Below are 230,686 nucleotides of genomic sequence, written 5' to 3'. Positions count from 1 at the left end.
GCCCCTGGTCATACCGGAAATTTTATTGGGTGTGGCCTTATTGATGATGTTTGTCTTGTGTCAGGTTCACCTGGGGTTTGGTACTATTATTATCGGACATATGATCTTTAATCTCCCGTTGACCATCGTCATCGTCAGGGCACGACTTCGTAAGCTGGACCCTGCCTGGGAAGACGCGGCGCGTGATTTGGGTGCCACGTCATGGGATGTGCTCACCAGGATTACGCTTCCTTTGTTACGCCCGGCCATCTGGGGGGCAGCCCTATTAGGATTTACCGTATCGTTGGATGACTTTGTGGTGACATTTTTTGTGGCCGGTCCCGGTTCGACGACGTTACCACTTAAAGTGTTTTCGATGATCAGGACAGGGATGACCCCGGAGATTAATGCCTTGTCGGCGGTCTTGGTGGTGGTCTCCATGCTGTGCGTGGGGTTGTCCTGGTTCGTTCAACAGCGGTCCACACCGGCCTCGGCTGAATCTTCGTATTGATGAAAGTTTGCATGTGAAAACACTGATGCCTCTGTATGTCGTCATCTTGACCCTCCTGGTGTCCGGAGGATGTTCGGAATCTTCCACATCCCCGGAATCGCCATCTTCCCAGCACTCTACACTGTATTATTTCACGTGGTCCGATTATGTGGATGCGGGTGTAGTGGCCAAATTTGAAGCGACCCGAGGGGTTCGGGTGGTGATTGATACCTTTAGTAGCAATGAAGAGTTATTAGCAAAAGTGCAAAGCGGCATGACCGGGTATGATGTCGTGGTGCCATCTGATTTTATGGCGGGAATTATGGGACGGTTGGGATTACTGGCTGAGTTAGATCTGGCAAAAATTCCTCCTGTGCAGGATCTGGAGCCTCACCTGCGACAGCTCTCGTTTGATCCCACAAACCGGTTTGCCATTCCCTATTTATGGGGCACGGTTGGAATGGGGTATAATGCTGATGTCGTGACTGAACCGCCAACCAGTTGGGAGGCCTTATGGGATCCGAAATTTTCCGGTCGAATCAGTTTGCTGAACGATGAGCGGGAAGTCTTTGGGATGGCACTTCAGACGTTAGGCTACTCGCTCAATAGCGTCGATCCCCAGGCCATTCAACAAGCCAAACATAAGTTGATGAAGCAAAAGCCATTGGTCAAGGCTTATACGAGCGAACAATTCGACCAACTCCTCGTGGCCGGTGAAGTGGTATTAGCGCATGCCTGGGGCGGGCCGATTGCCAGGGCGATGCGTGAACACCCGTCAATCCGGTATGCCCTCCCCCAGGAAGGCGGAATGATGTGGACGGATTGTCTGGCGGTCTTGGCCAGCTCCCGTCAACAAGCGCTCGCGATGGACTTCATCAATTATCTGTTAGATGAGGAGGTGGCGCTTGCCACATCGCAGCGACTATTATTTGCCTCAGCCAATCGACATGTTCGGGATCGTCTGCCGGCAGACATTCGCACGAATACAGCTGTCTACCCGCCAAGTGATATGCTTGCCCGAATGGAGTGGTTGGAAGATGTACAGGAGGCCATTCGCTATTATGATCGAGCCTGGACAGAGCTGAAAGTGCACTAGCTTGGCTTGACCCTTTTGGCCATCTGCTACTAGACTATCTGATTGCTAAGTTTCATATACGCGGATTCACGAAAGGGATGTTCATGACGAAGCGAATCACCAATTGGTCACAGACAATATGTTGGATGGTTGGTGCCTTTTTTCTGTGTGGCACCCCGCTGTGGGCTCAGGAACCAGGAAGAAGTCCTTTCTCCGTCTATCTGACGCAAGTGCCCTATGAGGCTCCTCCCCCTCCAGAATCCACGGGGGTAGAGGCGACGGAATCCCCTGAAATCTTAACGCCCCAGGATCATGAGCGTCTGGAAGCGCTTATCCCCATGCTTGAAGGCCGGCAGGAATTTTGGGCCATGGGAGAGTTTGTCTTTTTTGGGAAACATTCGATCCCGTATTTGGTAAAAGCGCTTAAGGTGCCGGTGCCCAGAGTCCGGTTCAACGCGGTGGAAACCCTCTCTATGTTGAATGATCCCTCTGCGATTCCGGGCCTACTGGAGGTGGCCATGAATCCGGATGAAGAATCACGAATCCGGTCCCATGCCTTGCGTGTGGCAACACGATTGGACCCCAACCAAGTCATTCCGGCCATCGAGGTGATGGTGAAAGATCCCAATTCCACGATTCGAAACACGGCTGTCTTTGAATCACGGAGGGTGCCTCGAAAGGAAGTGCTGCCTGTGATTATTAGTGCCATTTCAGATCCGGAGCAATATGTGTCGATCACAGCGCGGGATTCTTTCTGGATTCTCACCAGATTCAGTGGCTCAATCCATGATTGGGAAGTTTCGACACCCGAAGACAGAAAGGAATGGGTAAAGGAATGGTGGGCTTGGTGGGAAGAGAATAAGGACCGATTGGGTGTGACACCGCCATCCGCAGAACCCCCTCGATCACCGGCAGAGCAGAATGTGAGTTAACACCGATCCTTCAAAGAGGGTAGTTTGGGCTCGTCGCCGGACGGTGGTCGAAGGAGTGCCATGTAGTATATGAGATTACAGACCTAGACGATCGCGAAAAGGAGTAAGGTGTATGGCAGTATTACCTATAGCAAAAATCGGCAACCCGGTTCTCAGGCAACAGGCAACGCCTGTGGACCCTGCATCAATCGGGAGCCGGCGGGTTCAGGCATTCCTTGATGATATGTTTGAGACGATGGTTCAGTATGAGGGAATCGGATTGGCAGCCCCGCAGGTCGCACATTCGGAACAGATTGTCGTCATGGAATGTGAGGGGAAGGATGGTTTTCCCAAGACCGTCCTCATTAATCCTAAAATTGTGTTTTATAGTCCCTCACAGAGTGAAATGTGGGAAGGATGTCTCAGTATTGATAATATGCGAGGGAAGGTAATCCGGCCGTCCATGATCCGTGTGCAGGCCTATGATAGACAAGGGGTACTCCAAGACTTCGAAGCCAACGGGCTCTATGCGGTGTGTATCCAACATGAAATGGACCACCTCATCGGGAAATTGTTCATTGATCGAATGACTGATATGTCGACCCTGACTCAACTGGAAGAGTTTGATGCCTATTGGCGTGAAGAATCCGCCCCGGTGATTTAATCCCTGCTTGATAGAGCTAACCGTCGAGCGTTTTCAGCTCCTCAATTCCACGAGTGTGTTTCCGTGATTCCTATCAGGATCACGCCATCTGTCGACGAAAAAGGTTTCTAAGCGTCCCGTGAAATCACTCCTCCGAGTTCTGTCGTACTTGGCCCCCTATCGGGGGCTCGTGTGCGTCACCTTCTTCTTTGCCGGGGTAACGACGGCATTGGAACTGCTCCCACCCTGGCTCATCAAAATCGTGATTGATGACGTCATCCCGGCAAAAAATATGGATGTTCTGACCTGGGTGCTGGTTGGATTATTCCTGGCCTATGGATTGAAGAATCTCTGCAATTCTCTCAGAATCCGGTTCAACAACACGCTTGAGCAACGGGTGGTGCATCGGCTTCGACAACAAGTGTTCGCGGCCCTGCAACGCTTGTCGTTGACTTATTATGAAAACCGATCGACGGGTGAAATCATGTCGCGTGTTGTGAACGATACGGAGCATGTGCAACGAATTTTTATTGACGGGCTTGAGGGCATGTTAACGGCTACGTTAACCCTGGTTGGCATTACCACTATTTTATTTATGCTGAACTGGAAAATGGCCGTTCTCGTGCTGCTGCCGATTCCAATTTTAATTATCGGGGGCGTAGGATTTACCCGCCGTGTCCATCGGTATTATCACGAAATACGTCAGCAGGCGGCTGAACTCAATGGCTATCTGCAGGATTCCTTGTCCGGGATTCGGGAAACCATGGGATTCAATCGACAACCCTACGAACAGACGCGTTTCCGTGATATGAGCCACAAGTACAGCCAGGCGAATCTGAAAGCGATGTATTTATGGTCGATTTATTCTCCGGGAATGATTTTCATCGGAAGCCTGGGAACCGTCTTGATTGTCTGGTATGGGGCGGGTGAGGTAGTAGCCGGTCGTCTTTCCACCGGTGAATTAGTGATGTTTTTATCTTACCTGGTATTGTTTTATACCCCGGTCAATCAAATCCATTCGGTGAATCATTTATTGCAGCATGCCTTGGCAGCCAGTGAACGGGTGTTCGATATCTTAGATGCAGAGCCGGCCGTGCCGGACCAGGGACACCTTCGTCCCGTTCAACCCCGGTTGTCGGGAAAAGTCGAATGGAAGGATATGGCATTTGCCTATCGGCGGGAGATGCCGGTCTATGAACATCTTTCACTGTCGGTGGAGGCGGGGGAGCATGTGGCTTTGGTCGGGCCGAGCGGAGTGGGAAAGAGTACGCTCATGAAACTGCTCTTCCGGTATTACGATGTAGGGGAGGGAGCGATTGAACTGGATGGATACGATATTCGTCATCTCCCGTTATTCTACCTTCGGGAACAAATCGGCTTTGTGCAGCAAGAGCCATTTTTATTCAATGGCACCGTGCGGGCCAATCTGGCCTATGGAGACTTGTCGGCATCGCACGACCAAATAGAAGCGGTGGCGCGCGTTGCGCAAGCGCATGAATTTATTCAAGCGCTTCCTGACGGGTATGACACCTGGATCGGGGAGCGCGGGGTGAAATTGTCCGTTGGGCAAAAACAGCGTATCGCCATTGCCAGGGTGCTGCTCAAAAATCCACCCATTGTGGTCATGGATGAAGCCACCTCCAATATTGACACCGAAACCGAAGTCGAGATTCGCATTGCGATGGATGAGTTGATGCGTGGGCGGACGACCTTTATCGTGGCCCATCGGTTGTCGACTCTGCAAACCGTTGATCGAATTGTGGTCCTGGAACATGGTCAGATCGTTGAAGAAGGCGATCATGCAACCTTACTGGCGAGAGGGGGATTGTATGCCGGTTTGTATGAAGCCCAATTTCATGTCTAACATGGCACCGCACAAAACTGACTTGCCCAAGCCTGTGGTCTGTCGGCCTATGCGTGCAGGCATGAACGAAGGGGCCGTGTGTATCCGAAGGACGGTTGAATAATTTTCGAATTTTTTCTTTTCATGACTAAATGAGTGACAGCACCCGGCAGCGGAAGCCATAAGTGAGGGGACAAAAAGTCGTGTCCAGCCCTGCCCTGAAGCCTCTCGAAGAAAAGGTCGCCGCCGTTTTGGGCGGGCGGAGGGTACGGAGGAGGACGTGAGCATGGCCAGAGGGCGAGAAGGCATCGATAGAAGTCCCTTCAAGGGTGCAACACGTGTTTTCCACACTCCCTCGGGAGGAACGACATGACCGTGAAATGTCCGATGTGTGGCAACGTGGAACAATGGGAAGGTAATGTCTTTCGACCCTTTTGTTCCAAGCGATGTCAATTGCTGGATTTGGAGGGATGGTTGAGTGAGCGCTATCGCATTCCCGATGCGGAAGACGATGGGTTGGATGAGACGAATCCTGAGGCAAGTTCAACCTCTTCCGACTAGACTGTATGTGGAGACCAACGTATGCCAAAAATGATCACGGCTAAACGTCATGAGGACGATACGGAAAAAGCCCAAGAGTTTGTCCGAACCAATATTCTGCTTCCTGCCAGTTTGTTGGGATTGATTTCGGTTGTCGTCGGAGTGATCGCCTTAGGCTTTCAATTCTGGGCAGGAACGTATGGATGGGAAACCTTTACCTACAGCTCGGCCCTCATTATCGCCGGGGTGCTTGTGGGGATCATTCAAACAAAATACCAACAGTATCTTTTGCGGGAGTTTCCCGGACATTTCGCCAGTCGCATGAAAGCCTATAGCCAACGGTCGGTCCGTAAGGCAAAGAAAGCCATCACGGAGCATGACATTGAGCATCGAGGTCGTGGATTGGTTCCGCTCTGGTACTTTCTGGGGATCGTAATGTTTTTTGCGCTTTCCGGATTAACCGTGGCCACGGGTTATATGGAGCCGGTCGCCGCGTTTGCCCTGCCCTGGGCAGGCTATTTTTGGGCAAAGTTGTTTTTTTGGAAAGGAGTGGTGTTGCTGCCAGCACGCAAAAAGAGATAAAGCCTTACGGCTGTTGGGTCATGGGTCCGCTCTGGGGGATTAGGGCTTTGAGGTTGAACGGCGTTTGACCGGTGGAGACATGGATGCAGATTGGTCCGGGAGAAGCGATTCAAGATGTTGGACCTGTTTCTGAAGAGCCCGGAGTTCCTTGCGTAATTCGGGGAGTTGGTATTGAAGAACCTGTGACCGTCGCCAGATGCCATGTTCGACCGCCGGCCGACCACCCACAATCTGACCGGATTTTACATTATTGGTTACCCCCGAACCCGCCGCAATTTTCACTTGATCACCGATGGTGACATGATCGACCAGGCCGGCCTGGCCACCCACCATGACGTGGCGCCCTAATGTAGTACTGCCCGCAATTCCTACCTGTGCGACGAGAATACAGTCTTCCCCGATCACCACGTTATGGGCGATCTGCACCTGGTTGTCGATTTTTGTGCCGCGCTTAATAACGGTACTTCCAAAGGTTGCCCGATCCACGGTCACATTGGCCCCGAGCTCAACATCATCTTCAATGATCACATGGCCCAATTGGGGGATTTTGTGGTGACGGCCTTCGTGTTGCACATAACCGAACCCATCGCTCCCGATGACAGTGCCGCTGTGTACAATGACGCGATTGCCGATGACACACTTGGTCAGTAGCGAGACATGGGGATACAGGATGCACTCGTCCCCGATAATAGCATCGTCGCCAACATGAACTCCGGCATGGATGGTGACACCGGACCCGATGAGCACACGGTCTCCAATTGTGACGAGGGCGCCAATTGAGACATCCGGACCAATGCGCACATCGAGTCCGGAGACAGCACTGGGATGAATGCCACGTGGTGGAAGAGGGGGGAGGAAAAATTTTTGAGCCAACGTCGTGACGGCGACCAGTGGATTCGGAACGATGAGTTGTGGTCGAGGGTCGTCGGGGATAGGCTCTGTGACAATTAAGGCTGCAGCCTGTGACTGACGCGCCGGTTTTTGGAAGGATGCCTTCAAGACAAAGGAGATATCTCCGGAAGAGGCTCCTTCGAGATGGGAGAGACCGGATATCAAAATGTCAGAGGATCCGTGAATGGTGGCATGAATGGCTTGGGCTAATTCCTGAAGGGGAATATTCACGGTTCGTGAGGAAGACGATATCGTCATGTGCGCGATTTTTTTGAAGTGGGACGGCTTTTGGGTTTTTTGCCAAGTGGAGTCGGGCGTGAATTCTTGGCCGACGGTGTGGCTTGAGGGCCGGAGAGGGCGCTCCCTTTACCATGTATTCGTTCATCCAGATAAAGGATGACTGCGCCGATGGTCGTTAAACGCCCGAAGTCCTCATCCGGTATTTGAAGATCAAAAGCCGATTCGACTTCATAGACTAATTCGATGGTTTGCAGAGAGTCCAACCCCAAATCATCACGAAGCGAATCTTCAGGATGTAGATCTTTCGGGTCGCGTTGAAGGTATTTACCGAGGGTGTGGTACACCTGCTGACTGAGTTGAGAGGATTTGTTGACGGAAGATTTCATGAAAACTTTTTTAAGACCAGAACCGCATTGTTACTTCCGAAACCGAAGGCATTCACCAACCCCACGCGAACGGATTTTTTTTGTACCTTAGTAGAAAGGCCCGGCAAGGCACAATGGGGATCCGGGTCATCATAGTTTACAGTGGGATGTATTATACCAGTTTGAATGGATAAGGCCGAGACTATTGTCCCGATCGCTCCGGCCGCTCCCAGTGTATGGCCAATGAGCGATTTGGTGGCATTGACCATGATGGTATTCAGGCGTTTTCCGAACACCGCCCGTAACCCTTTGACCTCGACATCGTCTCCGACCACGGTGGATGTCGCATGGGCATTCACATAGTCTACCTGTGAGGGCGAAACCCCGGCGTCTTTCAATGCCAAGGTAACGGTTCGCGCAATATCGGAGCCATCCTCTCTGGGAATCACCATATGATACGCTTCGCTGGTGGCGGCATATCCGGCCAGTTCCGCATATATTTTCGCTTTTCGACGGGTCGCATGGCGAAGGGATTCCAAGATCAGGGTGCCGGCCCCTTCCCCCATCACAAATCCGTCCCGCCCTTGATCAAATGGCCTGGAGGCCTGATCGGGGTGGTCATTATATTTGGTGGATAAGGCACGTAATGAGCAAAAGCCGGCAAATACCAACGGGGTAATGCTGGCGTCCGCTCCTGAGGCAATGACGACGTCTGCCTGGTTCAGGCGAATGGCCTGTAGGGCTTGTCCAATAGAATGAATGCTGGAGGAGCAGGCCGTAGAAATGGTGAGATTAGGGCCCCTTGCCCCAAAAGCCAACGCCAGAATGCCAGAGGCAGAGTTGAGCGTAATGGTCGGGATAAAGTTCGGATGCACCCGATGTGGCTTACGGGACTGATAGAGGGTGGTGAGTTCACGTTCCCCCATCATCATCCCGCCCATGCCCACACCGGCCATCACTCCCATCCGTTCAGCCGGTTCCTTCTCAAGGTCCAGTCCACTATCCTGAATGGCTTCCCGTGTGGCGGCAAGGGCAAATTGTGCATAGCGGTCCACACGCGATGAGAATTTATCTTCTGAAGGATCGGGAAGGCCAAAGTCGGAAACCTGCCCCCCAACCCTGGAGCGATAGGACTCCATGGGGAAATCCCCAAAAGATGAGATCGCTGTTATCCCCGTTTTACCCTGCAGGGCGGACTTCCAAAACGTAGGAACGCCAACCCCGATAGGGGAGACGATGCCAAGCCCGGTAATGACCACGCGCGCTGCCATAGCTTGCTCCAAAAAAGAAGTCTCTAACCTACCAGAACCATGGTGAAATAGGGAGGGGTCAGGAGGCTATAAATTGTGTATTTATGCTCTTTTTTCCTCATAAAGGCCTCCTCAGTTTAGGAGGTGGCGGAGGGAAGTATTACGGGATAAAGGGAGATTTGAGGAGAATGAAACCAGGAATTGCCTAAAACATGAGCAGGACCGGGGAGGGTAATGGGAATTGGTACGCGGAAACTCCTTGGACCGCTGGAGCGCTTCCTCTTTGGAAGGGAAATCCGGCAAGGCTTCATGGTCTCTCCTGCACCTACCGGACCCACGCAGGTGCGTGAATATTAGATTGACACGTCCATACTCCCCGCCTAACGTATTGTCAGGACCTGAGGCAGAGAAGAGTATTTCAACTTAATGGGGTTCATGAGAATATCAACCATTCGGTGGCTTGAAAGGGGTAGGGAGTGAGAATGAATAAAAAGGAACTTGTCGGCCAACTGCTTGCAGCGAAAAAGGCCTCAGGAAAGACGTACGACCAGTTAGCAGCAGCCCTCGGGCTGTGTAATGTCTATGTTGCCCAGTTATTCCGATTGCAGGCGCAACTCAAGAAGGATACCGAGATCAAGCTCGTCAAGCTGGTCCCGGGACTCACAGGAAATTTGCTTGAAGCGATGCGGGAGTTTCCCATGCGATCCTATGATCCGTCGGTCCTGCAGGAGCCACATATTTACCGCATGACTGAAGTGTGCGCCCATTATGGGGAGTCCATTCTGGACATCCTGCATGAGCAGTTCGGTGATGGGATTATGTCGGCGATTGATTTTAAGCTCACCGTCGAGAAGATTAAGGGTGACAAAGGAGAGGACCGTGTCGTCATGACCTGGAATGGAAAGTTTCTGCCACACATCGAACAGACTGCCTAACGGGGAGGGGCGTGATGCCCTAAAAACAGGGGGACAGGACAGGAGACCATGGTCAATTTTTGCCTATATAAATATAATGCAATGGTTTAGTTTTAACTTTAAGTTGTTTTGCCGGCGATTCTCTTTGAACGAAAAATAAAGTGCGGTACTCACGATTGAGACTCATGCAAATGAAATAATTCATTATAGCATTGAAATGTATATTCACCTTTATGGCAGCGGCAAATGACGATTTTAAAGAGTAGGTAGTTAAAGTTAAATGTAATGTATAGCTTTAATTTATATCTCAGGGAAAATGGGCCTGAGATGCACCCTATGTGTTTAAAGAATATGATGATGGAATAATGTATGTTTCAACGTAAACGCTGAGGGGTGGCTGAGGGAAATTAAATAATTTTGGTTCTTCTCCCCCATACAAACCCATAGGTCACCAGCGTAAAAAGGACGACGACGAAGCCCAGCCAAAATTGCATATCCGGGGTAAGGCCTTTTGGGTAAATGATGGGCAAGGCATAATGCTCAAGAAATCCTCCACTATAACCGGCCTCACCACTGGCCTGTCGGAGCCGGTTTTCCAGGGGCGTAAGAGGGCAGATCCACCCCCCAAATTCCAAGGCCGCCGCCCACAGTGCGGCAGGAAGATGAACCCAGGGGATCCACCGCCACCAAATCGCGAGAATCCCCCCGAACAATACAAAGGCAATGAAGGCAAAGTGGATGAGAAGGACCAATTCAGCAAGGACTTGCCAAAGCATGTTGAGGATCCCGATTGAGATGGTTTCGGGCGAATCTCAGATCCAAAATGGATCGAGAGGTCAGAACAAAACGCCTTCCTTGTTTCTGACGGGATGGTACCATCCTGATGTCCTCAAGAGGGAATAGGGCTCCCCCTGCAGAACAAAAAATGTAAAGGGTCTTCATGATTCGTGGAACGGGAGGAAAGCATAACCCCATCATGAGGGTGTAAAGTATCAATTGGAGGCCGGTCTGTCATTTCAGTGAAGTAATAGCAAAGGGAGGAAAAGGCAGTGAAACGCCATGGCGTATTTCTCGGAACCCCCCTCCATTCACAGGCATATCGGACAGCAGGCATGGGGCAAGAGCTCTTTTGTGATCCAGGATCCGTTCACCGCATTGGACCCCACGCCAGTAAGCGATCCTGGGCGAGTAGGCTTGGTGGGACGATCTTGGTATTCCTATGGATGGGAGCGGTCGTTCCGTTGGCCATGGGCAGCCATAAAGGCTCCGAAGAGCATCATGTGGTTTCGGATTCCGTAACCGAAAAATCTGTGGAGCATGATATTGCGGGTGCGCCGTTTCAGATTTATCTTTCCGGGGGAATCGGGACGGATGAACAAGGCGGCGCGAAACTAGCCAGAGCCGATGACGCGCTCCAGACGGTTATTGGGGCGTTCAATCACTTGATGGAACATCGGACTGACTACGCCAGATTTGATGAAGCGCTAAACAAAGGGGCGCTGCAGAAAGTCATTATTGAACCGAAGGTCGTGAATCGGGAGGGGAAAGAATTTTTATTGTTGGTGGCCCGCACCTCACAGCCCAATCAAGTCAATCTCCTCATTAGTGCGTCCGCACTGGAAGAAGAGGGCTATCTCAATCATCCGGAACAACTGGTGCCGGTGCTGGCCAGAGAATTTCAATGGGTGGTGAGCAAAAGCGACACGACCCCGAAACGTCAAGCGAAGCTGTTCCCCAGCGACCTTAAGCAGGCCCCGATCAAGACCAATCAAGAGATTGCGGCAATGTCAGGAGAGGACCGTGAACAATTGCTTCAAGCCTTGTTTCGTACCTATTTAACCACCACCGACCGGCATAATAGTTTGGAAGGGCAACCCTATTATGAAACCGGTTCCACCACCCGGATTCCTCCGGCGCAACCCGATTTCACCACCAAGTTGTATGACATTCGGGTACGCGAAGCCCTGCAAAAAATTGTGCGGGAACCGGACTTTCAGGAACAGACCCCGAAGGCGGTGAGGAGTCTGCTTAATGGCAAAATCTGGAACGTCGCCTTTGCGGACATTCATAATCGGGATTGGGCCACGCGAACCCGGGTGGTCCCCAAAGAGCAGTCCATCACCGCAGGCGAAGAGGACAAAACCATTCAACCGGCCACGGTGTTGATCAATATTCACCGATCGGCCTCGCCTGATGATCCTTTCTTTGAGGAGACGAAGGGGCTCCCCATGGGTGCCCTGCCGACTGAGATCTTGGCACGGGTCATCGCCCGGGAAATCCAGGACAATATTACGGAGAAGTCCATGCGCGGCCATGTAGCCCAGGATGAACTCTCCGCTCCTCAGTGAAAGGACGGTGGCCACTATCCCTTACATTCTACCCTTGTCCTCTTCGGAGCCTGGTTTTCGGCAGCAAAACCTCCAACTTATTCCGTTCCGCTAAAGTTCCGACGCTGTTGCTCCGATAGATCATCGGCCGTTGCTTCGTTTCGATCTGGTACCACCAAATAAAAAATGAATGCAGAGACTGCGACTGATTGAAGTCACTTGCAGCTTCGGTATATGAGTAAGGAAATCTCAGTAATGTTCATCATTCGAAGGAGTGGAGGTAGAAGAAAGAATAAGCCTGGCATTCATATGCCTGGCTTGTCGGAGTGAAAACTCTGTGATACCGTAAAACGTATCGTGTAAGACCTCTTCTTTCCGGGGCGACAGGCCCCCTCGAGATGGAAACAGGGACTTACACGATTTTTTTGTGCAAACCCTCCGTGGTCTTCTGAAGGCAGAAAAATCCCACAAGGATCCAGGAGTTGTGTGATAGAGCAGTAACGGTTGTCAGAGTGGGCTGGTATCTGAATATGTTGAATTGTGAGTGTAAATTATTTGTAGTTTTCTTGTGAAAAGAAAGAAGGAAAAGTGATGGGAAAAAAGATTGTGGCCAAAATTGGTGAGGGTATCAAGAATGCCTCAGACATTGGCTATCATATTGTGATTTTGTGCCTGAGTGCGGGGATTGCGTTGTCGCTCCCGACCGTGGCCAGAAGTTTTCTGACCTATTGGACAAGGGTGGAGAAGGAAAAAATGTCGATCGTGGCCTTGGAGATCGGCGTCGCGGCGTTACTCATTGTGGTGATGACCTATATCAGACGGAGTTGGCAGGACCGGAAGCTGGCCAAAATGGCCATTGATGCGGGCTTCGTGTCGTTTTTCCCCAAACGGGCGCGGCGGGCTGAGGATGGGATTCGCAAACTTAGGCAGACCCAGGGGCGTGGCCGGACCGTCCTGGTCATCGGGTCAAGTGGGTATGACACGTTGCGTGATCAGGTGGGAGACTTATCGACCATTCTGGATAAATGCCTGGGAGCCAACATCATGCTGGTGAATCCCTTTAGCCAGGGGGCCAGTGCACGGATCCGGGCGATTGCGGATCCGATGATGTCCATTGAGAAATATCGAGCGGGCGTCAGGCAAAGCATTGAGTTGCTCAAAAGGCTTCAGGGGGTCGGAAAATCCGTCAAACTGAAACTCTATTCGGATCCTCCGCTTCTAAAATTGGTCATCCTTGGAGACTACCTCTGGATGCAGCATTACCATACCGATCTGGATATTCAGGAGATGCCGGAATACGTGCTGCGGCACAACGCAAACGATCACGGACTGTACACGTTGTGTTATCAATATTTCATGCAGCGTTGGGAGCAGACCGACATACCGGAATACGATCTGGTTACCGATGAGCTGGTCTATCGGGATAAAAATGGCCGGGAAATCAGAAGGGAACAATTCTGGCCGGATGACATCCCGCAAAACCTAGAGCAGGGGAGAGAGAGCCCCGTGTTGGCCTCAACGTCACATACGCCCATGACCCGTCCGGCTCTGGAACATGCCATGTGTCGAACAGCGACTGAAGCTATACGATCGCACTTTTGATCGTCTGAATAGGATATTTCCCAGATACTCCCCACCAGGGCTCGGACAACAAGACTCGTTTCCCTTCGTTCGACATCGGTCGGCCGTCATCGGACCTGTGTGTCGTGGGGGCTCAGAAAGGCCCAGACTGGCGCGGGACATAGATGGTCGAAACTATACTTACCGTAAGCGAGAAATAGGTGCATGGGTAATGTAGTTTAGGCCGCACCCGCGGCAGGTTTCCGCGCGATAAGCGTGAGATACTCGTGGCCGTCGGTGCGGTACTCCACCGGGAAATGGCGAAAGCAAAAGTATTCCAAGCTTTCCACGATGAATCCGGCCTCCTCCGCACAACGGTGCAGGACGGCCTTCTCGAAGAGATGCACCAAGGGCGGCAGTCTCTCCGCCCAATCAGGTGGGGCGACGGTGCGAGGGTCAAAAATGCCCGGCCAGCGTTCCCCGCTACGCGCCCGCTTCTCATACTCCGGCCGCAATGTGCGGTAGAAACCCAAGCTAGGTGTCATCACGACCAGGTACAACGCCCCACCAGGTTCAAGCCAGCGCAGAACGCTCTGAAAGGCCAGATCGACGGTCGGTCCCTCGAAAAAATGCAGTACTTGTGCGGCAAGCACTCCGCTCAAGCTGCCGTCGCCGAGGCGGATCTCTTCGGGAAACCGCGCTGGAATCAGCACGAGTCGCTTGCGATCCAAGATGGACGCGGTAGATGCCAGCACGCTCAGCTGGGAGGCCGAGAGGTCGTTTGCGATCATCGTGCCTCCGGCGCGCAGGGCCGGCAGCGTGGCATTGCCGTAAGCGGCGCCGATTTCCAGCAGCGGACGACTGGCCCGGGCGGCCAGTTCGATAAACGCCTCCGCCGCGGGTGAGGGTTCTTCGGTCATGATCCCCATCGCGTTGTCGGTCGGGATCAACCCGTCCTCGATGGCTCTTGGCCAGCCTTCGTTCATTGTCCTGAGACCTCCAATATCATGAGAATTGTGGGCGCGCGCAGCCCCTGCACACAGCTGCGAGAAGTTCTAGAACCGCCGGCTAACACTGTGGAGGCGAATCCTCATAAGACCCGGATCTGCCAATATCTGTCCGTAAAACACTCAATCGAATTTTCTGAAAATAACGACATTCTTTCCTAGCCTCAAAGTCCAGCCTTCGAACTGGAAAAACAACACGCGAATTCTTCGTCAATTGTCGAAATTAGTCAAGTTGGATAACTCAGAAAAGTTTACTGAATCTGTCGAGAGTGGTGATGGCCGGGCCTTTTTTATAGAGGGGCTGTTGAAAAATGCCGCCAGCGGCGTTCTTGACATTTTCCCGTGCTCACATACTGGAAGTACGCTCTGCGCGCAAAACAACGGCGAGGCCTTTCAGGACCTATCAAGCAATTCGTGGCCTTGCTGGACGAACTTTTTTGAACCGTTCCGAGGCCTCTGATATGCCACGTGTCTGTGGGTCAATCTGCCCTTGGAAATTATTATTATTCAACACTTCCATAGAGAGCGAATCTCGGTGAACACTTTCCTCTTCTAATCCGACGCCTGCCGGCTGGCCCAAGTAGGGACGTTCTCATCCGCTGGCGGGCCTTGTTTGAGCGGAGCGAGTTGGTCCGCCCTCCTTGAGTTCGCGTCCCTACGCTTTAATAATGCCAGACGGGGCGTCAATGGTTTTGGGTCCTTTTGCCGAAACAAAAGGACCTCGCCTGCCGGGGCGAAACCCGGCAACATCGAACATCAACGTTGACATGAAAATAGGGTGCACACTCGCGATCTAAGAAACTATCCGCGCTCTTTCCCAGGCAGGCTCTAAAATAAATTCCCAATATACATCATCAAACTGTCTAGGTTCAGGCCTGTACCAACACCTCTTTGATCCCCTGCGGTAACGGTTCAAAGCGCAACAGTCACGAGCAGGAAAGTCGCCGGAATCGACGTGGAATCCTTACGCCCGCTTTTATTCTGACTATTGAACAAATCCTCCAGTTCCTGCTGCAGGTCAGCGGCTCGCCCGTTTTTTTCTGCGGCTTCAAATGCATTCATCGTTGGCCCGTAGTATTTCCTGAATTCCTCGACGAATGCTGAGGGTGCCATGGGATAGTTGAACGTAAACGTGTCGCGCGAAAAGGATATCCGCTCGGCCGGAACTCCCGCACCGGCAAATCGCTCGATCACCTGGCTCTCGACTCCCCAGGTCATCGGGCTGATGAAGCCTTCCGGTGGAGGCGGCGTGTAGCTGGAGCTGATTTTCAAAATCTGGGCCACCAAGGTCGGATCATTGGGAATCCAATTACCCATCACGATACGACCGCCCGGCCTGGTTACGCGCACTTTCTCCTTGGCCACCTTTAATGGATTCGGCGCAAACATCGCTCCAAAGATACTCACGACGAGGTCAAACGTTCGATCCGGCAACTGGTGCAGATTGGACGCATCGCCTTCCTGAAACGTGCAATTGGTGAGGCCATGTTCATTGGCCCGCTTGTTTCCCGCCTCAACCAGGTTCCTGGCAATATCGACGCCCAACACTTCTGCTCCAAGTTTTGCCGCCGGTAAGGCCGTCGTGCCATCCCCGCATCCGAGGTCCAGGACCTTAAGCCCTTGTTTAATTCCAAGTCGCTGGACGAGTGCCTCTCCGCTTTCTCGCATGGATTCGGCAATGCGGGTAAAGTCCCCTTTTTCCCAAAGTGCTTGATTTGGATTCATGGGTCCATTCCTCTCTATCAACTAAATGGTGCTTAGGTTCCCCGTGTTGGAATTACCAACTCTTAGTGCCCCATTTTCTTTCCGTTTGTGCAGAATAATTTTTGGGCAAATGACGAAATTAGTCAAGTTGGATAACCCCAAAAAAGTTACCTGACTGTGTTGAGAGTGGTGCTGCCCCGGCCGTTTCCATGAATCCTGATGAACATTTTTCTTCCTTGATCCGACGCCTGTCGGTTGGCCCACCGGAGGGACGCTCTTATCCGCTGGCGGGCCTTGTTTGAGCCAGGCGAGTTGGTCCGCCCTCCTAGGACTTGGCGTCCCTCCGCTCTCATGAGGCCAGACGGGGCGTCAATGGTTTTGACTACTTTGGCCGAAACCAAAGTAGTTCGCCTGCCGGGGCGAAACCCGGCAACATCAAACATCATGACGACACGAAGGTAAAGTTTTTTGCGATGTGTGTTTTTATTCCTCGTCCAGGCTCGGGCCAAATAGGTACGGTCCATAGACAAAAGCGAACAGCACATAGGCACTACTCCAGATAATCGCCGACATGCTAAGCACCAGAGATGTCGAGAGGTCGGTGGCCGGACCAAAAACCCGCAGCAGTGCACCCAGGTTCACCAAGCTGTAGATCATGACCGTCATGGTGCCTGCATGCCGTGGCCGTCCCGTATGCCCCAGGCTGGCGCGGGTCATGATCGCCAGGGTCATCGAACCCACGGCGCCGGTCGTGAGCACGTGCACCGCATCCTCCTGGCGCAATCCTAACCCCAGAATCGCCGCTCCCAGGATGAGCAGCGACATGGCCAGCCACCCATAACCCACGTGTAGAATGAACACTAACGGTTCACACCAGGTGATCCAGCCGTACCAGCGCAACAGACGAATCAGATTCATTAACCCGGCCAGAACCAGGAGCCAGCCGGTCACCATGCCCTCTGGCAGAACCGTCCAGGCGATTGCGGCGATGGCGGCAAGAAGGATCGACGCACCGTCGAAACGGGAAAAGGAGAGAGGTTGTTGGGGCATGCCGCGCTCGTTCAGATAATCAAGGGTAAAACTGGGGATGACGCGCCCACCGATCAGCGCTAATAGCAGGATGATGAGCGAGAGCGCCATGCGCTCGGGGAGATCCGTGGCCGCGTCGCTTAGAGCGCGGACGTGAAAAAGCAGATTGGCGATTGCATAGAGACTGATTAATATGCCGATTGGCGAACGATCCCACGCCTTCCCCATCGCAATTTCCCGCCAGACAATGATGGCCAGGGCGATGAGAAAGGCTCCGTCAACGATGGCGCAGATCAATGGCGGAGGCCAGGGTATGGCGATGACCAGGCGTCCTGCCAGCCACAATGCCCAAAGCATCATCAGCGGTAATCCTTTGATCGGAGGACGATCCGTCCAGTTAGGCATGGCTGTGAAAAGAAATCCCGCGATCACGGCTGGAAGGAAGCCGAAGATCATTTCATGCACATGCCATTCTCGCGGGACATAGAGGAAATGTGTGCGGTCTACCCCGGAAAGAATCATGGCCCAGATAGGAAGGGCTATGCCGGCAAAGACGGCGGCACTCAGGAAAAACGGTCGAAATCCATAGGAAAAAAATGCCAGTCGTTGAAGACCGGATGGTTTGTTCGTTGTGTTGATCATATAATCCTGAGTTTTGAAAAGTTGTTCGTCATGGGGATATGCGAATCCTGGGTCGCCTGAAATATTTTCGGCTTGTCGGGTAGCAGTGTAGGCGATTCGGTTGAGGGGGCAAAGGGGAGGGGATCAAGAAAGGGTATCTTTCAAACAGGGCGGTCTCACCGGGTGGTTACTCTGTGCCATTTTGGGGAATGATCGGTGGCCAGGTTGACCGTCATTGCGGCTCAGCTAGATCCTTCGCTTCACTCAGGATGACAATGTTCAACGGGATGTGTGTGACTTTGATTGTTCTCCCTGCTGACGTTAGGAGAATACATATTGACCAGTGCGAGCCATACCAGGTGGTCATCCTGAGCCAGCGGCGAAGGATCTGTGCCCAGGGTGACGAGTCCACGGCTAAGCCAGATTCTTCGTTTCACCTTGCCCTGAGCCTTGACGAATGGGACAGAATGACAAAATTTTCCTCAGAGGGACAAGATCCCTTGGGTCATTCTGCGCCCTTTTGGGGAATAGTCGGTGTCCAGGTCGAATGTCATCGTAACTCAGCTAGATACTTCGTTTCCCTCATCTCTGAAAGTGTTTTCAAGTGTTACGTCTATGCCGGCTCGTCGTCGGCCGAATTGCCTATGCGAAAAGGCAACGTTGCCGGGAATCGTCAATGGCCCCCAGCGGGAGCTTCATAGACACCCAAAAGTGAAACGTGGGGGGGAATTCTAGAGCGTATTGAATCTTTGCAACGGAGATCATTTTTCCTCACCGAGGCCTCTGAAGGTTCCTTTTCGACATGCGCTCAAGCTCGATTTTGGTAAGGGCTGAGTTGTGTTTGTCTGAAGCCAGTATCCACCGCGACTGGGTAAGTCGGATTATGCTCGCCCGAATCTTCTGACCACAACACCGGGTAGGTGGCGGTTTGAGTGAGTTGCGTTGGCGGGAGGAATGGTTTAGCCGTCCATATTCACAAAACGCTTACTCCAGCCCGCTAAATCTTTAATATGATGGAGAGGGTGAAGGTCCCGGACAGAATCAGGAATGATGGCAAACCCGTAATCGGTATGATCCCCTCCCCGGGCGCCAGGAAGTTGTGCGAATGTAAGTTCTCCCACCAGGGGAGAGTAGACCCGTTTAACGAATGGCCGGGCATTCCAGGTGATGACATAGTCGGGAAGCAGTCCACTCCGATCTCCCGAAAATATTTCCTGGGTATCAACGACTTCATCTACGAGGTGTACATTTGTATCCCGATCGCGCAATTCCAAGAAAACGTTCTTGAGAAAAGCAACATAGTGGGTATGTAATTTACTGTGCGGTGCCAACATTCCTTGTGATTCTCTGCCGATAAGATTGAGACGTAATTCCGTTCTAATATCTGTTCGCAAGGCGAATCCAGGGGTCAATGACCAATCTAATCCCCCAATAATTTCCTTTTCGACCACCCATTGTCTGACAAAATCCGGTGAGCTGGCACCGATGGCATATTGTAATCTTGATGGCACCACCTTACGTAGGTAGGGAACAAGGCCGTTCATTCGAAACCTTCGTTTAGGGGAAACCCCGCAATATTTCTCTAGAAAAATCTCGTTAATCCTTTTCATAAGCGGGCGGACTATATGGCCCTGGGCATAATCCCTCGTCATACCATGAGCGGAAAACACGACGATTGTGGTCTCCTCGTCTACATGACCAAAAATTCTTGCTAAGGCCCGATCGACGGCTTGGTAAATCTTTAATAACGGAGTGTCAGGGCCAAATGCCTTTTCATCTTCATTACTGAAAAACACATGTCCTCCACGGTGTGTTTCTGCAAACACGGCAACGAATAAATCCCATTCCACCTTTTGCATTAACTCTATAATCAAACGGCTTTTTAGCTCTGCACTGGCGATCAGTTGTTGTTGAATCGTCTTCAGTTCTCCGGACGTTTTTTGAATAGGGGTTTCTCGTCCAATAGGGCTGTTGCCCATATTCTGGATGATGGCTTTTACACGTTCCTGGCTACACCCAAGAGGATAGGTTTGCCCGTGTGTGGCCCAGTCGGTAATTTCTAGACCCTTGTTCAGGGCAACTGGAAAACTATAGGGAACATCGAGGATGACGACATGGTGGCCTGTATTTTCTATGTCCTGCCAAAACGGATGATAAAAAGACCAATCAGCTCCAATCCGGCGAAGCCCCATACGTTTTGCATCCCACACGAGGTGCTGGTACATCCCATGCACGCCTGGATCGGCTCCATTATAAAATGTCGGCCAGACGGAGCCACTCAAGGCCTTCGGGACATCAAGCTTGACCAGGTTTCCGGATTTCAATTTTTCCTGTAAACACGGTAAGGCAGAAGCTCGGGATTGAATATAGTCGAAATCACCGGCATCCAAACCCAGTAAGCACAAACGTGGCATGGTCAACCTAAAGATTTTTAATACACGGAGTTGATTACGATGCTGATTTCAAAACCTTGGTAATCAGGGCCTGCGCCTCTTCCTGGATCTGCTTGAGATGCGTGTCACCTCGAAAGCTCTCCGCATAAATTTTATAGACATCCTCTGTTCCAGAGGGGCGGGCGGCAAACCATCCGTTTTCCGTCATGACTTTCAGCCCCCCAAGGGCACTGCCGGTTCCCGGTGCCGAGGTCAGAATGCCGGTAATCTTTTCCCCTGCCAGTTCGGTCGCTTGAATCTGCTCTGGTGAAAGTATTTTGAGTATAGCCTTCTGCGCCGGTGTGGCCGGGGCATCGATGCGCTGGTAGACCGGGACGCCTAATTCCTTGGTGAGGTCCAGGTAGAGTTGGCTGGGATCGCGACCCGTTTTGGCCATCATTTCTGCTGCCAATAGATCCAGAATGATGCCGTCTTTATCGGTCGTCCACACGGTTCCGTCATGACGCAAAAAGGATGCGCCGGCACTCTCTTCTCCTCCAAAACCGACGGACCCGTCAAGCAGTCCATCTACAAACCATTTGAATCCGACCGGCACTTCAACGAGACGCCGACCAATCTTGGCGGCCACTCGATCGATCATGCTGCTACTCACCACCGTCTTTCCGACGGCGGCATCCTTCCGCCAGCCGGAGCGTTGGGTAAACAGATATGAAATAGACACCGCGAGATAGTGATTGGGATTCATCAGGCCCGCCGTGCGCGTAACGATTCCATGCCGATCATGGTCGGTATCGTTGGCGAAGGCAATGTCGAACCGGTCTTTCAAGGCAATCAGTCCGGCCATGGCGTAGGGTGAGGAACAGTCCATCCGAATCTTCCCATCCCAGTCCAGATTCATGAAGCGAAAGGTCGGATCCACGTCTTCATGCACGACCGTGACCGGGAATCCGTAACGCTCGGTGATGGGTCCCCAATAGTCCACCCCTGCTCCGCCGAGGGGATCCACTCCAATGGACAACTTCGCGTCGCGGATGGCCTCCATATCGATCACGGCGCCCAGATCGTCAACATATGCGCCGACATAATCATGCTTGTGTGTGGTTGAGGCGCGTCGTGCCTTCTCATACGAAACGCGCTGAACTCCGCGCAGGTCATCGGCCAGCAACGCGTTCGCCTGTTTCTCGATCCAGGTGGTCACGTCGGCATCAGCCGGCCCGCCATGGGGCGGGTTGTATTTGAAACCACCGTCTTCAGGCGGATTGTGCGAGGGCGTGATGACAATGCCATCGGCCAATCCCGTTTTTCGATCACGGTTGTAGGTCAGAATGGCATGGGAAATAACCGGTGTCGGGGTGTACCCGTTATCGCGGTCTACCATCACGACCACACCATTGGCGGCGAGTACTTCGAGCGTGCTTGCGAGGGCAGGTTCCGAAAGCGCGTGGGTATCCATGCCTAAAAAGAGAGGGCCGTCAATATGCTGTTGTTGACGATACAGGCAGATGGCTTGGGTGGTGGCCAGGATATGCGCTTCATTAAAGGAAAGCTTTAAGGAGGAGCCGCGGTGTCCCGATGTGCCGAAAGCGACCCGTTGTTCCGGTACCGACGGGTCAGGCCGTCCCGTGTAATAGGCGGTGATCAGCCGGGGGATGTTGGCGAGCATGGACGGTTGGGTGGGTTTTCCTGCAAGGGCACTGACCTTCATGGTGATCGCTCCGCGTTCAATATGGATGTATGTGTTATCTCCTGCTTTCAGCGAGGGAGGCCTACCTTACCGAGATTCATCAGAGGATTCAAAGCCTTCATTCTTTCCCATGCCAACCTGGCGGTGTCCAGGAATCGGGTGCAGACTTCGACTCCGTTTGGGATTGGTTCTGCAGGGATGAATCCTCACCGAAGGCCTGAAAATCTCAGACATCATGGCCGTCTTATCAACATCTTTAAAGAAATTCTGTGGATAAGAAAATCATTGACAGCGTATTCTTTTTGACGGACATCAATGGGCATCGGTATGGAGACGCATGTCAAGAAAAAAAGTCCTATTTCTACCTTTACTCCTACGCCAAAAAACCTACACCACTGCCTGTAGGGGCATAAAAAAATCTTTATACAATGCTTAAAACAGAGGCAATCTGCTCATTTCCTTTTTATTCCTTAGAAAAACACGCAATGCATGACAGTATTCACCAGGTTATACACAAAATTTGGGGATGAAAAATTTTTCTCATGGTCTGCATTTTGCCGACGCCAAAAATCAAAGCTTTTTATGTGATGGCTGTCATTGGCGAGAAGTCAAAGGGATGCTGGTGCAAATCATCTCAAAAGAATTCACATTCTTTTTCGTCTCCAACTTTTGCACCAACCCTCAATGTTTCCGATAGAAAATCATTGTTGATATCCCCGTTCTGATCATACCTAACATCCCGGTATCCCATGAGCGTTGTCATCCTGACCCATTCGGCAAAAGTCAGGGCAAGGTGGAAGAAAGGATCTTGCTGAGCCGTGCTATCGTCAATTTTGGCACAGATGCTTCGCCATGGGCTCAGCATGACAAGTTGGCGAGGGTCTTGCCGGGTGGGGGTGTTCGTCAAAAAATGTGTGAATGCCCCATTGAAAGTTTTACCCTGCACGGGGCACGCCTCATTTCTGTGAAGTGCCATGCCACAACGATTAACACCAGGCCTGTTTACACAATGCACCTCATTGGTAGAATAAGCGGTGCCTCGCAATTATTCCTCTTTCCCGTTCCTGACAGTTCAACGCACGACGTTTCACTGTTTATTTCCTGCAAACAATTCCGCCGCCTATGCCGTGTCAGAGGTGGGCGTGCCATTGCTGATGAGAATCTCTTCGAGCCCTTATCTCAGACCTTTCCGCTATTGGAGAAGGCCCCATGGACTTCTTTGAATCTTTCGTAGCAACCATAGCCGGATGGGTGTGGGGTCCGCCCATGTTGCTTCTGTTGGTCGGCACCGGGTTGTATCTGACCATACTGTTGAAGGGCTTGCAGTTTCGTGTCCTGCCGCATGCCCTGAAATTAATTTTTCACAAAGAACCGGGTGGCAATGGCGACATCAGCCATTTCGCGGCGCTCATGACGGCCTTATCAGCCACTGTGGGCATCGGAAATATTGTCGGCGTGGCCGCCGCGATCACGCTCGGCGGGCCCGGTGCCGTCTTTTGGATGTGGATGACCGGCCTGGTGGGCATGGCCACCAAATATGGCGAAGCTGTGCTGGCGGTGAAATACCGTGAGCAGGGGGCATACGGGATGCGTGGCGGGCCCATGTATTATCTAGCCAACGGTGCCGGGCTGCCCTGGTTAGGCTGGTTCTTTGCTTTGTTCACGGCCTGTGCGGCGTTTGGCATCGGCAACATGACGCAGGCCAATGCCGTGGCCGGCATTCTTGAGTCGACCTTTCAGGTCCAACCCTGGGTCACCGGCGTGGTGTTGATGGGAATGACCGGGCTTGTGATATTGGGCGGCATTACATCCATTGGCCGGTTTACCTCGGTGCTGGTGCCATTCATGATCGTGGGGTATGTCACGTCAGCCCTGGTCGTCCTGGCCCTGCATGTGACGGAGATTCCACAGGCTTTCGCGAGTATCCTCTATCACGCCTGGAACCCGATTGCGGCAGGAGGCGGGTTTGCCGGTGCCACGATGGCCGCCGCCATGCGCTATGGGTTAGCAAGAGGAGTGTTTTCGAATGAATCCGGTTTGGGCTCCGCGCCCATTGCCGCCGCCGCCGCACGGACAGACGATCCGGTCCGGCAGGCACTGGTCAGTATGACGCAGACCTTCATTGATACCCTGGTCGTCTGCAGTATGACGGCGTTGATTATCCTGACCGCGACTCCATGGACACACGGTGTTGATGCGGCTCAACTTACCAGCGCAAGTTTCGGGGAAACCCTGGGCCACACGGGAGAACTCATTGTCACCCTCTCCATTACCCTATTTGCCTATTCGACCTTGATCGGATGGAATTATTATGGGGAGAAAGCCATTGAGTATCTGATGGGGCCGGGGGCCATCGTGTATTACCGCGTGATCTTTGTGACGGTGGTCCTGGTCGGTGCCACGTCCAGATTGGAATTGGTTTGGAATGTGTCCGATGTCATGAACGGCATGATGGCCATTCCGAATCTCATCGGATTGCTGTTATTGGCAAAGATTATTAAACAGGAAACAACGCGCTACTTCAGCACCCAAAGCCCAACCGCAGGCTCCTTTCGATCTCCTACTCCCCCTCCAATGTAAAAGTCGGGAAGGGGAAACTGTAAACCCCCATCAAAGCACCCGATTAACAATTCAGGTACAGATTATTTGCTTTGCCCAACCCTGCCGAATATTTTCCATTGTTGAAAGATGGCACCCTGGCTCATTGGGACCGGGCATCAGGAGTGGACGAACCATTGTCCCAGTTTCAATAAGGCGTAGGGTGTCAGATAAAAAGACAACACGGAAATCACGACCCCTGATATGGCCCCGGACAATCCACTCATGAACACCCCGATCAAGGGGAGCAAAAACACGATAAGAATCATGGCCAGAGCGATACGTTTATGGTGTTCGTAGAAAGCCTGTCGCCGATCACTCTTCAGAGAATCGGAAAAGGATAAATCGGAAGGAAGCGCCATCCTCACAGTATAGACAAACAAGATGTTGATTGTGAATGCATTCCTCAATCTTGGATCCCATTCCTTACAAAGGATGACTTATTTCAAAGAGAAATGGAAGGGGAGGGAGAGGCGCTATTCTTCCCAATGCACCACCTCACGCAGACGAAAGAGACCCACCGCTCGCAAAGCATAGGCTGTCGGGAATTGCAGATCCTCAAGGCCTTTGAACAAAAGATAGGCCACCTCACGCGTTTTATACATTGGGCGGATGACATTCTCCTGATATAGATCAATAACAAAGATAGCGCGAGTGATAAATTCACAATATTACTAAAAGGAGAAGTCGTCCATGGCCACAAAGACTCTGAAAGCTCAGGCAGCACAAGTCACAGACATGCTTCGAAAAGACCACAAAAAAGTCAAAGGGCTTTTTAAAAAATTTGAAAAAACAAATAAGGCCCAAGAGAAACAAGAGATCGTCGACACGATATTGACGGAGCTGGAAATCCACGCGGAGTTGGAAGAGAAACTCATCTATCCGGCCATCCGCCCGAAAATGAATGACGGAGATCTTATGGATGAGGCGATCGAAGAGCACCATGTCGTGCATGCTGTTATCGGAGAACTCAAAAAGATGAAGCCCGCCGCCGAACGTTATGACGCCAAAGTTTCCGTACTCGGTGAATTGTGCAAACATCATATTAAAGAAGAAGAGGAAGAAATGTTGCCCAAAGCAGAAAAGCGGGATATCGACTGGGACCGTTTGTACGAGCAGGTCATGAAACGGAAAGATCAACTCCTGGAAAAGGCGGGGATGTCTCCCAACAACGGCTCACCCATGAATTCGAAGGCGAGGAAGAAGAAATAGGAAACGTCGCACACGGGCGCGATGAACCGGAGCCTCAAAGTTTTTTCTTGGGTTTTGTAGACGAGGTCTATTTCATGTTCGATGAGGCCACCAAAATCATATACTTCCGTTTGGCCGCCTGGAATCGGTCTACTTCCGGCTAGGGAACACCTTTGCCCAATGCGAACCGCTTAAGGCCGAGCCGGATCCTTCGGAAACATCAGAATGAAAACCTTTTAAAGGGCTCTTGTGTGTTTGACCGTCTAAGTGTGGGAAGGAGGAATGAGTGTGGTGGGATGGATAGTGACAACGATGGATTTGGAGGTCGGCGTGTTGCTTTTGTCTGCCACGCTGTCGATGGGGATGAGCACGTTGGCTTCGGGGAAATAGGTCGCCGTGCAGGTACGGGGGATAGGGTAGGGGACCACGACAAAATGTGGTGCTGTTCGTGTCTGGCCTTTGTGGTGACTGACGATATCCACCAGGTCTCCTTTCGCTAAGTAACGCTCCTCCATATCGCGCTCATTCATGAATACCACCCGTCGTCCGGCTTGAATGCCCCGGTATCGGTCATCCAATCCATAGATGGTTGTGTTGTATTGATCGTGACTGCGAATGGTCATCATGAGCAATTGATCCGGTTCAAGGTGTATGTCCGGCATCGGGTGGACGGTGAACTGCGCTTTGCCCGACCGAGTGGGAAATTGCCGGGCATCGCGGATCGGATTGGCGAGATAGAAACCGCCGGGTTTGTTAACCCGTTCTGTGTAGTGATCATGGCCGGGGACGACCTGACTGATGAGATGACGAATCTCATCGTAATCGTGAATCAGTACGTCCCAGTTGATGTGGTTCCCTGGCCCTTCTTTGTTGTTGAATGTAGCCTTCGCGAGGCTGGCGATAATATCGACTTCACTTTTGAGGAACTCGGATACCGGCTCGAGTCGTCCCTGTGAGGTCTGGACGACACCCATGGTGTTTTCCGTCGTAACATATTGCGGGATGTCATCTTGAAGATCCTTGTCGGTGCGTCCCAGGGCTGGCAGGATCAGGGCCTCGGTTCCGGTGACAAGGTGGGCCCGATTGAGTTTGGTGGAGATGTGGACCGTGAGGCGGCAGCGTGAAAGCGCCTGTGCGGTATAGGCTGTATCCGGCGTGGCCGAAAGAAAGTTGCCGCCGAGGGCGATGAAGACCTGGGCTTTTCCTGCATGCATGGCCTTGATGCCTCGCACCGCGTCATATCCTCTTTTAGTGGGTGGCTGAAAGTGACAGACCTTTTCGAGGCGATCCAGAAATTCAGGAGAGGGGTTTTCGGTGATGCCCATGGTGCGATCGCCCTGCACATTGCTATGCCCACGGACGGGGCAGGGGCCTGCGCCTGGTTTTCCGATGTTGCCCCGCAGCAGGAGAAAGTTGATGATTTCCTGCATGTTGGCCACGGCGTTTTTATGTTGGGTCATGCCCATGGCCCAGGTGCAGATGATACTGTTGGCTTGTGCAGCAATATCCGCCGCTTTTTGAATGTCCTCGCGTGTAATGCCGCTGCCTTCCTCAATTTTCTCCCATGACAGATTCAGGAGGACGGTGGCGAAGTGGTCGAAGCCTTCGGTGCAGTGTTGAATGAACGGCAGATCGAGGATGGAGCCCGGCTGCCTGGCTTCCCGCATGAGCAGTTCCTTCATGATGCCTTTGAGCAGCGGCACGTCGCCGTTGATTTTGACGGGGAGAAACAGTGTGGCGATTGGAGTTCCCTGGCCCAGCCAGCGGGTGACTTCCTGCGGATGGATGAACCGGGTCGTGCCCGCTTCGGGAAGCGGGTTGATGCTGACGATCTGGCAGCCTCGCCTGGCGGCCTTTTGTAGAGTGGCGAGCATACGCGGATGGTTGGTGCCGGGATTTTGTCCCAGGATAAAGATCGCGTCGGCCTTGTCGAAATCGTCGAGCGTGACGGTGGCTTTGCCGATGCCGATGACTTCTTTTAACGCCACGCTGCTGGACTCGTGACACATATTGGAGGAATCGGGCAGGTTGTTGGTGCCATAGAGTCGCGCGAAGAGTTGATAGAGGAAGGCGGCTTCGTTGCTGGTGCGCCCGGAGGTATAGAAGATGGCTTCGTTGGGATCGTCGAGGTCTTTGAGGTGCCCGGCGATGGTGTCAAACGCGTTGTCCCAGGAGATGGGATGATAATGTGTATCCTCAGCCCGTTTGATCATCGGACGGATGAGGCGTCCCTGCTGTCCTAACCAGTAATCCGATTGCCTGCCCAGTTGCTCAAGGGAATATCGTTGGAAAAATTCTTTGGTGATGACGTTGGTCGTGGCTTCATGGGCGACGGCTTTGACGCCGTTTTCACAAAACTCGGTGATGGCCCTGGCTCCATCCGGATCGGGCCAGCCGCAGCCCGGGCAATCAAATCCTTGCTTTTGATTAACCTTGAGGAGGGCCTGGCCACCTCGGATGAAACCCAGTTCGTGCGTGGTATGTTTGAGGGAAGTGAGAATGGCGGGGATGCCGCCGGCGCACGTGGAGGGCGCGTCAAGTTTAAGGTCGTGGCCATCTTCGATCGGGATGTTCCACGTCGGGGTTGACGGGGCTTCCGGTATGTCGCGTTGTTCGTCCACCTGTGTCCTCTGGTTGTGGAGCCTGGTGGGTTTGAATGCGTCCGGAGTCGTGATAGACCGTCATGCGTTGATGGTCTAAAAACCCCACCAGGGTCATGTTGAATTCTTGTGCCATCTGCACCGCGAGTGTGGAGGGTGCGCCCACGGCGGCGACCAACGGGATACCGCCCATGGCGGATTTCTGCATGAGTTCAAAACTGGCCCGACCGCTCACCAGCACCATATGGTGATGCAGGGGAAGATGGTTATTCATCAAGGCCCACCCAAGAACTTTATCCAGGGCATTGTGCCGTCCGACATCTTCCCGCAGACAGAGCAACGCGCCCTTTTCATCAAACAAAGCGGAAGCATGACAGCCCCCCGTTTCCTTAAAGAGCTGTTGCTGCCCGGCCATGCGTTCCGGCAGGCAGAATAACATATCTTGTGTGACGGAAGGGGAAGTCAGAATTTTAATGTTTTGGCCAAATGGATTGTTAATTTTGAGGGCCTCGATGGAAGTTTTGCCGCAGATGCCGCAACTGGAGGTGGTATAAAAATTCCGGTCCATCGTCGCGGTTTTTACCGGCACCGTGGAGTGCAGCTTGACCCGCATAATATTCTGAAAGTCCTGCCCTTCGACGAATGGTCCACATGAACGAATCTGTTTGATGTCGTTCCATTCAGTAATGATGCCCTCGGTAAACAAAAATCCCGCAGCCAGCTCCGGATCGTGTCCGGGAGTGCGCATGGTAATCGAAATGCTTTTCCGATGAGGCTGGCCGTCGGCCCAATACTCGAGTCGAATTTCAAGCGGTTCTTCAATCGCTAACCGGTCTGCTCCGGCGTGTGCAAGCGTGCGGGCGGAATCGGCGAAAAAGGTCGTGTCCTGCATCGAATAGAGTTTGGTGGCCATGCTCACAACCTTTGTATGGTTGAATGCCTAAGCGTCAGGGTTTCACTGGGATATTGTTATTATAGCCCCCTTCATTCTTCTATGCACGGCAGATTTCTTCGGAGTCGAAGAAGATCTGATGTGTAGAATTCCAGGCCTTGATTGCATGGTCTTCCCTATCGTCGACGATGTCATCCTGAGAAAATCGAAGGGCCTCGCCAGGCCATGAGGCACTCGTCTTCGGTAACCCTTCATCTCAAGTTGAGGTCTTTTTTGGCTATATTGTGCGGGTGCTTTACACTTCTTCTCTTTGGACGCCACATTTCCTGTTAGGATAGTGAATGCTCGAAAGGTGACACATGAAAATTCTTCTGACAGGAGCGACAGGATATGTGGGCGGGAGACTGCTAGCTCGGCTGGAGCAGCATGGCAGGAACGTACGGTGCCTTGCGCGACGGCCCGAGTTTTTGAAAGATGGGGTCGGTCCCGGCACGGAGGTCATTGCCGGTGATGTGCTTGACCCGGCCAGCTTGGCGACCGCTATGAGTGAAGTGGAAGTGGCCTATTACCTTGTGCATTCCATGGGGGCGTCCGGAGGTTTCGAGGAAGCTGACCGTATCGCAGCGCGGAATTTCGGCAAAGCCGCTTGGTCCGCCGGCCTGAATCGCCTCATTTATCTTGGGGGGCTTGGGGACGACAGTGAATCGTTATCTCCTCATCTGCGGAGCCGGCATGAAGTAGGGGAAATCCTTCGTCAATCCGGTGTGCCGGTCGTGGAATTGCGGGCGTCGATCGTGATCGGCTCTGGAAGTTTGTCATTTGAAATGATCCGTACTCTGGTTGAGCGGTTGCCGGTGATGCTGACGCCTCGCTGGGTTCATGTTCCCGCCCAACCCATCGCGATCAATGATGTGCTGGCCTATCTGATTGCCTCTCTTGATGTGCCACTTCTGGAAAGCCTGATTGTGGAAATCGGTGGGGACGATATTGTGTCGTATGGGGATTTGATGCGGGAATATGCTCACCAGCGCGGATTGCGGCGGATCATGATTCCGGTGCCTGTTCTCACGCCGCGACTGTCGAGCCTATGGCTTGGTCTTGTCACGCCGTTGTATGCGCGTGTCGGGCGTAAGCTCATCCAAAGCATTAAATATCCGACCGTGGTTCGCGACCATTCTGCGAGACGTTTGTATGCAATCGAACCCATCAGTGTGCGGGAAGCCATTGCGCACGCGTTACGCAATGAAGACCGGGAGCTTGCGGAATCGCGTTGGTCGGATGCGCTTTCTGCGTCAGGGAACGTGCGGCAATATGGGGGGGGGCGATTCGGCAATCGGCTGCATGATGTGCGCACGGTGCAGGTGCCTGTCTCCACCCCTGACGCGTTTCGCCCGATTCAACGGATCGGCGGGCGGACAGGCTGGTACTTTGCCGATTGGCTGTGGGCGCTCCGGGGCTGGTTGGATTTATTGGTGGGAGGGGTAGGCCTTCGTCGTGGTCGGCGGGATCCGGAAGCGTTGCGGGTGGGGGACGTGGTGGATTGGTGGCGGGTGGAGGCTATCGAGCCGGGGAGGCGTCTCCGGCTCTTTGCCGAAATGAAATTGCCCGGACGCGCCTGGCTCGAGTATCTGGTGGAACCTGGGGATGCCGGCTCGAGAATTACGCAGACAGCCAGCTTCGATCCCATTGGTCTGGGAGGTTTGGTGTATTGGTATGGGATTTGGCCGGTGCATGAACTGGTCTTTCGCGGAATGATAAGAGGAATCGCCCGCGCAGCGCGGCGATCGAAATGACTTTCACCAATGTTTTGCATGCCTCAGTCTGCAAGCCGTTTCGAGTTTTCCTCTCCTTCGGCTGGAAAGGTCACATCTGCAAAACATACATCCGCTTTTGGCGGACATGTCATGATGAGACTGGTAGGTTTTTCAGAATCCCGTCAATCGGTTGTGGTGAATTTTCGAGGAGGGGAGTTCGGACAGCAATGGTTTGTGGTGCAGGCTGCGCGAACGAGATTCTTTACGTTATCTCTGACCGTTAATTTCTCGTTGTTCAAATAGTCTTGGAGGAAGGTGGCGACAATTGAATTCCCGAGGTGAGAGTAATGCCCCCACTGGCCAACCGTGAGTCGATCTGTCGGCAGCGCAGAGTCAAAGGCAACCAATGCATCTAATATGTCTAGAACACGAAATCCTTTTATGTGTAATTGCTTCAACAGTGGTTCATACCGTTTCCCCTGGTGGCTGCGATGCCTACTGAAATCGCCCAGGTCAGGAAAGATGATAATGACAGGTAAGGATTCATGCTGGAGTGCCGCACAATAGAACTCCTCAAGTAGTCTTGTGGTGAGGCGGAAGCCTTCTGAATTGACGGCATAAGACCCTTCAGGTGTCACCACCGGATTGAGCTTTTCCTTCACACTCCGTGTGGCAATCTTTAGGAGGCGCATGAAAGGCAGCAGATCCATTGGTCCCGCCATATATTTTATCTGATAAAAATAATCATGGTTCCCGATTTCTCGGAGGACGGCCTCATCGTTTCTGACTAGACGCCAATAGTCGCTGGTGGTCCTTAAGGGATTGTTGAGGAGTACAAGGCTATCGTTTGCAAGGAGGAACCGTGGTTTGGTATAGAAATTCGTCGCATAGGAAGAGTGGTAGAACGGACGGAACACATTCAAATTGCGATAGATGTTTTCAGACATAAATCCAATGAGGACGATGTCAGATTTAAACGAAATTCCGTCCTCCATATACCGCATATACGCCTGATCCAACCCATACGCCCCGACGCCAAAATTCAGGACCTCAATGCGAGGATTCTGCTCTTCCAATTGATGCTCCCATGTATCCTCGTTCGCGACTTCCTCTCCGAATGTAAATGAGTCGCCGAATGCCGAGACTCTTACGACTTCCGGATTAATAACATGAGCAAAATCGTGATCTGCTCTGATCCCTTGAGAGTTAATTCTGACATCCTTCGAGTGAGAGTGCAGTTTGGGTGCCCAGCCCAAAACGGGGTGGTGGCCACTGAGAGGGACGCTGTCTTCAATGCGGTGTTGAATAAGTTGCTTTTGTTCCTGAGAAAGCCGGGAAGCCAGGGGTTGATAGCTCACTCCCTTGCCTTGGAGGAGCAACAAGCCGAGGTAGGAAATGCCTTCAACGCTGCCATACACCAAACACGCTAAAAGAATGTATAGCAATACAGACTTTTGTTTGATCATTATTTCATTGATCTATTCGGACTTCCATTTACCTTATTATAAAGAGTATTCCTCAAAATACCATGAGAAAATGTCCAATCCCCATATCCTCAGCGAGTATTCCGCCGAGTCATGACTGAACGTGAAGAGCAAGTCGGAACCTGGGCGATTGAATGCTTTCCAGGCTTTTTGGCGGGAGATGAAGCACGTTTGAAAATGGGATTGGGTTGTCGTTTTCGAAAGGGTTCCATTCGATCAGGAAGGAGGGAGAGATACTTTGCAGTGCGCCTAGGAAGAAGCTTTAGCGCATGACATAATGAGCATAGTTGTCCCGTCTTACCTGTACTTTCCGTCGTCCCGGCTCATGTTTGTTCTTGCTGGAAATGCCTAGGTACAATATGTTTTTTCCTTCCACTTCATCTGTGACGTCCACCGCTTGAGGACATGGGCGATTTTATGCCGCTGAATTCTTTCCATCCGGTTGTTCAAGAATGGTTTACGACGAAACTCGGGGCACCGACCGATGTACAAAGGGCCAGTTGGCCCGCCATTCATTCCGGACAGCATGCGTTGATTTCCGCACCCACCGGCTCAGGGAAAACGCTGGCGGCCTTTCTTACATGCATCGATCATTTACTGCGGCAGGCGATTGGCGGAGAATTGGAGGATGGCATCCAGGTCGTCTATGTGTCCCCCCTGCGGGCACTGAGTCATGACATTCACAAAAATTTAGAACTGCCATTGGCTGAGATTAGCGAGTTGGCTCTCTCTGCCGGATTTTTGGGACCGAGGATTCGGGTAGAGGTCCGAACCGGAGATACGCCTCCTGCGCAACGCCAGCAACAACTTAAGCACCCGCCTCACATTTTGGTGACCACACCGGAGTCGTTGTTTCTTCTGGTGACGGCCAAGCGAAGCAGGGAACTCCTGACCGGTGTGCATACGGTGATTGTTGATGAAATTCACGCCCTCGCACCCAACAAACGTGGGGCACATCTGGCGCTGTCTCTGGAGCGGTTGGATGCCGTGACCTCCCGGCGGTTGGTGCGCATCGGCCTGTCCGCTACACAGCGACCATTGGAGAGAGTCGCGCATTTTTTATTGGGTGAATCTGCCCATCGCGCGAAGGCTCAGCAGCCCTCGCTCTTTGACTCGTCCCATTGCCACATTGTGGATATCGGCCATCGTCGGCAGTTGGACCTGCAAGTGGAAGTCCCGAAAGATGAATTGGGTGCGATTGCCACGAATGCCATTTGGTCGGAGATCTATGATCGGATTGCCGACATCGCCGGGCCCCATCGTTCGACCCTGGTGTTTGTGAATACGCGCCGGCTGGCAGAACGTGTCGCGCATCATCTGGAAGAACGTTTAGGCGAGAACCAGGTGGCGTCCCATCATGGCAGTTTGTCACGCAAGCTCCGTTTGGATGCGGAAGAGCGATTAAAGACGGGTCGGATTAAGGTGATGGTGGCGACCGCGTCCTTAGAGTTGGGTATCGATATCGGTTGTATTGATGTGGTGTGTCAGATCGGATCGCCTCGCGCGATTGCCACCTGTCTTCAGCGGGTGGGGCGGGCAGGGCACCAGGTGGGGGCGGTTCCCCAGGGACGACTGTTTTGTACGACCCGGGATGAATTAGTCGAATGTGCTGCGGTGGTCCGGGCGATCCGGCAGGGTCAATTGGAAACCATTGAGATTCCCTCTGCCCCACTGGATATTTTGATTCAACAAATCATTGCAGAGGTCGCGGCGCAGGAATGGAATGCACGTGATCTCTTTGCATTGTGCCGGTCGGCCTATCCGTATCGGGAGTTAACGTGGGAGAGCTTTGAGTCCTTGTTGCAGGTGGTGGCCGAAGGATTTGTGCCGGGGCGCAGACGGCTGTATGCGTTAATGAGCTATGACCGTCATGAAGGCCGGCTTCGGCCGAAACGTGGAGGGCGATTGGCCGCGTTAACCTCCGGTGGAGCGATTCCTGAAACGGCGACCTATCAGGTCGTGGCGGAACCTGATGGAACCGTGGTGGGGACAGTAGACGAAGACTTCGCGATTGAGAGTCTGGCTGGAGATATTATGCTGCTGGGTACGACCTCCTGGCGTATTCGTGGAATTGAAACCGGGAAAGTTCGTGTGGAAGATGCACATGGTGCTCCGCCCAACATTCCTTTCTGGCGAGGGGAAGCGCCGTCCCGATCGCTGGAATTATCTCAGGCCGTGGCCGACGTGCGGGAGCAGATCTTTCAGTTGCTTAAACAGGGGGCCGTTCCCGGAGATGAGACCGCGCGGCTTTGGTTCTATGAAGCTTGCGGAGTTGATGCGGGGGGTGCCGATCAATTGCTGGCTTATGTAGCCGAAGGGACACAGATTCTCGGAGGTGTCCCGACGCAGACCTGTGTGATTGCGGAACGGTTTTTTGATGAAGCCGGGGGGATGCAACTGGTGTTGCATGCGCCGTTTGGTGGCAGGGTCAACCGCGCATGGGGGCTGGCGTTACGCAAACGATTTTGTGTGAATTTTGATTTTGAATTGCAGGCGGCGGCAACCGATGACGGGTTGGTGCTGTCGCTTGGTGAGCAGCATAGTTTTCCATTAGAAGCCATTTTTGGATTTGTGCATCCCAACACGGTGCGGGAAGTGCTCATCCAAGCCACGCTGGCGACTCCGCTTTTTCTCACACGCTGGCGATGGAATGTGACCCGTGCGTTGGCGCTGTTGCGATTTCAACACGGCAAGCGTGTGCCGGTGCATCTTCAGCGCATGCGGGCGGAAGATTTATTGGCGGCCGCGTTTCCGATGGCTGCCGCCTGTGGCGATAACCATGTTGGGGATATTCCGGTGCCGGATCATCAGTTAGTACAGGAAACGCTGCATGATTGCTTGACGGAGGCTATGGATCTGGAGGGCCTTCGCCAGGTGCTTGAGCGGATCGAGAATCAGGAGATTCAGGTGCGGGTGGTCGAATCACCTGTGCCTTCGATGTTTGCCCATGAGATTTTAAATGCCAATCCCTATGCATTCCTGGATGATGCGCCCCTGGAAGAACGACGCGCGCGTGCCGTGAATCTTCGCCGGACCTCGTCCTCTGCCTTTGACGGGAACATCGGGACATTGGATGCGGTAGCGATTGATGTGGTGGTTGAAGAAGCCTGGCCGGTCGTTCGTGATGCCGATGAACTGTTCGATGTGCTTCAGGTTCTGGGATGGTTGCCATTCGCCATGGGTGAGTCGTGGCATGAGATGGGTGATGCGTTACTGTCGTGTGGCCGTCTCCTGCTGTTGCGGGTGCCGGTTGAGGGACTTCCGGAAACGAAAGCCGTTAAGGGTTGGACCACCAGAGAACATCTGACGCGTCTTCAGGCCTTGTTCCCGGAGGCAAAGGTGGTGGCCGGTCTACAGGATACACGTGCCTTATCTGTGGGAGATGCATCGATCACGTCAGCATCTGCTGCACGCGATGTCGTGCAAGGCTGGATGCCGCACGTCGGTCCGGTGACTGCTGATGAATTGTCCCGGAGATTGAATGTGCCTGCGCGACTCGTGCAGCAGGCTCTCTTGCAATTGGAAGGAGAAGGTCAGGTCCTTCGAGGTCATTTTCGTCCTTCCTCCCAAATTGATTCTTTGACCGGCTCCCCGATGAGAGTAGAACAGAGTAATGGTAACCATGCAGTCGAAGAAGAATGGTGTGACCGGAGTCTTCTGGCTCGTATTCATCGGCGTACGGTCACGTCTTTGCGCCGGGAAATCGAGCCGGTCGCCGCATCGGATTTTATGCGGTTTCTCTTTCGATGGCAGCATCGAGCACCTGGGACAGAATTGCACGGAGAAGCCGGGCTACGTGAAGTGATTCACCAGTTGGCAGGATTTGAAGCGCCGGCTTCGGCGTGGGAATCTTCGCTTTTCACGACCCGCCTGGCCCACTACAAACCTGAATGGTTGGATCTTTTGTGTCTGCGGGGGGAAGTGGCCTGGGGACGCCTGACCCCTCCGGAAAGCAAAGCCACCCTCTTGCCTGTGGTAGGGACAGGACAGGGATCAGACGCCTTTACCTTAGATGCTGGTGCGGCCGTTCCGGCATTCCGGCCGCTGACTCCGACCAGGCTGGCTCCCATTAGTTTTTTGCGACGGCAGGATGTGAGTTGGATATTGAGTGTGGCCAAACCTGGAGCATCTGCAGGGCTGCTTGGAGGGGGGGTGCATCTGAGTGGCGTGGCACAAGCCGTTTGTGACTGTCTGGATCGTCGTGGTGCATGTTTTTTTGCGGATCTGACCGGTCGAACGGGACATCTGCCCGCGGAAGTGGAGCAGGCCTTGTGGGAACTGGTGGCCACAGGGTTGGTAACCGCTGACGGGTTTGATCCCATGCGGGCCCTGCTTGATCCTCGACGCCGGCGGGCCGAGGGCAAGGATCGCGCGCGACGGCCGGGGCACAGCGTCGGGCGTTGGGATCTGTTCCGGGGCGATCCTGGGGCACATGATGAGGAACCGCAAGTTCTTCCTCACCCGCATGAGCAATGGGCCAGGCAATTGGCGCATCGGTATGGGGTGGTCTTTCGGGATCTGCTCAAACGGGAATCATTGCCGGTGACCTGGCGGGAACTGTTGGTGCAATACCGAAAGCTGGAATGGCGGGGTGAGATGCGGGGTGGCCGGTTTGTGAATGGGTTTACGGGGGAACAGTTCGCATTGCCGGATGCGGTGGAATCGTTGCGGGCGGTACGCCGTGATATTCAAGCCGGGGCGCAAGAGATTCGACTATCGGCCGCCGATCCGTTAAATCTGGTCGGCATCATTTTGCCGGGCGAACGGATCTCCGCCCACACATCCAAACCGATTTTTTTCCGAAACGGTGTGCCGTCTGCCGACATCGTCTCCGTCGTGAGTCTGGCTTGATCGAGCAGGTTGTGACAGACCAGACAGGCGAGAAATTCAATCAGCGATCCATGCGATCCCGCTTCATGGCCCCTGGTCTGGTGCTGGCCCTCATTGGTGGTATTGCCCTCCTTTGGATTCCCGTTCCCTCTCATACCATTCTCCTGAAAGCCTTCTACGACTTTTGTCATTTTCCATTGTTTGGTGGCGTGGCCATCCTCCTGTTGTATCTGGCGCGACAGCTTGGTGAGTCCCGAGGTTGGTCTGTGGGTAGACAATATGGCACGGCTTTTATTGGAGCCGTGACTCTGGGTGTATTGACCGAAGGAGTGCAATCGTTCAGTTCCAGTCGTTTTGCGGAATGGTCAGACCTTTGGCGGGATGTTTCGGGAGCTGTGGCTGCCCTGGGATTTTCTGTCACGTACGATCCAAGATTTACCGGACGTGTTGCCACATGGCGGTTGGCTCCAAGAAAACACATGGTTCATGCCGGAGTCGGGTTGCTCGTGGTGATAGCCCTGAGTCCGGTGGCTGTCTGGACCTATGCTTATGGGGACCGGGCTACCAGATTCCCTTCACTCGTTCAGTTTTCTTCCGAATGGGAAATGATGTTTCTTAAAGGGAGGGACTGTGCCGTTCAGATCGTTCCTCCGCCCTCAGGCTGGAAGAAGTCACAGGTCGATACCGTGGGACACATGGTGTGTTACCCGGCACACTATCCGGGTATTCGCCTTGAGGAGCCCTATCCGGATTGGCGAGGCTATTCGCATTTCGGCGTTGAGGTGTACTCCGAATTGCCCGTCGCGCGATCGCTGAACATTCGAATTAATGATGCTCATCATACTCACGAATATGCGGATCGGTTTAATCAAGCCGTCATAATTTCGCCAGGCCTCAACCATATTCACATTCTCTTGGATGACATTCGCCACGCCCCGCTTGGACGGGAATTGGATCTTGGCGCGATCAGGAATGTGATGCTCTTTGCCATAGGCCCAAAGGAAGAATTTTCCCTGTACGTGGATAATATTCGACTAGAGTGAGGACCCAGTGCGAAGGGGGGATGGAGCCCCTCACCGCCATGGCGAGCATCCCATTCACTGGCTGGATCATGTGTAGCATTTGCGGTAGCCTCGAACACACCAATCCTGGGTGGTCGTTGACTAGAGTGAAGTGAGGGTCGGTTCTGTCATCGGAGCCTGCTAGACAAATGGACGCAGGTGAGTACAATAGATTCAGGTCCGAATGTTTCATGGCCTGGCAATGTCGTTAATCTGACAAGAACGGAACGGGGCGCATAAAAGTCCTGTCCGGCAAGCGATTCCCACCTGGAATCTCAACAAAAAAGGTGAATTCTCCATGGTATCTGACATTATGACATTTTCCTCCGCATTTGCTGTTCGCCGGATTCTCCTGGCTTTGGCTTGCTTGCAACTGGGGCTGGTTGGTTGCCACGTCACGTTGAATTCTTCTTATGATCCGGAGATGGATCGGACGGCAACATCGCTCCAAAAAAAAATGGATGGTTTTTTAACCAGACTTGAAACCCATGCTGGGGAATCGCAGGCTCTCTATTCGTGGGATCAGGTTTTTTATCAGAATTATCTTGTCGAGCTTCGCTCCCTACGATTGCGCGCACAGAGCGATCGCACGAATGAGTTTACGGCCAAGCAGTTGACGCTCATGATGGATAATTTTGAGCAACTCCGGTTGGCCCATGAAGCCGGGCCCCTTCCGATTCCCACGATACAGGCCACGCGAGACTTATTTAATCAAGGCTGGCAGGCGATTATCGCGCAAGAAATTGCCAAGCGGCGAGGAGTGGATCCCCAGTGATCGGATTCAGCGGCCGGGAGATTCTGCGGATTGGTCAGAAACATGAGTGGTGTGATTTGAAATGTTGAGTCATGTAACATGGTTTTTTGTAATGCTACGAAGCAATCTTGACCGGACTAAGGCCCTTCGCTAAGATCTGCATATGCCTAGACCACCATTTCCTACGGGTCCCCGACCAACGCCACGGATGGCTGGCGCTCGTTCACCGGCTCCTCCAGGCTCACCCAAGCAATTTGAATCGCTTCGAGCGTCGTTGCTGTTTTGTCCGAAATGTCAGACCGCGACGCCAGCCCGTGAACGCCTCCTTTTAGTGCTCCCTACCGGAAGTCTCTATGAATACCTCTGTGCCCATTGCGGGACTTCCACCGGTTCCAAAACCGATCAGGCTCAAAGCGAAGTTCGTCTCATCACTCCTTAAATTCCGGTTTGCATTGTTTTTTTCGGGGTTTTTGTGCGACTGCTCTGTCCCTCCCGTCTTTCCATTTCGTTCTTCGGTGGCGCTACCATTCTACCTCTGTCATCCTGAGGGAACCGAAGGATCTCTCTAGGCCTTGAGGCTGTTCGGTTTGGAACCAGATTCTTCGCCGTGGCTCAGAATGACAATGTGAAATCAGATGGCTTACCAGGAAATTTTAGCATGATGATAAAGGTAGATTTTTTGCAACTGGCGGTAAGCATTTTTGAGAGTGTGCAGCCCTCTATTTTGGGGCTTGTGGATTTGTGGCATGACCAGGTGGGACAGGGAGCCCCTCCTGGGCCATGATCCGGAGTGCATTGGTGGTCGGGCAGGGTCCCGGTCGTAGTCGATAATCGAAATGCAACGTGCCTGCTTCAACGGTTTCCTGAAAGTGGGCATTCCGGATATGCCCGTTTCCACTGGCCAATCCTGTGAGTTCCAAATCATGGGTTGAAATCATACCCAGTCCACGGCTTTGTTGAAGGGCCTGCACAAAGGCTTCGCTTCCGGCCAGCCGTTCGCGGTTATTAGTGCCCCGATAGATTTCATCAATGAGAAAGAGGACCGGGTGAGGATTGGTGCTTTCCACTGCCTCCAGAATTACTTTCAGGCGTTTGACCTCGGCGTAAAAATACGACAAGCCTTCATCCAGGGCATCCGTGACTCGTATGCAACAAAAGAGACGCATCCAGGTCCAGGAAAAAATTTTAGCGCACACCGGGCCACCCGCCTGAGCCAGACACAAATTGATACCGACCGTTCGGAGAAAGGTGCTTTTTCCAGACATGTTTGAGCCGGTCACCAGAAGGAGATGGCCTTCCCCTCGTAACTCCAAATCATTGGTAACGCGATGCGTGCGGGCAATAAGCGGATGGCCGAGGCTGCTTGCGGTCAATCCTTGTGTGTCCGGGGTGGTATTGGTGATTTCGAGTTGTGGCCAGAGGTAATCGGGATTTAAATAGGCATAACGCGCGAGGGCACCGGCGGCATCCATTGTCCCAATGGTATCCAGCCAGTCGGGAAGTGTCGTGCGAAGCCGGGAGATGAGGCGATTGAGTTTTCCGACAAACCACAGATCCCAGGGTACCAGGGCATTGAGGCCTAAATGCACTAGCGGATGGGCTTTGACGCTGAGCCCCTGACAGATCCTACTGAGCTGTTTCAAGCTCTGGGTCGGACGATTCTGTTGAGTCAAAATGGGCTGGCAGATCTGCCGCATGGTTAGTTGATGAAGGAATGGGGATCGTTCAAGTTCCCTAATCACGCTGACAAGTTTTTCTAGTTCCTCATGGAGGGTGAGCACCCGGCCGAAAAGCGGGTGGATGGATCCGGATAGGAGAAAATAGGTTCCGATATAAAAGACCAGGGGGAGCAGCCAAAAATTCGGGGCTCCCGTGAGGAGCGTCCAGAGTCCCAGCGCGATGGTGAGGCTTGTCAGCGCACAGGCTGCGAAGATAATCATTGGCAGATGCCTGATGGAGACGGGTGCTTCGAGCAAGGAAAGAATGCGGGTTCCATTCAGCCGATCGGAGCTAATGAGCCGGTTGGCTAAAAGACAGCGATCCCTCAAACGGGAGAGTGGAGTAAGTTCTTTCACCAATGTCTGCCTGGTTGTCCATGATAGACCGTCCGGTTCAGGAAGATTGGACTGGAAAAGCCAGGTGGCGACGCGGTGCTGACCTATGGAGGAAAAGGTGGTGTCGATCAGGTTCAGTAAGGAATGCGGACCCGTGAGGTCGAGGTCTATGGCGAACGGATGTCGCTCAGGGGCCCGGTGTTCGTAGGCGGATATGTGTGGCCAATCAAGTTGCAGTCGAGCCAGGCTGTCTTTTTTGATTTCCAACCAGAGCTGTAATCGATGCAATCGGGATTTCAATCGCTGGTGAAACCAGGATATAGTGAGAAATCCAATGAGGAAGAGGAGCAGGAGACCATTGCCGGTATGAAACCAGGCTTGTTGATACACACCGATCGTGATGGCGGCTCCCGCTAGGAATGTTCCCATTCTCCATCGGCTGAATTGCCGGCTGGCGACTTTGCCTTTCGCCTGCATCCGCTCGGTGCGGTGAATAAGGCGAAGAATCGCCTGTTCTCGTCTATCAGTGGTGGTGCGTTTCATAGGGCCTGCGGACATTAGCCGCTCTGCGTGATCCCGTCAATAACGTGGAATGTCGTGAGGTGCCTGGTGAACCAACCAGGCAGGCACGTTCTCATGGCACAGAGCCCTCAACGACCCCCTTGTTCCCTTATGGCTGGCGCCGATTTGAAGGGAGCCTTTGGTGACGTTCCGCTAAGGATTGGGTGGCAGGAGTCGCGTACTTTTAGAAACCGTTTGCCGATGGAATAGCTCTTATGGATGCGGCTGCCTTTGAAATCACCATTCCCATTTCCGTGGATGCCGCTGAGTTAGCAGGGATTCTCGATTGCCAGGAATTTCTTGGAGCCTGGGAAGCGGAGGGAGCCACCGTGCTGTATTGGAGTAAGAATGGAGCAGAGATTCTTCAGCAGGTCCGGGCGGCGTTCAGTGTGTTGGGTGTGGCTCTTCCGGAAGGAGCTCTGCGGTTTCATCCGGTGAAGGCTCAGGATTGGAATGCCAGATGGGCCGCGTCCGTTCAGCCCATTCGCATTGGCCGTCGCATTGGCATACGCCCGAGTTGGGCCACTATGGAGATGCCCGAGGATGGAGTGGAATTGATTATCGATCCCAAGCAGGCGTTCGGGACCGGGCATCATGCCACCACCCAAATGATTCTCGAATGGTTGGAAGGAGTCATGTGGCTTCCAGGCATGAGGGTGCTGGATGTGGGGACGGGGAGCGGGATCCTTGCGATGGCCGCCTTGCGCCTGGGAGCGACCAGTGCGCTGGGTATTGATGTGGATACGACGGCGCTCGACTGTGCCAGGGAATACGCGGTGGTGAATAACTTTCAAGAAGCATTGACGCTTTCCTCTTGCCAGTTGGCCGGGCTTCCGGCTCAATCTTTTGATGTCATTCTTGCCAACCTGGATCGCAGAACGATACTTCACGTCATCGATCAATTTGCCAGGATGCGGGGTCCGCACACGCAGTTGGTGGTATCCGGGCTGCTGGAGGAAGATGAATCTGAGATTGTCCGGCAGTCTGAAGGGTGCGGATGGCGTCCCCGCCATGTCAGGAGGCGGGATGGCTGGTTAGCCATTCAGTTTGGAGTCGCATCTCCCGACTCGCCTTCTTCGGGCTGAGACTCCAGGAATGCAATGAGGGCATGGTAGGTGAGTTGCCGGACTTCCGCTTTCGACCCGGTACCCTGATCAAGATTTTTTCTCAACCAGACGGTTTCCGAAATTTGCGTGGTTGCCTTATTGCACAGTGTCCACATCTGATGAAGGAACTCGATGGGAAGGCCAACCTGGACGCCTTCTGATTCAATACGGTCATCCAAAATAGCCAGAAGATCCGAAATTGCCTCGTCAGCCCGATAGGGTTGGGAAGCAAATCCGAAGCTGGCATGTGCGGCTTCCTCCTGTTTGGCTTGTTCGACCAAGTCATGCATGTATTCCTTGAGCAGACCAATGATACGTCCGGAAATTCGCATAGGGGTTGTGGGGGACTCTCTCTGGAATGGTTATTCAATTGAAAAGAAATATTTTGAGATATGGGAATTCCGGTTCAAATGATAATGGAGAGCCTATCGTTTAATCATCGAAGAGGGTATCGACGTCCGGCTTTACCACGCCGGGAGGAAGTCCCGGCTTCCAGTCTCCGTATTTTCCATCCGGACGATAGAAATATTGATGGTGCTGGCGCTTGATGATCCAATCCTCACCGTCGGCCCACAATTGTCGAATTTCTTCCTGCTCCATGTGTTCCGGCCTCCTGTTTTGTGAAGTCTACTAGGGGAGATGTGATTCTTATGAATGCGCTGACGCTATCTTAAATAAAACCGTTCTCTTCGGCAATTCACTTTATTGATCAAAGGAATGGGTTTGGAGAATTTCCTTTTAGGGGACTATGGATCAGGCTAGATCCAAAATTCATACTCAGAGAGGACAATCGACAATCATCACGTGAGAAAACCTTTTGACTTTCACCTTGGTGCCGGTCTGACATGATGTTGAAACAGGGAACAATGAAAATTGCCGTGATTGGCGGGGGGCCGGCCGGTCTGATGGCTGCTGAGGCGGCGATTGCCGAGGGCGCATGCGTGGACCTGTATGACGCCATGGCCTCCGTCGGTCGAAAATTTCTGCTAGCGGGGAAGGGTGGGCTCAACTTGACGCATTCTGAACCATTGGAGAGATTTCTTGCACGATATGGGACCAGGCAGGGACAATTCCAATCGTTACTCGCCGGATTTGGCCCGGATGCATTACGCGAGTGGGCTCATGAACTAGGTGTTGAGACGTTTATCGGAACATCCGGCCGAGTGTTTCCCAAGGACCTTAAGTCCGCACCTCTTTTGCGGGCGTGGCTGCGCCGTTTGCGACGGCACGGTATGGCGATTCACGTTCGGCATCGCTGGGTTGGATGGACCGAGACCGGATCCCTACGGTTTGCCACGCCGCAAGGCGATCGTGACGTTTCTGCTGATGCGGTGGTGTTGGCGTTGGGTGGTGGCAGTTGGTCCAGGTTCGGCTCAGATGGGGCGTGGGTGCCGTTGCTCGCCGGGCGTGGTGTTCACATTGAACCACTAAAGCCCGCGAATTGTGGGTTTGATGTTGCTTGGAGTCCGCACCTCCGCGATCGTTACGCCGGCCATCCCGTGAAGCCGGTTGCCGTTGCGGGAACCACTCACGAGGGTGTTGAGTTCCGGCAACAGGGCGAATTCGTTCTGACGGAGACCGGTCTTGAGGGAGGAGTGATTTATGCGATTTCGGCATGGTTACGCGACGAGATCGTGAAAACAGGCACGGCGCTTCTTCGATTGGATCTGGCGCCCGACCGTGATGTGTCGCGGCTCATTGCAGAGTTATCACGGCCGCGTGGTTCACGCTCGATGGCTAGCCACTTACAGCGCCGGGTTGGTATTTCAGGGGTAAAAGCCGGCCTTCTGAGGGAATGTGTGTCAAAACAAGATTTTGCCGACCCCGTGCTGCTCGGGTCGGCCATCAAATCGCTGCCCGTGCGTCTCGTCGCTCCCCGTCCGTTAGAGGAAGCGATTAGCACGGCTGGCGGAGTGACCTTCGAAGTCTTGGACCAGCGACTGATGATTCGTACCTTGCCGGGAGTATTTTGTGCCGGAGAGATGCTGGATTGGGAAGCCCCCACCGGTGGCTATCTTTTGACTGCCTGTTTTACCAGTGGCCATGCTGCGGGGGTTGGGGCTGCAAAATGGCTTCAATCGATGCGAAACTCCACTTTGAAAACCTCCTGACAACCGCTTAAACACTGCATGAGCTCTGCTCATAGACTTTTCTTCGTTGCCCAACTGTAAATGTCTCTCCTCTGTGTAAACGTAAGGCGAAAATTCTACTCCCAGGCGTTGGCATAAGCGGTTGACTTGGTATAAAATATTTTTTTGTTTTTGTCTGCATTTTCATTGGCTGGAATTCACCGGAGTAACGCACAAAGGACTCCTACAACATGACCGTTACTCATCGAATGCTTTATATTTTATTGGCCACTTTACTGTTTTCCTGGTGGGTGATCCCTGGAGTCTGGGCTGAAGAATCTTCTCAGGTTCTGACAAAACAGGCGATGGATGAATGCCATGAAGGGAGACGGGCAAAGGAGGAAACGGTTCGGGTTGAACATTTTGAGCGGGGGCGGAAGTTGGCTGAACAGGCTGTGGGGCTGGACGAACGTTCAGCCGATGCGCATTTTGCCCTGTTCTGTAATATCGGCGAGCGGATGCGCGCCAACGGAGAAGTGCTGTTCTCGGTGTTTGAATATGGACGGATGATGGAAGCTCTGGACAAAACCCTGGCGCTCAATCCTAATCATATGGATGCCCTTTCTTCTAAAGGGACGATCCTCATTGAAGTCCCCGGCTTATTTGGGGGAGATTCCGAAAAGGGCGAAGCGATGCTGCGGGAGGTGATTCAGCGGGATCCCCAATCCATTAATGCTCGCATGGTCGTTGCACGTTCGTGTGCCGAGCGGGGAGAGGATCAGGAGGCTTTCGATTTAGCGAAAAAGGCCCTCGAGCTTGCCAGGGCGGGGAACCGGCATGATCTTCTCCCTGAGGCTGAGAAAACATTTTCGGAAATTCAGACGAAACTGGCTTCCAAGTAAATCACGATTCGGGTTTCACCCGGTGGCCGGTTTGGATGAAATCCTACTTCACGCATTTCCGTTTTATTCTCCAAAATCTCCTCGTAATCTTCGATCCATAGTGCCGGCGGTGCTAGAGGCCACACAGCACAATTCCAGGCTTCCTATAATCAACTTATGAAGACGCGTGGGGGTGTATCCAACGATCGAGGACGAATGGCCACAAGTCATCCGCATTCAGGTCTTCCCGATTATCTGATCCCCGGGTTATCTATTCTCTTTGTTGGAATTAACCCGGGTCTGCGCTCTGCTGAGGTCGGGCATCATTTTGCCGGCCCTTCCAACCGGTTTTGGAAATTACTGTTTGACGCCAAGCTGATTCCCTTTCCCATGACTTATCAGGATGATTGGCAATTGCCCGAATTCGGATATGGACTTACCAATCTGATTGCCCGGCCGACTGCCGGGGTTCAGGATTTGGAAAAACGGGATTTTCTGGAAGGGCATCAGGCATTAGTGACAAAAATCACGATTTATCAACCTCGACTGGTGGCTTTGTTAGGAGTCAGTATGGCTCGCATGCTTCTCTCGTCCAATGAGGCGCCCAAGGCTGTCAAACGATTATCTGAACAACCTATTCAGGTTGGCCTGCAATCTCTTACCCTTGGGGATACGCCTGTTTGTGTGTTGCCAAACCCGAGTGGAAGAAATGCCCATTATTCCTATCAGCATATGAAAGCTTTGTTCGGTGGGTTGAAGGATTGGGGCCAATCCGCGTGAGCCCCATGGATGGCGGGCCAGTCGCCGACACAAACCGGTCGTTCGCATCCGGCAGAGAAGAACACGTTGATCTGGCGGATGAGATGATCAGAGATAAGTCTTAGCCGCCTGTGTTCTTGTTGAATATTATTGAGAGAGGGATTCGGTTCGAAGGATGAGTATGGTTACGCGCTATGCGGGCCATTCTGAAACGCGGGGGGTACGGATGAGTGCTGAAAGGTCGATTTTCATTGGACTTGTTTTTTTTGTAGGGCTTGGCTATTTCGCGGGGTGGGAAGAGGCTTCGGCCATGCCGATTTCCCAGGCCATTGAACAGGCGAAAGTGGCGACAGTCGGGATACTGCAGGCTGATCAAGTTGAGATTCCGGACAATGGCTATGGGCTCCCGGTCAGTATTCGCGGATCGGGCATCCACATTGGCGGTGGAGTGATTGTGACGGCACGCCATGCGGTAGAGCAAACCGAGGGAGGAAAAGTCATAATCCCGGACACCATTCATGTGGTGACGGACGACCTTTTTGAATTGCCGGCCACTCGTCAGGGAGCCAATGCATACCTGGATGTGGCCGTGTATCAACTGCAGGGTCCTGAATCGGATTGGCCCCAAGCGCATGTCATGTTTGCCGATGAAGATGTGACGTATGGCGATCAGGTCTTTACGGTCGGGTATCCACTGGGTTGGGGGCCGGCTATTAACTTTGGCACGACGGGAAATCCCAATACGTTTTTGCCGACGGTAAACAGTCGATTAATGCAGGTGGATATGTCCGTCTGTAGCGGCAATTCTGGCGGGGGGCTGTTGAATCAACATGGACAACTGGTAGGGCTTATGCATGCCATCATTCAAACGGAGATGCAGCATGACGATCGACGGTGTGCCCGATTGGCTTTTGTGCTCCCAGGCCCGTTGGTTCAACGGGTGGTGACCGCCGTTTTGGCTGGCAGGGTGCCCGGGTTTTCGGTGCTGGGGATTCAGCTACAGACATTGAGGATGGGAAGTCGTTGGGCGCTGGTCGTGGCCAAAGCCACCGGTCCCTCACGCCATGCGGGATTTCAAAAAGGCGATGTGTTGGTGGCTATTAATGATGTTCTGATTACCACACCGGCACAATTGAAAAATTATCTGATTGAGCGAACGGAACCTGGCCAAGTTGTCGAGCTCAAGGTTCAGCGTGGAGATTCTCAGGAGCTGCTCTCGGTTACGTTGGGTCGTTCCTGAGAGGGCATTCATATTGAGAATAAATGATCTCCGTTTGTTTGGCTTCTTGCAAAAAGCTAGCTTCTCTTTGTGAAGCTCCCATGGGTTCTTTGACGAGCCTCTTCACAGGGGAGTAGGGTTCGTTTTCCCAGGCAGATATTCCTCACCCCTTATTCTTTTTTTCATTTTGCTGAACTTTCCACTGAATTTGAGCGTGCATTCCTCATCCTGGGATGAGGCGCAAGATATTACGTAACGCCCGAAAAGTCATGAATCAGGTCGTAATCCTCAAGATTCCCTCTAAATGATCCGATATATCCACCAAAGCCAAAAAACATGGGGTAATCTACCTGCGAGCGGGTCAGGGAAAAAGAAGGATCAATTCCCAGCCATGATCATTAAAGAACGAAACATGAATGGCTTGCCGGTCGTGAGCCTTTCAGGAAAATTGGATATATTTTCAAAAAATGCCTTTAAGGAGACCGCAGAAAAATATACAGACTCGAATTCACAAGGGCTTATCCTGGATTTTCAAGGAGTGACCTTTTTGGATAGTGTGGGGTTAGGGGCTTTAGTGGTCCTTGCCAAGAAGTTCCTAAAACTCAAAGGACGGATGATTATCGTGAACCCTCAAGATCCGGTGAAGACCCTATTATCCGAAATGCATATGGAGAAAATCATCCCCATGTATACAACGGATTCGCAATTTTCAACATTTTCTGAGCTCTAGCCCTCCAATCTCTCCCTTCTTCTCCCTTTCCCAGTTGTCTGTTTTGGTAAGTGGTCCTATGGATTTCTCTGACGGGTCAGCCACCTATCCGATCTCTTCCAATTTTTGAGGAACAATGTGATGAATCACTTTCTATTCCGGGGTTATCACGCTCCACTGTTGGCGTTTGGGTCCGTCACGGAGTGTGATGAAGGGGTAGTCAACCGAGGGAGAATTCCAGTACAGTAGGAAAAAATTTTCTAAAGAGCACACAGTTTTTGTAACCGGATAGCTTCCTCCTCTCTAACCTGTTCAGGTTTGTCTCGTAAGTTCATTTTCACGACGGTTTATCTCTGACCTGTGACTCCTCCTCTTCATTCCTTTCAGTACGATGTGATTGTCGTGGGCATGGGGCCTGCGGGGGCTTCGACCGCATTTGAGTTGAGCCGATTGGGAATGTCCGTGTTGGCGTTTGAAAAGCAGGTTCATCCCCGGTACAAAGTCTGTGGCGGAGGGCTTTCCGCCAGAATTGAACAAATTCTTCCGGCGGATTTCAAAACGATTGTTGAGGGGACGGTGTATCGTGTGCAGTTTATTTACGGGGGAACGGATTCCTTTATTGTCGAATCTCCGCGACCCTTGGCTTATATGGTCATGCGTAAGACCTTCGATCAATGGTTGGTCGAGAAAGCCCGGCAGGTTGGAGTAGAGATCCGGGAGGAGGAGTCTGTCGTCGCCATTCAGAAATTGGAGGATGGAGTCGAAGTGGCCACCGGGAAAGGACGGTATCGCGGCCGGGTGGTCATCGGAGCCGATGGAGCGATGAGTGTGGTGGCTCAACAATGTTTCCCTGGGCGAAAGGTCGTAAATATTCCTGCCTTGGAAAGTGAATATCATGGAGACACACCTCATGCGTTTCAGTGCTCACAAACGGTATTAATCAGTTTACGCGCAGCGAAAAAAGGATACGGCTGGGTCTTTCCGAAAGAACAAGGCCTATCGCTGGGTGTGGGCGAATTTATTCGTTGCAGAAATCGTCCCAAACGCAGTTTTGAGGATTTTATCAATCATGAATCTGCTTTGGCCGGGCTTTCGATTCCTTCCCCCCTCGGACACCCTCTCCCAATTGCCCATCATCCGGCGTATCGCCCTGGACATGGGTGGGCTGGAAGCTTGGTGCGGCATCGAGCCGTGTTGGTTGGCGATGCCGGTCATTTGGTTGATCCGTTACTGGGAGAAGGGATTTATTATGCTGTTCGATCCGGACAACTGGCGGCAGTCAGTGTGGCCTCCACCATCAGGGATCCAAAGCATCGGTTGGAGGAATATGAAAGGCATGCGGAAGCTGAATTTGGATTGGAATTTCGAGTGGCTTTTCGATTAGGAGCCATCATTTATGGATTACCTCGATCTTGCCATTCGTGGGCGGGCCGGACTTTTCCCGACGCCTATCAACGGGTGCTTGGGCGCTATTGTGAACTTTTGCAGGGACGTGAAACGTACCAGACGCTTTGGGCCAAAATTCTCCAACGACTGAAACGTCCATTTGGGTGTTCATAGACAGGGAGGAGAATATGAGAATGGTGGAGAGGATAAAAAGTGATATGGGTCTGCGATCGGGAAAATGATATTCGATGTTGGCACCGACCAACCCCCTTCGGCATTCATGAAATTTGAATAGAAGAGTGCGTGAGGTCGTCCTTTAGCAAATAGATCCCGCAGCTTGGTTTCTGCCTCTGGAGACAGGTATGTTGGAAGGGGTTCTATTTTGCGTAAGTCCGGTCTGGCAGGAATGGGGGCGTTCCCCAGGTGGGAAGGGATAATATTTATGTCCGGTTTATGAAGGTCGGACTTTTAAGGAGTGTGATACGTATGTCAGCGCTGATTTATGGACAGAAGCTTACCAAAGCCTATGGGACCAAGCGTCTCTTTCAGGAACTTACCCTAGGTGTATCGGAAAAAGACCGGATCGGGATTATCGGGCCGAATGGATCGGGGAAAAGTACCCTCCTTCGAATTTTTGCCGGTCTTGAACAGCCGGATGAGGGAAGAGTCACTCGACGGCAGCATCTTCGCATTGCCTATATTCCCCAACAGGCTGATTTCGATTCAGAGTCGACGGTCGCCGAGGAAATTGAACGAGCGGCCTTGGCATCCGGCCTCCACGCGCATGATTGTGTGGCTCGGGTGCAGGAGACATTGGGACGCATGGGGTTTGCTCAAGGCGATCAGCTCGTGGGTCCTCTTTCAGGCGGATGGAAAAAACGGCTCGCTATTGCCTGTGGGTTTGTTCAGGCGCCGGATGTCATGCTGGTGGATGAGCCGACGAACCATCTCGATCTGGAAGGAATGCGTTGGTTGGAGCAGGTGATGTCCCAGGCTTCATGGCCGTGGGTCATGGTGAGTCATGATCGATGGTTTCTTGGACATGCCACCAATAAGATTGCTGAAATCAATCGGAGATATCCTGATGGGATTTTTCTCGTTCCGGGAAGCTATGAGGAGTTTCTGGTTAAGCGGGAAGAATTTCTGAATAGCCAAACTCAACAGGCTCAGGCGTTGGCCGGAAAAGTTCGTAGGGAAGAAGAGTGGCTTCGTCGAGGGCCCAAGGCTCGATCCACTAAAGCGAAATCTCGCATAGATTCCGCCCATGCGTTGCAGGCTGAATTAGCTGAAACCCAGGTGCGCTTGCGACAAGAGGAAACCTCCATCGATTTTGTCGGCTCGGGTCGTCGCACAAAACAGTTAATGGTTGTCCACCAGCTTCGAAAGACGTTCGGCCCCCGAACCATTATCCAAAAAATGGACTGGGTCATCTCACCGGGAACCGCCACAGGGGTCTTAGGTCATAATGGCTCGGGGAAGTCCACCCTGTTGAAATTACTTGCAAAGGAATTGGAGCCTGATCAGGGAAGCGTGACGTATGCGGATAAATTGCAAGTCGTATATTTTGATCAAAATCGTGATCAACTCGATCCAAAGATGACCCTGCGGCGGACGTTGTCCGATTCGGGGCATACCGTCATGTACCGGGGCCAGACGGTGCATCTGGCTGGGTGGGCCAAACGGTTTCAGTTTCAGCCTGAACAATTGGATCTCCCTATTGAGTTGCTTTCCGGTGGCGAACAAGCCCGGGCGGTCATTGCCAGGTTAATGCTGCAGTCCGCCGACGTGTTGATTGTGGATGAGCCTACGAACGACTTGGATATTCCGACGAGAGAAGTGTTGGAAGAAAGTTTAAAGGAATTTCCCGGAGCCTTGATCCTGGTGACCCATGATCGTTACATGATGGAGGAAGTGTGTACGGATTTTGTAGGATTGGACGGGCAGGGAGGATACGGGCAATTTGCGGATTATGGACAATGGGAATCCTGGCTTCGACGGCAACGGTCAGGCAAAGATCAAGCCGGCACTCAATCAAAGAATGTCCGTGCCACGCCTGACCGGCCAAAAGCAAAAAAACTGTCGTATCGTGATCAACAAGAGTATGACACGATAGAAAAACGGGTCCTTGATGCCGAGGCGGTACTCGAATTATGCCGTACGGAAACGGAAAATCCCAAAATTGCAGCGAATCATCACAAGCTGCAAGAAGCCTATGAAAATCTCAAGGCCGCCGAACAGGCGGTGGAACGTTTGTATACCCGATGGGCGGAACTTGAGGCCAAACAACAGGCATAGAGGACAATGGATATATGAGCACCTGTCAGGGTTGGTCTTTATCCGATCGTGAGTTGCCCGGTCGTGCGACAAAGGAAGTTATGACATTATGATTCTGTCGGCCCTCATCTTGAGACTAAGCGTAATTCTCTTGCTCTGTTGGTTGGGAGTAGCGTGGGCCGGCTATGAGGAAGGAGAGGAGGCATATCTGCAAGAGAATTTTTCCGCCGCTCTGTCTGAATGGCGACCGTTAGCGGAAGAGGGAAATACCGAGGCGCAGAATATGTTGGGCTATATGTACCGGTACGGGCAGGGAGTGCCACAGGATTTTGAGCAGGCTCGACTGTGGTACCGTCGGGCAGCCGATCTCGGGAATGCCAGGGCTCAGAATAATCTCGGGGCGATGTACCGCCAGGGTTTGGGGATCCCGCAGGATTTTCAAGAAGCCTTTCGATGGTTTCTGCGGGCTGCCGAACAGGGCAATGGTGGTGCCCAAAATCATGTTGGCCTCATGTACTATAAAGGAGAAGGGGTCCGGCAGGACCTGGTGCAAGCCTATATGTGGGCATATCTGGCTGCACAGCAGGGCATAGATCCGTCGATCCAAGCATTAGATCTACTCTCGCAGGAGATGACCGCTGCTCAGATCACCGAGGCAACAGGTCTTGCACGGAAATGGAAACCCAAAGGTGAAGAGGTTGCCCTTTAGATACCTGTCCAATGTCCCTGTATTAAGATGAGAGTTGGCCCTCCTTGTCCGTATGACGTGAGTGATCCCAATTGTTGAGAGGCAAGGACTCTGGAAGACGTGACGTGATTGGAAGATTAGGCGTTAATCCCGCAACTACAATCTCTCCCTGTATTTGACTCCCTCCCAGTGGAGTGCTACCCTGAATCACGGCACAAGCGATGGTGGTTCTCCTGCCTTTCCTGCCTTTTCATTCCTAGGAGGATTGATCTCGACGATCATTGCGTGAGGGGAGTATGGCCTTCATTCCTCCTCGCTTTCCGTACCGTTCGTAAAGGACGGTGTGTGTTCTTTGTCATGATTTGCATGGTTCTTTAGACAGAAGGAGGCTTCTTATGAAGCTGACAATGAAGTGGGGTGGCAAGGTTAGAAATAGAAAAACATTCAAACCTGAGCCGAAAATTCGTTGGGATCTCCTTGGCCTCGCTGATCCTTCTAAAGAAAAAATTCCTATGCCGATTGATGAGGTTCGCCGACAAGTTCTGATGATGTCCAGTCCCGGGTTCGATCAGGATAGCGCGACTCGCCTTGATGTGGTGCCTCAAAAAGTATCCCGTTCTTCGACCTCAGGAAAGCCGCCCAAAGCACGCAGGGAGTCCACGTAGCGTAGGTATTATGCTGCTTGGCCGGACGAGAGTCGGCACTTGGATGCCCGTGAGGACCGGTGCCTCAAACAAGATAGTCTGGCAATGAGGCAGAGCCTAGAAAAGCTTTTCAGCTTTTCAAATGATGGAGCCGGAGGCGTGATACCCTAATCGAAAGGAGGAAGATAAATGGGACGACCGACAAAAGTGACCCAGGCCAAACGAAATCGTGAGATGGTCAAAAGAATGAAGCAACAGGATAAAGAAGCCCGACGTGAGCAACGCAAGTCGGAAAGCGAAGAACCTCCTCGAGTGCTTGATGGGGAAGATCCCGATTTAGTTGGGATACGGCCAGGCCCGCAACCACCGCAATACTAGTGAGTCCCACAATTTCTCAGTAATCGTTTGGTACAAATACCAGTTTTCTTCTTGGGATGCTTTTCCCGATTCAAGCCTGTTTGTCAAGGATGGCACTATTACTTGAAATAGTTGCCTTCCTCTTCGTTCCTGCCACCTCTGGTCCTCTCTGTGTGGCATAAACTGGCATATCGGTACACCAGTCTTATTTTAACCCACATGGTAGTTGCCTTATTTCTAAAAAGGGGTTCTTGAACCGAATTTTGGGTACAAGGAACGAGAAGAAGGGCCGGAATCCATCCAGACTGTCTTTATTGGATGGCCCCATTGCCCGTACCTCCGGTTCCCGTCAATTTGAGGGAAGCATGCGACTACCAGAAATTTATGTAGAGTGTTGGACCACTTCATGCTCCAAGGCATATTGTACTCGAGCCAACTCTTCCTGGAGAGCAGATAATTTGTGCCGGACCGTCTCAAACGATTCATGACAATCGTGTTGCTCCAATGCCAAAGCCAACTCGGCCAATTTTTGCACCCCGACGTTTCGGCAAATTCCCTTGAGCCCATGGGCCGCTAGCGTTAAATCTTCCCAATTTTCTGTCGTGACAGCCTCTTGAACCTGCGAGGCGCATTCCAATGCTTCGCGAATAAAATTTTTCAGGATTTTGCACACAAATTCGTTCCCCCCCAACGTACGCCATTCGGCCAACCGCTCAGCATCCAATGGTTGGGATGTGTCGGACCCGGTTTTGAGAGGATCGGAATTCGTGAGGGGCTTTCGAAGGAGTACGCCGTCGTCAATATGATGGAGTGGGACAGCCGTTCGTTCCTCCCGTGGTAACCAGCGTCGGAGCATGTCCCGGAGTTTATCCGGTTTAATGGGTTTGGTTAAGTAATCATCCATGCCGGCGGCAAGACACTTCTCCCGATCCCCGGACATGGCGTTGGCCGTCACCGCAATTATCGGGGTATGACGTTGTTCTCCTTCCCAGGCTCGAATCGCTTTGGTGGTCGCATATCCATCCATATCCGGCATCTGACAATCCATTAGGATGAGGGCAAAGGGCCGTTTCTGAATAGTTTCAATCGCAGCCTTACCGTTGGGTACCACTTCCACCTCGTGCCCAAGTTTGTGTAATAAGAGTGAAGCCAATTCCTGATTTACCGTATGATCATCTGCCACAAGGATGGTACTCGGCTGCTGATTCCTGGATTTGTCTTTGAGAGAATGCAGAGTAACCAAAGTATCTTGATTCGCCTTTTCTGTGGGTTGTTCGGGGACCATCACAGCCACTAAGCTTTGTTTCAGTTGTGTCTTCCGGACCGGTTTGGTCAGGTACGCCTGAAATCCCGCACGTTGCGCCTCCTTGGCATCACCGCGCCTTCCGAGAGAGGTTAAGAGGAGGCAGCGAACATTCTGAATCCTGGGGTCCGCCTTGATGGCTCTGACTAATTCCAGTCCGTCCATATTAGGCATATGCATATCGAGAATGGCCAGATCAAATGGTTTGTCTCGGGCCACACCGGCTCGTAGCACCGCTAAGGCTTCCATACCGGAAGAAGCAGAAGTCGCTCGCATTCCCCAATCTTCCGCATACTGGGCTAAGAGGTGCCGGTTGGTATCATTGTCATCCACGCAACATACTCGAAGCCCTTCCAGAATGTTTTGATCAGTATCAACGTGAGACGGCAGGTCTTGCCAGTATTTTTGGAGACGGAGCGTAAACCAGAAGACACTTCCTTGTCCTAATTGACTTTCCACTCCTATGGTTCCGCCGGATAACTCCACAATGCGTTTACAAATAGCCAGTCCCAGTCCTGTTCCCCCGTATTTCCTGGTCGTCGAGCTATCAGCTTGGCTAAAGGATTCAAATATTTTCTTCTGAGCTTCCGGGGAAATTCCCACCCCGGTATCGGAAACCTGAACGCGAATATGGATGTCGTGCTCTCCGTCTTCCAGGCGCAGAATCTGTACGCCAATCTCACCATGTTCGGTGAATTTGATGGCATTGCTTAGAAGGTTGAGTAAAACTTGACGAAATCGTCCGGGGTCCCCCATGACGGTGGCATGGACATCGGGGAAGACCCATCCCACCAATTCCAGCCCTTTTTTCAGAGCTCGTTCCCCGACCAGTTCCAACGTCTCTTCCACGGCCTGACGAAGATCAAAAGGAATGCTTTCAAATTCAAGTTTTCCGGCTTCGATTTTTGAAAAATCCAAAATGTCGTTCAGGATTGTGAGAAGGGATTCTCCCGAATTCCTGACGGTGGTGGCATAGTATCGCTGATCCTTTGCCAACTCGGTGTCCAGTAATAAATCAGTCATGCCAATAATTCCATTCATCGGGGTACGGATTTCGTGGCTCATGGTAGCGAGAAACTCACTTTTTGCCTGGTTGGCTGCTTTGGCGTCTTCGGCCAAGTGAAGCGCCTCGTCTTTGGCCTGACTGAGCTCCTGGGTCCGTTGAGTAACTTTTTCTTCCAAGGATTGTTGATACGATTCCACTTCGCGCCGGTACTGGCGCAACCAATCAAACATTTGAGTGAATGACACGGCCAAATCATGAATTTCATCCTTCGTGTCGATTGTGAACTCAATCGGCTGGTCGAGATTGCCTGCGGTGATATCCCTTGCAACGTTGGCAAGTTTTTTGACAGGTGCGGTTATTTTCCGAACCAATAAAATCGTAATGAAACTGGCTAAGAGGACGAACGACAAGGTGTACCAGGCGAGTGACTGGAGGAAGGTGGCTCGTTGCGCCTCTAGTCTTTTGAGACTGAATCCAAATTGTACAAAGCCAATGACGTTCGCCTGAGGTGGGGCGACTGCGGTTGCGGAAAATAAATCATCAGTTCGGGGTTGGGTGACAACCGGGGCCAGAAATTCCAAATAGGTTTGACCGTCACCGTGATTGACCGCATTATAGGAGCGGATGAAAGCCGGGAATGCGGTTTTTTCCTGAAGGTCGATCACGGGTATTTGGATAGTTTCATGGATGGATTTGGATAGAAGAATGTTGGTCTGAGCATTACGCAACGCCACATAGGCGATGTCCGGATTCGTGTCCAGTTGAGCAAGGACCTGGCGGAGAGCCTCCTGATTTTCGGTATACATCGCATATTCTCCAGCCTGAGCGACCATTGCGGCGATGGCCATTCCATGATGATGTAAGGCCTCCATTTGATGATTCTGTTGGACGAGAGCCACAATGAGCCCGATCCCTAAGGCCATAATGGTTATCAAGGAGAGAATCAGGGTATTGAATTTGGAGACGAGGTTAATCCGTATATTTTTCATTCTATCTCCTGGTCGATTACTCAAACACGGGATGAGCACCCCTTAGCACTGCATCTGAAAGGTTTAAGTGCATGTGGTTGATGGAATTGAGGTTGAGGGCATACAACACTTTTCGAGGCGATTGAGGTTTCAGAGAATGAATATCCACCCCCTTGAGGACTTGTTCTGCGAGTTCTCCACATTGAATGCCAATATCGACGTAATCCCGATCCAACGCGTACACGGCTCCCGCTTTGACCCAAGACGTGGAAAGGCCGACAAATGGAATTCGATTCCGGAAGGAAAACAATAAAATACCTTTGGCTGTTTCCGGGGAAAACACGACAGAATCCGTGAGACCCCACAGGAGGTCGGCGTTGCCAGGCAGACTGTCCAGGGCATCGGGCAGGTCCCGTGGTGTCTCGACCTTTTTGGGATAGAAGGTCATGCCGGAGTCTTCAATAATCCGACGGGCCTGTTCAATGGTTCCGGTGTTTTCCCGGGAATTAAACAACGCCCCGATGGTTTTTTTATGAGGCAACAGCTTTTGGATCCAAGAAATATGTGTTTGCAGAGGAAATTCCAACACAATTCCTGTCGCATTCTCTCCCTTTGTGAGTTCGGCTTCATTCATGATCATTCCGGCAATGATCGGAATGTTCTTCACCTCACGAATGACCGCTTCTGTCGCAGGGGACCCGAGGGTCAGGATCATCGAAGGATTTGTCGTCTTCAGTGCTTGCAGGATCCCCTCTGTTTCCTGGACAGGTCCTTCAAAGTTTCGAATATCATATTCCACGGCGATTCCCTGTTTGTCTAAATACTGCTGAAAACCCTTCCGCACATCCTGGTAGGTACCGCTTTGCTGAGTCATAAGGATGCTGATTCGGGGTTCTGCTTGGCCGGGGATAACTGAGCAAAGAAGAAGCACAGCTGTGAATAGGATCAAGTGAAAGGGGATCCGCCAGGAAGATCTCATCGACTGTCTCTCGCTGTCATGCCAAATTCCAAAGTCATGCTGGTTCGGTGCCTACGCCTATTCCGGGGAATATATGATTCCGGCGATGCCCCATTGGAGCCGGAGCGCCATCATACTGAACTGTGGTGGCCTAAACCCCCTTGTATATTTTCCTTTCAGCGGAGAGACTGAGAAGACAGGCAATACGGACATGGATATTTCCTACATTTACGCCACCGGGCCCGCAGCAGCAGAGGATAAATTCCAAATGATTGCGGCCTTTTTTTTCTGTGAATGAGGCCGGGGCATCTTCACCCCTTTCGGATTGGGAGGGGTTCTTCTTTATATTTTTCAGGGAGTTGGGATGTGAAGAAACAACCATGAAAGAGGAGAGTGGGAAAAGATTGAACTCACTGGCCAATAATGTGGGACAACATGCATCAGAGATCTGAGAGTAATAACCCTTTTAATCACTCAAATTAGCAGAATTGACAAGGATGAGCAGAGATTCAAGCATCTCTATAATCCAAACAATGGTATGCGGGGAATAAAAGTGGCGATCGACAATCTCGCTTGTGGTCCTGTGATAGGCGGGGTGCGTATGGCTGCGGATGTGTACACGCGCGAAGTCTTTCATCTGGCGAGAGCGATGACCTTCCTGTCCAGTGCATAACGATAGGCATCTCTGGTGGCACCCGCGGCAACGGATGAACGGGGAGAGTCGGGCTGGTGGTAACCGACCGGATGGCCTCATGTATTCCACATGATGTGGCGGGATACTCATCAGCATCGAATCCTTGACGTAACTGATATGATTAACATAGTACGCAAAGATCATTGATCCCCAAGATTTGGCAGGGTTTCATGTGATACACATAGGCAACCTTCACCCCCTCAAGACACAAGGGAACAGGGACGCTGGAAGTGATGAAACGTATTCTCCTGGTCGATGACCATCAGATGGCTCGAGAAGCCCTAAAGGAATTCCTCGAGGCACAAGGGTATAACATTGAAGAAGCGGAAAACGGGGCGGTAGGGTTAGCCCTGATCCAGCAAGGGCGGTCCTTCGATCTGGTGATTTCCGATAATCAAATGCCCGTGATGACGGGGCTGGAATTCGTCCAACGACTGGCACAGCAATCTTATATTTCCACCCATCCCTTGATCCTATATTCCGGCCAGCTGACTATGGAATTAGAACAACAGGTTCGTGCCTTAGGGGTCTATGCGGTTCTCCAAAAACCCTACAATTTGCAGGATCTGCTCGTTATCGTTCGTCAGGCCATTTCAGGTTCTGACGCTTGAATCCAAGGGAGCGATCCCATGTACCAAGGCAATAACGACCGGCAGGAGTTGAGCGGCTCGTCCATGGGCCGATTGCCTTAAACTGGTCACCATGGCTTTTTCAAGCTTCCTGATCTCCCTGCGCTTTTCCGCAGCATCGCTAATATAGGCGCTACTGATGCCGCTCCTCCCCAGGACGATGGCCATCCGAGGCAGACACCGATGACCACAGGCAATTTGACTTCGTCGCTCACATAGAATCCCACTAACAAACCCAGCCTCAAGAGTGCGCCGTCGAATCCATTGACGACAAAGTACCGGCGTGCGATGAAATGGGAACGTGTGGGTGGAAAAAAACGTCTTGGGTGCGCAGGATTGTTATGCTGGACGGCTATGATTCAAGAGGTCTCTTGATTGGGTTCATCTGGTATGATGGGTTGCCGGTCAGATCCTCCACCCAAATTGATCAATCGGCATATGATAGAATATGATGATGAAACTAAAAAATCTCATATGGTGTTTGGTGCTCGCTCTAGGGAGTGCGGGGGGATGCGCCTCCTCACCCGTGGAAATACCGGAAATTCTTCAGAAACAGGTTGATCCCACACTCACGTTTTCGGATGTGGTTCAACATCCTGGGGCCTATCTGGGAAAGATGCTCGTGCTTGGAGGGGAGGTTCTGTCGGCCAAGCGTATTGAGGAAGGTACTCGGCTTGAGGTGTTGCAATTACCCTTGGATGAATATCAACGGCCCGTGCTAACTCGCACCGACTCACAAGGCCGGTTTATTGCCATGGAGAAAGCCTTTCTTGACCCGGCAATGTTCCCGGCGAATACTCAGATCACTCTCGTGGGAGAGGTAACGGGGACTGTTTCCGCCAAGCTTGATGAAATGGACTATCAGTTTCCCGAAGTGGTGATCAGGCACTTATATGTGTGGAAAGATCAGGCCTTGATTCAGAAAAGCAGATCTGGTCCCTGGTACAGCATCTTTGGTGGTGGTAGCACCGGAGGCCGGGTCGGTGGCGGGGTAGGGGTAGGTATCGGCTTTTAGTGTCGATTCGCTTTTTCCATCATAGCTTTTGTTCCTCATCACGCATTTGGTTAGGCGTGGGGATGAATTCTCATACGGGTACTCCAAGTTATTCAGGTTTTCTCTCACTTCTCCGCAGCACATCAGCTTTCTCTTTCAATAATTGAAAGTGTCTCACATCCGTCATATTCTGAGGTGTGATGGGGAATGTGGTTCTTTCCTTAGGCACGCCTGTGCCCCTAAGATATCAAGTGAATCTCCCTCCGGAGATTTCCACTAATTTACGACGGCAAGGCAGCCTCTGGCTTCGCATTTGCCAAAAAACAAAGGCGTGAAATGAACAACGAGCGGGAAGAAGTATCACCGTCTGTGAATTCCGAGGGGGAGGGGCAAGCCCAACGGATGTTTGGAACAGCCAGACGGGCTGCGGCTTTTCATCGGAATCAGATGACGAACGAATTAAACGACAAAATGCAGTCGTTTATTGCCAGACAGGAGATGGTGTTTCTTTCGACCGCCAATGCCAACGGCGAATGTGATTGCTCGTATCGAGCAGGGACTGCCGGGTTCGTCAGAGTGCTCAATGCCAAAATGTTGGCCTATCCCGAATATCGCGGGAACGGGGTGATGGCGAGTGTCGGCAACATTCTTGAAAATCCCCGGATCGGCCTGCTGTTCATCGATTTTTTACAAAGTACGGTCGGTCTGCATGTGAATGGACAGGCACGTGTGATGACCAATGAAGAAGTGGTTGCCATACCAGTAATTCCCCAGTCCCTGGTTAACGCTTCGCACATGAAAGGGGGACAACATCCCGAATGTTGGGTGATGGTAGAAGTGGATGAAGCCTATATTCACTGTTCCAAGCATGTTCCTCTGATGAAAAAGGTTGAGAAGGAACTGCATTGGGGAACGGACGACGAATGCCATAAAGGCGGGGATTTTTTTCAGGTTCAATCTAACCAATCAAATGCCATTTCATCTGAAGAATAGAAAAAGTCCGTTTGGATGGCGAGGGCTTAAGGCTCACTTCAAGGAAGCATATGGACCTGTTTGGACCGTGAAGAGAAAGGCACGAAACCCCACTTGAGAAATAATCAGGCGAGAAGGGTGTTATGTGGTCATGGTAGATCAGGCTTGGGACCAATGCCTGTTCTTAAACTCCCGTCTAGATAAATTGCCCTTTTTGTCAGGGCACAGATGACCTGCTTTTCTCGTATTATGGAAGGGTCGCAGAGGACTGCTTTAATTCATCTTGCAGAGCCGCTTGCACCCGCTCGAATTCAGATTGCAGTGATACGAAGATGGCTTGAGCTTTTTCAAGATTTTGGGTCTGTCCTATTTGCTCAAGTTGAAAGGCTAGTTCGGCAAGTGGCTTGGCGCCAATGGTTCGTGAGCAACCTTTGAACGCATGCGCCACCTTGCTGAGGGAATCACCCTCGTTTTTCTGTATCGCCAGATTGATTCGATCCATGTGTGAAACTGAATCCTGACAAAATTGCTCGATAACGGAAATGAAAAATACGGGATCCTCATCTCCGCCCAATCGGCGGAGGTCCGCGAGAATCGTCGAATCCAAGGGTGGAGAAAGGTCCGGTGCGGATGTTCCGGATCGAGGTGAAACCTCTCGATTGTCTGGTTGATGAGGTCCTGCTTCATCCTCATGGTGTCTCGTTGAAGAAGCTTGGAAGAGCCATTTCTCCAAAATACGTCTCAGATCTTCTAATTTCACCGGTTTGGATAAAAAATCATTCATGCCGGCTTCCAAACATTTTTCCCGATCCCCAACCATGGCGGTGGCCGTCATGGCAATGATGGGCAGGTGTGGGGTGATACGTGCACGTTTTCGTATTTCTCTGGTGGCCTCAAATCCGTCCATTTCCGGCATTTGACAGTCCATGAATACACCGGCATAGGCGGTCCGTGTGATGGCTTCAACCGCCTCACGTCCATTCGCTGCAATATCCACCTGGTATCCGAGTGTGGTCAGCATGCGAACGCCGACTTGTTGGTTGACGAGATTATCATCGACCAGGAGGAGTCGCTGTCCGGAGCCTTTATTCATCTCATTCGTGGGCGTTTGAATCATGCTGGGGGAAGGGGCCACGTCAGACCTTCTCATGACATTTAAGAGACATTGATGCAATTGCTTGTAGCGAACCGGTTTGTTGACAAAGGCCGAAAAGTGCCTTTGAGTGAGGCTGTGGGTATTTTCGACCCGGTTAATCAAAGGATTGAGCAAGATCAAACGCATGGATGCCAATTGCGGATCCGCTTTGATGGCTTTTGCCAGTTCGAGACCATCCATGCCAGGCATGTTCATATCGATGAGAGCAAGGTGACAGGGTTCTTCATTCAAGGCGCATTCCCGGATTAAGGCCAGGGCCTTCTCGCCATTTTCGGCTTGGATACCTTGCATGCCCCAATAGCGTGTATATAGTTGAAGGAGCATTCGATTTGTGGCGTTATCATCGATGAGAACAATACGCACACCCTCAAGTTCGCGAGGCAAAACCTTATCAGGTATCCGGTGAGACTGTTGGCTGCCTAATCGGATGGTGAACCAGAAGCAGCTTCCTTGACCTAATTCGCTATGGACTCCGATCGTTCCTCCCATGAGTTCGGCCAGCATTTTGGTTATGGAGAGGCCCAATCCTGTTCCTCCGTATTTCCGGGTTGTGGAGCTGTCTTCCTGGCTAAAGGCCTGAAACAGTCGATTCTGGCCTTCAGGGGATATCCCAATACCCGTGTCGGTAATCATGAATCGTAAGAGGCCGGTTCCAGAGGTGTCCTCTTCGGGTACAACCTGAACCACAATTTCACCCTGAGCGGTGAACTTAATTGCATTGCCAATGAGGTTCATCAAGATCTGGCGAAGTCGTACGGGATCACCTTGGACGGTGGTGGGAATTTCCGGATTGATCAAGCTAATCAATTCTATCCCCTTTTCCTGAGCCTTAAGGCCTAACAGATCAACTACGGCATCCACCGTCTCTCGAAAGTCAAAGTCTATCGTCTCAAGTGTCAGCTTGCCGGCTTCAATTTTTGAGAAATCGAGAATGTCATTGATGATCGTGAGGAGCGCATCACCCGAATCCTTGATCGTGAGGAGACAGTCTTGCTGGTCTTCGCTGAGATGTGTGCCGAGCAAAATATCCGATATGCCGATGATGCCATTTAACGGCGTTCGGATTTCATGACTCATCATGGCCAGGAAATCGGCTTTCGTTTTCGTCGCGGCCTCGGCTTCAGCTTTGGCATGAATCAAGATGGCCTCTCCTCGTTTGCGTTCCACCACACGGCCAAGTTGTGCTCCAACATATCCCATGACTTCTAATAATTTGGCATCCGGCTCCATCGTTTCCGTCGAAAAAAACTCCAACACGCCTACCACCTGTTTCCCGATGAGAATTGGAAATCCAAATCCAGCCCTCACGCCAATATCTTTTGCTACTTGAGCTCTGGGGAAATTGGGATCTTGTGTCACATCCCGAATCCACCCTGGTTTTCCACTGGCCAACACCCGACCGGGAAGACCCACGCCGGTTTCAAAAACGGTGTGTTCGGTTATGGAACGAAAGGTCTCAAAGCAGTCCGGGTGTTTCAAATGCCAGATGGTCGTGGGAAGGAGAGTGTGGCTGGTGTCTTCAGATAGAAGGTACAAGTGACCGACAGGCCATCCGGTATTCTGACAGATCAAATTCATCGTGATTTGCATCGCATCTTCAATTGTCGAGGATTCGTTTGTGGCCTTTGCGATTTCCTGAAAGAGGGTATCAAGTCTGGCCCCATAGGCTAGGGCGGCATCCATTTCTTGCCGTCGTCGCTGCTCCCTATTGATCGTGTCTAGTACCCGGTTATATTCCTCCGCGATCTGGCCAACCTCCGTGTGAGGCTCTGAGAGGACATGACGGGTAAAGTCATGACTGTTTCGTTGCTCTTCCATTTGGACAAGGAGATCCAGAATGGGCGTGCCGGCGCCATGTTCTGTCATGTTGAGCCCGATTTGTTCCTCTTCGGCTGTGACACGCAGGGAAACCCATTGATTGATCAGCCAGAGAATGGCGAAGCCCATACCAAATGCCCAAAAGAAACAGACGGTGCTTCCTAGGATTTGTATGCCCGCTTGTTCCCAGACGGTGAGCCCTGTGCCCCAGGAGTCCGGAGAACTCAAGAAGGGAAAGACAACGGTGCCCCACACCCCTACGCAGGCATGAACGGGTACGACGCCAATTGCGTCGTCAATGTGCAAACGTTCAAGAATGATGGTTGCACCGACACAGATAATCCCGGCTCCGACGCCTATGAGGATCGTGCCTTCAGGCGACATGATATTGGCGGAAGCGGTAATGCTGACCAGACCGGCCAGGACACCGTTTAGGGCATGACCGACATCGGGCCGTTTCAGGTAATACCAGCTTATGCCAAGAGTTGTCAGAGCACCGGTGGCTCCGGCAAGAGTTGTATTTACCAGAATCTGTGAGGCTTTCTGGGTAAACTCGAGACTACTCCCCCCATTAAAACCGTACCATCCGAACCACAGCAGCAAGACTCCAAGTGTGGCTAATGGCAGATTCTGTCCCTGGATAGGCACGGCCTTGTTGGAAAAGCGACCATGGCGGGGTCCGATGATCATGACGGCCGCCAACGCCACCCAACCTCCTGTGGAATGGACGACGGTTGAGCCCGCAAAGTCAATAAATCCGAGTTGGTTCAACCATCCGGTATTCTGCCCTGTGGCTAATCCTCCCCACATCCAATGGCCAACAATGGGATAAATGAGTAGAGACACAATGAGGCTGGTGACCAAATACCCTGTAAATCGCATCCGCTCGGCAACGGCACCTGAGACGAGGGTTGTGGCGGTTCCACAAAATACCATCTGAAAGAAAAAAAACGCCCACAACCATCCCTGCTCGTGGGCATTAAAAAGAAACCCCTCTGTGCCGATGAGGCCGGCTGTCGTTGGTCCGTGCATCAAGGCGAATCCTGCCACCCAAAAGGCAAGAGATGAGGTACAAAAGTCCACCAGGTTTTTGATCGCGACGTTGATGCTATTTTTGGCTCGAACACGACCTGTTTCCAGGCAGGTAAATCCCCCTTGCATGAGCATGACGAGGGCCGCACAGATCAGTAGCCATAAAACATCAATGTGTGAAGCATTCTCAGACATTAGATTGCTAACCCATCATGGGAACGATCCGGTGGCAATGGTGAGAAAAGATGTGCTGGGGGGACAGTATGATTTCATATAAACAGTGCAGGATATCCCCTCAAGTTACTGAGTGAGGTAAAGCGTACATGTGGAATATCCCATAAAAAGATACTCCCCGGTGTGCCGGGAGAGTTTTGCTGATTAAAAAAAGGCATGCCTGTGCGTTGCGAAAGATTGCCTTTCATTTTTTCGGCATTTCCACGTTTGAAATGAAGGACTTTCCGCAGAACTCCGGTTCAATTGCGTGAAAAGTATTCATTTACTCACTGCGGGTGAGAATCCTATACTTTGGCGTGCGAGAAAAATCCTGAGGGGTCAGGAGGGGAGATCGGTGAGTCAGGGCATTCCTCAAAAAATGTGACGGGCAAAGGGAAGATGACATGAATGACGCCTCAGGATTGGTGATGGGACAGGGGGGTAGGAGTGGTCGAAAAGAAGATTTCATCCATAGGATATTCAAATCAGGCGGAAGTGCAATGATGAACAGATTCGGGATGCATGTCATGCTTGTGGGGTTGGTGAATGGAGTGTGCCTATTGTGTCTTCCGCTGTCTGCCTTTCCCACGGTCGGCTGGGAAACGGGGGATATGGTGCTGGATTTCGGACTGAATCTGGAATCCGGAGACCGGACGGTCTTGGTAGATAAAGTTGAAGTCGGAGAACCCTTTTTTGTTGAACTGACCTGGAAACTTAATCCGCAAAATTGTCGTTTGGATGTACAAAATTCTGAGGGGGATGGTCCACCTTCCACCACCCTCGTCGTGGATGACGGCCTATTCAACGGAGGTGTTTCACATGCAGTCTTTCTACAGGTAGATGAAGTGGTGGTCACCGCTCAGGAAGGCCATCGGTGTGAAATTCTCCCGTCCCACAATGAGTTTTTGGTTATAGCCCGGGCTCCCCGGGCTCCTGTCGCTTCCGAAAGCGGTTGGGCCAACGCTCCGATTGGCGCAGTGGTGGTGCTGTTCCGGGCCACGACATTTTATTTGCCTCACGATGTGACGATTATGCCGGGCCACAAGGTCATGTGGATTTATGCCGATGGAGCGCAAGAACCCCACAGTGTCACAAGTGGTGGCTGTCAGGTAAACGACTGCTCTGGTGGTGGGAAGCAGTTCAACAGTGGATTAAACCTTAATAAACCCGGTCAGCGGTTTGAGCATGTGTTTAAGCATCCCGGTACATTTCCCTACCATTGCGACCTTCATTTAGGATCTATGCAGGGCACCGTGATTGTTAAAGACGCTCTCCCGATCCCTTAGCCAATCCTCCTGCCTTTCTGTCTGCACGACGGAAAGCCGCCTTTGATCCGACTCAATGGAAAACGGTTTTTTCCACGGGCTGATAATGTCACAGATGAATCCTGGCGCGGGCGCGTAGGAATGCTTTTGGGGTCGGCGTTGATTTTCCAGCATTTTCCGCTGAGCAATGGCTTTTCTTCACCGTATTGAGGTTCCGGGCTAACAGAGGGGTGGAATCTTCATAATGAGCGGGCCATGGCCTTCTCATCAAGCGTCTGGAGCGGGTATGGCGATATTTGGGATTTGCTCATTTCAAACGGCATACATCAGAAGATGAGTGGTGTATAATTGAAGCTTTGCCGATCGGCCTCTGGAATGGAAACACCCGTAAAGTTGTTCAAGTCGGGATGTCTGGTCGACAGGTTCCTGTGCTTTGAAGAACACCTATATGTCTCATCAGAACCACTACCAGGTGCATCGAGTAAGGCGTTGTCCATCACGACCGGGAATGCCCTGGTGCCAGAGGTCGTGCCTGTTTGTTGATTGCTCAGGGTCCTATACGATGATAGGGGAACGATGTCCGTAGAACCCTTTGGTGTTTTGGAACACCTGAAAGTCCTCTCTCCGAACCATGTCTACTTCCTGGCTTCCAAGGCCTTTGTTCTTCGCGGATATGAGTATTACGCCCAAGGAAGGCTCGAGTCGTATAGCTGGGACCGGACGCAGTCTATCTTGTCGGCTACGGTGCGAGGGGCGACCCAATATCTGGTTCGGTTCATCGTGCACAACGGGCAGCTGACCTTTTCCTGCACCTGTCCGGTGTGGACGCCGGAGTCGCATTGTAAGCATGTCATTTGTGCTCTCCTGACGACGGTCAATCTCCTTCTTCCCGATACCTTTCGGATGCCCTCATCCAATTCCACCCAACGAGCCCTACTCCTGCGGCAACTCATGGAACGCGCCGGGAGTCCTTTGGCCTCAAAACCATCCGCTCCGGCCCCTCCTCCACGGTTTGAGATTACTCTCTGCAACCACCATGGCGTGTCATCCATTCGCATTACCAACCATGGGAACATTTGCCAATCTTTTGCCGGGATGCCAACCGAGTTAGCCGTGCTGCTTCGGGCCACGCAGGATCCCGCATGGTCCGTTCAGGAAGGGTTACGGGATTTCCTGAAGCACCACGGCCAACACCATGCCCTGTTTTACGAGAATGCGGACGGACGATTTCCTTTGGAATGGGCACCGGATGCGCTGTATACCACCAAGACCGAACTGGACATTCTCGGTTCGCACGTTTCGATTGCCGCCTGTTGTTTACGCTACGGAGAGGTGCAACCAAACTCGTACGCCTGTCTGGGGTTTGCGGCTGATTTGAATGCCAAAAAACTCGGGCCCCTCGAACATGAAGGTGGATGGGCCGTATACGATCTGCTGTATGAGAACAGTCAGCGGGAACAGGTCATTGAACCCGCGGACCCGCTGAGCCGACCGTTGGCCCTGCCCGCGACATCTCAACATCGCGAAGGCTGGCTTTCATCGGAACGTCCCACCGGCATGGCAAGACCAACCTTTTCCATTCCGGTCGAACAATTTATCACCTTACAACTGGATATTCCCCTTCATGAACAAGACCGAATCCTTCGGTCGGTGTTACTTAAGTGTGCCGGGCAGGAGGTGTCACTCTCTGATCACCACCATTCCGGAAAGGCACCCACCTACCACTATCGCCTTACGTTCATTCCTGAGGCCATTCCGTTAGATGTCTCGGTGTTGGATTTGAGGACAGGAATCCTCCGCGCGGAATGTTGGCTCGGGGAAAGCCAGGGGCGCCCCAGTGTACCTATTTTCAGGATATTTCCATTTCTTGAACGAGCCAAAACCGTCTCGAGCGGAATAAAGGCGAAGAAACGCCGTACGCTCCTCTATGACACCTTTTTCCAATTAATCGGTCATCAGAAGCCAACGGATGTCAGGAAACTGGTAAAGGCCTGCATTGCCCAGGATGAATTCCGTCCATTCAAACTGAAGGCGGAGGCCGAACAGATCCTGCAGCGATTTTCCTCGCCCGCACTAGAGCCCAGTGTACGGCTGGTAGTTCACGACGGACACTGGTGTGTGGTGATGAACGATTGGGCGAAAGAAGCCTTGCTCTATGCCATTCCGTACACGCTGTGGGGACCTTCGCTTTTTGAGGGAATGGTGGAGCATGATGAAATGAGTCTCCCGCTCACAAATCTCTATCCTCTGCTTCCCGAGCTTCATGCAAAATTGCAGGAAGTCGGCATCGGGCTATTCTATCAAGACCAACCCATCACCACGTCGCAGTGGGATTGCTCGATCGATGCGCGACGGGCATCAAGCATTGATTGGTTTGAACTTCGACCGGAACTGTTGTGTGACGGGGTGCGGATCGAAGCGAAAGATATCGAAAAAATTCTTGAACGTGGTGGCATGATGGAGGCGGACGGCATCATTCGGATTGTGGACCAGAACACACAGGCTATTTTGCGCGCGTTTGCCTTTCTTTCCAATAAGCCCAGTATGGACCACCGGGAACAAAAGGCTGTCGTTCGTGTCCCGAAACTGCAAATCCTGGATTGGGTGGCCTTAAGAAAAAGGGGGGTGACCGTCATTCTCCCTCCGGCGGATGAAGCCTTGATCAACCGGTTGTTGCATTTTGAGCAGATTGAAGCTATTCCGCTTCCTCAAGTCGTGGATGCGACGGTTCGTCCGTATCAACAAGAGGGGTATCGATGGCTGGGGTTTCTCTATCAACATCGCCTGGGTGCGTGCCTGGCGGATGACATGGGATTAGGGAAGACGTTGCAGGCCATTTGTTTATTCGCGGGGATTAAGGAAGGCCTCATCACCGCACCGGAACCGATTCAAGGTCCACACCTCGTCGTGCTTCCTCCCAGTCTCTTATTTAATTGGGAAAATGAAATTTCCAGATTTTATCCCTCACTGACGATACAGTCGTATACCGGGAAGGAACGCACCTCCTCATTTGCGGGAGCCGATGTGGTCCTCACGACCTACGGCCTGATCCGACGGGATATTGCGATCCTCGAACAGATCCCATTCAATGTCATTCTGTTCGATGAAGCCCAGGCGGTCAAAAACATTGTGGCCAGAACCACCGGTGCCGCAAGACGTCTCAAGGGATATTTTAAATGCGTGATGACCGGAACACCTTTGGAAAATCATGTGGGAGAATATTATGCCCTGATGGATTTGTGCGTGCCGGGTCTTCTGGGAGACTATGAAGAGATCAGGGGGAAAATGAAAGCGCCTTCACCGGCGTTGTTAGAGACCATCATGCAGCGGAGTAGACCGTTTGTGTTGCGCCGGACCAAAAGTCAAATCCTCAAAGAACTGCCACCAAAAATTGAGACAGATCTGTATCTGGAATTGACAGATCGCCAAAAAAGTTTATATCAACAGACGGTCACCAAAATTCGTTCGACCATTGCTGCGGCCTATCGAAGCCAAACACCCGCGCAGGCCCGGATCATCGCGCTGACGGCGATTCTCAAGCTCCGACAGATCTGCCTGTCACCGCAATTGCTCAGCCCCGCGCATACCGAACTTTCCCCGAAGCTTGAATGCCTCCTTGATCGGCTCAAGGAACTTCTTGATGAAGGGCATAGTGCGCTCGTCTTCTCCCAATTTACGTCGTTTCTGGATATCGTCGAACAGGCCTTCGATGCGCATGAGATTCCACATGTCCGATTGGATGGCTCCACACCGACGCCCACCCGGAAAAAACTGGTTCAGAAATTCCAGGAGGGAGCGAACCCGTCTATCTTTTTATTGAGTCTCAAAGCCGGTGGGCAGGGGCTGAATCTCACCAAAGCGTCCTATGTATTTCACCTTGACCCCTGGTGGAATCCCGCTGTAGAAAACCAAGCGTCTGACCGCGCGCATCGCATCGGACAAACGCAGAACGTGTCTATCATGCGGTTACTCATGCGACATACTATAGAAGAGAAAATGATGGAATTGAAGCAGAAGAAATTAGATCTCTATCACGCGGTCCTGGAAGGGGCGACCCCTCATGGCGGCGCAGCGTCTCTCTCACAAAAAGATTTTGATTTTCTTTTGGAATGAACCGTCGTTGACCACGGGCCTACATGTTTCTGACCTTATTTGTCACCACGCTGCTCGTCGCCTTGTCCGTCATGGTTCATTATGAAGTCGTCTACCGGATTTTCATCTTCATGCCCTCTCGATCAAAACGACCAAGGTTGGGTGTCATTTGGGGGATCTTATCTGCGCTTCTCGCGCATATCGTAGAAATTTTAATTTTTGCGGCGGGGTACTATGGTTTAATAAACGCCAAAGAATATGGGACGTTCGTTGGGGCGGTAACTCCCGGATTTGAAGATTGTGTCTATTACTCTTTTGTCACCTATACGACTTTAGGGTTTGGCGATCTTATTCCAACCGGCCCGCTTCGCTTTCTCACTGGAATAGAATCACTGACGGGGTTGGTACTGATTACCTGGACGGCGTCCTGCATCTATCTCCAAATGGAAAATCTTCACCGGAAACATTCCAAGTTGGAGTGAGGCCTACCGGGTTTACATTTGAGGGGGACGTTACTGCTGCTGATCTGGTCTTACCAGCTGAACCAAAATGAAACGATGGTGTCCCCTTATCTCACCTTCCTTGTTGCACGGGGTTAGCCGGAAAATTAAAGTTGATAGCCGTGCGATATCGGCTTTCAATGCTGTAATTTCGACAAGACACGATCCCGCCTCAAAGCCAAACGAACCATCCCATGTTCCTCCTTTCAGTTTTCTAGGATAGCGATAGCGCTGGCCCAAAGGGTTGTCCTTTTAGCACGCTTCGATTGAATTTTTTATTTTCCCTACATTTTCTGGACCATAAATTTGGCTCAGATCGACTTCCTCAGTGCAGATTAAGGATGTAAAACGGAATTGCTTCCCAGGATACAATTCATAATATCGTTTGCTAAGACCTTAAATGTTGTGGGTTTTTAAGATCCTCCTCTGGGTTATGTTCAAGAATTGCACCTTTCAAAAACATTCAATAGCGTGAAACATAAGGTGCAGCATGACAGGCCCAGGTCATAGCTGGCTTTCCTTGAAGATCGTTTCAAGGTGGTCCCAAGGCGTGAAGCAGAATCGAGATAGGCGTCTGAGAATGAAAGTAATTCCAGCGCATAGCTATCGGAACCAAAATCAGATTCGCAATGCATCTGGTATTTCATGTACCACGGGTCCTTGTAATAAACTTGCCCGATGCTTATTTAGGTCGTGAGCAATTTATAATGTCGTGGTTCGCAATCGGAGGGCATTGGTAATGACCGAAACCGAGCTAAATGTCATCGCCGCAGCGGCAATCATCGGACTCAAGAGGATGCCGAATGCCGGATAGAGAATACCCGCGGCAATCGGCACTCCGACGGCATTATAGAAAAAGGCAAAGAAGAGATTTTGCCGGATGTTGCGCATGGTCGCCTGACTAAGTTTGCGCGCTCGGGCTATACCCCGCAGGTCACCCTTGACCAACGTGATCCCCGCACTTTCCATGGCCACATCCGTGCCGGTTCCCATGGCGATGCCGACATGAGCCTGGGCGAGAGCCGGTGCGTCATTGATGCCGTCTCCGGCCATGGCCACGGTTTTCCCTTCTGCCTGTAGTTGCTTCACGATTTGGCTCTTTTGCTCGGGCAACACTTCCGCTTTCACCTCATCAATGTCGAGCTTCTTCGCAACCGCCTGTGCGGTCTGTTGATGGTCACCGGAGACCATGACTACCTGAATCCCTTCTTCATGTAACAGGCGAATGGCTTCCGACGTTGATGATTTAATCGGGTCGGCGACTCCGATGAGGCCGGCGATCTGGTTCTCGATGGCCACGAACATGACGGTTTGGCCATCACGGCGCAGGTCCTCGGCCTTGTCTGCCAACGGCCCGAAGGTCTCGGGCTTTACGTGAAACTCTTCTTCCAAAAACTTCCGTGTTCCGAGTGCCATATTCCGGTCCTGGACAGTACCGGTCACGCCTTTGCCGGTTTTCGACTGAAAGTCCTGAGTCTTCCATAACTCCAGCCCTTTGTCTTTCGCCCCGTTCACAATGGCGGAGGCCAGAGGATGTTCGCTGTTGCGTTCCAGGCTGGCGACCAATCGGAGCAGGTCCTCTTCCGGCATATCGGTGTGAGAAACGACTGACATCAGTTTGGGCTTGCCTTCTGTGAGGGTTCCCGTTTTATCGACGACAAGGGTATCCACTTTCTCCAATTGCTCCAGGGCTTCAGCATTCTTCATTAGGACGCCGGCTGTGGCTCCTCGTCCGGTTCCCACCATAATGGACATGGGGGTGGCGAGGCCCAATGCGCATGGACAGGCAATAATGAGAACGGCGACGGCATTGACCAGGGCATGAGCCATGCGCGGTTCCGGACCGAAAAACGCCCAGATCAAGAAAGTCAGCGCCGCTATCCCTACAACAATTGGCACAAAATAGCCGGCTACCAGGTCGGCCATCCGTTGAATGGGCGCCCGACTGCGTTGGGCCTCGCTCACCATGCGAACAATTTGCGCCAGGACGGTATCCCGGCCTACTCGTTCAACTCGCATCACCAATGTCCCTGTGCCATTGACGGTTCCCCCGGTAACCTGAGCTTCTGCTCTTTTTTCCACCGGTATGGATTCTCCGGTAATCATGGATTCATCGACAGCACTTTGACCCTCAAGAATAACTCCGTCGATCGGAATTTTTTCTCCCGGGCGGATCCGAAGCTTGTCTCCCGGATGCACGGAATCCAGTGGGACGTCTTCCTCCTCGCCATTCTCGAGAATTCGCCTGGCGGTTTTTGGTGCAAGGCCAAGCAGGGCTTTAATGGCGCTGCCTGTCTGGCTGCGTGCCCGTAATTCCAGGACCTGGCCCAATAACACAAGGACGGTGATCACGGCCGCGGCTTCAAAATACACGGCGACCTCACCACCCTCTCCTCTGAATGAGGCAGGAAATATTTGAGGCGCAATCGTCGCCACGGTGCTATAGACATAGGCCGTGCCGGTTCCCAATGCAATCAGTGTAAACATGTTCAGACTGCGATTCACGAGCGAAGCCCATGCGCGTTGAAAGAACGGCCATCCACACCATAAGACCACGGGCGTGGCTAATGCCCACTGTACCCAGGACAGGACCGAAGGTGGCAGGATATTCTGAAGGGGTTGGCCGGGAATCATTTCGGACATGGCCAAAATAAATACCGGAAACGCCAACACGAGACCGATCCAGAACCGTCGCGTCATGTCTTTAAGTTCGGGATTGTCTTCTTCTTCAAGTGTAATTTCCCTCGGTTCAAGCGCCATGCCACATTTGGGACAGGAGCCGGGCTGGTCCTGTACCACTTCAGGATGCATGGGACAGACATATTCCGTCCTGGTTGCCGGTGCAACGGCCATATCCGGCTCCAATGCCATGCCGCATTTCGGACAAGCAGCCGGTTTTGAAGATTCCACCCCCGGACACATCGGGCAAATATATGTGGTGCCCGGCTTCGCATTTTCGGTATCCATCGACTGCTGGTGTTTTCCGGTGAGATAGCCATCCGGATCATGGCTGAACTTGTCCTGGCAACGCGGATTGCAGAAGTAATACATGGCTCCCGCATGCTCGAATTTTCCGGCAGCGGTAAGCGGATCAACCATCATGCCGCAGACAGGGTCTTTCACCTGCGCGACCTTGGCCATGCTTAATTCCCGTCGCCGGGGCTTATCCTTGGGAGTATGAGATTCTTGTGCCATTGTTATTGTCCTTATTATCAACAAAAGAGAGTATGAAGGTGAACTGGCCTGAGAGAGACGTCCCCAGTGGCATAAGATATAACCCTTCGGTTCGGTTGGCGCTAAAAGATGAACTCGTTGTTTCAGTATAGTGAAATCCCGTTGTCATGGGGAAGCCGACCCAAAGTTTGAATCACGGCATTCGGCAACAGTTTTCTCACCCGCCATCGTGCCATGGCATTCCCTATCTCCATAGACGAATATAGTGTTAACATGGATTAAGCTGACAGGAGCGTGGGTCTAAAGCTATAGCAATCCGCAGCCAAACGGCTTGAGGCCTGTGCGGGGCTTAATCAACTTCGAGCAAGCTCCAAACCTTTGGCCTTGAATTCCAGCAAAAAGCGGTACTCATCCACTGTCCGTTTTAACCCGAATCTCAATCCCAGCCAAAACAATGTAGAAATTAGCCACCAACAGGTCACTGGCTGACGTGCTGAAAGCACGGAGCATGACATTTTGCCAAACCCAGGTTTAAGGCCGTTACTGCGCGGACGATCCAACGTTCGAGCGAGGAGAATGTCATCGTCATTAATATTTTCGGAAAAAATTTCGGACATTTATTACCTGCACGGAATGTGTTGCGTGACGCAGGGGATACAGAGTTGCTGCGCTCGGAGCTGTTCAGCATCGAGCAATTGAAACGTCATGCGGTCACGCTCGCTGGACAGCATCCAATCGATCCGCACCCTGGCCCGGACAGGTTATTACCACGGCTGGCGGACAATGAGCGTGTGCTGCTGGCGGCGTATGACCTTGTGACAGCCGCCGTGACGCCCGGACAACGTATCGTCCCGGCAGAGGCATGGTTGCTTGATAATTTTTATCTTATTGAGCAGCAGATCGTTCTGGCACGTCGGCATCTGCCGCGAGGGTACAGCCGGCAGTTGCCGCGACTGGCTGATGGCCCGTCAGCCGGTTTTCCCAGAATCTATGACCTGGCGTTGGAGTTGATCTCTCATATGGATGGTCGTGTCGACAGCGACAATGCCACCCATTTCGTCGCCGCCTACCAGACCGTTGAACCGTTACAACTGGGTGAATTGTGGGCATTCCCGATTATGCTGCAGTTGGCGCTATTGGAAAACCTTCGTCGCGTGGGGTTGCGTATTGCCCGTCGGCGCGAGGAGCGCGACGCGGCGATCAGTTGGGCCGACCGCATGCACGCGACGGCTGAAGAGAAACCGAAACAGCTTGTTCAGTTGCTCGCCGAGTTCGCCAATGCCGATGTGCCGTTGACCGCACCCTTTGTGGAGGAATTTTACGCAAGACTTCAGGCTCAGGGGCCGGCTATGGCGTTCATTCAAACCTGGGTCGAACATAAACTACTTGAACAAGGGGTGACGGCCACGCAGTTGTCGGAGGCGGCAGGCCGAACGGCCGCGACCAATCAGATCTCCATTGCCAACAGTATCGGGAGTCTGCGTTTCATTGGCGCAACGGACTGGAAGAATTACGTCGAGTCGCTCAGTGTCGTCGAACAGACCTTGTGTGAAGACCCGACGGGAATGTACACCAACCAGGATTTCGCCACCCGCGACCGGTATCGGCATGTCATCGAAGATGTGGCGAGAGAAAGTTCGTGCAGTGAATGGGCTGTAGCACGCCACGCCATTGTGCTTGCGCAGACGGCTGCAGCGCGAATGGGTTCTAACGACCGTGCCTCCCATATCGGATACTATCTGATCGATCACGGACGCGACCTACTGGAGCGTGGGGTGAACTGCCGTGTGTCGTGGAAATTACGGTTCAGCCGGGCCAGTCGGCCTTTCCGCCTGATCCTGTACCTCGGACCCATCCTGTTGCTCACGGCCCTTGCGACATCGGCGGTGCTGTTCTCTTTCGAGGGGTTCGGGCCGGGTGATTGGCGGTTCTGGTTTTTGGGCATAACCGGAATGATGGGTATCTCGGCGCTGGCCGTCTCGGTGGTGAATCTGGTCGTCACGCTGACCCTGGCGCCCCGGGCGTTACCACGCTTGGATTTCTCAAGGGGTATTCCCAACGCTCACCGCACGATGGTCGTGGTTCCCACCTTGCTGAGCAGGTCGCACGAGATTGATGATCTTCTGGAAGCCTTGGAAATCCGGTATCTGGGGAACCGCGATCCCCATTTGTTTTTTGCCTTGCTGACGGATTTTCGAGACGCGCCTGAGCGTATGCTGCCGAATGATGACGCATTGCTCGTCCGGGCTTCCGCAGGCATCCAGGCGCTCAATGAGACCTACCGCGAGGACCGCCCCTGCATCTTCTATCTGTTTCACCGACCTCGGGTGTGGAATTCATACGAACAGGTGTGGATGGGATATGAGCGCAAACGCGGCAAGCTGGAGCAGTTCAATGCCGTGTTGCGGGGAGAGGCGCAAACGGCATTCTCGGAAATGGTCGGTGATCCATCGCTCCTCAGCTCAATCAAGTATGTCATCACGTTGGATACCGATACGCAATTACCCCGTGACACGGCACGCACCTTAATCGGCAACATGGCTCATCCTCTCAATCGGCCGGTATACGATCCGGACAAGGGGCGTATCGTCGAAGGTTACGCCATTCTTCAACCACGCACGTCAATCAGCCTGATCAGTGCCGGGCAGTCACGGTTTACGAAACTGTTCGCCGGTGAATCAGGCGTCGATCCCTATACGCGCGAGGTCTCGGATGTGTATCAGGATATTTTCGGGGAAGGGTCGTTTATCGGCAAAGGCATTTATGATGTGGATGCGTTTCGTCAGGCTGTCGATGGACGTTTTCCTGAGAACCTCATTCTCAGTCACGACTTGTTGGAAAGCGGGTATGCGCGTTCAGCACTGGTCACCGATGTCGATATCATTGAAGAGCATCCGGCCAGTTATGCCATAGAGGCGAGCCGGCGACATCGGTGGATACGCGGGGACTGGCAGCTTGCCGGCTGGCTGCTCCCGCATGTGCCCGGACTGCCGGGATCAAATGGATCGAATCCGAAGCGGCTCCCAAACCCGCTGAAAGCCTTGTCGGTGTGGAAAATATTTGACAACCTTCGACGCAGCCTCGTGTCCCCGTCATTGCTGGCCTTGCTGATAGGTGGATGGCTGTTTGGTCCGGGATCGGCATGGGTCTGGACCCTGCTGGTCGCGGGGGTGGTGTTTTTGCCCATCGTGCTCGGCGCCATGATCGATCTCATACGAAAACCGGAAGAACGGGATTGGCTGGTGCACCTCATCCTCAAAAGCAAATCTACCGGCCATCCGTTCATACTCGCGTTGCTTACGGTGATCCTGTTGCCCTATGAGACGCTGATTAACCTGAATGCGATTCTGCGCTCGGGTGTGCGGATGCTGTTCACCCGACGCGGATTGTTACTCTGGCATATGCGATCCTATGTCAGTCGTAATGCGTGCCGGACACTGCCTGATTTTTTTATGGAGATGTGGATCGGGCCTGCTCTGGCGGTAATGCTGACCTTCGCATTAGTGATCAGCCGGCCGGAAGAGTGGCTTTTTTGTGCACCGGTCTTGTTGCTTTGGCTGGGGTCCCCGGTCGTCGGCTGGTGGATCAGTGTGCCCCTTGCGGTCCCCGTGCCGGACTTGACCGTTGAGCAACGGGCATTCTTGCGGGGGGCAGCCCGGCGAACGTGGCGGTTTTTCGCGAAGTTCGTCAGTCCAGAGGACAATTGGCTGCCACCCGATAATTTCCAGGAACATCCTGCTTCGGGCATCGCCTCCCGCACCTCCCCGACCAACATCGGCATGTCGCTTCTGGCGAACTTGTCTGCGTACGATTTCGGATACCTGTCCGCCGGAGAATTTCTGCGACGGACGGATCACACCTTGGCGACGATGGAAAAGCTGGAACGCTACCGCGGCCATTTCTATAACTGGTACGACACACGCACGCTAAAACCGCTTCGTCCCCTCTACGTCTCGTCGGTGGACAGCGGAAACCTGGCCGGCAGCTTGCTCACCTTACAAGCGGGATTGGCCGAGTTGAAAGATCAGCCGGTGCTGTCCTCGTGCCCGTTTCGGGGGTTGCAGGACACCCTGCAGGTCCTTGCCGAACACGTGCCTTCGATACCAGCCCCGGACCTTGCGAAACAAATCAAGGTTCTTCAAGACAAACTCGACACACTCACTCTAAACGGGGAGCCACAGACATTGGCGGCTGCCGATCGACTGCTGGGAGAAATTCACCACACCGCGGAGGAACTGGTGGCCTGGCTCCCGGCGGATAGCGATATCGACGGCGAACTGTATCAGTGGGCGCAGGCATTCGATCAGCAATCCTGCGCACTGCGGGATGACCTGAGAAGGTTGGTGCCCGAGCCACGGCATTTCACCAACATTCCGACCTTGGCGGTCTTGGCCAGAGAGAGAGTCGTGGGCACGGAAGGGCTGTCGTTAGCCGGTGTGGACCTAACCCCGCATACGGGTGCGGTGGAGCGGATCAGAATCATCGACGATTTGGTGAATCGCTGTCGCGAATTGGCGGTGATGGATTTTGAATTTCTCTATGATGCGTCCTGTGGTTTGTTGAACATCGGATACGATGTGGGGGAACGGCGCCGTGATCCGTCCTGTTACGATCTGCTGGCATCCGAAGCACGCCTGGCAAGTTTTCTCCTTATCGCGCAGGGACAGCTCCCGCAAAAGCATTGGTTTTCACTCGGTCGCCAGTTGACCAGTTATGGCGGCGCCGTGAGTTTGATTTCGTGGAGCGGCTCGATGTTCGAGTATCTCATGCCGCAACTGATCATGCCGAGCTACCAGAATACCTTGTTGGAGCAGACCTGCAAGGCGGTCGTGTCGCGCCAGATCGAATATGGTCGACAACGTGCGGTGCCCTGGGGTATTTCCGAGTCCTGCTATAACGCCACCGATATGCACCACGTCTATCAATACCGGGCGTTCGGCGTCCCCGGACTGGGCTTTAAGCGCGGGCTGGGAGACGACCTGGTCATCGCGCCTTACGCCAGCGCGCTGGCGCTCACCGTGATGCCGCGAGAAGCCTGTCATAACTTACAGACCATGGCTACCAATGGGTTCTGTGGAGTCTACGGATTCTACGAGGCGGTGGATTTCACGCCCTCACGCGTGCCTCGAGGGAAAAATCACGCCATCGTGCGCACATTCATGGCGCATCATCAAGGCATGAGCCTGTTGGCCTTTGCGCATGTCCTGCTCAATCGGCCGATGCAGCGCCGTTTCATGGCTGCCCCCCACGTACGGGCGACGGAATTGTTGCTGCAGGAGCGTGTGCCGAAGAAGGGAGCGACGTTGCATCCGCATGCGGCTGAAGTGAGCGCCGCCGCGCGGCCTCCCGCTGCGGAAGGCGGTGCCATCATGCGCGTGTTTATCGACCCGAACACGCCCATACCTGAAGTGCATCTGATGTCCAATGGCAGGTACCACCTCATGGCGACTCATGCCGGGGGCGGCTACAGTCGCTGGCGTGACCTGGCCGTAACCCGTTGGCGCGAGGACGTCACGTCCGATTGTTGGGGCACATTCATTTACTTGCGTGACCGCGACTCTGGACGGTACTGGTCAACGGCGCATCAACCGACATTGCGCAAGGCCGATCACTATGAAGCAATTTTTGTGCAGGGGCGCGCCGAATATCGGCGGCGCGACCAGGGGATTGAAGCGCACACTGAGATCAGCGTGTCACCTGAAGACGATGTTGAAATCCGGCGCGTCACGCTCACCAACCTGTCGAGTCGTACCCGTCACATCGAGGTGACGAGCTACGCGGAGGTCGTATTGGCGCCATTGAATGCCGACCTGGCCCATCGATCATTCAGCAACCTGTTCGTGCAAACTGAAATCCTACCGGACCGTCAGGCGATCCTTTGCCGGCGGCGTGCCCGCACGCCGGGGGAGGCGGTGCCGTGGATGTTTCACCTGTTGGCCGCGCCCGGGGCTGTAGCCGACGAGCCCTCATACGAGACGGATCGCTCCAAATTCATCGGGCGGGGCCGAACGGCGGCCAACCCTGTGGTGTTGGAGAGCGATGATCGTTCGTCGACGTTGTCGAATTCGGATGGTTCGGTGCTCGATCCTATCGTGGCCATTCGCCGCACCATCGCTGTGTCGTCCGATGAATCGTCGATCGTGCAGATTATCTCCGGTGTCGCCGACACCCGGGAGGCCGCGTTGGCGTTGCTTGAAAAATATTGTGACCGGCACTTCGTTGAGCGTGCCTTTGAAATGGCCTGGTTCCAAAGTCAGGAGGTGCTGCGTCATCTCAACGCCACCGAGGCGGAGGCTCAGGTCTATGGTCGTCTGGCCACCTCAGTCATTTTCGCCAATGGCTTGCACCGTGCTGCACCGAGCGTCATTGCCCGCAACCAGCTTGGACAGTCGGGGCTTTGGCGCTTTGTCGTCTCGGGTGATCTGCCAATCGTTCTGCTCCGTATCGGCGACCGGAACCGGATTGATCTGGTTAAACAGGTGCTGCAAGCCCATGCCTATTGGCGCATGAAAGGTTTGACTGCGGATTTGGTCATCGTCAATGAGGATTTCTCGGGCTATCGGGCGGTTCTCCAAGACCAGATCATGGGGCTGATCAATGCGGGTCCCGAAGCGCAAATTCTTGACAGACCGGGTGGGGTCTTCGTGCGACGTGCCGAAGAACTGTCGGAGGAGGATCGGGTCTTGTTCCAGACGGTCGCCCGGGTCGTGCTGACCGATACTGCCGAAACCTTACTCGAGCAGGTGGAGCGCCTCGTCCCGGTCGTGCGTGTGCCGGACCGTTTAGAGTCATTGCGGCAACCGGCAGTCATACCGGCCCAGCCCCTGGCGGCCCGTGATCGAATTTTCTGTAACGGTCTGGGTGGCTTCACGCCTGATGGGCGCGAATATGTCGTCACTCTCGAACCCGGTCAGCACACACCGGCGCCCTGGGCGAATGTCATCGCCAGCCCGCACATTGGCACGGTCGTCAGCGAGAGCGGGAGCGCGTATACCTGGGTGGAAAACGCGCACGAGTTCCGTCTGACTACCTGGCATAATGACCCGCTGAGCGACAGTAGCGGTGAGGCGCTTTACATCCGGGACGAGGAAACCGGTGCGTTCTGGTCGCCGACGCCATTGCCCGCATCCGGTCGATCGGGCTATGTGTGTCGGCACGGGTTCGGGTACAGCGTGTTCGAGCATCACGAAGCCGGCATTGCCTCGGAACTGTTCACCTATGTCGCCATGGATGCACCGGTAAAGTTTGTGGTGATCAAGTTGCGCAACGATTCGAAGGGGCCGCGTCGATTGTCGTTGACCGGGTATTGGGAGCTGGTGCTCGGTGAGTGGCGCCACACCAATATGATGCACATTGTGACCGAAACCGATCCACACAGCGGAGCCCTGTTTGCGCGCAATCCGTATGGCCGCGAATGTACCAACCGAATTGTCTTTGTGCAGGTTAACGAGCGCGAGCGCACGGTGACCGGAAACCGTACAGAGTTCATTGGCCGCAATGGCTCCCTGGCCAGCCCGGCTGCGATGCGCCTCAAGCGCTTATCCGGCAAAACCGGTGCGGCTCTGGACCCCTGCGCGGCCATACAGACCTCGATCGAACTGGCCGAGGGGCAGGAGCGTGAGATCGTGTTCGTTTTTGGCGCGGCCCGCAACACGGATGAGGCGCACTATTTTATCGAACGATTTAGTGGGCCGGTTGGGGCACGATGGGCTTTGGAAGCGGTGTGGAACCACTGGAACCGTACGTTGGGAGCGGTGCATGTGGAGACGCCGGATCGAGCGTTGGACGTGTTGGCCAACGGTTGGTTGCTCTACCAGACGTTGTCCTGCAGGCTCTGGGGCCGTAGCGGGTATTATCAATCGGGTGGGGCTTACGGGTTCCGTGATCAATTGCAGGACACCTTGGCGCTTATTCATGCCACGCCATGGCTCGCCCGAGAGCAGTTACTTCGTTGTGCCGAGCGTCAGTTCCGCAAGGGTGACGTACAACATTGGTGGCATCCACCCAATGGGCAAGGTGTACGCACGCATTTCTCCGATGATTATCTGTGGCTTCCGTATGCCGCCTGCCGGTATGTTCTGGCCACTGGCGATACGGGAGTCCTCGACGAGTCTGTCCATTTCCTCGAAGGGCGTGAGTTGAATCCGGAAGAGGAGGCCTACTACGACCAGCCGCAACGTTCGACTGAAGTGGCCAGTCTTTATGAACATTGCGTGCGGTCAATCACACACGGATTACGTTTCGGCGAACATCAATTACCTCTCATGGGGTGCGGCGATTGGAACGACGGGATGAATCTTGTCGGTCGTGATGGCAAGGGTGAGAGTGTGTGGCTGGCGTGGTTCCTCTATGAAAACCTTCAGCTGTTTTCCGGCCTGGCCCGTCGTCGAGGGGATGAGGCATTTGCCGACATGTGCACCGGGCGGGCTTCGCGGCTGCGCGACAGCATTGAGGCCAATGCCTGGGACGGCGAATGGTATCGGCGGGCGTATTTCGATGATGGCACTCCCTTGGGCTCCTCCGAGAATGCCGAATGCCAGATTGATTCGATCAGCCAGAGTTGGGCGGTCATTTCGGGCGGCGGCGAACCCAATCGAGCCCGTCAGGCGATGGCGGCGGTGGACACACGTCTGGTGCGACGCGAGGCGCAGCTCATTCAACTGCTCACTCCGCCATTCGACACTTCAGACCTTGAGCCCGGTTATATTAAAGGCTATGTGCCCGGCGTTCGCGAAAATGGTGGCCAATACACTCACGCCGCCATTTGGACGACGATGGCGTTTGCCATGTTGGGTAACAGAGAGCGGGCGTGGGAATTGTTCAACATGCTCAATCCCATCAATCACGGGAGTCTACCGGATGCTAGTGAACGGTATAAGGTTGAGCCCTATGTCATGTGCGCGGATATTTACGGTGCTCCGCCACACACCAGCCGGGGAGGGTGGACGTGGTACACCGGAGCGGCAGGCTGGATGTACCGGCTAACCGTGGAAACACTCCTGGGCTTGCAACTGGAAGTCGACTATCTGCTTATTGCCCCCTGTATCCCGGCCCATTGGGAGTGGTACAACATTCACTATCGCTTTCGAGAGACCGTTTATCACATCACCTTCAAGCGCGTGGGGAAAAAGCCGGAACATGTGAGCCGTATTTCGATGGACGGTGTCGAGATTGATGGAATAGGCATAGATGCGACAGGGCGACCTCTGGGCAGGATACACATGGTGGACGACCGCAGGGATCACTTCGTTGAGGTGGATTTGAGCTAAGGGGAGGGATCTCGGCTCTCCTGCTCGTTTTGAAAATTCTCACTCCCAAACACAGAGTGCTGGAAGGTCTGTTGCGTCGGGCCCGGGGCGCGGGCTATTTAGTCGCTTGGAGGTCTCTGTGGATTTGTGCAAGTTTTTCAGCCGTATCGGCTGCGTCCGAATAATCATCAGCTAAATCTTTTCCATGCATGATTATGGTTAATTTGTCTTCATGAAATTCTTTTGAATCGTAATCACCAACTTCCCCAACCATCGCACGCAATTCCTCTGCGCGCTGTCGAAGAGCGGCGGCTTCCTGTTCGTACCATTTTGCCAAGGCAACATGATCATGCTGTTTAACTAATTGGGCGGGTGGACCATATTTTTCGACCAATTGGGCAGGGGGGCCGGACCCACATCCGGTCATCATAGTGATCGTGGTAATTGTGATAAAGATTATCGATGTGAAGCCGTGTGCCATGTTTCGGCTCCTTTGAATTTTTTATTTACACAGTGCTGAAATTGAATTCTATGAGGGTTCCGATTCACCAAGTATATGCCAACCCCATATTTTTTTTGTGGTCATTTCAATTTTCCCATCTGCCCGACGGTATGATTTAATCATGGCATATTTGATTTTTGAACGGCCAGTATAAGTCAATAATGATGGATACGCTTTGTTCTCAGGTCAGAACTTTATGAATGCGCGTGGAATGTGTGGCATCTATCATTCGGCCACGGAAAAGGCAGAAGGATAATCCTCGTCGGGAGACAAATCCAGTTGTGGGGGCTATGAATGAGCTGACGATTGCTAAATGGATAAAGGGAAAAGACCGTGCAGATTCAACCTATTGTCCTCTAGTTGAACAATCATTGGCCATGTTTCCGGTACTGGCCTTTTGCGATGGCTTCAAAAATGGCGCCCGGAGGAATGTGTTCATCGCTATGCATGACGAGATCATAGAATTCATCCGGCAAGACCCGCATGACCGTCATTAAACCTTTGACGCCTTCGTGCCATTTTTTGACGCATCCCGCGAGTTTCCCGCCGGGCGTTGATTTGTTGCATGGCTTCCTGACTCATCTCCATACTCTGCATTTTTTGTGGATAGCCGGGTACGCCAAACGCCGGACTTTCCAGGACGGGTTTTGCCGGAGGTCGGTTAGGAAGAGAATGCAGATATTTCGACACCTCTTCTTCCCCGCGTATGCGCGGGCCCACCTGGCGCACCATGTGATTCATCATATGGTGCACCATGTGACAATGAAAGATCCAATCTCCCGGATTGAACGCCACAAATTCAAAATCCTGCGCCATCGCCACGCCCACCAGGGTGGTGTTTCTTGGGATCCAGGCAGTGGGAGGAATGCGTCCGCCTTCGGTGCCTGTCAACCAAAATGTGTGGCCATGGATATGAATCGGGTGATGTTGCATTGGGCTGAAATCGATCAATCGGATGCGGACCCGTTCACCATGCTTACAAACGAGGGGAGTGGTATAAGGGCCGCTGCGTCCATTGATGGTATGCCAGTTCCAGTCCATGCGCATGGAATCCGCCGTTGTCGAATTGGGTGGAATAAAAAAATTCTGAAAAATAAGTCCGAAATCACGATCCACCGGAGGATCGTAGGCCACGCGGGGATGAATGATAAAAAATCCCACCATACCGAAAGCTTCCTGCATGGCCACATGACTATGATAAAAAAATGTGCCGGTCTGGTGCAGATCGTATTCGTAAACATACGTCCCGCCAGCTGGAATCAGATGTTGAGTGACACCGGGGACCCCGTCAAATTCCACCGGGAGTTCCAATCCATGCCAATGAACTGAAGTGGGTTCCGGCAGTTCATTATGGACGATGATGCGAACTCGCTCCCCTTGAAAGGCTTCCATGGTGGGCCCGGGCATGCTATCGTTAAAGCCCCAGACATGCATGAATTTCCCGGGAAGAAATTCCCGGCTTACCGGTGTGCATCGCAGCTCGAATTCCTTTACACCATTCACCATCTTCCAGGAAAGTTTTTCCAGGTCTGGAGTTTCGAGTGGGACGGGTTCGAGCCCGGATTTTCGCAATCCAGGAACAAGTTTTCCCAGATATTCATCGGAGTCCGGAGGCCCTCCGAAACTGGGACGATAGCGTGAATAACGGGAAAACTTTTTATTGGAATTTTTGGCTGTCTGGGTTTGGTCTGTGCGGGACCGGGAGGGATCGAGTGGCTCACCTTGACCCAATTGAGCCGACAAGGTTCCTGCGGCCAGTGCAGCTCCGGTTGCCAAAATCTGTCGTCGTGTCACGCCATCGCTCATTGTACAATCTCCATAGAGAAAAAAGCGTCTTGGGGAAATTGATGCTTATCTGGGTTTGGGATTCGCATCAAGGTGCCCAGGCGGTGTCACACCCTGCGGTGCCTGAAGGCCGTCAATGAGCAGCAGTCCTTCAATGGTCACTCTGGCGGTTCGCCAGGCAATTAACTGATTGATATATTCCAATCGAAGCATGAAGAAATCCCGTTGAGCTTGCAGCACCTCCGGCCAGGTTTCACGGTCGGATTGATAACTCTGTAATTGAACGCGATACCGTGCCTCTGATTCGGGCAACAGAAAATCCCGATAACTCGTAATATGTTGAAGGGCGGTGAGATACTGTTGAAACTGTTCGGCTAAACTTCGGCGCAATCGAAGCTCCGTAAGTGTGACTTGGGCCTCTTGTCGGCGGAGATCGGCCCGGGCCTGTTGTATCGTTCCCTGGTTCCAATCAAAAATGGGAATTTTGATAAACGCTTGAATGCCATAGACCGTCTGTGTTTCGACATAATTCCGGCCGGCCGAACCTCTAAGGGTTATGTTGGGGATAGGTTCCGCCTGTTCCCGCTGAACCATAATTTGATCCGATCGCACATTGGCATGCGCCAGGGCCAGTTCAGGGCTTTCCTGCAGTAACCTCTTGAGGGCCTCCTCGAATCGGATGGGAGGCAGATCTTCTGCCAGCATTCCTGAAACCGCTTGATTGGGAAGGGACGTCCCCACGAGAGCCATTAAGCGCTCCCTTTCCATTTGGAATTCATTTTCCGCCATGAGCACGGACAATTGTTGCTGTTGAAGTTGCACTCGGGCCTGGCGCAGATCAGCCTCATTGGCTTGGCCGACATTAAACATTTCCTTGACGGTCAAGAGCTGATCCTGCCAACTTTTGAGAAGCTCCCGTTGGATGTCTACCCGCTCCTGAAATCCCAAAAGGCGATAATATTGGATTACGATCCCGTTCATCACACGATATTCCTGCGCAAGGGCCTGATATTCAGCGGCGGAAGCTCGTGCTAAATATTTCTCACGACTCAATTCGAGTTTTCCCGCCGTGACAAATTCTTGTTGAATAAATCCTCCCTGAAATTCTCCAATGGTGTTCTTGACGTTGATCTGATCTCCTGAATAACCACCGACCGGATTTGGGTAGAGGCCCGCCTGAAGAGCCTTGGCCCGTTCTCCCTCGACCAGAACCCAGGCCTGTATCAAGGTAGGATTATTTTTCCGTGCGAGATTCTTGAGCCGCGGAAGTGAAAGGGTTCCGTCGTCATGCTCGTCATCCGCCTGGGTCTGACCTTCTGCCGGTACCGTGTGCAGGTGTTTCTCATTTTGGAGATCCGGAAATAAAGTTGGGATTCCCTTCTGAGGATACATGTTCGGTCTAGGCAGTTCATCCATCTGATTATCATGGAAAGGGATAGCACATCCGGAAAATCCCAATCCGAAAACCAGAATTGGCCACCCTAACCCGGCCATGGAGATCTTGATCATTTGTAAATCCTATAAAACACGTTGTGTCTTTTTTTAAAGAGTCTAGGATATTTTCTCCATGGTCGAACTGGATAACTTCGAAAATATGCCTAATTAAATATTCAATCGAATCTTCGATAGAATCAGGCAGATCACCCTTACCGGTTTTGGCCCATTCCAAGATACAGGTAAAAAATCAAATTCGGGAAATGGTCCAGTTTTTAAGAACTAGATTTTATGGAGGGAAGGGAGATCGACCTCATCGGGCATGCCTCCGGAGGCTTTGCCCGATGAGTAGTCAACGAAGTCTATCGCCCGGCGCCCACAGGTTGTTTTTTTGCTCCTGCACCCATTTTGCGACATTCTTCCGCGCATCGGCGACAGGCTTCCGCACAGCGTCGGCAATGCTCGTTGTCATGTTTCTCGCACTCCTTGGCACAGGCGTCACAAATTGTGGCGCAAATGTCGCAGAGTTCCGCACTGAATTGAGAATCTCGACTCATAAATGCCGTACAGGTCCAACAGAGATCTGCGCAGTCTATACAAAGCCTGGCACAGTCGGGCATGTCACCCAAGCATTGATTCCCGCATGATTCGCATTCCTGAGCACAGCGCACGCAGGCTTCTATACAAGATTGGTGTTGATGTGCCATGAATCACTCCTCCTTTCCTGAGGCTGCCGGTCACATCCTCATTGAAAAATAGAATAATGCCGATTCCTGTCTCCCACGATAACTGGACGACTTTCCCAAGAAAACTGTCGATAACCCTTGAATAGTGTGATGGCGAGGCTGTAGATGTTTTGTGCTATTGGAAAAGAAAAGCTCCGGCTACACAATCATTTGCAGGCGCATATTGCGGTATAACTATTCTTAAAACCAGAGCCTTACACCCACCACGAATCGTATCTGACTGGGATTTCCTCCTTCTTGCCGTACAAGCGAGGCGGTATCTCCAAAACTTTTGTCCAAGGAGATTCCCACGTAGGGGGCAAATTCCCGTCGGATTTCATAACGCAGCCGAAACCCCAATTCAAGGTTATTCAGTCCTGAACCCGTTGTGAACTTTCGTACACGTTGAATCGCGGCATTCGTCTCAAAGCGAGGCTGGAGGATCAGCCGTTGCGTAAGGGAGAGATCTTTGGTCGCGGTCAATCGTGCGGACAGGTCCCCATGTTGACTAATGAAGAAGGCGGGCTGAATTTCATAGTTATACGGGACGAGACCTTGTAGTCCGATCACCGCCAGTCCTCGCGTGACATTCCGTCCCCGATAGGATTGTGTTTCGACGCGCCCCCCTACTTGTAAATCGTAATACTGCTGAATGAAGCGTCCGAAGAGGAGTTGTGAATCAATGTCGTAGTTGGCCTTAAATGCCGTGTCCCGCTGGCCCTCGCTTTTGAACCAGATTCGATTGTAGTCACCGCCGTACCAGCCCTCGATGTCCCATCGGTAGTCGTCGTTACTTCCGTCCCCGCCAATGTTCGGCCGGTATTCCAGAACGTCGGCGAGAAAAAAACCGTGGCGCTGCTCATCCATGACAGGACTGGGCCAGTCCACTTCTTTGGATTCAGGTGATCCCGTGGCGGACATTTCTCGGAGTACCCCGGATCGGGTGTCAGTCTGGCCATCCGGCTGTATTGTATGGGGGTGGTAAGTGTGTTCATGCGCGGAGGTTGATTCGTCGGGGATGGATTGGGCAAAGATGCCTGACGAATGGAAATCCCAAATAAGGAGACTGATGACCGTGAGTGAGAGGAGGCATCGAACAGATATCCTCATGAATGCACCGAAGGTTCCACGCCAGAAACTTCAACGACGCGGAACATGCCCGCTTCCATATGCATGAGCAGATGGCAGTGAAACGCCCAACGTCCGGGAGCGTCCGCCGTGATGGCGACGGAGAGTCGCTCAGCCGGTTTCACGATGACGGTGTGTTTGCGTGGCAGGAAGGTCCCTGCCCCGTTCTCAAGGTGCATCCACATCCCGTGCAAGTGTAGGGGATGCTCCATCATCGTATCGTTGACGAAGGTGAAGCGCAGCCGTTCGCCGTGACGAAAGAAAATGGGCTCCTTGGCTTCCGAATATTTTTTGCCGTCGAATGACCACATGTAACGTTCCATGTGGCCCGTGAGGTGGAGCTCAATTTCGCGCCCAGGTTCCCGCTGGTCGGGATAGGGCGCAAGGCTTTTCAAATCGGTGTAAACCAGCACCCGTGTGCCGGTATTCTCCAGCCCAATGCCGGGCTCATCCAGCTGTTGACGCGAATATTCGGCGACAGATTGATTGCCGGTACCATGATGACCCGGAGCATGTTTGACTGGTGTATTGCCGGGAATTTCCGATTGGCGCGATTCATCCGGTGGAAAGTCTGACATGTCGTGCATGTCATGCAGGTGTTCTGTGGCGTGGTTTTTGGACTTGTCCATTTCCGGAGGCTCCATGTGTGCCCCGCCGTGCTGATCATGTTTGTTCATGTCCCCCATGTCCATACTGTCCATGTGCATGCCCATGGCAGCCATGGTCCGGAGAGGCCGCGGACGACGGTCGGGGAGTGGGGCGGTCATTCCAGCGCTCGGAGCCAGTGTGCCTCGTGCGTAGCCGCTTCGATCAAGTGTTTCGGCAAAAATTGTATAGGCCCGATCCTCGGCTGGTTGGACGATCACATCGTAGGTTTCGGCTGGTCCGATACGTAATTCATCCACCGCCACAGGCTGCACATTTTGTCCGTCCGCCTGAACGACGGTCATGGTGAGTCCCGGCAGGCGCACGTCATAAAAGGTCATGGCGGTGGCGGCGATGAAGCGCAATCGCACTCGTTCACCTGGACGAAAGAGCCCTGTCCAATTTTGGTCAGGTGCCATTCCATTCATTAAATAGGTATAGATATACCCGGTAACGTCCGCGAAGTCCGTGGGGTCCATTCGCATCCGGTCCCACATCAGATAGTTCTGCAGCGCAGGCCCCAATCCCATTCGTGACACATCGGAAAAGAACTCGGGGGCGGTGCGCTTCTGGAAATTATAGTAGTCACTTTGCTTTTTGAGATTGGCAAAGACCGACTCCGGCGACTCGAAGGTCCAATCCGAGAGCACCACCACATAATCCCGATCGTAGTGAAACGGATCCGGCTCGATCGGATCGATGATGAGCGGTCCGTAAACACCCGATTGTTCCTGGAAGCCGGAATGACTGTGATACCAATAGGTTCCGCTTTGTCGGATGGGGTAGCGATAGCGGAAGGTCGAGGCCGGCTTGATGCCGGCGAAACTGACGCCCGGCACACCGTCCATGTCCGGCGGAAGAAGCAATCCATGCCAGTGGATGGAGGTATCTTCCATTAACCGGTTCGTGACATTGAGTGTTACGTTGTCACCTTCCTTCAATCGAATTAAAGGACCGGGTAACGTGCCGTTGATGGTTTTGGCCATTCCGGTCAACTCTCCGATTTGAAACGGAGATTCGGCAATGCGTAAATCAATGGTCTTTCCATGTAGTTCTGAAGGATATCCCGCTTTTGCCTTGGTTGTGCCGGCCAGAACATAGGAAGGAAGGAGGCGACCCAAAGCCGCCGTTATTCCAAGCGCACCAAACCCTTTCAGTAACGAGCGCCGCGTCATTCGAGTGTCATGACTATCCTTGTTGCTGCTCATGCGTGATCTCTCATTATATCCGGGCATACCAAAGATGTTTGGCGCGGATCAATGCTGATGTCCAAAATGACCATCTGGTGCCGATGTTGGTGTGCTTGACTCAACCGTGCCATATTTTCTGAACGGGGGAGCATTCCAAATGACGGGATGCCCCGGAGCTAAATCGGCCGCTTCGATAAAATGGGGACGCGCGGCTGAAACGGGCCCTTTTTTGTAGAGGGCCATGCCCAGGTTGTAATGGGCTTCGGCCAATGTTGGCTGGGCTTGAACGGCTTCTTCGTACTTTATAATCGCAGAGGTCCACCGGTGTTCGGCAAACAGACGATTGCCATCCAGGAGCAGTTGCGCGACCAGAGGACTCGCTTGCTCGGGTGGCGGGAGAGGTTCGTTTTGCGGCGGTTGAGGTGCGGTGGCACAGGCCGTGATTGTCCATAGCGCTATAAGAACCAGGAGACGCCAGTTCAGGCGACAGCTTGCCTCTCGTATGTGAGTGAATGGTTGCATCATGAATTAAATTGCCTTCCTCTTGTGAAGTTGATATTCCACCTATGATGGAGCTTTTACAATCTGGTGTGTTGTCGACATGAACCCTTATCAGAAATTTTCAATGAATTAATTGTAATTGCCGCTGACGCCAGATGAAATAGATGACGGGGATGACCAACAGTGTGAGCACCGTCGCCGAGACCATTCCGCCGATCATCGGCGCCGCGATGCGTTTCATGACATCTGCGCCGGTTCCGTGGGACCACATGATGGGCAGCAGACCCAGGATGATGGCCGAGGCGGTCATGATTTTTGGGCGGACTCGTAAGACAGCACCGTCAATGATAGCGTCACGAAGGTCCGCCAAAGAGTGCATGCGATTCTCCCGTTGCCGGCGGGCACAGGCCTCGTCCAAAAACATCACCATGATCACGCCGGTTTCTGCGGCCACTCCTGCCAGGGCGATCAGTCCGACCCATACGGCAATGCTGAGAGGATAGTTCAGGAAATCCACATAACAGATGGCCCCGACCAACGAGAACGGCACCGATAGCAATACCAGCAGACATCGGGGGACGGACTGAAAGTTGAGATACAGGAGGAGGAATATGAGAAATAGCGTGAGGGGAATCACAATCTTGAGTTTTTCCTGTGCCCGCTCCAGATACTGATATTGACCGGCCCATTGTAATGTATACCCGGGTGGAAGGGTGACGTGCTTCTGAACCAGGTCTTTGGCTTTGTGGACATAGGTGCCGAGATCCCCGCCTGCAATATCGACAAATACCATACTCGCTAACGATCCATTTTCATCTCGCACTGAAGGCGGTCCCGTGGTGGTGGAGATGTGAGAAAGTTGCGCGAGAGGGATCTGTTCGCCGTGTGGCGTGCTGACAAGCACGCGCTTGAGCGCTTCCACATCCTGTCGCAGATCACGCGGGTATCGAACATTAATCGGATAGCGTTCTCGCCCTTCAACGGTCCATGCAATATTTTTCCCGCCAATAGCGGATTCAATGACATCCTGCACGTCTTCAACGGTGAGGCCATAACGGGCCGCGGCGGTGCGGTTCACGTGGATATCGACATAGTACCCTCCCGTGACCCGTTCGGCGTAGGCACTTCTGGTACCCTGAAGTGTGGAAAGCAGACTTTCAATGTGTAGCCCGATGCGTTCCAGTTCTTCTAATTTGGGCCCCAGAATTCGAACCCCTAAACTGCTGCGAATGCCCGTGGCAAGCATTTCGGTTCGAGTTTGAATCGGCATCCACCAAATATTTGCCATCCCTGGAAATTTCACCTTTTGGTCCATTTCGGCAATGAGCTTGTCCCACGTCATACCGGGTCGCCAATCTTTCTGAGGCTTCAGGGTCACGATGGTCTCGCCCATATGTAAGGGAGCCGGATCGGTTGCGGTGCGCGCCCGACCCATTTTGCCCATCACTTGATCTACTTCTGGAAATTCTTTTAACAATCGGTCTTGCGTTTGAAGGATGGTGGAGGCTTGTTTGATGGACATGCCCGGAATGCTTGTGGGCATATACAGAATCGTGCCTTCGTTCAGGGGGGGCATAAATTCAGAGCCTAACTGTTGGTAGACGGGAACGACGAGGATCATACCGAGAATGGCCAAGCCGACGATCAGCCAACGGACTTTCAGGACACCTTTCAAAAGAGGGGTATAGATCCATACAAGAAACCGGTTCAACGGGTTTCGTCCTTCAGCCATGATCCGGCCGCGAATGAACCATTTCATCAAGAGGGGAGCCAATCCGATGGACAGCAGCGCCGCAAAGAACATGGCGAATGTTTTGGTGTAGGCCAGCGGCTTGAACAGACGGCCTTCCTGCGCTTCTAATGTAAATATGGGTAGAAACGAGACGGTGATAATGAGCAAAGAAAAGAAGAGAGGCTTGCCGACTTCCCGGGCGGCTTGAATAATGACGTCATCCCGTGAGCCTGAACGTCCTCGGGATTCCCACTCCTCCAAGCGACGGTGCGCATTTTCCACCATGACAATGACTGCATCGACCATGGTTCCGATGGCGATGGCAATGCCCGAGAGTGACATGACGTTCGAGGAGACGCCCAAATAATACATCGCAATAAACGACAAGAGAATCGCCACCGGCAGTAAGAGGACGGGAACCAGCGCGGAGCGAAAGTGAAATAAAAAGAGGAGACTAATCACGCTCACGACAATGGTGATTTCAATGACTTTTTCTTTCAAGGTGTCGATGGCCCGAAGAATTAATTCCGAGCGATCATACACCGGAACGATACGGATGCCCTCGGGAATGGAGGGCGTGATGGTTGTTATTTTTTCTTTGACCCGTTGAATGACTTCAAGCGCATTTTCGCCATAACGCATCACCACTATTCCACCGACGGTTTCTCCTTTTCCATTCAATTCAGCAATGCCACGTCTGAGATCCGGACCGAACGTCACGGTCGCGACATCGTGGACGGTAATGGGCGTCCCCTTTCCGTCCGTTCCGATGGGAATGGTTCGAAGATCGTCAAGCGATTGGATGTATCCGCGGCCGCGTACCATATATTCCCGTTCACTGGCCTCAATGACCCGTCCTCCTACTTCATTGTTACTGCGTCGGACAGCCTGAATGACCTGGGGAAGGCCGATACCATATCCCTGTAGTTTCACCGGATCGACCTGGACTTGATACTGTTTCACGAACCCGCCGATGGTTGCCACTTCCGCCACGCCGGGCACACTTTGCAACCAATAGCGCAAATACCAATCTTGAAACGAGCGAAGATCGGCCAGGCTATGGTTTCCGCTTTCGTCCACAAGGGCATATTGAAAGACCCACCCGACCCCGGTCGCATCAGGCCCTAAGGTTGGAGAGATTCCTTCCGGCAGTTTTCCCACCAGCCCTTGCATGTATTCCACCACCCGGCTTCGGGCCCAATACATGTCGGTTCCGTCCTGAAACACAATGTAGACAAAGGACAAACCCAGAAACGATTGTCCTCGAACATATTTTATGCGTGGAGCGCCTAACATCGAGGTGACAATGGGATAGGTAATTTGATCCTCAATCAAATCCGGGCTTCGGCCAGGCCACTCCGTCAAGACGATCACTTGCACATCGGATAGATCGGGCAGGGCATCCAGTGGCGTGTGATAGACCGCCCAGATTCCCCAACCCATCAGAAAAAGGGTAAGGATTCCGACCAAAAATCCGTTTCGCGCACTCCAGCCAATGATTCGTTCAATCATGTTGGATCACTCACATTCCGGACATGCCCGGCATCGGCATGGTGAAGGTGAGTTGTACCTGAGCAGGGGAGACCGGTTTGCCCTGTTGATTGGATACGGTCACCTGAATACGATTTTCCCCTATGCGCGCGGGCGAGGGATTGGTCGAAAAGCTCAGCGTGAGGTCACCGGCGTTCTTTTTCCTCGTTCCCGCCGGTGTCTTGCTCGCCGGCGCCATTCCTGGTCCTGTCATGGCCTTGTCCGCACCCATGTCCATATCCATCTTGCCCATGTTCGCCTGCTCCATTTTGATTCCTCCCATCCCCAGCGCACCCATCATGTTCGAACTCGCCATGAGCTTGCTTTCCGAATCGAGGAGAAAGGTGCCGGAGGTGGCGATCCGCTCGTCCAAGGCCAGACCCTCGAGGATTTCATAGTAGCCGCCTACTTTCGGGCCGAGGGTGACTGGCCGTGGTTCAAACATGCCCTCTCCCCTGAGCACATAGACGACCTGTCGGGTACCGGAATCGAGCACCGCTTCTTCAGGAACCACAAGCTTGCTTCCGCGATTCACCTGAATCTGAACGGTCCCATACATGTCCGGTTTCAGTCGCAGCTTCGGGTTCTTGAACACCAGCCGAACGGTATTGGTTCGGGCCTCCTGGTTGAGGTAGGGATAGATAAAGGTGATTTCTCCTTGAAAGGTTTCTCCTGGATAGGCCGCCAGGGTCAGGATTCCCAGTTGTCCCACTTGGACGAAGGGCATTTCATACTCAAACACTTCCGCCTGCACCCACACGGTAGAAAGGTCGGCAATCGCATAGAGGGTCATCTCGGGTTTCACCAACGTACCTTTAAACACCTGCTTATCGATAACGTACCCGGCGACAGGGGAATAGATCGTGACATAGGTCTGCGACTTGCCACGGCGCGCTAACTCATCGATCTGCGCATCCGTTAATGTCCAATGTCGGAGACGTTCGCGCGCGGACTGGACCATTTGTGCCGTCTGATGTCGGGTTTCGAGAAGAGGGCTGTTCTGAATCTGCTGGTTGGCCTTCATCGCAAGCAGATATTCTTCCTGCGCTGACACGAGTTCCTGGCTGTAGAGGGTGAACAAGGGCTGACCTTTTTGAACAAGCTGGCCCGTGGAATCCACAAAGAGATCCTCCACCCAACCGGAAATGCGAAGATTGATATGGGTGAGACGTTGTTCGTCATAGTCCACTTTCCCCACGGCACGGATCACCGTCTGGAGCGGGCGCATGCTCACCAGAGCTGTGGTGACGCCAATCAATTGTTGCCGTGCCGGAGTCACCATGGCATAGCCCTGGCTGGATTCCCTCTCCATGGAGGAATGGCCGCTCATGATGTTCATGTCCTGCATGGGTTGTTCGGTCTGCCTCGCCTCGTTCGTGGTCATTCCCGTTGATTGGAAGAGGGGCCACCAGGTTTCTTTGAAAAAGAACAGGCTTGCCACAAGCATACAGAGCAATAATCCGAGGATGATCCAGTTTTTTCGTGATGTGTGCGTGAGCATCGTGCGTCTCCTTCTTACAAGTCCGCGCCGAGCACGCGTTCAAGTTGAGCGACTTGCTGTTCCCGGTTCACGAGCGCCCGTATATATTCAAGCCGAAAGGTGATGAGCGCGCGTTCCGCATCGATCAGATCCAAAAAATCCGTGCGATCCGTCCGATAGCCCGCATGGGCGGCCTGGAGCACCTGCTGTGCCTGCGGAAGGACGGTGGTGCGATAGAGTTCCAGAACCTCTTGCGTGGCCTGAATTTGCACCACCAGATCCTTAACCTGAAAGCGCGTGAGTGTGACAAGGGTTTGTTGCTTGGCTTGTGCGGATCTGACCTGCGCCGCCGCTTCCCGTACACCGGCGTCATACTTCGGTTTGGTCCAGAAGGCGAAGGGAATGTTCACCATCACATTCCCTCCGAATCCGTCGTCGGTTTGGTAATTTTGCCAGCGCTGGAGTTCCACCCGAAGGTGAGGGTAGTACTGCAATTTGGCCAGTTGCGTGGCCGACTGAAATCGCGTCACCGCCAGATCAGCTTCTTGAAGTTCCGGGCGAAGTCGAAGCGCGTGGGCCTGGAGTTCTTCAAGCGAGCGTGTCAGCGGTTGTGGATGTGGTGCCCGTGGGATTCCAAGCGGAGCATGGGGATCACGATTCAGAATGGTATTGAGATGAGCTTGAGCGGTTTCCCGTTGTTGGTTGAGGACGGGTAATTGTTGGGAAATTTTGGAAAGCTCAACTTGAGCTCGCAGGACGTCTACCTGTGTTCGGGAGCCCACTCCGTATTTGGCATTGGCAATATCAAAGAACTGCCTGAGCAATTTTTGCTGTTCATGATGGACCTCAATGGCTTTGTGGGCGAACAACAGCTCAAAAAAGGCCGTTTTGACCGCAGCGGTAATCTCGCGGACTTTAGCCGCCACGCGTTGTTCCGCCTGGTCGGCTTCGCGTATCGCCACTTCGGCTTTCTTTGAAAGCAACCCCGGGAAGGGAAACTGTTGGGCAACCCCGTAGATGACCGTTTGCGTTTTGGTGACATTCAGCGAGTCAGGCGTATTCCACAACTGAACCTTTAATTCCGGGTCGGCCAGGGCTCCCACCTGAGGGGCGCGCTCCTTCATGGCCAGGACCTGCTCGTGTGTCGCCGCGATCTCAGGATTCTGTTGAATGGCTTCCTGGATCAGTGGCACGAGTTCCAAGACCGCTTCAGTCGTGCCGGTTGGTTGAGCCGGGAGTGGACCTGCCGGACCAAGCCATACAATACTGAATGCCACTATCACCACGTATTTTGAAATAATCTGGTGCATGGTTGACTCCGCTTGTTATGTAGCGACCATGGACTTCTCCCCGGTTCTGCCTCGTACCCAAAGAAGCAGAAAGGAGAAAAGGTCCTGTCGAGCAGGCCTGAAAATGTCAGACCGGGATCAGTAAGGTCGTGAATTCAGGGAATTGGTGATGAACGAAGAAACGGGGAGGGGATCAAATACGAAAAACCGAGATGAGGAGGAGAAGGTCTTTTGGCACGGCCACATGGCCGGTACCGGGCGGAAAGATTAAATTTCTGGAGGAGGGAACATGGTCAGGAAGGAGCAGGGCCACTTCGCCAATGAAGGGGGCATGAGCCTGGTTGTTTGAAGGAGTGTCGAGACTCGACTGAACCGCGAGGGTTTTAAACCCGTCACAGAACTGAGTAACAGGCTCTTCCCCCGGCATGGTGCAATCACTCACCTGAGCCACTGGCATTTTGGCAAAGACCGGCACCACGCAGGCGTAGGCATTAAAGCTGAACGCGAGGAACAGACCAATCAGAAAGAGGGCTAACAATTTCGGGAACGATCTCATGAGAATTATCCTACTCCTAAAATTCTTCTCAGTAAATAGCATTTCCAGCAAGCAGTCGTGGGAATACTGGTCGGTCCTCCATGAACCAATGGGGAGAAAGGTCGTAACCACATATCTGATGCCTTCTTTCAAGAAAACGATGGCTGAAGTTTTCATTGAATCACCTTAAAAAGCAAATACGCGAAGATCTACTGACGGAACTTGGATTCGGGATCAGGGAAAGGGAAGGCTCTTCTGGATAACGACAGGACAGAACAGCTGATATGGGATGAGTGGGTTTCTGGTAAAGAAAGGGAATATTCTAAGGTCTAACCACTGTACTGTTTCGGATTGGTGGTTGGAAGAGATTAACTGAAATAATCGCTATCCGATGATCGTAAAGGCAGTTTCGGATCGGGTTCTGTTTTGATATCCCCTTCCGGCCAAAAGCGGACATTAGAGTACTAAGCGTATCGGGGTAAAAATGTGCATTGAGCTGCCTATCTAGAATATTTCATGATCTCAATTTTCATCGGATTGTTATGCAAATGGATTGTGCAACCTAAAACCTGTTGTTTCCATTGAAAGCCAAATTTGTTTGCAGATTTGCAGAAAGGTTCATTTTTGCAACCCATTCATTTCATAGGAACCGGTCTTGGTGGCACTACATCTTATCAAATGGTAATAACACGAGCATTGTTCAAACTCCTTAGGTTCTCTATACTGTGGATTATGTATTTACGAAGGTTGCCTCATAATGGGCTGTTCATCATTTGGCTTTCGCTCCTACTCTGTATATGGACCACCGCCGATCTGGTGGTCGACCTTGTATTTGAAGAACAGGAGGTGACAGCCAACACCCATGAGGCTGGGGAGGCGGACCCGGACGGTGTGGCCGAACATCTCCTCATGCCGTCGGAACGTGCAGGCGTTGTAGCCCAGAATACTGGTACAGCACCTCAGCCACCAGACCTCCAGGTTTTTTTCGTCGCGGTCCCTGTGTTGGGATTAACGACTCCGAGAGGCCATCCTCCGCCTCATCCCCCTCCCCGTAACAGGCCCGTTTCTTTTTCAATTCCTCTTCGCATTTAAACTCATCCAGTACCTCCAAGTTCTCGCTCGTCCAATTGGTCGATGCGCTCAACTTTGTTGTCTTAAGGAGGTCTGTAATGAGACATCTTTACCTCCGTTTCAAAAGTTTACCAAGCCTTGTTCAGTGGGTCCTGGCCTCGTGCCTCGTACTGGCGTTCAATGGTGTGGCACTGAATCATGGCGCTCTGGCTGCAACCGACAGAGTCGAGGACGAACTTTTCCGGATCGATGAGGTGGCCATTGAAGGAATCATTCATACCAAACCAGAAGTGATTACCCGGTTGCTCTCTCGGCCCATACCCGGCGAATTTTCTCGAGCCGAGATTGAAGAGTTTGAGCGACGGGTGCGGAATCTCAGCCTCTTTGATCTGGTACGAGTAACACACGAGGGTCAAATTTTACAGGTTGAGGTTCACGAAAAGATTACCCTTTCCCCAATCCTGGCCTTCACTAGCGGGAGCGACCTCAAAGATTTGACGGCCACGGTCGGGTTGGTGGAATACAACTTGTGGGGTACAGCCACACAGCTTGGGGGGCAGTTCCAATACAGTCAACGGGGCCCCAACATCGACGTGTGGCTTTCGCAACATCCCTTCGAACCCGATCGGTGGGCCCAAGAGGTCAAAGGTTTCTACAAAGCGAACCAAATCCGGTTTTCGGACTCGGATGCTAAATGGACCCGCAACCGCATCGGGGGTGAGTTTGAACTCATAGGGCCCTACCGATATAGCTCACCCCTACGGTATGAAGTGGTCACGAAATTTTACCGTGAAGTGATTAAAGACGAAAAAAAAATATCAGAAAACTCCCCAGACGGGAATTTTATTGGGGTGATTCCCGAGCTGATCTGGGACCAGTATCATTGGAATGATCTGATGCCAAAGGGATACCGACTTATTCTTGAGCTTCAGCTCGGATACTTTTTTGGAGGAAACGAACCACGTCATGAAGCCCTATTACACTATCTCCAAGGAATCCCGATGGGTACCAGTACCGTCTTGATGATCAATGGTGTGGCGGAAGCGGTCAACAACAGTAAAAATCCCAATCACAGCTTATTAATCGGAAGTATTGCCGGAGTTCGGGGGCTTGATGACAATCTCTTTCGCAATCGAGCCCAGGCCTACACCAACTTGGAACTCCGGCATGCCATTCCCCTCGCACCCCGCTGGGCGCTACAAGGCGTCCTGTTTACGGATTTCGGTACCTTTCAGTCATTTACCGACGAGGGGAAACTGCGCGATTGGCAAGAAGCTGTGAACGTGGGAACGGGGATTCGCGTCGTGCCAACATTCCTTGCCAATACGCTCTTGCGAGTCGATGTAGCCCATCTTTTCTCGCCAAGAGCGAATTCGCTGGTTCAATTCGGCATCACCCAGTATTTCTGATATTTTTTGGGGCTCTTACACAGGAAAGTTGTACCCAATTTTGTCTACTTTACTCAACGCGTACACTTTCGCAGCATTACGCGTACTACCTTATCCATTAGGTCATCAAGCACCACACCTAGGAGGACTCAAACATAGTGCGAGTTGGTCTTTGTAGCAACCAATACATAGGCTTCATCCATCACGTCAATTGCTTTTGGCTCATCGTAGCGAACTCACTCACTTAGCCGCTTAAATTATTGGTCTGCTTTGGGTCGTTTGCCGTCCGAGGATAGATTCTTTGATAATGTTTAAAGCTAATCGACAGAGTTTGGCCAGAAGCGAACATTTTTCTTATTTCATTCCAAGAATTTTGTTGGGATTTTTTACTACACACCCCTCATATGAACGCAATCTGGCCTTTTTGACTTGGAGATTATCGACAGGCGTCTGTAAGTATTGAGCGTCCGATACTCCGAGGATACCTGCTAAAATCCGACAGGTCAGGTTATGCATTTCAAAAAAAATATTACGTCCAGGCGCCACCCCGTGACTTCCAAAACCGAGAATTCCCTCAGTCCTTGATGTAATTGGTGACCCCAATCTGTAGCGTTTAGTCATCCAATGGTAAAATTTATTCTGCTTAACAAGCACTCATTTTAAAGAGAAACAGGCTGACCTTTTTTTGTGGGTGATCGACCAGCATTCAGATGTTCCCAGCATCTTCCAAAGTTTCATATAATTGATTGAAACTCCAATTACTCCGCAAATAGGATCTTTTGCATAAAAGTTCACGAAAATTTGAAACCTTTTTGTCGGGCGACTGATGCCAAGATTGTCCGAGTTCGGAGATGATTTCAATGAAAACCTTCAGATTACTTCTTGCAATTTTGGCCCTTGGAGCGTCCGTCTTCGGCCAGGATGTCATGGCACAAGAACTGCCATCCTTCACGACCGGTTTGGCGCAAACCGTCAATCCCGGCCTTTATGCGTGCAGTGATCCCAACGCGCGCATCAGTGCGGTCGGAAAGATCAAGGCCAAAGAGGGCACAGAGTGGATCGTGCCGGCCAAGACGCATTTCGAAACCGCGGCAAAAGCGGCGGATCTCTACAATCAAAGTAACGGGATCCGGTTGCACCGGTCGGCAGATCTCGACCTCCAGTCGGTTCCCGTGATTGATGCCGGTGGCAGCGATATTTTCACGGCATATATTTTTGCCGACAACTATTTTGAGTTTTATGTCAACGGCACACTCCTCGCGGTCGATGCGGTTCCTTTCACGCCCTTTAACAGTAGCGTCATTCGCTTCAAAGCGACCCGGCCGTTTTCTCTCGCTATGGTGGGCGTTGACTGGGAAGAAAATCTGGGTCTCGGCTCGGAGCAGAACAGGGGATATGCCTATCATCCAGGTGACGCCGGATTGGTGGCCGTGATTAAAGACGGGAGCGGCCAGACCGTGGCCGTCACCGACAATACGTGGCGCGCTCAAACATTTTACACTGCGCCACTCAATGACCGCTCTTGCCTGAAAGTACGTGGTCAGGTTCGAGACAGCTCTGCCTGTTCGATGGAAAGTGCTCGAGACGGGAGTTCATTCTCCGCGGCGCATTGGCAGGTTCCTGCCAGCTGGTTCGCACCGGGTTTCGATGATAGCGACTGGCCGCACGCAACCGTCTTCACCAACGACACCGTTGGCGTCAATAACAAACCGGCCTACATGAATTTTCGCAATGTATTCGATGACCCGATTGCCGACGCCGACTTCATCTGGTCATCGAATCTGATTCTCGACAACCTGGTGCTCATGCGAAAGGTCGTCGAATAACGATGCCACTGGGAAGTGTGTTGGTTTTTGAGGAAAACTGCAAGGACCCGCATGAGTCAAATAGCACCTCTCAATGGCAGAGAGCCATCAGTCCTTCCACCAGAGAGAGAGGTGCCAACAATTTTTTCACCAAGGAGCCTAGATAGGCTTCATTTTGCCAATTGGTAAATGAAGAACCCTAATTATTCAGGTGTGTCTACAGAGGAAGCGTGCTGACTCCCTGAGGCCCGGAGGTCGAGGTGAATTCTCGCCTCGGCAAGATCCAGGTGACTGAGAATTCCTACCGGCCTGGAGCGATCATCCAGCACCGGCGCCTGTTTCACATCTTTCATGTACAACACCCGTAAGGCTTCCCGTACAGTCTGCCCCTCACGGAGCGCGGCGACCTCATGCTTGGCGATCGTCTCGACGGACTCACCAAAATCCTGGCCGAGGGTCATGGCCCGATAGACATCCGTCTTTGTCAGAATGCCGGTCATTTTTCCTTCCGCATCCACGATGGGCAACAAGGTTTGCGAACAATTCCCAAAGGCCAGGATGGCCTCATTGATCGTGGCGGTTTCGGATAGACATGGTACGGACTTTTTCATTACGGCTTCGACCGGAGAGGAAAGCAGTTCCGTCGTCCACCGTGCTTCGCCCAGGACGTCTTCTTGTGATGGTCGTTGGGCCGTGTGACGAAGGATCTGACTGAGCGTTTGGAAACTCTCGACGAAGGATTTGAATTCTTTTGAATTAAACACCATGAGGGTCGCTCCCGTCTTGGCTGTGACCGTGACGCGCCGCACCACACCATATAAAAACGATCCCTCGCCAAAGTGATCCCCAGGGAGCACTTCGTCACGCCACAGCACTTTGCCGTCGCCATCGTATCGGGTGGCTTCCAGTGTGCCGTCTTCCACAATATAGAAAGCGGAGCCTCGTTCCCCCTGGCGGAAAATCACATCCCCCGGTTCCACATGTATGCGCGCAATTTTTTGTGTTTTTTTCAAATCCAGGTAATTGAGATCCGGCGGAAAAAAAAGCTCAAATGTCCAATCAACCACGACCCGAAGTTTGCGGTCGAGTCCGGGCAATTTTAGCAAATGAACTGTGCGTGTGACCCACCAGGCCAAAAACCCGCTGAATTGGAAACCAAAGATCGAACAGACCCCTTTATGATGGCCGATCGTGGCCATCTGGCCCAGCGTTTTGTATCGGAATGAACGAAGAGGTTTGCCGGAGGAAGATAAGGCGATGTTCTCGGCCGCATGCCGGCCGAGTTGTATGGCAAATTGGGCCGTTGGCGGACATTGATTCCCATAGCCGTCGGGATTGGCTGCTCCATCCCCAATGCCCCAGAGATGGGTATGTCCCTTGAGGCGTAGGAACTCGTTCGTCACCAGCCATCCGTTGGCATACTCCGCGGCCAAATCTTTGAGCACCGGATTCGGCGCATTACCAATGGTACAAATCGGGTTCCGGGATTCCAGGCGTGTGCCATCGTTCAACCGGATATATCCTGCGCTCACCGAAGATGCACGTTGGTTGAGCAACACCGTCATTCCTCGAGATTCAAGAAACCGTTGCGCAAAACGCCCGAGGTCTTCGCCCAGTTCAGGGAGTAAATGTGCGCCCGAGTGCACCAGAGTGACCCGCAGCTCAGACGGGTCAAACGACGGATAAAACCGTCTGGCGTCATGTAACAAATCAAGAATTTCACCAGCCGTTTCGACCCCGCTGTATCCACCACCGACGACCACGAAATGGAGGAGAGATCGCCGGATATCGGGGTTGGGTTCAAGATCTGCCTCCTCCAAGCGTTTAATAATATGTTCCCGTATTCCCAGCGCATCAGCCAGTGTCTTGAGAAATAACCCGTGCTCCATCATGCCCGGTATCGCGCGGAGATTGGTGCTACTTCCCAACGCGATGACCAGGTGTTCGGCCTCGACGGGTTCCAGGCTTATCCCCTCATCCGCATTGAATTCGACTCGTCGTTTTTCCAGATCAATGGTCGTGACTTCGGCGCGTTGCACAGTACAGCGGCGCAAGGCCAATCGAATGGGGTTCATAACATGGCGCGGCTCGATACCCGCCCCAATCACTTCCGAAAGAAAGGGTTGATAGACGAAATAGTTCTCAGCGCTGACCAGCAGCACGCGTTTGGCCGTGTCTTTCCCCCAAAGTTTTTCGAGTCGACGGGCGCACGCCAGGCCGGCAAATCCACCACCAAGAATGACGACCTCCCATTTTTTTTTCATACGGCTTATCGTCTTTTCTTTGTGTGATCAGGTGTGGCGATCACGTCAGTCTTGTGCAGGAACGATTCGCATCGCTAATTTTTTTGCGTTTGCCCAAAATGCTGCCGATTTTACCATGATTGTACGCCTCATCGCCCCTCAGGAGAACTGGGATTTTCCCTGGTCGGGCAAATGAAGGACCCTTGCTGAATCTCCCATCCGGGTCTGTCGGCAGGGAAGATCCTGTTTCAGCTTGCCGGGCCTTCGCCAAAACAGCTAGATTTTCCCATTGATGACCATGTTCATGAAACACGGCCACATGAACGCCCGTTCAAAGTGTGAGAGGACAGACAAAACTCTCGCCGTGGCTCCTCGCCTGCCGGTCTTCCCGCCGCCAGGCCAGGTGATTCAGGACCATCGCAACGTGAAGGAGATATGCCTTGGCAATTGAACTCAATCACACCATTGTCCCGGTGCACGACAAAGTGGCTTCGGCAAAATTCTATGCGAAAATTTTCGGACTCGTGTTCGATGAAGGAAAGGTCGAATATTTCGCGCCGCTACGGATCAATGAGAGGCTCACATTTGATTTCGATGATGATGTCGACAAATTCGACAGCCATCACTATGCATTCAAGGTCGGGGAAGAGGATTTCGACCGGATCTTTGGTCGCATTCAGGCCGAAGGCATTCCCTATGGGAGCGGGCCGAGGGCGCGGAAGGATATGACCATCAACCACCGGGGTGGCGGACGGGGAGTATACTTTTGCGATCAGAATGGACACATCCTTGAACTCCTTACGGTGGAGTAGGGACCGATCAATTGGCTTGATTGTTCAAGGAGGGATTGATGGGGAATGCTCGTACAGATGCGCTTGTGCTTTTCGGAGCCACAGGGGACCTCGCACAGAAGAAAATTTTCCCCGCGCTTCAGGCCATGATTCAGCATGGGAAGGTCGACGTTCCGATTATCGGTGTCGCCAGAGGCGGCAAGGACGTGGATTACCTCCGACAGCGAGCCCGAGACGGTCTGGAGAAATTCGGCGGTGGAGTCGATGAGGCCGCCTTTGCAAGACTTTCCGATTTGCTCAGATGTGTGGATGGGGATTATCAGGAGGAAGACACCTATGCCCGTTTACGTCAGATCCTGGGTACCGCCCAACGCCCCCTCTTCTATTTGGCCATTCCTCCGTCTCTGTTTCCAGCCGTGGTGGAAAGCTTAGGAAAGTCAGGCTGTGCCTCCGGTGCACGAGTCGTCGTGGAAAAACCATTCGGGCGCGATCTGGCTTCCGCCCAAGCTCTGAATGGGACCCTCCGTAGCGTCTTTGATGAATCGGCAATTTTCCGTATCGATCATTATCTCGGAAAGGAGTCGATTCAAAATCTCCTGTTTTTTCGTTTTGCCAATTCGTTTCTTGAACCCATCTGGAACCGGAACTACGTCGAAAGTGTGCAGATCACCATGGCGGAGAAATTCGGGGTAGACGGGCGTGGTAAGTTTTATGAGGAAACCGGTGCGATCCGGGATGTCGTGCAAAATCACTTGTTGCAAGTGGTGGCCAACCTGGCCATGGAGCCACCTGTCAGTTCCGGTGGGGAAGCTCTGCGCGATGAACGGGTTAAAGCGTTCAGGGGCATTCGGGCACTCACGGGGAATTCCCTGGTGCGGGGGCAGTTTCGGGGCTATCGTGAGGAAGCCGGGGTAAGGCCGGATTCGCAGGTCGAAACCTTTGCCTCGATGCAGCTTCACATCGATTCGTGGCGGTGGGAGGGCGTTCCCTTTTTCATTCGAACAGGGAAATGCCTTCCGGTGACGGCCACGGAAGTGTTGGTCAGACTTAAATATCCGCCTCATCAGCTCTTTGACGACAGTCGGTCAGATGCATCGAACCATATTCGTTTCCGGTTGGGGCCGGACCGGGTCGCGATTGCGATGGGCGCCCGAGCGAAGAAGCCGGGCGAACGGATGATTGGGGAAGACATTGAGCTCTATGTATGTCGCCAACAAGGCGACGAACAGGGGGCCTATGAACGCCTCATCGGTGATGCGATGGTGGGAGATGCCTCTTTGTTTGCCAGGGAGGACGGAGTCGAAGAGGCCTGGCGTATTGTGGATCCAGTTTTAAAGATGTCCACCCCTGTCTTTGAATATGCGGCAGGAACGTGGGGGCCCAATGAGGCCCAGGGCATCGTGGCGGATAGTGGTGGATGGCATAAACCAACGGAGGAAGATTGAACTGATCAACTTGCTCTGGATACGCCTTCAGTTATAGGTCTTCCTGCGGTTTACTAATAAAACAGCCGGTGCTACCCTCAAGGCTCCCTTCAAGCCTCTCACTTGAACGTGAGCGCTTATTATTTCTACTCTGGCATTCTTTATCTACCTTTGCAGGCAGGGGATGTGCCCTTATGAAAACCTTCATCATGGTTGCGGTCGCTGCAGTCACCATGGGCGTGACTCCAGTCTTCGCGGAGAACGCGAAACTTACTAACATGAAAAATCTGGTCGATCAGGTGAAGGCAGATAAAAAGTTGCTCATCGCCCACAATATGGATTTGACCGAAGAGGAATCCACGGAGTTTTGGCCGCTTTACGAGAATTATCAAAAAGATTTGGAGCCGTTAAACCGGAACCGAGCCGGCCTGATCGCCGAATATGCTGCAGCGTACACTGCCGGGGCCGTGTCCGAAGACCTGGCCAAAGAACTGGTCAACGAGACACTTAAAACGGAAGAGGCGGAAGTGAAGATGCGGCGGAACTATTCAGAAAAACTGGCCAGAGTCCTTCCACCGACGAAGATGGCTCGCTACCTGCAAATAGAGAACAAAATCCAGGCTGCGATAAAGTTTGACCTGGCGGCCGGCATCCCCTTGAAGGAGTGATGGGACATTCATGAATTCGTGTTCTTGTTTTTCCTACTCCCCTATGTGGTGAGACTTTCGGTTTGCCCTACTCAAATTGACTCAATCAGGTGCAACAACATGGTGGGGTTGGCCTGAACCAGCTTAACTCCTTGGCAGCCGTGGTTTGATACACCTCTTCCGAATGTGATTTCCTGTGCATGTGTCAACCTCTTTGGTTAGTACACGATGATACGGTCCGCAGACTGAAAAAGTTTGACCATCCGATTCAAGGCGATCGGGGTGACTTCAGATGCGACGTCATCAAGGTCGATATTATACAGGAGCATCATGGTTTGATTGCCATAGATGGTCACACCCATTTTTTTCAAGAACCCCAAGTATTCTCCATACTGATGAGGAATCTCTTCCAATGACGCGCCCATCTGATCAGCCAGATTGACTCGCTCCCGTTCCGGTAGCCTGGCACGATCGAGGGCGGTTGTGTCTGAATGCACCAGACGTCCGAACCATCCAAATCCCTTGGTGACGGAGGTGACGGCACTGGCATCCACTAGAATGGTGACCTGATGCCCGGCATTCATCATTGCCCAGGCCACGTTAGGGACGGCACAAATCTGGGCATCATCTTCCGATAAGGAAGTCTTCATATGGATCAGGATGTGTTGAGGCTGAATGGGCTCAGCCTCAACGGCCCTATTTCCTGTGAGAAGAGTCAAGACGACGACGTACAGACCTAACCTGAATTTCATATTTGTCATATGCAACCTCCTTTGAGATCTTTTCAAGGCGTGGGTTTACATATCCAAATGCTTTGTCTGCTGAGGGGGGCAAGACACCGTTCCATAGGAACAAAAGACGCAACAATCTCCTGCCTGGGGTTTGAGAATCGTCCCGCACTTCCGGCACTCATACCTCACCTGGCAGGAATCAAGGGACATTGTTTCGGGCTTGTGAAAACCGCATTGCGGACAGCGTATGACGGATTGTTGTTGTGTGCTTGCTCCCATTGGCAAATCTCCATTTTTTTCTGACGATTCCTACCATCCCACTCTTCATTCCACAAAGTGAGTCCAACTCATGGATATTTTCATACTTTATTAGACAGGTTTCCTCCTTCCTGATTCTCATGGTACAACCTGTAGCAACTACAGATGCAAGAACGTGTCTCAAGGAGCGAGGGAGCATGGATACCATTGGGGTCCTGTCCCAAAAAACCGGGTGCCACATCGAGACCATCCGCTATTACGAGCGTATTGGTTTGCTGGCGAAACCACCAAGATCCGAAGGCGGACACCGTCTCTATGGCAAGGACCAACTCAAGCGGTTGGTCTTTATCCGTCGCAGCCGGGAACTGGGGTTTTCGCTTGAGGAGATTCGCACGCTGTTCAGGCTGGTTGACGGCGAGCGGTACACGTGTCAGGAAGTGAAGGGGGTGACGGAGCAACATCTCAGGGATGTCAGTAAGAAAATCTCAGATCTGCGGAGACTTCAAAAGATACTTCGTTCGATTTCCTCCCAATGCGAAGGAGGGTTGGTTCCTGACTGCCCTATTATTGAATCGCTGTTTGAAGAAAAACGCCTATGAAAAAAGAGAGGGATGTAGTGCATAGTCCAAAGGGTTTGGGTGCGGTGTCGCATTCTCGGTGCATCCTGGGAAGCGTTTATGCAGGCATGGAGCACGTTCATATCCATACCCACACCGATCCCCACCATCAATATCAACACGAAAAGGAAGTGCTGGGGTCCCGCGCTCATTGGCATCGGCATCTACCGTTGCAACATGATCTTGGACTGATCCCATTTGTGGTCTTTTGATGCCTCTCATATAGTCATTTCCAAATTTCTTCTACCCCCAGAGATGTCAGGGTTTGCGTCTTATAAAGCGGCAATAGATAAACGGTTGTTTGTTGCCCCCCGGCGTCATATGAAGTTCTTCGAACGACTCAATAAAGACAAAGTTACTTCTGATGGCAAAGGTCAAAAATTCAGGAGAATACCGAACGACCGGTAATCCGCTGCATGTTGGTGGAGCCTCATAACCAAACGTTGCAATAATCACGTTGCCCTTTGCACTCACAGTCCTGTTCATGGTCTCGCAGTATTTTTCTCGATCTTCCGCCTCCGTCAGGAAATGGAACACGGCTCGATCGTGCCAGACATCATATGTCCTGGATGAACGAAAATCAGTGATATCGGCTTCGATCCAAGTCACGAGATCCGCACGATCGCCTAATCTGGCTTTCGCCCGCTCCAACGCAACGTCGGAAATATCGAGTACGGTGATGTGATTGAAATCTTGGTCGAGAAGGTGGTCTACCAGTGTCGAATCGCCTCCCCCCACATCGATGAGGCTTCCGGTTTTTTGAACCCCCGTGGCCTGAATCAGATTCAATGATAGGGTGGGGTGGGCCTGGTACCAGCCTAATTCCTCGATTGCTGTGGTTCGGTACACGTCTTCCCAATGTGTCTTTCTCTCTTGTTTCATGGCCAATTCTCTCTCGTGCGCGATCAAGATTTGCTCGACGTTATCCTCTACATGTCCCAGCCTGCATGAGAGAACAGGGGACAGTGCCGGCAAAACTACAAACACAGCTTTGTCGCCCTGTTTGATCTTCAAACATGGAATACATTCCGTATCCTAGCATCTCATTTTTACTAATTTAATCAAACTCCGATATGGGTGTGGAAGATTACCTTTCTATGATTTGGGCGCCTGGTCCTCGTGGGTAGGCTGGTCTACTTCCAGCCATGCCAGGAACAATTTATACCCCAAGGTTAAAACCACCGCTCCAATAAATAAGCCAATAATACCTGACAAGAGCAATCCCCCGATGGCACCCATGAAAATCACCACCATTGGGACATCCAGTCCGCGTCCTAAAAAGATCGGTTTGAGAATATTATCAAGCAGACTGACAAAAATTGACCATATCAGAAATAGGACAGATGTCAGGGTATCCTGTGTTGAAAACACGTAAATGACCACGGGAATCATGACGGGCCCGACGCCGATTTGCACGATGCCCAGGATAAGACACAAAAATGCCCAGAATCCTGCTGCAGGGATTCCCGCGATGAAGAATCCCAACCCTGCAAATAGCGACTGGATGAGGGCCACCCCCAATACGCCTCGCGCCACGCTCCGCACGGTCGCCTCTGCAAGGGTCGCAAGCTCCGCTCCCCGGTCTCCAGCCAGGCGTCTGCCAATACTATGCGCGAGCTGATGGCCGGACTTGGAGTAGGCCAGGAGCACTCCGGCGATCAATACCGCCACAAAAAATTGCAAGATTGCCAGACCTGTCCCTGTGACCATAGCCAGGAGCCAGCTTGCCAACATTCTGATCTGGGGTTCAAGTTGGACGAGAGCTCCCTCAATATTCACGGAAGCCAGGTTCCAGATATTGGCTAACGGTTTTCCAATTAACGGCCAAGTCTCAAGCCCCTGCGGGGGCGGGGGGACTGTGAGTGTCCCATCCCTCAAATGATTCACCACCATTTCCCCATTTTCAACCAGAAGTCCTCCTAGCAGGACTGCCGGCCAAACCAGAATCACCAACATACCGGCCGTTACCAATATTGCTGACACACGAGGAGAATCATGTAACAGATTTCGTAGAGACCCATACACCGGATAGATGGCTACGGGAATGATGAGACCCTAGACAATGGGGATGACAAAGGGGCGCAGGATGAGAAAACACCATCCAACCCAGAGAACGACCAGGCCGATCCGAATCGCAGCCTCCACTGCGTTTTTCGTAAATTCTTCATTTCGGGGGGGCGTCGAATGATTCGCCATATGAGTCTATTCCTTCTCCAGGTACTTTAAATAGTATGAGGTGGTAATCCCTAAAGGAAGTGCCAGTGATTGGTGAACACCAAGCTCGCCGGTGACGGGATTCAATTGGTGGCTCAATCCGGCATAAATTTTTGACAGCCGGTTTACCATCCCTTTATCAAGCCGGGATAGGGAAGTAAAATGGGTATAGGAATTTTTCCGGGGGGGACCAAAAGTCATCAGGGATTGGGGGTTCAATTAATTCCTATTCAAAATAAATTGATGAATGCGGATGATGTCTGTCAGTTCTGTGATATAGCTTGGCCTTTTTCTGAGTGTGGAGTGATGGCCGGAGCCAATACCAAGAAGTTCACGTAGGTCCCTTAAAACCCATTGTGTCTGTGGGGCGGCAGTTAGGTTATTGTGCCTCGCCCCGTTTTACCAGTTTTCCAGACGATTATAGTCCAACAATCCTGCTTCAATCGGAGACTCCTTTTGATAGGCAATCCGCAAGGCATCACTATGTTTCCAGAAATCTGGATCGCTTCGGCTGACACCAAAATGACCCACCAGGGCTTGATAATCCTCCTCACTGCTGAGGGTTTCCACGGCGCTGACAAAATCTTGTAATTGCGATGCCTCGACATGGTAAAGGGCGTTGGGATAGGCACCTAAAAATCCAGGCACCACGGTTAAGGTATCTTCTGCGGGAATCCGTCTTTCTTGTTCAAAGAACAGATGAGACACATTGCTTAAGCCATTGTTATGGATGAGGGTCACCACCTGATGACGCAAATCACCGGGTGCTGTTGATCCGCTGCCACTGATTGAGACGATGATATTTTGTGGTAACCAGGAAACGGCGACACCTTGAATGCGGGAGAGTTTTTTCAATTGTTGACGGACGTGCGTATTATCGATTTCCTCGATGGCATAAGAGGGGGATAACACCGGCTTGAGGTGTTGGCGTAACATCTCGACCAATTCGGATTTGGGGTGGGCGGTAGTAAAGTGAATGCCTGTTTGGCGATTTACGCGTTGGTTGTACACCTCACCAAAATTCTCAATTTCAGAACTGGCGTCTCGATACCAGAATTTCCATTCGTCTGCCCGCGTGCGTTCGGGGAGGAAGGTGAGAAAACCCAGCTCACCTTCCATCCGCAAAAAATCCATATAAAGCCGGGAGTTTAACTGGTGACCAATATTGCCATAAATGTCATATCCCGCGACCAGCAGGTAGTGAATGCGCTCAAGCAACGCATAGTCAAGGAGCACCAGTGTTTTGGGTTCATCGCCGACAAAGCCCTTGACGACCGTCGCATTATCTAAATGCCGAAACACCGTGAGGGCGGCATTGGCATTCCGGCCGTCCCCATCCCAAATGAGGTCGAGATTAATTTCTTCCGGTGTGGAGAGATGTTGTCGCAGATACTCAACTTTTCCTGCGAAATATTTCTTTTCCAATTTAGAATACTCCAACCAGTTTTTCAGGGCTCCAGCATTACTCTGCTGTTCTGTCGGCATCCGAAGATTCCGCTGTTCCTTTTCAAGAAATTTGGAATTCTGGGCTAGAGCCGGACTATCAGGATTGCCAAAAACAATCCAGAAGTGCTCGTTTATCACGTTGAGAGCGATTTGTCCTCGACACACGGGTCCTTTGATGAAATTCATAAGGGTAAACTCGGCTTCATCAAGCAGGAACTGATACCGGGACTTGACCGGGAGGCGTTCAAACGTTTCGAAGGGATTGGCAGAGGCCTCCGGGTCATAAGACGGAAGAGTGGGAACGTCGTATTCCGGTGCTAAAAAGAGCGTGTGATAACGCTCCATGCGCTGCGTGTTGAGCACATAGGGCATGTGGGTTTTGGCCAAAATGGTTGTCCGAACCGGCTCCAAACGATAATAGATGCGTGCCACCTTCGGATCATCGTAGGGACGACGCGTGGCAATGATGTCGATCGGGCTCCCTGGAGGGGTAGTCGATCGAACCAGGCGAAAAAATAATCCGGGGGTGTCATTTTCAAAATACAGATGGGCCAGGAATAAATGCTCGTACAGGTACCGACTCATTAATCGTTCTTTACGACTATTCCCATTGAAAAACGTTTCCCACTTTGAAATGTTGGCCAGAGGGCTTGCTCCCAATGGAGGTGAAGCTTCATAGCCTGCGCCTTCTTCCAACCACGTCCTCACTGTCCCGTATTCCCGGTCTGACAAACCCGGTAAGCCATAGGGCATCCCCCATAAGGGATTGGTCTCGGCAAAATCATTAAACTCTTCGAGCGTTGGACAATATTGGGCACGCTCAAGGGAAAAATCAAAATCGGCCGGTAGGGGACTGACCGTGGGAAGGGGGTGTTGTCGCTTAAGCTCCAACATTTTGGCCATCAAGCTCCCTTTAAGGTTGGCTTCTTTTGTCTGCACCCGTTCGTTTAATACCGGATAAAATTGTTTTTCCCGCCATTCAGATGAGGAATGCGCATCGACAAAAAGCCGCGTCGGTTCCATGGCCAGTATTCTTCCGGAATGATAAACCAGGTCCTTATTGGCACCGCGTTCGATCCCTTCCGGTGCACTGAGGTTGAGTTGGCAAGGAGCATCGTAACAGCCATGACACACGATACACCGGTTCTCGAGAATGGGCTTCACATCCTCCGCATATTTAACTGTTCGGACCTCGACCCCGGGTGTGGTGGTCAACCGGTTTTGGGGTGAGGACTTCCCGAATTGTTGATCGAGATGTAGCCCGACCAGGAGGGTACACCCGCCGCCGATGATCGTGAGAAGCAGGGTGAAAACTATTTGTGCGGATGGTCGCGTGTTCATCGTAGCTCCATAGAGGTGATCTTGTATTGCGAAAAACCATTTTTCAGTGTTTGATCGATTCCCACTATATCGAGGATAGGGTGAAAATTGCTAACCTCGCTCTATGACTATCCTCGCAAACCGTTTTCACGGTACATTCCTTGAAACCCTTTTAGCATTGGAGAGGCTCTATTATGTCTACCCAGGTACGATCCATGAGTCATTCTTCGCGGCTGTTCCGGATAATTCTTGGATGTGGCATGTTATGTCTGGCATTGGTCATTCCGACTTCGAGTTGGGCACAGAATGCTTCTGAAGAAGAGTTCCTGGTGGATAAAGCTCGTTTTACCCTGGAGAATTTTCTTGCGGATCCGGACATGCAGTGGTTCCGGGATTATATGAAGAACGCGCGCGGCATTTTACTTGTTCCCCAATTTATTAAAGGAGCCTTTTTTGTCGGCGGGTCGGGGGGAAGCGGTGTGTTGATCGCTCGTGATGAAAAAACCAATGAATGGAGCTATCCTGCCTTTTTTACCATGGGTGGTGCCAGTTTCGGATTCCAATTCGGCGGACAAGCTTCGGAAGTCGTGTTGTTGGTCATGACGCAAAAGGGCATCGATTCCCTGATGAGTACGACCTTGAAGTTGGGTGCCGATGCTTCCCTCGCGGTTGGACCAATCGGGAGAGGGGTTGAGGGATCGACGGCGCCAAATTTAAGTGTGGATCTTTTATCCTTTTCCAAGGCAAAGGGATTGTTTGCGGGCATTTCACTCGAAGGGGCAGTTGTCGCCGCACGGGATACGTTAAACACCAGTTATTATCAAACACCAACCAAAACGATCGATATATTGGTGCGGCGTAGTGTGAATAATCCCCAGGCCAATACTTTGCTCGAAGTGATCAGGAAGGCTACCAATGCAAACAATTGAGGTATTTTTCAAAAAAGCCGGGTTTGGAAGAAATATAACTATTTGCCGGGCTAGTGCCTGAACGCGTGCTCGAAATGCTTCGCCGATTTCATTCTGCATCCCTGATCCCTTTTTCCTTAAGACATTTAGACAGAGGAATGAAAGGAATTCATGAATGGTTGACATAACATCCTCCGATTGCCGCAGCGGAAAGCCGGGATTCAGGCAGGTTGACCGGCTTAAGAGACTCGGATTCTCAAGCGTACTTACGATCGTCCTCGTTGTTGCAGGGTGCGCGAAGACCGAACAGGCTGGAAACGTGCAGACTTCAGGATTTATCAGAGATTATTCCCTTCTCCAAGAGGGAGAAGAGGGGGAATCGCTTCTCGTGTACAAGAATCCTCAAGCTGATTTTTCCACTTATCGCACGTTATACGTGGACCCGGTTACCGTTTTATTGTCAAAGCAATCGTCGGTTCCCCAGGAACAATTACACAAACTGGGTGAAGATCTCCGTTCAAAGATGATCTGGGCACTCAAAGAAGATTTTCTTGTCGTTCCGAAATTAGTACCCGGAGCATTACGATTAGAGCTGGCTTTAACCGAAGCCGTGCCAGCCGATGTTGGTATGGATATTATTACCACTCTTGTCCCACCGGCTGGTGTGATATCGGCAGCCACGGGACTTGCCACGGGCACGCAGGCGTTTGTGGGACGGGCCACTGTTGAAGGAAAATTAACCGATGGAGACACCGGCACCCTGCTGGCGGCAGCCGTCGATCGTCGAATGGGAGGTCGAACGCTGGATGGCTCAATGGATTCATGGGATGATGTTCAGCAGGCCTTTGAGTACTGGGCAACCAGGTTATCCCAGCGGCTTCGTGATTGGCGGGCAACGAAAGAGGCCCTTCCTCGGTCTCCTTGAGGGAACGCACAGTTGAGTCCTTTTTTGTAATGGGATGGATCTGATTATTCTCCTCACACTTTCCCATTGTGACCTGTCTTTGGCCGATCCCTTATGGATACCCTTCCGTGCCTGATAGGCAGCTAATGAGGACCTGATTCAACTGGAAAATCTAAAGCACTGATTTTTCCGGATTTTTTGGACACGTCCTTAAATATGGATATATGTCGGCCCAGTTGATGCGCTGCCGGCGACAGAACTTTGCTTCCGGTGAATGGTTCAACGGAACCACAAAGGAATATCGGGAACAAGCTTCCACGTATAGTGCGAACTCCGCCGTCAATGGCGATGATGTGAAGGGACACTGACCATGGGCGCCGCCGTACAACTTCCCAACCATGAGCGCGCCGCGATTTTACCCATTCGCTCACTTGCAAACCAGGCTTTCTCGCGCGCCGCCGGCGCACCCCTGATTGAAGGCAACACCATCCGACTGCTCCAAGACGCGTGCGAGAATTATCCGGCGTGGCTCGAGGCAATCCGCGGGGCGAAACGGTACATTCACTTCGAAAACTACATCATTCGCGAAGATGATGCGGGTCGAATGTTTGCCGATGCGCTTGTCGGTAAAGCGCAGGAAGGCGTGCGCGTGCGTCTTATTTACGACTGGATGGGCGGATTCGGTAGAGCGTCGCGCGCTTTTTGGAATCGTTTGCGCGCGGGCGGCGTGGAAGTGCGTGGCTATAACCCGCCACGCTGGGACTCACCTTTTGGCTGGCTCAGTCGTGACCATCGCAAGACGATCTCGGTGGATGGCGAAGTGGGGTTTGTCACCGGCTTGTGCGTTGGGCAGATGTGGGTCGGTGTGCCTGAAAAGAAGATTGAACCGTGGCGCGATACCGGCGTGGAAGTGCGCGGACCGTCGGTGGCTGTCATTGAACAGGCGTTCGCAGAGGTCTGGGGGATGATGGGAGAGCCGATCCCTGAGCCCGACCTGGTCAAACCGGACGTGCACGCGCAGAAAGGCGAAACGGCCCTTCGCGTGGTGGCGAGCGTGCCGGCGACGGCGGGGATGTTTCGCGTCGATCTCCTGATGGCGGCCCTTGTGAAGAAACGGCTCTGGTTGGTCGATGCGTATTACGCCGGGACGACATCCTATGTGCAAGCCTTGCGTGCGGCAGCGAGCGACGGGGTTGACGTGCGCCTGCTTGTGCCGGACGCAACCGACATTCCGCTGCTTAGGCTCTTGTCCAGAGCGGGTTATCGTCCTTTGCTGGAAGCGGGTGTGCGAATCTTCGAGTGGAACGGGACGATGCTGCACGCGAAGACGGCCGTCGCTGACGGACATTGGGCGCGGGTCGGTTCGACGAATCTCAACCTCGCCAGTTGGCTAGGCAATTGCGAGATGGACGTCGTCGTTGAAGACGAACCTTTCGCGCGCCTCATGGAGCAGACGTATTTGCAGGACTTGGAGAATGCGACTGAGGTGATCTTAGATGCTCAGCGGAAAGTGCGCGCGCCGAAACAGCCGCGCCACCTGCATCCCATACTCTCCAGCGGCGGAGGAAGTGGCGGGCGTGCCGCTGCAGGCGCTCTCCGCCTCGCCAACACCGTGGGCGCGGCGTTCACGAACCGGCGTGTGCTCGAACCCCGCGAAGCGCGTATCACGGTGACGGCGGGGGTGATGCTACTGACGTTGGGGATTCTCTTCGCGTTCTTCCCGCGCTTGTTAGCCTATCCACTTGTCCTGGTCCTCACCTGGATCGCCGGCGCGCTTCTCTACAGAGGCTTCAAGCTGTACCGCGGCAAAGCTCAGTGAGAGAGTGGAAGGCGCCAACAAAGTGGATCGTCGTCGATCTGCTCAGAAGAGACCTCCAAGCGGGCGCGCCGAAAAGAAGCGTGATTCGGCTAGCAGGTAGGGCTCGATCTAAGGCCGGTGATGATCATCAAAATATTTACGGATTACAGGAGGAATCATGTTCGGAACCATTCGCAACATCGAAGGTGAACAGATCGACTACACCTTCCATCCGGGCGATACAAGTCGGAAGGTCATCGTTGTTCTCGGGCATGGGGTCACGGGCAATAAGGATCGCCCGTGTGTCGTCGCGCTGGCAGAAGGTCTGTCATACGACGAAATTCCGTCGCTCCGGCTGTCGTTCTCCGGCAACGGTAATTCGGAAGGTTGCTTCGAGGACTCCACGATCTCCAAGGAAGTGGCGGACCTGCGTAGCGTGCTCGACGCGCTCGACGGATGGAAGGTCCTGTATGTCGGCCACAGCATGGGCGGAGCCGTCGGCGTTCTGCTGGCCGGCCAAGACACACGCCTGGTAGGACTCGTTTCACTCGCCGGTATGGTCCATACGGAAGCATTCGCGCAGCGCGAGTTCGGCGACGTCACCCCGGGCGTGGGCTTCATGTGGGGCGACCCGGCGTGCCCGCTGTCCCAGACTTTCATCGACGATACCGCGGCCATCGGAACCGTCGTCACCTGTGCTCCGTCGATACGGGTCCCCTGGCTGCTTGTCCACGGAACTGAGGATGACCTTGTTCCCCTCCAGGACTCGCTCGACATTTTTGAAAGAGCCAATCAACCTAAGCAACTCGTCCAAATTGAAGGTGCAGACCATGTGTTCTCCGAGCACACCCCGGACATGATCAAGGTCGTACATGAATGGGTTCGAAAGCAGATCGGACGCGCGTAAACCGGTCGTATTTTGGATAAAGGAGTGGTAATAGCATGAGACCAGTGACCGTATCTACGGCGTCCCCCGCATTACCTGCGATCTGTGTGAGGAGGGCGAACTGGAAGTTTGGATGATTCTCGTTTGTGGGGCTTGCCCGGGATGGAAGCCCCGACAAAGTACTCAGGCGAAGATACGGCGAACAGGCAATTCCAGGTCGAAAAATGCCCTAGGGCTTTCTGCCGTTATTGTTCTTATCGGAAAGATACATGCCGACCAGCCATGCCACCAAGACGGCAACATAAAATTGTCCGACGATCGCCTCGAGATAGGAGAGAGTGCGGGCGATCGGCTTCATGGGGGTCACGTCGCCGTAGCCTAAGGTGGTAATGGTGACATAGCTGTAATACAGCAATTCTGAAAACTGGACTCCTACCGCCGTGGATGTCAGGCCGTGAAACGAGTTCGGGTTGGCGATGTTGATGATAAGATAAATCACCGACCAGTTGAGTCCGATCAGGAGATAAATGCAGATGGCGCCAATGATTTTATTCAGGGTGATGGGGCCTGAAAGGAGCAAATGTCGGGAAGCAATCCAGGTGCTGAACAGAGAGAACACAAATAGGATGGCCATGTTGACAAACTGAAGCTCAGGAATGTCTAAGAAATAGTCGATGGTGGCAGTCGCGATCCCACTGACGGTAAGAATTCCTCCTCCGACCATCAACCATTTTTTTTCACTCACATGGCTCCATATCCCCATTAGGAGCATGAGGCAAAGAGCGGGCTCAAGGAACAAACGCCGGGTCTCACTCGTGACCCCGGCTTCTCGTGCGATGGCAACCGAGAGCAACAGGAACAACAGACCTCCTAGCAAATACCCAAAGTTCATCCTTTTGATAGGCATCGGTGTCTTCTCCGAATGGCGAAAGAGGGAGGTTTCATGTGTATTGGCATATCTGTTTTTTGTGGCGCTCTAATGGTCGATAGGGGAAGAAAAGCGTACCTTCAGGTCAGAATTTTTTGACGTAGAAAGTTTGCCGGCAAAGGAGTCTTTCCACTTTGGCAGGAAAGGCCACAAAACCGACGCGATTGGTCCATTGGCAACAGTCCGGAATTTCGAGGGGATGGCTGGTCTCGAGAGTTCTTCATCGTTACACAGAGATTTGCGGGACATCTGTGAAAAGACTTTCTCCCGCCAATTGCTTCGCAGGGTCAATACACGCCGCGGGTGCGCAAAACCTCAACATCCGGTCCCAGGCATTTTGCAGAGTCTATCATAGGAAATAGGATAGGTCCCCCGATTGAGGATGCAAAACTCAAAGGGATGCTTCATAATACAGCCCGCCAGGATAATGGGGAGAGGATTTAGGAGCGTCCTCTAAGAGGTCGGCGTTTGGATGGACATTTCTTCCTGTGCTCTGTAACAGGATGAATACGGTCAAGTTGGTAGGTCGAATTTTTTGAGAAGGGTTGGTCCCCGGTCCGAATCGGTTGAGAGAGCCGCATGGCCTTGGGTGGAAAGGATTGATGAGATTTTTATATTTGTGGGAGACATTTCATGATGCTACGAGAAAAATCTGATTTTAGGAACAGACAAAGGTATGGGCTACAAAAAACATGGTCATTCGTTCTCACGATTCTCCTCGCCGCATGTGCGCAAAACCCAGCCTATCTCTATGAGATGGGTGAGAGACCGATACCCATAGGAATCGAAAAAGAAATCATCCCGCAGACCACCACTCAGGATGAGGTGTTAACCCTGCTTGGAGAGCCCGTCGCCCGCCTCAAAACCCAGACGCATGAGGGACATATTCACATCTGGACCTATTCGTATATGGATCTTCAGAGCACCTCACAGGACAAGGGGGAGTCGCTGACCATCACCTTTGATGATAAAACCCTTGTGGTCCAAAGTGTCACCAGAGGCCCGCTTTAACACAGGATTGGACAATCAGGAAGAACGCATTTAAGCCTGTTTTGATAGGGTAATGGCTTCCGGGGAATTTTTCTGTGGTGTACTTGTAGCCTTGCTTCTGAATGCTGAATCTACCTTGAACATGTAACATGGCTCGGAAAAGTCTCAAACGGATTATCGGGGAGCTATGGTTTTAGGCATGGTTCACCTTGCGGGGTGGGGACTGTCCGTTCTTTCTCTCTAGCAGGGTGGGGAAAAAGTCCGTCAGCGGCGTTCTTGCCTCTTGTCCGTGTTTCCGTACGGGCTTCTCCTTTCCAAAATCCGGGTTCATCTCCAACCCTTCGTTGAGTAAGGGCGATATGAGGACATTGGGGTTCTCGAGCGATCCCTTCATGTCCGGAACCGTATTTTGGTGAAAAGGCTTGGGGGTGTTTTTGGCTTATCCTGGTTAATCCTTCATTATATTATGGGAGGTTATCCAAGGCCGCAATCAAGCTTTAATAGTCCCATTCGTGCCGAATGCCTTGTGTTTGGTGGCCAGTTGCTGGTGAAAAATTTTCTCGAATGTGTTACAAGCATCAGCGACACGATGGGACATTCCATTGAGGACGCACAGTGGAGATGATGTGTTTCCAGCCGGATCGAACGGGAATGACATGGCCGCCCTCCATACCTTAATTGCCTGTCATGAATGCGATCTTCTTCATCGTATTCACCCGCTACAGTATGGTGAGCGGGCCAGGTGTTCGAGATGTGGCGCATCGTTGTATGCGAAAAAACGGGATAGTTTCGAACATACCATCATCCTGGCCTTGGCCAGTCTCATTTTCTTTACCCTGGCGAATGTTTTCCCGTTTATGACATTCGAGCTCAATGGCCGTGTTCAGGAGAGCCTTCTATCCACAGGGGTGAGGGAGTTCTTTGACCGGGAAATGTGGGCGTTAGGGGTTCTGGTGTTGTGTGCAAGTATCATTTTTCCAGCCCTGAAAATCCTCGGCATGTTATACGTTCTTGGGCCGCTGGAATTCAACAAGCGACCGTGGCACGCCGCGCTGGTCTTTCGGATAGTTGAGCACTGCCGGACCTGGGCCATGATGGACGTATATTTGCTGGGAGTGATCGTTGCCGTGGTGAAGTTGTCGGATTTGGCCAATCTGGTTCCCGGTGTGGCGATTTATTCATTTGTCGCCTTAATCCTGACCCTGGCTGCCGCCGACTCTGCACTGGACACCCATGCGGTTTGGGAAAAAATGGAGAAGATTGCGTGAGCGGCCCCACCGCAGCCCGGTCGGGGCTCATGAGTTGTCATGCCTGCCATCAACTCAGTCGAATATCCCCACTATTGAGTGAGGGGGAGGCCATCTGCCCTCGCTGCGAGGCCCATCTTCACCTGCGAAAACCCAATAGTATTTCGCGCACGTGGGCCCTATTGATTGCCGCCTATATTTTGTATATCCCGGCCAACCTGCTTCCGGTGATGACGGTGATTTCGTTTGGGAAAGGCGAAGCGGATACAATCCTGAGCGGGGTCAAGGAACTCATTCATGCCGGAATGATGCCGATTGCCTTGCTGGTATTTTTCGCCAGCATTACCGTGCCGGTTTTAAAGCTCCTGGCGCTGACGTATCTGTTGCTTTCTGTCCAATACAAATCTCAATGGCGCCCAAGCCAACGGACAAAGTTATACCGGATGACCGAGGTGGTCGGCCGGTGGTCCATGATTGATATTTTTATGATTTCGATTTTAATTGCCCTGGTAAAACTTGATGCCGTGGCGACAATTGAACCCGGGCCGGGGGCGATCTCATTCGCCGCAGTGGTGATTTTGACCATGTTTGCCGCCATGAGTTTCGATCCCCGATTGATCTGGGACAACATAGAGGAGAAATCATGAAGGACAAGGAATTCAATCCTGGCGATTTCGAGGATTTGCCCAAAGCCACAGTACAAAAAAAGCGCGGGATTTCCATCGTGTGGATTATTCCTATCGTTGCGGCTCTTATCGGAGGGTGGCTAATTTTCAAAACCATCTCCGAAAAGGGGCCAACGGTCACCATCACCTTTAAAGATGGGGCCGGGTTGGAAACCGGAAAAACCAAAATTAAATACAAGTCCATTGAGGTCGGAACCGTCAAAACCGTGCATATCAGTCATGACCTCTCTCACGTGGTTGTGACCGCAGAACTCGGCAAACAGGCTGAGCCTCACCTCACGGAAAATGCCCAGTTTTGGGTGGTCCGTCCCCGGCTGGGATTAGGCGGTATTTCGGGGCTTGAGACATTAGTGTCCGGAGCCTATATTGCCATGGATCCCAGACCTGGACCTTCGGCTCGAACATTCACGGGACTGGAGAAACCACCTGGAGTGACACGGGAAGACCAAGGGGCTCAATTCCAATTGCAGGCGGAAAATCTGGGATCGAGTGCCCCCGGTGCCCCGGTCTTTTATCACGATATTCAGGTTGGACGTGTTCTTGACTATGCCTTGGACAAGGAAGGCGAGGGTGTGTTGATTGATATTTTCATTCAAGCCCCGCATCATCTGCGGGTACGGGATACCAGCCGATTCTGGCAGTTAAGCGGGTTTGAAGTATCGTTTGGGGCAGAAGGCCTTGATGTGAAGATGGAATCGCTCTCCTCCCTCCTCACCGGAGGAATTGCATTCGATACTCCGGCAACCGCAGGAGGGTCGGGTGAGCCCAGCCAACCGGGCACGGCCTTTAAACTTTTTGAGAATTTTACCAGTATTCAAGACGAGAAATATGTCATGACGCGTCCGTTTGTCATCAATTTCGATGGATCAGTGAGGGGCTTGAGCGTCGGGGCTCCTGTGGAATTCCGGGGAATTAAAATCGGGATCGTCTCCGATATCGCGGTCAAGCTTGACCCTAAGACGCTTGAAATTAAAATTCCCGTGCTTATCGAGATCCAGCCGGAACGAATCACCACCATACAGGTTGTGCAATCACACGTATTAGAGGATCAATACGCTATCATAAAGCATATGGTGAAACGCGGGTTGAGAGCTCAACTGTTGACCGGGAGCCTGCTGACCGGACAGTTGTTCGTCGGGCTTGATTTCCACCAGAATCTTCCAGAGAAAGAGCTGATTATGTCCGGAAAATATCCGGAGATTCCGGCAGTACCCGCAGCGATGGATGAATTGCGACGAACGGTTACCGATGTGATGGCAGAAGTTCGACGGTTGCCTCTTGATAAAATTGCCAAGGAAATACTGGAAACCGTCGAAGGCGGCAACCGTTTGGTCAATTCTCCCGACACGCAAAAAGCCGTCCACAATCTTAATGCAGCATTAGGAAATGTGGAAAAGTTCACTGAGGGTCTTGACCGGCAGGTTGATACACTGATGACGAATTTAGATAACACCCTGGTGATGGTCCAGAAAGGAATACAGCAGATTGATCCCAATTCACCTGCTGCGGTGAATATGAACAGTGCCCTGAAGGAGCTGTCTGCTGCCGCCCGCTCTATTCGGGTTTTGGCCGATTATCTCGAACAACATCCTGAAGCATTAGTCAAAGGGAAACATTGAATGAGGTGGACATGAACAGCATCATACATGGTTTCCGTATCATCGTGGCCTGCGTAACCCTTCTGACTATCTTGGGGTGCGGGACGAGTCAACCTTCGCATTTTTATTTGTTGCGAGCCCTGCCGCCATCCTCCGTTTCAGGCTTATCAGACACGAAAGCCTCAAGCCTGTCCTTTGGATTGGGGCCGGTCACCCTTCCAAAATATTTGGACCGGCCGCAAATTGTGACTCAATCGGGTGGGCATGAGGTCGAGTTGGCGGAATTTCATAAATGGGCTGAACCGTTGAGCGAAAATGTGTCTCACGTCCTGGCGGAAAATCTCTCAGCCATGCTTTCGACGGATCGGATCGAACAGTATCCGTGGAGGAGAACAACTCCCGTGGATTACCAAATTGTTGTGGATATCTTGCAGTTTGATGGGACCAGGGGAGGGGAGGCCGTCTTGTCAGCACGGTGGAGCCTTTTGGATGGAGATGAACAAACAGTCTTCACCACAAGGAAAACGCATGTGACCCATCATCCCACAAGCCAGGATTATGAAGCGCTGGTTGAGGCCATGAGTCAGAATCTTGAGGATCTCAGTCGCGAGATTGCCGAGGCCATTAAGTTGCTTCTCCCCACAATCCTACCTGGCTCAACTTCATAAACTGCCATTGGCAGGGATGTGTTTTGCTGCGTGCAGAGACACACTTAAAAATGGCCCTAGGGGTCATGGATCGCCATGTGCACACAATCCGACGGGACTTTTCATCCTGATGTTATCTGATGCTCACCATCGATGGTCGTGGTACTTTGGTTTAACTTGCAGGACAAGACGCACACTTACACGGAGAATAATTCATGGGGATGCTTTCAACGGTCAAACATGAAATTAAAGAAGTCGGTTTAGTGACCCTGTATTTTTTCTTCTGTTTCGGCGTCATCCTGACTCTAAAAAAACTGATGTTGGAGGGTTATCATATCGAGTTTTACGCCTTCTCCACGGCATTGGTCGGCGCACTCATTGTTGCAAAGGTTGTGGTCCTGTTGGGTAAAACCCGAGCGGGCACCAGGTTTGATGCTCATCATTCCCTCGGTGCGGCTGCTCTGTATCGGACCATCGTGTATAGTGGATGCACCTTCCTGGTTTTATTTGCTGAAAAAATGTTTCATGCGTTTCGGGAAAGTGGTCTGTTGGGTGCGGCTTTCATGGATGTGTGGGAGCAGAAGGATCTTCCTATTATTTTCGCTAAGGTGATATGCATCGGGCTGGCCTTTATGGGATTTTTTCTTTATCGAGGTATTGATCGGCGGTTAGGAGAAGGGACCTTGAGGCGAATCGTATTCAGTGCTCCCTGATTGCCTTCACAAAGGGTTTTTGTCACCCCATTCTCGCGGGCTGCGTGTATCACGTTGTCTCCCTGACAACCCAACTTCCTTGGATTTGTTCGCTCCCGCACTTGTTGGTCTCTTTGACTGTGCCCGGTCTGGAACCCCCGAAGGTGTGTGACGTGATAGGGGCAGAGTGAGTCAAAAAACTCATGTCAGGAAATTTTTATCGTTTGATAACCTTGAGATTCATGCTTTTCAAGTTGCAGGCTGTTGCGTCCGGAAAAACGATCCCACGTAAAACAGGCACTTATTCGTAAAGGAAACAATGCGTCGTCGCTTTCTGTGGTTGGGGCTTGGGAGTGTTTTTCTGATTGGGGTGTTGATTGCCCTCGCCTATATCCTTTTCCCCTTTTATGAAGAGGACGTCTATCGAGGGTCTTTGGAAGCGGGTTTTTCCGCAGCCATGGAGCGACCCGTTAAGATTAAAGGACCGATCTCACTCACCTTCTCCCTGCAACCTATTTTAATTCTAGAAGATGTATATGTTGCTAACCCTCCCTGGGCTTCTCAACCACATCTATTTCGAGCCGACCGACTTGAAATCGGATTGTCCTTGGGACCCCTTCTCCGGCGCCATTTGGAGATTGAAAATATTGCGTTGGAAGGAGCGGAACTTCTTTTGGAAGAAGGGTCCGAAGATCGAGATAACTGGACTTTCCGGAAGGACACTCAACCGGGCATGTTCTCACGGGCCGTTCCCTCGGACTTCATGACTTTCGCAGAAAGAGGGGAAATCATCATCGAACGCTCCCGAATTTTGTACCGGCCATACCCTGCTGAGGAAACGACTGACGTGTGGATTTATCGGGGATTAATCATTGCTCCCGACGACCGGCATAGCACATTTTCTTTGGAAGGAGCCTACCACGACAGCCCCGTCAAGATTGAGCTGATTGGCGGCTCTATCATGGACATGTTTACCTGGACCGACGCCTGGCCGGTCGAAGGGGTGCTGTCTACAACAGGAGCATCTGCATCTATACAAGGAAGTGTTGGAGAGGCGAACTCCGACCAGGCGTTTGAACTCCAGGTCCAGATAAAGGGGGACCGTTTGAGTGTGCTGAATGAACTTTTGCAGATTGACCTTCCCGATTCTCCCCCGGTCATGCTTGCAGGACACGTCGTGAAAACTCCCGATGTCATCAACTTGAATGAAATTCGTGGAACGTTGGGGGCCTCGGATCTAGGTGGACAATTGCGGATACAGAATGGGGATGAAGGGCAGAAAATAAGCGGTCGCTTGACCTTCAATGCCTTACAGATACATGACTTGACCTCTCTTACACCTCAACACTCATCCAAACCCGCATCTTCCCTGGAGGAACCGCTTTCCCTTCCTCCCGCGTCTCCGCCTATGGATGTCGATCTGGATGTCACGGTCGCAAGGCTCTTACTCGGCGAGGCGGATCTTGGTTCGTTGTCTTTTACTGCCGGCATAGGGGAAGGCCAGGTGCTTCTTGATCCTATTCAAATGAAAAGTTTCGGAGGGACGGGGGAAGCCCGGTTAACGGTCGACTTCAAGCCGCCTCAGGCACAAGCTACGCTTCAAGCGAAGGTGAGATCCTTGAACTATGGTTCTGCTCTTCGGGCTCTTGGGGGCGCGATGACTATCGAAGGCTCTACAGACTTTGATCTCACCGCTAACGGGAGTGGTGGCCTGTTGCCGGAACTCTTGAACTCGCTGACGGTGAACCTTCACAACCGTCGCACCACCTTCGGGTTTTCCGACCCAACGCCAGAAGCCGGCACCCCGGTTGTTTTGCGAGAAGGATCCCTGCGTGTGACAAAAGGGGGTCCGGTGACAATGGTTGCTCAAGGTGCGTATCGGGAAAGTACTGTGAATTTAAAACTGGCGACAACTTCTTTGATTGATCTGGCCACACCGGGAACGACATGGCCCCTGTCGATATCAGCTCAAGTCGGCGGGGCTTTTCTGGAAGCCAAAGGTTTTTTACAAACCGGCGGGCCTGATCTGACGGGGGCATTGGCTGTCTCCCTCAAAGGACGTCGGCTCAGTGAGCTTGATCCCGATCTTCCTCCTGTTGGTCCGTATGCTCTCAGGGCTCAGCTGACGAAGAAGGGTGACCGGTACGAAGTGAGTGATTTTCGCAGTCGGTTTGGAAACAGCGATTTGTCGGGAATTCTGGAAATGAATTTCCAGAAGGCCAGGCCTTATCTCACGGGGATTTTCACATCGAAGCAAATTGATTGGACTCAACTTTCCCGACCGGAGGATGAAAGTGAGAGTGCCATTCCATCTGAAGGGATGCGCGCGATTGATGTTGATCTGAACATGGTGATCAACCAAGTTCGAAATGGAAGACTGAATGTGGCCGGTCTGACCTTTACAGCCGGACTTCAAGCGGGTCGGTTGAAGGTGGAAAATGTTCAAGGAACCATTCTGGATCAGCAATCCGCATACGGTGATTTTCATGGCAGGTTTCAATTGGATGCCACCCGGACGATTCCGACGCTTTCCGGCAACGTGTCCCTTGACCATGTCCGGTACGAACATCTCTTCCCCGAGGTGGGATTCGTAGACCTCACCGAGAATGTTGTGAACCTGGATGCGGAATTTTCTAGTGTGGGTCACACAATTTCCGACATGGTGAACCATTCTACTGTTCGAGTCGATGGGGAAAAACTCTCGGTCAGGTTTCATCGGGAGGGCGATCATCCCGTCCCGGTGCAGGTGATTTCAAACTTGAAAGTTGAAACTGTGGACGGTGGGCCGTTACGCCTTTATGCCGAGGGGATATTTGACAGCACATCATTTCGCCTTCGATCGTCAACCGGTTCGATGATGGACCTCCTGAAAGACAGGGGATTGTGGCCCATGAATGTCCGGCTGGATGTCCCGGAGGCGTTAGTGGAATTGAGCGGCCACCTTATTCTTCCTCATCCAGCCGAAGAATTTACGCTGCAGATTCTCATGAAAGGAAAGAATCTCAGGGATTTGAACTTTCTGACGGCAGCCAGCTTACCCGATATCGGCCCCTTGGACCTCACCGGTCTGGTCACGAGGTCTACTGTGGGATACCACGTCACCGATTTGGAAGGATCTCTAGCCGGAAGCGACGTGAGTGGCCATGTGACACTCTTAACGAATGGGATTCGCCCGCGTGTAAGGGGTAAACTCACCTCAGAGAATGTTGTCCTGGATGCCGTATTAACACCTTCGGTTGATTCCCCGGTACAAGATAAGAGATCGACGCTCAAAACCATTGGGGACTCGGTGAAAGGCATCGGCTCAATCGGCCGTTGATGTCCTTCGCGATACCATAGGCATAAGGAAAAAACCAAAGGCTTCCACGCTTAAGTCGATTCCGGATTTGGTTTTTCCGGTTGAGGATCTCAGGGCCATTGATCTCGGGCTTGATGTCGAAATTCAACATATTCGAAAGAGCAAAGAGGATCTGGGCCATGCCTCATTTCAGATCGCCCTTGAAGAGGGCTTGCTTGCCCTGCAACCCGTAACCGGAAATCTTTGGGGAGGGGAAGTTGAAGGGAAACTGGTCCTCGACGGAACCCAATACGTTCCGACCCTTGAGGCAAATCTGCACGTCCAGGGCCTGGATTATGAGCGCGTCAGCAGATCGTTCGAGGTTGCCGATCTGGTGAAAGGGCAGTCCCAATCCATCATGCTGGGCCTAAAGGGTCGAGGAGATACGTTACATGAAGTCTTGGAACAAGCCAGTGGACGATTTGAGCTGGTCGATGGCCCACTTGAACTGGCCACAAAATACATTGATTTGTGGGCGGCTGATTTGATCACGACGGCCTTAACTACTGCCTGGGAAAGTGAATCAGTCACCAAATTGAATTGTACTGTCGGGTATTTTGATATTGAAGAGGGAGTGGTGAAAAGTAATGATATCCTCATCGACTCCCATCGACTGACAATCGCGGGCATTGGAAAATTAAATCTGGCGGATGAAACCCTGGACGTGCTCCTGACTCCACGGCCCAAAGACCCCAGTTTATTCAGTCTGGCTCACACGGTTCGCATCACCGGTCCGCTTTCAGATCCGGATGTGTCCAGTGACAAATTCCGCATAGCCGAAAGCGGCGGGTGGGGACTGTTGGGGTTAGTCACTCCGGTGGGATGGGTGATTGCGATTCCGCAAATTGCTGGAACCACCATGGGGACGATGAAACAAAACCCCTGCGTTGAGGCCTTAAAGGGGCGACAAGAAACCGCTCAGGCTCTCGAAGATATCAAAGGCGGTTGGTGGGGAAAAATTAAGAAGACCTTTACCAATCTTGGTGGATCTTCTAAATCTTCTTCCGACAATCCACGGTAAAGGAACGCAGCCGTATGGCCAAAATAGTGCGGACAGAACTAGGGAGGTCAACTATTTGGTGACAACAAATTGAACCCCAACGAATAAAAATGATGTGGAGAGAATCGTGTTTTTGATATCGTCCTACGTATGAAGGAAAACCGGAAAAGACACATCATCGAAATTGTAACAGGGGAAGTCCGGTCTTGTTGGTGGTTTGGGCTGTCAACGGCCGTTATAGACCCGAACCACCAGGGGTGATCCTCAGATATGGCTTGAAGCTGGAAGGGAGTGCCGCCAATGTCGGGGTAACGTGTTCAACGAAGAATGATCAATTAAGGCAAGCAACATGGACCACTGCCGCCTACCGAATCCCTTGGGCAAATTCAATGGAAGAGGTCGGGGCTTTCACAAAAGGCCACTACTATGCATTTCACCATTCAGCCATTACCCATTCTCAAAGTTGGAGTGATGATAGCGGTTTTAAACAGTTTTCCAATGATAAGTCTTGGAATGACCAAGGACATTACCACTCCTCCTCCCGTGAGTGGTCATGAACTTTCTATTGAATCCATCACCCCGGCGGATGTGTTCGCACGTGTGCAATTGGTACGGAAAGAACTGGACGACATTCGTTTTGAAATGGGAAGACCCAAAAGTCGCGAAATCGGCCTCCTGGTTGAAAATGCGACGCCTCACGAGGTGTTCTTTCAAGCCAAAACCCTTAATCAAAAAGTGGCCAGGTTGGTCGCAGAACTCACCGAGAAATCGCAGGTCGAGGGAACAGAAGAGGATCCGGGCGATATACGTCCCTATCATGTCTGGAAAATGATCGATACCTCTTTGCGCCGACTCCTGTCTCTTAAACAGCAATTAGGGCTTTCCCTGACGAACAGTGAAGCCCTGGCCGATGGTGAAACTACTCCCAATCAAGTCTTTTTTGTTATTGGATTGGCGAATACCCAACTCAACCTTTTACTGATGCATCAGTTTTCTCCGAAAGATGCTGCAGAATTGGTCGGCCTGGGCATCGACTACACCACACAACTTTTGCGTCAATTTCCTTCCACTCCCGCCCCGCCTCCTCTCCCTTCGCTTGAGCGAGGGCGTAAGTCATGGAATAGCTATGACCATCTCATTGATTGTTATATGGTGTTAGGAAATATCGCACGGGCCTCCCATATTCAAATGTTAACGTTGGCCCCTCAGAATCTGGATCGTCCCGATATTCAGTCGAATGATGTCTACGATTTAGCAACGCTGATCATCTCTGAACTTGCGTATCTCCATGCCCACCTTCCTCATATTCCTCCACCAGCCCCTGTCAGACTTCATGGTCCTATCCTGCCTTCCCATGTGTATCAACAGGTAGGTGGACTCCTGGCTCAATTGAAAGTATTACACACGCAGGTTCAATCTCATCCCGAATGGCTCAAATAGACTGTTGGCCTGAATGAAGACCGAACCAACAGCTCACCTATTATGACATGAGCTATCAATATAAGGCGTTGGGCATGTCGAAATTTGTTTGAAATTCTTTTTTCGTTTCGAGATTGAAAAGAGCCGATGATTTTTGTGGTTGCCGGCGCCAGGTTGTATGCTCGTTCCAGCGCTTCATGGTTGGGCACGTGGCCTTGCCACGCGTACGGTTCGGTTTCCTCAACGTGGTGCCGTCTGTCGGGCAACGGTCTTTGGCAAGGATTTCCGGAGTGTGATTTACCTTGGGACTAAGCGGGTGATGGAATGAATGAATGAGAGAAAAGTTCAATTGTCTATCGGGAGAGCCATTTCGGATCGGTTGTGACTAACTGTTCCAGTGTCTTTAACTGCTGTAGAAGCACGGTAGCTTGTTGGTAGACATGTGAAGGAAACATGCGGCCCGGATATGGAATAGGCCTTGGAGCATCAATTTGTTTGAGTTGCGCGTGGAGATAGGCCAGGTCCGAAACCAGGAGGGTGGCCATATCATAGACGTCGCTTGGTTCCAATCGCCGGGAATGGCCGACATTTTTCGCGGTCGGCAAATCAAGATGAAGAACAGGTATGCCGGACTGATGCGCAATTGTTTCCAGAATGGCATAGCATTCAACCAGGCGAAGGAATACATCGACCGGCTGCTTGCCCCTTTCGAGCGGGGGAGTCTCCGAAGGCTCCTTTGGTTGGGGAAACCTGGCCAGCAACCGTTTAGCATACTGACTGGCCAGAAGCACTTGTTGCGACACATCACTAGGTGAGAAGTGTCGCTCCTGCAGTAAGTTGATTTGCCGGTTGGCTTGCACAATGGCCCGTCCGGTTTCTGTCAGAGTGGTCGAGGGATCTTCGGGGCGTTCTGAAATAATTTCCTTCAGGCCTAATTCCTCCTTGATGGCCAAAATACGAAGGTAGCTTGCGTTCACCAATTTCCAGATATGCAAGGGTGCAAGAGCGGAAAGGGAAATAGGTTCCGGTGAAATTCCTGTACTTCCGGTGAGTTCCAGCGCGAGACGGTCGGCCTTATGAAAGAGGGTAAGGGCCTGGAAATAGGCTTCATGGGAGTGAACATTGGTGACGATGGCTTCGGATTGGATTGCCAACGGTTTTCCCATTTCAAACCGGATCAATTCCAGGGTCTCACGAAGCATCTGAACCCGGGCCAGGACATCGGCAGGCGTGATTTCTTTGAGAGAAATGGAATGGCCGCTTACGGGGTTGGGTTCATTCAGGCTCCCTACCATTGAGGCGGGCACCGTTTCGATGCTGACCATGAAGAAGAGCATCACACCGAATAAGCTGATTCTCAAGGCTTGAATATGTTTGTTCACTATTCTCATCCCTTCGTGAGTCCTGCGGAATTTCATCAGGCAATGACTTTCCACGTTGCGTCTATTGCGATTGGTCTATCGACTTTTTGGCTTCCTCCGGAGTCACGACACCTTCCTGGATCAGATTCTGCAGCGCACCTTGATACGCATGAGAGGCGGTCTTTCGGATTCCCCGGACTCGTAAAACCGGAGGATATAAGCGAAGAAGGTCAGGGTTCTTTATTTCGATGGGAAACGATTCACTTTCACCGTATGGGGGGAGTTCTGCCTGGCCATCAACCGGAACCCGAAAATACGGTTTCCCATCTTCAGTATTCCCATCGGTTCCTTGAATATCGAGGCTGGTGGTCACATCACGAAGCCGTGCCATTTCTTGAATTTTGTCTACGACGAGAATAAGGGAATCGGCCTCAATGGGGTCGCCGGTTTGATTTTTCAATCGGACCAGATACCGGACATCCCCACGAGAGGAAAGCCTTCCTCCCGAAAACAATTCGCCTCCGCCGGAGAAACTTCCTCCGGGATCATAGGAGAGCAAGGGAACGACTCCTCCTGTGAGATCCACGAGGTCATCGTTCAATGAATCTCCATAGGCTTGTTCACTACCCCCTCCATAACCTAAAAGAAACAGCAGCAGGCCTGTTCGGACAAGATTCGTGAGGGTCTTTCTCTGCAGCGATTGAATCATCATGACGTCATCTTACAAAGAATGCGATAAACCTGCAAAGTCCCCAAACCGGGCTACTTGGCAATTTCCAATTCCCGATATTTGGTATAAAGGAACCGAATCAGGTCATATTCGAACGGAGAGCCCGTTTGGTAATAACGAAAACTCAACTGATGCCTCATATCCACTCCCCATGTCAGACTGAAGGGAACACTACGTTCAAAATGATGATTTAAATGCAAAGGAGTGTATAAATAGAAGATGCTGGCCGCGGAATCTGTCAGCAGACCGGTCGTATCTCTAATTGATGAAGGCCCAAAAATGGGAAGTACGACATAGGCGCCCGGGTTCAATCCGTAATGTCCTAGCGTTTGGCCGAAATCCTCGGTTTGTTGCAGCAATCCTAACGGAGTGGCATGATCGAAAAATCCTCCTAATCCGAAAGTGCAATTGATGAGAAACCGTCCCAAGGTGTTCAGTGTCGCTTCCCCCTTGAGTTGAAGCATCGAGTTGATCAGATTACGGATGTCGGCAATATTCGAGAAAAAATTTGAGATTCGATCCTCGAAAAAATCCGGCATGACGGCTTCATACCCTTCCACCACAGGCAGAAAAACATATTCATCAAACTGTGCATTAAACTTATACGTCCCCCGGTTAAACCCTTCTATGGGATCATAGACATCCACCAGATATCTGGCGTCAGGATGCACGACGTCCTCTATTGGCCGTTTCGCCGGTTCAATCCTTCCACCTTCAGCGTCCTCCGCGCTGCGGGTACTAACCCTTAGCGCAGCGTCAGGAATGTTTTCCGAGGCTGTCGCCCGGGCTTGTGCGGCCTGCAGATAGGCATGAGATTCTTGAAGCTTGCTCTCTAAGTTCTGGATTTGTTGATCGAGTTGAGATGGGAAGTCGAGAGAGGATGGGTATGAAATTCTCTGTGGGATGCGAGGGGCAGGAAAATCGTTCAGTCCAGCTGCCTGATGCGTCGGGTAGCCACCAGCCATCGGTCCGGGCGTCGGGAGCATGGTTTCAGGGTGCTGAACCGTGTTTGGGGGGAGAGGGTTTCGAAAGAAATCCACGATATAATTCAGGGTGGTCCTGTGATCCAGGTTGCCGCAATGTCCTCCCCGGGGATAAATTTTGGCCCGCGGCCCGAATAATGTCTTGAGATAATCCAATTCGCCGGGCGCAAGGATGATGTCATCCGCATTATGCAGAAGTCCGACTTTCGGGGTGTGTCTTAGGTATTCCTCCAGTGTGGCCAAACTCAGGTTTGCGATGAGCTGCTGTTCCGTCATCCCGGGGTATCTAGCTTGAAAAAACGGGTAAAACATTTCACGGAAATAATCCAAAAATGTCACATGATTGGAGACTTTAAAATAGTCCGTCACCGAGTCGGTTGCCGACAACACCAGATTTTTCGGTTTGATATATCCCGAATTGGTCAGGACGTCGGATGTAAAAACCATATTTGCGGATGAGAGGCGAAACGAGGTGCCAATGAGTGCGGCTAGGAGCTCATCCGGAAGATGCCGGTGTTTATAGGCTGAATATAAAAATTCACCGCTAAGACTCACGAATTCACCATGCTGGTATTCTTCCGAAAAGGTATGAAACACGTTGTCGAAAAAATCCGGAAATTGATCCATTCCGCCGGGAATATTGTTAGCCAGCAGGTCATCAAGGATGGAGGTCGAGGTGTATAAGCTTACCGGCGGGTTGATCAGCAGAACTTTTGTGAAATGGAAATCGTCCTGTTCGCCGTCAAGTTGGGACACAAAGGCCGCCTGGGCCGCGCCCAAACTGTATCCCGTGAGATAAAACTCTGTGACCTCGATTTCGTGTTCAATGTCCAGCCAGGCCAATCGCATGACTCGATACAAGTCTTGTGAATCTTCCAGAAGATGACCGGGGATCCCGGTTCGGGAGGCCGAGACGATAAAGTCGGGATGAGTAGGGGAGGATAAAGAGAGAACATGGAAGCCCGCCTGAAAAAATGCTCGCTGCAGAACCTGCATCTTTTCAGAATTATACCCTGCGCCGGTCCCGGCGATGACAAATATCAACGGTGAGGGTTTGTCTTGGGTCACCAATGAATACCGCATATTCTCCCCATACCAGAGAATGTCGGGGAGAGCGCGATCTGGAAATACATTCAATTCACGGTCTTCAATGGGGATATGCTGGGGAAGTTCGGCTTTTAGTGCCACCGGAGTTCCAATTACTGTCGCGGCATATGGACTCACATCAGGATAATCGTAGCCAGCCTCCTGAGCCTGACTGAAAGAGGAAAACCAGCCCACCATCGACAGCATGAAAAACAAGAAGACCCGTTTGACCATTCACCTCCCTTTCACTGAGTTATGTGCCAGACCAGGAATGTCCAGTCATACAACATGAAAGAAGTCAGTCCGTAATGTGTTCCAGAAATGGTTTAAATTTCCCCCAAGAAAAAGCCATCTCCGATGCGTGGTCTGTGGCCGTCACACCGCACCTGGCCATACCAGTATGTGAGTGATGATGAGAATCCAAAATTTCGTCGAAGGAACGGGATGAACAGCCTGTCACCACTCTCACGTATTCAGACAATTAAGAAGCTGCCTTCTGTTGTTGCAGGTGGAGAATCTCAATAACCCCTGAATGAAGCCTCCTGTTTGTGAGAACAGAAGAATGATTCTCTCGAAAAAAAACTGCGTGTTCTAATAATTTATCCTTTCCTTCCAATTGACCCTCTCCGACCATGTTCCGATTCCTGGAGCAGTCCAACGTTGAGGGAGAGCTCTCATCCTTGTTGTTCTCCCTCGGAAGGGGTCCAACCGCCACCCAGGGCTTTGTAGAGCCGGACGATGGAACTTAGATGTTGCTGCCTGGTTGAGACCAGGCTCAGTTCGGCCTGAAAGAGGTCCCGTTGTGCTGATAAGACATCCAGGTAGGAGGCAAACCCTCCCCGGTAACGTTTGTCTGCGAAATTCAACGCGGACTTAAGGGATGCAACCTGGGATTCCTGTGCCTCACGTTGTTCGCGGGTTTTCGTAATCGTGATCAATGAATCCTCAACTTCTCTAAACGCATTGAGAATGGCCAACTCATACCGGGCAAGGGCCTGTTGTTCTTGTGCGGTTGCAATTCCCACCCCGTAGCCAAGTGCCGTCGCGTTGAAAAGTGGACCGGTCAAGGTGCCTGCGACTCCAACCGTTGCGAACGGTCCGGTTCCCATGGAATTTATTTGAAAACCAGCTACCCCACCACCGCCGTTGATACTGAATTGAGGAAAGCGTAGAGCCTGGGCCACACCGATATTTGCATTGGATGCGATGAGTTTCTGTTCCGCCTCCAGAATATCGGGGCGCTGACTCAGAAGACTAGAAGGCAATCCGACCGGTATTTCCGGTGGCAGAGGTTGTTCCGTGAGCCCAAACCCACGCGGGATGGCCATCGGCCGTTGTCCTAATAGGACGCTAATCCGGTTCTCTGCTTGAACTCCCTGCTGCTCCAGATTTGCCAACTGTGCTCTCGTGCCAGCCTGTTCGGCCTCGAATCGATCCAGATCCAACTTCGAAGCATACCCGTGTTCATATTGCGACCGACTGAGTCTCACGGCTTCGTCCCAGACTTTGAGCGTGCGTTTGGCAATTTGCACCTGAAGATCAAGAGCACGGAGGGTGAAGTAGGATTGGGCGACGTCACTGACCAGCGCGATGACGACCCCGCGCTGGTTTTCCACTCGTGCCAGTAATTCCGCTCTGGTGGCTTCGACGTTCCGGCGAATCCTTCCCCAAAGATCGACTTCCCATTTGATGCCCCCCATGAAGGATTCCCTCGAATAGTCAAGGTTCCCGCGTCCGCTTCTTCCAGCGGCTTGCCCAGGGAGAATCGATCCGCCTCCAGTGGAGAGTCCATTATTCGTGTTGTGATAGAACAAGCCATCGCCGGAATAATCCAGGGAAGGGGCGAGGTCGAATTGAGCGATGACCAGTTGGTTGTTAAATTCCTCAACCGCCGCGGCCGCAACTCGCAGGTCAAGATTCTCCTCTAAAGCGGTATGGATGAGTTTTTGAAGTTCTTCATCCTTGAACAACTCCCACCACGGTATATTGGCGATGGATTCAGATGTGTCGGGTGCGAGCCGCCAGGAATCGGACGTCGGAATATCGGGCCGCTTGTAATCCGGCCCCATGGTGCAGCCGAAGGCGATCAGGAGGCTCAGGAGCATGGCACTACATTTTGGCATATCAGTGCTCTCCCTGAAGATGAATTGAAGCCTGTCCGGTTTTGTGTTGTGAGGATATTTTAAGTGAATCTTTATCCTCCAGGAACTCATAGTCTTCGGATGTCGGGCCCTCAGGGTCCGGGGGGAGTTCCTCGTCATGACGGTGCATGAGCCGTTCTACGACATAAAACGCGACAGGGATAAGAAAAATGGCAATAAAGCTGGCGGCGATCATCCCTCCGATCACGGCCACCCCGAGAAGAATTCTCCCGTGTGCGCCTGCCCCCGATGAGAGAACCAGAGGAACCACTCCCAGGATAAAGGCCAGCGAGGTCATCAGGATCGGCCGTAGGCGTAGCCGGGCTCCCGTAAGTGCTGCCTCCACCAGAGAACGACCTTTTTCATATTCCATTTTTGCGAATTCCACGATCAGGATCGCGTTTTTTGCAGACAGGCCGATGAGCATGATGAGGCCGATTTGAGTGAACACGTTGTTTTCCATTCCAAGTGCCCACAGAGCTCCAAACGCTCCGAACACGGCGATCGGCGTGCAGAAAAGCACACTGAAGGGGAGACCCCAACTCTCATACTGGGCTGCCAGGATCAGAAAGACAAAGAGGAGGGAGAAGCCGAAAATCACACTGGCGGGTACTCCCTCAGCCGCGGCCTTTTCCTGGAATGACATGCCCATGTAATCGAAGCCCATTTCATGTGGCATGGTTTCGGTAAAGACCTCCTCCAAGGCTTCCATGACCTGACCGGAGGTATACCCCGGTTTTCCGGAAGCGAAAATTTGTGCGGACCGGTAGCCGTTGAAGCGCATGGTGAATTCAGGCCCGGAAACTTTTTCCATAGTGACAAGGGTCGAGAGCGGGACCATTTCACCGGACGTATTTCGTACGAAAAATTGACCGACGTTTTCGGCATTGGTCCGAAAGTCTCCTTCCGCCTGCACATACACCTGCCAGACACGGCCGAATCGATTGAAATAGTTCACCATCACACCCCCCATGAATGCCTGGAGCGTTTTATAGACATCCTCCAGTTGCACGCCTTGTTTGAGCGCTTTGTCCCGATCTACTTTGGCAAACACTTGAGGTACTGCGGGAATAAAGGTGGTATTCACGGAAGCGACTTCCGGTCGTTGACGGGCAGCTTCCATAAAACGTTCGAGGTTTTTTGCAAGAAAGGCCACATCCTGTCCGGAACGATCCTCCAGGACGAAGGAAACGCCTCCCGAGGTCCCCACGCCAGGAATGGCCGGCGGAGGGAAAAGAAAGGCCATGGCTTCAGGCAATGCCGCGAGTTTCCGGTTTACATCTTTGAAAATAGCTAAAAGTTTTTCCTCCGGTTTGGTGCGTTCCTCCCATGGGGCGAGTGTGACAAAAAAGAATCCGTTATAGGTCGTCGTCACACTGCTCAACAAACTATATCCCACGACGGTGGTGACGTGCTGAATGCCGGGAGTCTCGAGCAGAATAGCTTCGACCTTCTTGGCGACTTCATTCGTTCGTTGCAGTGAGGACGCTAACGGCAGTTGGAGGTTCAGGAAAACATATCCCTGATCCTCCGTCGGAAGGAAGCCGGTGGGAAGGCGTGTTCCCAAAAACCCTGCGGCAATAATGAACACAAGCAGGATGACCATGGACCGTCCGGCCTTGCGAATGAGATGGTGGCAATATCCAACATATCCGGTGGTGGCCCGTTCAAACCGGTAATTGAACCACTCGAAAAAGGCTCCCAATGGTCCTCTTGCAGGGGTTTTGGGACGCAGGAGCATGGCAGAGAGAGCAGGGCTGAGTGTTAACGCATTAAAGGCGGAAAGAATGACTGAGAGAGCAATCGTGAGTGCGAACTGCTGATAAAAGCTTCCCGTAATCCCCGGGATGAAGGCCGTCGGGATGAAAACCGCCGAGAGGATTAGGGCGATCGCAATCACCGGTCCGGAGACCTCATCCATGGCTTTCCGGGTGGCATCCTTCGGGGACAGTCCCTTCTCGATATGGTGTTCGACCGCCTCGACCACAACGATGGCATCGTCAACTACAAGGCCGATGGCCAACACCAGCCCCAGCAACGACAGCGTGTTGATCGAAAAGTCCAATATGGGGAATACCGTGAATGTCCCGATAAGAGAAACAGGAACCGCAATGAGTGGGATGAGGGTGGCCCGCCATCCCTGAAGGAAAAGGAAGACCACAATGATCACGAGGATCACCGCTTCGAAGAGGGTATGCACGATTTCCTTGATGCCCTCTCGCACCGCCAGGGTTGTGTCGAGCGCGATCTTGTACTCCAGATCGTCAGGAAACCGCAGCTTCATCTCTGCCATCAGTTTCTTGGCGTGATCCATGGTAGTGATGGCGTTTGAACCAGGAAGTTGATAAATAGCAATGGCCGCACTGGGCTTTCCGTCCAGACGGCCGATCTGACTGTAGGTTTGCGCACCCAGTTCGATACGCGCCACATCCTTTAACCGGATAATGGAGCCGTCCGCGTTGGCACGCACGATGATCTGCCCGAACTCCTCCTCGTTGGCCAGGCGGCCCTGGGCGAGCACGGTATAGGTGAATTCCTGTCCCTGGGGAACGGGCTGCCCACCGATCTGACCGGCGGGGTTGACCGTGTTCTGTTTTTTGATGGCATCCAGAATCTCGGCTACCGTGATTTCCAGTTTAGCCAGATGGTCGGGGTCTACCCAGAAGCGCATGGCATATTGACCCGCTCCGAAGATCAAGACCTGCGCCACACCGGGAACCCTCGCAAGGGAATCGTTGATGTTGACGTAGGCGTAATTGGCCAGAAAAATTTCGTCATACGTGCCACCAGGGGAATAGAGGCTGAAAATCGCCAGTGGGCTGGTGGTGGCCTTTTTGATCGTGACCCCGTAGTTTCTCACGTCGGCAGGCAATTGCGATTCGGCCTGCATGTAACGCATCTGCGTCAGGATCTGGTCATCGTTGGGTATCGTGTCGACGTCAAAATCCACGCGCAACGTCATCTGGCCATTGTTGGCGTTCATGGAATACATATAGATGGAATTGTCTACTCCGGCCATCTGCTGTTCGATGGGGGTGGCCACGGACTGCTCCAGGGTAACGGCATCCGCGCCGACATACGTGGCCTGTAACATGATTTCAGGAGGGGCAATGTTGGGAAACAGCGCAATGGGGAGTTGCACCATGGAGACGAGGCCAAGAACCACCATGATGATCGAAATGACGATGGCGACGATCGGGCGGTCGATAAAGAATTTGGCCATGGGATTTATTGGGTCGTGTCAGGTTGTTCGGGGGAACCCTCGGCGCCGGGTTGTGTTTCGGCCTGGGTCAATTTGGGTGTGACCTCCATCCCATCACGGACCTTGAGAAGGCCTTCAACGATGACCATCTCGCCGGGTTTCAGGCCTTCATCAATCAGCCAGAGTGATCCGATCCTGTGACTGGGAATCACGTTTCGAAAAGCCACCTTGTTCTCGGCTCCGATTATTCCGACCTGATACGTACCCTGAAGTTCCTTGACGGCCCGCTGTGGAACTAAGAGTCCTCCTACTCGGGTTTCGATAGAGGCACGCACTTTGGCAAAGAGGCCGGGGCGTAGGAGATGGGTAGGGTTCGGGAAATAACTCACGATGGTGATCGTTCCGGTTTTGCCATCAACCTGGCGATCAGCGAGTACGGCTCTCCCCTTGTGCGGGTAGACGCTTCCGTCGGCAAGGACCAGCTCGAGAGTATGTTTATTGGATCGTTGTGCTTCGGCCTTATTACCGGCTTTCGCGATCCGATCCGCAAATTGTAAATATTCCCTCTCACTAATGGGGAAATTGACCTTAATCGGGTCTACTTGAGAGACCGTCGTCATCACCGTATTCTCGACGATGAGATCACCGATTTGCGCGGTAGCGATTCCGGCTATCCCGCTGATCGGAGACGTCACACTGGTCCAATCAAGGTTGAGTTGGGCATTGTCCAATTTGGCGCGCGCAGAAGCGACCGAGGCCCGGTTTGCCGTGCCGGCTTGTATGGCATCATCCAGTTCCTTCTGGCTGATGGCCCCTTCCGCCGCAAGAGGGGTGTTCCGCTTGATGTCAAGCAGGCTTTTTTTATAGGCCGCGTCCGCCCTGATGAGTTCGGCCTTCAACTGATCCAGGGTTGCCTTGTAAGGTCGTGGATCGATTTTAAACAAGAGATCGTTGGCTTTGACAACGGATCCTTCCGTGTAATGTCGGGACAGGAGATATCCCTGAATTCTGGCGCGAATCTGCGCATCCACATAGCCAACTGTCGTTCCGACCCACTCTCCATAAATCGGGACGTCTTTTTGAATTACCTCCGCAACCAACACCTCCGGGGGCGTGGCGGTGGATTCCGCTTCCGGGCGATCGCACCCGGAGGTCATCGCCAACATCAGGCATAGCAGCAGCTTTGACCCTTTCCTGAAATGGGTATGTGGAGTGTGTACTCGCATTTTCACGATTGACGTTCCTGGGTTTTATACGAAGAAATGACAAAAAAATCCATTAATTTATGTTCTATCCATTTTCCGGTTTGTGACCGGATAGAAGAGAGGAACGGTATTTTCCATTGTCCAGGCTCAGAACTCAAGGGAAAATGCCAACTATTTTTGCACGGCCTGATGGACCCTGACCGATGAATGGGGTTCTGAGAAGAGTGTGAGAAATATGAAGGAAGGAATGGATTGGTTTCAGACGACGAAAAAAAATTTTCCGGATTAAGGTCAGGAATGGAAAAAATTCGAGTCCCTCCAAATGGCTTATTCGCCGATTGTCCTTTCCAGAAACCTAAAATCTGACTTCTGTTTGGATATAGAAGTAATTGGTATCATTGGCTGGAGGATTTCCTGGCACATCAGTCTGATTTTTAATATAAGAGCCCTTAAAGAAGTGTTCATAGCCGGCATCAATGATGAAGCTTGGCGAAGGACGCCATTGAAGTCTGACTTGCACATCCTGTCCTAAAAAATTTCCTGCGGCTCCCGTTGGATCTTGCATGCCGGAGTTGACCCACTTATCCCGGGATTGGGCCAAATACCAGACCCGGTATTTCACATTGATATCCAAGGTTGGAAGTGGGTGAGTGATCAGCCGGATGCCAGGCGAGCTGATGTTGGAACGAAAGAAAGGGCCGAAGAGACTGGTGGAGGTATATTCAAAATTGCGCGCACCAAAGAGGCTATCGAAAGTATGGCTTTGGTTCCCATTAGGATTTTTTGTGCCACTGGCATAATCATACATGGCCAAAATCCTTGGTGACCATGGAAAGGCAAAGGTATAGCCAAGGGAGAAATGTTGGAGGTACGCAAAATGATCCATGTTGTCCAATGTACCGAATTGCCAGGCAGATTCCGCTTCATAATCATACGCTCCAATTTCCGGTCGTTGATAGACCCGGACTCCTAATGTTGAATGCTCTCGTTCGGTTCCTCCTTTCTTCTCCTTTTCATCCCTGCCAAAATAGTAGAGTTGGGTTCTGGCCCAGGAAACGTGCGAGTTTTCATACGAAAGCCCCCAGAAATAATTACCTCCATTCGTAAACAAGCCAAAGCGATTCCTGTTGTTGTTATCGGAAACAACTTCCGAAAAAAAGGCGCGGAAAAACCACTGATTGGTCTCAGCTACTCTCCAATGAATACCATCAAAGGGTTGGGCGGTATTTGGAAAACGAGAACGAGCGACGAGGCGTCTTGACCCGACATCCATATTAATGCGACCGACGTGAAGATCCGTTCGAAGGCCGGTCTCCAGGAAACTTGGGAGAGTCATAGACACAAACAATTGTTGGATATTGGCCGCATTGAACGTGGAAGAACCAACGACGTCCGTATTGGACTGTTCACCGGAATTCGCTCCTTGAAACTCTAGCTCAGCCCGGAAAACCTTCCATTTGGTCGTGGCCCGAAAGCGGGTTCGCTGATTCCAGGTCCAGGTATTGCCTTTCTGGTCGGCCTTAAAAGGGTAATCAAATCCTTCTCGACGAACTCGATTGGTAAAGCCCAGATCCAACCACTCGGGGGTATTTAGGGCAGCGGACAAATACCGGGGCCATTTGATAACGTTTTCTTCCTGAATAAGCACTTGATCAGGATATTCATTCCAGGTCCACTTCTGACCGTTTCGAATCCGCTCCCATACATTTTGAGGAATGTCTCTGGTTCTTTTCCTGACTGCATCCAATCGCCATAGCAAGAAAGGATCATCTATGGGAGGAGATGGTTGTTTGTGGGGTTCTTCGCTCTGCGAAACGGAGGCAGTCAGCAGGATCCAACACAAGGATAGAGCCATGACTTTTCCTGCATTCCTGATTTGGGTGAACCAATTCCGCATGGAAGCTATACTGAGGTGTGGAGCCCTGGTTTAGGCTGCTCTAAAGTTTAGGTTCGTTCGACATTAGCCTGGGTGGTTGCCGGCGCTGATCGCTCTTCAGTTCCCTCTTCCTGTCGGGATGGGTTGTGGCCTTGTTTGAAATCGGCCAGTGAAAATATCAATGTTCAGAAAAACGCCTCTACCTTTTTTGCCGCTTCAGACCGAAATCTTCTTCGGAATGGCAGCCCTGGCATGAGGCGTCACAAGATAGCACCCTCTTGCAAAAAACTCATTAAGACAGGGTGCACTCAGGAAATATTCGCAAGAATGAAATTTTCTGACGTGCCCATCCTCTGGGTTACTGAGAGGATCATTCTTTTCGGCGTTAGGAATTTAAAATGCCAATTTGGCGCCCAGCCATGTGTTCAGGTTTTTTAACCCCTTCTCAAAACTCTCTTTTCGATGGGACCCCTGAAACCCGGCCGTTAACTGAAGAACCTCGTTCACCAGATACCGGGAAACAATGTCGCCCTGGATCACATTTTCATGTTGTCCCTTGCGTTCATCCCCCTGGATACCGGTGGTCCAACCGTTAAATTCATAATGCAGTCCCATCTCTAAGCTAAGACGTTCTGTGATCTCATATTCGAATTCTCCGGTCACGAAATGATTGAAGTAAGAGATATCATCTTGTAGCTCCGGCTGCTTACGCCCATCAGCCAATCCTCGTTCATAATGGTAGCCTAGCGCCAACCCGATCTTCTGCGTGGGCGCCCATTCCACGTGTGTCCCGACCGTCCAAAACCTGGTATCCCGTTGGCGAAAGGGTTTATCGTAGTCTCGCAATCCATAGCGGCCATAGAGAATAAGCCGCAAATCGTCGACCCCGGGGATTTGTTGAGCAAGCCCTCCGGCCCAATAATTGGTGGTGACCTCTTCATTTTTAACTTGTGGGGGATTCCCGTCGGACTCTTCAAGTGGCCGTACCTCGTTCTTTCCTAAAAATAAATCGGGTCCGAAAAAATAGCGCATCAGGAGCGCAGTGGTGGAGGTCAGGTTATGGGAGGCCTCAACGCTCAATGATCCGTGATTGAATTGGGTATTGTCGGTAAACACAAACCCCTGTCCACGGACACCCAATTCGGTAGGTCGACCCATTAACGAAAAAGATTTCATTATGTGGGCCATGGGTTCAAACACTACATCGTCTCCCTGGTTGGCAAGAAGGCTATCAATTACCGGTTGGGTGGGGTCCTGGTTTCGACTCAGCCGCCGTGTCGAGGAGAACAGGGCCGCATCGTCGGTATAATACACATTACTCTCGCCGGTGACCCTCCACCCGGCAAACGAAGGAGAGGCAAGAAAGAGAACTCCAATGAGAAAAGATACAAAAAACGGCATGTGAGTAGAATTTCCTGTGCCGATACAACTTAAGAACATCAGTCGTCGGGTTCGCAATTGTCGACGGACATCCATCCTCCTTGCGTCATTTCTGCGAGTCTGGGAAATTGTTTATCTTTAGACACACACAAATACATCCTGATTGAACATGTCGGAAAAGACGCCAGGGTTTTTAACGTATCTATTCATGCCGAGGCAATCACCATCCCACCGCTCATCCAAGGAATTTCCTCGAGGAGGAATATCGCATCTGGAGTCGCGAGTCGAAACGGGTGAGAAGTGTCTGCTATAGTTTGGTGCCAAGAAACCGGAGCAGGCAGAAAACATAGTGGACAAGCACCAATTGCCCCTCATGATTGGGGGGGAGAATCGGCCTTGCTCCTGGTGTTTTTTGAGCTAGGCAATCTTCAGAAATTTTCTGTTATGACATACGGCGCCCAATATTAATGCCGATAAAGCGGAAAAACGATCAAAGCCCACCTGTGCAGGCAGACTGAAATCTGCAGGCAGGAACTTTGGGGGGTGCCCTCTGTGAAGAAAAGACGAAATCCGAAATTCGGGAATGCGATGTGTATGGTAAAAGAAAGGGTATGACAAATGCGATGTTTCATGAGGCTTTTTGTTTTGTTGGCGTTACCCGGGTTTTGGGGGTGCTCCACCATTTCTGTGAGTTCTGATTATAGAGAGTCGACGGACTTTAGTGAGCTGAAGACATTTTCCTGGATGCTGAAAACGCCCGAAGGAGACATTGATCTGGGTGGGGCCAACCAAATGGCCCGGGAAAGGATTCAGGACGCGGTCGCAGCCGAACTGGCGAACAAGGGGTACATCGAAATTATCGCTGGAAAATCTGATTTCCATGTAACCTATTATGTTGGTAGGGAAGAGCGAATTCAGGTTGAAACTATGCGAGGACCGCTTATGAGGCCCTACTGGGGGATGGGTATGGGCTACACGGAAGTTTACCAATACGAGGAAGGGACGCTCATCATCGATCTGCTTGATGCGAAGCCGCCTCAGCATATTATCTGGCGTGGGGTTGCTAAAGGCGTGGTGGATTGGAAGGGTACTACAGGAGGCCAAACCGGTCTGATCAATGAGGCGGTCCAGAAAGTTTTGGCACAATTCCCTCCAAAACGTTCCTGATAAGTCGCATTCAGCTTGGGCGGAGTTTGATGGCACTAGGGACTCTATGGACTCTTCTTCATTTTAAGGAGCAGTGCCTCAAACAACCGGAAGGCCATTTTCTTTGCAATAGGATGAAATGCAGTGCGGCATGAAGAGAACCCGTTGGTTTTGGTTTTATAGGGGGCCCACATGCTTCACTAAATCTTTCCGTTTATGTTAATATTTTAACCGTTTCCAAGAAGCATTTTAATTACAAAGGAGGAGAACATGGAAGCTGTCATTGGTGGTGTGGTGGTCGGAGCTGTTGCCGCAGTGGCTGTACCCTCGATAGCCTCAGGAATAGGATCGGTTCTTCGCCCCCTTGCCAAGGAAATTATTAAAGGAGGTCTTGTGGCTTACGCGGCTGTGTCAGAAATGGTTTCTGAAACCGGAGAACATTTCAATGACATCGTTGCTGAGGCCAAAGCAGAAATCGAGCATCCCGATAAAAAATCCCCGCGGGCTAAATCGCAGTAGGCATGATTGGAGGCCTAGTCTAGCTTTTTAGGCAAGAGCCCCTAAGCTCACAGAAATCTTATTTTGGTAGCAGATTGAGCTGTTTCAAGCATTAAAAAGCGAACGTGATCCATTTTTGAAATGAACGTCTGGCGGTTGCTCTTTATAAATAAAGTTTGGCCTCAGAGACAAAATGCGGAGAAGAATACTTTACTGTCTCAGTTGGTACTCTTATTGACAGCTTGAAAGATGGGATGAGATTTTACCATTGGCAGATCCCATCACCAATCATTGCAGTAAATTTCCCATCAGGATGAGGAACTTTATTATCCTTTTGGCCTGAATTGACCTGGGCTTCACCCTACCGGTTCTTCTTTCACAACTGAACACATTTCACTCCTATCTTCACGGCTGGCTATGTCTGCCGGTATGTGATGAATAGAGGAGGGGCAGGATGGCGGGGGAGTATGATTCCGCTGGTCGGTATTTCTGAGCGAAAAACGAGTTCCCCGAAATTTTTGTCGAATAGTCAAAGGGGCCGATCATCTTTTCTAGGGATTCATCAGATTTCCATAGGAAAGCGCGTCCCTCATGAAAGGTTTTTCTATAAGATCTTAGGGTCAACGACAATCCGTTCTCCTCAATTCATGATTGGAGAGGGAAGGATGAGTGGATCTGTCTGGATTCCGGCTTACCTGGTACGCAACGCGGGCCATCCTGGTAGCGGATGGCAATTCCCGAGAGCGATCTCACGGTTGTGTCATACATCATGGGCGTACCCATGCCGTAAGGAGAATACCCGAATCCACCTATCGTGTATCCGGTCGTACCGTACCCTCCGTAACCAACCATACCGTAAGAAGCATAACCCCATCCGGGGTAGCCGTAATTGTATGCATAGCCTCCGTAGGCTGGAGTCGCGACTGTCCGTTTTGTCCCTCGATGGAGCACTACGGCGTCGGCCCCCAAATCAGCGGCTTTTTTGAGAATAGCACCTTCCTCGTCCTCATAACTCACGGCTGAATCCTGGACACTCAATTGGGCGATGGCAATGTGGGGACATTTTGGTTCCAGGGCCATCACTTCCACATCTAAAACTGATTTTTTGGGTGGAAAGGTTTGGTTGGTAAATCGAATAATATCGACTGAGGTACACCCGGTCATGATGACCCATATCCCCGTCAAGCATAAGGCAAAAAATGCGGTCGGTCGTTTTAGGCAATCCATTAGGGTCTCCTTGCCTTATCGCAAATATTGTTCGATCAATTTGGCTTCTGTTTCTATGCGCAACACCTCGATCCCGGCCCGCTGTTGTCGATAATCGTTCATGGCCTCTTTAAATTCTTTAAGTCGCCCAAGCCAGGTTTGTAAGGCGTCCGGTTTTTCTTCGGGATGGTCCTGGATTTTTCGCAAGAGCCCCTCCGTGAATCGCAATCCGTCGAGTTGCAGCTTCCATTGTTCCTGATGCAACTCCCACCCTCTCAGGTCAAGATTCCGGACTTCCTGAATGAGAGGATCCTTGGAATCCGGAACCTCACGTAAAAACTTCATCCGATCCGAAACCTTCTCTATGTTGATGGTCAATTCGGCAATGTGGCGTTCGATATCCATAATGATGAATGGCAAGGGGTGCTTTTCCTCATTTTCGGCCAATGAGGTTCCTATGATTCCCATGGTCAAGGTTAGCACCATTGCGAAAATGTTTGTCATGCGTGACATGGTCATTGCATCTGCCTTTCTTTGTCATCCAAGTGGATTGGGAAAATAATGAAACTCTGGAAGCCGGTTTGTTAATGAAACAAAAGAGTTGGCAGTGAGGATTCTTGAAATTGCGGATTAAGGGGGCATCCTCTTTCTATTTCACGAATGCAATGTTTCGAGTAACGGGCCATTTCAACATAAACTCTTTTGTCCTCGCAATGAAGAATTTCCACAGCCGGTATTCTTTTGGAAGGTTTTCGGTCTATGTGATATCTGCGAAATCTCCCGACTGAGAGAATGCCATGACTTAGTGGGTAGATCCAACTTTATGTTGGCTTTGCCTGGAGAAAAACAGGTTTGTGTGGACGTTTGTTGGGTTAGCTGTGGCAAGATAGTAGGATGAGACATTCCCTCTCGTGCTTTTACTGCCGATATCGAGTCAGACAAGGCTTTCAGTGAATCAGCACGTCCGCAGAGGCCAGTCGGCAATCTTCGGATAAAGGGATGGTCATGTTTTCCTGGAATTCTCGGTGTGTACCCAAGGGACTAAACGGCTAAGAGACTTCAAACTAAAGAAGCCGCCGGCACTTCCAAAAAATCGGCGAGAATTTCAGACAGAAATGACATGGCATCCTTTTAACCAGAAATGGTCGAAACGCTATTGCCTTTCAGGGGCAACAGTATGACTTCTTCTACCTAAATAGAAAAAAAGTATTTGGAAAGAAGAAGGATCGGAGTTCCCGGCAATCCTGGAATGATAAACAAGACCGCACCCACGATTAACGAAAGCCAACCCATAAAGTTATAAAATGACTTACTCATGTTGACTCCTCCATTTTGGGGTGATTGTCGTTTCGGCACGTACTCTTGCATTAAATAAAGGATTGAGGCCATTCTCTTTTCTTGAGACTGCCTACTTTCCCATGCATTGGTGAACCCACACCGCGTGCTTTTGTGATTGTTTCTGAAAACCCCATTTTTTATGGCCGTGGAGTGGCATCAACTTATTTCCCCTGGCTTTAGAGAAAAGTTGAAAAATAAAAAAGGGTATGGGTCTGCCAGTTATCTTTACCCATATATTGTGAAGAGGACAGAGGTCATTTGGGATTTTGGTCTGATGATCGAGGTAGGGCACACGTAGGTTTGAACAATCCGGAAAAGACTACAGTGAGAGTATGAAGCCCGACTGCCATAGCCAAATCCTTGGTATTTGAACCGAATGGGTTGTTAGAGCTCCTCTTTTGAGAGCTTGCCTTCTCTGAACTCGATGGTCTTTTCAATGGCCTCGGTAAATGTCTCTCCATAGGCAAAAATTCTGTACCCGAGATAGCCTGCGGCGACCCCAGCCACAATCTCAGCGACACCAATGGTCATGGCTGCAGCCATGCCCAACCCTCCGGTCAAGACGCCACCGACATTGGGATGCTCGTGAAAGACTTCCCAAATCCCACCGGTGAGCGAGGTAATGCCACCCTCCAGGCTTCCTAGTGCCTCTTTGCCACTTCCCGCAATTGAGTCACCCAATGTTTCTGTCTCTACTGTGCTGGTTGCGCGTTTTGGCATATCAATTTCCTTTTAGAGTAAGAAAGCCTTTGTCCTCATTCCGCCGCAGAATTCTAGCGAAAACATGGCAGGTTGTAAAATTCTGAGAAGAATCCAATCTCCGAATATCGCAGAGCTCGACCTCTCGTCATGCAAGAGCATTATGATGACGATGAAGAATGTGTCAATTCCGCCTGGACCTCACTCACCAGCTCTGAAAAGGTCGCTTCGATTATCAGGCCTCCCTTGACGACTCCTTTGACGACAGGGCGAACACTTTGTTGAAGACCGGAAATAATGTAGGGCGAAAAATACCCTACCGCGGCCGTAGCCGCGAATCCGATCGCGCCCCAGACCAAACCCGCAACACCTGTCTCCATGACATCCTCCTCTTCTTTAAATCTCTCTTGTATCTCTTCTCTTATTCCCTGTCAGGGAGAGAGTTAGCTCTCTACGTGAGCTTTTTTTGCCTGTTTGACTTCGGATTTCGCCTCAGCGACAAGATCTTGAATGTGTTCTCCTGACTCGGCAACGAGTTCTGAAGTCGCGGTATAGGCTGCCATTCCCCCTTTAATAACTCCCTTGGTAAGCGCACGCGTTCCTGAAACCACTCCCGAAACGAGCGATGGAACAGCTAACGCTGCAATCGCTCCGACGACCACACCCCCAATGATTGGCAACATACAGACTATCTCCCTTCTTGAACAGGTTTGGGTGAAGACTCTCGAAGTATGGGTTCGGGAAACTTTCTCAATCCCATAAAGGTTACGCCGGGATGTCGAGGAGTTCCCCTTCTAACGCAGGAAAGCGTTGTTCTTGCTCACCGTTGTCAGAACTATCATGATTCACCATGTGTGGCTCCATTACCAGCATGGGCCGTTGTGGTGCTGCTGGCTTTCCCATAATGGGACGAAGGCCATTCAAGGTGGCAATGATGGCTGACCCATTACTGAGTAAGGTCGCCCCGATGGGACCGAGGATTCCAATGCAGGCCAGCCCCAACGCAATGGTATTAGGAATAGAAATAATTTTCCAATTTTGATGGATCAAGCTGATCGCTTCACGACTAATGTCAATGGCCGCGGGGATTTTCCATAAGCCTCCATGGAGTAAGGTCACATGAGCCGTATCCTGAGCGACCTGAGTTCCTCCCTCCACGGCAATTCCAACATCGGCAAAGGCGAGGGCCGGGGAGTCATTGATCCCATCTCCCACCACTGCCACCTTATATCCTTGTCGTTGCAAGTCCTTCACCACATCGGCTTTATGGCCGGGGAAGACTTCGGCGATGTAGCGGTCAATCCCTAAGTCCATGGCAACGCGTTTGGCGACCTTTTCATGATCTCCTGTGAGCATCACGATTTCTTTGACCCCACGTTCTTTGAGAGCCTGAATCACTTCAATGGCCTCCGGCCTGATAGGATCGGTATAGGACAAGAGGCCTGCGAGTTTCCCATCCACGGCCACACAGAGGGGAGAGACGGCACGATCTTCCATGTCGCTGATTTGCTTTTTGATCTTTTTTGAAAGAGTGATGCGTTGTTCCGCCATATACCGGTGATTCCCCACCAGTACAATCTTATCGTCCACTATGGATTCAACGCCAAGTCCCAGCGTGTAGTCGGAGGTGGTTCGCTCCGGGATAATGAGTCCACGTTCCTGCGCAGCCCGGACAATGGCTTGGGCCACAGGGTGTGTCAGGCGATTCTCCGCAGCCGCTGCCAGGGTTAAGACTTCGTCTGCGGTAAAGGAGCCAAGTGGGCAAATGTCCACCACGTCAGGGTGTCCCATGGTTAAGGTGCCTGTTTTATCAAAGACCACAGCATCCACTTCAGCCAGGGTTTCCATGTGCCGCCCACCTTTAATCAATATGCCATGGCGGATCGCTTTGGTCATGGAGCAGAGAACGGTCGTGGGAGCCGCGATTCGGATTCCCGTTCCGTAGTCCACAATTAACACTGCCGCCGCGCCGGGAATACCGCCTCCAATGACGGCTCCCAACGCGCCAAGACCAAAACTATAGGGGACCAGATCATTGGCCCATTTCACGGCATAGTTTTGAATTTTAGTCTCTCTGGCCGGGGCGCCCTCAACTAACCGCACAATCCGGGCGGCCTCGGTTTCATCTCCGATTTGTTCAGCCTGAATGTAGAGTTCCCCTTCACGCAGGACTGTAGCGGCATAGACCGGATCGCCGGGATTTTTTTCGACCGGCATGGATTCACCGGTTAGAGTAGCCTGATCCACCAGGGCTATTCCCGATTGGACGGTCCCATCTATGGAAATCCGTTCCCCCGGGTAGACAACCACGGTTTCTCCTCGTTGAATCTCACTGACGGGAACTTGAATGGTTTGCCCGTCGCGAATGACCCACGCTCGAGTCTTCTGGTAGGCCAGGACTTCTTCAATCGCCTTCTTGGATTGCAATACGGTCAGGTCACGAATATAGTCCGCCACATTGATTAAAAAGACCATACCGGTCGCCATGGGAAAGGCGCCTTGTATCGACATCAAAGCGGTGGCGGAGGCATCAAGCACATCCACATTCAGTTTCCCGTCCACCGCGACAGAATGGTAAGCTCGTTTGAGCATAGGCAGTGCAGCGGCCAGGAGGAAGGCGGGGACCGCGATCGGGGCCAGTGGTTCCACGAACAGGGCGATGGCAATTCCGGTGCTTGAGTACCACAATTCCGGGCCCGATTCCTCATCGACCGCATTCTCTGCCTGTTCTTGTATGACCTGCTTGGGCTGGTAGGCCTCAATGTCCTCATGCCGAAGGTCTCGCAGGAATTGGCAGAGTCTTTCTCCGTCCCAGAGGGTCGAGTCAAATATCACCGTGACGCTTGAGCAGCTGGAATTGACACTGACCTCCTGAATGCCTTCCTGGTCTTGTAAAAAGATAGGGAGGGCTTCGGCAAGCCGGGTACGAATCTGCAAGGCAGGGACACGAAGACGCACTCGTTCTGGAAGTGAGTGGACCACCTTCGAAGAGGCCATGATATTGGGAATGGTGGCGGGTAGGTTTAGGGATTGTTTTCTCGAAGGGGCCTTCGCTCCATTCCCATTGTTCTGATCATGCACGGTCTGCCCGAAGGATGTTTCGAGGTGGTCGATGGTGAAAACGTTCGGGGAGACTCCAAGGGTCTCAGCTACGGAACGGAAAAATTTTGGATTTGTTCCCTGACATTCATCATAGTGAAGAATGAGGTGACCGGTGGTTAAATTCCTTGTGACCTCATCTACCCCTTCCAACTCAGAAAGCTTGAGATCAATGGCTTCCGCGGAGTCAAAATTTTGCTCGTTATCAGACAGTTTTACACGAAGACGCCCTGGAACAGCATGAACAATGGAGGCCGAATGAACGCCCATGGGAATAATTCCTTTGAATGAAGTGAAGGTTGGGGGAATACATCTGTGCGTTTTAAAAACTCTTATTTATAAGGATACAGGCGGGTTTAATCCTGTGGTTTCCATCACCTTTCTTGCCCTGGCTGCTAGCGTCAAATTTAAGATTTGCCTTTGGCTTTCTTGGAAAATTTATTAGATTTGGTTTTTTTCTCAATTTTGGTGCCGGCCTTGCGAACGGTTTTTAAGGGTTTGACGCGGGCTTTAGCAGGAGGGGCAGCTTTGTTTGTTGGTTTGACCTCAGGAGAGGATGGGCCCAGAGAGGATGAAATGGACGGATGAAGGGCCAGCATTTCTAAGACAGTGGGATCGTAGTGAATGAGGAGGCTTCCTGTCTTGGGATTGGTCTCCAGATGTGTAATCCCCTGAACGTTATAAAGCCGGCGTTGAATTTCCTCGGCATAGGCCATATTGTTTTTCAGCCGGTGAAGCTTAAGGCGCACCCGATCAGGCAAAGCATGCACAACCTGAATGTCCTTTTCGATTTTCATTGGTCTTCCTTATGACTCTCCGGACCTTCGTCAGGCATTTCTGTGTGAATCCTTCGCCTTTCCAGATTTTCTCGCTTTGCCTTTTGTTTCGGTTTCTTCGGGGGCACTGGCAGGGTGGGGCGTTTTTATCGTTTCCGACCGTGCCTCTTCTACGAGATCATTCAATTGTTTCCCGAAGCCCGATGCCTTCTCTGAAACCGTTTCATATGCGATAAGCCCGGCTTTCACAAGCTCTTTGACTAATGGGCGGAACGCTCCAGAGATTCCCCCCGGACCGCTCCCGGCTTGGGAGTTGTCCGTGGATTCAGGATCTTCTTTATCAGGCTGTGGCATGTTCCGACCCAATCTGGACTAGTTTGAGGGTTTGGTTTTCGCGGGATGAGCAATTTCTGCTTTGGCCTCGGCGACAATGTCATTGAATTGTTCCCCGGTCTCGGCAACCATTTCTGATACAGCGGTATAGGCCACAATTCCCCCCTTGAGGACTTCTTTCGCCAAGGGACGAAGCACCTCTCCAATTCCCGAAATAAGCGAAGGAGCGGCCACTGCCGCCACAGCTCCAACAACAGCACCGCCGATTACAGCTTCCATTTGCAAGCCCTCCTTCAAGAAATGATTATTCACACCTTTTCACTGACGGCTTATTTATAAATATCTATCAATTGATTTGCAAGGCATATATCCTTGAAATAGATAATATTTTTAAAAAATACCCATCACGGTAAATGGGTCAACCCCTCCAAAGGAGATTTCCCTGTAAATGGTCCGGCCGAGAAATCGCCCCTCTAGCGTTACCTGAACAATACCAACCTATAAGGCAAAGCCCTGGCGATTTCCATCCCGGACCCAGTAGGTCTCTCCAGGCCAGATGTATTCCATGCCTTGGGGACCGTGAATTTGAATGCCTGTCAGGACGGCATAGTCATTATGAAGGGGGTCAACGGTTATGTGGATCATTCTTTTCAGTTCCTCCAGAATGACGGCATAGGCAATTTTCGTGAGACTCAACAGGTCCGGAATATCACCGTAAGTGAGTTTGCGAAACAGATGTTGTTTCAGCAGGCTTTGCTCGATGTCATCAGGATCGATTCCTAAAGAGACACACCGATTGGCCAGTTCCATCTGAAATCCGTGCAACGCTCCGCAGGCATGGGACGGTTGAAAGCGCCCTGGGCGATCATGGCGACCAATCTCGCCTTCTGCATCCACGCCGATGTGCGGCAGGGCAAAATAGACATAACGTTCACGCCCATCTTCATTCGGCGCATGGTGCTGTGCCGCTAAAAATCCGGTCTTTCCGAGGAAAAGCATGCCGCCCAGACTGGAAAAAATAAAGGCTTCTCCCCAGGTTTTTTTCACTTCCTCGACCAGAGGCAACGTCAGTTCATCCCGGCATACGCTGACGAAGGCAATCGTGTTCTCAGCGCGGAATCCCTCAGCCTGCAAGAGCGCATATGAGCGTTGGACAAAATCCTCTTGGAGTATCGCCCTGGGAAAGTGTGCAGAGAGGACTGTTTCAAAGCTTGCCATGGGTTTGCCTGGCTACATCGGGAGAAAGAAAAATCCAATGCCCAAAATTAAATAGACTCCCAGCAGCATCACGCCCTCCATCCAGTGGGATTCGCCATCCTTCGTGAGGTTCCCATTGACGAGAATCGCAATGACAATGGCCGCAATTTCAAATGGCACGAAAAGCAGATCCAGAGGTTTGGGACCGAGAAGGTAACTGACGAATACCAGCATCGGTGCCACAAACATAATCACCTGGGTACTCGCCCCGACGGCAATTCCCATGACCAGATCCATTTGATTATTCCTGGCGAACCGTATCGAATTCATCAGCTCTGCCGCATTCCCGAATACGGCGAGAAAAATCACACCGGCAAAGATAGGCGTGAGGCCGATGCCTGCGGCTGCGGGTTCAATCGCTCCCGTCAAAATTTCGCTCATGAAGGCAATGCCGACCGTTACGGCTGCTAACATGCCAATGGCTTTGTTTTTACTCCAGGCGGGCTCTTCCTTTTCCCCTTTTTGGGGGGGAGTGCCTTCACCCGGTTCTGCGGGTTCCGTACGAAATAAATGCTGGTGAGTTTTCAGGGTAAACACCAGGCTTAGGATATAAGCGATAAAAAGCACAATGGCGATTTCCGTACTGAGTTCCTCTTCCTGTTTGGAAGTGAAATGAAACAGAGCAGGGACCATAAGCCCGACACCTGCGAGTGTTAACAGTCCCGAACTCATCCCGGCCGCCGTCGCATTAAACTTTTGCCGTTCATGGCGAAGGCCGCCGAGGAGAATCGCCAGCCCCATCCCGAGCAGCAAATTTCCCACGATGGATCCGGTAATGGAAGCCTTGACCACGTCGTACAGACCGGCTTTCAGGGCAAAAATCGAAATAATCAATTCCGGAGCGTTTCCCATCGTGGCGGCGAGTAATCCTCCCAGAGTGGCGCCGATATAGGCCGACAGGCTTTCCGTTGATCGACCCATCAACCCCGCTAGTGGCACAATGGCGAGGCCTGAGGCAATGAAGACCAGAATGGGGTTGGCTTCGTACCAGTCAAGTCCTATTGCAATGGGAATGAAGATCAGAAGTAGATTTAGACCCATCGGTGCCCTTTTGCTGAAGTGGTTAAGAGAACCCAGAATTTCGGCAGTGTACTAAATACCTACCACACTATTCATTACCTGTCTTCGGTATGAGGAACTATTTTCGCGCGCCTCGATTGAAGTCTCTTTCAGGAGGGAAGAACTCAATGCCGGCCAAGGAAAAAATTTTTACAATACCGTTACCTCTCGCGAAAATTCATCGCACGCTCCGGCATCCCTGACAATGAGTCCTGGAAATTTTTTTTCTTCGACGTCGTTTTTGACTCATGATACCGGGGCAGGTTGTCCCTGTCGGCCGGGCATACGTCTCTATCTAAAGACAAATTTTTTAATCCGGGAGTATCTCACAAAAATGACAGTGGCAGACATAAAATTTCGGAAGTAAAAACTGAATCTTGAGGCTATGGCATATGGCTACAGACTGAATATTTGAGCTATGCTGGCGCCATGTATCCATGGGTGTATGTGGTAAGAAACGGAAAGGCAGCCCTAATTAACCTGCGCTGAAGATTGCCCTCGCATGGATGTGTTGTCGCCCTTCACCGGGCAAGGCGAAGGCGGGGAGCAGGCATCCGGTAAGGTATCTTTTTGCTTCGTGAGTTGTCAGGAGGGAGGAAACGCATGACCAGATGGGCGACCCAATACACCAATCCCATGAGAGCCAATTGCGGAGGGACATGGTGCGTGGGGACTTGGCTTTTGGCGATCGTGATGCTGATCCCGGGGCTCTTGAGTCTGAGTTCAGCGGTGGCGGCAACCGGGGAAGGGAGCTTGGAGAAGCAGAAACCCACGATCCTGCGTCTGAGTCTTGATGATGCCCTTGCCATGTTTCTGCGTCAAAATCTGGATCTTCTTAAAACCAAATATGGCATTGATGCCGCAAAGGCCCAACAGATCACCGCCGGACTGTTCCCAAACCCCGAGCTCTCCATCAATACCCTCACCGCCTACACACAGGATTGTAATTTGAGTAAGTGCGGAGGGATTATGCCGGTTATCAGTCAACTTTTTCTGGTGGCCGGTAAACGCGGGTTCCGTGTTGAAAGTGCGGAGTTCGGGACACAGTCAGCCGAAGCCGGTTTTGAAGACACGCTTCGACAACTCGGTTTTGCCGTGAAGGATGCCTACTATCGGGTGCAGGTGGGGCATCGCCTTCTGGCGGATGATGAACAGCGATCGAGCCGGATCAATGGTGCCATCGAAAAACTCGTGGGTGCACCCACAAAGATGCAAGATCCGGAGGATTTAATCCGTCTTCAAATTCGTGCGGTGAAAACACAGGGGGATATCATCCGGGATATTCAACAGCTTGATTCGGACCGATCCGATCTTCTTCTGCTCTTGACCCTCCCTCCGGAAACTGAATTAGCGCTGACGACGGATCTGACATTTCAGCCGATCGACCCCGATATGGTGGCTTTGAAGAAGCGCGTGGAGGATGCCAGACCGGATCTTCGCGCCAAGCGTCTGCTGTTGGCCAAGCGCCGCTCGGAATCGAAGCTCGCGATAGCGAACCAGTATCCGGACGTGACAGTGGACCTCGGGTACAATGTCCAGGGACCTCAAGGGCCTGACAACCAGCAACAATGGACCATCAATTTGGGCATGCCTATCCCGGTGTTCGATAGAAATCAGGGAGGCATCAAGGAAGCCGCCACCAAAGTACATATGGCAGAAGCCGATCTGCAAAAGACCCTCAATGAAGTGCATCACCAAATTAATACGGTCTACCGGCATTTGGGCCAAAGTCGTCTGCTAGTCGAAACCTACCGCGCGGGTGCCTTCGAAGCCACCCAGGCGCTGTTGGATAGGGTGGAGAATGACTTCCATTCGGGAGAGACCACGATCCTACACCTGCTTGATGCCTTTCAGACAAAAATAAATATAGATAAGGCCTACATCAACGCCCTCTACGAATATCAACGCGATATCCTCCTTCTCGAAAGTGCCGTCGCGCAGCCAATCAGCTAAAGATCCCGGCCTATGATTTGTTCCCATTATTTCCTTTGCTTTTTTTCAGGCTTACGCGACCACGCAAGGTCAATGTTGGAGATTCGATTATTTGCGAAGGTATGTATCATCATGGGCCTTCTTGGCGTGCTGGGATTGGGAACCGTCGGAAACGCTACGGCGGGAGAACAGGAAAACAGACCTGCAAGCAGGAAGTCCGTGGTCCAGCGTCTGAGCCTGGATGACGCCATTGCCTTGTTTCTCCGTCAAAATTTGGATCTCCTTACAACCCAATATGGTATCGATACCGCTAAGGCCAAGAGAATTACCGCCGGGCTCTTCCCGAACCCCCAATTCTCCATCAATACCCTGAGTTCCTACACACAAAATTGTCAACTCTCTGACTGTGGAGCGATTAGCTCCGTCCTGAGCCAACTTTTTGTCGTGGCCGGCAAACGCGGGTTTCGTATTGAAAGTGCGGAATTCGGGACACAGTCAGCCGAAGCCGGGTTTGAAGACTCGCTTCGACAACTCAGTTTCGCCGTGAAGGATGCGTATTACCGCGTTCAGGTCGCGCGTCGTCATCTGGCTTTCGATAAAGAGACTCGCGAGCACCTTTCGGGTGTGGTGAAAAAAATGATGGATGAGTCACAACGGATCGGCTATGGCAAAGATCTGATCCGGCTCAAAATACAACTGGTGGATGCACAATATGGGTTGATCCGTGATTTGCAGCAAATCGATTCCGATACTGCCGACCTTCTTTTGCTTTTATCTCTCCCCCCGGAAACTGAACTAGACCTGACGACGGATCTGACATTCCTGCCCATCGCCCCCGATATACACGCATTGAAATCTCAGATTGAAAATACGCGCCCGGACGTTCGGGCCAAACGTCTATTGTATGCGAAGCGTCGCGCTGAATTGAAACTTGCGCTCGCTATTCAGTACCCGGATGTGACCGTGGATCTCGGATTCATGGTCCAGGGAGCCAAAGGACCTGACAATCAACAGCAATGGACCTTTAACGTGGGCATGCCCCTTCCCGTGTTCGACCGAAATCAGGGCGGCATACAGGAAGCCGCCACCGTCGTTCAAATAGCCGAGGCCGACCTGCGCCAGACTCTCAATGAGGCGCATGCTCAAGTCGATTTGGCCTATCGTCATCTGGTCCAAAGTCGTCGATTAGTGGAAGCCTATCGAGCCAAGGCGCTGCATGCTGCGCAGTCCCTGTTCGATACTGTGAAGAAGTCCTACGAATCCGGGGACACCGCGATTCTGTCCTTCCTTGATGCCCATCTGACAAGAAACGATATTCAGGAGGCCTATCTGGATGCTCTCTACCACTATCAACGTCATATCCTTCTCCTCGAAAGTGCGGCCGGACAAACAATTAGCTGAGAAATCTGGTGTGATCAAGGTTCAATTCTTCTTGACTTTTTAATGGGCTTTGCTGAAACTCTTCCATCTATTTTTTTTAGCCTCGATCGCCCGTGCCCTGAGCCTATAACCAGGAGCATTCCCTTTCTCAAGCGATGACTCGCATAATTGCCATCACCAATCAAAAAGGCGGGAGTGGGAAAACGACAACCGCCGTGAATCTTGCCGCGACATTGGGCGAACTGAAGCGTCGAGTGTTGCTGATTGACCTTGATCCGCAGGCCTCAGCCTCCAACTGGTTTGGGATTACCGAAGAGGAGAAAGGCCTCTTCGAGGCTTTTACGGAGTCCAAAAATCTCAAGGATCTCATACACCAGACCTGTGTGCCCTTGGTTGAGATGATCCCTTCTTCCGCCTGGCTGGTGGGAGTGGATAAGGCGTTGGCCGGGGAAGTCGGGGCTGAGATGATTCTCAACCGTCATCTCGCTCACCTGTCCGATCAATGGGATTATATTCTTCTTGATTGTTCGCCCACGCTTGGCATTGTTACCATCAATGCGTTGGTCGCAGCCAAAGAAATTCTCATTCCCGTAGAGGCCCATGTGATGGCCTTGCGCGGATTAGCTCACTTACTTCAAACGGTGGAGACCATCCGTGTCAGATTGAACCCGGATTTGGCGATTTCGGGAATTCTGGCCTGCCGGGTTGATGCTCGCACGCGGCATGCGTTAGAAGTGGTTGCCCAACTTCGGGAGCGTTTTGGCAAGCAGGTGTTTCAGGTCGTGGTGAGGGAAAGTATTCGGTTGGCAGAATGTCCATCATTTGGAAAACCCGTGACTCTTTACGATCCTCAGGGGAATGGCGCCAAAGACTATCGGGATTTGGCAAAAGAAGTGAAAAGACAGGAAAGCCGATCCGGAGTATAGGGAGACCATTTTCGCTGTTTTGCAAAGGAGATCTGGTTTATGAGCAAACGAAGCACCATCGGGACCAATCCGCTGGATGAGATCATTCCCAATCCATTGGGAGCTGCGATACCTGACCAACACAAAGGTTCAGACCCATCAGTGCCTGAAGATGTTGGGAAGCCGGAAAACAGAAACAGGCCTGCCGGGCAGCAACCTATGCGAGGTCGCGATCATCATGACAAAAAAGTGGGTACACGGCTTTATGCGGTTTTACAGGATGACAGGCCTCAAGGGAAAACCAAAAGCTTTCAAGAGGGTCCTGTATCAGCAGCTCCATTAAACGTAGAGGTGCTTCCGGCGACCGGTCAATTATCGGAACGTCTTGTCGAACTCGAAGAGGAGAATCTTTGCCTGAAGTGGGCATTGGGAGTGATTCTCGCGCCTCTTGTCCTGTTAGCCTTACTGGGCTAGTCTCGATTCGATCGGATAGCACCTTCCGGCCGACTAAAAGGAGAGGGGATGTATCTATGGTCTTCCTCGAGAAAAAATTCTCGAACCTTTTCGAAATGGCATTGGCATGCAGGCTTCAGCATATAAGCAGGTTGGTTAAACGACATCCGCCCTTTCTATCGATTCTGCTCTGAACGGTATCCATTTCCCATTCATTGCGGGCTTCCGAAGACTTTGATACGAACTATTAGCATTGGAGAGTGCTCCCAGTGCAGATACATTGCTTCCGACTCCAAGAGCAGGGTTTGCTCCAACTGACCGAGGAAAGACCTTCCGCATCATGGCTTGGGGATGGGACCGTCCGTTTACTGGATATTGATAATCCCGACTTGACCAAAGAGCTGCCGGAGCTCCTTGCGCCCTTGAACTTGGATGACGCTTTGCTGGACAAAGTCAAATCCCAAGCCGGGGGTGTCAGTGTGGAAACCTTCTCACACGCCTTGTTTCTTCGATTCCCACGCCCGGCTTTACATGATTTTAAGGATCCCTATATTACCGCGATCTGTGTGAAAGAAACTCTCATTCTCCTTCACAATGAACTATATCTGCCTCCGGAACAAATTCTCGCAAGGATCGATCGGTTCGGCGGAATCGGAAACAGCACCATCACGGACCTGATTCTCCATATCCTGTTATTAGGCATTAATCGTGATATCGAATTATATCAGCAAACTCGACAAATGATTGCGGAACTGTCAAATGACTTTGACCAGAGTCTCAACACCGATGTCCTCAATGATATTCAGAATCTGACCAATCACGTGAGCCGTCTCCAATCAACGACCGAAGATCGTCTTATTCTTATGGGAAGCCTCCTCACGTTGAAATCTTCTTTGTTGGATTTGCATGAAGTACGATTGTATTTTAAGGAAGCCATGAACGAATTAAACCAAATGCAGCGTTGGCTGGAACGGTTAGAGGGGCGGCTACAGGGATTATCTCAACACTACAATTTGTCACTCCAGAATAGCACGAACAACCGGCTTCGTATCCTGACGGTGATTTCGGCCATTTTTATGCCACTCACCCTTATTGCCGGTATCTACGGCATGAATTTCCCTAATATGCCCGAACTTCAGATGCCCTACGGGTATTTTATCCTTCTTGGTCTCATGGCTGTGATTGGCGGAGGTTTGGGAATATTTTTCTATGTCCGGGGTTGGTTTGAGTAGAGCTCTCTTCAATTCGTGTTGAACTTCTGAAAAATGGTAGGGAATTTTTTATGGCCTGCCTCCAGGGAAAAATCCTCCTCTGATGAATTCTTTGTGAAATTTCACCTATGGACCTGTTTCAGGTAAGCAGTCGTTTGGTTAAACAAAGGTTCCTGTTCTCATGTAATAGAGGTTCGGCCCGATCCGTTCCCATTCTCAATCGGCAAACCTATTTGTCCGGGGATAAGTCCTCGCCCAGGCTCTTATCCGTTTCTTCTTTGGGTGTCGGGCTGTCCTCAAGAATTGATGCGAACTCATTCCAGGAAATGGCGCCGTCCTGATCTTTATCGAGTGCCTGTAAGACGCCTTCCACCCATAGTGTTCGGGTCAGGAAATTTCCTATCTTGGCATCCGCGAGAAGTTGCTCCAACGCGGATGACCCGATCTTTAAATCCTGACCATCGATGGAATCGTAATGGTCGAAGCCTTTACGAAAGTCACCATCAAATTTCTCCTCGACCAGTCGACGAATTTTTTTTGTCAACTCCTCCTCTTCGGCTCCCACTGCATCTCCTTTCTTTCAATTGCAGGGCTTGGCTCCCGCATCAACCTGGTGCGGTGTCTTTCGAAACTCAAACATAAAACCATCCGGGGTTTTCAGGCGGAGTTCATCCCCACGGAAAGTATAGTCAAGGCGAATACGTTCCTTTTCTGGCGATGGGATCAAAAGGAGAGCCTGGCCTTGAATGCGATAGACCCCCGAATGGCAAACGCCTTCAGGTTCGACCCATGTAAATGTCCCATGCCGGTTCAGGATCAAGCTGACATTCCTGCCTGTATTGGAGGCCAGCGCCCCGGAAAAAAAAGGAGAAGGATGGGTGATCTCAGTGCTTTCCCATGATCCTGTTAATAGGAAGTCTTGCGAGGCACAGGCAAAAATCCCGACCGCGCAGAATATGGTGAACGTCAATCCGAGTCGGCCCAAGCATGCCTGTCCTCGTCGGTAGGGATTCATCATTCATTCTCAAAGTGGACCGTTTTACCTCTGAGTCCATTTATCTCTGTGAGAAAAAGCGCGCCCAGACGGGCGCGAGGAACCAGAAGGCAATCGCGCCATTGACGTTGTTGAAAGAGATGAGAATAGAACCTATCGCAAAAATTGGTGCGGGGTACATGGCCCACAAGTTCGGATTCGTCCAGAGCTTGGGTGCACCATCCAGATGCCAATCGCGTTTGGCCGCCACATACTGGTGGAGGATCAATAAAGAAAAACTAGCCAGACCAAGAGTTGAGGAAAAAATGATGACCGCAACGGCATCTTCTTCGTAATGACCGAGCAACGAGGCAGAGTAAGGGATGAGCGATACAAACATCAGATGAACAAAGTTCAACCAGAATGTCTTTTCATCGCATTTCTGCAGGTGCTTGAGAATCCAAAAATTCCTCATCCACAGAAACGCCGCCATATAAAAACTGAGTATCCAGGCAGCAAAATTTGGGATCTGCTCTTGAAGGTCGGTAAGAAGCTGGCCTGTGGTCAGTCCAGGAGTTTCAGGCACCTTCAGATCCAGCACCAGAAGGGTGATCACAATTGCGTACACACCGTCTGTGAGGGCATTGAGCCGTTCAAGTGAGGTGAGATGGCCTAAAAATATGCCTCGACTCCAATTCCTCATAATCCTGTGTTGTCCTTGAAAAGAGTCGACGCTCACACCTTTTTTGTCTCGAGTATCCAGGAGTGTGCGTGACGTATTGTGCGACGTTGAAGTGGGCGCCCAATGCAATGTTGAAAATATTACCTCATAGAAGACTTGGAGTGCTACCTCGGTTGTTTGCCGATTTGCCGGTCACTCCCGAAACGCATCGGAACAGCCATGGAGGAACGGCATGAGAATCAAATGAGTTGAATAGCGTGAGGAGTGCAATGAAGGAAGAGACGATTTTTAGAAACGCCTCTTCAAAGTTGGGCGGGCGTTTGGAGGGATAGTGCGGATAAACCTCTGGACTTGCCGTTCAGAGACCTCAAGGTGCTCTTTCAGAATGATCTACGGCACTTTTTGAGAACAAGGTTTCTCGTCAATGATCCTTCATCAGAAGAGAAATGGCTCTGGTCCTTCGGCAAAAGGGTGTTCTTTTTTTTGGGCAGGACCTTATATCTTTCCGTTCGATTGGAAATCGATCATCCGGTTTTTTTATCCATGCCCCGGCGTGACTGGGATGAGATGGAGTTCCCCGTTTCGAACCAATACAGAGATCATCGAGAGGTGACCGACCGGCTTTGTGGATCACATGCATTTCTAAAGGAGAGCGTTTCCCCGCCATGCCCCATTCACTTGGCTCATTCCTCCGATAAATCGGCAAAATGAAATTCATCTATCCGAGGATTCGGACATTGACATATCACCGCTATGCCTGTGATACGGATAGACGGCCTTCCAATCCTTTTCCATATCTACCACCGTCCACCCTTTGCCTTTTGCTTCGTCCAGTGCCTTATCTAGATGGCCGATGGATGATTTGCGGTCATAGGCCCATTCACGCTCAGCGTCGGTGTGGTGGATGAGAGCCATGAAGCGTGCTCCATTTCCGCTTGCCGTCCACTGGAGCATTTGAAGATCGCCGTCTGAGTTGCCGAAGGCCAGAATGGGCCTTCGACCGATGTGCGTCTGAATGCCGACAGGTTTGCCGTCCTTGTCGTCAATGAAGTTGATTTCAGGAAGCTTGACGAGTACCGGATCCCCATCGCGCAACGCATATTTCAGTTTGCCGCTGCTGCCGACGACCTGTTCGGGTGGGATTCCATACACGTGCTCGGTCCAGGGCCGCATGAAATCGATGCCGCCGCCGGAAACAATGAACGTCTTGAAACCATTCGTCCGAAGATACGCCAGCAACTCCAACATGGGCTGATACACCATTTCAGTGAGCAGACGTTTGGTCTTGGGATGTTTCGCGGTCGCAATCCAGTCTTTCACGGTTGTCTCAAACTCAGCCGTCGTCATCCCCGCGTGGGTGGCCATGACGATTTTGAGGATTGCGTGTTCACCGCCCGCCAGAGCGCCCTTTACATCCCCTTGGAGCAGGGAGGCGAACGGCTCCGTGGTTTTCCATTCGGGATGTTGTGGCGCGAGGGCTTTGACGCGGTCAAGTGCAAAGAACAATTGGAAGTACATGGGCTGTTCCGCCCAAAGCGTGCCATCGTTGTCAAAAACACCAATGCGAGCAGCTTCAGGCACAAAGTCGGGACCTGGTGTGGTGACACGTTGGACAAAGTTCACGACGGCCTGTTTGTTCAGGCCGTCGTTCCAGGATGGAAGCTCGTCTGCGGCGTAGATCAGCGTTGCGGAGAATGGGGCGATCAAAAAGACACAGGCCGCAACGAAAGTATGGGTGCGGTTCATTTTTGTCCTGGGTTCCTTTCTGAGTTTGAAGTCGATCTTGGACGACCTATCCTTAATCAGGTTCACATATGTGATCGAAGGCATCCGAGGCACCAGATGGCCAACCCTGTGTGAAGGAGAGCTGCCGGCCAAAGACCCACGCCGGTCAGTCCCAGGCCCATGCCCGCATAGAGGAAGACTCCGACGGCGCCAACGTTGTAGAGCACCATGGCTGTCACCAACCCTGTTGCCGCCCGGCTCTGTCGATCATTCCGTGCAAACCAACAGGCGATACCGAGGGAAATGAGTGCGGCTCCTGCAAGGCGAGCTGTGAGGAGACCGCCGGCTGTATCGAGGGAGGCACCAAACAGAATCGCAGCCGGTACCGATGGGGAAAGGACTAACGCTAAACCTGTCCCTGTCTCCAGCATCGCTGTCACGATGAACAAGGCTCTGAGTTGCACCGTGAGTCTTCCAATGTGTGTGTAATGAGATAGCCCGCATCCTCCGGTGGGACGGATGCGGGCGGGTAAGTTGATTCAGTTTGTCATGGTATCGGGCATTATTTGCTGCCTACGCCCATTTGAAGAGTTTCCAACACCTGGTCGATGGTGAAGCTGGCGGCCTTTTGACGGGGCGGAAATTCTTTAAAGGACCCTAAGAATCGGCCGACATAATCCTGCGCCGGCAGGAGGAGGTAAGCATGATCGATATACCAGTCCCAATAGGTGTTGGACGTAATCGGCGCCCGCTCGTACGGGTCCATTCGTAGATTGATGAGCAAGGGAATCCGGGTCTTCACGAAAGGCTCGCTCCAGACCGCCAGGGTACCAGCTGCCCGTTGCTGAGCAAAGATCACCTTCCAGTTGTCGTAGCGCAAACCTGTCAAATCCCCATCGTCAGAAAAATAGAGGAATGATTCGCGAGCGCTCTTCTTCTGCTGGCCAGTGAAGTACGGTAACTGGTTAAACCCGTCCAAATGTACTTTGTACGTCATTTTTCCAATCTGGTAGCCCTTTTGCAGTTTTTCCTTGATGTCGGGCTCTCCGGCGGCGGCCAAGAGGGTCGGTGCCCAATCAAGGTGGGACACAATGTCGTTGGACACGGTGCCGGGCTGAATGTGGCCGGGCCAGCGCACCATGGCAGGGACGCGATAGGCTCCTTCCCAGTTGGAGTTCTTCTCGTTACGAAAAGGTGTCATCCCGGCATCCGGCCAGGAATTCATGTGAGGTCCGTTGTCGGTGCTATACACGACGAGGGTGTTGTCGCTAAGACCCAATTCATCGAGTTTGTCGAGTACGGTGCCGACGTTCTTGTCGTGATCGATCATCGTGTCGTGGTATTCACTCTGCCATCGCCCGGACTGGCCCACACTCTCCGGCTTGGGATGGGTGCGGAAATGCATGTGAGTAAAATTGACCCAGACAAACATCGGCTTGCCGGCCTTGGCCTGTTTCTCGATGAACTCCGCTGCACGGGCGGCAATGTCGTCGTCGATCGTTTCCATTCGCTTCTTGGTGAGAGGACCGGTGTCCTCGATTTTCTGGGTGCCGTCAGAATTGGCAAAGCTATGAATCACCCCGCGCGGGCCGAATTTTTTGCGGAAGTTGGGGAAGTCGGTTTCTTTAGGATAATCGGGCTGTTCCGGCTCCTCTTCGGCGTTCAGGTGATACAGGTTCCCATAAAACTCATCGAACCCATGGGCGGTAGGGAGGTGCTCGTCCTTGTCTCCCAGGTGATTCTTACCGAATTGGCCGGTGACATACCCTTGTGCCTTTAGCAACATGGCGATGGACGGGTCTTCCTTGCTCATGCCGATGGGGGCGCCCGGCATGCCGACCTTGCTCAAGCCCGTACGGAAAACGTTCTGGCCGGTGATAAAGGCCGAACGCCCGGCGGTGCAGCTTTGCTCGGCGTAATAATCTGTGAACATCATCCCCTCTTTCGCGACACGATCAATGTTGGGTGTCTGGTAGCCCATTACGCCGTGGGAGTATGCGCTGACATTGCTTTGTCCTATATCGTCGCCCCAGATGATAATGATGTTCGGCTTTGTTTCAGCGGCATGGGCTGTCGTCAGCCCGCTCAATGTCAGCAAGACGGCCAGCCTACAAGCGGTCAGTAATGTTTTCATTGCTGCGCTGCTCCTTTCTGTGAAAGTTTGGGGGTAATTTTTTGTGGACTATTTTGGGCAGTTGAATGGTGTCATTATCTTGTCGCGTTCTTGTCCTCATGCGGGTAACCGCCTCTTATCCGAAACGATTTAGAGCGGGCTTGCGAAGGTTTGCTAAAACCAGATTCGCTTGATGAGGAGTGCGATCAGAATATACCTCAATAAGGCGGCTCGTTTCCATTTAAAAAATTTTCTTTTAATGAGTGGCGACACACCAAAATGAGGGTTAGATAAAACACATGCAGGAAACTGTGCCAGAAGACGTTCTCCTTCCCTAATGCCGTAAATCCGTTCGTCAGGGCCAACATTCGCTGCCGTGCACTGGTTTGATCTCGAAAAAGGCCTTTCCCCATCTGGGGGATTTCAGTCGTACCTTTCTGACTGAGGAGTGGGTTCATCCCCAGGTCTGGAGGCTGCAAGTCCTTCTTCATGTCCGCTTGGGCAGACAATTTCATGTACTTCAATTTGATGAAAATTCTTTTGATCTTCTCCGTCAATCGATAGGGCAGGGTGATTTCGTAATCCTCAACTATCGCGGGTCTCGTCATCTTCCGTAACAGCAGCCATGCAAATTCTAGGCATTACTCCTTCACCCATCCATATTCACGGAAGAGGAAAACAGGTAGGAAAAGTCGCAAGCCTTTCCCTGTCCGTACCATGCAGCATTTTTAGTCGGACAAAGCTTTTTTGTGAGTATATTCAATGCGAGCTTGATTTGCTTCGTGCCGGTCGGCAGCTGTCATATCTTGAAGATCAACTGTGACCTGCTTGATTGTTCCGTTGAATCGATATGGCGACGGAATTCCATAGTTCTCAATGACAGGCGTCCCTTCATCCAACCCTACATCCGCACCCTCGTCCGCGGAAAACACGCAGCATTGCGTATGCTCGATTTTTCCCTCGGCCACTTTCTGATCATTGATAAAAATTGTACCGACGCCGCCTTTGCCCATACCAGGTGCCTCATAGACGAATTCGTACCGTATCGTGACTTTGCCGGGTTCAAGAGTATGTGGAGCCGCCACGGTGAACCGCTGTAAGCCCAGGAAGTTATAGGTATAGGTCGGCTTCCCGTCTTTTACATAAAGACTCCAGCCGCCGAACCGGCCCGCTTGCGCAAGAATCACGCCGTTAATGTCTCCATCGGGAATCTCTAACTGGGCAGTAATAGTGTGGGAGCGATTTTTGATATTGATGAAGACGTTTTCCGACATTCCCTCCATGCCCTCATACAGGGTAAGGGATGTACGGCCATCCATCAAATCCGGTCGGCCCGCCGTAGCTGCATTGACGCGCTCCAGGAGGCGGTCATCTATGGGCAACACGCGATATTTGACGGCTTCCTCCAGAAACAGAGCCTGCAGTTCCTTCAGCTTGTCTGAATTCTTGGCAGCCAGATCGTTGGAAAGGCTGAAATCAGTGCGCGTATCGTATAGCTCCCATATATCATCGAGAAGTGCTCTGCGCGGCTCGAATTCCCACGGCGCCCGATGGACCGTTCCGGCAAACCAGCCGTCCGCGTAGATGCCGCGATTGCCCATGATTTCAAAGTATTGCGTGGTATGCCGATCTGTTGCCTTCGGATTATCAAATGTATACACCATGCTCACGCCTTCGATGGGAGCCTGTTTCGTTCCGTTGACCATGCTCGGCTCCGGCAGGCCGGCAGCCTCCAGCACGGTCGGTGCTACATCGATCACGTGGTGGAATTGTTGGCGAATCTCCCCTTTGGCCTTGATTCTTTGGGGCCAGTGAATGACCATTCCGTTCCGGGTGCCGCCAAAGTTGGAAGGCACTTGTTTGGTCCACATAAAGGGTGTATCACCGGCCACCGCCCACCCCGCCGCCATGTGAGGATACGACATCGGTCCCCCCAGATCATCGTAATGCTTCAGAATGTCCTGGACAGTTTCGGGTACTCGATTAAAATACGTCATCTCGTTGAACAGGCCGCTCATGCCACCTTCCGCACTTGTGCCATTGTCCCCGATGATGTAGATGATCAGGGTGTTGTCCATGTGGCCGGTCTGCTCCACCGCTTGAACCAACCGCCCGATTTCCCTGTCGGTATATTCGCCGAATCCTGCGAAAACTTCCATTTGTCGTGCAAACAACTTTTTTTCATCCGCTGTCAATTTGTCCCAGTCCTTGATGGCTTCGGGTTTCGATGCGAGCTTCGTGCCGGCAGGCACCACTCCAAGTTTGATTTGACGGGACAGGGTTTCTGCGCGAAACTGATCCCACCCTCCATCAAATTTGCCCTTGTACTTCTCGATCCATTCTTTGGGCACATGGTGAGGCGCATGGGTGGCCCCAGGCGCAAAGTAAATGAAAAATGGTTTGTCAGGCGTAAGCGACTTTTGATACCGCATCCAGTGAATTGCCTGGTTCGTCATGTCGTTCATGAAATGGTAGTTCGGATCTTTTGACAGCTCCACTTGCGACAGGCCGTCATAGAGTAAGGGCGCCCATTGATTGGTTTCTCCGCCGATGAAGCCATAAAACTTGTCGAATCCGGACCGGGTCGGCCAGCGGTCGGTCGGACCGGAGGGGCTCACTTCCCAGGCAGCCGTCTCGTGGTTCTTGCCGAAAAACGCGGTGCTGTAACCGTTCAGCCGCAGCATCTCTGCCAGTGGGGCCACATTGTTCGGACGCCGGCCGGTATTGCCGGGGAATGGCGTGGCCATTTCCGTGATGGCGCCCATGTTGTTCATGTGATGGTTTCGGCCACTCAATAGGGCGGCACGGGTCGGCGAACAAAGAGCGGTCGTATGGAAATGGTTATAGCGGAGTCCCTGATTAGCCAATCGTTCTGCGGTTGGCATGTGTATGGGCCCGCCAAAAGCGCTGGGCATTCCGAACCCCATGTCATCAATCATCACGAGCAGTACGTTGGGCGCGTCCGCAGGGGCCTTTACTTCAAATCGTGGGGGAGGAGTGGCGTTTCGAGCATCCAACTTTGTGATGGGTGGATATTCCGGCTCGTGAATCGGCAGCACTGTCCGATCAAGCTGACTTTCAGCCGCTGCACCCAGCGGAAGGGATAAAACCGCCAGAATGGCGAGGGAAACACCAAGGACACCCTTCATAATTTTCTCCTTTTCTCATTCATGTCATAAGTTGGTATCTGTATTTTCATGATTTTCTTGCTTACGGTTTTCGTCCGATGGCCTGTCGTGTCGGCATATAATCGCTCATCATGCTCTCAAGATTTCTATTTTGGGGACATGACACACCGAAATCCCAGGTGATTGGTTCCCGTGTTGATTTCACCCTTGCCGCGTGTGCCGACCATGTAGCGGGAACAGTATTGTTCGGTGCACAAAAACGATCCGCCACGGTGCACGCGTTTTTTTTCTCCGGGTTCGGTAGGATCGAACGGGGAGTCGGGTCCTTGCGGATTGTGTGCGACTCCGCCTGCTATTGCGAGTCGTGCGTAATAATCGGGCCGATACCAGTCACTCGTCCATTCCCATACGTTCCCGGCTACGTCATAGAGTCCGTACCCGTTCGGGGGAAACTTTGCCACCGGCCCGATGCCCATATATTGATCGTCACCGGTATCTTGATTCGGAAAATGGCCTTGATGGCTATTGGCCATCCATTGACCATCTTTTCGAAACTCATCGCCCCAGGGATAGACCTTGCCGCTTAATCCTCCGCGCGCGGCGAACTCCCATTCCGCTTCGGTGGGAAGCCGTTTTCCGGCCCATTTGGCATAGGCCTCCGCGTCTTCATACGCGATGTGCACAACAGGATATTCTTCGCGACCATTGAGGTCGCTGGTTGGACCAAGCGGATGACGCCAGTTGGCCCCCTTAATGTAACTCCACCATCGAAAATGGGTATCAAGCGGCACGGCATGGTCCGGTGGAGAAAATACGACGGACCCGGCCACCAGGTTCTCCGGGGGGGCACCTGGAAAATCCTCCGCACGCGGTGTGCGCTCCGCGACCGTGATATAGCCGGTGGCGTCGACGAACCGTTTGAACTGCGCATTCGTGACCTCTGTTTTATCCATCCAGAATCCATCCACGTAGACACGATGAATCGGGCGGGAATCTCGCGTTGCATGCATGCCGACATCGTTCATTTCATCTTCGGATAAATCGGCTGCCCCCATGGAAAATTCACCACCGGGAATCCAAACCAGCCCATCAGGAGCCGGATCGGAGGGCGGCGATGAGTGTACAGCATCTGATGACACATCTGCGGATGGGACCGATTGGCCCGCCGGCAGGGCTGGTTGGGCATTCGTCACTGACAGAGACCGCCCGGACTTCGCGGCAGAAACACCCATATCGCATGTCATGCCGACCTGTGGATCCGGCACAGAGGACTGGTCTGATTGTGCCGTGCTATACCACCAGGTCCCGATGACTAAGAGCACGATGAAGGCCATTGCGCCAATTGATTTAATCCCATTGTATAGTGAACGTTTCTCTTGATCTTTCACGCGACGACCGGCTTTCATGATAGCTTCACACTATTTGAGGAAAAGAATTTTATTCCTGTTGCGGTAAATAGGGACCACACGAATCTACCAGGACTTGTAGAGCTTTTCTACCTGTTTTACGCCGATCGCAGGATCGGCGTTTGGCAGGGTTTTCGTTCCATATTGTGGTTTGATCTGAATAGAGCCGAGGACCTATTTAATCAAACCTTTTTCCTTGAATCTGATCTGGAGTTCTTTTCCAATGGCCTCAGCCGTTCGTTTGGCCGCCCCTTCGATTTTGGTCCTGCCTGTCAGTTCACCTTCCACTTTTGCCGTTCCCATCACAATCAGTCCGATCGGGTTGGCGGTGGCGGCGAGAACGGCTATTGGGGCAATCAGTCCTGGCATTTTACCTCCACCGGAGTCGAGTTTGCCGGTCCCGAGCAGGCGTGGGCCGGTATTAGTCATCTGGTAACCTTCCACCACTGTCCGTAACTCCACAGCCCCGGAGCCAAACCCAAGTCCGAGACGTTTGACCGTGCTGCCTTCTTCGACTCCTTCAAAATAGCCAATAATCATGAGATCGTTGAGTTGTGGAAGAATTTGCTCGTCACCCTCTAATGCCAACACTCCCATTTCATTAATTTCCGTCACCAGTTCTCTGGCTACCAGCGCGCCCAGCTTGCGACCAACCTCAAGTTCCTCGGCAGTAAGGGGTTTGCTGGGTTTGGCATATTTCTCCGCTGCCGTGGACCAGGATGGGATATCCTCATGGGAAGGCGCAAAGGCATACACATAGATTCGATCTGGCTTGGCGATCTTTTCCGTCCCCACAAGCCGATGACGGTCGGTAACTTTGGTTGAAGCGCATCCAACCGCGAGTATGACAAATAAACCTGATACGACAAGACGTGCGATCGACTGCATGACAGACCTCCTATGATAAATGTCTCCTGGCATCTGCGCGTGTGATTGTTCTGCACGAAACTAGACCGAAGGCTTTGGGGTGGTAACAGCATCGCAAAGCGCAGGCAGCCGACACCATACTTCAGGCTTGTCATTTGGCTCTGTGATCAGGCGATCAGAGCCTATCTCTGAGCAGTCGTACACACATTAGTGCCAGAAAAAACATACATGCACCTCTGCCTGCTGTATGGCAAACCCTTCCCCCTCACCCGCCCTTCGTCCTGTCAACCATGGTCGGAACGTGAGGCAGAATCACCTCGTAGCGGGCTTTCATCGCGTCAAATGTCCGGCGGCTGGATTCGATTCGTTGCTCCTCGGTCCATTGAGCTTTAATGTCCTGTTCTATTTCCTCGAAGGCGGGAATGCGACCTGGTGTGATCGACTCCACCCAGACTATGTGCCAGCCCAATCCGGACTCAATCGGGCCTTGCCAGGATCCCGGCGTCAGCAGGAGCAAGGCTTCGGCAAACGTGGTGCCGAACACTGAGGCCACCTGCTCCGGCGTCCGGTCATTGTAGGAATCCTTGAACATGAAAGAATCGGCCGACGTCGCCCGGACGGGCGTATCCAATGGCTTCCCGTTAAGTTGTTCACGCACTGATTCAGCCTCGTCCTTTACCCCTGCGCCACGCCGGTCGGGTGAAAAATAGAGATGATGAAACGATACACGTGGGGCCGGCGTGAAGCGTTCGGGGTTCTTCTCGTACCAGGCCCGGAGTTCTTCAGTTGTAGGATTACGAAGGGCAGCGAGGTCTTCGATGAGAAACTCCATCTTCTGTGCCAGTCGACGTTTGACGATGATGTCTTCCTTGTCCAGGCCAAGCGCAAGTGCCTCCCGGTAGAAAATCTCCTCCCGGACCTTGTTCCCGATGAGACGACGCATGTCTTCGGGAGTGGGCGAAGGGCGTCCCTGCGCAAGCCACGTTGCCTTGAGCTGGCGCAGGTCGTCCCCGGTCAGCACGATCCGGTCGGAAACATCCGGCCCTGTCGTTTCCGGTTGGAGCAGGTGGTACCCGACAAATATTGCAACGCCGATCAGCAGGAAGTGCAGCAGCGGCTCGCGTCCCCATCGCATGAGACGCGATGGAGTTCGCCCGACGGAAGCGGGCTCATCCTGATCCGGATCAACACGTTCTTCCAATTGCACCTCTTCACGCCGGCTCAGACCGATCATTCGTGTGCAGCTTCGATCTCATAATTGGCGTAACCGAACTCATTGCTGCGTGCCGCCACGTGCTTGTTGCCTATCTTATAGACGATCACTTCGAAGGGTGTCCCCGCCACATCGACCATGTAGCGTCCGTCGCGGATTTCATACTGCATTTGGCGGCCATGCGCCAATTCGCCCATGACATCCAGGCTAGGCAGGTTCCCGTCTACGGCTGTGATGAGACGTCGGCCGTCCGCTCCATGGAGGATTTCGAACCGTTGCCCGGTGACCGAATTGCGGACCAGGATGGTTTTGCCGACGATCAACTGTTTCAACTCCTCGTCACCGAGAACGGTCGCGCCCTTTTGTGTGAGTTCGGCGACGGTGATCCCCGGTTTGGCCGTTTTGCGTGCTTCCTCGTTTGGTGTGTACCAGATCGGCGATGTCCAGGCCCGTTCCTGGATCGTCGCGGCCACACCGTCAGGCGGTACTCTGCCCAACTTCACGGCTTGGATGGTGCTCCAGCGCGGGGTCGGAATCTCCAGAACACGTGCGTAGTAAAATGCGTCGAGACTGGGATCGAAGTCCGGATCCGTCCAGACAGTCTTCAGCTCCACTGCGCCGATGGTGTTCGTATACGTTGCCGTCACGAGGTTCACCGTGTGACCGATGGAGGGCAGCTTGCCGGTGGCCGGATTCGGTTTCCGCTCGCCGGCCCAGGCGACATCATAAATTTTTTCAAAGGTCTGACCATTCTTGGACCAGCCTTTGACGATCTGAACGCGATCGAGGTTGCCGCTGTCGGGGTCTTTCACCGCCCAGACGACAAATGACGGGGCCTTGGCCGTTGCAGCCGGCAGATCGCCACCCATCGATACGCCTTTGGCATAAGCCGTCTTCACCCAATCTTTTTGGTTAAGGACATCGGGTTCGAATTCCCATCCGCCGAATAGGCGTACCCTGAGACGGACGCCGCTGGTCGAATAAGTCTCCTTGCGTTGCATCGCGGCAAAGATGGCCTCGCGCGTATTTTCTTCCGCCCACACCACACTCAAACCTGCAGGGCTGGCCCAGAGGTTCTTGAATCCAAAATGCCCACCTTCCAGGCGTTTTTCCGGTGTTTCGTCAAAGTTGCCTCCGTGAATACCGAAGAAGTTGTTCTGCCGGTAGGACACCGCGGTGCTATGCGAATCGGATCCGCTGACGACGCCAAATTTATAAGGATTGAGGCCGAGCCTGTCCTGCATGGCGAGTCCGTCCTTATACGCCTGTCGGATGTAGCTGCCAAAATTGCGCGGATCGCCTTTATAACCCAGTAACTGCCAGACCACGACCTCGTAATTGGCAAATTCGTCGTTTGGTGAAAGTCCCGGCGTCGTCTCCGATTGACCCTTGACCTGTTTGAGTTCCGCCAGCGGCTCGTTGCGTATTCGGGTCTCTGCCCACGCCTTGTCGATCGGTCGCCCTCTGTCGTCCACTTCCGTCGGAAACATCAGGCCATTGCTCAGGTTCGGATTATGGGTAATCGCGAGGAGCTCGTTGCCCGCTTTGCGTTGGGCATCCATCCACTCCCAGAGCGCACGCGGATCATCCGAGTCGATCGCGCTGAACGGCATGTCCGGCACCTTCTTGGTATCCAGAAAAAAGATGTTGCGATGCAGGTTTGCACTGTTCGGTGTCGAGGTCCATTCGTAAGCCGCAAACGTCGTGAACTTGCCCGGCTGGTAGTATTTGTCGGCGATCTCCACCAGCCGCTTCCAGTACGTGCCTAACACGTCAGGGGCCATCAAATCAGTGAGTGGGTGATTTTTGAGCATGGTCACCGTGAGGAGCTTGTAGGTGGCCTCGGCCTCTACCCGGCTGCCGAACTTCAAGGATTTCCCAAGCAGGGTCTTGCTGAGCTGCGAATCGGGGTCCAACGCGGCCTGAACGGCTCCGAGATATTCCGCATGCTCGGTTGTCGCCCCCCAGTCAAGCGGTTTCGTGATCTTCACCGTGAATCCGCCCGGGTGCGTGATGGGCTGCCCCAGCGAATACTTGTAGAACTCTTCAGGTCCGGCGATGGTGTTCCCGAACCCGAGATAGGAGTCGAGCGACCAGCTCGTATGTACATGCGTTTCGCCGAAATAGGCTTCCCGTTCCGGTGCGGGTTGGGCGAAGGCCGCTTGACCCGGCTGGATCAAGAGTCCGGCTAACAATAGAGTAGTGAAGATAGAGTTGAGGTGCACGCGAAACAGAACACGGTTCTGCATAGCAGTCTCCTTTTTTTCGCATGGCATTCGTTCGAGGCAGTGCATGCTTGTTTTTGGCGGGCTGAGGTTCTCAGAATTTCCAGTTGCCATCGAGGGTGGGACCGAATTTTCGTTTTACTTATCGTCGCCTTTACGCAGGACATCATGGTTGATCTTGGCCTTTTCGAGATCGTCGAATGTGACGTTACCCCTTTGGTTGTCTTTGCCGTGTGTCCCGTTAAGTGCGAAATCTTTTTTAGCTGAAAAGAGATCGGACCGAAAGAGCATCGGGTGGCTGCCGATTTGATGCGTGGATGTTCCTCAGTCGCGTGGCACGGGGTATGGCCCTGTGGGTTTCAATTCACCCACCCCTGTTCTTGGAATCTGGGCTTGATCTTATCGGCGATTTCTTTGGCAATCGCCTTTTCCCGGCCCTCAATTTTGGCGCTACCGCTGTATTCCCCGTATGCCTTCATCCCCCCTCCAACGATAAGACCCACGGGGTTGGCCGTGGCAATGAGGGCGGCGGTCCCTACAGCGGCTCCGGGGGTTTTACTTCCTCCGGAATGTACGGTACCGGATCCAAGTTTTCGCAGTCCCTGGGGCGTCATTTGGAAGCCTTCGGCCGCCACCGTCAACTCCGACCCACCGGAGCCAAATCCCACCGCGACGCGCTTGACCGCACTGCCTTCATCGATGGCGAGGAGGTAACCCCGGATCACGAGGTCGTTGATCTGCGGGGTGGTTTCACTCGAAGCCCGTCTGGCTGCCAGTCCCATGTAGCGAATCTCCTCGACCAGTTGTTCTGCAATGTGAATACCCACCTGTCGACCGGCCTCGATCTGTTCGGGAGTTTGGGGAGTCGGATGATCGGTATGCTGCCCGGCGAGCACGGAATCGGCCGGAACGTCGGCGGAGCTGGCGGCAAAGTCGTAGACCCAGATGTGAGCGGGTCGTGCGACTTTTTCGGTCACGAGTATTTCGCGGTTCGATGTCTCGGTTGAGGCGCATCCGACTGTAACTACGAGGGACAACATACATACTGCGGACCGCATGAAAACCTTCATGGCGGATCTCCTTTGGTTAGAGGGCATGTGCATCGCCTTCGGTTTCATACCAGACATCGGGCGGACTTTCCGACGGGCAAGGATCAGGACCTCGCCGCACATGAGATGTTGATGATGATAAATCGATGGATCGACTATTCCTTTCCTGCTGGTCGATTATGACCGCTTTGATTGCTAAGGCGATTACTGTTTTGGGGGTTATGTCCCCGGATTGTACCAGATGGGTGAAGTGTACGCGCGTTCCTGGAGGACCATTCTGGCGTCCGGTGGGGGTATCACGCCAAAACGTTTCGCATCGTAGGCAGTCCAACGAGGCGTCGGAATCTCAAGGACACGTGCATAGTAAAAGGCACGAACCGATGGGTCAAAATCCGGATCCGTCCAGACCGTGATTAATTCCGGGTCGCCGATGGTGTTGGTCCAGGTGGCGTTTTCGAGATCCACGGTGCTGCCCACAGGTGGCAGCTTGCCGTCAGACTCGGGCCGGCGTTTATCGGCGTCTCCCCAAACCACATCGTAGACCTTTTCCTGAAGAGCCCCGTCCTTGCTCAACCATCCTTTGATAATTTGGATGCGGTCAAGGTTCGCGCCGATAGGATCTTTCAGCGCAGCGACAAGAAATGTGGGCGATTTACCTTGGGGGGCATCGCGCAAATCACCACCCATCGGGACACCTTTTGTGTAGCCGATATTAGCCGGCATCCGGTTGTGCGCGTCACCCGGTTTGAAATCGAAGCCGCCGAAGAAGCGTACAAGCATGCGCGGTCCGGTTGTGGCGTACGTCTCCTTTCGTTCCATCGCGTCCCAGAGCGCCTCGCGGGTATTCTCTGTTGCCCAGACTCCGGCGTATCCCGCCGCAGCGACCTCCCAGTCCATCACCTTCACCCCGGTTTTGGGATTATCAAAAAAAGCTTTGGTCATCCGTTCCGGACTGGGTTCCTGGGGCGTGGTTTTGCCAAAGAAGTTCTCCTCTTCCAGCGCGGATAGACCGGTGTGGGCATCGCTGCTGCCGATCAGGCCGAACTTGAATGGATTTGTGCCGAACTTCTTTTCAAGCATGAGGCCATTTTTCAGGCCTGAGCGGGCATATTCAAATTCGAGCATCTCTTTTGTTTTGGCCACGCTGCCGTCAAGATTGCCTTTATCCCATGTTTCGAAATCGGCAAACTCATCATTGGGTGAGAGGAAGGGGTGAGTCTCCCCGTCGCCTTTAGTCTGAGTCGCCTCGTAAAGGCGCTCCCATTTCGCCCGGGTTTCGACATACTCGCGATCGATCGTTTTGCCAAACGTCTCGATCGTCGGAAACATGAGGCCGTTGCTCAAATTGCCATTGTGGGCAATCGCCAGCACGCTTCCACCGGTTTTTCGCTCATAGGCGGCCATCCATTTCCAGAGGTCCTCGGGATTATCACTACCCATCGGTGGATAAACGGTAAATGGCTCAACCTGGCTGGCCTTATCACCATTGTCGCGGAAGATGATGTTGCGGTGCAGGTTATTGCCACCGGTGTTGGATGTCCATTCATACCCGATAAAGGCGGTAAAGCGGCCTGGTTCGTTGAAATCCTCGGCGGCCTTGATCGTTTCCTGCCACGCGTTTCGATAGGGCCGCGTACCGGGAAAATACATCAACGGCTTCGGAAAGGTGCCGTGCGAAAATGACATGATAATCTCGATGGCTGCCTCCGCCCCCTTGCCGGATTGAAGCATGTCGTACCACTTTCGTCCGGTCGGGTCGGCCAGGACCTCTGGCTTTCCGGCGAAGAGATCGGGGAAAAACCCCATGTTGTCGGAATGATCCGCAACCACAAGAAAGTCCAGGGGCCGTGAGAGCTTAACCGGTTGGCCGCTCGACGCTATGACTTCCCCGCCTCTGGCGAACTGATACGCATCACGCGGTGTGAGTCGTGCGCCAAACGCCCCGGCATCCATCGAGAACGACGTGTGCAGATGGGTGTCGCCGAAGAAGGGTCTCGTAGGAAAACTGCGGCCGGCATAGGGCGAGTAGGGGGGCTTAGATGGAAACGCCTTTTCCACCGATCCCTTCTCAGGGGCACTGAGTCCCGGCGAGGCGCCGGTAGCGATATCGGCCAAATGAAAACTCAGGGTAAAAACCATCATTCCGCTGAGGATCGTTTGACCAACCACTCGTGTTTTCATCAGGCATTCTCCTTTTTAAAATGCTGAAACGCGTTGAAAGACCCAGAACATCGCCACACTGCCGATGGTGTATGGCGGGATATATTGGGTCCATTGTGGCATTTGAATGTGAACCTGTCGAAAAGCTGCGATGACACCCATGACGGCAGCGATGAATAGCAATTGACCGGCCTCCACTCCGATATTAAAGAAGAGCAAGGCCACTGGAATATGTCCCTCCGGTAGACCGACTTCGCTCAATGCGCCCGCAAACCCGAATCCGTGCAGCAGCCCGAACGAAAACGCCACGATCCACGGGGCACGCGCTGTGATTCCTTCAATCCCATGCCGGGTGTGAATGATTTCCGCAGCGACCATCACAATGCTCAACGCGATAAGCGCTTCGACAGGCTGCGATGGCACATGGATAAATCCCAGCGTCGCCAGTCCGAGTGTGATGCTGTGCGCCGCCGTGAAGGCGGTGATAGTCTTGACCAGATGCATCCTCCCTCTGGTAATCATCAACAACGCGAGCACGAAGAGCAGGTGATCAATGCCGAGAAGAATGTGCTCCACGCCAAGCTTCGAATATTGGCCGGCTACCTCCCATGTACTTTGCTCCACGGGTACCGTGCCCACGGGATTCGATGGGGTAAGCCGTTGGACCCACGAATTGCCGTCGGCAAATTCAATTCGCACCAAGGCATCCGTCATCGTCCGTTCAAGCCCGCGAATTCCGATGGTTTGACCGCGTAGGGATTCGATGGTCCGGATATTCCACGTTTGCACGGCGGCCGTCTCTGTCCGGCGGGTCACGAAGGGGGTGAGGGTTTTGTGGCCGGCGGAGAATTCCGGTGACAATGCCAGACGCATTTCTCCACGCGCGGGTGTTTTCCACAGCACGCTGAACTCTCCGGTTGTGGTTTCTCGAAGTTCCAAATAGGCCGGACGAACCTCGTGGGCGAGGCCTAGTGTCGGCAAGAGGATGAACAAAAAGAAAACCGCGCAACAAGTAACGAGCCGTGGCCATTTTGGACGGCGATGGCCGGACAAATAGGAGATCATTTTGAAGACGGAAGGTCTCCAAGAAATAGCGTCCTTGATGTCCCGTTGGACGGACGCCCCACGGGACGAAACGGTCCAGGTAGGACCGATCATCTTCGAGCCATCTCCATGTTTCCGGGTGGCCCCATCAGCGGTTTGACGCTCTCATCCACGATGATGTCATATTTTTTCAGTAATTCCGAAAAAAATTGTGCCTGGATTTTCGCCTGTTGTGAACGATGCCACTCGTTGACGACCTGGCTGCGTACCTCCTCAAAGGGACGCAACTCTGCAGGCACTCGTTCACCGATCCGCACCAGATGAAAGCCATACCCGGACTCAATCGGACCCTGCCACGGACCTGATTCGAGAGTAAATACCCGTTCAGCGAATTTTGGTCCGAACAGACTGGTCACCGTCTGCTCGTCGGTCCGGATATATTCGCGCTCCAACAGGATGGGGTCACCAACGTCACCAGTGCCGGACGTCTGGATGTCTTTCAATCCTTGACGAGCTTCTGGTTCACTTTTGAAATAGATTTGGTGAAACGAGATGTGGACGGGGGTTGTGTAGTTGTCGCGGTGGGCCGCATACACCTGACGCAGTTCGTCCTCAACCGGTTCAGCAACGCGGGCGGTGTCCTGAACCAGGAACTCCATCTTCTGCGCCAACCGACGGCGGACAACGGTATCGTTTTCGTCCAGGCCTAATTCGCGTGCCTCGTGTGCGAGCAGTTTTTCCTTCAGGTAGTCAGTCACGAGGCCACGGAGTTCCTGGTCGTCCGGTCGACGTTGCCATTGGCGGACCCAGGTTTCCTTAAGCCAGTTCACTTCGGCCGAAGTGACGCGCACCATACGCGGTTCATGAGCGGGCGCGCGATCGAGCCAAGTGTAACCAGCAAATATCAGCCCCCCACTGATGAGGAAATGTACTAGCGGTTCTTTAAGCCAATGTCTCATGATGGACAATCTTTCACTTCCGGGAAAATGGCTTGGGAAAAACATTTTTTAAATTTTTCCCTTGGTGTGTTTCCGGGCTATAGGGGCTCTACCTCGGAGGACGTTCTTTTATGGTTGACCACTATACAAGAATTGTCATCGTGACTTCTTGCCATTTACCCTTAAAAATCTAAAACCCTTACTCATGATTGGACGAACCCATTTGTGACATATTGAGCATTAGGTTTTGATTATTTCAGATGTGTCCAATAGCAGACCTCGGACGTTGCCGACCCAACAACGCAGGCCGATGGTTCAATGGCTGCGAAAGGGGACGATGAGCCGTTTCGTCTCTGTCGATTTTTCAAAAGATTGGGACTGTCGCAGCCAACTACGAAAAAGCCGTGAAAGAAATGCAAGTGATGGGCTTTGATAGGATTTGGGCGGACCGATGGAGAGTACTTGGTCGTGGCCGCAGGTCGAAGCGACGACTCAGATAGATTGGGAACAAAAGGAGCAAGCCTGCCGGTCACTGGAATACTATCAGGATTTCGGGTTTCATCTGGAATAGGGAGTCTTGGTTAACCGGTGGGCGGGCTCCCTGATTAGGAGATCCATGGAAATTTTGGATAAAGGATTGCCACAGTTCCAAAACGCCACGGTCCAGGTCCGACACAACACCTACCGAAAGAATCTACTGTTTCCCTACTTTGGTCTGAAGCTCTCGGAACATGTCCTTGATATACGGTGCGGTGATCGCTCGTGAGATGGGATGTTTAGCGGAACTTCCGAATCCCCCGACTTGGTCGGTTGAAACCCTGCCGATGTAGAACAGGAATGTGCCGTCCTTGGTCGGAAGAGCAGCGATGCCTTGCAACATGCTGTTGTAATCGTGGCTCGCATAGTATTGACGCTCGACGGCAAATGCCGCCTCATCCACATGGTATAACATGCGTTGAACCAGAACGTAGGTCGGTCGACCAAACACGTCAATGTTCAGCCAGTAGAAGAATTCCTCCAGGTTTTTAGCCTCATCCTTATCAAGTCCCTGTGGGTAGGTAAGCAAGAATTGATGGAAGGCCGGCAAATATTTGGCCACACCTGTCAGTTCCTTCGTGGAGAGGAGCAATTCATCGCCGGCATTCCGTTGGTTTCCGTCACCACGTTCGTAAGGCGCAATGCCCGAAAGCCCCTTTGTCCGATAGGCCTGGTAGCGGGCGAGTAATTTCCGTCGGATAAGGTCTTCGACCTCCTGCACCGGCACTTCCTCACCCTGGTGGGTTGACTTGAGAGCCTGAAACGCGGCCATCTCGTTTGCATCAAGGTTCAGTTTGTCGCCCGGTTCCACGTTCAGATAACGCCCGGCTTCTTTTTCTCCATTTGGCTCCAACTTTACTCCTGCCAAATCCGCCATGGTCCCTTCGCCCGTCAGCCGGCCATGCGCCGTGATGACCGAAACTTCTTTCAGAATGATAGCCTCTTGATAGAGTTTTTCCAGATCCTCCGGTTTGGCGTTCACCAGGAAGGCCATGCCGAGCGCCAATTCCCGATCTGAACCTTCACTGGGTGACCAATCGACAATCTTTCCCTGCCGGATGTCTTCCCCGTCGCTATCCGAGAGGTGCAATTCCTGGAGGACTTCATCGACTGTCGGCAGGGCTCCGGCTTTAGGGATAGGCCCGCTGATGAGCAGGGTGACGCAGAGCCATCCCAGAACTTTGAGAATGTTGAATTGGTTTGTCTTTAACCGCATATGCTTTCTCTCCTCTGTGGGGTTGGGCGAATAATTTCAATATCCCCGGATAAAGTCAAGCGGGTCATATTTACGCTTCAGGTGAGGGCAGTATGCGTATTGTCTGATTTGTGAGGAGATGCGTTTCATTATGCTCCCGTGCCATTGGTGCTTTCGTGGCAGGTCACTCATATCTTCACGGATGGCTCGTGTCTCAAGGGCGAATGCGTGAACCGTCCTGCTCCGTTTAGGGTGCGATTCGACATGATGGCAAAATTCTTTTTCACTTGCCCCGGCGGCATGCGTGATATTCCATCCGCGGAATGCCGGCCGCTCTCACGCACCGTGACCGGTGGTATTTTCCAACGGCTTCCATTCGTGCCATTTGGATCTTGCCGAACAAAATTACCGGATCCATCCCTGCTCCTTGAATTTTCCCTCAAGGTGTTCGGCGATCGCATCTGCCGTTCGTTTCCCTGCGCCCTCGATCGTATCTTTTCCTGACATCTCCCCGTACACCTTTGCGCCTCCTCCGACGATCAGTCCGATTGGATTAGCGGTAGCTGCCAGGACAACAATAGGTAAGGCCACTCCGGGCATTTTATTTCCCCCGGAATCCATCTTCCCGGATCCGAGTTGACGGGGACCATTGGCTGTCCACTGGTACCCTTCCGCAGCCGTCGTGATTTCAGCCGCGCCGGATCCGAAACCCAAGGCCATCCGTTTGAGGGTGCTGCCTTCTTCGAACGTGCCAAAATACCCCACAATCAACAGGTCATTGACACGTGGAACGGTCTGTGCGTCTGCCACCAAGGATGTCAGTCCCATTTGTTGAATTTTCGAGACTAATTCTTCCGCGACGGCAGCACCCAGTTTCCGCCCTGTCTCGAGATGCTCGGGTGATGGCGGTGCGCCGGACGGGTCATGCAGTTTGGCTGCGGAGGACCAGGACGGGAGATCCGAATGGGTGGCAGCAAAGGGATATACATAAATGCGTTCCGGCTGGGGAAGTTTCTCTTTGCCATACAACGGATGCGTTTCGGTGATTTTGGTAGAGGAGCATCCTGCTGCCACAATAATGGCAAAGACTCCTAGGATGATACCTGTGAGGGACCTCATGACAGACCTCCATTTGTATAGGTGGATTCCGGATGTTTTCGATTTTCTGTCCCTGCGGATTTCACCGTAGGCTATTCTGTCAGTAAAAGTGATTTTCCTTGGGTGGTAATGACGGTTCAATCGTATACAAGAAAGGGGTTTATGAATATGGATCAGACATTGTAGGTAAAACAGCAGGAAAAATCGAGGACGCATTCCATGCTTGAATGTGGAGCATTTTTTTTATTCCAAGGCGATCATCGACTTCGCCGATGGGGAACAGGAAAATTGGTGAGTATGGGGGAAACCCAGGTTTTCCTCGCGTGAAAATGTTTGGTATATTGGCGCGCATTCGTGACATTTTCATATAAACCAGGAGGAAGAATCCATGAAGCGATTGGTGAGCGGGATCGTGACGATGACAGTTCTCATGGCAGTCACGTTGATGCTGAGCGGGTATGGCCATGCAGAAGAAGGCAGCGTCAAAGCCATGTCTCCGTGGAAAGGGGTAGGCTTTGCCTTTCCCGTTGGGCCCGATCAAGTCTATATGGTGGCCGTCTATAGCGGTGTGATGTTGGTGGATGACGGCAAAGGACCGATGCATGCAGCCTCGATCGTGTGTCCCGGTACCGTTGATGCCGATTTGAAAAAGGGTACGAAAACAGGTCATGCCAAGTGTGTCATCACGGGTGAGCAGGGCAATCGTGTCTTTGCAGAATTCAATTGCACCGGCGATGTGGAAGGGTGCCGGGGAACCTTTACAATCACCGGCGGCACCGGCAAGTTTGCCGGCATTACAGGGGAAGGCGAAATGATTTCAAAGATCCAGGCGCGGGAAATTACGATGGTCAGCGGTGTTGAGTCGGCACAACAACTCGGAGAGGGAGTCGCGGTGTGGCCTAATTTGACCTATCATATTCCCGAAAAGAAATAAGCGCGAAACAATTCATTCTCTACTTGTGGAGGCATCGATGCGTAGGTATGTGATCATGGGACCGATGTTTGGACTGGGGTTGCTTCTCCTTGCCCCTCTTTTGCAAGCGCAGACGTTTGTGTTCCCCGAAAAAGGACAGAGTCCGGAACAGCAGGAGTTAGACGACTTTACGTGTTTCAAGTGGGCCAAGCAGCAAACCGGTTACGATCCGGAACATCCGACCCTGGCGGCCGCGCCGCCGCCTCCATCCGGTGGTGGTGGGATGCGGGGGGCGATGGGAGGTGCCGCACTCGGAGCCATTGGGGGAGCCATCGCCGGCAATGCCGGTGAAGGTGCGGCGATCGGAGCTGCTGCCGGCGGCGGGCTGGGCATGATGCGACAACGTCGGGCTGAGCGGGGGTATCAGGAAGAGGTGCAAGAAGCCTCGGCCAAAAACCAGCAGACCCGTGCCACCTTTGACCGTGCGCACAACGTATGTATGGAAGCCAAAGGGTACAAGATCGGGTAGGGCTGCAGGTCCTTGATTGAATACATAAAGGAGAAGATAGATGAGGGTACAGCAGTCGTGTGTTATCCTGTCATGCGCGGTCATGCTGGCAGGTTGTGTGAGCGCTCAGCAGACCGGGCCGGCTCCATCGGCTTATCCTGTTGACTATGCGCCTCCTCCGCAGGTGAAGACCTTTGTGTTTCCGGAAAAGGGGCAGAGTCCGGAGCAGCAGGAGCAGGACGACTTTACGTGTTACAAATGGGCCAAACAGCAAACGGGCTACGATCCCGAACATCCGAACCTGGCCGCCGCGCCACCTCCGCCATCCGGGGGTGGCGCGTTGTTCGGCGCGATGGGGGGCGCCGCGCTCGGAGCGATCGGAGGGGCCATTGCGGGCGATCCAGGGATGGGAGCAGCCATTGGTGCCGCTGCCGGCGGCGGGTTGGGCTTGATGGGACAGCGGGCGGCTGAGCAGGAGTATCAGCAGGATGTTCAACAGGCTGGTGCCCGCAACCAGCGCACGCGTGACACGTTTGATCGTGCCCATCGTACCTGTATGGAGGCAAAAGGTTATAAGGTCGGCTAACGCGGAAGGTCCCTGGCAACCGAACGGGATTCTCCCGCATGAATATTCATTTTTGTTGCGTCCTCAGATTTGGAATAAGGCGGTCAAATTATACGTGGTGAAGTCAAAACTCATCCCAACCTCCGGATGGGTTGAACCTTTTAAAAGAAGCGGTGCGGCCATGCACCCCCACTTCACCATCTCAACATGCGCACTCCCTTTCAGCCGCCTGGAGAATCCCGGTTTGGTTCCGGTCCATTCCTTGACGAGCCGGTAGCCCTTAATCCATGGCCTTGAGGATCATGGTGGCAGGAACACAGACCGGTTGGCATGCACTGTTGCATCGTGCACTTTCCCATCCGTGATCATACCCTAAGGGGGCAGTTAGCCGGTATGGTCCAGTGTACAAGGGCAATTCCATCCTGCCCTTGGTGCGGCGAAATATCATTCAGGCATAAAGCGAGAGATACAGATCGATCATGTTGGAACCCAAGCTGACCGGTCTATATGTGAGCCGAAACTCGCGTATGCCGATCGCATACAACGACAGAGCCTACACAAGACCTGCGCAAAGTGCTCTTCACGACCGGTGAAGATTGGCCGAAGACAGAGACGAACCGGACGGACCATTGAATCCGGTGAATTCCATGCGGTCGTTTGATAATGCTATTCATGGAATTGATTCCTGAAAATTAACAATGCCGTAACAGGCCCTTGACCCGGCTGCAATAAGTTCGAGCTAGGCTTGGACTCTCATTTGAGAAAAAATTCCACATGCAGCCGGAAACAATCGCATTCTGTTTTCGTCTGCATTGTCAGGGCTTTCTGTTTACCACAAAGGAGGATCTTCATGAGTAAAGGGATTATCGTACTTGGCATATTGGGACTGGTAGGTCTGCAGATTGGATGCACGGCATTACCAGGCTCAGATTTATTGTCTTCTAATTCGAATGGGACAAAGACAGTAACCTCCAACTCCCAGTTCGACGAAATAGCGGACAATCCCTCAAATTACCTGGGGCAGGAAAAGAGGCTCGCAGGAGCAGTCGTCAGTATTGATCAAACGGAAGAGGGATATTTAATATTAGCGGAATGGCTGCCCTATCCTAAAACGCAGATCGAAGAAGGGCCCCAAATAGGTCAAACTGATAGGAGTAGACATTTTCTTATTCGGTTTATCGGAAAACGCGAAAGGGAGTTTTATACCACCCGGGGAAATATCTTTCTTTTAGAAGGAACTGTGGAAGGAACCCAAAAGGCACTGGTGAATGTTTTCGGTCCTCGAAAGGATTTGCTGTATGTCAATGCGAGATGTATCCGTATCTGGGAAACCGGGCAAGACGATTCACGCTCCAGCCAGTTGGACAATCAATATCCCCCAACGAGAAATAGAACACTCTGTGCGGATTAACATAAGAAATTTCGTGATTTGTGAATGGTCCCATTGATCCATGTCATGATAGACGGCCATACGTGTCCATTCTTATAGGGGATCACTACCCTTTCATCTTCGTATCAGGGGCCCTCCACGCAGGGCCCTACCCTGACGGCCTATCAAAAGGACTCTACCAATCGCGGAATGAAGATTGCGCGCAGGGAAGCGGCAGATGTATTCAGGCCGGCCTGATCCCATCGTGGCGTAGGATTCGAATACTGACGGCTCACTCGACATACTCACGTGTCCAACCGTGACTTTCAAGACATTTTTCCCTCATCATTTCCCCTCCACCTCTCGGATAGCTTCTTGGGCGGGTGGTTTCGTCTTCCGGACCGAAATGGGCGAATCGATCCTGGCCAAAATGCACGTTCTCCCGATCACAGAGGATAATCGCCGATTTCAAGTCTTCCTTTGTCGCGCCTGGTTTGACCCACTGTTGCGTAGAACCACAAGCGGACAAGAGTAAAAAACATAACCCCACACATGATGGTACTTTCATAGTCTTACCCCACACGAATGGTTGAAGATTGAGAGCCGGGATATTTTATTTGCCCGCAGAATGTAAATTTACACTCCAAAAAGATTTTGAGTGCCGTTTGCTGGATTGCCTTTCAGACCATGGAAGAGTCCAATCCATTGCCCCAATCAATTCCATTCCTCCAACTCACACAGAAGAGGCTCTGGCTCAGATTTGAAATAAGATTTAAAAGCGCGGGGTGATGAGAAAGCAAGATGGAAATTAGGCGGCCCTGTTTAGGCGGATTTATCTGGAAACAGAATTTGAAACTGGAGTTGGAGCGTCCAGTCTGGTGCGCGGTCCTGTTTTTCCAGATAATAAAATCCCTGGAGTTTGATGTTGACCGGACGTTTTTCTCCGCGGAACACCACTTTCCCGAATCCGCCTCCAATGGGTACCGTCCACCGGTTCCTTTTGTCCTCCGCTTCCCAATTTGCGGTGATCAACGGGGTAGAGGTCAAATACCAGCCATTGGAGAAGTTGTAATTGAGAAAGGGTTGGACCGAAAACAGATTGACCTTGAGGCGTCGATTATCACCTGCAAACGACCAGATATTACTGACGACGGCCCCTATCACCCACGGATCCGGTACGCTTACGATTGCGAGTGTAGGGCCGACACTCCATTTGCCAGTGCCCAAACGATCATCCGTGGCGGTGTCGAGGATAAAGGTTGGGCCAAGGCCGCCGATCAATTTGAACCGTCGCTTGGATTCATCACGGGCCAGAAATCCCGTATACTGAATGTCCCCCAGTCCGGCGAGGCTTCCCGTTTTATCTTCAAAGGCCGTGGCTGGAAAATAGGGGAGGGGAATCGTAAGCCGGTTGAGGAGCGCCCAATCCCCCCATTTTCTGGTGGTATCGAACTGCAGGTTGAAGACATTCGAAAGATGGTCATTGAGCCCGGCTCCAAAAAATGTCCCATTCGTAAACCCCAGTCGCACAAGATCTGACACCGGGTTCTGCACTTCTTCTGCAAGGGTTTTAATATCCTCGGCCTGGGCCGGTTGACTTCCGAGGAATCCCAGAATAACCCCCGCCATGACCCAGTTTTTAAATAGTATTTTTAGAAAAGCCAATAACATTCTTTTTGCGCAACAAAGCCTCTGTTGAGGTGTAGTCGAAATGAACATCAATGGGTATTGTTAGGAGAAGAGGTAATTATTTTTTTTGTGTAGTTTAGCAGGACTGGTGCGAAAAGCTATCTCTCATCCACAATCTCCGGACGAGCAGAGGAGCCTCTATTTTCCCCGTTTGGGTACCTTGCGTATTAAAGGAAGACCGCCAAAAAAATGATGGAATAAGGGGGATAAAAAAATTCGATTCCCACGGGAATCATGGATGGGAGACTTCGTGGTAGCATTCAACAAATGAGCCATTCATCAAGCATTGCGGGCAATATCTTGACTAAGATGTCATAATCAGGGCTTTTGCAGGCTTTTTCTTAATACCGACTCGATCACGTCTCGGATTCATCTATCGGATACATTCATAATGGCATTTCGGAAATTGCCCATGATAGGCTCGCCCTATATGACCATGATGATGTTAACGCGACAAAAAACCAGGTTTCTCCCTTATCTTGTGGTGTTGACCTCTGTCCTGATTCTCATCCTTGGCTCTGAATCAGGCGCTTCTCAGAAGTTGGAGGATGAGCAATTCGGCCCGCAGTTCCGTCAGGCACTGAAGCCGTGGACAGGTGATTGGGACGGGATGGTCAACCGTAATCAGATTCGGGTGCTTGTCCCCTTTAGCAAAACCTTTTTCTTTCTGGACGGCGGCAGACAGCGTGGGCTCACATACGATCTTATGAAAATATTTGCAAAGCAGATTAACGAAGAATTGAAGCGGAAGATCGTGCAGGTTCAGTTAGTCTTCATTCCTGTGAACCGTGATGAACTCATTCCGGATTTGCTTAATGGGGTTGGTGATATTGCCGCCGGTGGCCTCACGATTACACCCGAACGGAAGGAACTCATTGATTTTTCCGACCCGGTTCTCACCAACGTTCGCGAGATCATTGTCACGGGGCCTAGTAGCCCCTCTCTCTCCAGTCTTCATGATCTGGCCGGCAAGGCCATCCATGTGCGGAAGTCCAGTAGTTTTTACGAACACCTTGTTCGCTTGAATGCTTCGTTTCGCAGTGCCGGGAAACCGGAGATTAAACTCATCCCTGAAGAGGAGAACCTTGAAGACGAAGATCTTCTCGAAATGGTGAACGCGGGTTTATTGCCGATGCTTGTCATGGATAGCCCAAAGGCGGAATTTTGGGCCCAAATTTTTAAAAATATCCGGCTGCATCCCGACCTTGCCATCCATACAGGCGGGGAGATCGCTTGGGCCTTTCGCAAAAACAGTCCAAAACTGAAAAAGGTGGTCAATCGGTTTGTCAGGAACAATAAGAAGGGGACCTTGGTCGGAAATATGTTATTCACCCGGTATTTGAAAAATACCACGTACGTCAAACATGCCCTGGCAAAACAGGAACGCAAAAAATTTCAAAGTCTCATGCACGTATTTGAAAAGACCGCCAAACCCTATGGTTTTAATTGGGTGCTCGCCATGGCCCTTGGCTACCAGGAGTCCATGTTGGACCAAAAAAAAAGAAGTTCTGCGGGTGCTATCGGGGTAATGCAACTCCTGCCCAGTACCGCCCGGGATCCAAACGTAAATATTCCCAATATTAATAAGCTTGAGCCCAATATTCATGCCGGAGTCAAATACTTGCATTTCCTGCATGACCGGTATTTTAGAGATCCAAACATCAGCCAGTTAAACCAGTGGCTTTTTGCGATAGCTTCCTATAATGCGGGACCTGCCAGGATCGCGAAACTCCGGAGTGAGGCGCCGTCGATGGGCTTGAATCCGAATAAGTGGTTTAAAAATGTGGAGATTGTGGCCGCGAAGCATATTGGTCGCGAGACCGTGCAATACGTGAGTAATATTTACAAATACTTTATTGCGTACCGCCTGATTCTGGAAAAGGAGGCTACAAAATCAGCCTTGCAACACTAATCATCAGCGAGATGTAGCGAATGGATTGAAGCGGTCAGATGGGAATGTACCGATGGATGAAGCCGTCAAAAGTTGGATGCCATATCATTTGGCGGGCGGAGGGAACTTGTCGAACATGTCGGTGACGGCCTTATGAATCTGGTCTTCTACTTTTTCGGGGTCGGTATGAACCGTATCATTCGCGGTGCCTCGCCAAAGCATTGATCTTTTCTCCGCATCGAAAATGTCCACGACCAGCGTGCCTTTAACGACCGTTACGGGCGTGGCGGTTCCGGATGAAAGACCCACTCCCCACATTCCGAGTCCTCCACCGTACCGACCGTAGGTCGTTCCCCCGGCAGGACCGTAGCCGTACCCCATTGAGGATGTGGTATAGCTCACCTCCTTCGTCGTGGCGGCGTGATAGGAGACCACCATGTCCGGATTGGTATCCACTTTCTGGAAGCCTTTTCCAATCAATTGTTCATCGATAGCTGTGATGATCCGGCGATCCATCAGTGGGTGTTTAGTCGGTGTTCCTTCTTTCCACGCATAGGTCTGGTACTGCGTGAAATCTGCGTGTTTATCGTAATCGATATATATTTTGGATATGCAGCCTGTCACCGCCAATAGAAGAAAAATGCTGACACACTCTTTGATTCTCGGTATTTTTATCGCCTGCATGCATGGGGTTTCCTTTTTTCTTGAAAAATCTCAACACCGCTAACCTCGGCAGATACCGTTTCGAAGGATTTCCTGTACCCTTGAGTGGTTAAGGTCCGGAAAGATGCCATACACGCTGCTATCGGTTCAAGCGGCGTGTGCTCTCAAGTGGCACGAAACTTCAATTGATTCCTTTCGCTAAGACTTCTACTCCCCGGACCATGTTCTTCATCCTACCCTAAGAAGCAGTAGCGGAAACCGGTGCACCCGGGGGAGGATATTCCAACGTCCCTTGAAGTTCGGCGATCTTGTCCGCAGGGAAATTCGGAAGATACAGCGCCTGCTGTTCCCGCCACTCTTTGACTTGAGCTTCGGCCGCATCCCCCAAATGGGTGTCCGGGCCTTTCCCCTTTTCCATGTGAAGAGTTTGTGAAGGCAGCGCAAAACTTGCACCCGCTTTCTGCACAATGTCCATGATGCGGAGGTTCAAATCCTCAGCGACCTCGAGAAATTCTCCATAATCCGTGACATCGACGTATGCAAAGATTTCAAGATTAAAGGAAAATGAGCCAAACTCCTGGAAACGAATCCTGGCGGGGTCGGGAAGGACTTTGGGGTGGGCGTACAATAGCTTTCGGATTTCAACGAGAATGAAACGTATCTGGTCCGGAGTTGTTTCATGTCGTAATCGAACTTGCGGATGATACCAAATCTTTTTTCTCTTCGAATAGTTTTCCAGTTGCGTTTGTGCGAAGTCGACGTTAGGAACAGTGATGATCGTGTTATCAAGGGTTCGAACTTTCGTCGCTCGCAACCCGATTTCCTCAACCGTGCCGATATTATCGCCAAACCGGCAAAAGTCTCCCACGGCCACCGGTTGCGAGGTGTACAACGTGATGGCCGAAATCAGGTTTTCAATAGGTTTTTGCAGGGCCAGGGCCACCGCCACCCCTCCAATGCCGAGTCCTGCGAGGATGGTGGTCACTTCAAATCCCAGATTATCGAGCCAGACTAATAAGGCGATGATGACAAAAAGGGTTTTGAGACCTGTTCCCAACGGGGATAAAATGACGACCGCAGAACTTTTTCCCTGCCGTTCGAATCGCTGGGTTAATCGGGCCAGCATAAAATCCACCATACAAAATATCGTCCAGATGAGGGCAATGGTCATCACCGTTCGTGCCTGAAGCACGGCTTGAAACCAAATGGGAGGATTAATATATTCAATCAGGACTCTGGCTATCAGGAGAAACAGAAGAAAGCGTCCGGGACCTTTCACCAGGCGTGACAATTGATCACGGGAAGGGGATGGGCGAGAGCGGACAACAAGGTGAATCAAGGAAGTGAGGGCATACGCTGCCCCATAAGCCAAGATGGCGATGGTCACGAGACCCACCCACAGCCAGATTTCTAACCCCAACATCTTAAGATCGAAAAAGGCGTCAGGAAAAATATTTTCCAGGTACCCGTATCCGTATTTTTGATACAACCCTGGGATTTGAGCGACGGTCGCGTTGGAAAATTTCCAGATAAATACTCCATCTTCGCGGGGCACCCGCTGGAGAAGAATATCGATGGTTCGGCCTCCCACCTCGATGTGTCCCACTGAGTCTCGGTAGGAGGGTAAGCCGTCTTCTTGCTTGCCGGTGGTATCGATGCTCAAATCGGTAGGGTCGATCCAAAGTGCCCGATCCAGTACGATCTCAAATTGTCTGGCGAGATAGGGCTGCGGGATTTTGGCAATCTTTCCTGGCAGGTAACGAAAATCGAGGTATTCCGTGGCGCGTTCGTACCGACCCTCTTTGCCGGCGGTTAAAAAGCCTTCCACGGTGCCACGGGGAGTTCCACGACCGAATGGGTCATCCGGAATCGGGAGTTTCGAGTTTTTCGTATCTTCGCTCTTGCCTTGTTCGAGTTCCTCATTTGTCGAAGGCTCCTTTCCTGCCACGATTTCCTTCAACGTGGGTTGTCCGAGAGCAAAGCCTCCCAACATGAAGTCAGCCGTGGACAGGCCGATCAGCAGTGCCAATACCTGACACATAAAATTCGTCACCCGTTTTCTTGCGTGCATACATTTTCCTCCTTTGCTTATCTTCCTTTTTCAAGTTAGGAATTGTGTCGAAGCTGCTAAAATTTAGTTTTGAGATTCCTGACATTTAATTATTGTTCATCAACAATCTGACTTTTGTTGCAATGGGGTGTTTAAAAATAGAGTTTTGGGGGCATCCTTTTTTTTGCCACTATCGGGAGAAAACAGTGAGGCCTGTTCATAATTCTCTCATTGCAGTAGCGGACGTGTGCGTGACGCTGATTCTGGCTGAGGATGCACAATCCAACACTATGCAAATCCTGATCGATAAGGTGAAAAGGGATAGGAAGCTCTTAATCGACGCTTATATAGATTCGACGGATCAGAAGTTTAAGGAGGTTTGCACCTGTGTGAAGGCTATCAAAAAGGGTTGGGACAGTTAAACATCCACCCCGAACGAAAATGTCGGAGCCTACAATAAAGGATTGGTGCTTGAGGGCGGTGAATGAAAACTCATTCCCACGGATCGTGCGGAGATCGCGCCAAGGGGGCAAGTACCGAGAACCCGTCCCGGTTGGCACTGTTCGCCATGGATACGGGAAAACATTTGGTCGGTATGGTGAATGCGCTGATTCTTCAAGTGCATCGTTTGCCCGTCCATCCCTGTCGTTCCTTGACGTGGGAGCGATGGATGAAACGGCAGCAGACAATCAGTTGAAGGCAGAGAGAAAGGTGAACGTCTTTTGTCGTGATCCACATAGTCCCTGAGGAACGAATGAAAATACCAATCGATGGGTCCGTTAGTATTTCCTCAAGGGACGGATCTGGGTTGGTATCTATGAGAGGAGTGAGACCACGTGAAGTTACGGCTGAATCAACGGCTACGCAAAACTGACGTTCAAGCCTATTCTCTAATGTAGGTTTTTGAAAATTCTATACATGCGTGCAAAAAGTCAAAATTTGACGTAAAGTCATTTATTGTGCTATACCAGGCAGAAATGGCTACCTCAGAAAGAAAAAAACGAGAGTATGCACAGCGGGAAACGCTGATTATCGACACTGCCCGACACCTGTTGTTGGAAGTTGGCTATATCGATCTCAACATGGACCGGATTGCGGAAATTACCGAATATTCAAAGGGAACGATTTATCAGCACTTTTCCTGTAAAGAAGAAATATTGGTCGCGATGCTCATTCAATCCGCGCAAAAATGCGGCACCTTTCTCTTGAGAGGGTCCCAGTTTAAGGGGACTCCCAGGGAGCGAGTGGCTGCGATGGCTTTGGGATACGATTTGTTCATTCAGCTTAATCCTGATCATTTTAAATCAAAACTGTTGCTCCAGAATGAATCCATTAGGGGAAAGGCCTCTCCGGTTTTCCAAAAAAACCTGGAAAAGGCCGAGCAGGATAATATCGGGATTGTCTCCGGAGTTTTACGGGACGCTGTTAAGGAAGGCCACGTCCAACTTCGGAAGGGGGTGACCATTGAGGAGGTCACCTTTGGATTGTGGACCGGGGCCTATGGGGCCTTTGTGCTCATGTTCTCCGAAGTGAACTTGGAAGCTCTTGGAATTTCAGATCCGAGAAAAGCGGTGTGGGAAAACATCCATGCCTTATTGGATGGGTTCGGCTGGCATCCGTTTTTTCACGAGCTGGATTGGGCAGAAACCAGGAACCGCATCCTGAATGAAATTTTTCCGCACGAGTGTCATCAAGCAGGCATGGCCTAGAAAAAACTTTTTTTTGATAAATAATGACTAAAAGTCAAAAATTGACCCATGAATAAATTAGGATCAAATCGATGACTCAAAATTCTCAAACCAAAAATTTTTGTGGCCTCACTGAGACCCAACTCATATCCATCGAAAAAGGGTTTATTTGGTTAGGTGAAGCTACATCTCCATTTTCCAGGAAATTGTATGACCGCCTCTTGGAGGAACATCCGGTCACCAGAAAGCTTCTCATGGCCACAGGAGTTGAGGAATTCCAAAAGGCCTTTTTAAAAGGTTTTGAGGCATTGGTTTCCGCCTTTCGGTCAGGCCGTCATCTTGGGTCGGCATTGGAGGAATATTGGACTGTTCCAATTGTGGAGCTCAGGCCAGCTATAGAAAGAAGGCGGTTCAACAAACTGGCAGAGACCTTTTTGAAGGTTGTTGCGGAGTGTGTGGAGGATGCCTGGAGTCCGGCCGTGGAGGAGGCTTGGAGGGTGGCAATCAAGGAGATAGAACGCGAACTTGTGGACCCCGGTGATTGAAGACCCTATTACGCAGACACGGAAGGTCCGCCCATCAGGTTTTTTTAAGACAGACAATAGGGGTCTCCCCTTGGAAGACAAGATGGTGAAGGGGTAAAATAAAAGGAAGGAGTGGCATGATGAACTCAGCAGCCAGAACAAACATTTCAAATCCCATTCTACTTTTATCAATTCTTTTGTTGCTGTCGTGGTCGAGCTTGGGAATTTCTTCGAAGGCAGAAGCGATGTTAGTGGCCAGTAATGTTGTGGGCGGAAAGGAATTCGGTCCCATGCCTGATCTCACGGAAAAGAGCACAGCCAGATTGCCGGATTCCCATAAGTGGGAAAAAAAATTGTTCGACGTCCCGCTTCTTCAAGAGACTCCTCCGAAGTACGACTTTCAATGGAAACACGGTCCAAATTTTTCTCTCAAAGATCCAGGGGTGTTACCGGGAATCCAATTAGGCGTCGAAATGCACAGTTTTCAGGCCTTGGAAACGGTTATTCCAGAAGGAAGCCTTCCGAAAGAAATCCCCGTGAATCGCGACCGGCTTCCGCTGGTTCGTCCTCCTTCGGTTAATGGTCCAGACTATAACGGTGGCTTTCTCCGGTTCACCTGGTAACATCCGAAATTAATTTGTACTCTTGGACCGCCGGTGCGAAATGCAGTCCCATTTTTCTCCAACCGGATGGTGAATTCCCCAGGGTTTTGGCTGAAAGCCTTGCCCTTGCGGTGATACCGTCGTTTGACGGCGAGAGCCCTCATCCCTGAACCTCACACAGAAAATTGGGGAGACTTGTTATCCCCTCGTAAACATTCCGCCGATTGGACCAGCACACCTTGCGACTCCGGCAGCTCAACCTTTCAGTTCCAAATCTAAATACGTTTTAAGGTATCCGGATCGTTGATCGAAATTTTGCGTGTATGTCAAGTGCTCTGGATTTTCCGTGGCATTTGCCACTGTGGCGCGTCATTTGTGGTAGGCTCCGCAAGGAACTAGGAAAACTAGACATTTCAACTCTGACACACAAACTCTGATACACATGAATCAGGAATTTTCCTTTCGCCGGATAACAAGGTACGTTGGTTTGTTCCTCGGAGCTTCCCTGATTGTGGCCACTGGAGCCTGGGGCACCTTCGCTTTATATTTTGACGGGCCGGAATCTGACACGCTCCGGATGCTCCTGGCTTCAGGCTTTGCCCTATCCAGCCTGATGGCGTTGGTGGGGTATTGCACCCGGCGATTTCGATGGATGGCCACCGGGTCCTATCTCAGTCTGTTTATTGTGCTCGTTGTCTGGTGGAGCATGATCGAGGCGTCCAATGATCGCCACTGGCAACCGGAAGTGGCGGTGCTTCCCCATGCCACCTTCGATGGAAATTTGATTACGGTCCACAACATCCGAAACTTTGATTACCATACCGAAACCGACTTTACGCCCGCCTACTACGATCGCACGTATGATCTTGAAAACTTGAATTCCGCAGACCTTGTGGCCGCTTATTGGATGGGACCGGAAATCGCCCATATTTTTCTCACCTTCGGGTTTGGTGATGATCATTTGGCCATTTCCATCGAAGCCAGGAAGGAAGCCACGGAAGGCTATTCGTCAATTAAAGGATTTTTTAAACAGTACGAGCTGATCTATATTGTGGGTGACGAACGCGATCTGATCCGGGTCCGGACGAATTACCGGAAAGATCCACCCGAAGACGTGTATCTGTATCCATTGGCGGGATCACCCGACAACGCCAGACGGGTCTTTCTGGGATACATGCACACCATCAACGAACTGCGCGAGCGGCCAAGGTTTTATAATACGCTCACCGCCAACTGCACGAACGTCATTTGGATGCATACGCGGTTGAATCCCGGTCATGTGCCATTCTCCTGGAAGATCCTGTTAAGCGGGTACACGCCTGCCTATCTCCATGAGCAGGGAAAACTGGGCACCGGTTTTTCTTTTGAAGACTTGCAGCGTCGTTCACACCTCAATGAGTTGGCCTTACAAGCCGATCAGGCTCCTGATTTTTCCCGGCGCATTCGTCCCCATCTTTTCTCTCCCTGATTTCCGCATCCAGGACTCTAGCCGGCTCCCGCGCTGCGGCCATGGTGCGCTGTCTGCTTTAACCGTATCGAAGGTCAGGGTGAATCGACGTTCCTCAAGCGTTTACTTTAATTAGTGCCTTTGTTACGCTGGCGGCCGCAAATTCAGGCGAAGATTTGTAGGGTAGGCTTTCGATCGCTTCGCATTCACCATCTACTTACAACCAAGGGGTGTTATCTTATGAAGCCGTTCATCATGTTTGTCGTTGCCGCAGCTATCACGTGTGTGACTCCAGCATTTGCGGAGAATGCACAAATCACCAATTTGCAAATCCTGATCGATAAGGTCAAAGCGGATAAGAAGCTGCTCATCGCCAGCAATATGGATTTGACGGACCAGGAATCAAAAGATTTCTGGCCCCTGTATGAGGGGTATCAAAAAGAACTCGAACATTTAAATCAACATTTGGGCGGACTCATCAACGAATATGCGGAGGCCTACAATAAAGGGTCCGTGCCCGATAAAGTAGCCAAAGATCTGATTAACGAATCAATCAAAACCGAAGGGGCGGAAGTCAAAATGCGGAGGGAGTATGCCGAAAAACTCAGCAAAGTGCTGCCCGCTCATAAAGTCGCGCGGTACCTGCAAATGGAAAATAAAATCCGGGCGGCGATCAAGTTTGACCTGGCTGCGAATATTCCCTTGATGGATTAGTCGAGGATTCAGCCATGGTTTCTGATTTTTCCCTCAGCGGGATCGTATAGGTGGGGTCCCTCGGTTTTGTGCCGACCTGGCCGGCTCGCTCCTCCCTGTTAAAGGGGGCGAGTCGGTGATCCGGGTGTAGTCATGTGTGAACCAATCCACGAAAATCCTGGATTCAAGATGAGTCGAAGGCAGTCTTTACCCTATTTTCTGTTAAGAATGGATAAATAGATGATGGCGAGTGTGCAAGCTAACTGCCAATGGTTGTTCGTCATCCTCACCGCCGCCATGCTGGCCGGCTGTCAAACCCCGGTGGGTGTGGCCCGGGTCGATTCTGAGACCGTTCGGCACCAACTTACCAAAAACGTGATTTCTTCAGGGGAACTTAGCCCCTATACCGATATTGTGCTGCGTGTCACAGACCTGACTGATGCCTACTTTGATTATCCCCGTCAGGCGTTGAAACACCTGCACCAGTTCTTCCTCGCCGAAGACCAACGGAAAGTCTACGTGGCATTCGCGCTTGCTGAATTATCTTTTTTGTATGCCCAAAAGTCCAATCAACCGTCCTATTATCTGGCTGCAGCCGTGTATGCGTATCTGTATTTGTTTCCCGAAACTTCAACTCATCCTCTCAACCCATTAGATCCCCGGGTGCGGATTGCGGCTGATGTGTATAATCGGGGACTGACATCAGCGTTTATTGCAAAAGATCGTTCCCTCATGAATCTGGAATCCGGAACGTACTCGCTTCCTTTCGGAACCCTCCAGGTGGCCCTTCCGGATAATCGGCTCCAGTGGGAAAACCGGACACTCACCAATTTCATTCCCGTCGCAGAGTTGGAAGTCCGCGGGTTACAAAACCGGTATCGGCAGGCCGGCGTCGGAGTTCCCTTAGCGGCCGATCAAATACCCTTAGGGCAGGAGGAAGGACTGCAGATTGCCAAGGGCAAAATGCCCGTCACCGCTTTCATGCGGTTCTCCAACCTTCTTCAACAATTGACAACCGATTCCATTCAGGGGGACTGGGAAATCTACAACGCCTATGACCAGAAGGCTGTCCGTATCAAAGGAAGGGATGTGCCGTTGGAAATTGAGTTTACCTCTTCTCTGGCGGCCAGTCTGTCCGAAGCCGCAGTCTGGGAACGGGAACTGAAGGGGTTTTTCATGGGTGATTCGCTTACGCTGCAGTCAGGAGAATTAACGGCTCTCGAGCCGTACAGGCCCGGGCGCATTCCGGTAGTTTTTGTCCACGGGACGGCCTCCGGCCCTGGAAGGTGGGCCGACATGACCAACGATTTGATCATCGATCCCTCGATCCGCAGTCGTTTTCAATTTTGGTATTTTACGTATGATACCGGGAATCCCATTCTGTACTCTGCGGCGTTGCTCCGTGAACTCCTGCAAAAGACCGTGGACCAACTCCGGCAAAAATATCAAGACCCGGCCCTCGATGCCATGGTCCTGATCGGGCACAGTCAAGGTGGGTTGCTCGCGAAACTGACAGCCGTCGACAGCGGAAATACCTTTTGGGACGCGATCAGCAACTCTCCACTTGAGGACCTGAAAGTCTCGGACCAAACCCGTGATCTCTTGCAAAGAAGTCTCTTTATTGAATCCCTGCCATTTGTCAATCGCCTCGTCTTTATCGCCACGCCACAACATGGGAGTTATGTGGCCGGAAGTTGGGGGGCTCATCAACTGGCCAAGTTCGTAAAGCTGCCGGGCCGATTGATGTCAGGCATCACCGATCTCATGACTCTCAAAATGGATACCCTCAAGTTGAAAATCCAAGGGAAGAATTTGGGAAGTGTGTCTGCCATGGAACCGGGAAGCCCCCTCATGACCATCCTGCCGCAGACGCCTCTGGCTCCCGGGATTACCGGGCACTCCATTATTGCGGTGGAAGGTGATGGGCCTTTGGAGGAAGGGAACGATGGGGTCGTGGCCTATCAGAGCGCCCACGTGGAGGGCATGGAGTCGGAATTTATCGTCCGGTCCGGGCATTCCTGTCAATCGAATACGCATACGATTCAGGAAATCAGACGGATTTTATTGCTTCATGCCATGGAAACATGCAAGACCCATGGCCTTTGCGCCTGATGTGTTGTGCCGGGAGGGATTGGGACGACTGTCTGTATGATGGTATTTTTCTAAACTTTGGAAGCTTCTTAAATCATCACTGTTCTAGTGTACTGATGTGCGGAGTTTTTTAGTTGACGGCATGGACCCCACGTTTCGTGCCTGTTATTCCTCGTATTTTTTCCATGCTGATATCGCTATAATCCCGATAAAGACAACTGCCTTTAACGAGCATCTTATCAATTTTAAAGTGAGGGGAGAAGCGTGATGATTCGTTTACCGTTACATGTGGTTCTCATCCTGGTGGTGGGCGTATCGGGTTGTGCCAGTACTCAGCATTCTCGGAGCGTGGAACAATCAGGATTTCTTGGAGACTATTCCATGTTGCAGGAAGGGAAAAAGGACGAAACCCTTTTGATCTATAAAAATCCTCAAGCCGATTGGAAAAAATATCAGAAAATCATTCTTGATCCTGTCACCCTCTGGATCGGCAAGGACTCCCAATTGAAAGACGTATCCGCGGAAGATCGTCAACGGATGGCGGATCTCTTCTGGGTCAAATTGCATGATGCCTTAAAAAACGATTATGAAATCGTGACCACACCCGGCCCGGATGTCATGCGTATTCAGGCGGCCATTACGGAAGCCGAAACCTCCAATCCCGTTCTAGATACGGTGTCCAGCATCGTTCCTCAGTTGAGAGTTTTAACCGGAGTCAAAGGTTTCGCGACGGGCGTTTCCGGTTTTACCGGTTCGGCGAGTGTGGAGATGAAAGTCACGGATTCCTCGGACAAAACCCTGTTGGCCGCTGCGGTGGATCGCCGGGGCGGGACGAAAAGTCTGAGCGGAGTGACCAATTCGTGGCACGATGTTGAGGAAGCCTACCGGTATTGGGCGGAAAAAGTACGGTGGCGGGCATGTCTGCTTCGAGGTGAACAAAATTGCGTGGAGCCTGAGGCGTAAGGGCCCGACATTCCCAACGAAATTTGGTCATATCATCGTGTGATTCACTGACAAGGAGATGACTATGAAAGGCGTGCCCTGGTGGTCCGTTTGGGTGATTCTTACCTTGGCGTCCTGTGGTGGAGGGAATCTCCAGCAAATGGATGCCACACCGTATGCTCAAATGATCGAGCGTCCTAACGGGGAGTGCCCGCATTCCAAGATTGAACAAGGTCTTGTCAATAAACATCCGGAGGCGACGGTCCTGGTTACCGTTGCCGAGATCACCGGAGACAAGGTCATCACGACTTCCCAAATACCGGTGAAAGCCAATCAAACGGTTTATCTCGGGTGCGCCTTCCTGCCGTCCGGCCAGGATGCGGCTCGAAAGATTCTCGACGTCCAATTTGAATAAGCGATTCCAGGGCCATGTTTGAAGCGTGGCCCTGGACATTCCGGCAAGGCATCCTTCACATAAGGAACAATTATGAATGTCTGGTTTGCGGTGAAATTCCGATTGCCTATCCTGTGTTTATTCTTGATAGGAACATGGCTCCTGCCTTCATGGGCTCAAGCCGGAGGACTTTTTCTGACTGAGATCGGAACTCCGGACGTGGGACTTGCCGGAGCGGGATGGGCGGCCCGCGCTCAGGATGCGTCAACCTTATTTAAAAATCCCGCCGGCATGACCCTCCTGGAGGGTGCCCAATTTCAGGGTGGCGCCCAGCTGTTATATGGAGATATTGGATTCACCTCCGACGGCAAATCCACCCCGACCGGCGGCGGCGGCGGGAATCCCATCGATGTGTTTCCCGGAGCCAGCGGATTTTACGTGCATCCCCTGGGAGATGATTGGAGAGTGGGCTTTGGCATATTTTCCAATTTCGGGCTTGGATTGAAATACAAAGGGGAATGGGTCGGTCGCTATTACGTGAAAGATGCACTGCTGGCCGGAGTCAGTTTCATGCCCACCGCAAGCTATCGGGTAAATGAATACCTGTCTGTCGGCGGAGGCGTTAACGTGATGCTTGGCGCAGTCAAACAAACCGTTGGGATCAACAATCTCGGGAGTACCAACGACGGGCAAATGCAAATCAAAGATCAGGCAGTCGGGGTGGGAGGCAATATCGGTGTGATGTTTACCCCGACACGAGGAACACGCTTCGGCCTCACGTATCAATCGCCCATTGATTTGAATTTTTCCGATAAGCCGAAGTTTTCGAATCTTGGTCCTATCGGCACCGCCCTGCAGAATAACGGGCTGCTGGATAATAAACTCGATGTGGGCATTACCGTCCCCCAATCGCTGATGTTCAGCGCCTACCACGACCTGAGCAGGCAGTGGGCGATTATGGGTGATGTTGGATGGCAGGACTGGTCTGAATTCGGGAAGGTGGATATCGGCGTGAATACGGCGAATCCCACAAGCGTCGTCGCCAACCTGAACTATCAGGATACCTGGCATGTGGCGTTTGGGACCCAATATCGCGTGAATCCCGCATGGGTGCTCTCAACCGGTTTTGCCTATGATAGTTCCATGGTGAAGGATAAAAATCGCACCCTCAGCCTTCCTGTTGGCGAAACCTACAAATTCGGGTTGGGAGCCCTCTGGCAAACGACGCGAACCCTCAATCTTGGTTTTTCCTATGAACTGACCTGGGTGGGAGATATGCCGGTTGATCAAAGTCGTGGACCACTGTCCGGCCGGGTATCCGGTGACTTTAAGAACACGACTCTTCACTTTTTTGCATTAACCGTCACCTGGGGCGAAGGGGTGAAGATGGGGCCAGGAGGAGCCTAACGCCACAATCCTTCGTGGCCGAATACGTGCGGGGGGGTTGTTGATGCGCTCAGAAACGATTCTTCCAATCGGCATTTCGATCCTCACTGCATGAGGAAATCAATGCTCGTGCTGTTCGTTTGGGTATCGGATAAAGGGGGCCTTGCATACCACCACGGATTATTGGATATCTGAGTTCATCCGCTTTTCCACATATGCCACCAGCCGTTCCCGGCTCTGAGTATCCAATATTTCGACACGAAGCCCCAGGGCCCCGGGCCCCTTTTTCTATCGAATTCCCGTCTGTCCCTACACTTTTTTTACAATGCCAGGAAAAATTTGGTCCGGGTTCACTAGGATTCGAATTGGTCCTTTTCAAGCAATACCCGTTGTTTGGGCAAATATCGCCCTCCATGAAATTCTTGCAGAAACGCCACTAATTGTTCCCGGGTTGCACATTGAAGACTCCATGCGGTCTTCCCATCTTTTGCGCTACATAATGCTCTTAATTCCATGGCCTCCTCCGTTAAACCCGTGACTTGCATAACGGGAGGAGTTTGCCGATCCCACTCGGGAGAATTTTCTAAAATCTCTTTAAATTTTTGGCGTAGGTGACTGACATCCATTCGATAGTCCACATACAGATAAATCGGTTTAATGATGTGTGCATCTTTCATAGACCAATTTTCAAATGGATGCTCAATAAAGTAGGACAACGGGATGACCACCCGTCGCAAATCCCAGGTTCGGATCGTGATGTAGGTATAGGTAATGGCTTCTATGAATCCCCATTCTTTTTCAAATCGAACGGCATCGCCAATACAGGCTGGTTGCGTAATGGCTACCTGCATTCCGGCCATGATATTCCCTAAAACGCTATGGGCTGCCACGCCCAAAATTACACTTGCCACACCAGCTGATGCCAAAAGGGAAAACGAAAGATTTTCAAACATTTGAAATTGGCGTAGGATAAATCCAACTGCAAACACGATCGTAATGAAGATGATCACTCGCCGGGCCACGGAAATATGCGTAGTCATCTGTCGGGCATGCTGTTCGCCCTCGGTGTCGATCCTGTGGGTATATTGGTGCGAAGAAAAATCCGTGACGACCTCTGTTATACGAATGATAAACCATGTGATGGACAGAATGAGGAGGGTTTTCAGGATGGGACCAAAATCACTGATGAGGGGCCCCGAGAGAGAGATGAGAGAGAACGCAATGAGATCAAACATGATCAAACTAAAAAAGATTCCTGCGGGGGTGCGCAACCGTCTTGCTGCATCGGAGAGGTGTTTTCTGGTGGATCGTTCGAAAAAACCCATGACCATCCGATTAACGCTCCAACCTATGGCGAAGGAAATTATTCCAATGAAGACCAGAACGAAGATTTGCCCTAAAGGGTCATCATTCAACACACGACGCTTGATTGCCGGATGAAAATATTTTACGAGTGGACCGGGGCCAAATTGCGCATAAAGCTGAGGAATTTTGTTGACGGTTTCCTCGCTAAACTGCCACTGGGCCGGACTGTCGGGTGCTTTGTAACGTGCGAGACGAATCTCGACCTCACGATTATCGAAGGTGATACTCCCAATTTTAATGCTTCGGCGGGGCTTTCCGGCTAAAGGACTGGTGTTATCCAGAGGGACATCAAGCGTGCCATCGGGTCGATCCGGGATTTGACTCCAATTAATTTGGATTTTTTGATTCAGGACGAAATACAACTGTTCCGTCAATTCAGGTCCCTTGGTTTTTTGGTCAGAAGATGAAAATTTATTTAAGTTCAGGGTGTGACTGGCTGAGTGGAAATTATGGACCCTTCCCTGATCCAAAAAGTGTTCTAGCGCAACACGTGGGGTCGTAAGGTCGATATGCTGGTCTGCTTTTGACAGTCCTGCGTTCATGGCCTCCACGGGAAAAAATGGTTGTGGGTCATTCTCGCCAAAGCTCAATGGCACTGCACAATTTTGGATGATGAGAATTAGCCACAAAATCCACTTTACCTGCCGTTTCATGGAGCGCCTCCCTGGAAATGACATGAATAAAGGTGTAACGATCAGTGATCAATTTGGTGAAACCATTCGGCGGGAGGTATCGTAACACAGGTCTTCAAAAGAAACTCTCTCTCCCGACTACCTCGTAAGAATCAGAGACTCAGTTTCATACAAAGGTTTTGGTCGGCAATCTCTCGTCACGTGGTTGAAATTTCCGTCGGAAATTTTCAACACCCGTCCGCAGGTGACGGACCAACGTGCCAATGGGAGGATGGAGAAAGATTTGGAATTAGTTGTGTGCTATCAGGAACGGGGAGTGATGGAATTTTGCCGGCAGGCATTCGCCCGGGATGAGTGAACGGCCCGGCCGATTCATATGAATTTCTGATGCGGATACACTTCTTTCTTGAGCACACCACCACGGATTATTGAATATCTTTCCGATACTCCCGTAGTCCGCGTTCCTCGTCTAACCGTTGGCGAAGTTTCTTGCCCCAATAGTCAAAGATCTCCAGCACCGGTCCCAGGGAATCTTTATCGCGGGTGATGAGGATCTCTGAGCTCATCCGCTTTTCCACATACGCCACCAGTCGTTCCCGGCTCTGAGTATCCAATATTTCGACCTCAATGGCTGCCTCTCCCTCCAGGGCATTCATGCCGGAAATCTTTTCGGAAGCCCTGATCAGCAGGTCATTGGCCAGCGGAAGGATATGGTCCGGCGTGGACACTGACGGGCGTTCCAATAATACGTCCGTCAGAGCCGCTCGAAGCCGGAGGACTCCAGGCCCGGGATCTTTCACAATCACATAGCCTCCTGCCAGTGCGCGGCTCATGCTCTCCTGGAAACCCAGAGCCAGTTTCCAGGCGGTTAAGGCATCAAGACCGCCATACTCGGAATTTTGGCTGGGCCAGATCACCAGGGGATCCAGAATAATGTGGTCGTATTCTTTGAAATTGACCCCCGGCTTCCGATAACTCCAGGCACCGCTGTCATCCGGCGAGGGACGAAGGCTGGTGTAATCGGTTAAAAATCCGGAAAAATTCAACGGCTCGATTTTGGGAGCACATCCGGAGCAGCTGACGATTATGCACAAGAGCAGGCTCAGCCGTTGTAATTGCGGAAAGGTGTAATTCACGGTATCCTCATTTTTTTGAGATCGAAAGTTGACGAGTATATCCCGTCTACTCCATAAAGGCCATATTACGGCCGCACGAAAAATCAACTCCATTGAGAACACGGGGTGTCCATTTTGAGGGCATGGCTTGTGGTCGGTATGGAAAGTCTGCTCCTGTCTGGAGGCACGGTCGTGCGGTCTGTCGTACACGAAGCGACCGGATGATGTTGAGCCGGGTTTGGGAGAACACCGATGGGTCCCGAAAACACCGCCCAAGTGATTTGCCGGGAAGATGTATCTGGAATCGGGCTTTGGGTGTGACGAGCGCCTCGTGATTACCATTTCACTCAGGATTCAGTAAGGATGGAATGAAAATATGAATTCAGCATTGCATGATCAGACCATTGCGAAGGAACTGAAAATTTCCGATAAGCAGGTGGCAGCCACGGTGAGCCTGCTGGATGACGGGGCCACGGTGCCGTTTCTTTCACGGTATCGCAAAGAAGTCACAGGCGGGTTGGATGAGGTCGTGATTACCGCCATTCGGGATCGTATCGCGCAGCTTCGGGAGTTGGATAAGCGGCGGGACGTCATCCTGGCCTCGCTTGAGGAACAAGGCAAACTCACCGACGTGCTGCAAGGGCAGGTGCACGCGGCCGCAACCATGACCGAATTGGAAGACATCTATTTACCCTTCCGCCCCAAACGCCGCACGAGGGCCATGATCGCGAAAGAGCGGGGATTGGAACCGTTGGCGTTGAGCCTCTGGGCACAAGAGACCCAATTGCATGTCGAAACCGAGGCGAAAAAATATCTCAACCCGGAACTCAGTGTGGAGACCGTGGAGGACGCATTGGCCGGCGCGCGCGATATCATGGCCGAATGGATCAGCGAAGATCTGCAAGCCCGCGCCTCCATGCGAGCGCTGTATCTGGAGCAGGGGATCTTCAAGACCACTGCGGTGCGGGGGAAAGATGTTCAAGCCAGCAAGTATCGGGATTATGTTGAATGGGAAGAGCCGGTTGCCAAGGCGCCCTCACATCGGGTCCTGGCCATGCGGCGTGGAGAAACAGAAGGGTTTCTGTCCTTTCGGGTGATGGTGCCGGAACCCGAAGCGCTGTCGATTTTGCATCGCCTCTTTCTCAAAGGAAAAGGGCCGGCATCGGAGCAGGTCACCCTGGCGATCAAGGACAGTTTTACCAGGCTCTTGTCTCTCTCAATGGAAACCGAAACCCGCCTGGTCACCAAAACCCGCGCCGATCAAACAGCGATAGAAGTGTTTGCGCAAAATGTTCAGCAACTGCTCATGGCCCCCCCGCTAGGACAGAAGACCGTGCTGGCGATCGATCCCGGCTTTCGCACCGGATGTAAAATGGTGTGTCTGGACCGCCAGGGCACCTTGCGTCATACGGAGACCATCTTTCCGCATCTGGGAGCCAGCGGGGCCGCCAAAGCGGGAGAGACGGTTGTGGAATTGTGTCAGCGTTTTCAGGTTGAGGCGATCGCGGTGGGCAATGGGACGGCCGGAAGGGAAACCGAAGCGTTTCTCCGTGCTTTGAAATTACCAACCGCTATCCCCATTGTCATGGTCAACGAGAGCGGCGCGTCCGTGTATTCCGCATCCCCGGTCGCACGTGAGGAATTTCCCGATCACGATGTGACGGTGCGTGGCGCTGTCTCGATCGGACGACGGCTTATGGATCCCTTAGCCGAACTCGTGAAGATCGATCCCAAGGCCATCGGCGTCGGGCAATATCAACATGATGTCGATCAGGGCATCTTGAAACAGCGGTTGCAGGATGTGGTCATCAGTTGTGTCAATCGGGTAGGGGTGGATGTGAATATGGCGAGTCCGCAACTGCTCACGGCCGTCTCCGGTGTGGGTCCGCAACTTGCCACGAATATTGTGGCCTATCGACAGGAACATGGCCCGTTTTCCAGCCGAACCGCCTTAAAGAAAGTCCCGCGCCTGGGAGCCAAAGCGTTTGAGCAAGCGGCCGGATTTTTACGCATCACCGATGGCGAGCATCCGCTGGATGCCAGCGCCGTGCATCCCGAACGGTATGCTGTGGTCAACGCGATGGCCAAAGACTTAGGCTGCACCGTGAAGGATCTCATGAAGGATCCTGCCCGGCAACGCACGATCGATCTCAATCGATACATCACCGAGGACGTGGGCAAACCGACCTTAATGGATATCCTCACTGAATTGGCCAAGCCCGGCCGTGATCCGCGCCAACAATTTGAAGCCGTAAAGTTTGATGAAGGGGTGCAATCCATCGAACAGGTCACGCCCGGCATGATTCTGTCCGGGGTGGTGACCAATGTCACGGCCTTTGGCGCGTTCGTCGATATCGGCGTGCATCAGGATGGTCTGGTGCATATCAGTCAACTCGCCAATAAATTTGTCAGCGATCCCAACACGGTGGTGCAGGTCAATCAACAGGTCAAAGTCACCGTGCTGGAAGTCGATGTGCCTCGCAAGCGTATTTCGCTGTCGATGAAAGCGGCGGCAAACGGGAAGTCCTGAGTCGGGGTGGTCATTTCGCTAAGTCATGTGACTGCGAGCTGGGCCCAGATTCTTCGTTGCCCTCAGAAGGACAACGGGATATTCAAGGTGGACATTCCCCGCAAGCGTATTTCGCTGTCGATGAAAGCGGCGGCAAATGGAAGGATCTGATGGTGCTCGGTGAGTAAGTGAACTGTTCCCTTTTGCGAGGCTTGTGGCAAGACGGCTTCAGGACGGTAAAACAGGGATTTTGGCTAACACACAGGCCTGGCGTAGCTTGGTATCAAATGTAGCCAGCGGCGTCCCACGTCTCTTGGCTAACTCAAGATATGAGGCGTCGTAGGTGGTTAATTCGTACTTCCGGGCTAAGGTCATAGTTTCTTCCAGTGCTCGTTCAGTAGAGGTGGCATCAAGGACCCAGGCCAATGCGACCGAACTGTCTAGGACAAACGGCATCAGTATCGGTGGCCCAGATGAGCCAAATCACGAAGCGTTTCGTTCTTTTTGAGAAGGCGCTGGGTGCTGACCCCCCGTTTACGAAGAGTTTCCCGGTAAGAACGGATGCGGTTCATGGTTTGGCGAACCGCTTTGGGGTCCTTGCGGGTCACGGGGACAAGTTCGGCCACGGGCCGCCCATGTTTGGTGATGGTAAATCGTTCTCCCTTTTGGATCCGCTCGAGTAACTTGGGTAAATGTGTTTTGGCTTCATAGGCCCCAATTTCAGGCATAACGACTATCTCCTTATTTAGACTAGTTATAGACTAGTTTAAGATGGAGGCGGGAGCCTGGCAATATAGGACGGAAGGAAGACGCAATCTTTCCTTTCCGTTCAGACGCTGTTTGCTGAATGGGGAACGACCAATGAAAGAGCACACGTCCTGGATGACCGACTGATGTGAGAGGGCACCATTCCCGCAAACTCATGGCGTTGTCGAGGAAGGCAAGTTCACCTGAAAAGATTTGATGGTAATCGCACAAGGAGTAAACCTACCTCTTTAGTGACTTGATCTTACCCGCAGGACCTTGCCACTAAATCGAAAGAGTGATATCATTTTTGCTAACATCAAAGGAGGGTGAGAGATGGGCCAAGTTATTGTTCGAAACCTTGATGATCACATCATCGCCGCCTTAAAAACTAAAGCTGAAATGCGAGGGCATTCCCTTGAACAAGAGCTCAGGGGTATTCTGGCCGAAGCCGCTAAGCCCACAATCGAAGATCGCCGAAGCTTGGTCGATCATATTCGTGCCATGACTCCCTCCACTCCGCAAACCGACTCCACGGTTCTCCTGAGGGAGGATCGTGACCGGTGACCCTGGTCATTGATGCCAATGTGGGCCTGAAGTGGTTCATCGAGGAACCCCGCTCCTCGGCTGCCAGAAAAATTCTTGACAAGGGCGCCTCATTTATTGCCCCGGATGTTGTTATTCCAGAAATGTGCAATGTGGTCTGGAAAAAGGTCAAGAATCAGGAGGTCACCCCCGTGCAAGGTCAAGCCATAGTAACCAATGTTTCAATGATCTTTGACCATATTGTGCCGTCTTCAGAACTGGCCCAAAAGGCCTTTGGCCTTGCCGTTCAATTTAATCACCCTGTGTATGACTGCTTGTACCTGGCCCTGGCCGAACGTGAATCCATCACGCTTGTCACGGATGACGCCAAGTTGGTGTCGGTAGCCAAAAAAGCCAAATTGGCTCGTTTTGTTCAAGCTCTGTAGCGTGGGGCTCAATTACATCTCGCCTCTAACAGCCAATTTACCCTAACAATTCCTGTTCAGCATTGGTGCGCTTGTTCAACCTCTGCAAGACTTTTTCATCCGGATCCTTTGGACTTCGTCTAGAACAGGTTTTACGAAGCATCTAGTTGAGTAATAGGTGCGTGGGTTGGACACAGATTCTTCGTTGCACTCAGAATGACAACGGGATATTCAAGGTGGACGTTCCTCGCAAGCGCATTTCCCCGTCCATGAAAGCGGCGGCAAACGGGAAGTCCTGAGTCGCAGTGGTCATGTCTCCTTGTTCTTATTGGTATGCTGAGACCATTCGACTCCACTCAGGCAGGCTCTACGAAGCATCTCGCTGAGCAGCATGAGTGTTGAATGTGGCGCGAGTGAAGGTTGATCTTTCGCAATGGTGTGAAAATAATTTATGTGTGTCAGAAATTGCCGGGTCTCGGCCCGGCAGCCGAGGTCCTTTTCTTTCGGGAAAAGGACCCAAACAAGGGTCGCGCTCTTCGAGACGCACCATGCAAAACGTCGCCCCGTCTGGCATTATTGAGGGGGAGGGACGCCAACCCCTAGAAGAGCGGACCAACTCGCCGGGCTCAAACACGGTCCGCCAACAGATAAGAGCGTCCCTCCCTGGGCCAGCCGGCAGGCGTCGGACCATAAGAAGACCAATTCTTCATGACAACGGGATGTGTAGCGGTCGATGCGGCTCACGGGTTGAATGGTCTGGAGGGTATCCCGGATAAGGGATAGGAAGATCAAACCTCAGGGCACTTGATCAGTGCCGTGATCTCACAAGCGGCGTGCCTGGCTTCTAGGAGTTGAGCAAGCCGTCGTGTTGCCAGCCGCGATCTTCACGACCGATCCTTCACCTCGATGGGTAGCCCTGGATTCTGCAGACAATCGGCAAGATTGTCCTGGTGGACGGGGAGAGACCTACCTCTTCAGCGGATCGCCGCGCAGATTTCCCGGATGTGGCCGCGAAGCCAGCGATGCGCGAGATCGGCATCCAGCCGGGGGTGCCAGAGCAAGGAAACCGTCACCTCCGGGGTGGAGAACGGAAGGGGAAAGCTCTGCATGCCGGTGCGCAGATTTCCGGTGTGTCGTTCGGGAACACTGGCGATCAGGTTGGAACCCCGGGCGAGCGCCAGCGCGGCCGAAAAACCACCGACGATCGTTACGATCTCCCGTTTCAGACCTAAAAGCTCCAAGGCCTCATCAATCGTTCCCTTGTCGAGACCCCTCCGCGAGACAATGACGTGCTTTCCGGCAGCATACCGGGAGGGCGTGATCTTCCCCTTGCTCAGTAGGTGCCCTCTTCGCACGACGCCGATAAACCGGTCGCTAAACAATGCTTGCGCGCGCACCTCGGGGGCCGTTGTGTCAGCCACCACGCCGGTTTCCAGATCGACGATCCCTTCGCGAAGTGGCGTGCTGTCTTTGTTGGGCTTCTGTACAAAGCGCAACCGCACGCCGGGCGCTTCCTTGCCGATGCGGGCAATGAGAGCCGGTCCAAAGTTCTCGACAAAGCCTTCGCCGGTCCGGAGCGTGAACGTCCGGACGAGTTGTGCGAGGTTGAGCTTTCCGGCCGGGCGAAGCACCGCTTCGCCGTCCTGCACGAGCTGACTGACCCGCTCGCGGAGTTCGAGCGCCCGGGGGGTGGGAACGAGACCGCGTCCGGCCCTCACCAACAGCGGATCGCCAATCGTCTCACGCAAGCGCGCCAGCGCGCGGCTCATCGCCGACGGACTCAGCCGCAACCGTCGGGCTGCGCGCGCCACACTCCCTTCCGCGAGCACCGCATCGAGCGTGATCAGCAGATTGAAATCAGGGGTCGACATGCAGGGATTGTAGCATAGTTTTTTGTGATGTAGCGTCTCATGCACGAATACAGTGCAAGTGGTGCGTCTTCCGCCAGGTCACCGCAGAGAGTATATTTTGGATCATGACAGGTCGAGAGTGGCCAAAATCGCGGAGGGTAAGGTGAAGACAATTCTTGCGAACCAATCTACGGTCGTCCATGAAAGTGCAGAACGGAAACCAACGATACGATGGGCGCTCGTCAGCCTGTCGCTTTCCATGTTGCTCTCTTCGCTCGATACCAGTATCGCCAATGTGGCCTTACCCACATTGGCCCGGGCGTTCACCGCCTCCTTCCAGGAAGTCCAGTGGGTGATCCTCGCATATCTTCTCGCTGCCACGACCCTGATCGTCAGCGTCGGAAGGCTCGGTGATATCATCGGTCGGCGCCGGCTGCTGTTAGCCGGAATTTTCCTCTACACGGTCGCCTCGGTCCTGTGCGCCGTCGCGCCCACATTCTGGTTGTTGATTGCCGGGCGGGCGGCGCAGGGCCTCGGTGGGGCAATCATGATGGCGCTCTCCATGGCGTTTGTCGGTGAGACGGTTTCGAAGGCCAGGACCGGGAGCGCCATGGGCCTGCTCGGCACGATGTCCGCAATCGGCACGGCTCTCGGTCCATCGCTCGGCGGCGTGCTGATCGCCGGATTCGGTTGGCGGGCCATCTTCCTCATCAACCTACCCCTGGGGATGCTGACTTTTCTTCTCGCGCATCACTACCTCCCCGTGGATCGCCGCGGGCCGGAGACGGATCGGGCCGGATTCGACCATGTGGGTACGTTTCTGCTGGCGCTGACGCTCGCGGCCTATGCCCTCGCCGTGACGCTCGGTCGCGGCAGTTTCGGTGCCCTCAATCTGGCGCTGCTCCTGGCTGCGGCAATTGGCGTCGGGCTTTTTGTGCACGTCGAGGCGAGAACCGCCTCGCCGTTGATCCGATTGGCGGTGTTCCGCGATTCCCTGCTGAGTGCAAGCCTCGCCATGAGCGCACTTGTCACGACCGTGGTGACGGCGACGCTCGTCGTCGGGCCGTTCTATCTCTCTCGTGCGCTCGGCCTCGATGCGGCGATGGTGGGACTCGTCTTATCGGCCGGGCCGCTGGTCGCCGCGCTAACCGGGGTGCCCGCCGGGCGCATGGCGGACCAGTTTGGCGCACCACGCGTGGCGATCGTCGGGCTCATCGGCATGGGGGCCGGTTCCTTCCTCCTGGCCGTGCTGCCGGCGACACTCGGTATTTCCGGCTACCTCGCTCCCATCGTTGTCATCACCGCCGGGTATGGGTTATTCCAGACGGCCAACAACACCGCCGTCATGACCGGTATCAGTCCGGACCAGCGGGGCGTCATATCCGGCATGCTCAACCTTTCGCGCAACCTCGGGCGCATCACCGGGGCATCCGTGATGGGTGCAGTGTTCGCCTTTGCCTCGGCCACGATCGACATCACCACGGCGCCTCCCGAGGCCGTGGCCAGGGGTATGCGGAGCACATTCGCCGTCGCCGCGATGCTCATCCTCATCGCCCTCGCCCTCGCAGTCGGCATGTACCGCCGCACGGCGGGAAATCGGGGAGTGGCTTCGGAAGCAGAGTGTCAGGGGAATGAAAACGTTTCGGAATGAACCCGGGGCGTGTCACCAGGAAACCAATCGATACACGACAGGTATGCCTGCCGTCCCATTCCCATATGTGTTTCCATCCGATACCATTGACAAGACATCCGCAACACTCGCAATAACCAAGCGGGAACCTTCGCATGAGCAATCTTAAACGAATCCTCATCTTTACGGTCAGTGTGTTTCTTCTCTCCTTTGGATACTTCCTCTCTCTCTATCCGAATCGGCCTGATGATCCCGAGCACGAAACCTTTCTGCGCGAAATCGGGGAAGGCTTCGGGACGCTCGGCCTCTGGGCACTGGGCATTATTTATGGGAGAACGTTGTTGAAGTTGGCGTGTGGTCAGGGTGGCCTCCTTCAGCGACTTGTCCCCGACGAATACGACATGTCTGCGATTCCACCATTCAGCACCCTTCTCAATGTGTTGAATCGCACGCACGTCTACGTGGGGATTGCCGCCATCGCGGTCATCTTGTTGCACATCGCGATGCTCGGCCTGCACGCCGACATCTTATTTTTTCCGGCCGTCCTGGCGCTGGTGCTGTGGCAGGGCATGTTTGGATTTTTCCTGACATGGCGATATTCTCCACAGGATTTGAAAAAGTTCTCCTATTTTGTGCATGCGCAATTTGTGACCGGCATCATGATCGGCATCTTCTCGGTATTTGGACATCTGCTGCTCGACGATTAGTCATTGAGGGGGATCAATACGGGAATGTTTCAGGTGAGTTCCCGGTGGTCTCGTATGGGTAGGGGGGAGATTCACTCACAGCCGGACCGGGCGGCATGGTTAATGAGGAAAGGGCCTTGTATGGCGTGGACGGTCTACATGTTGGAATGCGCCGATTCTAGTTTGTACACCGGGATTACCCTGGATCTGGAGCGTCGTCTTGCCGCACACGCGAAAGGGAAAGGGGCCAAATATACGAAACACCGCGGTCCGTTTACCTTGGTGTTCACCGAACGTCAGGAGACGAGAGGCCAGGCATTAAAAAGAGAAGCCGCGATTAAATCCATGAAGCGAAAAGAAAAACTGGGCTTAATCGGGACTCGAAAAAACGATCGGTATTCATTTTCCCCTCCGTCGTGCCCGACGGGAGTCAACAGATCCGAGTTGTCATTCTGAGCTTCCTGTCTCCTTGGCATCCTGAGCCCCTTCGACTCCGCTCAGGGCAGGCTCGTCGAAGGATCTGTGCCCAAGGTACATCACATCAAACCCATCTCTGCCTTCAGCCCCGCAAGTTGTAGTTGGGAATTTATCTTCGCTTCGTTTGACTTCCTATTTTTTCTCCCTTCCGTCATGCACCAGGCTTGTGGGCACCCATCCTCTCGCTGCCATCATCCTTTATCAAAAAAGAGCCGGGTCTCGTCCCGGCAGACGAGCCACTTTTGTTTCGGCAAAAGTAGCCAAAACCATTGATGCCTCGTCTGGCCTCATTCGATGAAGTGAACGCAAGCTTCAGGAGGGCGGACCAACTCGCAGGGCTCAAACAAGGCCCGCCGTTTCATTAGAGCGTTCACTTCTGGGGCCAGCCGCCAGGCAACCGTGTTGGGGAATAAAAATGGGAGGAAAAGAATTCGGAGTACAGGTTAAGGTGGGAGTATGGGTGGGTGGAAGGCCTGACTTCAAGCTCTGGTAGGGGAAATTAAAGGAAGGTTTACCGAAACTCCCACCTTCAGGTCGGCCATCCGGGCTGACGCTCAAATCAAGAGGCGGCCCTTGTTTGAGCGGAGCGAGTTGGGCCGCCCTTCCTAGACCTGCGTCGCCATGATGTAATGAGGCCGACCTGGGTGGAAATGGTTTTTGGGTCCTTTTGCCGAAACAAAAGGACCTCGGCTGCCGGGCCGAAACCCGGCATCTAAAAGACAAGTTTCATCCACCTTCGATTTACAAAACTTTTCCCACAAGAACCCACAGACAAAAGTGAACCAGCCTAGACAACCAGGAAGGTAGAAAATAGGCTGGGAAGATCTGTGAATAGAAGGTTCCGATCCCAAGCCCTGAGAGGGGAAAAGGAAGGTAGGCGTCTTTAAACTATCACCTTCAGGTCGGCTAACCGGGCTGACGCTCAAATAAAGAGGCGGCCCTTGTTTGAGTCCTGCGAGTTGGGCCGCCCCTCCGTTGGCCTGCGTCGGCACGCATTTATTTTGACTCGACGCCTGCCGGCTGGCCCACAGGAGGGACGCTCTTATCAGCCAGCGGACCGTGTTTGAGCCTGGCGAGTTGGTCCGCTCTTCCCAGGGTTGGCGTCCCTCCTCTTCAGTGAGGCCAGACGGGGCGTCAATGGTTTTGGGTCCTTTTGCCGAAACAAAAGGACCTCGTCCTTCGGGGCCGAAACCCCGCAGAAAAAAGTAAGCCATTTTAAATAAGCAAAAAGGTAGGCAGGAACTGCGAGTAGATGTGAATGGAAAACCTGCCATCAAACAGATTCAAGACCAAACAAACGTCCCAGGTTTACCCCGGCTTATGATAGCCATACACCCGGTTTAACACTTCCGACAAAATCTCTTCATGTTGCGCCTCCGCTTCATCCCAGGTGGAGCAGCGGCGGCACGTTTGATCAAGATCGCCACCAAACACCATCGTTTCAAACAGGAGAGGAGGGCCGGCAAAGAATTGATGATCAATCCCAAGGAACACGGTAGACACCTCAATGTCTGCGACCTGTGTGTGACTCACAACCCGATCAGCCGTTTCCACCCATTCACCAAATTCCTTGGCACTCGAAGCGGGAACGACGACCTGATTACGTAAAATGTAGAATCGCATGCTCAGACCTCCCGGTTAGATTCAACGCCACCGTGGTCTCTTCCTCTATAGCATACGACATGATGCCAATCTCTGGCCTTCCACATCAACACCGGGCACGGAATTTCCTCATCTGCAAAATACCCGGGGTCTCGGGTTGGAAGGAGAAAAGACTATTGTGATAACAAAAAATTAATGGAATCCACTTTCCTTCCGTCATTTCCGACATGTTCAATCGGTCATCCATCTCCTCTTGGAAGAAGTTGTGAAGGGGCCTGAGAGTATCTAGGAAATGGAAGCCGGGTTGCGTCTCATGAGGAATCGATGACAATATGGGTTTCCTTTTTTTTTAGAATGCCGGAAGATCAGGTTGCTCAGGCCCGGTTGTGGCTTGAAGCCCATCTCTATTCACGCACAAGAGGATGACCCATGACTGAAGAACAAAAGCCCGTGTTTACCATAGAAAAAATCTACGTGAGGGATATGTCCTTGGAAGTCCCCAATGCACCCGGCATTTTTCGGGAGGGTGGAGCCCCACAGGTTCATGTCGAATTGAAGACGCAACATACCCGTGTTGAAGAGGGCATGTATGATGCGTCCGTGACGGTGACCGTGACGGCCAAGGTCAACGAAAAAATCATGTTTATTGTGGAGGTAGAACAAGCCGGCATATTTCGGATTCAGCATGTCCCCGAATCGGAAATGGGTCCGGTGTTAGGGATCGGGTGTGCAAATATTCTCTTTCCCTATGTTCGTGAGTCGGTGTCTGATGCGGTGACGCGGGGAGGGTTCCCGACCGTCATGCTCAACCCGGTGAATTTCGAAGCCCTGTATCAACAGCAACAACAACAGCAACAGAAACAGACGACCACCGATTCCGCAGCCACCATCCACTGAGGCAGCTTCCCAGGCGCAGTGCTTTCCTGAAGGGAGCGGGGCACTAGCGTATTGAAGGGTTACATCACGAAAGAAATCGGCAATCCGTCTTTCCCTCATTATTATACTCGTAGGAAGAGAGCAGGCAGGTATCAAATCCTCCGTCATCCCTGTCCGGTTGTAACCGGTAATCTATCTCCATTCTCTAAGCCGATCGAGACCAGAGTAAACAGAAAAGCAGAATTCCCTCGCGGTGCCACACAATATCGGCCAATAGAGGTGGGGGAGGAGGTTAGGGGGCAAGGTGGGAGTGATATGTGAATGGAAGCCCTGACCCTGCAGCGCGAACAGTGTTTTTTCCGTAGTCCGACGCCTTCCGGCTGGCCCAAAGGAGGGACGCTCCTAATCCGCGGGCGGACCGTGTTTGAGCCTTGCGAGTTGGTCCGCTCTTCGCTTGATTAGCGTCCCTCCTCTTCAATGAGGCCAGGCGGTGCGTCAATGGTTTTGGCCACTTTTGCCGAAACAAAAGTGGCTCGGCTGCCGGGCCGAAACCCGGCATCTCATCTAAAAGACAAGTCATATCCATCTTCCCCTCCGTCATTTCTACAGGTCGTCAGCTGGCATCCATCTTCAATCCTTCACCCAACCGAGACCAGAGAAAACAGAAAAGCAGAATGCCCCCTCACACCAACACAAAGGTTTTCGGAAGAAACCGGGAAAGAGAAGAAGAGCTCGGAGCTACCAAGACAAGGTCGTAAAGATATCGTATTGCAAGACTTGACCCCCAGTCCGACGCCTTCCGGCTGGCCCGAGAGAGGGACGCTCTTATTAGCTGGCGGACCGTGTTTGAGCCCTGCGAGTTGGGCCGCTCTTCAAAGTTGGCGTCCCTCCTCTTCGATCAGGCCAGACGGGGCGTCAATGGTTTTGGGTCCTTTTGCCGAAACAAAAGGACCTCGTCGTACGGGGGCGAAACCCCGAATTCCTTGACCTCGGCTGCCGGGCCGAAACTCCGGCCTCTAAAATCCAAGTGCCAGAAAGACCCGCAGAGGAATACAACATTTGACCCCGATTGTGAAAGACAGGAGAGTTGAAGGAAATTAAGCGGCAGGCGTGGTTCAAAAACCTCACCACCTCATCTGTCGACTGAGATAAGAAATCAGACGGCTTAAGTTTGATCATTTCGTAGTGTTGTCAGCAGTTTTTCGACAGACCTGGAGATGTCTGGGATTTTGTTCCGGGCCACATCCCAGATAATGTGGACATTCAAGCCAAAGTAGCCATGGACGATCACATCACGAAATGCGGCGGCTTTGGACCATTCAACCTCCGGCATCATTTCTTGGACGTCTCTCGGCAAATGTTTGGCGGCCTCGCCGATTATTTCCAAATTGCGGACCACGGCATCGAAAACCAGTTCATCACGTTGGAAGGCTTCCAGTGTCAGGCCGTTGGTCTAGCGAAGCACTTTATTGGCGGCTTCCAGAATATCCTCAAGGAAAAACGTCCAATCACGCGACACGAATCAAATCCTTTTCGATCAAAGAACGCATGCGAGGCTTCACGGTGTCCTCAAGGACCAGATCGACATTTGTCTGAAAAAGATCCTCCAAATAAAACTTGAGATCCATATAGGCATCGAAGGTGGGGTAGGACTGAAACTCCACAAGAACATCGATATCGCTTCCCTCATGCATTTCATCACGGGCGGCCGACCCAAAAATACCCAATGTCTTAATGGCAAATCGGCGAACGATTTCCTCCCGCCTGCTGCCCAATAACGAGACAAGATTCTTGTGGTTCATGACATCGCCTCCACATGAAAGTATGCGCCCTGCCATCAAAAAAGATGTCAGAGCCTTCCAGGCACCGATAGGTGTCTTCTGTCAATTCATCGTCATTTTTCTGGCTGAACCTTACCAAAAACGATTCAGGTTAGCATTATCACAATTTTTTGGCAGATCGTCTGCATGTGCCGAGGGCACACTCGGTCGATGCGAAGACCCATCCTTGCACCCAATAGAGGCATCCTTAACCGTGGTATTTTCCCTTTGCAAAGGCGGTGGGCCATAACTATGTGGCCTACCGGACAACTGTTATGGGACATTCATCTTCATGCAGCCATGAACAATGCGGAGTAAAGACCCCGGCCAAAAGGCGAGCCATCCCCGTTCGATATCCTGAGAGGCCAGGACCTTTCTTTAGGATGATTCCCGGACGAGAGCAGTCTGGCAAAGGAAAAAATAGGTTGTCATCCTGAGCAGCAGCGAAGGATCTGTGCCCAGCCTCATCCCGCCTATCGAAACATTACGCCCTTCCGTTCTTCCAGGTGGTCGTCAGTGGGGAGGTTGCGGGCAAGGTGGGAGTGATATGTGAATGGAAGCCCTGACCCTGCAGCACGAACGTTGTTTCTTCTGTGGTCCGACGCCTGTCGGCTGGCCCAAAGGAGGGGCGCTCTTGGCAGCTAGCGGACCTTGTTTGAGCCCTGCGAGTTGGGCCGCTCTTCAAAGTTGGCGTCCCTCCTTTTCGATCGGGCCAGACGGGGCGTCGTTTTGCAAGGTGCGTCTCGCGGAGCGCAACCGTTGTTTGGTCCTTTTCCCGAAAGAAAAGGACCTCGGCTGCCGGGCCGAAACCCGGCATCTAATCTAAAAGACAAGTTCCATCCATCCCCCCTCCGTCATTCTCGCCAGTCATCGGGCACCAAACCTATTCCCCGTATTGTCATCCTGAGCAGCAGAGAAGGATCTGTGCCCAGCCTAATCCCGCGTATCGAAACACTATGTCCCTCCGCCATCACTGCAGGTCTTCGGTAGGCATCCATTTTTAAATATGTCACCCAACCGAGACCATAGAAAACAGAAAAGCAGAATGCCCCCTCACACCAACACAAATTTTTTCGAAAGAAACAGGGGGAGAGAAGAAGAACCCTGGAGCTCCAAGACAAGGCAGTAAAAATGTCGTATGGCAAGACTTGACCTCAAGAATGTGGATTTCCTGGCCTGGTGGCATGGCCGAGCCGTGCAACCGGCACCGGAAAAATGGCGGGCAGTGTTTGAGCGCAGCGAGTTTGCCCGCCGCCGGTGTCGGTGAACCGCGCAGGGCACCCGGAGGGCCATGCCACGGCCAACATGGTTTTGGGTCCTTTTGCCGAAACAAAAGGACCTCGTCGTACGGGGGCGAAACCCCGTATATAAGGTACACAGTACAGCTCACCATTTTAAAACACGCGCTTGCTTCTTTCTGAAATCGATGTTCAAGAAATCTATCTCTTCAAGGCAACTCGCTGGGCGGGTTCAAATAACCGCATTGTACTCTCGTCCCAGAATCCCACCAATAACTTCCGTGTTCCGAAAAGGCGTACGGCGCGCCACCTCCTCGGCCCGGATACCGATTTGCCGCCACCCGTGTTGTTGAAGATAAGGAATCGACGTCCTGAAGTACACGGTGGCCATGCCGGCCAGTGCGAGAGGAGGAGTAGGAGTCAACCAAAGATTTTCCCCACGACTCCAAGGGGGTGGCTATTGAAAAGGTTCGTCAGATTCCCTCTCGGGACGATACTGCAGTTGCAGGCCTTTCAAGAAGTTCCGCAAAATTTGGTCCTGGCATTTGCGATAGTGTTTGTGGTCAGGTCTGCGAAAAAATGCACTCAGCTCATGCTTGCTGATACGAAAATCAGCCAAAGCCAATATCGACAAGATGTCATCGGCTTGTAAATTGAAGGCGATTTTCAGTTTGACGAAAATAATATTATTGTTGAGCCGTTGTTCCGGTTCAGCCTGCGCGCCCTCTTTCTTGCCACGCTTATCGTTAATCAAACCATTGAGAAACGTGGCGAACATGGGGTCAGGACATTCCACAAAATCCGGATCATCATCTTTCTTTAACCACGCACTCACCTCTGCTCGTGTCACGGTCTGGTTGGCCTGAGCAAAGACATCAATCATTTTGGAATCACCAAAATCCAGGATGTAACGAATTCGACGCAGGCAATAATTATTGTTCATGTCTGTGTTCCCGTGACTTCATGGTTCTCTGTCCCACGAATGGGTGAGAGTTGGATTCGAATATTTTCGTGAGCGAACGCGATCGTAGCACCGGCCATTATGGCCTTGTTGAATAAATCGCAAAAATCACCGGAATATGCACGAGAAAAATTTAGGCATCAGCAGCTGACGGGAATGTTCAAAAACGTCATCCAGCAAGGCCACAGCCATTTTGGCGCCCGGAGCTTACCCTCAGTACGTGAGTACGACAAAACGGCGAGAACGCCGCTGGTGGCTTTTTTCAACATTCCCATTATGTTCCTTCGCGTGTGCGTGTCGACTTTCCCATTAAGCAGGACCAGCCCAGGCCAGAAGCAGTTTAACGTATGAAGTCACGACCCGGCCACCAACCCAATAAAAAGTCAGAAACTCCCTCGCCCTTGTAGGGGTTTGTTCCGAAGCGGAACTCGAGGAGCCTGTCCTGAGCGAAGCCGAAGGGCTTAAACCGTCCTCGCCGAATCTTTGAAGTTGACTCCGCTCCTCGGCCGCGCCAAAGGCAGACTTATCTCTGAGTCAGGATGAGGCGACCAGAGAAAATCGAAAAGTAGAAGTCTCTCCCACTCCAACAGGATGGCGGCCAATAGAGGTGGGGGAGGGAGATTAGGGGCAAAACTGGTGTGATGTGTGAAGGCAATACCCGACTCTTAAGTACGGGGTCGACTCATAGCTAATGGACATGGGAGAAAGGGCACACTGCATCTTTAACGGAGGACTATGTCAAAAACTATTCCCGACGCCATACTCGACCATATACTCCAAAATCACCTGAAGATTGGATTGCATCGCTAGGTATGGAGTGGTAGCATCTTTCAAACATGGGAGGGCAGGTTATGGAAAAAACAAGTATTGATATCGACAAGGAAACTGCCTCATTGCTCTATGAGGCTTTAAAAGGGATGGTGGCTTTAATCGGAGATGACGATTTGCCTGATAACGGAGAATTGAGTGGAGCTGCTATTTGTGATCTTGCTCGCTATGCTGTCGGTAAGGTGGAAAGCCGGGTCTAAAATTAGCTAGAATCCTAAGTCTTTTTCCTTCCTTGTAGCTTGCCTTAGCCAGTGTTCCCTGAAACACATCAAAAAATTACCATTAACTGCAGGATTTTTGAGTCACCACAGTTGATCTCAACTGCCCAGAAGTTTATGCCATTGTTTGGGACTTTTAGAAGCTAGGTTATTTTTTTACTTCCAGTGTACTAACGTGCCATGGACAATCTGACGAAGCAACGCCGTAGTTGGAACATGAGCCGGATCAAGGGGATCAACACGGGCCCGGAGCGGAAGGTTCGTTCGATCTTGCACCGCATGGGTTACCGTTTCCGGCTCCATCGGAAAGACCTGCCAGGAAAACCAGATATAATCCTACCGAAATACGAGACTGTGGTTTTCGTACACGGCTGTTTCTGGCACCGGCATAAGGGATGTAAGGACGCCACGCTACCAAAAACACGACAAAACTTCTGGGGTAATAAACTAGAAGGGAATGTTACCAGGGACCGGGCTAAGGAACGTGCTCTTCGAAAACTGAAGTGGCGCGTTATCATTGTATGGGAATGCGAAACGAAGAACCTGGAAAAGATCTCAGTCCGTCTCCGAAATCTTTTAGCACCTAGAAGGCTGCTTCAATTTTGACCTTTCCACAAAATTAAGGTCACGCCGTGGTGGAATTTTGTCACCTCCCAAAGGGGTGGAAGAGTAGGTGGGGTTCCGCCTAGCGATCAGATCTGTACGAACGGTTGAGCGGCACTTGGATTGTAGAGATTGATTGGATTGAGCGGATTGTTTGATGATTCTTCGATTTCTCTGATTAATCCAATCTTTAGTCTATCCGATTTTGCGGTCTCACATTCCCATACAATTGTTATTGTCCAGCCATGTTTTCGTGGAACTGCTTGGTTCTTCACATCTCTTAAAACGGTATCCGTAAATCTTTGAAGCAAAATTTCCTGCGGCTCTTGGGAGTTGAGTCATCTTGGCAACGTTTGTCTCGTTGGCCGAAGCATCCATGCTCGAATACAGCACTGCGATGCTTTGCTAGAGCAATATCAGGTTTCCCTGGTAGCTCCTTCGCGTGGAGACGAAGCCGGTATCCATTCCGATGGAGAACGCTTCGTACAAGAAATTCCGGTTTTGTGTCTTTACCACAACCCCATATTCCAAGACCCATGCTTCTTAGTTAAGGACGTCAAACGCCTAGTCAATCTCCTCCACTGCATAAAGGCCAAAGAGTTGGGGGACAGTTAGGCCGAACTTTTTATGAACTGGTCGCTTTTCGGCAAGACAGGCAAGAATACTACGCGCCACTGAATTTTCTGCGTTATGCACTGCACGATGACAATATGGGCATAGGCAAAAGATATTGTGAATTGTATCCAGGGACTGACTGAATGATCCCTGCAAGCCTATTGGAATTAAATGATGAGCTTCCAAGTATGGATTCTTAGTGAATCGGGATGAAAATAATTTGTGTGAAGGATCAAACTCGCATGTATACCCTGAAAGTTTCATTCGTGACACAGCGATATTCCTATCCCGAGCATATATATCGCGTCCCTTCAGTTTTGCAATACGCACCCTATCTGTATCATTGACCTCTCTCTGGTATATGTCATCAGACTCGTCGGCTTTGACCTCTGAAGCTTTGTTTCTCCATAAAGGCTCTGCCATTGCCCCAATCCAGATGGAATCGTCTTTAAGAAACATGAACCAGATATCTCCGCCTTTCGGTTTGAAGCCCGCTCTTGACGAAATGTACAACCTCAATTCAGTCTTTTCCGGTTTGGGGTATACGACGTTCAGCTTGATTGGTTTTCCGCTTGGAAATAGGCGGAATAGTTTGGAGGAAAGAAACTTATTTGATTGCACGTTGCCCACATGAATGTTGTCTTTCCCGAAATGAGATAACACTATTTCCGCTTCATAATCGGTCAATGTAATCTGGGAATCTACGTGTTCTCGCTCAGTAACAAGAGAATACGCGCCATCACTTGTGCCTAAATTAATTTTCTGCACAGCTCCAAACCTCATTGAGTCCTCCTATGCTCGATTATGTAGATGCTTGACGAGCCTCTCTGCAATCCGCCTGATTACTGGGATTGCTACCGAGTTCCCAAACTGACGATAAGCAGAAGTTTTGGCCGTTGGGATAACAAAGGTTTCAGGAAAGCCCTGTAATCTAGCGCATTCTCTTGGCGTCAGCATTCTTGGGTTTTTTCGGCCTTGAGGGATCAGGCATTCTTTTCCATCTTTTCCGTATCTTGCCACTATCGTATTTGATGGCTTATTAAGGTCAGCGCGAAAAGCCGAAAAACCTGTACCTCGTGCAAGATTGCGAGTCGTGCGTCTCTGGTGTCCAGCCCAAAGTTTCGCAGAGATGGTGAATGAGGAATCAACACTATCTTCGAGTATGGTTTTCAGAGCCAGAGGGGGTCCGTCAATCACTGGGAAATGAAACCCTCTGTCGTCATCACGTATGCACACCATATAGCAGCGCACTCGTTTTTGCGGCACTAATGGACTTGCGTCAATCAGTTTATACGAGAAACTGTATCCAAGGGACTCTATGGTATTTTTGATAACAGAAAAGGTCTTTCCGTAATCATGGCCAACGATATTCTTCACATTCTCAAGGAAAGCAATTTTGGGCCTCTTTGCTTTAATGATTCGAGCAATATCAAAAAACAAGGTGCCTTGTGTTTCACATGCGAATCCGTGTGCAGTATTGAGGGAATTGCGAGCGGAAATCCCTGCTAAGCTGAAAGGTTGGCAGGGAAACCCAGCGCAGAGTATGTCGTGGTCAGGAATGCTCTCTTCACTAATTTTGCGAATATCTCCGTATGGGACTTCTCCGAAATTGGCTTCATATGTTGTCTTAGCATATGAGTCCCATTCACTTGAGAATACACACTTGCCTTCTTGTTCTTGCATTGCAACTCTGAAACCACCAATGCCAGCAAAGAGATCAATGAATGTGAATTTGGGATATTTTACAGGTGGGAAGGGAATGTCTTCCCAATCGATGGGAAGTTGGACCTGATATGGTTCGCTTGACTCTCTTACTCTTTTTGGACGTGATATTAGAGGGCGAGGAGGCTGGAGCAATGCAATGCAGTGCTCTTTCATGGATGGAGTAAGAAACGGAATCTCTTGACTCTGTGATTGCAGCCAATGTGTGACCATGGCATCGATTTCATCCCCTTCTGACTGCGGGAAGGATTCCAGTAATGACTGGGCGAGAAATAATTTAATCTCTTTGTAGCTCTTCATCGTTTTTCTCTCAGTTAACTACTAAGTCTAAGGAACGTAAAGCAAAGTTATTTGAAGCTTGCCGCATACGCACACCTTTCCAAATAAGCTAGAATTCAATTCAACTAGTGCCGCCGAACAAAACGCATAATATCGCGAGAAAGCACCGCACCATTAGATTTCTTTCATAATTTGTTTTGCCGTTGACATGGCTTGCTCCTCTTTTTTCGTTCTAAGGGATTACTTAGAAGAATGTACCCAACCAATTCCCTAAAGTACAGAATTTTGTAGAGTCGTGTTTCGGCCCGGCGGCCGAGCCACTTTTGTTTCGGCAAAAGTGGCCAAAACCATTTTCACCCAGGTCGGCCCCATTGCATCGTGCTGACGCTGGGACAAGGAGGGCGGACCAACTCGCTCCGCTCAGACAAGGTCCGCCTGTTGATTTGAGCGTCAGCCCGGTTGGCCGACCTGAAGGCGATAGGAAGGCTGCGAAGATAGATGCTCGATGACGAATGTCGGGGATTCATGGAGTACCGGTTAAAAGGGGAGGCCGAAGGCTGCTGTGAAATTCATCCCGTCTTCCGAGAATCCGAAATCGGCGCGGAAGATGGCCGCACGCTCCAACGTGAACCGGGCGCTGACCCCGTAGCTCTGGCGCACGCGTTCCTGGAAGAATTCAAATCCGTTCTTTGCGACACCGCCGACTTCGTAGAAGAGCGCCAGCCCGAGGCGCTCGATCCGAAGATATCGCCAGATTGGGAAACCACGGGGGAGGACCCAGACGCGATATTCTGTGGCCGCAGCCCAGGCCGCATTATCCCGCCAGCGACCGGCGATGTACCCGCGTAGCACTCGGCTGCCGCCGAGGGTCGGCCGCGCAAAAAACGGCAGGTCGCCGGAGCTTAGTTGGCTTTCGAGGTGGAGCGCGATGGTGTCGGTCGGCGGGTGCTCTTCGTCCTCGCCTCCTCCATCGTGAAAGAGCCCCGGAACGGGGATCAGCTGGTCGCCGAAGAGTTGATAGATCGCACCCCGGTTCCAATCGCTCTGGAGTAGCGCGGCATCGACTCTCCCGCCCAGGACCGTCCCGCGGTAGGGATTGCGCTGGCTGTCACGCGTGTCCCAGCGAATGGCGCCGCCCACCCACCCGAGACCATAGGGATCCGCCTCCCCGAAGAGCCCGGGAAACTCGCTGTCGGTTTGCCCGGCTCCCCCAACGCGGCCCCGGCTGAGCCAGTGGTGTTCCCCTCGCACATTCAGCTCGAGGACGACGTCTTCAAACGATCCCTCAAGCGACTTCGAGAGACCCAGTTCGAGAAAGGCGACCTGGTCGGTATAGCTTGTCTCCTGACTTTCCCTGGTCGATGGCCCGATCCCGAAGAAGCGGCTGGTCAGCGTCTTGCGATAACCCCCGCCGGCGCTTACGAAACTGCGTTCTTCCTGGAGCACGCCACCCGTGGGAACTTCGAGATGCTTGAGCCACCGTCGCCACCGCAACACATAACTCTGTTGGCCCTCGGTTGTGTGGGAGAGAAAGGCCCCCAGGAATTCACGACGACGTTGAGCACGAAAATCGATGTCGGTGATTGCCACGCCCAATCCGGCGCCGACAGCGGAGTTGGCGAAGAAGAACGGAAGCAAGAAGCTCGAGACCAGGAAGCGCTCGAAGAACCCGCCGGGCTTGAGTCGGCCCTCGGGGATATAGCGCCAGCGTTCGGGCTTGGTGACAAGAGCGGCTTTGTCGATCCTGGGAATCCGGCCATTCTGATCCATTCCTCGATAGGGGTCGTAGGCCACCTCCTTCTCGGCCGAGGCAGAAGCGGGGACGCTGTTTTCGGCTACCACCGGAGGCGCGAACAGGAGGAGCATCGGCAGGACCCAGGATATGTAGAACGAGACGCAGCGGATTCGACGACAATTCATCATGCTATTTGTCGAAACTTACGATGGATATTTTTCCCCTGTCCCATTCGCCTGATGTGTTTTGAACAGGCGCGAATCTGATTCATGAATGAACCCGCGACCATGCTACCCAACCCATGAAAAAAAAGTACAGAATTATTCTTGATGTATGTTTGGCGATGGGGGGAGCCGGGTTTCGGCCCGGTTGCCGAGGTCCTTTTGTTTCGGCAAAAGGACCCAAAACCCTTGACGCCCCGTCTGGCATTATTGAAGGGGAGGGACGCCAACCTTTTGAAGAGCGGACCAACTCGCAGGGCTCACACAAGGTCCGCTACATGCGAAGAGCGTCCCTCCCTGGGGCCAGCCGGCAGGCGTCGGATTAAAATTAGACTGTACCCAGGCAAACCCAAGGAGGGCGGACCAACTCGCGAGGCTCAAACAAGGTCCGCCTAACAAATAAAACGTCAGCCCGGTTGACCGACCTGAAGGTGAGGAGGCGGAGGATTGGCATCTAGGAGAAAGGTGTCTGTTTGATGATGGATGTCGGGGGGGATTTGAGTGTTTGATGAATGCCGGGGTTTTGCCCCGGACGACGAGGTTTTGCCTGCTGCGTCCCAAATGGCGCATCCATGGTTGTGGAGGCAAAAGTGACCAAACAAGGGTCGCGCTCTTCGAGACGCACCTTGCAAAACGACGCCCCGTCTGGCCTCATTGGAGGGGAGGGCCGCTAACTTTTTGAAGAGCGGACCAACTCGCAGGGCTCAGACAAGGTCCGCTACATGCGAAGAGCGTCCCTTCCTTGGGCCAGCCGGCAGGCGTCGGAGCAATGGTCCGTCTGGTGATTTGGACGTCAGCCCGGTTGATCGACCTGAAGGTGATGAGGAGGATTGATGAGGATATGTTTATCGTCGGACATCGAAATGTGCTTGCCTTCTCGAAGGAGAAAAAAACCTGCATACTTGAGGGCTCTCCCGGTGCGTTCATGAGAGACTTGCGGGAGTTTGGCTATACCGTGACTTCGACTGTCCGCATTTTCTTTCGTCGTTTTAAATCTTCGATACTTTCAAGGTAGGTCTTAATGGCATCCTTGATATTTCCCAGGGCTTCTTCCTCAGTCTCCCCTTGTGAAACACACCCTTTTAACGTGGGACAATAGACGACGTATCCCCCGACTTCAGGGTCTTGTTCAATAACGACTGGATATTCCATGCTGACCTCCCCATTGATCCCCCTGTTGATGTGGCTAAAGTTTACCAGAAGTTGCCTTCCAGGGAATTGCAGGTCAAATTTTGATCTTTTAGCTGGGTCATATCGTTGAGAGTGATGTGTGGGTTCGATTGATACCGGGTCTCGGCCCGGTAGCCGAGGTTCTTTTGTTTCGGCAAAAGTGGCCAAAACCATTGACGCCCCGTCTGGCCTTATTGAAGGGGAGGAACGCCAAACTCTTGAAGAGCGGACCAACTCGCTCCGCTCAAACAAGGTCCGCGAGATGCTCAGAGCGTCCCTCCATTGGGCCAGCCGGCAGGCGTCGGAACAGAGGAGAAGAACGGTTGCGAAACTTTTATGCAAGAGATTTTGGGGAAGGGGGAGGAAGAGAGGAAACATGAACCTGTTCCTCTGATGTGGTTGAA

188 protein-coding genes (1 of these 188 running past the window's edge) are annotated in these 230,686 nt (G+C 52.1%); 88 read left to right on the top strand and 100 right to left on the bottom strand.

The features are described 5' to 3' along the window. The 7 genes from PP769_RS17055 to PP769_RS17025 form a co-directional block, all read left to right on the top strand. Nucleotides 1–490, top strand: partial view of an ABC transporter permease gene (locus tag PP769_RS17055; protein WP_312642405.1) — the 3' portion only. It extends 308 nt beyond the left edge of the window; the window shows 490 of its 798 coding nt (coding positions 309–798); its start codon lies beyond the left edge, outside the window; the stop codon is at nucleotides 488–490. A 13-nt stretch (nucleotides 491–503) separates the two neighbouring features. Next, complete coding sequence (locus PP769_RS17050; protein ID WP_312642403.1) at nucleotides 504–1,565, top strand: polyamine ABC transporter substrate-binding protein; 1,062 nt, start codon at nucleotides 504–506, stop codon at nucleotides 1,563–1,565. Nucleotides 1,566–1,648: 83 nt separating this feature from the next. Beyond that, nucleotides 1,649–2,476: a HEAT repeat domain-containing protein gene (locus tag PP769_RS17045; RefSeq protein WP_312642401.1), complete on the top strand. Its 828-nt coding sequence runs from the start codon at nucleotides 1,649–1,651 to the stop codon at nucleotides 2,474–2,476. Nucleotides 2,477–2,588: 112 nt separating this feature from the next. Beyond that, nucleotides 2,589–3,119, top strand: a complete 531-nt coding sequence (def, locus tag PP769_RS17040) for a peptide deformylase (protein WP_312642399.1) — start codon at nucleotides 2,589–2,591, stop codon at nucleotides 3,117–3,119. Between the two features lie 118 nt (nucleotides 3,120–3,237). Then, nucleotides 3,238–4,962 (top strand): ABC transporter ATP-binding protein, encoded by a 1,725-nt coding sequence (locus tag PP769_RS17035; RefSeq protein ID WP_312642397.1) that lies wholly within the window; start codon nucleotides 3,238–3,240, stop codon nucleotides 4,960–4,962. A 348-nt stretch (nucleotides 4,963–5,310) separates the two neighbouring features. Continuing rightward, nucleotides 5,311–5,502 carry a DNA gyrase inhibitor YacG gene (locus PP769_RS17030; protein ID WP_312642395.1) on the top strand — a complete coding sequence of 64 codons (192 nt, stop codon included), beginning with the start codon at nucleotides 5,311–5,313 and terminating at the stop codon, nucleotides 5,500–5,502. Nucleotides 5,503–5,523: 21 nt separating this feature from the next. Next, a complete protein-coding gene (locus tag PP769_RS17025) occupies nucleotides 5,524–6,063 on the top strand; it encodes a hypothetical protein (protein ID WP_312642393.1) in 540 nt (179 codons plus the stop codon). A gap of 39 nt (nucleotides 6,064–6,102) precedes the next feature. Here PP769_RS17025 and lpxD read toward each other — a convergent pair whose 3' ends face one another. From lpxD to fabF, 3 genes are read right to left on the bottom strand one after another with little or no spacing between them, the layout of a single operon-like run. After that, nucleotides 6,103–7,212, bottom strand: a complete 1,110-nt coding sequence (lpxD, locus tag PP769_RS17020) for a UDP-3-O-(3-hydroxymyristoyl)glucosamine N-acyltransferase (protein ID WP_312642391.1) — start codon at nucleotides 7,210–7,212, stop codon at nucleotides 6,103–6,105. Next, nucleotides 7,209–7,580, bottom strand: a complete 372-nt coding sequence (locus tag PP769_RS17015; RefSeq protein ID WP_312642389.1) for an acyl carrier protein — start codon at nucleotides 7,578–7,580, stop codon at nucleotides 7,209–7,211. The genes lpxD and PP769_RS17015 overlap by 4 nt, the downstream gene beginning before the upstream one ends. Continuing rightward, on the bottom strand, nucleotides 7,577–8,830 hold the full coding sequence (gene fabF / locus PP769_RS17010) for a beta-ketoacyl-ACP synthase II (protein ID WP_312642387.1): 1,254 nt from the start codon (nucleotides 8,828–8,830) through the stop codon (nucleotides 7,577–7,579). Before fabF ends, PP769_RS17015 begins: the two co-directional genes overlap by 4 nt. A 461-nt stretch (nucleotides 8,831–9,291) precedes the next feature. On the opposite strand from fabF, the gene cynS reads away from it, so the two are divergent. After that, nucleotides 9,292–9,744, top strand: a complete 453-nt coding sequence (gene cynS / locus PP769_RS17005; protein WP_312642385.1) for a cyanase — start codon at nucleotides 9,292–9,294, stop codon at nucleotides 9,742–9,744. Nucleotides 9,745–10,130: 386 nt separating this feature from the next. On the opposite strand, the gene PP769_RS17000 is transcribed toward cynS, so the two are convergent. After that, complete coding sequence (locus tag PP769_RS17000) at nucleotides 10,131–10,499, bottom strand: DUF2784 domain-containing protein (protein WP_312642383.1); 369 nt, start codon at nucleotides 10,497–10,499, stop codon at nucleotides 10,131–10,133. Nucleotides 10,500–10,772: 273 nt separating this feature from the next. Here PP769_RS17000 and PP769_RS16995 point away from each other — a divergent pair, with 273 nt between their 5' ends. Further along, complete coding sequence (locus PP769_RS16995; RefSeq protein ID WP_312642381.1) at nucleotides 10,773–12,071, top strand: hypothetical protein; 1,299 nt, start codon at nucleotides 10,773–10,775, stop codon at nucleotides 12,069–12,071. 570 nt (nucleotides 12,072–12,641) lie between these two features. Then, a complete protein-coding gene (locus PP769_RS16990) occupies nucleotides 12,642–13,652 on the top strand; it encodes a hypothetical protein (RefSeq protein ID WP_312642379.1) in 1,011 nt (336 codons plus the stop codon). 197 nt (nucleotides 13,653–13,849) lie between these two features. Here PP769_RS16990 and PP769_RS16985 read toward each other — a convergent pair whose 3' ends face one another. The 6 genes from PP769_RS16985 to PP769_RS16960 form a co-directional block, all read right to left on the bottom strand. Then, a complete protein-coding gene (locus PP769_RS16985) occupies nucleotides 13,850–14,596 on the bottom strand; it encodes a class I SAM-dependent methyltransferase (protein WP_312642377.1) in 747 nt (248 codons plus the stop codon). 933 nt (nucleotides 14,597–15,529) lie between these two features. Beyond that, nucleotides 15,530–16,342 (bottom strand): class I SAM-dependent methyltransferase, encoded by an 813-nt coding sequence (locus PP769_RS16980; protein ID WP_312642375.1) that lies wholly within the window; start codon nucleotides 16,340–16,342, stop codon nucleotides 15,530–15,532. Nucleotides 16,343–16,804: 462 nt separating this feature from the next. Then, nucleotides 16,805–17,992, bottom strand: a complete 1,188-nt coding sequence (locus tag PP769_RS16975; RefSeq protein WP_312642373.1) for an NnrS family protein — start codon at nucleotides 17,990–17,992, stop codon at nucleotides 16,805–16,807. Between the two features lie 938 nt (nucleotides 17,993–18,930). Then, entirely contained in the window at nucleotides 18,931–20,385 is a 1,455-nt protein-coding gene (locus PP769_RS16970) for an alkaline phosphatase family protein (RefSeq protein WP_312642371.1), read from the bottom strand. A 34-nt stretch (nucleotides 20,386–20,419) separates the two neighbouring features. Further along, nucleotides 20,420–22,069, bottom strand: coding sequence for a phosphoglucomutase (alpha-D-glucose-1,6-bisphosphate-dependent) (gene pgm, locus PP769_RS16965; RefSeq protein WP_312642369.1), 1,650 nt, complete (start codon nucleotides 22,067–22,069; stop codon nucleotides 20,420–20,422). Between the two features lie 613 nt (nucleotides 22,070–22,682). Further along, a complete protein-coding gene (locus PP769_RS16960) occupies nucleotides 22,683–22,994 on the bottom strand; it encodes a hypothetical protein (RefSeq protein WP_312642367.1) in 312 nt (103 codons plus the stop codon). A 263-nt stretch (nucleotides 22,995–23,257) separates the two neighbouring features. Between PP769_RS16960 and PP769_RS16955 the strand changes: the two genes are divergently transcribed. Next, on the top strand, nucleotides 23,258–24,628 hold the full coding sequence (locus PP769_RS16955; RefSeq protein WP_312642365.1) for an alanine/glycine:cation symporter family protein: 1,371 nt from the start codon (nucleotides 23,258–23,260) through the stop codon (nucleotides 24,626–24,628). 137 nt (nucleotides 24,629–24,765) lie between these two features. Here PP769_RS16955 and PP769_RS16950 read toward each other — a convergent pair whose 3' ends face one another. Together PP769_RS16950 and PP769_RS16945 are read right to left on the bottom strand one after the other, a co-directional pair. Further along, nucleotides 24,766–25,008 carry a hypothetical protein gene (locus PP769_RS16950; RefSeq protein WP_312642363.1) on the bottom strand — a complete coding sequence of 81 codons (243 nt, stop codon included), beginning with the start codon at nucleotides 25,006–25,008 and terminating at the stop codon, nucleotides 24,766–24,768. A gap of 114 nt (nucleotides 25,009–25,122) precedes the next feature. Next, complete coding sequence (locus tag PP769_RS16945) at nucleotides 25,123–25,251, bottom strand: hypothetical protein (protein ID WP_312642361.1); 129 nt, start codon at nucleotides 25,249–25,251, stop codon at nucleotides 25,123–25,125. Between the two features lie 88 nt (nucleotides 25,252–25,339). On the opposite strand from PP769_RS16945, the gene PP769_RS16940 reads away from it, so the two are divergent. Continuing rightward, nucleotides 25,340–25,858 carry a hemerythrin domain-containing protein gene (locus PP769_RS16940; RefSeq protein ID WP_312642359.1) on the top strand — a complete coding sequence of 173 codons (519 nt, stop codon included), beginning with the start codon at nucleotides 25,340–25,342 and terminating at the stop codon, nucleotides 25,856–25,858. Nucleotides 25,859–26,100: 242 nt separating this feature from the next. On the opposite strand, the gene PP769_RS16935 is transcribed toward PP769_RS16940, so the two are convergent. Both PP769_RS16935 and fdhD read right to left on the bottom strand, forming a co-directional pair. Beyond that, on the bottom strand, nucleotides 26,101–28,458 hold the full coding sequence (locus PP769_RS16935; RefSeq protein WP_312642357.1) for an FdhF/YdeP family oxidoreductase: 2,358 nt from the start codon (nucleotides 28,456–28,458) through the stop codon (nucleotides 26,101–26,103). Beyond that, nucleotides 28,379–29,350, bottom strand: coding sequence for a formate dehydrogenase accessory sulfurtransferase FdhD (gene fdhD / locus PP769_RS16930; RefSeq protein WP_312642355.1), 972 nt, complete (start codon nucleotides 29,348–29,350; stop codon nucleotides 28,379–28,381). The genes PP769_RS16935 and fdhD overlap by 80 nt, the downstream gene beginning before the upstream one ends. A 338-nt stretch (nucleotides 29,351–29,688) precedes the next feature. Here fdhD and PP769_RS16925 point away from each other — a divergent pair, with 338 nt between their 5' ends. After that, a complete protein-coding gene (locus PP769_RS16925) occupies nucleotides 29,689–31,122 on the top strand; it encodes an SDR family oxidoreductase (RefSeq protein WP_312642353.1) in 1,434 nt (477 codons plus the stop codon). Nucleotides 31,123–31,265: 143 nt separating this feature from the next. On the opposite strand, the gene PP769_RS16920 is transcribed toward PP769_RS16925, so the two are convergent. Next, nucleotides 31,266–32,549 carry an SGNH/GDSL hydrolase family protein gene (locus PP769_RS16920; RefSeq protein ID WP_312642351.1) on the bottom strand — a complete coding sequence of 428 codons (1,284 nt, stop codon included), beginning with the start codon at nucleotides 32,547–32,549 and terminating at the stop codon, nucleotides 31,266–31,268. 435 nt (nucleotides 32,550–32,984) lie between these two features. On the opposite strand from PP769_RS16920, the gene PP769_RS16915 reads away from it, so the two are divergent. From PP769_RS16915 to PP769_RS16900, 4 genes are all read left to right on the top strand, one after another. Then, entirely contained in the window at nucleotides 32,985–37,418 is a 4,434-nt protein-coding gene (locus PP769_RS16915; protein ID WP_312642349.1) for a DEAD/DEAH box helicase, read from the top strand. Beyond that, entirely contained in the window at nucleotides 37,415–38,440 is a 1,026-nt protein-coding gene (locus tag PP769_RS16910; protein WP_312642347.1) for a VanZ family protein, read from the top strand. The genes PP769_RS16915 and PP769_RS16910 overlap by 4 nt, the downstream gene beginning before the upstream one ends. 316 nt (nucleotides 38,441–38,756) lie before the next feature. Then, on the top strand, nucleotides 38,757–39,233 hold the full coding sequence (locus PP769_RS16905; RefSeq protein ID WP_312642345.1) for a hypothetical protein: 477 nt from the start codon (nucleotides 38,757–38,759) through the stop codon (nucleotides 39,231–39,233). A gap of 142 nt (nucleotides 39,234–39,375) precedes the next feature. Then, nucleotides 39,376–39,651, top strand: a complete 276-nt coding sequence (locus tag PP769_RS16900; protein ID WP_312642343.1) for a hypothetical protein — start codon at nucleotides 39,376–39,378, stop codon at nucleotides 39,649–39,651. A 280-nt stretch (nucleotides 39,652–39,931) separates the two neighbouring features. Here the strand turns inward: PP769_RS16900 and PP769_RS16895 are convergent, their stop codons facing one another. Beyond that, complete coding sequence (locus PP769_RS16895; RefSeq protein ID WP_312642342.1) at nucleotides 39,932–41,809, bottom strand: MutS family DNA mismatch repair protein; 1,878 nt, start codon at nucleotides 41,807–41,809, stop codon at nucleotides 39,932–39,934. A 233-nt stretch (nucleotides 41,810–42,042) separates the two neighbouring features. Here PP769_RS16895 and PP769_RS16890 point away from each other — a divergent pair, with 233 nt between their 5' ends. Further along, the gene (locus PP769_RS16890; RefSeq protein WP_312642340.1) at nucleotides 42,043–42,912 is read left to right on the top strand and encodes a 50S ribosomal protein L11 methyltransferase; all 870 of its coding nucleotides are present in this window, start codon (nucleotides 42,043–42,045) and stop codon (nucleotides 42,910–42,912) included. Here the strand turns inward: PP769_RS16890 and PP769_RS16885 are convergent. Next, the gene (locus tag PP769_RS16885; RefSeq protein ID WP_312642338.1) at nucleotides 42,870–43,265 is read right to left on the bottom strand and encodes a hypothetical protein; all 396 of its coding nucleotides are present in this window, start codon (nucleotides 43,263–43,265) and stop codon (nucleotides 42,870–42,872) included. The genes PP769_RS16890 and PP769_RS16885 overlap by 43 nt on opposite strands. Before the next feature lie 100 nt (nucleotides 43,266–43,365). Beyond that, on the bottom strand, nucleotides 43,366–43,533 hold the full coding sequence (locus PP769_RS16880; protein ID WP_312642336.1) for a hypothetical protein: 168 nt from the start codon (nucleotides 43,531–43,533) through the stop codon (nucleotides 43,366–43,368). Nucleotides 43,534–43,778: 245 nt separating this feature from the next. Between PP769_RS16880 and PP769_RS16875 the strand changes: the two genes are divergently transcribed. From PP769_RS16875 to PP769_RS16830, 10 genes are all read left to right on the top strand, one after another. Continuing rightward, a complete protein-coding gene (locus tag PP769_RS16875) occupies nucleotides 43,779–45,044 on the top strand; it encodes a TIGR03862 family flavoprotein (RefSeq protein ID WP_312642334.1) in 1,266 nt (421 codons plus the stop codon). A gap of 209 nt (nucleotides 45,045–45,253) precedes the next feature. Next, nucleotides 45,254–45,904, top strand: a complete 651-nt coding sequence (locus tag PP769_RS16870; RefSeq protein WP_312642332.1) for a tetratricopeptide repeat protein — start codon at nucleotides 45,254–45,256, stop codon at nucleotides 45,902–45,904. Between the two features lie 156 nt (nucleotides 45,905–46,060). Next, the gene (locus tag PP769_RS16865; RefSeq protein ID WP_312642330.1) at nucleotides 46,061–46,663 is read left to right on the top strand and encodes a mismatch-specific DNA-glycosylase; all 603 of its coding nucleotides are present in this window, start codon (nucleotides 46,061–46,063) and stop codon (nucleotides 46,661–46,663) included. Between the two features lie 154 nt (nucleotides 46,664–46,817). Next, entirely contained in the window at nucleotides 46,818–47,882 is a 1,065-nt protein-coding gene (locus PP769_RS16860; protein WP_312642328.1) for a S1C family serine protease, read from the top strand. A 370-nt stretch (nucleotides 47,883–48,252) separates the two neighbouring features. Continuing rightward, entirely contained in the window at nucleotides 48,253–48,591 is a 339-nt protein-coding gene (locus tag PP769_RS16855; RefSeq protein ID WP_312642326.1) for an STAS domain-containing protein, read from the top strand. A gap of 339 nt (nucleotides 48,592–48,930) precedes the next feature. Next, nucleotides 48,931–50,130, top strand: a complete 1,200-nt coding sequence (locus tag PP769_RS16850) for a geranylgeranyl reductase family protein (RefSeq protein WP_312642324.1) — start codon at nucleotides 48,931–48,933, stop codon at nucleotides 50,128–50,130. Nucleotides 50,131–50,442: 312 nt separating this feature from the next. Beyond that, a complete protein-coding gene (locus tag PP769_RS16845; RefSeq protein WP_312642322.1) occupies nucleotides 50,443–52,251 on the top strand; it encodes an ABC-F family ATP-binding cassette domain-containing protein in 1,809 nt (602 codons plus the stop codon). Between the two features lie 88 nt (nucleotides 52,252–52,339). Next, entirely contained in the window at nucleotides 52,340–52,939 is a 600-nt protein-coding gene (locus PP769_RS16840) for a tetratricopeptide repeat protein (protein ID WP_312642320.1), read from the top strand. Between the two features lie 374 nt (nucleotides 52,940–53,313). Further along, a complete protein-coding gene (locus PP769_RS16835; protein ID WP_312642318.1) occupies nucleotides 53,314–53,583 on the top strand; it encodes a hypothetical protein in 270 nt (89 codons plus the stop codon). A 168-nt stretch (nucleotides 53,584–53,751) separates the two neighbouring features. Continuing rightward, nucleotides 53,752–53,940: a hypothetical protein gene (locus tag PP769_RS16830; RefSeq protein WP_312642316.1), complete on the top strand. Its 189-nt coding sequence runs from the start codon at nucleotides 53,752–53,754 to the stop codon at nucleotides 53,938–53,940. A gap of 361 nt (nucleotides 53,941–54,301) precedes the next feature. Here PP769_RS16830 and PP769_RS16825 read toward each other — a convergent pair whose 3' ends face one another. Together PP769_RS16825 and PP769_RS16820 are read right to left on the bottom strand one after the other, a co-directional pair. Beyond that, nucleotides 54,302–57,217 (bottom strand): response regulator, encoded by a 2,916-nt coding sequence (locus PP769_RS16825; protein ID WP_312642313.1) that lies wholly within the window; start codon nucleotides 57,215–57,217, stop codon nucleotides 54,302–54,304. Nucleotides 57,218–57,233: 16 nt separating this feature from the next. After that, nucleotides 57,234–58,070, bottom strand: coding sequence for an ABC transporter substrate-binding protein (locus PP769_RS16820; RefSeq protein ID WP_312642311.1), 837 nt, complete (start codon nucleotides 58,068–58,070; stop codon nucleotides 57,234–57,236). A 1,011-nt stretch (nucleotides 58,071–59,081) separates the two neighbouring features. Between PP769_RS16820 and PP769_RS16815 the strand changes: the two genes are divergently transcribed. Then, on the top strand, nucleotides 59,082–59,459 hold the full coding sequence (locus PP769_RS16815) for a response regulator (protein WP_312642309.1): 378 nt from the start codon (nucleotides 59,082–59,084) through the stop codon (nucleotides 59,457–59,459). Here PP769_RS16815 and PP769_RS16810 read toward each other — a convergent pair. Next, nucleotides 59,442–59,645: a hypothetical protein gene (locus tag PP769_RS16810; RefSeq protein ID WP_312642307.1), complete on the bottom strand. Its 204-nt coding sequence runs from the start codon at nucleotides 59,643–59,645 to the stop codon at nucleotides 59,442–59,444. The two genes, PP769_RS16815 and PP769_RS16810, sit on opposite strands and share 18 nt — an antisense overlap. A gap of 280 nt (nucleotides 59,646–59,925) precedes the next feature. Here PP769_RS16810 and PP769_RS16805 point away from each other — a divergent pair, with 280 nt between their 5' ends. Both PP769_RS16805 and PP769_RS16800 read left to right on the top strand, forming a co-directional pair. Further along, complete coding sequence (locus PP769_RS16805; protein WP_312642305.1) at nucleotides 59,926–60,492, top strand: Slp family lipoprotein; 567 nt, start codon at nucleotides 59,926–59,928, stop codon at nucleotides 60,490–60,492. 348 nt (nucleotides 60,493–60,840) lie between these two features. Next, the gene (locus tag PP769_RS16800; protein ID WP_312642303.1) at nucleotides 60,841–61,464 is read left to right on the top strand and encodes a pyridoxamine 5'-phosphate oxidase family protein; all 624 of its coding nucleotides are present in this window, start codon (nucleotides 60,841–60,843) and stop codon (nucleotides 61,462–61,464) included. 226 nt (nucleotides 61,465–61,690) lie between these two features. On the opposite strand, the gene amt is transcribed toward PP769_RS16800, so the two are convergent. Continuing rightward, complete coding sequence (gene amt, locus PP769_RS16795; RefSeq protein ID WP_312642301.1) at nucleotides 61,691–65,644, bottom strand: ammonium transporter; 3,954 nt, start codon at nucleotides 65,642–65,644, stop codon at nucleotides 61,691–61,693. A gap of 518 nt (nucleotides 65,645–66,162) precedes the next feature. On the opposite strand from amt, the gene PP769_RS16790 reads away from it, so the two are divergent. The 3 genes from PP769_RS16790 to PP769_RS16780 all read left to right on the top strand — a co-directional run bounded on the left by PP769_RS16790 (nucleotide 66,163) and on the right by PP769_RS16780 (nucleotide 71,501). After that, nucleotides 66,163–66,948: a cupredoxin domain-containing protein gene (locus tag PP769_RS16790; RefSeq protein ID WP_312642299.1), complete on the top strand. Its 786-nt coding sequence runs from the start codon at nucleotides 66,163–66,165 to the stop codon at nucleotides 66,946–66,948. Between the two features lie 555 nt (nucleotides 66,949–67,503). Then, complete coding sequence (locus PP769_RS16785) at nucleotides 67,504–71,040, top strand: DEAD/DEAH box helicase (RefSeq protein WP_312642297.1); 3,537 nt, start codon at nucleotides 67,504–67,506, stop codon at nucleotides 71,038–71,040. Between the two features lie 23 nt (nucleotides 71,041–71,063). Beyond that, complete coding sequence (locus PP769_RS16780; protein WP_312642295.1) at nucleotides 71,064–71,501, top strand: potassium channel family protein; 438 nt, start codon at nucleotides 71,064–71,066, stop codon at nucleotides 71,499–71,501. A 720-nt stretch (nucleotides 71,502–72,221) separates the two neighbouring features. On the opposite strand, the gene PP769_RS16775 is transcribed toward PP769_RS16780, so the two are convergent. Continuing rightward, nucleotides 72,222–74,714 carry a heavy metal translocating P-type ATPase gene (locus PP769_RS16775; RefSeq protein ID WP_312642293.1) on the bottom strand — a complete coding sequence of 831 codons (2,493 nt, stop codon included), beginning with the start codon at nucleotides 74,712–74,714 and terminating at the stop codon, nucleotides 72,222–72,224. A gap of 641 nt (nucleotides 74,715–75,355) precedes the next feature. Between PP769_RS16775 and PP769_RS16770 the strand changes: the two genes are divergently transcribed. Next, complete coding sequence (locus PP769_RS16770; protein WP_312642291.1) at nucleotides 75,356–83,962, top strand: glycoside hydrolase family 94 protein; 8,607 nt, start codon at nucleotides 75,356–75,358, stop codon at nucleotides 83,960–83,962. 94 nt (nucleotides 83,963–84,056) lie between these two features. Here PP769_RS16770 and PP769_RS16765 read toward each other — a convergent pair whose 3' ends face one another. From PP769_RS16765 to PP769_RS16715, 11 genes are all read right to left on the bottom strand, one after another. After that, a complete protein-coding gene (locus PP769_RS16765; RefSeq protein ID WP_312642288.1) occupies nucleotides 84,057–84,422 on the bottom strand; it encodes a hypothetical protein in 366 nt (121 codons plus the stop codon). A 486-nt stretch (nucleotides 84,423–84,908) separates the two neighbouring features. Further along, the gene (locus tag PP769_RS16760) at nucleotides 84,909–86,249 is read right to left on the bottom strand and encodes a multicopper oxidase domain-containing protein (RefSeq protein WP_312642286.1); all 1,341 of its coding nucleotides are present in this window, start codon (nucleotides 86,247–86,249) and stop codon (nucleotides 84,909–84,911) included. A gap of 45 nt (nucleotides 86,250–86,294) precedes the next feature. Then, the gene (locus tag PP769_RS16755; protein WP_312642284.1) at nucleotides 86,295–87,737 is read right to left on the bottom strand and encodes a TolC family protein; all 1,443 of its coding nucleotides are present in this window, start codon (nucleotides 87,735–87,737) and stop codon (nucleotides 86,295–86,297) included. A gap of 287 nt (nucleotides 87,738–88,024) precedes the next feature. Next, nucleotides 88,025–88,369: a four-helix bundle copper-binding protein gene (locus tag PP769_RS16750; protein ID WP_312642283.1), complete on the bottom strand. Its 345-nt coding sequence runs from the start codon at nucleotides 88,367–88,369 to the stop codon at nucleotides 88,025–88,027. 219 nt (nucleotides 88,370–88,588) lie between these two features. Next, on the bottom strand, nucleotides 88,589–89,497 hold the full coding sequence (locus PP769_RS16745; protein WP_312642281.1) for a copper resistance protein B: 909 nt from the start codon (nucleotides 89,495–89,497) through the stop codon (nucleotides 88,589–88,591). Then, nucleotides 89,494–91,368, bottom strand: coding sequence for a copper resistance system multicopper oxidase (locus tag PP769_RS16740; RefSeq protein WP_312642279.1), 1,875 nt, complete (start codon nucleotides 91,366–91,368; stop codon nucleotides 89,494–89,496). The genes PP769_RS16745 and PP769_RS16740 overlap by 4 nt, the downstream gene beginning before the upstream one ends. 48 nt (nucleotides 91,369–91,416) lie before the next feature. Further along, nucleotides 91,417–91,875 (bottom strand): tetratricopeptide repeat protein, encoded by a 459-nt coding sequence (locus PP769_RS16735; protein WP_312642277.1) that lies wholly within the window; start codon nucleotides 91,873–91,875, stop codon nucleotides 91,417–91,419. Between the two features lie 97 nt (nucleotides 91,876–91,972). Further along, on the bottom strand, nucleotides 91,973–95,095 hold the full coding sequence (locus PP769_RS16730; RefSeq protein ID WP_312642275.1) for an efflux RND transporter permease subunit: 3,123 nt from the start codon (nucleotides 95,093–95,095) through the stop codon (nucleotides 91,973–91,975). Between the two features lie 10 nt (nucleotides 95,096–95,105). Then, complete coding sequence (locus tag PP769_RS16725; RefSeq protein WP_312642273.1) at nucleotides 95,106–96,614, bottom strand: efflux RND transporter periplasmic adaptor subunit; 1,509 nt, start codon at nucleotides 96,612–96,614, stop codon at nucleotides 95,106–95,108. Nucleotides 96,615–96,628: 14 nt separating this feature from the next. Further along, complete coding sequence (locus PP769_RS16720) at nucleotides 96,629–97,903, bottom strand: TolC family protein (protein WP_312642271.1); 1,275 nt, start codon at nucleotides 97,901–97,903, stop codon at nucleotides 96,629–96,631. A gap of 172 nt (nucleotides 97,904–98,075) precedes the next feature. Further along, on the bottom strand, nucleotides 98,076–98,438 hold the full coding sequence (locus tag PP769_RS16715; RefSeq protein WP_312642269.1) for a hypothetical protein: 363 nt from the start codon (nucleotides 98,436–98,438) through the stop codon (nucleotides 98,076–98,078). A gap of 711 nt (nucleotides 98,439–99,149) precedes the next feature. Between PP769_RS16715 and PP769_RS16710 the strand changes: the two genes are divergently transcribed. From PP769_RS16710 to PP769_RS16700, 3 genes are all read left to right on the top strand, one after another. After that, nucleotides 99,150–99,509, top strand: a complete 360-nt coding sequence (locus tag PP769_RS16710) for a hypothetical protein (RefSeq protein WP_312642267.1) — start codon at nucleotides 99,150–99,152, stop codon at nucleotides 99,507–99,509. A 77-nt stretch (nucleotides 99,510–99,586) separates the two neighbouring features. Then, the gene (locus PP769_RS16705; protein ID WP_312642265.1) at nucleotides 99,587–100,897 is read left to right on the top strand and encodes a BamA/TamA family outer membrane protein; all 1,311 of its coding nucleotides are present in this window, start codon (nucleotides 99,587–99,589) and stop codon (nucleotides 100,895–100,897) included. An 839-nt stretch (nucleotides 100,898–101,736) separates the two neighbouring features. Beyond that, nucleotides 101,737–102,702: a hypothetical protein gene (locus PP769_RS16700; RefSeq protein WP_312642263.1), complete on the top strand. Its 966-nt coding sequence runs from the start codon at nucleotides 101,737–101,739 to the stop codon at nucleotides 102,700–102,702. Between the two features lie 182 nt (nucleotides 102,703–102,884). On the opposite strand, the gene PP769_RS16695 is transcribed toward PP769_RS16700, so the two are convergent. Then, entirely contained in the window at nucleotides 102,885–104,945 is a 2,061-nt protein-coding gene (locus PP769_RS16695) for an FAD-dependent oxidoreductase (protein ID WP_312642261.1), read from the bottom strand. Nucleotides 104,946–105,364: 419 nt separating this feature from the next. On the opposite strand from PP769_RS16695, the gene PP769_RS16690 reads away from it, so the two are divergent. From PP769_RS16690 to PP769_RS16680, 3 genes are all read left to right on the top strand, one after another. Next, the gene (locus PP769_RS16690; protein WP_312642259.1) at nucleotides 105,365–105,736 is read left to right on the top strand and encodes a VOC family protein; all 372 of its coding nucleotides are present in this window, start codon (nucleotides 105,365–105,367) and stop codon (nucleotides 105,734–105,736) included. 38 nt (nucleotides 105,737–105,774) lie between these two features. Further along, the gene (gene zwf, locus PP769_RS16685) at nucleotides 105,775–107,160 is read left to right on the top strand and encodes a glucose-6-phosphate dehydrogenase (protein WP_312642257.1); all 1,386 of its coding nucleotides are present in this window, start codon (nucleotides 105,775–105,777) and stop codon (nucleotides 107,158–107,160) included. A 173-nt stretch (nucleotides 107,161–107,333) separates the two neighbouring features. Next, on the top strand, nucleotides 107,334–107,807 hold the full coding sequence (locus PP769_RS16680) for a hypothetical protein (RefSeq protein ID WP_312642255.1): 474 nt from the start codon (nucleotides 107,334–107,336) through the stop codon (nucleotides 107,805–107,807). A gap of 197 nt (nucleotides 107,808–108,004) precedes the next feature. Here PP769_RS16680 and PP769_RS16675 read toward each other — a convergent pair whose 3' ends face one another. Beyond that, nucleotides 108,005–108,547, bottom strand: a complete 543-nt coding sequence (locus tag PP769_RS16675; RefSeq protein WP_312642253.1) for a hypothetical protein — start codon at nucleotides 108,545–108,547, stop codon at nucleotides 108,005–108,007. 36 nt (nucleotides 108,548–108,583) lie between these two features. Continuing rightward, the gene (locus tag PP769_RS16670) at nucleotides 108,584–108,796 is read right to left on the bottom strand and encodes a GDCCVxC domain-containing (seleno)protein (protein ID WP_312642251.1); all 213 of its coding nucleotides are present in this window, start codon (nucleotides 108,794–108,796) and stop codon (nucleotides 108,584–108,586) included. Between the two features lie 176 nt (nucleotides 108,797–108,972). On the opposite strand from PP769_RS16670, the gene PP769_RS16665 reads away from it, so the two are divergent. Together PP769_RS16665 and PP769_RS16660 are read left to right on the top strand one after the other, a co-directional pair. Further along, nucleotides 108,973–109,374: a MerR family transcriptional regulator gene (locus PP769_RS16665; RefSeq protein WP_312642249.1), complete on the top strand. Its 402-nt coding sequence runs from the start codon at nucleotides 108,973–108,975 to the stop codon at nucleotides 109,372–109,374. After that, nucleotides 109,371–109,604 carry a hypothetical protein gene (locus PP769_RS16660; protein WP_312642247.1) on the top strand — a complete coding sequence of 78 codons (234 nt, stop codon included), beginning with the start codon at nucleotides 109,371–109,373 and terminating at the stop codon, nucleotides 109,602–109,604. The genes PP769_RS16665 and PP769_RS16660 overlap by 4 nt, the downstream gene beginning before the upstream one ends. 46 nt (nucleotides 109,605–109,650) lie before the next feature. Here PP769_RS16660 and PP769_RS16655 read toward each other — a convergent pair whose 3' ends face one another. The 4 genes from PP769_RS16655 to PP769_RS16640 form a co-directional block, all read right to left on the bottom strand. Beyond that, nucleotides 109,651–110,274, bottom strand: coding sequence for a class I SAM-dependent methyltransferase (locus PP769_RS16655; protein ID WP_312642245.1), 624 nt, complete (start codon nucleotides 110,272–110,274; stop codon nucleotides 109,651–109,653). Nucleotides 110,275–110,487: 213 nt separating this feature from the next. After that, nucleotides 110,488–111,438, bottom strand: coding sequence for an AI-2E family transporter (locus tag PP769_RS16650; RefSeq protein ID WP_312647062.1), 951 nt, complete (start codon nucleotides 111,436–111,438; stop codon nucleotides 110,488–110,490). 9 nt (nucleotides 111,439–111,447) lie between these two features. Next, nucleotides 111,448–111,588 (bottom strand): hypothetical protein, encoded by a 141-nt coding sequence (locus PP769_RS16645; RefSeq protein ID WP_312642243.1) that lies wholly within the window; start codon nucleotides 111,586–111,588, stop codon nucleotides 111,448–111,450. A 417-nt stretch (nucleotides 111,589–112,005) separates the two neighbouring features. Next, on the bottom strand, nucleotides 112,006–114,393 hold the full coding sequence (locus PP769_RS16640; RefSeq protein ID WP_312642241.1) for a fatty acid cis/trans isomerase: 2,388 nt from the start codon (nucleotides 114,391–114,393) through the stop codon (nucleotides 112,006–112,008). Between the two features lie 173 nt (nucleotides 114,394–114,566). Here PP769_RS16640 and PP769_RS16635 point away from each other — a divergent pair, with 173 nt between their 5' ends. From PP769_RS16635 to PP769_RS16620, 4 genes are all read left to right on the top strand, one after another. After that, entirely contained in the window at nucleotides 114,567–115,301 is a 735-nt protein-coding gene (locus PP769_RS16635; RefSeq protein ID WP_312642240.1) for a lipid-binding SYLF domain-containing protein, read from the top strand. Between the two features lie 154 nt (nucleotides 115,302–115,455). Continuing rightward, nucleotides 115,456–116,205 carry a DUF3313 domain-containing protein gene (locus PP769_RS16630; protein ID WP_312642239.1) on the top strand — a complete coding sequence of 250 codons (750 nt, stop codon included), beginning with the start codon at nucleotides 115,456–115,458 and terminating at the stop codon, nucleotides 116,203–116,205. 349 nt (nucleotides 116,206–116,554) lie between these two features. Next, the gene (locus PP769_RS16625; RefSeq protein ID WP_312642238.1) at nucleotides 116,555–118,003 is read left to right on the top strand and encodes a phospholipase D-like domain-containing protein; all 1,449 of its coding nucleotides are present in this window, start codon (nucleotides 116,555–116,557) and stop codon (nucleotides 118,001–118,003) included. 157 nt (nucleotides 118,004–118,160) lie between these two features. Beyond that, nucleotides 118,161–118,889, top strand: coding sequence for an alpha/beta hydrolase (locus PP769_RS16620; protein ID WP_312642236.1), 729 nt, complete (start codon nucleotides 118,161–118,163; stop codon nucleotides 118,887–118,889). Nucleotides 118,890–119,097: 208 nt separating this feature from the next. On the opposite strand, the gene PP769_RS16615 is transcribed toward PP769_RS16620, so the two are convergent. Next, nucleotides 119,098–119,775: a potassium channel family protein gene (locus tag PP769_RS16615; protein WP_312642234.1), complete on the bottom strand. Its 678-nt coding sequence runs from the start codon at nucleotides 119,773–119,775 to the stop codon at nucleotides 119,098–119,100. Between the two features lie 654 nt (nucleotides 119,776–120,429). Here PP769_RS16615 and PP769_RS16610 point away from each other — a divergent pair. The 9 genes from PP769_RS16610 to PP769_RS16570 all read left to right on the top strand — a co-directional run bounded on the left by PP769_RS16610 (nucleotide 120,430) and on the right by PP769_RS16570 (nucleotide 131,433). Next, nucleotides 120,430–120,807 carry a hypothetical protein gene (locus tag PP769_RS16610; protein WP_312642232.1) on the top strand — a complete coding sequence of 126 codons (378 nt, stop codon included), beginning with the start codon at nucleotides 120,430–120,432 and terminating at the stop codon, nucleotides 120,805–120,807. 605 nt (nucleotides 120,808–121,412) lie between these two features. Further along, entirely contained in the window at nucleotides 121,413–122,054 is a 642-nt protein-coding gene (locus tag PP769_RS16605) for a paraquat-inducible protein A (RefSeq protein ID WP_312642230.1), read from the top strand. Then, the gene (locus PP769_RS16600; RefSeq protein WP_312642228.1) at nucleotides 122,051–122,680 is read left to right on the top strand and encodes a paraquat-inducible protein A; all 630 of its coding nucleotides are present in this window, start codon (nucleotides 122,051–122,053) and stop codon (nucleotides 122,678–122,680) included. The genes PP769_RS16605 and PP769_RS16600 overlap by 4 nt, the downstream gene beginning before the upstream one ends. Continuing rightward, nucleotides 122,677–124,338 carry a PqiB family protein gene (locus PP769_RS16595; RefSeq protein WP_312642220.1) on the top strand — a complete coding sequence of 554 codons (1,662 nt, stop codon included), beginning with the start codon at nucleotides 122,677–122,679 and terminating at the stop codon, nucleotides 124,336–124,338. Before PP769_RS16600 ends, PP769_RS16595 begins: the two co-directional genes overlap by 4 nt. 11 nt (nucleotides 124,339–124,349) lie before the next feature. Beyond that, nucleotides 124,350–124,985 (top strand): PqiC family protein, encoded by a 636-nt coding sequence (locus PP769_RS16590; RefSeq protein ID WP_312642199.1) that lies wholly within the window; start codon nucleotides 124,350–124,352, stop codon nucleotides 124,983–124,985. A gap of 194 nt (nucleotides 124,986–125,179) precedes the next feature. Then, nucleotides 125,180–125,677, top strand: a complete 498-nt coding sequence (locus PP769_RS16585) for a hypothetical protein (RefSeq protein ID WP_312642197.1) — start codon at nucleotides 125,180–125,182, stop codon at nucleotides 125,675–125,677. Nucleotides 125,678–125,975: 298 nt separating this feature from the next. Further along, nucleotides 125,976–128,975, top strand: a complete 3,000-nt coding sequence (locus PP769_RS16580) for an AsmA family protein (RefSeq protein WP_312642189.1) — start codon at nucleotides 125,976–125,978, stop codon at nucleotides 128,973–128,975. A gap of 67 nt (nucleotides 128,976–129,042) precedes the next feature. Next, on the top strand, nucleotides 129,043–130,014 hold the full coding sequence (locus PP769_RS16575; protein ID WP_312642187.1) for an AsmA family protein: 972 nt from the start codon (nucleotides 129,043–129,045) through the stop codon (nucleotides 130,012–130,014). Between the two features lie 492 nt (nucleotides 130,015–130,506). Continuing rightward, nucleotides 130,507–131,433, top strand: a complete 927-nt coding sequence (locus PP769_RS16570) for a hypothetical protein (RefSeq protein WP_312642185.1) — start codon at nucleotides 130,507–130,509, stop codon at nucleotides 131,431–131,433. A 332-nt stretch (nucleotides 131,434–131,765) separates the two neighbouring features. On the opposite strand, the gene PP769_RS16565 is transcribed toward PP769_RS16570, so the two are convergent. From PP769_RS16565 to PP769_RS16530, 8 genes are all read right to left on the bottom strand, one after another. Beyond that, on the bottom strand, nucleotides 131,766–132,794 hold the full coding sequence (locus PP769_RS16565) for a hypothetical protein (protein ID WP_312642183.1): 1,029 nt from the start codon (nucleotides 132,792–132,794) through the stop codon (nucleotides 131,766–131,768). Nucleotides 132,795–132,855: 61 nt separating this feature from the next. Beyond that, nucleotides 132,856–133,485 (bottom strand): hypothetical protein, encoded by a 630-nt coding sequence (locus tag PP769_RS16560; RefSeq protein WP_312642181.1) that lies wholly within the window; start codon nucleotides 133,483–133,485, stop codon nucleotides 132,856–132,858. A gap of 50 nt (nucleotides 133,486–133,535) precedes the next feature. Further along, on the bottom strand, nucleotides 133,536–135,806 hold the full coding sequence (locus PP769_RS16555; protein ID WP_312642177.1) for an MlaA family lipoprotein: 2,271 nt from the start codon (nucleotides 135,804–135,806) through the stop codon (nucleotides 133,536–133,538). Between the two features lie 440 nt (nucleotides 135,807–136,246). Then, nucleotides 136,247–137,695 carry an efflux transporter outer membrane subunit gene (locus PP769_RS16550; RefSeq protein WP_312642172.1) on the bottom strand — a complete coding sequence of 483 codons (1,449 nt, stop codon included), beginning with the start codon at nucleotides 137,693–137,695 and terminating at the stop codon, nucleotides 136,247–136,249. A gap of 1 nt (nucleotide 137,696) precedes the next feature. Beyond that, nucleotides 137,697–140,936: an efflux RND transporter permease subunit gene (locus tag PP769_RS16545; protein ID WP_312642170.1), complete on the bottom strand. Its 3,240-nt coding sequence runs from the start codon at nucleotides 140,934–140,936 to the stop codon at nucleotides 137,697–137,699. A 5-nt stretch (nucleotides 140,937–140,941) separates the two neighbouring features. Continuing rightward, nucleotides 140,942–142,141 carry an efflux RND transporter periplasmic adaptor subunit gene (locus tag PP769_RS16540; protein WP_312647060.1) on the bottom strand — a complete coding sequence of 400 codons (1,200 nt, stop codon included), beginning with the start codon at nucleotides 142,139–142,141 and terminating at the stop codon, nucleotides 140,942–140,944. Between the two features lie 334 nt (nucleotides 142,142–142,475). Continuing rightward, nucleotides 142,476–143,975 carry an alginate export family protein gene (locus tag PP769_RS16535; RefSeq protein ID WP_312642168.1) on the bottom strand — a complete coding sequence of 500 codons (1,500 nt, stop codon included), beginning with the start codon at nucleotides 143,973–143,975 and terminating at the stop codon, nucleotides 142,476–142,478. Between the two features lie 414 nt (nucleotides 143,976–144,389). Continuing rightward, on the bottom strand, nucleotides 144,390–145,472 hold the full coding sequence (locus PP769_RS16530) for a TonB-dependent receptor (RefSeq protein ID WP_312642166.1): 1,083 nt from the start codon (nucleotides 145,470–145,472) through the stop codon (nucleotides 144,390–144,392). A 534-nt stretch (nucleotides 145,473–146,006) separates the two neighbouring features. Here PP769_RS16530 and PP769_RS16525 point away from each other — a divergent pair. After that, entirely contained in the window at nucleotides 146,007–146,543 is a 537-nt protein-coding gene (locus PP769_RS16525; RefSeq protein WP_312642164.1) for a DUF4136 domain-containing protein, read from the top strand. A 249-nt stretch (nucleotides 146,544–146,792) separates the two neighbouring features. Beyond that, nucleotides 146,793–147,041 (top strand): DUF5132 domain-containing protein, encoded by a 249-nt coding sequence (locus tag PP769_RS16520; RefSeq protein WP_312642162.1) that lies wholly within the window; start codon nucleotides 146,793–146,795, stop codon nucleotides 147,039–147,041. Nucleotides 147,042–147,665: 624 nt separating this feature from the next. Here PP769_RS16520 and PP769_RS16515 read toward each other — a convergent pair. From PP769_RS16515 to cax, 12 genes are all read right to left on the bottom strand, one after another. Next, nucleotides 147,666–148,247: a hypothetical protein gene (locus PP769_RS16515; protein WP_312642160.1), complete on the bottom strand. Its 582-nt coding sequence runs from the start codon at nucleotides 148,245–148,247 to the stop codon at nucleotides 147,666–147,668. 15 nt (nucleotides 148,248–148,262) lie between these two features. After that, complete coding sequence (locus tag PP769_RS16510; RefSeq protein ID WP_312642158.1) at nucleotides 148,263–148,730, bottom strand: hypothetical protein; 468 nt, start codon at nucleotides 148,728–148,730, stop codon at nucleotides 148,263–148,265. A 687-nt stretch (nucleotides 148,731–149,417) separates the two neighbouring features. Further along, nucleotides 149,418–149,543, bottom strand: coding sequence for a YbaN family protein (locus PP769_RS16505; RefSeq protein WP_312642156.1), 126 nt, complete (start codon nucleotides 149,541–149,543; stop codon nucleotides 149,418–149,420). 405 nt (nucleotides 149,544–149,948) lie between these two features. Further along, nucleotides 149,949–150,284: a hypothetical protein gene (locus PP769_RS16500; RefSeq protein ID WP_312642154.1), complete on the bottom strand. Its 336-nt coding sequence runs from the start codon at nucleotides 150,282–150,284 to the stop codon at nucleotides 149,949–149,951. A 140-nt stretch (nucleotides 150,285–150,424) separates the two neighbouring features. Next, complete coding sequence (locus PP769_RS16495) at nucleotides 150,425–150,643, bottom strand: hypothetical protein (protein WP_312642152.1); 219 nt, start codon at nucleotides 150,641–150,643, stop codon at nucleotides 150,425–150,427. A gap of 63 nt (nucleotides 150,644–150,706) precedes the next feature. Further along, complete coding sequence (locus tag PP769_RS16490; RefSeq protein ID WP_312642149.1) at nucleotides 150,707–150,946, bottom strand: DUF5132 domain-containing protein; 240 nt, start codon at nucleotides 150,944–150,946, stop codon at nucleotides 150,707–150,709. An 82-nt stretch (nucleotides 150,947–151,028) separates the two neighbouring features. Further along, complete coding sequence (locus PP769_RS16485; protein WP_312647059.1) at nucleotides 151,029–153,638, bottom strand: heavy metal translocating P-type ATPase; 2,610 nt, start codon at nucleotides 153,636–153,638, stop codon at nucleotides 151,029–151,031. 131 nt (nucleotides 153,639–153,769) lie between these two features. Beyond that, nucleotides 153,770–154,159, bottom strand: a complete 390-nt coding sequence (locus PP769_RS16480; RefSeq protein WP_312642147.1) for an HMA2 domain-containing protein — start codon at nucleotides 154,157–154,159, stop codon at nucleotides 153,770–153,772. A gap of 30 nt (nucleotides 154,160–154,189) precedes the next feature. Further along, nucleotides 154,190–154,492: a DUF5132 domain-containing protein gene (locus tag PP769_RS16475; RefSeq protein WP_312642145.1), complete on the bottom strand. Its 303-nt coding sequence runs from the start codon at nucleotides 154,490–154,492 to the stop codon at nucleotides 154,190–154,192. 18 nt (nucleotides 154,493–154,510) lie between these two features. Then, nucleotides 154,511–154,750 carry a DUF5132 domain-containing protein gene (locus tag PP769_RS16470; protein WP_312642143.1) on the bottom strand — a complete coding sequence of 80 codons (240 nt, stop codon included), beginning with the start codon at nucleotides 154,748–154,750 and terminating at the stop codon, nucleotides 154,511–154,513. A 219-nt stretch (nucleotides 154,751–154,969) separates the two neighbouring features. Continuing rightward, nucleotides 154,970–155,689, bottom strand: coding sequence for an LCIB family protein (locus tag PP769_RS16465; protein WP_312642141.1), 720 nt, complete (start codon nucleotides 155,687–155,689; stop codon nucleotides 154,970–154,972). Nucleotides 155,690–155,701: 12 nt separating this feature from the next. Continuing rightward, a complete protein-coding gene (gene cax, locus PP769_RS16460) occupies nucleotides 155,702–156,769 on the bottom strand; it encodes a calcium/proton exchanger (RefSeq protein WP_312642139.1) in 1,068 nt (355 codons plus the stop codon). 621 nt (nucleotides 156,770–157,390) lie between these two features. On the opposite strand from cax, the gene PP769_RS16455 reads away from it, so the two are divergent. The 5 genes from PP769_RS16455 to PP769_RS16435 all read left to right on the top strand — a co-directional run bounded on the left by PP769_RS16455 (nucleotide 157,391) and on the right by PP769_RS16435 (nucleotide 162,689). Continuing rightward, a complete protein-coding gene (locus PP769_RS16455) occupies nucleotides 157,391–158,740 on the top strand; it encodes a TolC family protein (RefSeq protein WP_312642137.1) in 1,350 nt (449 codons plus the stop codon). Between the two features lie 72 nt (nucleotides 158,741–158,812). Beyond that, nucleotides 158,813–160,120 (top strand): TolC family protein, encoded by a 1,308-nt coding sequence (locus tag PP769_RS16450; protein WP_312642135.1) that lies wholly within the window; start codon nucleotides 158,813–158,815, stop codon nucleotides 160,118–160,120. A 134-nt stretch (nucleotides 160,121–160,254) separates the two neighbouring features. Next, nucleotides 160,255–161,025, top strand: coding sequence for a ParA family protein (locus PP769_RS16445; RefSeq protein WP_312642133.1), 771 nt, complete (start codon nucleotides 160,255–160,257; stop codon nucleotides 161,023–161,025). Between the two features lie 39 nt (nucleotides 161,026–161,064). Then, the gene (locus PP769_RS16440) at nucleotides 161,065–161,478 is read left to right on the top strand and encodes a hypothetical protein (protein ID WP_312642131.1); all 414 of its coding nucleotides are present in this window, start codon (nucleotides 161,065–161,067) and stop codon (nucleotides 161,476–161,478) included. A gap of 248 nt (nucleotides 161,479–161,726) precedes the next feature. Further along, the gene (locus PP769_RS16435) at nucleotides 161,727–162,689 is read left to right on the top strand and encodes a magnesium transporter CorA family protein (protein ID WP_312642130.1); all 963 of its coding nucleotides are present in this window, start codon (nucleotides 161,727–161,729) and stop codon (nucleotides 162,687–162,689) included. Nucleotides 162,690–162,897: 208 nt separating this feature from the next. Here the strand turns inward: PP769_RS16435 and PP769_RS16430 are convergent, their stop codons facing one another. The 18 genes from PP769_RS16430 to PP769_RS16345 all read right to left on the bottom strand — a co-directional run bounded on the left by PP769_RS16430 (nucleotide 162,898) and on the right by PP769_RS16345 (nucleotide 185,042). Continuing rightward, nucleotides 162,898–163,233, bottom strand: coding sequence for an EF-hand domain-containing protein (locus tag PP769_RS16430; protein ID WP_312642128.1), 336 nt, complete (start codon nucleotides 163,231–163,233; stop codon nucleotides 162,898–162,900). 15 nt (nucleotides 163,234–163,248) lie between these two features. Beyond that, the gene (locus PP769_RS16425; protein ID WP_312642126.1) at nucleotides 163,249–163,686 is read right to left on the bottom strand and encodes a hypothetical protein; all 438 of its coding nucleotides are present in this window, start codon (nucleotides 163,684–163,686) and stop codon (nucleotides 163,249–163,251) included. A 37-nt stretch (nucleotides 163,687–163,723) separates the two neighbouring features. Then, a complete protein-coding gene (locus PP769_RS16420) occupies nucleotides 163,724–164,344 on the bottom strand; it encodes a TMEM175 family protein (RefSeq protein ID WP_312642124.1) in 621 nt (206 codons plus the stop codon). A gap of 693 nt (nucleotides 164,345–165,037) precedes the next feature. Continuing rightward, nucleotides 165,038–166,069 carry an HAD family hydrolase gene (locus tag PP769_RS16415; RefSeq protein ID WP_312642122.1) on the bottom strand — a complete coding sequence of 344 codons (1,032 nt, stop codon included), beginning with the start codon at nucleotides 166,067–166,069 and terminating at the stop codon, nucleotides 165,038–165,040. A 62-nt stretch (nucleotides 166,070–166,131) separates the two neighbouring features. Further along, nucleotides 166,132–166,512 (bottom strand): hypothetical protein, encoded by a 381-nt coding sequence (locus tag PP769_RS16410; RefSeq protein ID WP_312642120.1) that lies wholly within the window; start codon nucleotides 166,510–166,512, stop codon nucleotides 166,132–166,134. 98 nt (nucleotides 166,513–166,610) lie between these two features. Further along, the gene (locus tag PP769_RS16405) at nucleotides 166,611–168,182 is read right to left on the bottom strand and encodes an arylsulfatase (protein ID WP_312642118.1); all 1,572 of its coding nucleotides are present in this window, start codon (nucleotides 168,180–168,182) and stop codon (nucleotides 166,611–166,613) included. Between the two features lie 197 nt (nucleotides 168,183–168,379). Then, a complete protein-coding gene (locus tag PP769_RS16400; protein WP_312642116.1) occupies nucleotides 168,380–168,769 on the bottom strand; it encodes a hypothetical protein in 390 nt (129 codons plus the stop codon). A gap of 120 nt (nucleotides 168,770–168,889) precedes the next feature. Next, entirely contained in the window at nucleotides 168,890–171,310 is a 2,421-nt protein-coding gene (locus PP769_RS16395) for an arylsulfatase (protein WP_312642114.1), read from the bottom strand. Nucleotides 171,311–171,435: 125 nt separating this feature from the next. Then, the gene (locus PP769_RS16390; RefSeq protein ID WP_312642112.1) at nucleotides 171,436–172,695 is read right to left on the bottom strand and encodes a formylglycine-generating enzyme family protein; all 1,260 of its coding nucleotides are present in this window, start codon (nucleotides 172,693–172,695) and stop codon (nucleotides 171,436–171,438) included. Between the two features lie 174 nt (nucleotides 172,696–172,869). Next, a complete protein-coding gene (locus PP769_RS16385; RefSeq protein WP_312642110.1) occupies nucleotides 172,870–173,583 on the bottom strand; it encodes a DUF4410 domain-containing protein in 714 nt (237 codons plus the stop codon). Nucleotides 173,584–173,827: 244 nt separating this feature from the next. Continuing rightward, nucleotides 173,828–174,796 (bottom strand): peptidylprolyl isomerase, encoded by a 969-nt coding sequence (locus PP769_RS16380; protein ID WP_312642108.1) that lies wholly within the window; start codon nucleotides 174,794–174,796, stop codon nucleotides 173,828–173,830. Beyond that, nucleotides 174,793–177,024 (bottom strand): DUF3604 domain-containing protein, encoded by a 2,232-nt coding sequence (locus tag PP769_RS16375; protein WP_312642106.1) that lies wholly within the window; start codon nucleotides 177,022–177,024, stop codon nucleotides 174,793–174,795. Before PP769_RS16375 ends, PP769_RS16380 begins: the two co-directional genes overlap by 4 nt. A 335-nt stretch (nucleotides 177,025–177,359) precedes the next feature. After that, nucleotides 177,360–178,070: a DUF4410 domain-containing protein gene (locus PP769_RS16370; protein ID WP_312642104.1), complete on the bottom strand. Its 711-nt coding sequence runs from the start codon at nucleotides 178,068–178,070 to the stop codon at nucleotides 177,360–177,362. 198 nt (nucleotides 178,071–178,268) lie between these two features. Further along, nucleotides 178,269–180,230 (bottom strand): DUF3604 domain-containing protein, encoded by a 1,962-nt coding sequence (locus PP769_RS16365; RefSeq protein WP_312642102.1) that lies wholly within the window; start codon nucleotides 180,228–180,230, stop codon nucleotides 178,269–178,271. A 15-nt stretch (nucleotides 180,231–180,245) separates the two neighbouring features. Continuing rightward, complete coding sequence (locus tag PP769_RS16360) at nucleotides 180,246–181,367, bottom strand: HupE/UreJ family protein (RefSeq protein ID WP_312642100.1); 1,122 nt, start codon at nucleotides 181,365–181,367, stop codon at nucleotides 180,246–180,248. Continuing rightward, nucleotides 181,364–182,107 carry a peptidylprolyl isomerase gene (locus PP769_RS16355; protein WP_312642099.1) on the bottom strand — a complete coding sequence of 248 codons (744 nt, stop codon included), beginning with the start codon at nucleotides 182,105–182,107 and terminating at the stop codon, nucleotides 181,364–181,366. Before PP769_RS16355 ends, PP769_RS16360 begins: the two co-directional genes overlap by 4 nt. A 778-nt stretch (nucleotides 182,108–182,885) precedes the next feature. Next, nucleotides 182,886–183,944: a hypothetical protein gene (locus tag PP769_RS16350; RefSeq protein ID WP_312642097.1), complete on the bottom strand. Its 1,059-nt coding sequence runs from the start codon at nucleotides 183,942–183,944 to the stop codon at nucleotides 182,886–182,888. Nucleotides 183,945–184,328: 384 nt separating this feature from the next. Beyond that, on the bottom strand, nucleotides 184,329–185,042 hold the full coding sequence (locus tag PP769_RS16345) for a DUF4410 domain-containing protein (RefSeq protein ID WP_312642095.1): 714 nt from the start codon (nucleotides 185,040–185,042) through the stop codon (nucleotides 184,329–184,331). A 367-nt stretch (nucleotides 185,043–185,409) separates the two neighbouring features. On the opposite strand from PP769_RS16345, the gene PP769_RS16340 reads away from it, so the two are divergent. From PP769_RS16340 to PP769_RS16325, 4 genes are all read left to right on the top strand, one after another. Beyond that, the gene (locus PP769_RS16340; protein ID WP_312642093.1) at nucleotides 185,410–185,955 is read left to right on the top strand and encodes a hypothetical protein; all 546 of its coding nucleotides are present in this window, start codon (nucleotides 185,410–185,412) and stop codon (nucleotides 185,953–185,955) included. A 37-nt stretch (nucleotides 185,956–185,992) separates the two neighbouring features. Next, nucleotides 185,993–186,463, top strand: a complete 471-nt coding sequence (locus tag PP769_RS16335) for a glycine zipper domain-containing protein (protein ID WP_312642091.1) — start codon at nucleotides 185,993–185,995, stop codon at nucleotides 186,461–186,463. A gap of 40 nt (nucleotides 186,464–186,503) precedes the next feature. After that, nucleotides 186,504–187,028: a hypothetical protein gene (locus PP769_RS16330; RefSeq protein WP_312642089.1), complete on the top strand. Its 525-nt coding sequence runs from the start codon at nucleotides 186,504–186,506 to the stop codon at nucleotides 187,026–187,028. A gap of 829 nt (nucleotides 187,029–187,857) precedes the next feature. Beyond that, nucleotides 187,858–188,418, top strand: a complete 561-nt coding sequence (locus PP769_RS16325; protein ID WP_312642087.1) for a hypothetical protein — start codon at nucleotides 187,858–187,860, stop codon at nucleotides 188,416–188,418. A 250-nt stretch (nucleotides 188,419–188,668) separates the two neighbouring features. Here PP769_RS16325 and PP769_RS16320 read toward each other — a convergent pair whose 3' ends face one another. Beyond that, entirely contained in the window at nucleotides 188,669–188,944 is a 276-nt protein-coding gene (locus PP769_RS16320) for a hypothetical protein (protein ID WP_312642085.1), read from the bottom strand. A 254-nt stretch (nucleotides 188,945–189,198) separates the two neighbouring features. Beyond that, nucleotides 189,199–190,005 (bottom strand): transporter family protein, encoded by an 807-nt coding sequence (locus PP769_RS16315; protein ID WP_312642083.1) that lies wholly within the window; start codon nucleotides 190,003–190,005, stop codon nucleotides 189,199–189,201. A 451-nt stretch (nucleotides 190,006–190,456) separates the two neighbouring features. Here PP769_RS16315 and PP769_RS16310 point away from each other — a divergent pair, with 451 nt between their 5' ends. Continuing rightward, nucleotides 190,457–191,977, top strand: coding sequence for an MltF family protein (locus tag PP769_RS16310; RefSeq protein ID WP_312642081.1), 1,521 nt, complete (start codon nucleotides 190,457–190,459; stop codon nucleotides 191,975–191,977). 84 nt (nucleotides 191,978–192,061) lie between these two features. Here the strand turns inward: PP769_RS16310 and PP769_RS16305 are convergent, their stop codons facing one another. Both PP769_RS16305 and PP769_RS16300 read right to left on the bottom strand, forming a co-directional pair. After that, nucleotides 192,062–192,640 (bottom strand): DUF4136 domain-containing protein, encoded by a 579-nt coding sequence (locus tag PP769_RS16305; protein ID WP_312642079.1) that lies wholly within the window; start codon nucleotides 192,638–192,640, stop codon nucleotides 192,062–192,064. A 217-nt stretch (nucleotides 192,641–192,857) separates the two neighbouring features. Further along, nucleotides 192,858–194,690 (bottom strand): mechanosensitive ion channel family protein, encoded by a 1,833-nt coding sequence (locus tag PP769_RS16300; RefSeq protein ID WP_312642077.1) that lies wholly within the window; start codon nucleotides 194,688–194,690, stop codon nucleotides 192,858–192,860. 463 nt (nucleotides 194,691–195,153) lie between these two features. Between PP769_RS16300 and PP769_RS16295 the strand changes: the two genes are divergently transcribed. The 10 genes from PP769_RS16295 (at nucleotide 195,154) to PP769_RS16250 (ending at nucleotide 204,457) form a co-directional block, all read left to right on the top strand. Then, on the top strand, nucleotides 195,154–195,366 hold the full coding sequence (locus tag PP769_RS16295; protein ID WP_312642075.1) for a hypothetical protein: 213 nt from the start codon (nucleotides 195,154–195,156) through the stop codon (nucleotides 195,364–195,366). 280 nt (nucleotides 195,367–195,646) lie between these two features. Further along, nucleotides 195,647–196,378, top strand: a complete 732-nt coding sequence (locus tag PP769_RS16290) for a TetR/AcrR family transcriptional regulator (RefSeq protein WP_312642073.1) — start codon at nucleotides 195,647–195,649, stop codon at nucleotides 196,376–196,378. A 71-nt stretch (nucleotides 196,379–196,449) separates the two neighbouring features. Then, a complete protein-coding gene (locus PP769_RS16285) occupies nucleotides 196,450–196,902 on the top strand; it encodes a globin family protein (RefSeq protein WP_312642071.1) in 453 nt (150 codons plus the stop codon). Nucleotides 196,903–197,018: 116 nt separating this feature from the next. Beyond that, nucleotides 197,019–197,504, top strand: coding sequence for a hypothetical protein (locus tag PP769_RS16280; RefSeq protein ID WP_312642069.1), 486 nt, complete (start codon nucleotides 197,019–197,021; stop codon nucleotides 197,502–197,504). 490 nt (nucleotides 197,505–197,994) lie between these two features. Beyond that, nucleotides 197,995–198,951, top strand: a complete 957-nt coding sequence (locus PP769_RS16275) for an Lnb N-terminal periplasmic domain-containing protein (protein ID WP_312642066.1) — start codon at nucleotides 197,995–197,997, stop codon at nucleotides 198,949–198,951. 219 nt (nucleotides 198,952–199,170) lie between these two features. Beyond that, a complete protein-coding gene (locus PP769_RS16270; protein WP_312642064.1) occupies nucleotides 199,171–199,644 on the top strand; it encodes a hypothetical protein in 474 nt (157 codons plus the stop codon). Between the two features lie 219 nt (nucleotides 199,645–199,863). Beyond that, on the top strand, nucleotides 199,864–201,735 hold the full coding sequence (locus tag PP769_RS16265) for an esterase/lipase family protein (protein WP_312642062.1): 1,872 nt from the start codon (nucleotides 199,864–199,866) through the stop codon (nucleotides 201,733–201,735). A 246-nt stretch (nucleotides 201,736–201,981) separates the two neighbouring features. Beyond that, entirely contained in the window at nucleotides 201,982–202,677 is a 696-nt protein-coding gene (locus PP769_RS16260; RefSeq protein ID WP_312642060.1) for a DUF3313 domain-containing protein, read from the top strand. 64 nt (nucleotides 202,678–202,741) lie between these two features. Beyond that, nucleotides 202,742–203,071: a hypothetical protein gene (locus tag PP769_RS16255; RefSeq protein ID WP_312642058.1), complete on the top strand. Its 330-nt coding sequence runs from the start codon at nucleotides 202,742–202,744 to the stop codon at nucleotides 203,069–203,071. 72 nt (nucleotides 203,072–203,143) lie between these two features. Further along, nucleotides 203,144–204,457 carry an OmpP1/FadL family transporter gene (locus PP769_RS16250; protein WP_312642056.1) on the top strand — a complete coding sequence of 438 codons (1,314 nt, stop codon included), beginning with the start codon at nucleotides 203,144–203,146 and terminating at the stop codon, nucleotides 204,455–204,457. A 332-nt stretch (nucleotides 204,458–204,789) separates the two neighbouring features. Here the strand turns inward: PP769_RS16250 and PP769_RS16245 are convergent, their stop codons facing one another. Both PP769_RS16245 and PP769_RS16240 read right to left on the bottom strand, forming a co-directional pair. After that, nucleotides 204,790–206,454: a mechanosensitive ion channel family protein gene (locus tag PP769_RS16245; RefSeq protein WP_312642054.1), complete on the bottom strand. Its 1,665-nt coding sequence runs from the start codon at nucleotides 206,452–206,454 to the stop codon at nucleotides 204,790–204,792. Between the two features lie 404 nt (nucleotides 206,455–206,858). After that, complete coding sequence (locus PP769_RS16240; RefSeq protein WP_312642052.1) at nucleotides 206,859–207,569, bottom strand: DUF3313 domain-containing protein; 711 nt, start codon at nucleotides 207,567–207,569, stop codon at nucleotides 206,859–206,861. A gap of 355 nt (nucleotides 207,570–207,924) precedes the next feature. Between PP769_RS16240 and PP769_RS16235 the strand changes: the two genes are divergently transcribed. After that, entirely contained in the window at nucleotides 207,925–210,078 is a 2,154-nt protein-coding gene (locus tag PP769_RS16235; protein WP_312642050.1) for a Tex family protein, read from the top strand. 207 nt (nucleotides 210,079–210,285) lie between these two features. Here PP769_RS16235 and PP769_RS16230 read toward each other — a convergent pair whose 3' ends face one another. Together PP769_RS16230 and PP769_RS16225 are read right to left on the bottom strand one after the other, a co-directional pair. After that, complete coding sequence (locus PP769_RS16230) at nucleotides 210,286–210,513, bottom strand: type II toxin-antitoxin system VapC family toxin (protein WP_312642048.1); 228 nt, start codon at nucleotides 210,511–210,513, stop codon at nucleotides 210,286–210,288. Then, nucleotides 210,513–210,785 (bottom strand): type II toxin-antitoxin system Phd/YefM family antitoxin, encoded by a 273-nt coding sequence (locus PP769_RS16225; protein ID WP_312642046.1) that lies wholly within the window; start codon nucleotides 210,783–210,785, stop codon nucleotides 210,513–210,515. Before PP769_RS16225 ends, PP769_RS16230 begins: the two co-directional genes overlap by 1 nt. A gap of 352 nt (nucleotides 210,786–211,137) precedes the next feature. Here PP769_RS16225 and PP769_RS16220 point away from each other — a divergent pair, with 352 nt between their 5' ends. Then, the gene (locus PP769_RS16220; RefSeq protein ID WP_312642044.1) at nucleotides 211,138–211,368 is read left to right on the top strand and encodes a FitA-like ribbon-helix-helix domain-containing protein; all 231 of its coding nucleotides are present in this window, start codon (nucleotides 211,138–211,140) and stop codon (nucleotides 211,366–211,368) included. Then, a complete protein-coding gene (locus PP769_RS16215) occupies nucleotides 211,365–211,772 on the top strand; it encodes a type II toxin-antitoxin system VapC family toxin (RefSeq protein WP_312642042.1) in 408 nt (135 codons plus the stop codon). The genes PP769_RS16220 and PP769_RS16215 overlap by 4 nt, the downstream gene beginning before the upstream one ends. Before the next feature lie 953 nt (nucleotides 211,773–212,725). Here PP769_RS16215 and PP769_RS16210 read toward each other — a convergent pair. Beyond that, the gene (locus PP769_RS16210) at nucleotides 212,726–213,622 is read right to left on the bottom strand and encodes a LysR family transcriptional regulator (RefSeq protein ID WP_312642040.1); all 897 of its coding nucleotides are present in this window, start codon (nucleotides 213,620–213,622) and stop codon (nucleotides 212,726–212,728) included. Nucleotides 213,623–213,764: 142 nt separating this feature from the next. On the opposite strand from PP769_RS16210, the gene PP769_RS16205 reads away from it, so the two are divergent. From PP769_RS16205 to PP769_RS16195, 3 genes are all read left to right on the top strand, one after another. Continuing rightward, complete coding sequence (locus tag PP769_RS16205; protein WP_312642038.1) at nucleotides 213,765–215,252, top strand: MFS transporter; 1,488 nt, start codon at nucleotides 213,765–213,767, stop codon at nucleotides 215,250–215,252. 134 nt (nucleotides 215,253–215,386) lie between these two features. After that, nucleotides 215,387–215,938 (top strand): hypothetical protein, encoded by a 552-nt coding sequence (locus PP769_RS16200; RefSeq protein ID WP_312642036.1) that lies wholly within the window; start codon nucleotides 215,387–215,389, stop codon nucleotides 215,936–215,938. A gap of 120 nt (nucleotides 215,939–216,058) precedes the next feature. Next, nucleotides 216,059–216,373 carry a GIY-YIG nuclease family protein gene (locus tag PP769_RS16195; protein WP_312642034.1) on the top strand — a complete coding sequence of 105 codons (315 nt, stop codon included), beginning with the start codon at nucleotides 216,059–216,061 and terminating at the stop codon, nucleotides 216,371–216,373. A gap of 1,329 nt (nucleotides 216,374–217,702) precedes the next feature. Here the strand turns inward: PP769_RS16195 and PP769_RS16190 are convergent. Continuing rightward, nucleotides 217,703–218,017 carry a hypothetical protein gene (locus PP769_RS16190; RefSeq protein ID WP_312642032.1) on the bottom strand — a complete coding sequence of 105 codons (315 nt, stop codon included), beginning with the start codon at nucleotides 218,015–218,017 and terminating at the stop codon, nucleotides 217,703–217,705. Between the two features lie 408 nt (nucleotides 218,018–218,425). On the opposite strand from PP769_RS16190, the gene secB reads away from it, so the two are divergent. Continuing rightward, a complete protein-coding gene (secB, locus tag PP769_RS16185; protein WP_312642030.1) occupies nucleotides 218,426–218,893 on the top strand; it encodes a protein-export chaperone SecB in 468 nt (155 codons plus the stop codon). Nucleotides 218,894–220,037: 1,144 nt separating this feature from the next. Here secB and PP769_RS16180 read toward each other — a convergent pair. Next, nucleotides 220,038–220,310 carry a HepT-like ribonuclease domain-containing protein gene (locus tag PP769_RS16180; RefSeq protein WP_312647058.1) on the bottom strand — a complete coding sequence of 91 codons (273 nt, stop codon included), beginning with the start codon at nucleotides 220,308–220,310 and terminating at the stop codon, nucleotides 220,038–220,040. A 70-nt stretch (nucleotides 220,311–220,380) separates the two neighbouring features. Further along, nucleotides 220,381–220,674: a nucleotidyltransferase family protein gene (locus PP769_RS16175; protein WP_312642028.1), complete on the bottom strand. Its 294-nt coding sequence runs from the start codon at nucleotides 220,672–220,674 to the stop codon at nucleotides 220,381–220,383. Nucleotides 220,675–221,830: 1,156 nt separating this feature from the next. On the opposite strand from PP769_RS16175, the gene PP769_RS16170 reads away from it, so the two are divergent. Next, nucleotides 221,831–221,959, top strand: a complete 129-nt coding sequence (locus PP769_RS16170; RefSeq protein WP_312642026.1) for a hypothetical protein — start codon at nucleotides 221,831–221,833, stop codon at nucleotides 221,957–221,959. A 203-nt stretch (nucleotides 221,960–222,162) separates the two neighbouring features. Here the strand turns inward: PP769_RS16170 and PP769_RS16165 are convergent, their stop codons facing one another. Both PP769_RS16165 and PP769_RS16160 read right to left on the bottom strand, forming a co-directional pair. Beyond that, on the bottom strand, nucleotides 222,163–222,354 hold the full coding sequence (locus PP769_RS16165; RefSeq protein WP_312642023.1) for a hypothetical protein: 192 nt from the start codon (nucleotides 222,352–222,354) through the stop codon (nucleotides 222,163–222,165). Nucleotides 222,355–222,387: 33 nt separating this feature from the next. Further along, a complete protein-coding gene (locus tag PP769_RS16160) occupies nucleotides 222,388–222,873 on the bottom strand; it encodes a YehS family protein (RefSeq protein WP_312642021.1) in 486 nt (161 codons plus the stop codon). Between the two features lie 869 nt (nucleotides 222,874–223,742). On the opposite strand from PP769_RS16160, the gene PP769_RS16155 reads away from it, so the two are divergent. Further along, a complete protein-coding gene (locus PP769_RS16155; RefSeq protein WP_312642019.1) occupies nucleotides 223,743–223,919 on the top strand; it encodes a hypothetical protein in 177 nt (58 codons plus the stop codon). Nucleotides 223,920–224,093: 174 nt separating this feature from the next. Here the strand turns inward: PP769_RS16155 and PP769_RS16150 are convergent, their stop codons facing one another. Next, nucleotides 224,094–224,240, bottom strand: a complete 147-nt coding sequence (locus PP769_RS16150) for a hypothetical protein (protein WP_312642017.1) — start codon at nucleotides 224,238–224,240, stop codon at nucleotides 224,094–224,096. Here PP769_RS16150 and PP769_RS19825 point away from each other — a divergent pair. After that, the gene (locus PP769_RS19825) at nucleotides 224,172–224,543 is read left to right on the top strand and encodes a very short patch repair endonuclease (protein ID WP_376753455.1); all 372 of its coding nucleotides are present in this window, start codon (nucleotides 224,172–224,174) and stop codon (nucleotides 224,541–224,543) included. The two genes, PP769_RS16150 and PP769_RS19825, sit on opposite strands and share 69 nt — an antisense overlap. A 277-nt stretch (nucleotides 224,544–224,820) precedes the next feature. On the opposite strand, the gene PP769_RS19820 is transcribed toward PP769_RS19825, so the two are convergent. The 5 genes from PP769_RS19820 to PP769_RS16130 all read right to left on the bottom strand — a co-directional run bounded on the left by PP769_RS19820 (nucleotide 224,821) and on the right by PP769_RS16130 (nucleotide 230,264). Next, nucleotides 224,821–225,078 carry a hypothetical protein gene (locus tag PP769_RS19820; protein ID WP_376753385.1) on the bottom strand — a complete coding sequence of 86 codons (258 nt, stop codon included), beginning with the start codon at nucleotides 225,076–225,078 and terminating at the stop codon, nucleotides 224,821–224,823. A 26-nt stretch (nucleotides 225,079–225,104) separates the two neighbouring features. After that, complete coding sequence (locus tag PP769_RS16145; RefSeq protein WP_312642015.1) at nucleotides 225,105–225,938, bottom strand: HNH endonuclease; 834 nt, start codon at nucleotides 225,936–225,938, stop codon at nucleotides 225,105–225,107. 9 nt (nucleotides 225,939–225,947) lie between these two features. Then, nucleotides 225,948–227,177, bottom strand: coding sequence for a DNA (cytosine-5-)-methyltransferase (gene dcm, locus PP769_RS16140; RefSeq protein ID WP_312642013.1), 1,230 nt, complete (start codon nucleotides 227,175–227,177; stop codon nucleotides 225,948–225,950). Between the two features lie 516 nt (nucleotides 227,178–227,693). Then, a complete protein-coding gene (locus PP769_RS16135) occupies nucleotides 227,694–229,079 on the bottom strand; it encodes a BamA/TamA family outer membrane protein (RefSeq protein ID WP_312642011.1) in 1,386 nt (461 codons plus the stop codon). Nucleotides 229,080–230,060: 981 nt separating this feature from the next. Further along, nucleotides 230,061–230,264: a type II toxin-antitoxin system HicB family antitoxin gene (locus PP769_RS16130; RefSeq protein ID WP_312642009.1), complete on the bottom strand. Its 204-nt coding sequence runs from the start codon at nucleotides 230,262–230,264 to the stop codon at nucleotides 230,061–230,063. Nucleotides 230,265–230,686 lie beyond the last annotated feature (422 nt).

The sequence above is a fragment of the Candidatus Nitrospira allomarina genome, assembly GCF_032050975.1.
Taxonomy (GTDB): Bacteria; Nitrospirota; Nitrospiria; order Nitrospirales; family UBA8639; genus Nitrospira_E; species Nitrospira_E allomarina.
Note: the sequence above shows the minus strand (reverse complement) of the source record. Positions and strands in the feature narration are given on the sequence as shown.

Coding starts and splice junctions, on each gene's coding strand:
- PP769_RS17045 (WP_312642401.1), top strand. CDS start 1,649: ATGACGAAGCGAATCACCAATTGGTCACAGACAATATGTTGGATGGTT.
- def (WP_312642399.1), top strand. CDS start 2,589: ATGGCAGTATTACCTATAGCAAAAATCGGCAACCCGGTTCTCAGGCAA.
- PP769_RS17030 (WP_312642395.1), top strand. CDS start 5,311: ATGACCGTGAAATGTCCGATGTGTGGCAACGTGGAACAATGGGAAGGT.
- PP769_RS17025 (WP_312642393.1), top strand. CDS start 5,524: ATGCCAAAAATGATCACGGCTAAACGTCATGAGGACGATACGGAAAAA.
- lpxD (WP_312642391.1), bottom strand. CDS start 7,212: ATGACGATATCGTCTTCCTCACGAACCGTGAATATTCCCCTTCAGGAA.
- PP769_RS17015 (WP_312642389.1), bottom strand. CDS start 7,580: ATGAAATCTTCCGTCAACAAATCCTCTCAACTCAGTCAGCAGGTGTAC.
- fabF (WP_312642387.1), bottom strand. CDS start 8,830: ATGGCAGCGCGCGTGGTCATTACCGGGCTTGGCATCGTCTCCCCTATC.
- cynS (WP_312642385.1), top strand. CDS start 9,292: ATGAATAAAAAGGAACTTGTCGGCCAACTGCTTGCAGCGAAAAAGGCC.
- PP769_RS17000 (WP_312642383.1), bottom strand. CDS start 10,499: ATGCTTTGGCAAGTCCTTGCTGAATTGGTCCTTCTCATCCACTTTGCC.
- PP769_RS16990 (WP_312642379.1), top strand. CDS start 12,642: ATGGGAAAAAAGATTGTGGCCAAAATTGGTGAGGGTATCAAGAATGCC.
- PP769_RS16985 (WP_312642377.1), bottom strand. CDS start 14,596: ATGAACGAAGGCTGGCCAAGAGCCATCGAGGACGGGTTGATCCCGACC.
- PP769_RS16980 (WP_312642375.1), bottom strand. CDS start 16,342: ATGAATCCAAATCAAGCACTTTGGGAAAAAGGGGACTTTACCCGCATT.
- PP769_RS16975 (WP_312642373.1), bottom strand. CDS start 17,992: ATGATCAACACAACGAACAAACCATCCGGTCTTCAACGACTGGCATTT.
- PP769_RS16970 (WP_312642371.1), bottom strand. CDS start 20,385: ATGCCACGTTTGTGCTTACTGGGTTTGGATGCCGGTGATTTCGACTAT.
- pgm (WP_312642369.1), bottom strand. CDS start 22,069: ATGAAGGTCAGTGCCCTTGCAGGAAAACCCACCCAACCGTCCATGCTC.
- PP769_RS16955 (WP_312642365.1), top strand. CDS start 23,258: ATGGACTTCTTTGAATCTTTCGTAGCAACCATAGCCGGATGGGTGTGG.
- PP769_RS16950 (WP_312642363.1), bottom strand. CDS start 25,008: ATGGCGCTTCCTTCCGATTTATCCTTTTCCGATTCTCTGAAGAGTGAT.
- PP769_RS16945 (WP_312642361.1), bottom strand. CDS start 25,251: ATGTATAAAACGCGTGAGGTGGCCTATCTTTTGTTCAAAGGCCTTGAG.
- PP769_RS16940 (WP_312642359.1), top strand. CDS start 25,340: ATGGCCACAAAGACTCTGAAAGCTCAGGCAGCACAAGTCACAGACATG.
- fdhD (WP_312642355.1), bottom strand. CDS start 29,350: ATGGCCACCAAACTCTATTCGATGCAGGACACGACCTTTTTCGCCGAT.
- PP769_RS16925 (WP_312642353.1), top strand. CDS start 29,689: ATGAAAATTCTTCTGACAGGAGCGACAGGATATGTGGGCGGGAGACTG.
- PP769_RS16920 (WP_312642351.1), bottom strand. CDS start 32,549: ATGATCAAACAAAAGTCTGTATTGCTATACATTCTTTTAGCGTGTTTG.
- PP769_RS16915 (WP_312642349.1), top strand. CDS start 32,985: ATGCCGCTGAATTCTTTCCATCCGGTTGTTCAAGAATGGTTTACGACG.
- PP769_RS16905 (WP_312642345.1), top strand. CDS start 38,757: ATGGTATCTGACATTATGACATTTTCCTCCGCATTTGCTGTTCGCCGG.
- PP769_RS16900 (WP_312642343.1), top strand. CDS start 39,376: ATGCCTAGACCACCATTTCCTACGGGTCCCCGACCAACGCCACGGATG.
- PP769_RS16895 (WP_312642342.1), bottom strand. CDS start 41,809: ATGAAACGCACCACCACTGATAGACGAGAACAGGCGATTCTTCGCCTT.
- PP769_RS16890 (WP_312642340.1), top strand. CDS start 42,043: ATGGATGCGGCTGCCTTTGAAATCACCATTCCCATTTCCGTGGATGCC.
- PP769_RS16885 (WP_312642338.1), bottom strand. CDS start 43,265: ATGCGAATTTCCGGACGTATCATTGGTCTGCTCAAGGAATACATGCAT.
- PP769_RS16880 (WP_312642336.1), bottom strand. CDS start 43,533: ATGGAGCAGGAAGAAATTCGACAATTGTGGGCCGACGGTGAGGATTGG.
- PP769_RS16875 (WP_312642334.1), top strand. CDS start 43,779: ATGATGTTGAAACAGGGAACAATGAAAATTGCCGTGATTGGCGGGGGG.
- PP769_RS16870 (WP_312642332.1), top strand. CDS start 45,254: ATGACCGTTACTCATCGAATGCTTTATATTTTATTGGCCACTTTACTG.
- PP769_RS16865 (WP_312642330.1), top strand. CDS start 46,061: ATGAAGACGCGTGGGGGTGTATCCAACGATCGAGGACGAATGGCCACA.
- PP769_RS16860 (WP_312642328.1), top strand. CDS start 46,818: ATGAGTATGGTTACGCGCTATGCGGGCCATTCTGAAACGCGGGGGGTA.
- PP769_RS16855 (WP_312642326.1), top strand. CDS start 48,253: ATGATCATTAAAGAACGAAACATGAATGGCTTGCCGGTCGTGAGCCTT.
- PP769_RS16845 (WP_312642322.1), top strand. CDS start 50,443: ATGTCAGCGCTGATTTATGGACAGAAGCTTACCAAAGCCTATGGGACC.
- PP769_RS16840 (WP_312642320.1), top strand. CDS start 52,340: ATGATTCTGTCGGCCCTCATCTTGAGACTAAGCGTAATTCTCTTGCTC.
- PP769_RS16835 (WP_312642318.1), top strand. CDS start 53,314: ATGAAGCTGACAATGAAGTGGGGTGGCAAGGTTAGAAATAGAAAAACA.
- PP769_RS16830 (WP_312642316.1), top strand. CDS start 53,752: ATGGGACGACCGACAAAAGTGACCCAGGCCAAACGAAATCGTGAGATG.
- PP769_RS16825 (WP_312642313.1), bottom strand. CDS start 57,217: ATGAAAAATATACGGATTAACCTCGTCTCCAAATTCAATACCCTGATT.
- PP769_RS16820 (WP_312642311.1), bottom strand. CDS start 58,070: ATGACTCAGCAAAGCGGTACCTACCAGGATGTGCGGAAGGGTTTTCAG.
- PP769_RS16815 (WP_312642309.1), top strand. CDS start 59,082: ATGAAACGTATTCTCCTGGTCGATGACCATCAGATGGCTCGAGAAGCC.
- PP769_RS16810 (WP_312642307.1), bottom strand. CDS start 59,645: ATGGCCATCGTCCTGGGGAGGAGCGGCATCAGTAGCGCCTATATTAGC.
- PP769_RS16805 (WP_312642305.1), top strand. CDS start 59,926: ATGATGATGAAACTAAAAAATCTCATATGGTGTTTGGTGCTCGCTCTA.
- amt (WP_312642301.1), bottom strand. CDS start 65,644: ATGTCTGAGAATGCTTCACACATTGATGTTTTATGGCTACTGATCTGT.
- PP769_RS16790 (WP_312642299.1), top strand. CDS start 66,163: ATGATGAACAGATTCGGGATGCATGTCATGCTTGTGGGGTTGGTGAAT.
- PP769_RS16785 (WP_312642297.1), top strand. CDS start 67,504: ATGTCCGTAGAACCCTTTGGTGTTTTGGAACACCTGAAAGTCCTCTCT.
- PP769_RS16780 (WP_312642295.1), top strand. CDS start 71,064: ATGTTTCTGACCTTATTTGTCACCACGCTGCTCGTCGCCTTGTCCGTC.
- PP769_RS16775 (WP_312642293.1), bottom strand. CDS start 74,714: ATGGCACAAGAATCTCATACTCCCAAGGATAAGCCCCGGCGACGGGAA.
- PP769_RS16765 (WP_312642288.1), bottom strand. CDS start 84,422: ATGGCACACGGCTTCACATCGATAATCTTTATCACAATTACCACGATC.
- PP769_RS16760 (WP_312642286.1), bottom strand. CDS start 86,249: ATGAGCGATGGCGTGACACGACGACAGATTTTGGCAACCGGAGCTGCA.
- PP769_RS16755 (WP_312642284.1), bottom strand. CDS start 87,737: ATGATCAAGATCTCCATGGCCGGGTTAGGGTGGCCAATTCTGGTTTTC.
- PP769_RS16750 (WP_312642283.1), bottom strand. CDS start 88,369: ATGGCACATCAACACCAATCTTGTATAGAAGCCTGCGTGCGCTGTGCT.
- PP769_RS16745 (WP_312642281.1), bottom strand. CDS start 89,497: ATGAGGATATCTGTTCGATGCCTCCTCTCACTCACGGTCATCAGTCTC.
- PP769_RS16740 (WP_312642279.1), bottom strand. CDS start 91,368: ATGAGCAGCAACAAGGATAGTCATGACACTCGAATGACGCGGCGCTCG.
- PP769_RS16735 (WP_312642277.1), bottom strand. CDS start 91,875: ATGATGCAACCATTCACTCACATACGAGAGGCAAGCTGTCGCCTGAAC.
- PP769_RS16730 (WP_312642275.1), bottom strand. CDS start 95,095: ATGATTGAACGAATCATTGGCTGGAGTGCGCGAAACGGATTTTTGGTC.
- PP769_RS16725 (WP_312642273.1), bottom strand. CDS start 96,614: ATGCTCACGCACACATCACGAAAAAACTGGATCATCCTCGGATTATTG.
- PP769_RS16720 (WP_312642271.1), bottom strand. CDS start 97,903: ATGCACCAGATTATTTCAAAATACGTGGTGATAGTGGCATTCAGTATT.
- PP769_RS16715 (WP_312642269.1), bottom strand. CDS start 98,438: ATGAGATCGTTCCCGAAATTGTTAGCCCTCTTTCTGATTGGTCTGTTC.
- PP769_RS16710 (WP_312642267.1), top strand. CDS start 99,150: ATGTATTTACGAAGGTTGCCTCATAATGGGCTGTTCATCATTTGGCTT.
- PP769_RS16705 (WP_312642265.1), top strand. CDS start 99,587: ATGAGACATCTTTACCTCCGTTTCAAAAGTTTACCAAGCCTTGTTCAG.
- PP769_RS16700 (WP_312642263.1), top strand. CDS start 101,737: ATGAAAACCTTCAGATTACTTCTTGCAATTTTGGCCCTTGGAGCGTCC.
- PP769_RS16695 (WP_312642261.1), bottom strand. CDS start 104,945: ATGAAAAAAAAATGGGAGGTCGTCATTCTTGGTGGTGGATTTGCCGGC.
- zwf (WP_312642257.1), top strand. CDS start 105,775: ATGGGGAATGCTCGTACAGATGCGCTTGTGCTTTTCGGAGCCACAGGG.
- PP769_RS16680 (WP_312642255.1), top strand. CDS start 107,334: ATGAAAACCTTCATCATGGTTGCGGTCGCTGCAGTCACCATGGGCGTG.
- PP769_RS16675 (WP_312642253.1), bottom strand. CDS start 108,547: ATGACAAATATGAAATTCAGGTTAGGTCTGTACGTCGTCGTCTTGACT.
- PP769_RS16670 (WP_312642251.1), bottom strand. CDS start 108,796: ATGGGAGCAAGCACACAACAACAATCCGTCATACGCTGTCCGCAATGC.
- PP769_RS16665 (WP_312642249.1), top strand. CDS start 108,973: ATGGATACCATTGGGGTCCTGTCCCAAAAAACCGGGTGCCACATCGAG.
- PP769_RS16660 (WP_312642247.1), top strand. CDS start 109,371: ATGAAAAAAGAGAGGGATGTAGTGCATAGTCCAAAGGGTTTGGGTGCG.
- PP769_RS16655 (WP_312642245.1), bottom strand. CDS start 110,274: ATGAAACAAGAGAGAAAGACACATTGGGAAGACGTGTACCGAACCACA.
- PP769_RS16645 (WP_312642243.1), bottom strand. CDS start 111,588: ATGGCGAATCATTCGACGCCCCCCCGAAATGAAGAATTTACGAAAAAC.
- PP769_RS16640 (WP_312642241.1), bottom strand. CDS start 114,393: ATGAACACGCGACCATCCGCACAAATAGTTTTCACCCTGCTTCTCACG.
- PP769_RS16635 (WP_312642240.1), top strand. CDS start 114,567: ATGTCTACCCAGGTACGATCCATGAGTCATTCTTCGCGGCTGTTCCGG.
- PP769_RS16630 (WP_312642239.1), top strand. CDS start 115,456: ATGGTTGACATAACATCCTCCGATTGCCGCAGCGGAAAGCCGGGATTC.
- PP769_RS16625 (WP_312642238.1), top strand. CDS start 116,555: ATGGGCGCCGCCGTACAACTTCCCAACCATGAGCGCGCCGCGATTTTA.
- PP769_RS16620 (WP_312642236.1), top strand. CDS start 118,161: ATGTTCGGAACCATTCGCAACATCGAAGGTGAACAGATCGACTACACC.
- PP769_RS16615 (WP_312642234.1), bottom strand. CDS start 119,775: ATGCCTATCAAAAGGATGAACTTTGGGTATTTGCTAGGAGGTCTGTTG.
- PP769_RS16610 (WP_312642232.1), top strand. CDS start 120,430: ATGATGCTACGAGAAAAATCTGATTTTAGGAACAGACAAAGGTATGGG.
- PP769_RS16595 (WP_312642220.1), top strand. CDS start 122,677: ATGAAGGACAAGGAATTCAATCCTGGCGATTTCGAGGATTTGCCCAAA.
- PP769_RS16590 (WP_312642199.1), top strand. CDS start 124,350: ATGAACAGCATCATACATGGTTTCCGTATCATCGTGGCCTGCGTAACC.
- PP769_RS16585 (WP_312642197.1), top strand. CDS start 125,180: ATGGGGATGCTTTCAACGGTCAAACATGAAATTAAAGAAGTCGGTTTA.
- PP769_RS16580 (WP_312642189.1), top strand. CDS start 125,976: ATGCGTCGTCGCTTTCTGTGGTTGGGGCTTGGGAGTGTTTTTCTGATT.
- PP769_RS16570 (WP_312642185.1), top strand. CDS start 130,507: ATGACCAAGGACATTACCACTCCTCCTCCCGTGAGTGGTCATGAACTT.
- PP769_RS16560 (WP_312642181.1), bottom strand. CDS start 133,485: ATGATGATTCAATCGCTGCAGAGAAAGACCCTCACGAATCTTGTCCGA.
- PP769_RS16555 (WP_312642177.1), bottom strand. CDS start 135,806: ATGGTCAAACGGGTCTTCTTGTTTTTCATGCTGTCGATGGTGGGCTGG.
- PP769_RS16550 (WP_312642172.1), bottom strand. CDS start 137,695: ATGCCAAAATGTAGTGCCATGCTCCTGAGCCTCCTGATCGCCTTCGGC.
- PP769_RS16545 (WP_312642170.1), bottom strand. CDS start 140,936: ATGGCCAAATTCTTTATCGACCGCCCGATCGTCGCCATCGTCATTTCG.
- PP769_RS16540 (WP_312647060.1), bottom strand. CDS start 142,141: ATGCGAGTACACACTCCACATACCCATTTCAGGAAAGGGTCAAAGCTG.
- PP769_RS16535 (WP_312642168.1), bottom strand. CDS start 143,975: ATGGCTCTATCCTTGTGTTGGATCCTGCTGACTGCCTCCGTTTCGCAG.
- PP769_RS16530 (WP_312642166.1), bottom strand. CDS start 145,472: ATGGATGTCCGTCGACAATTGCGAACCCGACGACTGATGTTCTTAAGT.
- PP769_RS16525 (WP_312642164.1), top strand. CDS start 146,007: ATGAGGCTTTTTGTTTTGTTGGCGTTACCCGGGTTTTGGGGGTGCTCC.
- PP769_RS16520 (WP_312642162.1), top strand. CDS start 146,793: ATGGAAGCTGTCATTGGTGGTGTGGTGGTCGGAGCTGTTGCCGCAGTG.
- PP769_RS16515 (WP_312642160.1), bottom strand. CDS start 148,247: ATGGATTGCCTAAAACGACCGACCGCATTTTTTGCCTTATGCTTGACG.
- PP769_RS16510 (WP_312642158.1), bottom strand. CDS start 148,730: ATGACAAACATTTTCGCAATGGTGCTAACCTTGACCATGGGAATCATA.
- PP769_RS16505 (WP_312642156.1), bottom strand. CDS start 149,543: ATGAGTAAGTCATTTTATAACTTTATGGGTTGGCTTTCGTTAATCGTG.
- PP769_RS16500 (WP_312642154.1), bottom strand. CDS start 150,284: ATGCCAAAACGCGCAACCAGCACAGTAGAGACAGAAACATTGGGTGAC.
- PP769_RS16495 (WP_312642152.1), bottom strand. CDS start 150,643: ATGGAGACAGGTGTTGCGGGTTTGGTCTGGGGCGCGATCGGATTCGCG.
- PP769_RS16490 (WP_312642149.1), bottom strand. CDS start 150,946: ATGTTGCCAATCATTGGGGGTGTGGTCGTCGGAGCGATTGCAGCGTTA.
- PP769_RS16480 (WP_312642147.1), bottom strand. CDS start 154,159: ATGAAAATCGAAAAGGACATTCAGGTTGTGCATGCTTTGCCTGATCGG.
- PP769_RS16475 (WP_312642145.1), bottom strand. CDS start 154,492: ATGCCACAGCCTGATAAAGAAGATCCTGAATCCACGGACAACTCCCAA.
- PP769_RS16470 (WP_312642143.1), bottom strand. CDS start 154,750: ATGGAAGCTGTAATCGGCGGTGCTGTTGTTGGAGCTGTGGCGGCAGTG.
- PP769_RS16465 (WP_312642141.1), bottom strand. CDS start 155,689: ATGGCAAGCTTTGAAACAGTCCTCTCTGCACACTTTCCCAGGGCGATA.
- cax (WP_312642139.1), bottom strand. CDS start 156,769: ATGGGTCTAAATCTACTTCTGATCTTCATTCCCATTGCAATAGGACTT.
- PP769_RS16455 (WP_312642137.1), top strand. CDS start 157,391: ATGACCAGATGGGCGACCCAATACACCAATCCCATGAGAGCCAATTGC.
- PP769_RS16450 (WP_312642135.1), top strand. CDS start 158,813: ATGTTGGAGATTCGATTATTTGCGAAGGTATGTATCATCATGGGCCTT.
- PP769_RS16445 (WP_312642133.1), top strand. CDS start 160,255: ATGACTCGCATAATTGCCATCACCAATCAAAAAGGCGGGAGTGGGAAA.
- PP769_RS16440 (WP_312642131.1), top strand. CDS start 161,065: ATGAGCAAACGAAGCACCATCGGGACCAATCCGCTGGATGAGATCATT.
- PP769_RS16425 (WP_312642126.1), bottom strand. CDS start 163,686: ATGATGAATCCCTACCGACGAGGACAGGCATGCTTGGGCCGACTCGGA.
- PP769_RS16420 (WP_312642124.1), bottom strand. CDS start 164,344: ATGAGGAATTGGAGTCGAGGCATATTTTTAGGCCATCTCACCTCACTT.
- PP769_RS16415 (WP_312642122.1), bottom strand. CDS start 166,069: ATGAACCGCACCCATACTTTCGTTGCGGCCTGTGTCTTTTTGATCGCC.
- PP769_RS16405 (WP_312642118.1), bottom strand. CDS start 168,182: ATGAAAACATTACTGACCGCTTGTAGGCTGGCCGTCTTGCTGACATTG.
- PP769_RS16400 (WP_312642116.1), bottom strand. CDS start 168,769: ATGACGAGACCCGCGATAGTTGAGGATTACGAAATCACCCTGCCCTAT.
- PP769_RS16395 (WP_312642114.1), bottom strand. CDS start 171,310: ATGAAGGGTGTCCTTGGTGTTTCCCTCGCCATTCTGGCGGTTTTATCC.
- PP769_RS16390 (WP_312642112.1), bottom strand. CDS start 172,695: ATGAAAGCCGGTCGTCGCGTGAAAGATCAAGAGAAACGTTCACTATAC.
- PP769_RS16385 (WP_312642110.1), bottom strand. CDS start 173,583: ATGCAGTCGATCGCACGTCTTGTCGTATCAGGTTTATTTGTCATACTC.
- PP769_RS16380 (WP_312642108.1), bottom strand. CDS start 174,796: ATGATCGGTCTGAGCCGGCGTGAAGAGGTGCAATTGGAAGAACGTGTT.
- PP769_RS16375 (WP_312642106.1), bottom strand. CDS start 177,024: ATGCAGAACCGTGTTCTGTTTCGCGTGCACCTCAACTCTATCTTCACT.
- PP769_RS16370 (WP_312642104.1), bottom strand. CDS start 178,070: ATGAAGGTTTTCATGCGGTCCGCAGTATGTATGTTGTCCCTCGTAGTT.
- PP769_RS16365 (WP_312642102.1), bottom strand. CDS start 180,230: ATGAAAACACGAGTGGTTGGTCAAACGATCCTCAGCGGAATGATGGTT.
- PP769_RS16360 (WP_312642100.1), bottom strand. CDS start 181,367: ATGATCGGTCCTACCTGGACCGTTTCGTCCCGTGGGGCGTCCGTCCAA.
- PP769_RS16355 (WP_312642099.1), bottom strand. CDS start 182,107: ATGGTGCGCGTCACTTCGGCCGAAGTGAACTGGCTTAAGGAAACCTGG.
- PP769_RS16350 (WP_312642097.1), bottom strand. CDS start 183,944: ATGCGGTTAAAGACAAACCAATTCAACATTCTCAAAGTTCTGGGATGG.
- PP769_RS16345 (WP_312642095.1), bottom strand. CDS start 185,042: ATGAGGTCCCTCACAGGTATCATCCTAGGAGTCTTTGCCATTATTGTG.
- PP769_RS16340 (WP_312642093.1), top strand. CDS start 185,410: ATGAAGCGATTGGTGAGCGGGATCGTGACGATGACAGTTCTCATGGCA.
- PP769_RS16335 (WP_312642091.1), top strand. CDS start 185,993: ATGCGTAGGTATGTGATCATGGGACCGATGTTTGGACTGGGGTTGCTT.
- PP769_RS16330 (WP_312642089.1), top strand. CDS start 186,504: ATGAGGGTACAGCAGTCGTGTGTTATCCTGTCATGCGCGGTCATGCTG.
- PP769_RS16325 (WP_312642087.1), top strand. CDS start 187,858: ATGAGTAAAGGGATTATCGTACTTGGCATATTGGGACTGGTAGGTCTG.
- PP769_RS16320 (WP_312642085.1), bottom strand. CDS start 188,944: ATGAAAGTACCATCATGTGTGGGGTTATGTTTTTTACTCTTGTCCGCT.
- PP769_RS16315 (WP_312642083.1), bottom strand. CDS start 190,005: ATGGCGGGGGTTATTCTGGGATTCCTCGGAAGTCAACCGGCCCAGGCC.
- PP769_RS16310 (WP_312642081.1), top strand. CDS start 190,457: ATGGCATTTCGGAAATTGCCCATGATAGGCTCGCCCTATATGACCATG.
- PP769_RS16305 (WP_312642079.1), bottom strand. CDS start 192,640: ATGCAGGCGATAAAAATACCGAGAATCAAAGAGTGTGTCAGCATTTTT.
- PP769_RS16300 (WP_312642077.1), bottom strand. CDS start 194,690: ATGCACGCAAGAAAACGGGTGACGAATTTTATGTGTCAGGTATTGGCA.
- PP769_RS16295 (WP_312642075.1), top strand. CDS start 195,154: ATGAAAACTCATTCCCACGGATCGTGCGGAGATCGCGCCAAGGGGGCA.
- PP769_RS16290 (WP_312642073.1), top strand. CDS start 195,647: ATGGCTACCTCAGAAAGAAAAAAACGAGAGTATGCACAGCGGGAAACG.
- PP769_RS16285 (WP_312642071.1), top strand. CDS start 196,450: ATGACTCAAAATTCTCAAACCAAAAATTTTTGTGGCCTCACTGAGACC.
- PP769_RS16280 (WP_312642069.1), top strand. CDS start 197,019: ATGATGAACTCAGCAGCCAGAACAAACATTTCAAATCCCATTCTACTT.
- PP769_RS16270 (WP_312642064.1), top strand. CDS start 199,171: ATGAAGCCGTTCATCATGTTTGTCGTTGCCGCAGCTATCACGTGTGTG.
- PP769_RS16265 (WP_312642062.1), top strand. CDS start 199,864: ATGATGGCGAGTGTGCAAGCTAACTGCCAATGGTTGTTCGTCATCCTC.
- PP769_RS16260 (WP_312642060.1), top strand. CDS start 201,982: ATGATTCGTTTACCGTTACATGTGGTTCTCATCCTGGTGGTGGGCGTA.
- PP769_RS16255 (WP_312642058.1), top strand. CDS start 202,742: ATGAAAGGCGTGCCCTGGTGGTCCGTTTGGGTGATTCTTACCTTGGCG.
- PP769_RS16250 (WP_312642056.1), top strand. CDS start 203,144: ATGAATGTCTGGTTTGCGGTGAAATTCCGATTGCCTATCCTGTGTTTA.
- PP769_RS16245 (WP_312642054.1), bottom strand. CDS start 206,454: ATGAAACGGCAGGTAAAGTGGATTTTGTGGCTAATTCTCATCATCCAA.
- PP769_RS16235 (WP_312642050.1), top strand. CDS start 207,925: ATGAATTCAGCATTGCATGATCAGACCATTGCGAAGGAACTGAAAATT.
- PP769_RS16230 (WP_312642048.1), bottom strand. CDS start 210,513: ATGCCGTTTGTCCTAGACAGTTCGGTCGCATTGGCCTGGGTCCTTGAT.
- PP769_RS16225 (WP_312642046.1), bottom strand. CDS start 210,785: ATGCCTGAAATTGGGGCCTATGAAGCCAAAACACATTTACCCAAGTTA.
- PP769_RS16220 (WP_312642044.1), top strand. CDS start 211,138: ATGGGCCAAGTTATTGTTCGAAACCTTGATGATCACATCATCGCCGCC.
- PP769_RS16210 (WP_312642040.1), bottom strand. CDS start 213,622: ATGTCGACCCCTGATTTCAATCTGCTGATCACGCTCGATGCGGTGCTC.
- PP769_RS16200 (WP_312642036.1), top strand. CDS start 215,387: ATGAGCAATCTTAAACGAATCCTCATCTTTACGGTCAGTGTGTTTCTT.
- PP769_RS16195 (WP_312642034.1), top strand. CDS start 216,059: ATGGCGTGGACGGTCTACATGTTGGAATGCGCCGATTCTAGTTTGTAC.
- PP769_RS16190 (WP_312642032.1), bottom strand. CDS start 218,017: ATGCGATTCTACATTTTACGTAATCAGGTCGTCGTTCCCGCTTCGAGT.
- secB (WP_312642030.1), top strand. CDS start 218,426: ATGACTGAAGAACAAAAGCCCGTGTTTACCATAGAAAAAATCTACGTG.
- PP769_RS16175 (WP_312642028.1), bottom strand. CDS start 220,674: ATGAACCACAAGAATCTTGTCTCGTTATTGGGCAGCAGGCGGGAGGAA.
- PP769_RS16170 (WP_312642026.1), top strand. CDS start 221,831: ATGGCAAGACTTGACCTCAAGAATGTGGATTTCCTGGCCTGGTGGCAT.
- PP769_RS16160 (WP_312642021.1), bottom strand. CDS start 222,873: ATGAACAATAATTATTGCCTGCGTCGAATTCGTTACATCCTGGATTTT.
- PP769_RS16155 (WP_312642019.1), top strand. CDS start 223,743: ATGGAAAAAACAAGTATTGATATCGACAAGGAAACTGCCTCATTGCTC.
- PP769_RS16150 (WP_312642017.1), bottom strand. CDS start 224,240: ATGGAGCCGGAAACGGTAACCCATGCGGTGCAAGATCGAACGAACCTT.
- PP769_RS19820 (WP_376753385.1), bottom strand. CDS start 225,078: ATGGGTCTTGGAATATGGGGTTGTGGTAAAGACACAAAACCGGAATTT.
- PP769_RS16145 (WP_312642015.1), bottom strand. CDS start 225,938: ATGAGGTTTGGAGCTGTGCAGAAAATTAATTTAGGCACAAGTGATGGC.
- dcm (WP_312642013.1), bottom strand. CDS start 227,177: ATGAAGAGCTACAAAGAGATTAAATTATTTCTCGCCCAGTCATTACTG.
- PP769_RS16135 (WP_312642011.1), bottom strand. CDS start 229,079: ATGATGAATTGTCGTCGAATCCGCTGCGTCTCGTTCTACATATCCTGG.
- PP769_RS16130 (WP_312642009.1), bottom strand. CDS start 230,264: ATGGAATATCCAGTCGTTATTGAACAAGACCCTGAAGTCGGGGGATAC.